Here is a 182315-nt window from a genome sequence, read left to right as displayed (position 1 = left end):
GGCCACCCTCGAACGGTCCGCATGAACCTCAGCCGACGACAGTCAGCCATGACGGCGGGTGCGCCGACCGACCATGCGCGCGTATGTCTTGCTGCACCCCCACCGGCGCCTCCGCCACGCTGTCAATGCTGTTGACCAGAGCAAGCCGTGGGGCCGGCTCGCGACGACGGCACCCGAGCTCTCAGCTTGGGAATCTGCCGGCTCAGCCTTCCCAGGTTCGAATCCTGGCGCCGCCACAGTAACGGGAATCAGCCCCTGACCAGCAAGTTTGGTCGGGGGCTGATCTCGTCTACGGCTACCGGGAGTCTCCGTGATTCCCCGCGGCTCCCCCCTCGATCTGGCACGCTCGTGACACGGCTCGGTGACCTTGATCATGCGGTCGGCGCAGTCTCAATGACCGAGTCAAGCGTCGCTCAACCTGTTCGCCCCTCGATGCGAACTATGGGCAGGATGGTCATTGAGGTCAGGTGGGCTGGTCAACTGGTCGCCAAGGACCGTTGGCGGTCGGTGGCGGTCGTGGTGGTTGCTGTACTTCCCTGCTGTACTGCACTGGGTCGTTCCCCCAGGTCAGAAGTGCTGCGTGACCGCATATCGAAGGACATCGAGACGCCGCACTCATCACAGGTCGATTGGTCAGCCGATGGCGCTATGCCGTCAGCGGGTTGACGTTTGATTGCGATCAAGGCGGCGTCGTCGTCGAGTCGGCCGCCGACGTGGTTGAGAAGGTCGCCGCGGAGGTGGTTGAGGAGTGCCGTGGGATGGCGGTGGTTCTGGGGGGTGAGTCGTTTGGCGAGCGGGTAGAACTCGCCGTCGGTATTGCGGGCTTCGATGGCACCGTCGGTGTAGAGGAGGAGGGTGTCTTTGGCGCGTAGGGCGAAGGTGTCGAGGTGATAGGTGGTTTGCGTCAATGCGCCCAGTCCCAGCGGGGGCGCGGGTTGGCCGGCTTCCAGGGTCACGACGTCGTTCCCTCGTAGGAGTAGCGGTGGGGGGTGTCCGCAGGTGACGCTCCGCACGAGGGGCTCGGCGTCGGGGATTTCGAGGAGAGTGGCGGTGACGAACGCCTCTTCGGTCTGTTCGGGGCTCACTGCTTCGGATGCGTTGCTGCGGACGCTTGAATCCAGGTAGGCGGCGAGTTCCGGCAGCGTGGTCAGTCGGCGGGCGGCGTCGCGGAACGTGCTGATGGTGTGGGCGGCGTTGCCGACCGCCGCCAGGCCCTTGCCTCGTACGTCGCCGATGATCAACCGTGTTCCCGTGGGCGTGCGCACGGCGGCGTAGAGATCTCCGCCGATGCGTGCTTCGTCCTCTGCCGCCAGGTACGTCGAGGCCAGGTGAAGAGGGCCGAGTCGGTGGGGGAGGGGAGGCAGTATGGCGCGTTGCGCGGCCTCGGCGACTGCGTGCAGCTGGACCAGCTTTCGCTGTCCGTGTTCCGTCAGGTACCGGGCGATCGTGACGGCCACCGAGGTCGCAAGGAGGGCAGCCGTCTGTGGCGGGTTCACCGTTTGGCGGACCAGGTAGATGGCCATCAAAGCCGACACGGACATGAGGGCGACAAGTGAGGTCACCCGGGAGCTCGCGTACCAGGCAGTGAGTACAGGCACCATGATCAGCAAGTCGCCGAGATGAGCTGAGCCAGGCACCTGAAGATCGATGAGTGTGATCGCCAGAATGAGCAGCAAGGCGATGGTCAGCATGGATCGTGGTTGCGGCAAGGTGCGCGAGTGAACGAGTGACGGCCTAGCTCGGTGATGCATCAGGTGTGGCTCCTGCATGCAACCTGGAGCCGTATACGCAGGGTCGAGGAACGTGAATGCCATGTGCTGCTCCGTCTCTAAGGGATCATATCCTCGGTTCTGATGATTCTATCAATTAAACGGACATATGCGGGCATGTGGGGTCGTGTGTGGCAGGTCACAAGCGTTGTGGATGCTGGCCGGGCTTGATCAGGGCGAGTCTCCGCCGCTGGGCAGGGACGTTCCGCGGCTGGGGTGACGACTGACCCGCCGTCCCTCGTGGTGCACGGAGCCGACCGCCCCAGCCCCGACGTGTTCTGACCTCATGCCCCGTGTGCCTGCCGCCCGCGCCCGCCCGGAGGAGCGAAGCGACGACGGGTGCTTGAACCCGTGAAGAAGGTTGTAACTCAGTCGGTCGCGTGGGGTGTGGGTGCTTTGAAGTCGTCTACGCAGGCTGGGAGTTTGCCCTCTTGGCGATGCGCGAGCGGCAAGAAGAGCACTGGTCGGATCGTCCACGTCACGCGTGTGCTGGCCTGGGTGATGGTCACCGTGCTGGGCTCCGCGCGTAGGAGTGCACGCCTCGTGTGGACGCGGCCCTCGTATAACCACATCCATGCCTCGTCCGAGGCGGTGCCGGCTGTTGCTGCGTAGTGAGGTCTTGCGTCCAGCACTCGCACCAGTATCCGCGGCGGGGTTTGCCCACGTGGTCTCCGAGGCGTGCGTCGTCTGGTGGGGGATTCATGAGCACGGCGACGACTCCTGGAGTTCGGCCGGGACACGGAGTTCGGCGGTGACGGTGCGGCCGGAGTCGTCGCCGTGGACCAGGACGCGATGGGCGAGAGCGGCGACCATGCCGAGGCCTCGGCCGTGGGTGGCGTTGGGGGATGGGTGCTGGACCGCGGGACTGGTCTTGGCGTCTCCGGAATCCGTTACTGCGATGGTCACGATCAGCTCGGAGACCGTGAGCGTGACGTGGAAGGCGCCGGCTGGGTCGCCGCTGGCGGTGTGCATGAGGGCGTTGGTGCCGAGTTCGGTGACGATCAGCTCGGCGTCTTCCGAGTGGGGGTGGCCGTTCAGTGTCGCGCGGGTCCAACTGCGCGCCGCGCGGAGTTGTTGGGGCTCTCCGGGGAAGGTGCGTCGGTGGGTGGGCATGGCGTCCTCCATGGCGGATGACCTGCTGCTTTCTGTGTCAGCCGGGCCGATCGGCTGACACGGACCATGCAGAGCCGTACAATTAGTACTAGCACCGTACCGAATGTGCGCGTACCTGGAGTACGGGTTCGTACTTTTCGTGCGGGCGGCCCAGCGCATAGCGTTCGGCCTGCGGTCTGGTGCTGGCCTGGATGCCGATGGAGAGAGGACTTCGCATGTTCGGTCTGTTTGTGCGCTTCACCTGCAAGGACGAAGAGTCGGCAGTTGCCTTCGATGACCTTGTGGCCCGGACTGGTGAGCAGATCCGTGCGAACGAGCCCGGAACGGTGATCTATGCAGTGCACCGCGTTGACGGCCGCCCCCTGGAGCGCGTGTTCTACGAGCTCTACCGGGACAAGGACGCGTTCGAAGAGCACGAGTCGAAGGACTACGTGCGGGCCTTCCTCTCCGAGCGGGACCGGTACCTCTCCGCCACGGAGGTCGATCGCCTGGACTTCGTGTCCGGCAAGGGCGTGGACGTTGAGCACTGAGTATCAGAAGGCGCTCGGTCGCAAGATCGCCTTCCATCGCAAGCGCCGAGGGCTGTCGCAGAAGGAGTTCGCGGGCCTGCTGGGGCGCTCGGAAGCCTGGGTGTCCCAGGTGGAGCGGGGCGTACGCCGCATCGACCGGATGACCGTGTTGGAAAAGGTCGCCGATGTCCTTGAGGTTCCGGTCGCCGAGTTGGCGGCTGAGGCCCCCATCGTTGCGTCGATCGCCGAGGGTGAGCCACCTGGGGCGAGTCGCTTGCGGATGGTGCTGAGTGCCGCGCACTCACTGAAGGCGGTCCTCGCGCCGCAGAACGCTTCCCCTGATGTTCCGGCGCTTCGCGCCGAGGTCGACCGTGCCTGGTCGTTCACGCATCAGGGCAACTATGCCGACCTGGCCGAGTTGCTCGAGGGGCTCGTTCCCCGGCTGGAGGCGGCCACTCGCTCGGCTGCTGAGGCGGAGCGTCCGGAACTGTTCCGGCTACTGGCGGTCATGTACCACACGTGCAGTGGTGCGCTCGCGAACATGGGCGAGCCCGAGGCGGCCTGGATCGCGGTGGACCGTGCGGTGGTCGCCGCCGAGCGGGCGAATGATCCGCTGTTGATGGCGGCCGGTGAGTTCCGTCTGTCGCTGGTCTTTCTCGGTGCCCGTCACTTCGAGCAGGCAGCCCAGGTGTCCGGGAGTGCCGCTGATGCGCTGCGACCTCTGGCGGAGTCCGGGCAGATCGAGGCGGTGGCCCTGCGCGGCGCCCTGACACTGCAACGGGCGGTTGCTGCCGCTCGGTCGAACCTGGCCGATGAAGCGTACGGCTATCTCCGTGAGGCCCGTGAGATGGCCGAACAGGTCGGTGACGGGCGCAACGACTACAACACCGAGTTCGGACCGACCAACGTCGGCTTGCACGAGGTTGCCGTCGCGGTGGACCTGGGAGATGCCGGTGTCGCACTGCGGGCTGCGCAGGCCGTCGACGAGTCGGGGCTGTCGGCGGAACGGCAGACGCGCTTTCAGATCGATGTCGCCAGGGCCTACGCCCAGCGTCGGCAGGTCGCTGATGCGGTCTCAGCGCTCTTCAGGGCGCGTGAGCTGTCGCCCGAGATGGTGCGGGCCCTGCCGATGGTGAAGCAGCTTGCGGCGGACCTGTTGACCATGGCCCAGCCGCCCTCTGAGGAACTCCGCAACCTGGCGGCGGAGTTGGGCGTACACGAAGTACGGACTGGTACCTGAAGTACTAGGCAGTACTTGGAGTACGGGTTACTGTGGTTGGTGTCGGCAAGCCCCTTCGCGTCCAGCGGAGTTGGCGGTGCGGACATGCGAACGGGCCGGAGCAGGAAGGCAGACCTGCACCGGCGCGTAAGCGGAAGGGCCACAGAAACAGATGTGGCCTGAGCGGGAGGCAGCCCACTCAGGCCGGGTGCGTCTTTGGCATCAACGCTCCTGGAGCGTATCGCGCCCAGTCGGTATGAGGTCAACCTCCCGTTGCGTAGTCATTCGTCACTAAACGCGGCCGTACGCGCGTGCGGCGCAACGCAAGGGAGAGCATTTCTGTGCGTGTCATCCGTGTGGAGACTTCGGCGGCCACCATCCTGCTCACCGAAGCACCGGAACCCAAGGTTCGGGACCGCCAGACCGGAGAGATCGCCAAGGACGCCACCAGCGGCGAAGCACTCATGACGATCGGCGCCGTCTACATCGAGGACGGCGAGTCTTCGCTGATCAAGGTCACCGTTCCGGAAAGCGGCATCTCTGAGGGCCTGACGCTCGGCGCTCCGGTCTCGCTGCCGGGTCTGGTGGCCCGGCCGTGGGAGACCGTGTTCAACGGTCAGCAGCGGCACGGCATCGCCTTTCGCGCCGCAGCCGTCACACCGGCCACCTTCCCGGCTCGGGCCGAGGCCTCGGCCTGATGTCGGACTGGTTGACGCTGCTGGAGGTGGGTGGCCCCCTCGCCGGACTCGGTGGCGGGGCTGCCTACACCCGGGCCCGTCACCCGGGCGTCTACTGGTCCACGGTCGGCCTGCCGATATCGACGGTCCGGCTCCTCGGCTCCTACAGCTCCGTCATGGAGGCGTGCGGCCTGACCGTCCAGCCCTCCCGGCTGCGGGCCCTGGCGGTCAAGGCGACGTCTCGCCGCGAGGTCCGGCCGGTGCCTCCTCGCCGGGGAGTCATCCGGCCACCTCGACGGGCCTGCGGCTTCGGTTACGCCTGGCTCCGGGCCAGGAGCCAGCAGAGGTCGCCGCCTCGGCGGAACGACTGCGGCATGCCTGGGGCGTGCACGCCGTGTACGTGACGGACGTGAAGCCGGGCGTGGTGGAACTGCGGCTCGTCGGCTTCGACGTGCTGAGCAACGTCCGGATGCCCAGGAAAGCGGAGCGCGGACTCCTCAAGGTGCCGGTGGCGCTGAGGGAGGACGCGACGGCCTTCGTACGGGACTACCGGACCATCCCGCACCAACTCACCCTCGGCGCCACCCTGTCTGGGAAGTCCATGTACCAACGGCACCTGGTCACCGGGCTGGCGCAGCAGCCGGTCGCGCTGGTCGGCATCGACTGCAAGCGGGGCGTGGAGCTCGCGCCCTTCGCCCCGCGGCTATCGGCGTTGGCCACCGATCCCGAGCAGGCGGCCGAGCTGCTGCCGGTCCTCGTGAAGGAGATGGAAGACCGGTACGACCTGATCAAGGCCCGGCAAGGCGTCGCGCCGGGCACCCCGGACGAGGAGATCACCTCCGACATCTGGGGCCTGCCCGAGGAAGAACGGCCGGTGCCGATCGTGCTGTTCGTCGATGAAGTGGCCGAACTGTTCCTCGTCGCAACGCGCAAGGACGAGGAACGGCGCGATGAGATGGTCACCCAGCTCATCCGTCTCGCGCAGCTCGGCCGCGCCGCCGGCATCTACCTGGAAGTCTGCGGGCAGAGGTTCGGGGCTGAGCTGGGCAAGGGCGCGACCATGCTGCGGGCCCAGCTCACCGGCCGCGTGTGCCACCGCGTCAACGACGAAGCGTCCGCAAAGATGGCGCTCGGCGACATCGCACCGGAAGCGGTCGACGCCGCCTGTGCCATCGCCCCCGAACGCCCCGGCCTCGCCGTGGCCGGTGACACCTCCGGCGGCTGGTCTCGTATCCGCACCCCGTACCTCTCACTCGGCGACGCTGCTGCGGTCTGCCGGGAGTCGGCTCACCTGGTGCCGAACCTGCCCGCGCTCGAACCGTTCCGGCCCGCGGTGCCGCTCCGTCCGGCTGACGCCCCGGTATCGCTGGTCAAGCCAGTCCCGCTCGCCGAGTAGGCGGCTGACCGCTCAACCACGCTCCAACGGCCCGCACGTCCGTCTCGTGCCAAGTCCCTACCCCGCCATGCCCGAAAACGAGGGAGTCACTTTGTCCCGCCCGTCCATCTCCAAAGTCTCGGCGCTGATCGCCGACCTGTCCGACCACCGCAAATTCGGCGTCGGCAACTACCGCGAACTCATGAGCCGTAAGGCGGACCTGCTGGAACGCATCGCCGCCGACCGGCCCGGCGACACCGAAGGGGCCGAGGTCGCCGCCGCTGCACGCGCGCGGGCCGACGAACTCAAGTCCACTGACTGACCACATCGGAGGGAATCGAACCGTGCGCGCCCACCTGACCCGCGTCGACGCGGTGCTCGTGCAGGCGGTCATCGCCGCCGCGCTGTCCTTCGCCCACCTGCACGACCTGGCCTCGGCCGCAGGACAGCACGGGTGGAAGGCGTGGGCGTACCCGGTTTCCGTGGACCTGCTGCTGGTGGCGGCCTGGCGTCGACTGCGCTCCGGCGGGGCGAAAGCGGGCGGGTGGTGCTGGTTCCTCGTGGCGCTGACCGCGTCGCTCGGCGCCAACGTCGCCACTGCAGGCCTGCTCGATCTGGTCGCCGTACCCGCCTGGCTCCGCATCCTCGTCGCCGGATGGCCCGCGGTCGCCTTCCTCGGCGGCACCCTCCTCGCCCACACCGCACACGACACGACCGGCGAACCCGCACCCGTCATCCCCGAGCCGACCGCCCCTGAGCCCGAACCTCGACCGGCCATCGCCCCTTCCTCGGTGCCGGTCCCGGCCGCCCTCGTCGACCACGCCCGAAAGGTCGCCTCCGAACACCGAGCGCGGACCGGCGCGGCCATCGACACTCCGACACTCCGCGCACGGCTCGGCGTACCGGCGCAACTGGCCGAAGCCATCGCCGCACAGCTCTGAAGGAGCACACATGCCCGCCAACCGCCGTTTCCGCAACGTCGTCCGCATCGGCCCGGTCCAGGTCGGCACGTACTACGACGGCCGGGGCCGCGAGAAGCACACCGCCGCCTGCACGGCCCCGCGCTGCGGCTTCTCCACGGACTACGACAGCCGCGCCGCCGCCGAGCTGGCCGCCCGCACCCATCGCTGCGCCGTCCGCTGAGGAGACCGCTGTGACCGTCTCGCTCCCGCTCGTCTTCGTCCTGGGCGTCATCGCCTGGGCCGCGATCAAGTTCCTCGGCATCCGTCTCTGGGTCGCCGTGGTGATCGCTCTGTTCGGCTTCTGGCTCTCGCACACCTTCCTCGCGCCCGCCATCGAGTCCGGCACCCGTTCGGGAGTCGGCGTGGTCAACGGCACCCACAAGTGACAAGGAGGTCCACCGTGTTCCGTCCCAAGCTGCCCGATGTTCCGACGCTGCCGACGATGCCCGTCGTCCCTCAGCAGACGCAGGCTTCGGCGCCTTTCGCGGGCCGGTCGCTCGCTCCGTTCGCGGTCGCGGTCGCCGGTGTGGTCGTCGTCGGCGTCGTGCTCACCGCGCTCCTGGCGGCCGTCGCCGTATCGGCCGTGTCCGTGGCCATCGCCGCCGTGGTCCTGCGCTCCCTGCTCAGCGGCGCGAACAAGCGCTGACCGGCCGCCGGGGCGGTAGCAAGCCGCCAAGCATCCCGCCGCCCCGGGGCCACCCCTCCAACCGTCGAAACAGCAGAAAGGAACACCCATCATCACCCGGCAGACTCCGCCCCCGCTGGCGGAACTCTCCATGCTCGCCTCACTCGGCAACCTGCCCGAGCTGGCCCACCAACTCTCCGGCCTGGGCGGCTGCACCCACCCGGTCCGCCTCGACGGCCACCGCACGGAGTACGCGGTCAGCACGACGACCGGCGAGATCGGCAACGTCCTGCGCCACCTGGACTCCGCCAGCCTCCCCGCCGGACAGCTCCTCGTCCGCTGCAACAACCGCCGCGCAACCCGGTGCGCGGCCTGCGCCGAGACCTACCGCCGCGACACCTACCACCTGATCACCGCCGGACTACGCGGCGGCAAGGGCACCCCGGAACGCGTAGCAACGCACCCGCGGGTCTTCGCCACGTTCACCGCCCCAAGCTTCGGCCCGGTCCACAACCGTCCCTCGAGCGGCCGAGACTGCCGCTGCGGCATCCGCCACGACGAACAGGACCCGGCCCTGGGCACACCGCTCGATCCGGACACGTACGACTATGAAGCGGCCGTCCTCTGGAACGCACACTCCGGTGCCCTGTGGCGGCGCTTCTCGATCTATCTGCGCCGGGAGGTCGCCAAGCGCGCCGGCCTCACACAGCGGGCGTTCCGGCACCACGCGCGGGTCTCCTTCGCAAAGGTGGCCGAGTACCAAAAGCGTGGTGCCGTCCACTTCCACGCTGTCATCCGCCTCGACGGCCCCGAGGGCGGCGACACCGCACCTCCGCCCTGGGCCACTGCCGACCTGCTCACCGACGCCATCCAGGCCGCGGCCACGGCTGCGCGCGTGGACGGGCCGGAGATCGACGGCCGGGCACACCGCTTTGTCTTCGGTCGGCAGCTCGACGTGCGCACGATCCGCTCCGCCGACTTCGACGACGGCCAGGAGCTGACCGAACGGGCCGTAGCGGCGTACATCGCCAAGTACGCCACCAAGGGCGCCGAGACAGCGACCGGCACCCTGGACCGGCCGATCCGCTTCCTCGCCGAGCTGGCCCAGGCCCGGATCACCGAGCACGCCCGACGCATGATCCGAACCGCCTGGTCCCTCGGTGCTCGCCCCGAGCTGGCAGACCTCCGCCTTCGGGCGTGGGCACACATGCTCGGCTTCCGCGGCCACTTCTCCACCAAGTCCCGCCGCTACTCCACCACCCTCGGTGCACTCCGCGACGCCCGTGCCGAGTGGCGCCGCGCCCAAACCGCACCGGCTGTACCGCAGGACGGCGAAACCACCCTCGTACTGGCCCACTGGGTGTTCGCCGGAACGGGCCTCAGCGCTGGCGAGACGTGGCTCGCTGCCTCACTCGAACCCGCCCCCGGAACGGAAGGAGAACCAACGCATGCGTGACGATGAGCTGCTGACCGTGTCCGATGTCATGGCTCGTCTGAAGGTCGGCCGGTCGACGGTCTATGACCTGATCCGCACCCGGCGTCTGCCCTCGGTCGCCATCGGGCGGTGCCGGCGCATCCCAGCCTCCGCCCTCGGCGACTTCATCGCGAGTGAGATGGAGCGTGCGGCCTGATGACCAAGCGTCGGAGTCGTGGTGACGGCGGTCTGCACTGGGACGAGAAGAGACAGCGGTGGATCGCCACGGCGAACCTCGGGTTCGATCCGAGCGGCAAGCGGATCGTGAAGCGGGGGAGTGGCAAGACCAAGACGGAAGCCAAGACCAAGCTCAAGGAGGTGCTCCGGGACCACGAAGACGGCCTCGCCATTGCGCCCACCAACTACACGGTCAAGGACGCTGTGACCGACTGGTTGGCGTACGGGTTGGCGGGCCTCGACCCCAGCACCGTTGAGACCGTGACGCTGCTGAGTCAGAAGCACGTGATTCCATCGCTCGGCGTGCGAAAGCTTCGCGACCTGAGCGCGGAGGACGTAGATCGCTGGCTGGCCACTAAAGCGAAGTCGCTCAGCACGCGCACGCTCCAGGGAATCCACTCCTGCCTCAACCGCGCGGTCAAGCGGGCCATGGCGCGGGACAAGGTGAAGCGGAATGTCGTCGAGCTATGCTCAGTGCCCCAGGGGCAGGCCGGGCGCCCGTCCAAGGCGCTCACCTTCGCGCAGGCTGAAGCTGTGCTCAGGGCGCCGAGGGAACCTCGATGTACGCGTACATCGTCGTCGCTCTGCTGACCGGGGCCCGCACCGAAGAACTCCGGGCCCTCACCTGGGACCACGTCTTTCTGAAAGGCCGGCCGGACCTCGACCCGCCTCAGCCTCCGCATATCGCCGTCTGGCGGTCGGTCCGGCGAAGCGGGGACACGAAGACCCGGAAGTCCCGGCGCACGCTCGCTCTCCCGGCGCGCTGTGTCGATGCCCTCTGGCAGCAGTTCGAAGATCAGGGGTGGGATCGGCTCGCCGCTGGGGACGACTGGGAGGAACACGGCCTCGTCTTCTCCTCGGCCGTGGGTAAGCCGCTCGACGCTGCCAACGTCCGTCGTGCCTTCCGCCAAGCGCTCAAGGGCATCGACGGGATCGACGCCGACGAGTGGACGCCGAGGGAGCTGCGGCACAGCTTCGTGTCTCTGCTGTCCGACCGTGGCGTCCCGCTGGAAGAGATCTCCCGGCTCGTCGGACACTCTGGAACCGCCGTGACCGAGGAGGTCTACAGGAAGCAGATCCGGCCCGTGATCCAGACCGGCGCCGTGGTCATGGACGGGATCTTCGGAGCGCAGGAGCAGCGCCCGTAGACACGCGGAAAGCGGTAGTCACGCAGTTAGACACGCAGACCAAACAGGTGAGGCACCTACTAGTGACTAGTAGGTGCCTCACCTGCTGTTACGGCTGTCGGGGTGGCGGGATTTGAACCCACGACCTCTTCGTCCCGAACGAAGCGCGCTGCCAAGCTGCGCTACACCCCGATGTCGCTGCTTGTCGCGGCGACGACGTTTACTTTAGCCCACTGGCGGCTAGAGACGAAATCCGGTTTTCCAGCGGCGGCGGGTGGGGTCCGGGCGGATGCGGTCGACGGCGATCATGAGGAGGGCCAGGGCGAAGAACCCCAAGCCGATCAGGAGCGCGTTGGCGAGGACGCTCCGGTAGCCGAGGCGGCCGACCTCCAGGAACGGGTAGAGGTAGCGCTCCGGCGCGCTCGCCGGCAGCCGTTCCCCGCGGATCAGGGAGAAGGCCAGGTAGGCCATGGGGTACAGAAGCCACTTCCGCACGTCCCGCACCCTCAGTGGGGCCGGACTCGTCAGGAAGAGCCAGTCGAACAGGGCCGCGATCGGGATCAGCGTGTGCAGGGTCTGGTTGGTGAGTGCCTGCCAGAGGTGGTGGACGTCGGGCCGGCCGGTCAGGGAGAAGGGGCCTGGTTCGTTCACCAGGAGTACGTGGTAGACGAGGCCCGCGACCAGGGCGTAGAAGACCGCACCGCCGGTCACCAGCGCGGGCAGGGGGCGCTCGGCCGTCCGCGCTCGCCAGGCCGACAGGGTGAAGACGATCGCGAGCAGCAGGTCGACCTGGATCGTGAAGTAGCTCAGCACCCGCGCCGGGCTGCCGAGGTACAGGTCCACGGCCACCGCGCCGGCCGCGGTCAGGGCCACCAGCAGGCGGTAGATGCCCACCTTCGGGCGGTGCGCGGGGATCACCACGGCGGTGGCCGGGACGGCGGACGGCATCAGCGTCTGCACGCCCGGCACCGCCGGGAGGTCCGGGATGTCCTTGGGGATCGGCCCGATCATGTCCTCACGCTAAGCAGACCGGGCAGAACGGGCGATGTGGGTGGTCCGGGCGGGTTACGGAGGGGGCCCGACCGTCGGCGTTCCTGCCTCAGCCCCTTGCCACCAGCGTCAGCAGCGTCGCCTCCGGGGGGCATGCGAACCGTACCGGCGTGTAGCGGTTCGTCCCGCAGCCCGCCGACACGTGCATATATGAGGTGAGGCCCTCCGCCGTGTGCCGGGACAGGCCCTTCACCCGGTCCGTGTCCAGGTCGCAGTTGGTGACCAGGGCGCCGTAGAAGGGGACGCACAGCTGGCCGCCGTGGGTGTGGCCCGCGAGGATCAGGGGATAGCCGTCGGCCGTGAACGCGTCCAGGGCGCGCAGGTACGGCGCGTGCACCACGCCCATCGAGAAGTCGGCCGACGCGGAGGGGCCGCCCGCCACCCGTGCGTAGCGGTCGCGCTTGATGTGCGGGTCGTCCAGGCCCGTCAGCTCGATCTCCAGGCCGTCCACCTTCAGCGTCCCCCGCGTGTTCGTCAGGTTCAGCCAGCCCGCCGCGTCGAAGCTGTCCCGCAGGTCCTCCCAGGGGTTGTGGATGGCTCCGACCACGGGCCGATTGCCGTTCAGGCCGTGGCTTCCCCTGGACTTCTCCATCAAGTAGCGGGCGGGGTTGCGGAGTCTGGGGCCGTAGTAGTCGTTCGACCCGAAGACGTACGCCCCCGGGAACTCCATCAGCGGGCCCAGCGCGTCCAGCACCTCCGGCACGCCCTCGGGGTCGGAGAGGTTGTCCCCGGTGTTGATCACGAAGTCGGGGCGCAGTCCGGCCAGCGAGCGCAGCCAGCGCTGCTTCTTCCGTTGTCCGCTCACCATGTGGATGTCGGAGACCTGGAGCACACGCATCGGACGGGTCCCCGGCGGCAGCACGGGGACCGTCACCCGGCGCAGCCGGAAGGAACGGACCTCGAACCCGGCCGAGTACAGCAGTCCGGCGGCGGCCACCGCCGTGATTCCCAGGGGAACTCCGTATCGCGCGCGCATACGACCATCGTGTCAGAAGCTCGGCGCGCCCCGCGCTCGCCTGTGGACGACCACGGAACACCGCGGAGCACCGCAGAACAGTGCAGAACACCCTCGCGCCACCGGAAATCATGGGGCGGCCGCCCGGTGGCACCTGCGACAATCGGAGCCATGACCACGCTCAAGTCGAAGTTGCAGGAAGACCTCAACGCCGCGATCAAGGAGCGCAACGAGCTCCGCTCCTCGACGCTCCGGCTGACGCTCGCCGCGATCACCAAGGAAGAGGTCGCGGGCAAGGAGAAGCGCGAGCTCTCCGACGACGAGGTCACCAAGGTGATCACCCGCGAGGCGAAGAAGCGCCGTGAGGCCGCCGACGCCTTCGCGCAGGGTGGGCGCCCCGAGCAGGCCGAGCGGGAGCAGGCGGAGGGCGAGCTGCTCGCCGCGTACCTGCCCAAGCAGCTGTCCGACGACGAGCTGCGGCAGATCGTCGCCCAGGCCGTGGAGGAGGCGAAGGCGGCGGGCGCCGAGGGTCCGCGTGCCATGGGCCAGGTCATGAAGATCGTGAACCCGAAGATCGCCGGCCAGGCGGAGGGCGGACGCGTCGCCGCCGTGGTCAAGCAGCTCCTCGCGGGGAGCTGACCGGCCCACCCCGCGCCCCGGCGCGGGAACGACAGCGGGGGCGCTCCTCGGCCGAGGAGCGCCCCCTTCGTCGTGTCATAGGGGAGCGGGGCTAGCCCTGCCCGCCGTTGCTGTGCCCGTTCCTGCCGTTTCCGGTGCCCTGGATGAAGCCCTGCGGGATGGAGAAGGAGGGCGTCGGGAAGGAGCCGCCGCCGTTGGTGGCCCCATTGGTGGCCCCGTTGGTTCCTCCGCCGGTCCCTCCGTCCACGCCGCCGATCAGCCCACCGATCAGGCCGCCCGTGTCCCGTCCGCCGTTGTTGTTGCCATCACCGTTGCCGTTGCCGTGGCCGTCGTCGCCCTGGTCATGGTTGCTGTCGGGGATGTCGACGAGGTTGAAGTCCTCGACCGGCTTGCCCGCCAGCGCGCCCGTCATCATGTCGCGCCAGATCGGGCCCGGGACCTGGCCGCCGTAGACCTTGTCGTAGGGGACACCGCCGATGGTGATGTGGGTCATCTGCCGCTTGTGCGCCGGGTCGCCGACCCAGACCGCGCCCGCCATGTTCGGCGTGTAGCCGACGAACCAGGCCGCGTAGCGGAAGTCCGTCGTACCGGTCTTGCCGGCGCTGGGGCGGCTGCCGAGGCCGGCCTGCGTACCCGTACCGTCCTCGACGACGCCCTTGAGGATCGTGTTGATCGTGTCCGCGGTGGTCTGCGACATCGCGCGCGAGCACGTCGACTGCGGGACGGCCAGCGACTTCTTCTCGTTGCCGACGGTCTGCGTGATCGACGCGATGGCGACCGGCGTGCAGTACGTGCCGCGGTCGGCGAACGTCGCGTATGCGCTCGCCATCGTCAGCGGCGACATCTCCTGGGTGCCCAGGGCGATCGACGGGGCCTGGTCGATCTTCAGCCCGTCAGCCCGGTTCACGCCCATCTTCTTGGCCATGTCTATCACCGGGCAGATGCCGATGTCGCTGATCAGCTGCACGTAGTAGGTGTTGACCGACTTGGCGGTCGCCTCCTTCATGCCGTACGGGCCGTGCTCTGACTCGTTCTCGTTCGTGAGCGTGGCGTTCTCGTTGTTCAGCCACTGCTTGCCGTCGCAGGCCGCCACGGGGCTCGGATAGTCCATCTCGTACGGCGAGGGGTACTCCTGGGTCGCCGGCGTGCCGCCCTCGATGGCGGCCGCGGCGACGATCGGCTTGAACGTCGAGCCGGGCTGGTAGCCCGCGCCGCCGCCCATGGCCTTGTCCACCGAGAGGTTGATCTGCGTCTCGTTCTTGCCGAAGCCGTACGGACGGGACTGGCCCATCGCAAGGATCTTGCCGGTGCCGGGCTCGACGACGGTCGCGGCCGTGGCCACCTCGTCACTCTTGTTGACGTGGTCCTTGACCGACTTCTGCAGCGACTCCTGGGCCTGCGGGTCCAGTGTCGTACGGATCGTCAGACCGCCGCGGTTCCAGATCTTCGCCCGGTCGGCCTTGGTCTTGCCGAACACCGGGTTGTTGAGGAACACCTCGCGGACGTAGTCGCAGAAGAAGCCCGCGCCCTTGACCGCCGTGATACAGCCGTTCTTCGGCTCGCTCACGTTCAGCCCGAGGGGGGTCTTCTTGGCCTTGTCGGCCTCGGCCTGGGAGATGTCGTGCACGTCGGCCATGCGCTGCAGCACCACGTTGCGCCGCTTCCTGGCCTCCGCCTCGTCGTTCACCGGGTCGTACCGGGTGGGGGATTGGACGAGGCCCGCGAGGAGCGCGGACTCCGGGAGGCTGAGGTCCTTGGCGTGCTTGGAGAAGTAGCGCTCGGAGGCCGCCTCCACGCCGTAGGCCTGCTGGCCGAAGAACGTGATGTTCAGGTAGTTCTCGAGGATCTTCTTCTTGCCGAGCTTCTCCTCGATCTGGATCGCGTACTTCAGCTCGCGGACCTTGCGGCCGAGGGTCTGCTGGGTGGCCTGGGCGACCTTCGTCGGGTCGTCGCCGGCCTCCTCCACGAAGTAGTTCTTCACCAGCTGCTGTGTGAGCGTGGAGGCACCCTGGGCCACCCCTCCGCTCTGCGCGTTCTGGTTCAGCGCGCGCAGGACGCCCTTCAGGTCGATCGCGCCGTGCTGGTAGAACCGCGAGTCCTCGATCGCGACGATCGCCTTCTGCATGTACGGCGAGATGTCCTTCAGCTCCACCACCGTGCGGTCACGGGAGTAGACCGTGGCGATCTGGCCGCCCTGGCTGTCCAGAATCGTGGTGCGCTGACTCAGCTGCGGGCTCTTCAGGTTGGAGGGGATGTCGTCGAATCCCTGGACCGACCCCTTGGCCGCGAGTCCCAGCGCACCCGCCGCGGGCAACGCGATGCCGGCCATCACCGCCCCTGCGAGCACACTCACTCCGAGGAACTTGGCGGCCTGCTGCACGGGGGACACTCCCCCGCCCGAGCGCTTCTTTGGCATGAGGGCAGCCTACGTTCTGATTCGCCGGACACGCGTCTAGGCCTTGGCCTAAGCTGCTCTCAACTGTCACAGCAGCAGGGCCACGTATCAAGTACGGCCGGCGACCCCGAATCGTTCCGGTGTTCCCCCAACTTTTTTGCTGGGTGCGTGTCCGAATTCGCCTCGTGTGTCATCAGGCGCCCGTTGTGACGCAACTGAACTGTGCCGGTTTGCCCTGGAAGTCACGTATGTCACCAGCTCACTCCCCCGGGTGATCTGCCGCTTACCCATAGTCCGTTCGGACCATTCAAGATTGGGCCCGCTGGGGGTGTTGCGCTGTCCCCACCTTCCGTAACGTCCTCAACTGGCGGCGGTGAATATGCCGCTGCCGCCGTGGGGGAGCCTCGATTCGGGAGAGGACGGCGCCGGTATGGGCTGGGTAACCGACTGGAGTGCGCAGGCGGCCTGCCGCACTACCGATCCGGATGAACTGTTCGTTCAAGGAGCAGCGCAGAACAGGGCCAAGGCGGTGTGCACCGGATGCCCGGTACGCACGGAGTGCCTGGCCGACGCGCTGGACAATCGCGTCGAATTCGGCGTGTGGGGTGGGATGACGGAGCGGGAGCGCCGCGCACTGCTGCGCAGGCGGCCGACCGTCACCTCGTGGCGTCGCCTGTTGGAGACCGCTCGTACGGAGTACGAGCGTGGAGCGGGCCTGTTGCCTCTCGATGAGGAAGAGGTGTACGAGAACTACGCGGCCGTGGGCTGAGGACGGCCCGCCGAGGGGCGTGACTGCCGGCCGACGACTGCCTGAGGGGTTGTCGGCGGGCGGGCGGTCGGTCCTGGAAGGTGGTTCCTCGGGCCGGCGGTCTTGGCCGGTCGGTTCTTGGACGGGCCGTTTCGGGTCGGGCGGGGCCTTCGGGGTCTCGCCGGACGAGTCCGACGGTGCGGTGAGCTGCCGGCCGTTGGGTGAGGGTGGCCGACGGAGCATCCGGCGTGCCCTCACCGGATGTGGTGTGCCTTTGGGTGGCATGAGCGGTATGGCACGGGCGTCCCGCCGTGCGTCCCACAAGGGTCGCCGTCAGGGCTTCATGTGTGTGCCATGTCGCGGACGGGAGGGCGCGCGACGTAGAGGCGGCCCGGGAGCAGGGCAGGCACCCGGGAGCCCCTACGCGCGCGCCTCGCGCTCCTCGGGGTACTCCGGCCGGTTGGCCGCGAGGCGTTCCCCGATGTCCCGCAGCCCCACGAAGTCGTGGACGTCGCCGGGCAGCGCGGCCACCTCCGCCACGGCCACCTCGGGGTGACGGGCGGTGAAACGGTCTCGCGTGCGCTGTTCGCGGGAGAGCAGCTGCATACGTTCGGCATGCAGCCGGAGCAGACCCGCGGTGAGTTGCTCGATGCTCCGGTCCTGGTCCGTGGAGGCGGGGGAGCCTGAGTCGGGAACCGGTGCTTCGGATGAGGGGGATTCTGAACTGCCGTACGTGTCGGAAGAGTTACGAAGTCTTGCTTTCCCGCCCTGCTGATCCACAATGCGGGGGTCTTCAAGATTTTCGGCGGCGGCGAGCGCCCGCTCGGCCGACAGCCCGGCGGCGCCGCTGCCGTGCACCCGGTTGAGGACCAGCCCGGCCAGCGGCATGTCCTCGGCGGCCAGACGCTCCACGAAGTACGCGGCCTCGCGCAGGGCGTCCCGTTCCGGAGCGGCCACCACCAGGAACGCCGTGCCCGGCGCCTGCAGCAGCTTGTAGGTGGCGTCCGCGCGTGTGCGGAACCCGCCGAACATGGTGTCCATGGCGGCCACGAACGTCTGGACGTCCTTCAGCAGCTGACCCCCGAGCAGCTTCCCCAGCACGCCGGTCATCATCGACATCCCGACGTTCAGGAACTTCATCCCCGCGCGGCCGCCCACCTTCGCTGGGGCCATCAGGACCCGGATCAGCTTGCCGTCCAGGAAGGACCCGAGCCGTTTGGGGGCGTCCAGGAAGTCCAGGGCCGAGCGCGAGGGCGGTGTGTCGACGACGATGAGGTCCCACTCGTCCCGCGCGCGCAGCTGCCCCAGCTTCTCCATCGCCATGTACTCCTGCGTGCCCGCGAAGCCCGCCGAGAGCGACTGGTAGAAGGGGTTGCCCAGAATGGCGGCCGCCCGGTCCGGGTCCGCGTGCGCCTCGACGATCTCGTCGAAGGTGCGCTTCATGTCGAGCATCATGGCGTGCAGTTCGCCGCCCGCGGTGTCCTCGATGCCCTTCACCCGACGCGGGCTGTTGTCCAGCACGTCGATGCCCATCGACTGGGCGAGCCGGCGGGCCGGGTCGATGGTCAGCACGACCACCTTGCGTCCGCGCTCGGCCGCGCGCAGCCCCAGGGCCGCCGCCGTGGTCGTCTTGCCGACGCCGCCGGAGCCGCAGCACACGACGATGCGGGTGTCGGGATCGTCGAGGAGCGGGTCGATCTCCAGGACGGGCACGTGCTGCAACGCGCGCGTGGAGGCCGGGTCATGGAGCGACGCCGGGTCCGCGTAGGACGAACGGGCGCCGGAGGCCCCCTCGGCCGCGGCGGCCTCGGAGGCCCTCTCGTCGTGCGTGAAGGCCGGGTCGTCCTGACTCATGAGATCCCTTGCTGACGCAGTTCCGTGGCCAGTTCGTACAGGCCCGCCAGGTCCATGCCCTCGGCGAGCAGCGGCAGTTCGTGGAGCGGCAGACCGAGGTCCGTGAGCACGGCACGCTGCTCGCGCTCCAGGGCGAACCGCTCCGCGTACTCGTCCGCCTGCTGGAGCAGCGGGTCCACCAGCCTCTCCGCGAGCCCGCCGCGACGCGCACCGCCGAGGCCGGCACCCGACAGGGCCTTGGCGAGGGCCGTCCGCGGCGCGGCGTGCGCGAGGTCCAGCTCCGACTCGTCCAGGACGGCGGGCCGCACCATGTTGACGATGACCCGGCCCACCGGCAGGTTCGCGCCGCGCAGCTCGGTGATCCCGTCCGCGGTCTCCTGGACCGGCATCTCCTCCAGAAGCGTCACCATGTGCACAGACGTCTCCGGGGACTTCAGCACCCGCATCACGGCCTGGGCCTGATTGTGTATCGGGCCGATCTTGGCGAGGCCCGCCACCTCGTCGTTCACGTTCAGGAAGCGGGTGATGCGTCCCGTGGGGGGCGCGTCCATCACCACGTGGTCGTACACGAACCGGCCGCTCCGGTCCTTTCTGCGGACGGCCTCGCACGCCTTGCCCGTGAGGAGCACGTCCCTCAGGCCGGGCGCGATGGTGGTGGCGAATTCGATGGCGCCGAGCTTCTTCAGCGCCCGCCCCGCACTGCCCAGCTTGTAGAACATCTGGAGATAGTCCAGAAGGGCCAGTTCGGGGTCGATGGCCAGCGCGTGGACCTCGCCGCCGCCCGGCGCCACGGCGATCTTGCGCTCCTCGTACGGAAGCGCCTCCGTCTCGAAGAGTTGCGCGATGCCTTGTCTGCCCTCGACCTCGACGAGGAGAGTGCGCTTGCCCTCCGTCGCGAGGGCGAGCGCGAGTGCCGCGGCGACCGTCGTCTTTCCGGTCCCGCCCTTGCCGCTGACGACCTGGAGCCTGCTCACGTCTTCGAGCCTAACCAGTCCGCGCGCGGGCTACGCGGGAGGCTGTGGACAACGCCGGTCACAGTCGGCCGCACGCCGGGCCGTGGCGGGGCCCGGTCGGCCGCATGACCCGGTCGCCGCAGCGGCTACAGTCGGCCCATGACCCACTAGCTAGTTGTCGTCGTCCGACCTGCGACTATGCGTGCTCCTCCAGCCTCAGCGGGGCTGCCATCTCTCCAGCGATCCAACCGGGCACAAGGGGCACGGAACCTGTCCGGTCGTGTGACAGGTACGACAACCGTCGAAGCCCCGCAGTGCGGGCGCCACACAGATCAGGGCTGATCCGGGATGCCCCCCCGGTCGAAATTTCGCGGCGATGCGTGCGGAGCTGGGGGCCGGGTCCCCAGGGTGTCTTCGCTCAGAGATTGGCCCACCCCCCGGTACCAGACACGAGAAAGACCGTCCACCACGCCGGGCAGACGGTCTCTCAAGTCGGCCGGGTCACTCCATGTCGGCAAGCGCCCGGTACAGCGTCGCGCGGGACACGTTGAGCGCCTTGGCGATGGCCGTAACGCTCTCCCCCTTGGCCTTGCGCGCCTTGGCCGCAGCGAGCTTGTCAGCGTCCATCACGGTCGGTCGTCCGCCCGTACGCCCCTGGGCCTTGGCAGCGTTCAGACCTGCCCGAGTGCGCTCAACGATCATGTCGCGCTCAAGTTCAGCAAAGGCAACCATCATCGTGAAGAAGAACTTGCCCTCACCTTTCGGGGAGTAGCTACCGGCCAGCGTGCCGGTCAGAATCCGCAGCGCAATCCCCCGGGCGTGGAGATTCTCGGCGATCGTGAGCACGTCCTTGGTGGAACGGCCCAACCGGTCCAGCTTCCATACGGTGAGGGTGTCGCCCTCCCGCATGTAGTCGAGAGCCGCGAGCAGCCCGGCACGGTAGGCGTCCTTGCCGGACGCCTTGTCCTCGAAGATGCGGGCGCACCCTGTCCCAGCGAGAGCGTCCGCCTGAAGCTGCGCATCCTGCGCATTTGTGCTGACTCGCTGGTAGCCGATCAAGGTCCCGGTGTTCTTCGTCGTCATACCGAGATCGTCTCATAACCCGTCTCAAAACATCAAGCCTTCCGGGTGTGTTCTGAGACGGGTTTTGAACACCGAAAGCACCCCGGGACTGCCTCGTGGCGACCGTCTCAATAACCTTCGTTTGATAGACACCCGCCGGTGATCACTCACAGCAACACGGTCACGTACTGGTCCCAACGTCCCGTCTCCGTTGATCTGCTCCTTGTGTCAGTGACCTGCTCCGATTCGCTCGTCGTGTCAGATGATCTGGTTCGCCCCGAGCGGTGGAAAAGGTGGTGGACAAAGATCGCGCGAGCGGCAGACTGGCCCCCATGACCGCATCCGATCCCAAGGCTGACCTTCACTTCTACCTACAGTCCGCCCGTGATGCCCTCTTGTGGAAGCTCGAACGGCTCCCGGAGTACGACATACGCCGCCCGCTGACGCCGACCGGCACCAACCTCCTGGGCCTGGTTAAACACGTGGCCAGCGTGGAGCTGGGCTACCTCGGTGACACCTTCGGGCGGCCGTCCGGCGAGCCTCTGCCCTGGCTCGAAGACGGTGCTGAGACCAACGCGGACATGTGGGCCACCGCCGACGAGTCACGCGAGCACATCGTGGCGCTTTACCGCCGAGCGTGGGCACATGCGGACGCGACGATCGACGCGCTGGCGCTGGACACGATCGGCAGGGTGCCGTGGTGGCCCAACGGCAGGGACGAGGTGACGTTGCATCATGCCGTCGTGCGCGTGATTGCTGATACGCACCGGCACGCCGGGCACGCCGACATCATCCGGGAGCTCATAGACGGCGCCGTTGGGATGAACAAGGGCAACGACAGCATGGCGCCAGGCGACTCCGCGTGGTGGGAGGACTATCGGAGCCGGCTGGAGCGTGCAGCTCAGGAAGCCGCCCGGGACGCATAACAGCGGACCAGATCAGCGGGGACGACGTCCGGCACTCAGTCGCCCGGGACCAGATCAATCGAGATCTTCAGCACGCTCACGTCTCAACCGATCTGGTCCCCCGGGTCACCGGCCTGGGTGAGGTCAGACCGTTTAAGACGGGACACCCGCGTCCGGCAGTGTCACACCGCGCCAACCCTCGTACCCCCCCAGCTTCCGGCGCGCACCGAAACGCTTGTCCATCGCAGCGAACAAGGCACGCTTGCCCGCCACTGCACCCAGTGAGCGGACCACCCCCGGCTCAGACAGGCAGAACGCATCCCACACGGCAGATGTACGGACGTGAACGGTTCGCGGCGCGTCGCCGAGACGCTTCACCCACTCCGCAGGGTCACGCATCGGCGCGCGGAAAGCGTCGAACTGAGAGGCCAGCGAGAGCAGATGGGTCGCCCTCCCGTTGGAGGCGGACAGGACCTCATCGGACACCGCCTTGAGGGCCGTCACCTCCCCAAAGGTCACTGCCACCTCAAGCATGTCGGCTTCGGCGTGCAGCAGTGCAACGTCGGCGCGTACGTACTCAGCGTTCGCGGTATCCAGCGGGTCAATAGAGATCAGCAGGTGCTCTGCTTTCTGCCTCAGTTGTGCGGCGTGCTTGGGATCGGGCGCTCCGTTGTGAAACGCGTGGCAAGAGTCAAGCACCTTGGCGAGGCTAGCCAGCCAGTCACCCATCCCGCCGCGAACCAGTGGGAGATCGCGCCGCTCGCCTGATGGAGTGGCCCACGCGGAACCATCCCAAAGGAACGGGAGCGGGTTCGGGGCCTTGTCGGCGTGCTGTGCGGCGACGGCGAGCGCTGCGCGGGCGCGAGCGTTCTCTATGTACATCGGCAAGCGCGTAACTCCTTCTTGCTGTGGCTGACCCGCGCTGCCTTGCAGGTGAGCAGCCGATCAGGTGACTTGCTGGGGGCTGGATACCCCCCGGGAGGGGCGATCAAGCTACCTCATTTGAGCAGGTCAGAACACGAATAGGTGATTAGAGAGACACAAAACCATCTCTCGCTGTAGCGCAATGCCGAAGTGACACCCCGAACGTCACCTTCGTCATTTCCGCAGGTCAGCGCGTTGATGGGGCTGGCCAATTCGTCACTGCCGTCAGCCACACCGACGTGCCATGCACCTCTAGGAGCGCAAGGGTTCCCAGCGTGCCGTAAGGCTGTCTGCGGGCAAGAGAAAGCCCCGCCCGAGATTCCCACCAGGGACGCCCGAACGGGGCTGAGAGGAGGCCTAGGGGGCGCCTACACCCACTCGATGGACACGCGCCCCTCGATCACGGTGGGTGCCTTGCTGCCTCGGCTTTTTTCGCTGGGCAGCGCCTTCCGCACGGTCACCCGCTTGCAGAACAGCGCCACGAAGTCACGCCGGTCGGCCAGCGTCGCCGACTCCCACCAGGACCCCGGACCCAGCGGGTCACCGTTGTCCGACTCGGTCCACGCGCCAATGGGCAGCACCAGCGAACCAGCCTGCCCGAGTGCCTCCAGCCTGCTGTCGGCGGCACGTAGCCGCTCCTGCTGAGTTCGGATGTCTTCCTGCCAGCGTGCCCGTCCGACGGGGTCACCGGCGTACAGGTCACGGTCGTCGTACAACTGCGTCAGAGCCCGCGTAGCGTCCGCCCGCTCCTGGATGACCGCTTGTCGTTCCTGCGCTGCCTCCGGCGTCTCGTTCACCTCGGCGTAGTGCGCGGTGACGCGCGTGAGGATCTCCCGCGACTCCTCATCCCATTCCGCTGCCGCAATCAGCGCGAAAATGCGCCGGACCACATGATCGTCAAGGGCGGCGCGCGAAATGTAGCTGCGACCCTCATGGTCACCAGGGGCAGTGCTCAGCGGCTTGCCTGCCGGGCGGTTGCAGAAGTAGCTAGGGCGCGCTGAGTTGTTGGCGGACATCGAGCAGCCACACGCACAGACCAGTACGCCCATGGACGAGAGCAGCGCCGTAGTCCGGTGCTCATTCATGCGGACCGGCCGGGCGTCGAGCCATTCCTGTACGGCGAACCAGTCCGCTTCGCTGAGGATCGGTTCCCATGCGCGGACCGGCTTACCGTCGGCGTCCCGCTGTACCCGGTGCCCGGTTACCCGCCTGCTGGCGTCGTAGGTGGCCTCAGCGTGGAAGCCAGCGATATGCGGGTGACGAAGCATGCGGATAAGCGTCTTGGGGTGCCATGAGCTACCGGCCGTACGCTTCCCGCGCGAGGCACCCAGGGTCGGGACCCCCTCGGCGTTCAGCGTCGAGCAGATCGAATGGACGGAGTCAGTGCCAGCGAGCAGAGCCTTCACGATGCGCCGGATGACCTCCGCCTCATCCGGCTGAGTGATGAGGGTCTGTACAGCGACAGGCTTACCGCCGGCGGCCGTTCGGTTCTCCTGCTGAAGCCTGCGGCCGTATGGCGCCTTCCCGCCTACGTAACCGCCCAGCGAACGGGCCAGGGCAGCAGCGTCACGGACGGCCGTCGACTTGTTCTTGGACTCCTGGTGCGCTGCGTCGAGGCGGAAGATCAGGTGGATCAGGTCCATGACTTCGCCGGGCCGGAACATGCCTTCGGCCACAGAGACAATCGTGACCCCCAGCGACATCAGCTCATTCACGATGGGCAGCGCGTCGAGTGGTTCGAGTCGAGACAGCCGGCTGATGTTGTAGACGATTACGACATTGATCCGGCCCACTCGGCAGTCACGCAACAGCCGCTCAAAATCCGGCCGTTCAGTCCCGCTGTAGGCCGAGATACCAACGTCCTCATAGTGCCCGCACCAGATGGCTTCACGGCCCTGCCTGGCAGCCTCAGCGGCGAATGCCTCGAACCGTGCGGCGTTGGCGTCGCGCTGGCTCGCGGGGCTTGCCTCGCTACCGTTGACCCGTCCGTAGGACTGTCGTGTGTAGCCTGCGACGTGAAGGTTCATACCGCTTACCACCTGGGGTGTTGTCATGGCTGATTCTCGCCATCGTTCGTGGGAATACGCAACGGTGCCGCTGCTCGTCCACGCCACGAAGCAGATTCTGGACACCTGGGGCGAGGACGGCTGGGAGCTCGTCCAGGTCGTGCCCGGGCCGAACAACCCCGAGCAGCTGGTGGCCTACCTGAAGCGGGAGAAGCAGGCATGAGCGCGGTCGAGTCCCGGATCACGGAGCTCGGGCTGACCCTCCCGGACGTCGTGCCGCCGCTGGCCGCCTACCAGCCCGCCGTGCAGTCCGGGGTGTACGTGTACACATCCGGCCAGCTTCCGATGGTGGACGGCAAGCTCCCGGTGACCGGCAAGGTCGGCGCCGAGGTCACCGCCGAGGAGGCCAAGGACCTGGCCCGTACGTGTGCGCTGAACGCGCTCGCCGCCGTCAAGTCCGTCGCGGGCGACCTGGACCGCATCGCGCGCGTGGTGAAGGTCGTCGGCTTCGTGGCGTCGGCCGCGGACTTCACGGGCCAGCCGGGCGTCGTCAACGGCGCCAGCGAGCTGCTGGGCGAGGTCCTCGGCGACAAGGGCGTGCACGCCCGCAGCGCCGTCGGTGTGGCGGTCCTCCCGCTGGACGCACCGGTCGAGGTGGAGATCCAGGTGGAGCTGACGCAGGCGTGATCGCCCGCTGACGTCATGCCCGGCGAGGACGCCGTCCGGCCGTGACTCCCCGGGGGTGCCGCTGCGACTCCCCGGGGTGCGGCCGACGGCCCGCCGGGAGGGGGCGGCGATCATTGCCCCTCGAACATCCGCGCACTTAGGGATAGCCTCCGCCCATGGCGAATGGGCAGTGGTTTCCACCGGAGTGGCCGTCCCGGGTCCGCGCGCTCGCGGAGGGAACACTCACCCCGGTCACCCCGAAGCGCGCAGCCACGGTGATGCTCCTGAGGGACACCGACGGTGCCCCCGCCGTGCACATGCTGCGCAGGCGCGCCTCCATGGCCTTCGCCGGAGGCGCGTACGCCTATCCGGGCGGCGGTGTCGACCCGCGCGACCACGACCGCCGTATCGGCTGGGCGGGCCCCACGCGCGCGTGGTGGGCGGATCGCCTCGGTGTCGGCGAGACGGACGCCCAGGCCATCGTCTGCGCGGCCGTCCGGGAGACGTACGAGGAGGCCGGCGTCCTGCTCGCCGGGCCCACCCCGGAGACGGTCGTCGGGGACACCACGGGCGCGGACTGGGAGGCGGACCGGGCGTCCCTGGTCGCCCGGGACCTGTCGTTCGCCGAGTTCCTCGACCGCCGGGGCCTGGTGCTGCGCTCCGACCTGCTCGGCGCGTGGACCCGCTGGATCACCCCCGAGTTCGAGCCCCGCCGCTACGACACCTGGTTCTTCGTGGCCGCCCTCCCCGAGGGCCAGCGCACCCGCAACGCCTCCACGGAGGCCGACCGCACCGTGTGGATCCGCCCCACCGAAGCGGCCGCCTCGTACGACAAGGGCGAGCTGCTGATGATGCCGCCCACCATCGCGACCCTGCGCCAGCTGGCGCAGCACGCCACGGCCGCCGACGCGCTTCGGGCCGCGCCCGGCCGCGATCTGTCCCCGGTGGTGGCCAGGGCCCACCTGGAGGACGGCCAGGTCGTGCTGGTCTGGCCCGGCCACGACGAGTTCACCAAGCACATCCCGACGGGTGGAACACCCGCATGACGCACGCCACGGAAGGTTCCCCCGCATGACGGACGCCGCAGCACTCCCCGGTCAGCCGAGGGGCGGGGTCCTCTCCGGTCCCGCGACCGCCCGGGCCGTGAACGTCCTCGCTCCCAACGCGTCGGCGATGACCCTGGACGGCACCAACACCTGGATAGTCGCCGAGCCCGACTCCGAGCTGGCGGTGGTGATCGACCCCGGCCCGCTGGACGACGGCCATCTGCGCCAGGTGATCGAGACGGCGGAGAAGGCGGGCAGACGGGTCGCCCTCACCCTGCTCACGCACGGTCATCCGGATCATGCGGAGGGCGCGGCACGGTTCGCCGAGCTGACGCGCACCAAGGTGCGTGCCCTGGACCCGGCGCTCCGGCTCGGCGACGAGGGGCTCGGGCACGGGGACGTGGTCACCGTGGGCGGCCTGGAGCTGCGCGTCGTGCCGACGCCGGGCCACACCGCCGACTCCCTGTGCTTCCATCTCCCGGCCGACCGGGCCGTCCTGACCGGCGACACCGTCCTGGGCCGCGGTACGACGGTCGTGGCGCACCCTGACGGCCGTCTGGGGGACTATCTGGACTCCCTGCGCCGGCTGCGGTCGCTCACGGTCGACGACGGCGTCCACACCGTGCTCCCCGGCCACGGGCCCGTCCTGGAGGACGCCCAGGGCGCCGTCGAGTACTACCTCGCCCACCGGGCCCACCGGCTCGCCCAGGTCGAGACGGCGGTCGAGGACGGCCACCGCACGGCGACCGAGGTCGTGGCCCATGTGTACGCGGACGTGGACCGCTCCCTGTGGCCGGCGGCCGAGCTGTCGGTCCGGGCACAGCTGGAGTACCTCAAGGAGCACGGCCTGATCTGAGCCTCCGGGCAGCGGTCAGGGCCGGGGTGCCTTGATGCCGTGCACGCGCGCGTACTCCCCGGCGAGCCAGGGCCCGAGGTCGTCGACGTAGGACCGCAGGACGGCCGGATCGTCGTTCGGCTCGTAGCCGCGTACGGCCGCGGCGCGCATCTGGACGGCCCGCTCCGGGTAGTACGCGGCGAACGCCTCGGCCATCTCCCCGAGGTCGCTGGTCCAGCCGTTCCAGCGGGGCATGACGAGGGTGAAGCCGGTGCGCACCAGATGGCGGGAGACGCCCCGTACGAGACCGCGGCGGGCGTCCTCGGTGGTGGCCTCCGCGACCCGTGTGCGCCATCGCGGCAGGATCAGCGCCAGGTCGCCGTTCGTCTCGCGGGCGAGGCGGGAGTCGGGCCGGTAGCGGGGCAGGCGGGGGGTTAGGTCCTCGCCCAGCAGCGGCGTGCACAGACAGGCGACGAACCACCCCAGGTCGTACGTCTCCAGGTCGCTCAGCAGCCGCCCACGGCTGTACAGCAGCGTGCCGACACCGTCGATCTGCGGGAACTCTGCGTCGAGCCGCTCCCCGAGGTCCCGGGCGCCCTCGCGATCCGCCTCGGTGGGTTCCCCGTCCAGTGCGAGCAGCAGATCGAGGTCGCTGCGCCCCACGCGCGCGGTGCCGCGCGGAATCGACCCGTAGAGGTACGCGCCCGTCATCCTCGCCCCGAAGGCGACGGGAAGCCGGTGACGGACGGCGGCGACCACGGGCCGGAAGGCGTCCGGGACCAACGCGAGGGAGCCCTCACGCCGGAGATGTCCCTCGGAGTCGAGGCCTTTGCCCTCGGCATGGCGGTGCGGTGTGACGTCCATCCGGAAACTGTGCCGGTGCCTCGAGGCCGGTGGCGGGGAATTTCGGCCCGTCCGGCCGTCGGGGGTCTCGGACACGACGACGGGCCCCGTCTCCTCGGAGAACAGGGCCCGAGTCGTAGGGCCGGGGCCGGGCGTCAGCGGGACCGCTTGGCCAGTCGCTCCACGTCCAGCAGGATCACCGCACGCGCCTCCAGCCGGAGCCAGCCGCGCTGGGCGAAGTCCGCGAGGGCCTTGTTCACGGTCTCGCGGGAGGCGCCGACCAGCTGGGCCAGCTCCTCCTGGGTGAGGTCGTGCACCACGTGGATGCCCTCTTCGGACTGCACGCCGAACCGGCGTGAGAGGTCCAGCAGCGCGCGGGCCACACGGCCGGGAACGTCGGAGAAGACCAGGTCGGACATCTGGTCGTTGGTCTTGCGCAGTCGTCGGGCCACCGCGCGCAGCAGCGCCGCGGCCACCTCGGGCCGCGCGTTCAGCCACGGCTGGAGGTCGCCGTGGCCGAGGCCCAGCAGCTTGACCTCGGTCAGCGCGGTGGCCGTGGCCGTGCGCGGGCCGGGGTCGAACAGCGACAGCTCGCCGATCAGCTCACCGGGGCCGAGCACCGCCAGCATGTTCTCGCGGCCATCGGGGGAGGTGCGGTGAAGCTTGACCTTGCCGTCCATGACCACGTACAGGCGGTCACCGGGGTCGCCCTCGTGGAACAGCGAGTCGCCGCGGGCGAGGGTCACCTCACTCATGGAGGCGCGGAGCTCCGCGGCCTGCTCGTCATCGAGCGCCGCGAAGAGCGGGGCGCGCCGCAGAACGTCGTCCACGAGTTCTCTCCTTGTCGACCTGCTCAGGGGATCTTGCTCCCCCGCTTACCAGGGGACCGTGTTCCCCATTTTGCCGGACGGTCCAAACAGTGTGATCTGTCACAAGGATGCCGCACTGATGTCCCGGGGTATGCGGCAGGGGTCCAATCGGGGCGTGATCCGTTGGCTCCGGGGCGGATGTCGGCGCCGGGCCTTAGGCTGGCCGGGTGTCCAAATCGCCGGTGAGAGCACAGGCCAAGGGGGCTGGGCGGGTGGTTGTACGTCGCGATTCCGCTGTGGGCGAACAGGACCCCTCGGGTGGAAAGAAAACGACAAAACGGCAGAAATCTGAGCCTTCGGAGCAGGCATCGATGACGGCGTCAGGGAGGTCGTCCGACAGGAAGGCCGCCGCGGAGAAGGCTGACCCCGCGAAGACCGCCGCCAAGAAGACCGCCGCCAAGAAGGCCGCTTCCGGCGAGGTGGCCGCCCCCGGCAGGACGGCCGCCGGGAAGACGGCTCCCGCGAAGACGGCTCCTGCGAAGGCCGCCGCCGGGAAGACCTCCCGCGCGGCGAAGGCGGCCCCCGCGAAGAAGTCGGCCAGGAAGGCGGCTCACCCCGAGGCCGTCTCCAAGAAGGCCACCGTCGCCGTCGACCACGTGGCCCCCGCCACGACCCTTGCCCCGGAGCCCCCCGGGAACGAGACCCGGACCGCCCTCGTCCGCCGGGCCCGCCGGATCAACCGCGAGCTCGCCGAGGTGTACCCGTACGCCCATCCGGAACTGGACTTCGAGAACCCCTTCGAGCTGATCGTCGCGACGGTCCTGTCCGCGCAGACCACCGACCTGCGGGTGAACCAGACCACCCCGGCGCTCTTCGCCAGGTATCCCACCCCCGAGGACCTCGCGGCGGCCAACCCCGAGGAGGTCGAGGAGATCCTGCGCCCGACGGGGTTCTTCCGGGCGAAGACCAAGTCGGTGATAGGGCTCTCCAAGGCCCTGGTGGAGGAGTTCGGCGGCGAGGTCCCCGGCCGTCTGGAGGATCTCGTCAAACTGCCCGGCGTCGGCCGCAAGACCGCCTTCGTGGTGCTGGGCAACGCCTTCGGCCGCCCCGGCATCACCGTCGACACGCACTTCCAGCGGCTCGTCCGCCGCTGGCAGTGGACCGACGAGACGGACCCGGACAAGATCGAGGCGGCGGTCGGCTCGCTCTTCCCGAAGAGTGAGTGGACGATGCTCTCGCATCACGTGATCTTCCACGGCCGTCGTATCTGCCACGCGCGCAAGCCGGCCTGCGGCGCCTGCCCGATCGCCCCGCTCTGCCCGGCCTACGGCGAGGGCGAGACCGATCCGGAGAAGGCGAAGAAGCTCCTGAAGTACGAGAAGGGCGGCTTCCCGGGGCAGCGGCTGAAGCCACCGCAGGCGTATCTGGACGCGGGCGGCATCCCGGCGCCGCCGCTGGGCGCCGGGTGAGGGGCGCGGGCGGTCCGGCGCGCGCTGTGGTGCGCGCCCTGGGCGCAGTGTGTCGTCCTGCGGATCGGGTGACGGGACACCCACACGAGGGACCTGCGGAACGAACGAAGGTCCCGCGGGCGTTGGGATCGGCAGAACGGGGGTGGCGATGACGCACGCGAGTGATACGGACCACATGAGCAACACCGACGGTGGGCGGCTGCGGCCGAGCACGGAGGGCCTGCCCGGCTGGCTCGACCCGGTCGTACGGGTCGCCCAGAACGTCGAGCCGCTCCAGCTCAGCCGCTTCCTGCCGCCGGAGGACGGTGCCGGGCGCCAGTCGGCCGTACTGATCCTCTTCGGCGAGGGCGACCGCGGACCGGAGCTGCTGCTGATGGAGCGTGCCAGCTCGCTGCGCTCGCACGCCGGGCAGCCGTCGTTCCCCGGTGGCGCCCTCGACCCCGAGGACGGCGACCCGAAGACCGAGGGACCGCTGCGGGCCGCACTTCGCGAGGCCGAGGAGGAGACCGGGCTCGACTCGCGCGGCGTCCAGCTCTTCGGCGTGCTTCCCAGGCTCTACATCCCGGTGAGCGGTTTCGTCGTGACGCCCGTCCTCGGCTGGTGGCGCGAGAGAAGTCCGGTGGGGGTCGTCGATCCGAACGAGACGGCGCGGGTCTTCACCGTTCCCGTGGCGGATCTCACGGACCCGGCGAACAGGGCGACCACGGTGCACCCCAGCGGCCACCGAGGTCCGGCATTTCTGGTCGAATCCGCCCTTGTCTGGGGTTTCACCGCCGGAGTCATCGACCGTCTGCTGCACTTCGCGGGCTGGGAGCGCCCCTGGGACCGTGAGAAGCAGGTCCCGCTCGACTGGCGCTCATGACAAGGTGGCCTCCGTGCTGTGGTCTTTCGGGGGACGCCGTGCCCCGCTGCCGCTGCGCGACGGGCTCGGCCACCCGGCCGGATGACGGCGACCGGAAAGCGATGAGGCGAGGCTACAAGCAGTGAACGTGCTGGACATCCTGTTGCTGGTCGCCGCCGTGTGGTTCGCGATCGTGGGTTATCGCCAGGGCTTCGTCGTCGGCATCCTCTCGGTGATCGGCTTCCTGGGCGGCGGTCTGGTCGCGGTCTATCTGCTGCCGGTCATCTGGGACAGCGCCACCGACGGCGCCAAGGTGAGCACGACCGCCGCGGTGGTCGCCGTCGTGGTGGTGATCGTCTGCGCCTCCGTCGGCCAGGCCCTGACCACCCACCTGGGCAACAAGCTGCGCCGGTACATCACCTGGTCCCCGGCCCGTGCCCTGGACGCCACGGGCGGTGCGCTGGTCAACGTGGTGGCGATGCTCCTGGTCGCCTGGCTGATCGGCTCCGCCCTCGCCGGTACGACGCTGCCGACGCTCGGCAAGGAGGTGCGCGGCTCCAAGGTGCTCCTCGGGGTCTCCCGCGCCCTGCCCGCACAGGCGGACACCTGGTTCGCGGACTTCTCCTCGGTGCTCGCGCAGAACGGCTTCCCGCAGGTCTTCAGCCCGTTCGTGAACGAACCGATCACCGAGGTCCGGCCTCCGGACCCGGCCCTCGCGAGCAGCATGGTCGCCACGCGCGCGCAGCGCTCCATCGTCAAGGTCATGGGCACCGCGCAGAGCTGCGGCAAGGTCCTCGAAGGCACCGGCTTCGTCTTCGGCCGGCGCCGTGTCATGACCAACGCGCACGTGGTCGGCGGCGTCGACGAGCCCACCGTCCAGATAGGCGGCGAGGGCCGGAAGTACAACGCCAAGGTCGTGCTCTACGACTGGCGGCGCGACATCGCCGTACTCGACGTCCCGGACCTGCAGGCACCGGTGCTGCGGTTCACCGCCACCGACGCGTCCGGCGGCAGCAGCGCGATCGTGGCCGGCTTCCCGGAGAACGGGTCGTACAACGTCCAGCCCGCCCGGGTCCGGGGCCGCATCACGGCCAACGGACCGGACATCTACCACCGGGGCACGGTCCGCCGCGATGTGTACTCGCTGTACGCGACCGTGCGCCAGGGGAACTCCGGCGGTCCGCTGCTGACCCCCGACGGCAAGATCTACGGGGTGGTGTTCGCCAAGTCCCTCGACGACGCCGAGACGGGGTACGCGCTCACCGCGGACGAGATCCGGGCGGACGTCGTCAAGGGACGTACGGCGAACCAGCAGGTGGACAGCGACAGCTGCGCGCTGTGATGCCGGAGGGGGCGGGCCGCTTCCGGGACCGCGCGGTCAGCCGCGTGGGTGGCGCAGTCGCACCGAGACCCAGCGGGCCCGGCGGCGCAGAATGTGCGGGATCCCCACTCGGGGGTCCGTGCCCTGCAGCTGCGGAGCGCCCCTTTGGTGGGAGCCCGGCGCGGTGGCCGAGCGACGGTCGCGTGCTGCGTCACTGTAGTCGTGCGTCCAGCCCATACCCCGACGTCTGCCCCTGCCCCAAGGTCCATAACCGCCTCGCGGGCCCCCAATTGGCCTATGCGGCAGGCATGTGGCCGGTCTTGGAACAGCCGTTCCCGTCCGGGTACCGGGCGCATTCGCACGGTCACCGAACGGGTTCGAGGGGGCGTTCGAGCGCGTGGTCAGCGGTCGGGTTCGGGGTCCTTGAGCCAGTTGATCAGCTCGGCGGAGAACGTCACCGGGTCCTCCTCGTGCGGGAAGTGCCCCAGCCCGTCGAACAGCCGCCAGCGGTACGGCGCCTCGACGTACTGACCTGATCCGGCCGCGCTCCTGGTGCGCATGACGGGGTCCAGCGAGCCGTGCAGATGCAGGGTCGGGACCCGAACGGGCCGCTTCATACGGCGGTTGAACTGAATGCCGTCGGGCCGGGCCATGGAGCGCACCATCCAGCGGTACGGCTCGACGCAGCAGTGCGCCGTCGAGGGGATGCACATGGCGCGCTGGTAGGCCTCCACGGCCTCGTCGTCCGGCAGTCGCGGTCCCGACCAGTCCCGGATGAGCCGGCCGACCAGGGCGCCGTCGTCGGCGGTCAGCCGACGCTCGGGGATCCAGGGCCGCTGGAAGCCCCAGATATAGGAACTCGCGGCCGTCTGCCGCGCGTCGCCGAGCATCGCCGAGCGCCAGCGCCGTGGATGCGGCATCGAGGAGACGACGAGCCGGCGTACGAGCTTGGGGCGCATGGCGGCCGCCGTCCAGGCCAGATATCCGCCCAGGTCGTGGCCGACGAGCGCGGCGTCGGGCTCGCCCAGGGAGCGGACGACCCCGGTGATGTCGAGCGCCAGGTTCGCGGGGTCGTAACCGCGCGGTGTGCGGTCGCTGCCGCCGACCCCGCGCAGGTCCATCGCCACGGCGCGGAAGCCCGCGTCGGCGAGCGCCACCAACTGGTGCCGCCAGGCCCACCAGAACTGCGGGAATCCGTGCAGGAGCAGGACCAGGGGCCCGTCGCCCAGCTCGGCGATGTGAAAGCGCGCGCCGTTGGCCGCGACGTCACGGTGGGTCACCTCTTTGCCGCCGGGTACGTCGAGCCGTACGACCGAGGTGGATTGCGCCGAATGGGTGGCGGGGTCCGTCATGAGGACGAGCGTGCCACAGCTTCGGCCTCCGTGCCGTTCGGCTGCGCCTGGCGCGGGTGCGGTTTGGCGTGCTGCAGAACGCCGGCGGACTCCTTCATCGACGCGGCGACCTTCTGCGGGCCCTTGGCCTTCTTGGCCTTCTTCGCGAACACGAGGCCGATGAGGGCGAGCAGCAGCGCGACCACGACGTTGGCGGCGAAGGAGAGCAGGAAGCAGACGGCCAGGTTCCAGCCGCTCCAGGTCCGGATCCCGTAGGCCAGTGCGAAGTTCAGCATGGGCAGGGAGAACAGCAGCACGGCGCCCGCGGCCGAGAACGCGCCTCCGCTCGTCGCGCCACGCTTGACGTCTCGTTTGAGCTGAGCCTTCGCCAGTGCGATCTCGTCGTGCACCAGGGCGGACAATTCGGTCGTCGCCGAGGCGAACAGCTGGCCGATGCTGCGTTCGGCGCCGACCGGGCTGCCGTCGGGTGCGCTCATCGCGGTCTCCCTGTTCTCTGCGGGGCTACTCCGCCGACACTGCGGAGTTTTGCGGATGTGTCAGATCATGCCGGACGGCCGTTCTGTCCGCTTGCCCCGCCCGCCAGTTCGCACGCGTTCCGGCCCGGTCTCAACTCGGCCAGTCGTCGCGGCTGTCGGGCCGATGGTCCGGTCCCGGCCCGTCCGGAGTCCGGGTCGCGGCGGCGCCGAGGGCGGCGAGCCGGCGGTGCTCGGCGGCCTTGCGCTCATGGATCGCGGCCATACGCAGGTGATAGGCCGGGTCGTCCTGCGCGTACACGTCGGGAACGCCGTCCATGTCGTCGTCGCGCTCCTCCTCCGCGCACAGGGCACGGTACTTGGCGTTGCGGACCTTCAGCAGCGCCGTCGCGCACACGGCCGCGATCAGCGACCCGGCGAGGACGGCGGCCTTGACCTCGTCCGTGAGCGCCGGGTCCCCCTCGAAGGCCAGTTCGCCGATGAGCAGGGAGACGGTGAAGCCGATGCCGGCCAGGGAGGCGACGGCGAACACATCGGCCCAGGCGAGGCCCTCGCTGAGCGAGGCCCGGGTGAAGCGGGCCGTGAGCCAGGTCCCGCCGAAGATGCCGACCGTCTTGCCGATGACCAGGCCCAGTACAACGCCGAGCGTCTCCGGTCTGGTGAATACCTCCCGGAGTGCTCCGCCGGAGACCGCGACACCCGCGCTCAGCAGGGCGAACAGCGGGACCGCGACACCGGCCGACAGGGGGCGCACGAGATGTTCCATGTGCTCGCCGGGGGAGTGCTCCTCGTCCTCGTGGCGGTGGCAGCGCAGCATGAGCCCCATGGCGACGCCGGCGATGGTGGCGTGGACGCCGCTGTTGTACATCAGCCCCCAGATGACCAGCGCGAGCGGGACGTAGACGTACCAGCCGCGGACGCCCTTGCGCAGCAGCAGCCAGAACACGGCGAGGCCGGCGAAGGCGCCGCCGAGGGCCGGGAGGTTCAGCCGGTCCGTGAAGAAGACCGCGATGATCAGGATGGCGAGCAGGTCGTCGACGACGGCGAGCGTGAGCAGGAAGGCGCGCAGGGCGGACGGCAGCGAGGTGCCGATGACCGCGAGGACCGCGAGGGCGAACGCGATGTCGGTAGCCGTGGGGACCGCCCAGCCCGCCAAGGATCCGCCGCCCGCGGCGTTGGTGAGGGCGTAGACGGCCGCGGGTGCGGCCATTCCGCAGAGCGCGGCGACGACGGGGAGCGCGGCCGCCCGTCGATCCCGTAGATCACCGGCGACCAGTTCACGCTTGAGTTCGACCCCGGCGACGAAGAAGAAGATCGCGAGGAGTCCGTCGGCGGCCCAGTGCTGGAGGGACAGGTCGAGGCCCAGGGCGGTGACTCCGAAGCGCCAGTGGCTCACACTCTCGTAGCTGCTGTGCAGCGCGGGTATGTTCGCCCAGACCAGTGCGGCGACCGCGGCGAGGAGGAGCAGCACACCGCCGACCGTCTCGGTGCGCAGTGCGTCCGCGACGAAGGTCCGCTCGGGCAGCGAGAGCCGTCCGAGGAACTGGCGGGTGCGGGTGCGGGGCGCGGCCACGGTGGGGACCTCCGGTCGGGTACGGCTGACTGACCGCCGCCGCGAAGAACGCGCGAGCGGCTGGCCGACCAGACTTCCCGGCACACCCTGAGCTGATTATTTTACCGGATCCTTAATGGTGGAGCGGAGCATTCACCTTTCGGACCAACGGGGCAGGGCGGGGCTTTTCCGGTGGGGCGGCTGGGCTGCCGGGCACAAGACAAGGGCGCCCGGCATGGTGCCGGGCGCCCTTGTCGGGACGGGGAGGTCCTAGTCCTCGCTCGGTGCCGCCGGGAGCTTGGCCTGGATCAGATGCATCACCGTTGAGTCGGTCAGCGTCGTGACATCGCCGAGCTCACGGTTCTCCGCCACGTCGCGCAGCAGTCGCCGCATGATCTTCCCGGAGCGGGTCTTCGGCAGCTCCGCCACCGGCAGGATCCGCTTGGGCTTGGCGATCGGGCCGAGCGTCGCGCCCACGTGGTTGCGCAGCTCGGCGGTGAGGTCCTCGTCCTCGGACGCCGTCCCGCGCAGGATCACGAAGGCGACGATGGCCTGGCCGGTCGTCTCGTCCGCCGCGCCGACCACGGCCGCCTCGGCGACGGTGGGGTGGGACACGAGCGCGGACTCCACCTCGGTGGTGGAGATGTTGTGCCCGGACACGAGCATCACGTCGTCGACGCGCCCGAGCAGCCAGATGTCCCCGTCGTCGTCCTTCTTCGCGCCGTCCCCGGCGAAGTACTTGCCCTCGAACCGCGACCAGTACGTGTCGATGAACCGCTGGTCGTCACCCCAGATGGTGCGCAGCATCGACGGCCACGGCTCGGTGAGCACCAGATAGCCGCCGCCCCCGTTCGGCACATCGCTCGCCTCGTCGTCGACCACGGTCGCGGCGATGCCCGGCAGGGGCCGCTGCGCCGAACCCGGCTTGGCCTCGGTCACGCCCGGCAGCGGCGAGATCATCATCGCGCCGGTCTCGGTCTGCCACCAGGTGTCCACGACCGGTGTGCGATCGGCGCCGATGTGCTTGCGGTACCAGATCCACGCTTCGGGGTTGATCGGCTCGCCGACGGACCCGAGCACTCGGAGGCTGCTGAGGTCGAACTTGGCGGGGATGTCGTCGCCCCACTTCATGAACGTACGGATCGCCGTGGGCGCCGTGTACAGGATCGTGACCCCGTACTTCTGCACGATCTCCCAGAAGCGGCCCTGGTGCGGCGTGTCGGGCGTGCCCTCGTACATGACCTGGGTCGCGCCGTTGGCCAGCGGCCCGTAGACGATGTACGAGTGCCCGGTGACCCAGCCGACGTCCGCAGTGCACCAGTACACGTCGGTCTCCGGCTTGAGGTCGAAGACCGCCCAGTGCGTGTACGCGGCCTGGGTGAGGTAGCCGCCGGAGGTGTGCAGGATGCCCTTGGGCTTACCCGTCGTGCCGGACGTGTACAGGATGAACAGCGGGTGCTCCGCCTCGAACGCCTCCGGCGTGTGCTCGGCGGACTGGCGCTCGACGATCTCGTGCCACCACACGTCCCGGCCCTCGGTCCAGGCGACCTCCTGGCCGGTACGGCGGACGACGAGCACGTGCTCGACGTTGTCCACGCGCTCGATCGCGTCGTCGACGGCCGGCTTGAGGGCGGACGGCTTGCCGCGCCGCCAGCCGCCGTCGGAGGTGATGACGACCCGCGCGTCGGCGTCCTGGATACGGGTGGCGAGCGCGTCCGCCGAGAAGCCGCCGAAGACGACGGAGTGCGCGGCGCCGATGCGGGCGCACGCCAGCATCGCGATCGCGGTCTCCGGGATCATCGGCATGTAGACGGCGACCCGGTCGCCCTTCCGGACGCCCAGCTCCAGCAGCGCGTTCGCGGCCTTGGACACCTCGTCCTTGAGCTCCGCGTAGGTGATGGCGCGGCTGTCGCCCGGCTCGCCCTCGAAGTGGATCGCGACGCGGTCGCCGTGGCCGGCCTCGACGTGCCGGTCGACGCAGTTGTACGCGACGTTGAGCTTGCCGTCCTTGAACCACTTCGCGAACGGCGGGTTCGACCAGTCGAGGGTCTCGGTCGGCTCCACCGCCCAGGTCAGCCGCCGGGCCTGCTCGGCCCAGAAGCCGAGCCTGTCAGCCTTGGCCTGTTCGTACGCCTCTGCCGTGACGTTGGCGCCCGCGGCCAGGTCGGCGGGGGGCGCGAACCTGCGGTCTTCCTTGAGCAGGTTGGCCAGGCTTTCGTTGCTCACGACATCTCCCTTTCCCGGGGTGTCCGTTGTGTTCCAGGCCACAGCTCACCAGACCGGGGGGCTCGATGACAAGGGCCGACCCTAAATTGGTTTAGACCTGTCGTGCGTGCGTGGCCTCCGGATCTGCCCGAGTCCACGTGGCTCACGCCCTCCTGGTTCACCCGGCGATGGTGCGGCCCGGCGCACCGGCCCGGACCGCACCACCCCGGTCTCACGCCGGGCTGGGCGCCTTCCTGGCCGCGCCCACCCGTGCGAAGACATCGCCCTCCAGGGACGCGGCGAGCAGATACGCCTGGGCCTCACCCACGTGGAAGTACATGCCCTGAAGTTCGAGCGTGCCCTCGCCGAGGGCGCGGGCCACCGACTCGTGCGCTCTCAGGTGCTCCAGTTGCTGCACCACATTGGTCAGGCACAGCTGCTCCACCGCGTCGGCCGGCTCCCGCCCGGCGATCCGGGCCCGGGGCCGCTCCTCGTCGGACATCCGCTCCAGACTGGGCACGCCGTGGCGCAGCCATCGCTCGAGCGGAGTTTGCGCGGCCCCCGGCTCCGAGGCGAGCAGCGCCTGCATCGCGCCGCAGCCGGAGTGTCCGCACACCGTGATGAAGCGCACCTTCAGGACGTCCACCGCGTACTCGATGGCGGCCGCCACCGAGTCGTCCCCGCGCTCCGCGCCGGGCAGCGGCACGAGGTTGCCCACGTTGCGGACGACGAACAGGTCGCCGGGACCGCTGGACGTGATCATCGATGTGACGAGCCGCGAGTCGGCGCAGGTCAGGAAGAGCTGCGACGGCCGCTGTCCCTCACGCGCCAGCCGGGCCAGCTCGCCCCGCACCAACGGTGCGGTGTTCCGCTGGAAGGTGCTGATGCCCCGAGCGAGTTGCTGCCCGCTCGGCCCGGACCCCGCGGCCGGTCCGCCCGGACGGTCGCCGGGCGGTGAGGTCGGGGGCCGCTCGCACTGGTGGTTGCGCCACGGTGTCCAGGGCCGGCACCGGCACGCGGACGCCTCCGCGGGCTCCTGGCTGTCCTGGAGCGCGGGGGCGTCCAGGGAGGGGACCGCGACGGGGTTGCCGGCCCGGCCGGTGAGGGCCACCGTGCCGCCCTGCGCCCGGTGCGTCCGCTGCCAGTCCTGAAGGGACTCGTACGCCGCGTGGTCCATGAAGGATCCGTCCAGCTCCACGACGGCGTCCGTCCCGGCGGGCACCAGGTGCAGCGTCCGGCTGAGCCGGGGCACCGCGAGGAAGGTCAGCTGTCCTCGGACTCGTACGTGATGGACTCCCTTGTCGTCCTCGTGGGTGATGCGGGTGCGGGTGAGGCGGTGCAGGGCCACCGCGACGGCCACGGCGACACCCAGGATCACGCCCCCCAGGACGCCCAGGAGGGCGACGCCGAGGGTGGTGGCGGCGTAGACCAGCACTTCTCGGTGGCGGGTGACCGTGCGGATGTGGTGCAGGGACACCATCTGGATGCCGACGGCCATCACCAGTGCGGCGAGGGAGGCGAGGGGGATCAGCTCCAGCACCGGGACCAGCAGCAGCGCGGCCACCACTACCCAAACGCCGTGCAACATCGTGGAGTTCCGGCTGACGGCGCCGGCTCGGACGTTCGCCGAACTTCTCACCGCGACGCCCGCGAGCGGCAGTCCGCCGAGTGCTCCCGAGACGACGTTGGCCGCACCCTGTCCGAGCAGCTCGCGGTCCAGGTCCGAGCGGCCGCGGTGCGGATTCCGTCCCGCGGCCAGCTTGTCCACGGCGACGGCGCCGAGCAGTGACTGCACACTGCACACCAGCGTGGTGGTCAGCACGGCGACGGCGAGGCCGGTGCTGGATCCCTCGGGAAGCCCGGCCAGGGCGTGGCTGTGCCAGGACGGCAGGTCGACCCTGGGCAGCGGGAGCCCGGCCAGTCTGGCGACGGCGGTCGCCCCGGTGACGGCGATGAGCGCGGCCGGGACCTTGCGCAGGAGCTGTCCGGTGCGTCCGGGCAGCCGTGGCCAGACGAACAGCAGGGTGAGGGTCAGCGCGCTGACCGAGACCGCGGCCGGATGGAGACGGGCCAGCTGGGCGGGCAGCGCGCGCAGGTTGTCGAGGACGGCGCTGTGGGGGGTGCCTCCGAGCACGATGTGCAGCTGGGCGACGGCGATGGTGACGCCGATGCCCGCGAGCATGCCGTGCACGATCGCGGGACTGACCGCGAGCGCCGCACGCGCCACGCGCAGGCAGCCGAGGCCCAGTTGGGCGAGACCGGCGAGGACGGTGATGGCGCAGGTCGTACGCCATCCGTAGCGGTGGATGAGGTGGGCGGTGACCACGGTGAGCCCGGCGGCGGGGCCGCTGACCTGGAGCGGGGAGCCGCCGAACCGGCCGACGACGAGTCCGCCGACGGCGGCGGCGACGAGGCCGGACTGGAGCGGGGCACCGGTGGCTAGGGCGATGCCGAGGGACAGGGGGAGGGCGATCAGGAAGACCGAGACGGAAGCCGACAGATCGGCAGCCGCGACGCGGAAGCGGCGGGGCCGGGACGGCGGTGGGCTGTGGGGCTGGTGCAGGCGCTTCGTCCGAGTCGAGTCGGCGGCGCGGGTGGGGACGCAGGCGGTCATGGTCCCGTCTCCTCCGGGGTGGCGCGGTCGCGGAATGGGCGGTCCCCGGCCGACGGGCCGGGGTTCGGGGCGCGGCCGTGGGTCACGGCGTACAGCGGCGGGATGCTCCAACACTCGGTAAATGAACCGTAATGCCAAGTAAAGGAAACGTATCTGATATCCGAGCAAATAGGGCAATAAGTCACCTAGCAGAGTGAAGTAGCAATTTCATCGGCTTGTCATACAAATCCCTCTGACGTCCCATGTGACCTTGGCTGGACGGCGGGTGGGGGCGGGCTTCCGCCGCACCGCACGACTGATCGGCGTGGCCCCGACTGAAGGAAGAAGGTGGGCGGAGGATGGCCGCCACCCAGAGGATCGGCGCGGGCGTCGCAGTGGCCGCGGCCTGTGCCACCGCGTTCGCCGGTTGCTCGACCGGCACGACCGCTTCCGGACAGGGCATGAGCAAGGCTCCCGGTGCGCCGGCGCCGGAGAGTGCGGTCCGTCTGATCGGCGACGGGTCCACCGCGTACACCGGTGTGCAGCCGCATCTGCCCCGGCCCCAGCGGCTGAAGCCCGGTCAGCGGCCCCCGCAGTTCGTGGTCTTCTCCTGGGACGGGGCCGGCGAGGACAGCCACAAGCTGTTCTCGCACTTCCGCAAGGTCGCCAAGGCCAACAACGCGACGATGACGTACTTCCTGAGCGGTGTGTACCTCCTGCCGGAGGACAAACGCGACCTGTACCGGCCGCCTCAGCACTCCCCGGGCCGCTCGGACATCGGCTTCAACGACGAGAAGGGAATCCGGGACACCGTCGAGCAGCTGCGCCTCGCCTGGCTGGAGGGCAACGAGATCGGCACCCACTTCAACGGCCACTTCTGCGGCAACGACGGCGGGGTCGGCCGGTGGTCGGTCGAGGAGTGGAAGGACGAGGTCGCCCAGGCGAAGTCGTTCGTGGAGTCCTGGAAGACCAATGCGGCCCTGAGGAGCGAGCCCTCGCTGCCCTTCGACTATGACAAGGAGCTCATCGGCGGCCGGACGCCCTGCCTGGAGGGACGGACGAACTTCGTGAAGGCGGCTCGCGACCTGGGCTTCCGCTACGACACCTCCGGCATCGACAGGCAGGTCTGGCCCGGCAAGAGGGACGGCCTGTGGGACCTCTCGATGCAGCTCGTGCCCTTCCCGGGGCACTCCTACGAGCAGTTGACGATGGACTACAACTTCAGGACCGACCAGTCGGGCGCCCGGACCCAGGGTGATCCCGACAAGTTCGGTGTGTGGGGCGACCAGTTGCGCGACGGCCTGCTTCAGGGCTTCCAGCGCGCGTACGACGGAAACCGGGCACCCATGGTCGTCGGCAACCACTTCGAGACCTGGAACGGCGGCACATACATGCGCGCCGTCGAGGAGGTCGTCGAGCGTGTCTGCACCCGGCCCGAGGTGCGCTGTGTCTCCTTCCACCAACTCGCCGACTGGCTGGACGCGCAGGATCCGCAGGTCCTGCGGAAGCTGGGCACGCTGAAGGTGGGCCAGGCCCCCAAGGAGGGCTGGGAGTCCTTCCTGGCGGCCCACCCCGCCCCGGAACCCAAGGGGGTCCCGGGAGCGCCGCCGATCAAGCCGTCGGCGGGGAGCGGCCGCTGACCCGGCGGAACCGGTCGCCCCCGCCGGGGCGATGGGTGGCCGACGCGTCCAGGCCGCCGGAGCCGGCGAGGCCGGGCGCCGTTGCTCACACGGCGGCGACCAGGCCCTCCCTGAGGACGAACGCGGGGTCGATCTGCGCCGCCAGGTCGGCCCCGGTGCGCTCGTTTCCCCAACTGGTCGCGTTGCGCAGGTGGAAGTGCACCATCTGGCGGGTGTACCGCTCCCAGTCCCGCAGTTCGTACGTGGCGTCGGCGGCGACCTGGAGGACGCGCAGGGACCGACGGTTCGCGTCCTCCAGGAACTCGAACCGGGGCGGACGGCCCTTCTCCATGGAGCGCACCCAGTCCGAGTGCCCGACCGTCACGAGCAGGTCGTCACCGACCTCGGCGCGGAGGAAGTCGATGTCGTCCTGACCCTGCACCTTGTTGCCGACGACCTTCAGGACGACCCCGAAGTCGCGGGCGTACTCCTTGTACTGGCGATAGACGGAGACCCCCTTCCGGGTCGGCTCGGCGACGAGGAACGTGATGTCGAAGCGGGTGAACATGCCGGAGGCGAAGGAGTCCGAGCCCGCCGTCATGTCGACCACCACGTACTCGTCGCGGCCGTCCAGCAGGTGGTTCAGGCACAACTCCACCGCTCCTGTCTTGGAGTGGTAGCAGGCGACCCCCAGGTCGGCGTCCGTGAAGGGGCCGGTGACCATCAAACGGACGGCGTCGCCGTCGAGTTCCACCGGGCGCGCGCAGGCGTCGTACACCGGGTTGTTCTCCCGCACCCGCAGCAGCCGGGACCCCTCGCCGGGCGGAGTGGTCTTGATCATCGTCTCGGCGGAGGCGATCCGCCGGTTGCTGCCCCGTAGGTAGTCCTTGATCAGCCGAAGCCGTTCCCCCATGGCCGGCAGGGCCGCGGCCTCGTCCTCGTCCAGTCCCAGGGCGGGCGCGAGGTGCTGGTTGATGTCCGCGTCGATCGCGACGACGGGTGCTCCGACGGCGGCGAGGTGGCGAATGAACAGGGACGACAGGGTCGTCTTGCCGCTGCCGCCCTTCCCGACGAAAGCAATTTTCATGTTCACCAACAGTAGTCGTGTGATTGCCGTGCGTCGCAGTCGGCGTGAAGAAGACCACTCCATCGAAGGAGGGGGCGCGCGGGTGCGTAGTGTCGTACTCATGAGTACGACAGGTGCGACCGCCGATCCGCTCGCCGTTCTGGCGGCGCTGCCCGGCGTGGCCGAGTCCGTGGAGTCCGTGCGCAAGTCCGTGGACCGGGTCTACGGCCACCGGGTCATGCGACGTCGCAGCAATGAGATCACTTCCGAGGCGGCGCTGCGCGGCGCACGCGGCTCGGCGGCGCTCTCCGGGGCCGACTGGGCTCTGGAGGAAGTGCGCCGGCGTACCGATTTCAGCGGTGACGACGAGGCCCGGACGGTCGGTGCGGCCCTCAGGCTGACCGCGGAGGCGGGACAGCTGCTGTCGATCTGGCGGCAGTCGCCCCTGCGTGTGCTGGCCCGGCTGCACCTGGTGGCGGCCGCGGACTCCGACCCCCGTGTGGGGCGTCCCCGCCAGCAGGGGGAGTCGGTCGACGAGCCTCTGGTGGAGCTGCCGCTGCCGGATGCCGACGAGGTCTCCGGCCGTCTGGAGGGGCTCTCCCAGCTGGTGATCGCGGGGAGTGCGGCCCCCGCGTTGGTGACGGCGGCCGTGGTGCACGGCGAACTGCTCGCCCTGCGCCCCTTCGGCTCCCACAACGGCCTGGTCGCGCGTGCGGCCCAGCGCATCGTCCTCGTGGGCAGCGGTCTCGACCCCAAGGCGGTCTGCTCGGCGGAGGTCGGCCACGCCGAACTGGGCCGCGCGGCTTATGTCGCCGCGCTGGACGGCTATGTGTCGGGCACACCCGAGGGCATGGCGGCATGGATCGCCCACTGTGGAAAGGCCGTCGAGCTGGGTGTCCGTGAGTCGACCGCGGTCTGCGAGGCGCTGCAGCGCGGGGCCGCGTAGCCCCGGGCGGGCGAACCCCGGACAAGGGAACAGGCCCTCGCCGAGGGCCTGTTGCGTGGTTGCGGCGGTACGAGTGATCGTACCGCCGCTGGCATGCTCACCGGGTTACCAAGCGTCCTCGATATGTGCCCATCAGGCCGGGAACTGCTGCCCGTGCCTGGTGCGGCTGGCCCGTAATCGACGGGTCGACGTCGCGTGGGTGCTCGATGTTCATGCTGGGGTCCGTGGGGCCAATTTCGTGTTTAACGGCGATCCCTTCGGATTGTTTCCTTTGGTCTCGCGGGCCGCTAAACCCTTTGTACTACTCAGGCCGGGACGAGCGGAACCCCTTCGCCACAGTTCTTTACTTTTCGATTCAAAGAGGTGCAAATCGGGCAGAGGTCCGGCGTCACGCGCGCGTGCCGGGGCTGATGCGGTGTCGGTGGGGCTCCGGCGTCCGGCGCGGGGGCCGGCGCCCGGGGCACGTCAGGTCTGTGCCGGGGCTCATATGACCGGCGCGCGTCGTCTGCTCGCGTACCACACGAGCCCCGCCGTGGCCGCCGCCGCTCCTATCGCGGCGACCGCGAGGAGGGCCGGACGAGGCGGTACGGCAAGCCGCTGCTTCAGCCGGACCGGGCGGTGGAAGTCCAGGATCGGCCACCCGCGCGCGACTGCCTCGCGCCGCAGGGTCCGGTCCGGGTTCACGGCGTGCGGATGGCCGACCGCCTCCAGCATCGGCAGATCGGTCGCGGAGTCGCTGTAGGCGAAGCAGCGCGAGAGGTCGTACCCCTCGGACTCGGCGAGCTCCTTGACCGCCTCTGCTTTCGTCGGGCCGTAGGCGTAGTACTCCACCTCGCCCGTGAAGCAGCCGTCGTCGCCCACGACCATGCGGGTGGCCACGACGCTGTCCGCGCCGAGCAGCTCGCCGATCGGTTCGACCACCTCGGCGCCGGACGTGGACACGATCACGACGTCGCGCCCGGCGGTGTGGTGCTCCTCGATGAGGGAGGCGGCCTCGTCGTAGATGATCGGGTCGATCAGTTCGTGGAGCGTCTCGGCGACGATCTCCTTGACCTGCTGGACGTTCCAGCCGCGGCACAGTGCGGACAGGTACTCACGCATCCGTTCCATCTGGTCGTGGTCGGCACCGCCGATGAGGAACACGAACTGGGTGTACGCGGTCCGCAACGCGGCCCTGCGGTTGATCAGACCGCCTTGGTAGAAGGACTTGCTGAAGGTGAGCGTGCTCGACTTCGCAATGACCGTCTTGTCCAGGTCAAAGAAGGCCGCCGTGCGGGGCAAGGAGTGGTTTTCCACGGGCCAGAGCATAGGGCCCACCATTCGGCGTAAGGTGAGGCGTGTGGGTTTGCCTGAGAGGGCTCTCGGGTACACCATGGAAGTCACGGATCGTTCGCGACCGTGCTAACCCGGTCCGACTCCTCCCCCCCCGAGTCGGCCGTGGGGACGACCCCCGCTCTCCCCCCCGGCGGGGGTCGTCGCATGTCCGGGTGGGTTTTTCCCCTGTGCAGTCCGGCCTCGGGCCACTGAGCCCCTCTCGTGGCCGCAGTCTCGCAGCACCCTCGTTCGGTCACCGTGTGTAGCCGTTGCGCTGCTCTGTGGAAGCCGTCTCGCCCTCAACCACTCCCACCCGGCGGGAGTGAAGGCGATATTCACAATCACTGGGTTGTCCACAGTTATCGACCAAGATCCACATGATTTCCGGGATCGCTGCACCGTGATTCCAACGCGTCCCGCCGACGGCGAGTTCATGGCCGGTTCCGGTTTGTCGCGTGCGTATGGCCGGTTCGTATCGACCGCTCATATGCAAGCCGGTTGCCGGTTCTTCACACGAGTGGGAAGCGCGGGGCCCGGGTGGTTCCCGCGGACCGGACGGAAGAACGCGGAAGCGGCGCGCAGTCAGCGCCGAAGCGGAAGAAGCGCGCAAGAGGCGCGGAGGAAGCAGCGAAGGAGGCTGGAGATCGTGAGCGGAGCCATCACACACGACAGGCCGGACGCCGCCGATCAGCGGCGGAGCGGGCCGCTGATCGTCACCGAGGACGCCGAACTCCTCGACGATCTGCTGCGTCTGTGCGCGGCGGCGGGCGCCAGACCGGAGGTTCATCCGGGGATCCCGACGCGTCGGGGCGGCTGGGAAACGGCGCCGCTCGTCATCGTCGGCGACGATGCGGTGCGCCGCGTGCGCGGGGCCGCACGCAGGCGTGGCGTGGTGCTGGTTGGGCGGGATCAGGACGATTCCGGGGTTTGGCGGCGCGCCGTGGAGATCGGCGCCGACCACGTCCTGATGCTGCCCGACGGTGAGCAATGGCTGGTCGACCGCATCGCCGACGTGGCCGAAGGGGCCGGCCGTCCGGCGCTCACCGTCGGCGTGATCGGCGGTCGCGGCGGGGCCGGTGCGTCGACGCTCGCCTGCGCCCTGGCCGTCACCTCCGCACGCGAGGGAAGGCGCACCCTGCTCGTGGACGCGGATCCACTGGGCGGCGGACTCGACGTACTCCTCGGCGGGGAGACCACGGCGGGGCTGCGCTGGCCGGCGTTCGCCGCCTCCCGGGGACGGGTCGGCGGCGGCGCCCTGGAGGAGTCGCTGCCCGAACTGCACGCGCTGCGGGTGCTGAGCTGGGACCGCGGCGACACCGTGTCCGTTCCGCCCCAGGCGGTCCGGGCGGTCCTCGCCGCCGCCCGGCGACGCGGCGGCGCGGTCGTCGTCGACCTTCCGCGCCGCGTGGACGAGGGGGCGGCCGAGGTTCTCGCCCAGGTGGACGTCGGGTTACTGGTGATCCCTGCCGAGTTACGCGCCATCGCGGCCGCACGGCGGGTGGCGTCGGTGGTCGGCATGGTGCTGGGCGACCTGAGGGTCGCGGTCCGGGGACCTTATGCACCAGGGCTCGACCACCGCGAGGTGGCGCGGCTGCTGGGACTGCCGTTGCTCGGCGAAGTCCCTCACGAACCACCGTCCCGGGACGGTTCCGTGCCGCCCGGGGGAGCGATGCGGGGGCCGCTCGCCCGGTTCTGCGCGGCGTTCTGGGAGCGTGCGCTGGCCGAGGCGGGTGACTGACCCATGAGTACGAGCTGGGGCGCGACGGCGCGGGGCTGGGACGCGAGGGAGCAGGGCTTCGGGGCGGGGGTGGAGACGGACCATGGCGCGGTGCTCGGGTCCCGGGCGGGTCCGGGGGCGGTGCCCGGGGGCGGCATCGATGAACGCACACGGCTGCTGGACGGTGTGCGGCAGTGGCTGGTGGAGAGCGGGGCCGAACCGACTCCCGCGCGCGTGGCCCAGGCCCTGCGCGAGCAGGGACGGGTGCTGGGGGACGCGGAGGTGCTGGGCGCGGCCCGGCAGCTGCGTTCCGAACTCGTCGGCAGCGGCCCCCTGGAGCCGTTGCTCGCCGACCCTTCCGTCACCGATGTCCTGGTGTCGGAGCCCGATCGGGTGTGGGTGGACCGGGGCGGCGGACTGGTACTGACGGCGGTGTCCTTCCCGGACGCGGCTGCCGTACGGCGCCTCGCGCAGCGGTTGGCCGCCGTGGCGGGGCGGCGTCTCGACGACGCCAGACCGTGGGTCGACGCCCGGCTGCCGGACGGCACCCGGCTGCACGCGGTGCTGCCCCCGGTCGCGGTCGGCTGCACCTGTCTGTCCCTGCGCGTCGTACGGCCACGGGCGTTCACCCTGGACGAGCTGGTGGCGGCCGGGACGGTGCCCCCGGGCGGGGACCGCGTGCTGCGGGCGCTGATCGCCGCCCGGCTCTCCTATGTGATCAGCGGGGGTACCGGATCCGGCAAGACCACACTCCTCAGCGCGCTGCTGGGCGTGGTGGGACCGGCGGAGCGCATCGTGCTGGCCGAGGACTCGGCGGAGCTGCGCCCGGACCACCCGCATGTGGTGCGCCTGGAGGGCCGGCCCGCGAACCAGGAGGGCGTGGGGCTGGTCGAGCTCCAGGACCTGGTGCGGCAGGCCCTGCGGATGAGACCCGACCGGCTGGTCGTCGGAGAGGTGCGCGGCCCCGAGGTGGTCTCCCTGCTGGCCGCGCTGAACACGGGGCACGAGGGCGGCTGCGGGACGCTCCACGCGAACGCGGCGGCGCAGGTGCCCGCTCGGCTGGAGGCGCTCGGCACCGCCGCGGGCCTGGACCGGGCCGCGCTGCACAGCCAGCTGGCGGCCGCCCTGTCGGTGGTCCTCCACCTCGTGCGCGACCGGACGGGACGGCGTCGGATCGCGGAGGTGCATGTGCTGGAGCGGGACGCGTCGGGGCTGGTGGTGACGGTGCCGGCGTTGCGGTGGGGACCGGAGGCGTTCATGCCCGAGCGCGGGTGGGGGCGGCTGCGGGAGCTGCTGCGGAACGGGAGCGATGCAAGTGGCGCAGGCGATCCGGGCGAGTGAAGCGATCAAGGCGATCAAGGCGATGAGGACGACGGGAGTGCGTGGTGGTGATGGGGATCGGTCAGATGTCGGTCGGCGCGGGACTGGTGTGCGCCGGCGTGGCGGCCCGGATGATGAGCGGCCCGAACACGGGGGCGCACCGCGCCCGGCTGCTGTTCGCGGGCGGTGGCGCGGCGGCGGGGGTGGGCCCGCCGCTCTGGAAGCGGTTCCTCGGCCGGGCGCGGAGGCTGACGGCCGAATGGTGGTCGCTCGCCGCGGGGGCGCTTGTCGCGGTGCTCGGCGCGTCCGCGCTGCCTCTGCTGCTGGGGGCCGTGGGCGTGGCCGTCCTGCGCAGGGTGCGGCTGGCGCGGGAGGCGCGACAGGTGTGGGACGGCCGCGGTGAAGCCGTGATCGCGCTGTGCGCGTCGCTCGCCGGGGAGGTGCGCGCGGGGTGCCAGCCGGGTGAGGCGCTGTTACGGGCCGCGCGCGACTCGGGCGGCCTCGGCGAGGCCCACGCTGCGGTGCTGGCGGCGGCCCGGTTCGGTGGGGATGTGCCGGGTGCGCTCGCGGTCGCGGCACGGCAGCCGGGGGCCGACGGCTTGTCGGGGCTCGCGGCCTGCTGGCGGGTGGCCGTGGACCGGGGTGCGGGCCTGGCGGCCGGACTCGACCGGCTGGAGGCGGCCCTGCGCGCCGAACGCGACCAGCGTGCCGATCTGCAGGCCCAGTTGGCGGGCGCCCGCTCGACGGTGGTCCTGCTCGCGGGGCTGCCGGTCCTCGGCCTGCTGCTGGGCACCGCGCTGGGCGCCCACCCGCTGCACGTGCTGTTGCACACCGGAGCCGGACTGGTCTGTCTCGTGACCGGCGGTGTGCTGGAGGGCGCGGGGATGTGGTGGGCGCTGCGGATCGTGCGAGGGGCGGAGGCGGCATGAGCGCCGGAGTTGTCCACAGGCTGTGGGTGCTGTGTGGGATCCCGGCGCTGGGGTGGTCGGTGTGGCTCCTCGCCACCACGCGGCACGAGCGGAGGGCGCGGCGGCGGCTGAGTGCGCTGCTGACCCGGGACGACGCGCCCGAGAGGCCGGAGAAGCGAAGGAGAGGGGCGCGCGGCGCACCCCCTGAACGGCAGGGCATCGGGCCGCGGCTGCTGGGGGGCGCCCCGCGACGGTGGCTGCCGGTCCTGGGGGCGTTGTGTGCCGGCTGGCTGCTCGTCGGAGGGCCGGGCGGGGCGGCGGCCGGACTGGTCACCGGAGTGGGCGTCGTGCGATGGCGAGCCCGGCAGGAGCGCGACCGCCTCGCCCGGGACTGCGACACCGGCGTGGCGGCCCGCCAACTGCCGCTGGCAGCCGATCTGCTGGCGGCGTGCATCGCGGCCGGTGCGGGCCCCGTGGCGGCCGCTCAGGCCGTGGGGCAGGCGCTGCGAGGGCCGGTCGGGGAGCGGCTGGAGCGAGGTGCGGCCGAGATGCGGCTGGGTGGTGAACCTGCCGACGCCTGGCGGCGGCTCGCCTCCCTCCCCGGCGCCGCAGCACTGGCCCGGCTCCTGGAGCGGGCGGGTGACTCCGGAGTACCGGCGGCCGCGTCGGTCGGGCGCCTGGCGACGGAGGCTCGCGCTGAATGGGGCCGTACGGCGACGGCTCGTGCGCGCCGGGCGGGCGTCCTGGTCACCGCCCCGGTGGGGCTGTGCTTCCTGCCCGCCTTCATCGCGGTCGGGGTGCTGCCCGTGGTGATCGGACTCGCGGGCGGGCTCCTGGGAGGAGGCGGCCGCTGACGAGGGACGGATGACGGGCGGGGGCGGTGGGCGGATGGGTGGAGAGCGGAAAACGGAGAGCGGTGCGTGGCGATCGTACGGAGTCGCACGCCTCGATCGAACGGATCACACGGCTCGATCGAACGGATCAACGGAACAAACAACAACGGCATAGCAACCGACGGGGGTTGGCATGAGCAAGGTGGTACGGGTACGGGCTCGGATGCGTGCGCTGGTGCGCCGGGTACGGCCGGCGGTGCGCGGGGATGCGGGCATGGTCACATCGGAGTACGCGGTGGGGATCATCGCCGCGGTGGCCTTCGCGGCGCTTCTCTACAAGGTGCTGACGAGCGGGCAGGTCAGCGCGGAGTTGCAGGACATCGTGAAGCGGGCGCTCAGTGTCCGGATGTGACGGGTCGCCGGTGTGCCGGGGAGGAGGCCGCTGTCGGGACCGAGGATTCGTGACGGCGGAGACCGCGGTCGTCCTCCCCGCCCTGGTGCTCTTCGCGACGGCCCTTCTGTGGGCCCTGCTGGCCGCGTCCGCGGAGATCGAGTGCGTGGACGCGGCGCGGGCGGGGGCCCGGGCCGCGGCCCGGCAGGAGCCCGCCGACGTGGTGCGGAGAGTGGCCCGGCAGGCTGCGCCGGACGGAGCCAGGGTCACGGTGAGCCGGGAGGGCGACACGGTGCACGTGTTGGTCGTCGCTCACCCGCCGGGCCCGAGGGCGCTGACGCTCGAACTGCGGCACGAGGCCGTGGCGTCGGCGGAGGAGACCGTGGGGGTGAATCGGTGAGCCGTCTCGGTGACCGCCGGTGCGGCGGAGCTCGCTCCCTGTCCGGGCTGCTCGACGTACTCAACGCCCATGCGGAGAGCGTCCGAAGGGCGCGCTCGGCAGGGGCCCCCTCGGACCGCGGTTCCGACCGCACTTCGGACCGCGGTTCGGCGACCGTCTGGGTCGTGTGCCTGACCGGAGCCCTCTGTGCCGTCTTCGGCGTACTGCTGGCGCATGGGGAGGTCGTGCTGGTCCGCCATCGTGCGGCTGCCGCGGCCGACCTGGCCGCGCTGGCGGCCGCCGACCGCTGGACGGAGGGAGGTGAGGCGGCGTGTACGAGGGCAGGTCGCGTGGCGGGAGCCCAAGGGGGTCGACTCGTGCGGTGTGTCGTCGCGGGGGAGGTCTCCGATGTCACGGTGGCATCGGTCTCGGGTCCCTTCACCGCCGAGGTGAGGGCGAGGGCGGGACCGGCGGAAGCGGCGGCGCCGGAGGAGGGGCTTCCGGGACCACCGGCAGCCCCGCCGCGACCGTCCTATGCCCGGGCCTCGCCTTCCGCCTTCGCCGGAGCTTCCGTCTCGCCTTCCGTCTCCTGCGGCGCCCCGCGCAGCAGCACCGTGAGGAGGCGCACGGCCCCCCTCTTGTGCAGCGGGTCGTTGCCGTTGCCGCACTTGGGGGACTGGATGCAGGACGGGCAGCCGGCCTCGCACTCGCAGGAGGCGATGGCCTGGCGGGTGGCGTCCAGCCAGGAGCGGGCCGTGCGGAAGGCCCGCTCCGCGAAGCCCGCGCCGCCCGGGTGCCCGTCGTACACGAACACCGTGGGCAGCAGGGTGTCCGGATGGAGCGGGACGGACACGCCCCCGATGTCCCAGCGGTCGCAGGTGGCGAAGAGCGGGAGCATGCCGATGGAGGCGTGTTCGGCGGCGTGCAGGGCGCCGCCGAGGATCTCCGGGCTGATCCGGGCCTCGTCCAGCTGGTCCTCGGTGACCGTCCACCACACGGCTCGGGTGCGCAGCGTACGAGGAGGGAGGTCGAGCTTCGTCTCGCCCAGCACCTCGCCGGTGATGAGACGTCGGCGCAGGAAGGAGACGACCTGGTTGGTGACCTCGACGGAGCCGTAGCAGAGCCGGCCCTCGCCCCAGGGGACCTCGAGGTCCGTCTCCAGGACGGAGATGGACGTCGTGTCGCGGGCGACCGTCGAGTACGGCGGGTTGGCTTCCTCGACCAGGGCGACGGAGTCCTCCAGCTCAAGTGACCGCACCAGATAGGTCCGGCCCTGGTGCAGATGGACCGCGCCCTCGTGCACCGTGGTGTGCGCGGCGCCCGCGTCGACCGTGCCGAGCAGCCGCCCGGTGCCGGCCTCGACGACCTGAACCGGGCGCCCGCCCTCCCCGCGGATGTCCGCGAGGTCGGCGGCCCGCTCCCGGCGTGTCCAGTGCCAGGCCTTCGTGCGGCGGCGCAGCAGTTTCGCGGCCTCCAGCTGCGGCAGCAGTTCGGCGCACGCGGGGCCGAACAGCTCCAGGTCCTCCTCTGTCAGCGGGGACTCGGCGGCCGCCGCGCACAGGTGCGGGGCCAGGACGTACGGGTTGTCCGGGTCGAGGACCGTGGACTCCACCGGCTGGTCGAAGAGGGCCTCGGGATGGTGGACGAGGAACGTGTCCAGCGGGTCGTCTCGGGCGACGAGGACCGCGAGGGCGCCTTGGCCGGAGCGGCCCGCGCGGCCCGCCTGCTGCCACAGGGACGCCCGCGTCCCCGGGTAGCCGGCGATGAGGACGGCGTCCAGGCCGGAGATGTCGACACCGAGTTCGAGGGCGGTGGTGGCGGCGAGGCCGAGGAGCTCTCCGGAGTGGAGGGCGCGTTCGAGGGCGCGGCGTTCCTCGGGAAGGTAACCGCCGCGGTACGCGGCTACGCGCCGGGCCAGGGAGCGGTCGACCTCGGCCAGACGCTCCTGGGCGATCACCGAGATCAGTTCGGCGCCGCGGCGGGAGCGGACGAAGGCGACCGAGCGCACGCCCTGCACGGTCAGGTCGGTCAGCAGATCGGCCGTCTCGGCGGTCGCGGTACGCCGAACGGGTGCACCTTTCTCGCCGTGGAGCTCGGTCAGCGGGGGCTCCCAGAGGGCGAAGACCAGCTCGCCGCGCGGGGAGGCGTCGTCCGCGACCTCGACGACCGGGAGACCGGTGAGACGGCGGGCGGCCACCGAGGGCTCGGCGGCGGTCGCGGAGGCCAGCAGGAAGACGGGGGAGGAGCCGTAGCGGGCGCAGAGGCGGCGCAGGCGGCGCAGGACCTGGGCGACATGGGAGCCGAAGACGCCGCGGTAGGTGTGGCACTCGTCGATGACGACGTACTTCAGGGCACGCAGGAAGGAGGACCAGCGCGGATGTGAGGGCAATATGCCCCGGTGCAGCATGTCGGGGTTGGTGAGGACGTAGTTGGCGTACTGACGCACCCATTCGCGTTCCTCGGGGGGCGTGTCGCCGTCGTACACCGCGGGGCGGACCGCTGTGCCCAGGGGTTGTGAAAGTTCCTTCACGGACCGGCGCTGATCTGCCGCGAGAGCCTTGGTGGGGGCCAGATAGAGGGCGGTCGCGCCCCGCCCGTTCGGGGCCTCGGAGCCGTCCAGCAGGCAGGACAGCACCGGGACGAGGTAGGCGAGCGACTTGCCCGACGCGGTGCCCGTGGCGACGACCACCGAATCGCCGTCCAGGGCGTGCTCGGCGGCGAGCGTCTGGTGGGCCCAGGGGTGCTCGATGCCCGCGTCCCGCACGGCGGCGACGACCTCCGCGCGGATCCGGTCCGGCCAGACGGCATGGCGGCCCTCTCGCGGGGGCAAGTGCTCCGTATGAGTGATGCGCGAAGCCCGGCTCGGCCCCGAGGCGAGCCGGTCCAGCACCGTGGCCGGCGCGAGGCGGGACACGGGGTCTGTCGGGGGTCGATCGGATCGGTGATTCTTGGCCATCGGCACCGAGTGTGTCACTGGCGTGACGGACAATGGGCCCAAGGCGTCGTGCACGCCTGCCGGTAAGTGATTGAATGCCATCGCGGCTGGCGAACCGTCCTGGGGCTCTGCCGAGGTGTCCCGTGGGGCGACCGCTCGATAGCAAGGTGCTGGAGGATCCGTGGACCTGTCCCTGTCGACCCGTACCGTCGGCGATCGTACGGTCGTCGAGGTCGGTGGCGAAATCGACGTATATACCGCGCCCAAGCTGCGCGAGCAGCTGGTCGAGCTGGTGAACGACGGGAATTTCCACCTCGTCGTCGACATGGAGGGCGTGGACTTCCTCGACTCCACCGGGCTTGGCGTGCTGGTGGGCGGCTTGAAGCGTGTGCGGGCCCATGAGGGCTCCCTGCGCCTGGTGTGCAACCAGGAGCGCATTCTCAAGATCTTCCGCATCACCGGTCTCACCAAGGTGTTCCCGATCCACACCTCGGTCGAGGAAGCGGTAGCGGCCACCGACTGACCCGCTTCCGGGCCGCAGGGCCCGGACGGCTGAAGTTAAGAGCGGGGGACCGGGCCCTGTCGGCCCGGCCCCCTGATCGCACGCCCGAGTTCCGAGGGGGATGCATGGCCACCGTTGAACTCCGCTTCAGCGCGCTGCCCGAGCACGTCAGGACCGCCCGTCTGGTGGCGGCAGCGGTGGCGCGCAGGGCCGGAGTGGAGGAGGCCGTACTCGACGAGGTCAGGCTCGCCGTCGGCGAAGCCTGCACCCGGGCCGTCGGACTGCACCAGAGCAACGGCATCTCGGCGCCGGTGCGGGTGCTGCTGACCGAGGAGGAGAAGCAGTTCTCCATCGAGGTCGGTGACGAGGCGCCCCACCTGGTGCCCGGCGACAAGGCGTCCGGCGCGTCCGGTGCCGTCGACGACGCCGAGGCCGAGGAGGACGAGATGGGCCTCGCGGTCATCAGCGGCCTCGTGGACGACGTCGAGGTGTCCACCGGGGAGAACGGCGGACTGATCAGGATGAGCTGGCCGACCACGCCGCCCGCCACGCTCCCGGCCTGACAGGTCTCGTACGTCTCCCTCTTCCCGTAGCGGTCGTTACGGTTTCAAGGGCCCTGCCGTGTGCAGGGCCCTTGTTTTTGTACAGTCGCGCCCGCTATTCGTGAATTCCTTCACGATCAATCGCGCGATAATTTGATCAAGCACTGATCCAGTCAATGCCTTTGGGGCATTACCTCTTTCGGGTTCTGTGTCTCACGTGCGATCTTTTACTGAAGAGCATGTGAAGGCCAATTCCGCTTACCGCGCACTGTTTTGATCAGGTCCCGGTACCTACAATCCGTCCACATCTTGAGCTCAGCCCAAGCGTCAAGGAGGACGAATGGCGGGGCTTTCTACCCCTCAACAGTTTGACCATCCCACAACCCTCGCAGCGGCCGTACTGACCGACAGCAACCGCCTGATCGTGATCGCGATCGGGGTGGTCGCCCTCGCGGCCCTCGTGGTCGCCGGGATTCTGGTGCGCCAGGTACTCGCGGCGGGCGAGGGCACCGACAGCATGAAAAAGATCGCCGCGGCGGTCCAGGAAGGCGCCAACGCCTATCTGGCCCGGCAGCTTCGCACGCTCGGCGTATTCGCCGTGGTCGTGTTCTTCCTGCTCATGCTGCTGCCCGCGGACGACTGGAATCAGCGTGCCGGACGGTCGGTGTTCTTCCTGATCGGTGCGGCGTTCTCGGCGGCCACCGGCTATATCGGCATGTGGCTCGCCGTACGCAGCAATGTGCGGGTCGCCGCCGCGGCCCGCGAGGCGACCCCGGCGAAGGGCGAGCCCGAGAAGGACCTCACCACCGTTTCGCACCGAGCCATGAAGATCGCTTTCCGCACGGGTGGCGTCGTCGGCATGTTCACGGTGGGGCTCGGTCTGCTGGGCGCCTCCTGCGTGGTGCTGGTGTACGCGGCGAACGCCCCGAAGGTCCTGGAGGGCTTCGGTCTCGGCGCGGCCCTGATCGCCATGTTCATGCGTGTCGGCGGCGGCATCTTCACCAAGGCCGCCGACGTCGGCGCCGACCTGGTCGGCAAGGTCGAGCAGGGCATTCCGGAGGACGACCCGCGTAATGCCGCGACCATCGCCGACAACGTGGGCGACAACGTCGGCGACTGTGCGGGCATGGCGGCCGACCTTTTCGAGTCGTACGCCGTGACGCTGGTGGCCGCGCTGATCCTCGGGAAGGCCGCGTTCGGCAACTCGGGGCTGGCGTTCCCGCTGATCGTGCCCGCGATCGGGGTCGTGACCGCGATGATCGGCATCTTTGCGGTGGCGCCGCGGCGTGCGGACCGCAGCGGCATGTCCGCGATCAACCGGGGCTTCTTCATCTCGGCGGTGATCTCGCTGGCGCTGGTCGCCGCGGCCGTCTACGCCTATCTGCCGTCGTCGTACGCCGGCCTCAAGGGCATCTCCGACGCGGCGATCCGGGCCAAGGACGGCGACCCGCGGATCCTCGCACTCGTCGCGGTGGCCATCGGCATCGTGCTCGCCGCGCTGATCCAGCAGCTGACCGGCTACTTCACCGAGACCACCCGCCGCCCGGTGCGGGACATCGGCAAGACCTCGCTGACCGGACCCGCGACCGTCGTCCTCGCCGGTATCTCCCTCGGCCTGGAATCGGCCGTCTACACGGCGCTGCTGATCGGGCTCGGCGTGTACGGAGCGTTCCTGCTGGGCGGCACGTCGATCATGCTCGCGCTGTTCGCGGTGGCGCTGGCAGGCACGGGTCTGCTCACCACGGTCGGCGTGATCGTCGCCATGGACACCTTCGGGCCGGTCTCCGACAACGCGCAGGGCATCGCCGAGATGTCCGGCGACGTCGAGGGCGCGGGCGCGCAGGTGCTCACCGACCTGGACGCCGTGGGCAACACGACCAAGGCGATCACCAAGGGCATCGCCATCGCCACCGCCGTTCTCGCCGCCTCGGCGCTCTTCGGCTCGTACCGCGACGCGATCACCACGGCCGCACAGGACGTGGGCGCGAAGGTCGGCGACGGCGGACCGATGAGCCTGGTCATGGACATCTCGCAGCCCAACAACCTGGTCGGCCTCATCGTGGGCGCGGCGGTCGTCTTCCTCTTCTCGGGGCTGGCGATCAACGCCGTGTCGCGGTCCGCCGGCGCGGTGGTCTACGAGGTGCGACGGCAGTTCCGTGAGAAGCCCGGGATCATGGACTACACGGAGAAGCCGGAGTACGGCAGGGTCGTGGACATCTGCACCAAGGACGCCCTCAGGGAACTGGCCACCCCCGGTCTGCTCGCCGTCATGGCGCCCATCGCCCTCGGCTTCACACTGGGCGTCGGCGCGCTCGGGGCGTACCTCGCGGGCGCGATCGGCACCGGCACGCTGATGGCGGTCTTCCTGGCCAACTCGGGCGGTGCCTGGGACAACGCCAAGAAGCTCGTCGAGGACGGGCACCACGGCGGCAAGGGCAGCGACGCGCATGCCGCGACGGTGATCGGCGACACGGTCGGCGACCCCTTCAAGGACACCGCGGGCCCGGCGATCAACCCCCTGCTGAAGGTGATGAACCTGGTGTCGCTGCTCATCGCGCCGGCGGTGATCAAGTTCTCGTACGGCAGCGACAAGAGTCTCGGCGTCCGGATCCTGGTCGCGGTCCTCGCCCTTGCCGTGATCGCGACTGCTGTCTACATCTCCAAGCGGCGTGGAATCGCCGTGGGTGACGAAGAGAACGCCGAGCGGGTCAGCAAGTCACCCGACGCGGCGGTGGTTTCGTAGCGGGCCACACGGCACCCGCTTTTCCGCCTGGTCAGGTACGGGACAAAAGGGCGGGCGTACGGCGCTCATCGCGAGCCTGTACGCCCGCCCTGTCCGTGTTCATGCCTCTCTGCGTGACCCTTCTCTCTCTTGGTGTAAATGCCTGCAAGGGCGGTCATCAGCGACAATCGCCACGCGGCCGTCGCCCGGTTGGCGTGTATCTTCCGGGGCCGAGAGAGCCATGGAAGGGACCGATCCGGTGAACAAGAAGCTCGCAGCCGCACTGTCCGGCGGTGCGGTACTGGTACTGGCACTGTCGGGATGCACCAGCGGCAGCAAGAGCAGCGTCAGCGAGGACAAGCTCGGGACCTGGGCCAAGCAGGTCTGCGACGCGGTGCAGCCCCAGGCGAAGAAGATCGCCGACGCCAGCACCGCGATCCAGAAGCAGACCTCGGACAACAGCACGCCCGAGCAGGTCCAGAAGACGGACTCCCAGGCCTTCCAGGACATGTCCGACGCCTACAAGGCGATCAGCGCGGGCGTCGAGAGGGCGGGCGCGCCCGAGGTCGACAGCGGCGCGGCCAAGCAGAAGAACGCGGTCCAGGAGCTCAACAGCATCTCCACGGCGTACGCCGGCCTCCAGAAGCAGATGGACGGGCTGAACACGAAGGACCAGGCGAAGTTCGCCGACGGGCTCAAGGGGATCGCGACCCAGCTCGACAAGCTGAGCAAGAGCGGGAACGACGCGCTCAAGCAGCTGGAGGCGGGCGAGGTCGGCGTGGCGATGACGAAGCAGGCGAGCTGCAAGAGCGCCTCCACGTCCGCCTCGGCCCCGGCGACGACCGGCTGAACGTCGCGTTCCGGGTGGCCGGTGCTGCCGTCAGGGCCGGCCACCCCGCGCCACAATGGGGGGCGTGAGTAACCCCAGTCTGTCCACGCTGCCCTCCACCGATCGAGCCGACGTCACCGCACAGCTGCGGGACGCCCTGCTGGCGGCCTCCTTCACGGCCGACGGGCTGCTCGAACTGCTCGGTGCGCCCGCGTACGCTGCGCTCGCCCGGAGCGAGACCGTGCCCGCACTCCGGGCCACCCGCGGGGACACACCGCTGGAGACCCTCGTCCGGCTGTTTCTGCTGCAACAGCCGGTGCCGCACGCGCGCGTGGCGGGCGTTCTGCCCGTCGACGAGTGCGTGGACGCCGGCTGGCTGGCACGCACCGGGGGCGACGAGCTCGCCGCGACCGTGGACGTCCGGCCGTACGGCGGATCCGACGGCGAGGACTGGTTCATCGTCTCCGACCTGGGGTGCGCGGTCGGCGGGGCGGGCGGCATCGGCAGCCGGGACGAGCAGGTCGTCCTGGGGGTCGGCGGAGCCTCCACGACCCTTGCCGGGATCACCGTGCGTACCCCCGTCGGCTCCGCCCTCGACCTCGGCACCGGTTCCGGGATCCAGGCGCTGCACGCCGCCCAGCACGCCACGCGCGTGACGGCGACCGACGTCAACCCGAGGGCCCTGCACATCGCCGCGCTGACCCTGGAGCTGTCCGGCGCCCCGGCCGCGGATCTGCGCCAGGGCTCGCTGTTCGAGCCGATCCGGGACGAGGAGACATACGACCTGATCGTCTCCAACCCGCCCTTCGTGATCTCGCCGGGCGCCCGGCTCACCTACCGCGACGGCGGGATGGGCGGGGACGATCTGTGCCGCACGCTCGTTCAGATGTCGGGGGAGCGGCTGAACGAGGGCGGGTTCGCGCAGTTCCTCGCCAACTGGCAGCACGTGGAAGGGGAGGACTGGCAGGACCGGCTGCGCTCATGGGTGCCGCGCGGCTGTGACGCATGGATCGTGCAGCGCGAGGTCCAGGACGTCACGCAGTACGCCGAGTTGTGGCTGCGGGACGCGGGCGACCACCGCGGCGACACGGCGGAGTACCAGGGACGCTACGACGTCTGGCTCGACGAGTTCGAGGCACGCAAGGTCCGCGCGGTGGGCTTCGGCTGGATCGCGCTGCACCGGACGGACGCCGCCGAGCCGTCGATCACCGTCGAGGAGTGGCCGCACCCGGTGGAACAGCCGCTGGGCGCCACGGTGCGCGCGCACTTCGACCGTGTCGACTATCTGCGGGAGCACGACGACGCGGCCCTGCTCGCCGGGCACTTCAGGCTCGCCGCCGAGGTGGTGCAGGAGCAGGTCGGGCTGCCCGGCGCGGAGGACCCCGAGCATGTCGTGCTGCGCCAGAACCGCGGGATGCGGCGTGCCACGAAGGTGGACACGGTCGGTGCCGGCTTCGCCGGCGTCTGCGACGGCACGCTGAGCGCGGGGCGGATCCTCGACGCCATCGCTCAACTCGTCGGCGAGGACCCCGTGTTGCTGCGCGACCGGACCCCCGCACAGATCCGGCTGCTGGTTGAGCAGGGGTTCCTGGAGCCGGCGCGCTAGCCAGGGCGGCGGGCGCGATCGCCGGGCGCGCACGGCGCACTGGGCCGTACCCGTTCGGGTGCTCGCGCCCGCGCACCCGTCAGATCGCTCGCCACGATGAGGGTCCGTACCCGGGGCGGAGAGGCGCGAGCCGGGGCTCCGAGGGCGTGAAACCGGCCAACATCCGCCGGGCGCAACCCGATTCGCGCGTCCCGCACACGCGCGTGCTGCCGCGGAGGCCAGGCGGATGCGGCGCGGGAGCAGCCTCGGAGCCGTACGCGTCCGGCTCGCACGGCGTACGGCCTCGGGGTCTTTCGAGCCCGGTCCACGCCCTGGTCCACGAGCCAGGTCCGCGAGTCAGGGCTACGAGCCCGGTCTACGGTCCGTAATCCACGAGCCCCGGGCTCCGCGATCCCGGGACCAACCGTCCCGGGTTCCCGCGCCAGGGACCGTGCCAGGGGGGCGTATGGGTGACGTATCGCGCTTCGGCCGCCGCGCGTTCACCCCGGATTCGTGCACCCGCCTCCCGGATGTGTCAGCCTCCCGTCGCTGGGCATTGCGGGAACGAAGGGAGCGGGACATGGAGAGCGGACCGGCGATCTTCGCGGGTACGGTGTTCGCCCTGTTCGGGGCCGGGCTGCTGACCTGGACCGCGACCCGGCTGTACCGCCGCGAGCCCGTTGCCGAGGGTGTGAGCCGCGTCGCATCCGCCACCCTCGCGAGCGTCGTCGCCCTGGCCGCGCTCGCCGCCGGGGCCTGGTGCCTCACGCGCCTCTGACTTCACGGTTCCCGGTCGTCCGCCGACCGGGTCCCCGGTAACTGAGAGATCACACTCCGGATAGGGCCGAAAGGGCTGTCCGCCACTCCGGGCGGCAGGAATGCCGGTAGTCGGGTTACCGTTCGAGTGGCCGTTGCGGGCTTTTCCCGTTTGACACGGGGGCGGGATGTACCGTCACACTCCGCAGCGTCACCATGACCCGACCCCGGGACGAAGGCCTGGGGAGGCCGAAGTCGACCGGAGAGAAGAGCGAAGTTGTCCCCGACCAGCGAGACCGCACAGGGCGGTCGCCGACTCGTCATCGTCGAGTCGCCTGCCAAGGCGAAGACGATCAAGGGCTACCTCGGCCCCGGCTACACCGTCGAGGCGAGTGTCGGGCACATCCGCGACCTTCCGAACGGCGCCGCGGAGGTGCCGGAGAAGTACACGGGTGAGGTACGCCGCCTCGGCGTCGACGTCGAACACGACTTCCAGCCGATCTACGTCGTCAACGCCGACAAGAAGGCGCAGGTCAAGAAGCTCAAGGACCTGCTGCGGGACTCCGACGAGCTCTTCCTCGCCACCGATGAGGACCGCGAGGGCGAGGCCATCGCCTGGCACCTCCAGGAGGTGCTGAAGCCGAAGGTCCCGGTCAAGCGGATGGTCTTCCACGAGATCACCAAGGACGCGATCCAGCAGGCCGTGCGCAATCCGCGCGAGCTGAACCAGAAGCTCGTGGACGCCCAGGAGACCCGCCGTATCCTCGACCGCCTCTACGGCTACGAGGTCTCGCCGGTCCTGTGGAAGAAGGTCATGCCGCGGCTGTCGGCGGGCCGTGTGCAGTCCGTGGCGACCCGCCTGGTCGTGGAGCGGGAACGGGACCGCATGGCGTTCCGCTCCGCCGAGTACTGGGACCTGACCGGCACCTTCGGCACCGGCCGCGCGGGCGACCCGTCCGACCCGTCGACCCTGGTGGCACGGCTCACGACCGTCGACGGCAAGCGCGTCGCCCAGGGCCGCGACTTCGACTCGCTGGGTCGGCTGAAGAGCGCGAACACCCTGCACCTCGACGAACAGAACGCCCGCGCGCTGGCCGCCGCCCTGGAGAACACCCGGTTCTCGGTCCGCTCGGTCGAGTCCAAGCCGTACCGCCGTTCGCCGTACGCGCCGTTCCGTACGACGACGCTGCAGCAGGAGGCCAGCCGCAAGCTCGGCTTCGGCGCGAAGGCCACCATGCAGATCGCGCAGAAGCTGTACGAGAACGGCTTCATCACGTACATGCGTACGGACTCCACGACCCTCTCGGACACGGCGGTCACCGCCGCCCGCGCCCAGGTCACGCAGCTGTACGGGGCGAACTACCTGCCCGAGCAGCCGCGCACCTACGCGGCCAAGGTCAAGAACGCGCAGGAGGCGCACGAGGCGATCCGTCCCTCGGGTGATCGTTTCCGCACCCCCGCGGAGACGGGTCTGACCGGCGACCAGTTCAAGCTCTACGAGCTCATCTGGAAGCGGACCGTCGCCTCCCAGATGAAGGACGCCACCGGTAACTCGGTCACCATCCGCATCGGTGGCACCGCCGCCGACGGACGGGACGCCGAGTTCAGCGCGTCCGGCAAGACGATCACCTTCCACGGCTTCCTGAAGGCCTACGTCGAGGGTGCCGACGACCCGAACGCGGAGCTGGACGACCGCGAGCGCCGGCTGCCGCAGGTCGCCGAGGGCGACGCGCTGACCGCCGAGGAGATCACCGCCGACGGCCACTCGACCAAGCCTCCGGCCCGCTACACCGAGGCGTCGCTGGTCAAGGAGTTGGAAGAGCGCGAGATCGGCCGCCCGTCGACGTACGCGTCGATCATCGGCACGATCCTCGACCGCGGCTATGTGTTCAAGAAGGGCACGGCCCTCGTGCCGTCCTTCCTGTCCTTCGCCGTGGTCAACCTGCTGGAGAAGCACTTCGGGCGGCTCGTCGACTACGACTTCACCGCCAAGATGGAGGACGACCTCGACCGCATCGCGCGCGGCGAGGCCAAGGCCGTGCCGTGGCTGAAGCGGTTCTACTTCGGCGAGGGCACGGTCGAGGGCGTCGCCGCGGACGCCGGCAACGGCGACGGCGACCACCTCGGCGGTCTCAAGGAACTGGTGACCGACCTGGGCGCGATCGACGCGCGCGAGGTGTCGTCGTTCCCCGTCGGCAACGACATCGTGCTGCGCGTCGGCCGCTACGGCCCGTACATCGAGCGGGGCGAGAGGGACTCCGAGGAGCACCAGCGCGCCGACATCCCGGCCGACCTGGCGCCGGACGAACTGACCGTCGAGCTGGCCGAGGAACTGCTCGCCAAGCCGAGCGGCGAGCGCCCGCTGGGCACGGACCCGGAGACGGGCCGTCCGATCGTCGCCAAGGACGGCCGCTACGGCCCGTACGTCACGGAGATCCTCCCCGAGGGCACCCCGAAGACGGGCAAGAACGCGATCAAGCCGCGCACGGCCTCGCTGTTCAAGTCGATGTCCTTGGACACGGTGACCCTCGACGACGCGCTGCAGCTGATGTCCCTGCCGCGGATCGTCGGCGCGGACGCCGACGGCCAGGAGATCACCTCGCAGAACGGGCGCTACGGCCCGTACCTGAAGAAGGGCACGGACTCGCGGTCGCTGCAGTCCGAGGACCAGATCTTCACGATCACGCTGGAGGAGGCGCTGGCGATCTACGCCCAGCCGAAGCAGCGGGGTCGCGCGGCCGCCAAGCCGCCGCTGAAGGAGCTGGGCGAGGACCCGGTCAGCGGGAAGCCCGTCGTCGTGAAGGACGGCCGCTTCGGGCCCTACGTCACCGACGGCGAGACCAACGCCACCCTGCGTTCGAGCGACAGCGTCGAGACCATCACGCCGGAGCGCGGCTTCGAGCTGCTCGCGGAGAAGCGCGCCAAGGGGCCCGCCAAGAAGACGGCGAAGAAGGCCCCCGCGAAGAAGGCGCCGGCGAAGAAGACGGCGTCGACGGCGGCGAAGAAGACGGCCGCTAAGAAGACGACGGCGGCCAAGAAGACGACGGCGGCCAAGACGACTGTGAAGAAGACAACTGCGAAGAAGACCGCGGCCGAGAGGATGACGGCGGCCTCGAAGGACAGTGCCGAGGACTGAGCCCGGTCCTCGTGCCTCGCGTGGGCGCCCTGCCGCAGATCGCCGCACGGGCGCCCTCTGGCGTTTCCCCGCACGGACGCCCTCCGGGCGTGTCTCCGCACGGGCGTCATCCGGACGGATTCCGCCGCCCACGCTCACATCGGCTTCGCGAAACGCACGCTCCTGCATCAGTTCGATGACATGCGGGCGCACGTTCGGGCGCCTGCCACGGGCTGTCCGTGGCTGCCGATAGGCTGAAAGCATGACGCGAGCCGAGCAGCCAACGGCCCAGAATCCGGCCCCCGACGACGCCCTGGTCGCAGATTCCCGCGAGCGCGCCGTCCGCGCCCTGCTGCGCCGACCGCAGCTGAAGCGGCTGTGGAGCGCCCAGCTCGTGGGCGGGGTGGGTGACGCCCTTGCCCTCTTTGTACTTGTCATGCTCGCTCTACAGGCGGCCATCACCCAGGGTTCCTTCGGGGGCGGATACCGGGGCGTGGCGTTCGTGATCGCGACCGTCTTCGGTGCGCGCATTCTCGCCATCGTGCTCTTCGGGGCCGTTCTCCTCGGCCCGCTCACCGCGCTGACCTCCAAGGAGGGACCGCTCGACCGCCGCTGGACCATGGTCGGGGCGGACGCCTTCAGGGCCGCCCTGCTGATCGTCGCCCCCCTGTGGATCGACTGGACGCCGGGCAACGCGCTGCCGGTCCTGCTGGTCACCGCCTTCGTCACCGGGGTCGCCGAGCGCTTCTGGACGGTGAGCCGCGAGAGCGCGGCGCCCGCCCTGCTGCCCACGCCGCCGCTGGAGGGCGCGACGGTGCGCCCGCTGCCGGACCACATGGACGCGCTGCGGCGCCTGTCGCTGCGTACGGGATTCGTGGCGGTGCCGCTGGCGGCCGCCGCCCTCGTCCTCGTGTCGCTCCTGAGCAACCTGCTGGGCACGGGCATCACCTGGTTCTCCCTGCACCAGGCGGCCCTGGCCTCGTATGTCGCGGCCGGTCTGTTCGCCGCCTCGCTGTCCGTCGTCAGCTCCCTCGAACTGCCCGACGCCCGCACCCCGCGCGCGCGGTCGCCGCTGGAGGGCCTGCGCCGCCCGCGGACGGGCTCGGGTGTCGACAAGGGCCGTACGGGCGCCATCCCGCTGCTGGTGCCGGCCTGCGCGGCCGTCGCCGGGGCCGTCGCGGCCGCCGTCGCCGTCTCCGTGCTGCTGGCCAAGGACCTGGGCGGCGGCCCGGTGACGTACGGCCTGCTGGTCCTCGCGCTGACCGGCGGCACGGTCGTCGGCATCCGTACGGCGCCCCGCATGCTGCCGTCGCTGTCGCGGCGCCGGCTGCTCGCCCTGGCGATCGCGTTCACCGGGGTCGCGCTGCTCGCCGGCGGGCTCGTCCCGGACGTCACCACCGTGCTGCTGATCGTGGCGCTCGCGGGCGTCGGGGCGGGTGTCTCGGCGAACACCGGGCACACACTGCTCGACCAGGAGACCGAGGACCACCGGCGGGGCAGGACCACCGAGCACCTCCAGGCGGTCGTACGGGTCTCCGTGGCGATCGGCGCTCTGGTGGCACCGGTGGTGGCAGGGGCGATCGGGCCGCACCGGCTGCAGAACGGCAAGTTCGTGTTCGAGCACGGGGGCGCCGCCTTCACCCTGATGCTGGTCGGCGCGCTGCTGCTGCCGGTGGCTGCGCTGGTCCTGGCCAAGGTCGACGACCGCTCCGGGGTGCCGCTGCGGCGCGACCTGCGCGACGCGCTGCGCGGCGACGACCCGGTGGAGGCGCCCGCCGAGAGCGGCTTCTTCATCGCTCTGGAGGGCGGTGACGGAGCCGGGAAGTCCACCCAGGCCGAGGCGCTCGCCGAGTGGATCCGGGCCAAGGGACACGAGGTCGTGCTGACCCGTGAGCCGGGGGCGACACCGGTCGGCAAGCGGCTGCGGTCGATCCTGCTGGACGTCTCCAGCGCCGGTCTGTCGCACCGAGCGGAGGCGCTGCTGTACGCGGCGGACCGCGCGGAGCACGTCGACACGGTCGTCCGGCCGGCCCTGGAGCGGGGCGCGGTCGTGATCTCCGACCGGTACATCGACTCGTCCGTGGCCTACCAGGGAGCGGGCCGGGATCTGTCCCCGACGGAGATAGCCCGGATCAACCGGTGGGCGACCAACGGTCTCGTCCCCCATCTCACCGTCCTGCTGGACGTGGCCCCCGAGACGGCGCGGGAGCGGTTCACCGAGGCGCCGGACCGGCTGGAGTCGGAGCCGGCCGAGTTCCACGCACGCGTACGGTCCGGTTTCCTCACGCTGGCCGCCGCCGACCCCGGCCGCTATCTGGTCGTCGACGCCGGTCAGGAGCCCGAGGCGGTCACGACGGTCATCCGTCACCAGCTCGACCGGCTGCTGCCGCTGTCCGAGGCCGAGGTGAAGGCCCAGGAGGAGGCGCGCCGCAAGGCCGAGGAGGAGGCGCGCCGCAAGGCCGAGGAAGAGGCCGCGCGCAAGGCCGAGGAGGAGCGGCTGGAGCGTGAGCGCCAGGAGCAGCTCGCCAAGCTCCGGGCCGAGGAGGAGGAGCGCAAGCAGCGCGAGCTGGAGGAGGCGCAGCGCCGCGAGGCGGAACGGCAGGCGGAGGAGGCCCGGCAGCGGGCCGAGGAAGCCCGTCGGCGCGCCGAGGAGGAGCAGGCACGCCTTCTCGCGGAGGAGCAGGCCAGGCAGGCCGAGGAGGCCCGGCGCAAGGCCGAGGAGGAGACGCGGCGCAGGCAGGCCGAGGAGGAGGCCCGGCTGCGGGCCGAAGCCGAGGAGCGCCGCCTGGAGAAGCAGCGCAAGGCCGAGGACGCGCTGCTGCGGGCCGAGGAGGCACGCCGGGCCGCGGCCGAGGCGGCGGCTTCGGCTGCTGCGGCGGCTTCGGGGACGGCTTCGGGTTCGGGTACGGCCGGCGGCGGTGCCGGAGCGTCCGGTTCCGGGGGCGGGGCCTCGCGGGGTTCCGGGGTCTCCCGGGCGGACAACGAGACCACCGTGCCCACGCCGCTCGTGACGCCGTCGAACGCGTCCGGTGGGCCCGCGGACGAGACCGCGGTCCTGCCGCCGGTCCGGCCGGTGGAGAGCGAGGCGGAGACCACGGCGAAGCTGCCGAGGCCGCCGGAGCCGCAGGGCGCCACCGACGAGACGGCGGTGCTGCCCCCGGTGGTGCCGGGCGCGGCCGACGAGACGGCCGTGCTGCCGCCCGTGCGGGACGGCGGCGCCGGCGATCCGGCGGACCGGGTGCCGCCGGGCTTCTTCCGGGACGAGCAGGCGGCACCGCGGCCCGACGGGACCGAGGACCGTACGCGGGAGCTGCCGCAGATGGACAGCGAGGGCCGTCCGCGGCGCCGGCCCCGTCCGGACTGGGCGGAGGAGACCCCGCTGGACGACCTCCCGAGCCTGGCGGACGAACTGCTCGGCTCCCGCGAGGACGAGGGCTGGGACGGCGACGATCGCGGGCGGGGCCGACGCGGCTGAGAGGGGCCGGGCGCCGCCGTGCCGCCGGGCGCGACCCGGGATGACGCCGACCGTCGGCTGCCCCGGTCGTCCGTAGTGGCCGGCTCTCCGTAGTGCCCGGCCGTCCGTGGTGGCCGGCCGTGCGCCGTGCCCGGCCGTCCGTGGTGGTGGGCAGCAGTGGCTGTCAGTAGTGGGGCGCACGGTTGTCAGTGGCGGCCCGCACAATGGATCGCGGCAGGGCGAGTACGACGGAAAGGCGGTGTCCCGTGACCGTGTGGGACGACCTCGTGGGGCAGGAGAAGGTGAGCGAGCAGCTCCGCGCGGCTGCCCGCGACGCCGACGCCCTCGTCACCGCGGCCGCCACCAACACCCCGCCGCCCGAGGCGTCGAAGATGACGCACGCCTGGCTGTTCACGGGCCCGCCCGGCGCGGGGCGTACGCAGACGGCGCGGGCCTTCGCCGCGGCGCTGCAGTGCGTCAGCCCCGACCGCGTACTCGGGGGCGCCCCCGGCTGCGGCTTCTGCGACGGCTGCCACACCGCCCTGGTCGGCACCCACGCGGACGTGACGACGGTCGCCGCCGTCGGCACGCAGATCCTCGCGGACGACATGCGCGACACGGTCCGCAAGTCGTTCACGTCGCCGGCGAACGGCCGCTGGCAGGTGATCCTCGTCGAGGACGCCGAGCGGCTGAACGAGAAGTCGGCCAACGCGGTCCTGAAGGCGGTGGAGGAACCCGCTCCGCGTACGGTCTGGCTGCTGTGCGCCCCGTCCCTGGAGGACGTCCTCCCGACGATCCGCTCCCGCTGCCGCCACCTCAATCTGCGCACCCCCTCCGTGGAGGCGGTCGCGGACATGCTCGTCCGGCGTGACGGCCTCGACCCGGAGGTCGCGTTCGCGGCGGCCCGCGCCACCCAGGGCCATGTCGACCGCGCCCGCCGACTGGCCACCGACGAGGGTGCCCGGGCCCGCCGGGCCGCCGTACTGAAGCTCCCGCTGCGGATCGACGACATCGGCGGCTGTCTCAAGGCGGCCCAGGAGCTGGTCGACGCGGCCACGGAGGACTCCAAGCAGCTCGCCGAGGAGATGGACGGCAAGGAGACCGAGGAGCTGAAGGCGGCGCTGGGCGCGGTGCAGGGAGGCCGGATGCCCCGCGGCACGGCAGGCGTGATGAAGGATCTGGAGGACAAGCAGAAGCGCCGTAGAACGCGTACGCAGCGCGACAGCCTGGACCAGGCCCTCACCGACCTCACCGGCTTCTACCGCGACGTCCTCGCCCTCCAGCTCGGCTCCCGCATCGCCCTGGCGAACGCGGACGCGGAGGACGCCCTGGAGCGCCTGGCCAGGGGCAGCACGCCCGAGTCGACGCTCCGTCGTATCGAGGCGATCGCCGCCTGCCGGGAGGCCCTGGACCGCAATGTGGCGCCCCTGCTGGCCGTGGAGGCGATGACGATGGCGCTCCGGGCCGGGTGAGCACGGGCCGAGGCGGTGCGGGGAGCTGACCGTACGCCCGCCCATGAGGGGGATACGGCCGCGGCGGATTGACGGTGTCACTCGTACGAAGGGCCGAGGCGACGGAGAGCGATCAGGTCATCTCGCAGAGTTACGCTCACGGAATGCAGACCAGGCGCATCACCGGACCGTCCCCCTCGCCCCGTTCCCGCCGCTCTCGCCGTCTCCGCTCCCGTCCGCTCCCCCTCCTCCGACTCCTCCGTCCACCCCAGGCGTTGCGGACGGGCGGTGCGCTGCTCGCCGTCGCGGCACTGCTCGCGTCGGCCTGCTCCGCCAGAGGCGCGACGACGGCGACGACATCGGACGCGGGGCTGGCCGCGCTGCCCCGGGCCACACCGGCGGCGCTCTCCTCGTACTACGCGCAGCGGCTGACCTGGAGTCCCTGCAAAGTCCCCGGCTTCGAGTGCGCCACGATGAAGGCGCCCCGCGACTACGACAAGCCGGCCGCGGGCGACGTGACCCTGGCCGTGGCCCGCAAACGGCCCAAGGGCCCCGGCAAGTCCCTCGGCTCGCTGTTGGTGAACCCGGGCGGCCCGGGCGGCTCGGCCGTCGGCTATCTGGAGCAGTACGCAGGCGCCGGCTACCCGGCGGAGATCCGCGCCCGCTACGACATCGTGGGCATGGACCCCCGCGGTGTGGGTCACAGCGAGCCGGTCGTCTGCCTCGACGGGCGCGAGATGGACGCGTACGCGCAGACCGACCTCACGCCCGACAACCAGGCGGAGGTGAACCGGCTCGTCGCCTCGGACAGGAAGTTCGCGGAGGGCTGCGGGCGGCACTCGGCGAGCCTGCTGCGGCATGTCTCGACGGTCGAGGCGGCCCGTGACATGGACATCCTGCGCGCGGTGCTGGGCGACCAGAAGCTGAGCTATGTGGGGGCGTCCTACGGGACGTTCCTCGGCGCGACGTACGCGGGGCTGTTCCCGGAGCGCGTGGGCCGGCTGGTGCTGGACGGCGCGATGGACCCGTCCCTGTCCGCCCGCAAGCTCAACGAGGACCAGACGGCGGGCTTCGAGACGGCCTTCCAGTCCTTCGCCAAGGACTGCGTCCGGCAGTCCATCTGTCCCCTGGGCGGCCGGGGTACGTCGCCGGCCAAGGTCGGCGACCATCTGAAGGCGTTCTTCGCCCAACTCGACGCCTCCCCCCTCGCGACGGGCGACGCCGGCGGCCGCAGGCTCGGTGAGGCCCTGGCCACGACCGGTGTGATCGCGGCGATGTACGACCAGGCGGCCTGGCCCCAGCTGCGCGAGGCGCTGGCCTCGGCGATCAAGCGCCACGACGGGGCCGCGCTGCTCGCCCTGTCCGACAGCTACTACGAGCGCGACGCGCACGGAAAGTTCGCGAACCTGATGTCCGCGAACGCGGCCGTGAACTGTCTGGACCTGCCGTCGGCGTTCTCCGGGCCGGCGGAGGTGGAGCAGGCGCTTCCGGCGTTCGAGAAGGCGTCGCCGGTCTTCGGGAAGGGTCTGGCCTGGTCGTCGCTGAACTGCGCGTACTGGCCGGTGCGGGCGACGGGCCGCCCCCACCGCATCACGGCCCAGGGCGCGGCGCCGATCGTGGTGGTCGGCACGACCCGGGACCCGGCGACCCCGTACCCTTGGGCGAAGGCCCTGGCCTCGCAGCTCTCCTCCGGCAGGCTCCTGACGTACGAGGGCGACGGACACACGGCGTACGGTCGCGGCAGCAAGTGCATCGACGCGGCGATCGACGCCTACTTGCTGCGGGGCACACCGCCGGCGAAGGGAAAGCACTGCTCGTAGCGCTCCCGACGCCCCCGGAGGCACTGCCTCCGGGGGGTGGTCGGAGCACCCACGGAAACTGTGTAGACTTACCGACGTTGCTGATCGCACCATAGTGCGGACGGCGCGCCGCCTTAGCTCAGATGGCCAGAGCAACGCACTCGTAATGCGTAGGTCTCGGGTTCGAATCCCGAAGGCGGCTCCATGGAAGGCCAGGCCAGACTCCATCTTACCTGGCCTTTTCTCATTCCCTTGATCGATTTCGGTCTATACCACTGCCCTGCGAGGCCCGTGCGAGGGCTGGATGGGTCCAAGACGGGACCGGAGCGGCTTACGCATTTGCAATGCGTAGGTCCCAGGTTTGAAGCGCGAGAGCGGATCCGGGCAAGGCGAGGCCAGATACCATCTGACCTGGCCTTCTCTCATTCTCTTGATCGACTTTTGGTCCAAGCCACTTGCCGTGGGCCTTGGCGAGGCGGCCCGATTGGCGCAATCTGGGGCCCGCGCGGGACCTCCGCCCGTCCTTCTGGTAGTCGGATTGGTTTCGCAACCCCGAGCTACCTGGAGGCACTGCCGTTATGCCCCGATCATTGCGGGATCACCCGAAAGTGGGGCGCGGCTCCTCGGAAAGTACCCGAACCACTCCCTGCCCTCCGTTGCGCCACAACTCGGCGCAACGGAGGGGCGCGGCCGGCGACTCCTACTCTCCGTAGGGGCGCCACCGGGCTGCCTGGCGGAGTGCCGCGCGGGCTCCCCACCACCAGGTGAGGAAGGCGAGGACGGCGAGTGCCGATGCGGTGGCGGACAACGTGGTGTCGGAGAGCCCGATGCCGTCAGCCGGGCTCTCCTGGGGAGCGGCGAGCCAGGACGCGACAATGACGCTGGTGGCGATTGCCGCCAGGAGCGGGGCGAGCAGAGCCCAAGCGGCGGCCGAGTAGTAGACCTTCCGCCGACCGGTCAGCACGCTCAGCGGCGCGACGAGGCGGCTGAAGTGCAGGAACTCGGCGAGATTGCCGAGGGCGGCGGCCAGAGCGACGATGAGGAGGCCCGGAACCCCGAAGAAGACGACCCATCTGCCATGGGCTACTCCGTTTCGCGCGCCCACCAGCCACCCTTCGCCGGGGAGCTCGGGGGTGACAGCCGCAACGGGAAGGTTGTCCCGCAGGAGCTGTTTGATCTGGTCGTAGGCCAGGTCCCGGCCATCGGAGGAGATCAGGACGAGGTTGCGCGGTGCCTTCTTCCAGTTGTCCGGGAGTACGTTTCCCTCATGTACGGCGACGCGTTCACCGGCCGGGATGGACCAGTGCACGGCTTCTGCGATCCGCAGGGCCACCTGGGTTGTGCCGGTCGTCGTGACCTGCTGGGAGCAAGGCAGTTCTACGGCCCGAAGAGCAGCGCAGGGGGCCTGGATAAGGGGGAGGCCCTTCGGGGCGGAGTCCGCCGGAGGGTACAGGGCGAGGCTTTCGGTGTTCTTTGGCAGTTGCCGTAGCGCGTCGGCGAACTGGTCCCGGGACAGCCTGGCGGGGTCGACCTGGAGGAGCACGACGCTGTGCCCGATGCGGTGTGCCGTGTCCTGAGCAGCCTCTGCGCTCTCGCCGAACTGTGAGTTCTTGAGTTGGACCTGACTGACCAGTACCAAGGCGACCCCTACTCCGGCGACCAGCCGAGCGGTCACCCCTGGATGCGCGGCGATGTGCCGCCCGGCGACCAGGGCCCCCGAACTGCCCGTCCGAGTGACCGAATTGGCGATCCAGGTCCCGGCCGCCCCGGCGCCGAGGGCAACCGCACAGGGGAAGGTGGCCAGGACTGCCACGACACCCGCGTTGTACAGCTTCATCCTGAGATCCGCGTACTGTGCGGGATCCAGGAGCGCCGGGCCCCACACAGTGGCGGAGATCAGCAGCGGACAGGCCATTGCCGCCCAGCGGATGACCTGTCTCTGACGAGCCGACAGCTGGATGGGCCGGGTGCTTCCCTGCTTGCCGGGTCGGTGCATCACACAGACCAGGAGCAGGGTGCCGGCAGCGCCCACACAGCCTGCCAGGGCGGCGGCCCACCACCAGTGACGCAGGTCGGCACCGGACAGCCAGTAGCCGATCCAGGGCAGACGAACGCGGGCAGTCGTCATCGCCAGGAGAGCCGGGAGCGTTCCCAACACCGCACCTGCCAGAACGGGAACCACCGATTCCCCGATGGTGAGACAGAGCCGATGGCGCGGGCTACCACCCAACGCACTGACCAAAGCGATGCGCTTGTCCCGGCCTGTCGACCCCATCCGCACGGCGACGACGGCCATCACACCAGACGGCAGCAGAATCAGATACAGCGCGGTCAGCAACTTGCCGCGGTCGGACACGAACAAGACATCGCCGGCAGGCAGCCCCCTCTCCGCTCCGAACCCAACGACAGCTGAGAATCCGGCCTTGTCCAGTTGTTTGTCCGTGGGGTTGACGTAGGCGTACCGCTCACCCGGGCTGGAGAGTCCGGATTCATGGATGATGCCGGCCACCTTGCCCAGTCTGGACGGCGCACCCTCGGCGCGCAGAGCCTGGTACAGCTGTGGTGACAGGACGGCCTCGCCCGGTGCGGGCCACCGGTCCAGCCCGGGCGGAAGAGGGGTGTTCCTGGAGAGCGGGCGAAGATAGACGAGGCTGTACTGGCGTCCTTCCGCTTCGTCGAAGTCGCTTCTGGCGACAGCCACTGCCGGACGGTCGGGAAACGCATCCTGGAACTGCAGTGCGCGCTCGCCCGTACGGTGTTCGATCCCGTCGTAGGCGGCGCACACCGCTGCCACGGCGGACAGTCCGAGGGCCAGTGAGGCTGCCGCGAGCAGCAGCGCGATGGCGCGCACCGCACCGTCGCCGTTGCGCCGTCCGGCAGCCCACCCCATGCGCAGCAGTTGGACGGAAAGGGGTGTTCTGCTCATGCCCGGCCCCCCACGGCGTACGGCGTCAACGTCGCTTGCCTGAGTTCCAGATGCCGGTCCGCCCTGCGGGCGACCTCGGCATCATGGGTTACCACGACCAGCGCGCAGTTCCACCGCCTGGGCACCGAGAACAGCAGCTCGGCCACGGTGTCCCTGGTGACCGAGTCCAGGGCACCGGTCGGTTCGTCGGCCAGCAGCAGCGCCGGCTCGTTCATCAGGGCGCGGGCGACCGCAGTTCGCTGCCGTTCGCCTCCGGAAAGCCGGCCGGTCGGTACTCCCTTGACGGGAACACCCAGCTCGACCAGCAGTTCCTCCGCCCTCTCATACGCCTGGCGCGTACCGTTGCCTGCCAGCAGAGCAGCCAGAGCGACGTTCTCCACGGGCGTCAGTTCCGGCAGCAGTTCACCGAACTGGAAAACAACTCCGATGTGGTTGCTGCGATGCCGTTCCAAGGCACGCCGCCGCATCCGCGTCACGTCAGCGCCGGCCACGTGCACCGAGCCCGAAGAAGGCTTGATCAGCCCCAGGACACACCCCAGCAGGGTGCTCTTGCCGCTACCGCTCGGACCGACGACCGCCACCGACTCGCCGGGGGCCACCTCGAGGTCCGCTCCATCCAGCAACACGCGGTCCGCAACCTCGTATCGCAGCCCGCGCACGGCAAGTACGGGCTCGTCCGGCATCACGCCGCTCATCCTCTTCCCCCAGGAAATATCCGCTCGGTCCGGCCGATCGCACGCGCGCCGGAAAGACGGTTGGGAGGCGCGTCGGTCTCACACGCCTCCCAACAATCAGGGCCTTTCACGCAGTGACTGGTCGGTCACTGCGCCATGGAGAGCCCAGAACTCCTAGCGGTACCACCTGCTGCACTCGTCGTCGTTGTCCTTCACCCAGTTGCAGGTACGCATCTGAGTGACCCTGCCGCCCTTGCCGCTCCAGGCGGTCGTGTTCTTGGCGCTCTTGTTCCACAGGTGGTACGGGTCGGACGGGTCCGTGGTCCGGTAGTAGTCGGTGTGCGCGTACTGGTCCGTGTAGATCGTCAGAGACACCTGCGAGTCGCTGGCGTGCGTTTCGGCATACGCCTTCGCGGAGGGCGAGTACGCGCTCAGCGCCATGGCGGGAGACGCCCCCAGCATCGCCACACCGGCGATCGCCAGTCCGATGACTGTCTTCTTCACTTGTGGTTCCCCTCGTTTCACGAAAATCTCGAAAAGATCTTCGAGGCGTGCACACTTTACATACATTGATCATGTAATGGGACGTCACAAGATCGGGTGCTCATGTGATTTGAACAACACGCCACATCTGCCCAACGGATGGCACCGATCGGGAGCTTTCATCGTCTGGAGTGTTGGTTCTGTTCATGACACCCAGCGAGGATCCGCCCACTTCATGGCATCTCACACAGCCGGACTACGGCATCGCCTGCCGGTCTGGCCGGTCCCTATGGTGTGGACTCTGGGCCTTGGCCTGTGGGGGCTGTCCCGGAAGCACAGCGTATGGCGGGACGAGGCCGCGACCTGGCAGGTGGCCCAGCGGTCGGCCGGCGAGATATGGCACATGCTGGGGCAGGTCGACGCCGTGCACGGGCTCTACTACCTCCTGATGCACGTCCTCTTCAAGTATTTCGGGCCCGGTACCACAACGCTGCGCCTGCCGTCCGTGCTCGCCATGGCCGCAGCCGCGGCCTGTGTGGCCGTCGTGGGCCGACGACTGGCGGGATTCTGGGCGGGCCTGGGAGGCGGGCTGGCCCTAGGGCTGATCCCGTCCGCGCAGTTCTTCCTTCAGGAAGGCCGCCCCTACGCACTGGTCGCGGCCGGTGCGGGAGGCGCGACGCTGCTTCTGGTCACCCTGCTTCAGCGGCACGGCGGGGCTGCGCGCTGGACGGCGTACGGCGGCGTGATCCTGCTGTGCGCGCTGCTGAACTGGCTGTCGCTGCTGATCCTGCCCGCGCATGCGGTGACCCTGGTCTGGACGCGGGCTCGCCCCGGCGAGTGGACGCGCTGGGCAGTGGCCTCGGCGTCCGCGGTGGTGTGCGCACTGCCGTTGATCCTGTTCAGCCGGGGGCAGTCCGATCAGCTTTCCTGGATACCGCCACTGACCTGGCACATGATGATCGGCCCGGCAGTCCTCCTGGCGATCGGCGGTCTCGGCGCCCTACTGGACCGGCCGCGGTCCGGCCGACTGTCCGTGGCGTCTGTCGGCCTCCCGATGCTGGCAGTGCCCCAGCTCGGGCTGATCAGCCTCTCCCTGATCCAGCCGCTGTTCGTGGACCGGTACATCCTGTTCAGCCTCCTCGGACTGGCGCTGCTGATCGGTACCGGGCTCGACGCGGCGGTACGGGCGGCCAGGCCGCGGTTCCCAAGAGCATCGAAGTGGCTCGTCCCTGCGGCGGTCGCCGTGGCGGTGGTTGCGCTGCTGCCGCAGTCGCTGGCCAAACGGTCCCCGGCGAGCAGGGTGGACGACGTCCTCGCGATAGCGGCTGATGTCCAGAGACTGAAGAACACCGGGGACGCGGTCCTCTTCGTCCCTGCGGCTCGGCGTGACACTGCGCTGGTCTCGCCCCGTGCCTTCGCCGGTCTGCGGGACATCGCATTGGCCGAGAGCCCGGTGGCTTCCGGGACGCTGAAGGGCGAGGAGGCCGGGCCGGCCCGCATTCGGGCCTCGATGCTGACCCAGCGGCGGATACTGCTGGTGACGGACGCGGCCCCGGTGGCCCGGCCGGTGTCGGGGCAGCGGGACAGGGTGAAGGCAGCCGTGTTGAGGGAGTACTTCACGATCGTGGCGGACGTGCAGGTCCGTGGGCGACGGGTGACGGTGTACGAGCGCCGGCTCCATGCCGGAAGTGGCCGCACGAGGCCGGGGCTCCACCCCGTCCACGGTCATTTGCCGTAGTCCACACTCTGCGTCGCAAGGGCCTTTGCGCTGGAGGCGCTTTCGGCTCGCCGCTGACTCGGAGGCCCGCCCGGCTGGTGCCGGGACAGCCCCCCGCGGGGACCCTCGTGGGTCCGAGATGGGTCCGGAAAGACGGTGAAACCCCGTGGATGATCAGCACGGCCCGGACGCTCCTGTGCTTACTGACCTGCACAGACGGCAAGAACAGGGAGCGGAAGCGAACCCTGGGGCAACGCTCTGGCGATCTCGTAATGCGTAGGTCTCGGGTTCGAATCCCGAAGGCGGCTCCGGTGAAGGCCAGGTCACATAGCCCGTGACCTGGCCTTTTGTGTTGCTCGGGGCATGACGCGTCACACGGCCGATGGCTTGCGTGAGCGGAGCGGTCCGGTGCCCTACTTCTTGGGCTTCTTCCGCTTGCCCTTCCTCTTGGCCCTGGCCTCGGCTTTCGCCTTGTCCTTGGCCTTCTTGGCGGCCTTGCGGGCCTCCTCCGCCTCGGTCTTCCGCTGGAGCGGGACCAGCTTGGCGGTGGCCTCGGCGGCGTTCTTGCCGACCTGGGGCAGGACGCTCTGGTAAATGTCCCGCGTAATGTGGGTGTCGCTGTGCCCGAGCGTGTCGGAGACGATCTTCACGTCGATGCCGGCGGCGAGCATGAGCGTGGCTGCCCCGTGCCGGAGGTCGTGCAGCCGGATCGGCGGGAGTCCGGAGGCGGCGACGAGGCGCTCGATCACCGGGGATGGTGACCGGGCGGATCCGCCCAAGGAGTTCAGCGAGGACCCTGCCGTGGTCAAGCTGTGCTCGGATGCGTTCGAGGCCGTGTGGGAGCGTGCCGTCGACCACGAGAAGTACACCGTCTGACCCCGCCCGCCCTATGCCCGCCTCCCCTTCGTCCAGTGCTCAGGCCGCCCGTGAAGCACTCGCCGCGCGCCTGACGCACCTTCGTAAGGACGCCGGCGTTACCGGGAAGGAACTCTCCGCCCGGTGCGGCTGGCACCCCGCGAAGACCACGCGCATCCAAAAGGGTGAGGTACAGCCCACCGATGTGGACATCCGCGCTTGGTGTGCTGCCTGTGGTGCCGCCGACCAGGCCGAAGACCTGATCGCCACGGCTCGCGCTGTCGACTCGATGTACGTGGAGTGGCGCAGGAGCCATCGGATGGGCATGGGCAAGACCCAGGAGGACATCTACGACCGCTACGCGCAGAGCGGCGTCACTCGCGCATACGTCTCCAACGTCGTGCCCGGCTTCTTCCAGACCCCCGCCTACGCCACGGCCCTGATGGAGGCCATCACCGACTTCCAGGGCACTCCCAATGATGTCTCCGAGGCCGTCGCCGCCCGCGTCGCCGGAAGCCGGTTCCTGTACGAGGGCGGACACCGGTTCATTGTGCTCATGAAGGAGTGCGTCCTGCGCTACCGCGTCGGCGACGCCGAGACCATGGCCGGGCAACTGAGGCATCTGCTCACCGTGATGCCACTTCCTTCCGTCTCCTTGGGCATCATCCCCTTCACGGCTCAAAGGGCCATGTGGCCGCTGGAGGCGTTCTACTTCCATGACGGCACACGCAGCGTCGTGGAAACCCTCACGGCTGAGCTCAACGTGGTGCAGCCAAGCGAACTCGCCGACTACCGCAAGGCGTTCGGGGAACTGACCAAGATGGCTGTTCACGGCAACGCCGCCCATGCATTGATCAACGCAGCGATCGACTGCCTCGGATGAGGTTGCGCAATTCTCCGCAACTTCGTTGAGGCGAAACTCCGGTTCTCCGTACGGCCGTTGGCGTCGCCGGGCAGGTCCAGGCTCTCCCTCGGCGGCAGTGGAGGAGAGTCCCGCCCGTATTCCCCCGTTGCGGGCTGGACATCCCAGCCCCGAGGAGACGACCCCGTGAGCGTCATGATCAGACCCACTGCAATCGGATCGCCCGGCTACACCGAACCCTTCCCTGCGAGCCCGAGACGGCCCGTCGTGCCCGGCGGCTCGTCTCGGCCGCGCTGAACACCTGGGGCATAGGCGAGTTGGCCGATGCGGGCACACTGATCGTCTACGAGCTGGTGAGCAACGCGATCCGCCGCACCTCGTGCCGTCTGGTCCGGGTATCAGTCCAGCGCGTCACGAACGACCTCGTACGCATCGGCGTCACCGACAAATCCCACGCCCTGCCGAAGATGGATCGGGTCGCTGGCGGCGATGAGCCGGGGCGTGGCCTGGTACTGGTCGAGGCGCTGTCACACCGCTGGGGCTACGACGAAATGCGCTCGGGCAAGACCGTCTGGGCCGAGCTGGTGGTCTCGGCGTGCTGACCTTGCGGCTGCTGCCGGAAGAGGAGCTGGTGGGCGTCGCCGATCCGGAGCCATGTGTGGAGCTGGCCGTACCCCGCTGCATCGAGGGCTCGATGACGATCCGCACTCTGCGCCTGACACCCGCCGACCTCGTACGGCTCCGCACGGAAACCGACCTGGCGCTGGCGGATATCCGCACCGAAGTCATGCGCGCCGAGACCGCATGGCGCGAACTACTCGGGGAGTGGCATGCCGAGGGGCGAGCCGCTGCCGAGGCCAGTGAGCTGGACATGGCGGTGCTTTGGCGCGTCCTGGAGGACCTGCGGGCCTCCCTGTAGCACCCACAAAAGACCCCGCCCGGAGTACCGAAGGACAGCCCCGGGCGGTACGGCGCGCTCGTGTCTTCACCCCATGGTGGGCCGGCGCCGCTCCAGATCCGCTGTCGAGAACCGACGCAGCGGATCTGCGCTCAACACCTCTCGCTCTGGCTGGGTGGGAGGAAGCCGAGAGCCGCCGCCCAACGCGAGCTGACCGCTGCCCGTCAACCTGCCCGAGTCCTGATCACCCGCATCCAGCACACCGGACGAAACCCGGCACCCAGCGGCCGTGCCGAGGCCGCTCGCCGACGCTCGACCATTGCCGGCTCGGTTCCTACCCACCAGAGCCGTAGCCCCAAGATCGCAGCGGCGGCTACGCCTACTGAACAGCATCGACAGCACCGACAGCGCCGGTAGACACCGAAGGCTCCATGCGCCCGGCCGGCACTGCTAGGCAGGCCGATGCCCTCGCCGTTCGCGGTGGCGAGGGCATCAGCCCTTCCTGCGGCTTGTCTGCGCTACGCGGCTTCGGCGTCACATGAAACGCCTGAGGCATCAGCCCGTGCGATGGGCAAAACAGTGCTGCCAGGCCAGGGCCTCGACCAGGTGCTCGGCCAGCAGCCCGACGCGGGGATCAGGCTGCACAAGGGCGGCCTGCTGGCGGGTTGGTGCGGTCCGTCCCCCATTCGTGGTCGAGGCTGGCGAAGTCGTCGTCGATCCACGATCAAGGGGAAGGTTCAAGACCGTGAAGCACGCTTGGTCTCTGCGTCGGGGCGCCGTGACGAGTCGCGTCGGCGCGCCACCAGAGTGGTACCGGTGACCACCAGGCCGATCGCCACGACCTTCGCGGCCTGGTAGATCAGTGAAGGGCTGGAGCTGGACCGGCCCAGGAACCCCCAGAGGAGCAGACCGAGTCCAGACAGCATCAAGAGGAAGCCGCCGACCGGGCCCAGGTTTCCCCAGCTCCAAGGAGATGCCGCTAACTCCTGCTCCGTGCCAGGTTTTTCATGTTCATCAGCTGTCATGGCTCGCACATTAACAAGTTTCCGGTCCGCGGTCGCGCGGGGCCTGGGCCAGGGCAAGTGACGTACCCAGGCCGCGCAGGCTGTGCACGAGGGACCTCGGCGGCCTGTCGTGCCCGCCACCTCATGGACCGGTGCGGGCCATCTGGTTGGGGGCGAGGATTGGTGTTGTGTGAATGCCGAATTCGTGCCTCAGTGCGGAACGGGCGGCCAGATAACCGGACATTCCGTGCACGCCAGGTCCTGGCGGCGTGGATGCGGAGCACAGGTACACGCCGCGGAGCGGCGTGCGGTAGGGATTCACACGGGGGGCTGGGCCGAGCACGCTCTGCTTCAGAGTCACAGCCCCGGCGTTGATGTCCCCGCCGACGTAGTTGGGGTTGTAGGTCTCGTAGTCGCGGGCGCTGATACCGCGGCTGGCGATGACGGTGTCTCCGAAGCCGGGCGCGTAGTGCTCGATACGTGCCTGCACCATGGGCACGGGGTCCTGGGAGCTCCCGTTCGGTACGTGGGCGTAGGCCCACACCGGCCGCTTTCCGTCTCGAGCCCGAGTGGGGTCGGCCACGGCAGGGTCGACGACCAGGACGAAGGGCTCTGGTGCGGCGAAACCTGCGGCGGTGAGGCTTTCTTGGTGACGTATCTGTGCCTGCGTCCCGCCGAGGTGCACGGTGCCTGCCCGACCTACGTCAGGATCCTTCCAAGGGATGGGAGCGTTGACGAGGAAGTCCACCTTGGCGGCCCCGGGGCCGTGGCGGAAGCGGGCGAGGTGGCGAGCGTAACGGGCAGGGAGCAACTCGCGGGCGGCTTGGAGGAGACCTTTCGGGGCGGTGTCGAACAGCACCGCCTGTGTTCCCTGTAGTTGCCTCAGATCATCGATCTTGCATCCGGTATGGAACGTGCCGCCGTGTGCGGTGATATCTGCGGCCAAGACCTCGGCGATGCGGCTGCTGCCGCCTTCTGGAAGGGGCCAGCCGCTACCGTGGGCGAGGTGTCCCAGCAGGAGTGCGATCGCGCCCGAGGCAAGACTCGGCAGTCGCCCCATGGCGTGGGCCGCGACACCGGTGAGCAGGGCCTTGCCGGCTTCGGTTGTCAGAGTGCGCCGTCCGAGCTGAGTGCCGACCGTGAGAGTCCGCGTAGCGAACTTGGCTGCGGCGAGCAGGTCCTGCGGAATGGCGCGGTGGTGGGAGAGGGCGAGGTCGACCACGTCGGAGCTGCGCTCCAACAGTGGAGTCATCAAGCGCCGCCAGGATTCGCCGTCTGCCCCCAGTTGAGCACAGGTTGTCTCCAGGTCGTGGTAAGCCAGGGCAGCCGCGCCGGGTAGTGGGTGGGCGTAGCTGATCTCGGGCAGACATAAGCGCACTCCACGCGAGGCCAGATCGAACTCCCGGAAGAACCGCGACGCGGCTGCCATGGGATGAACGGCCGCGCATACGTCGTGCGTGATGTCAGTGTCGAATAGTGACGTGCTGCGCAGACCCCCGCCGATCTCGTGGTGGCCTTCGAAGAGTTCCACCTGCAATCCGGCGCGGGCCATGACGACTGCAGCCGCCAGCCCGTTCGGACCTGTCCCCACGATCGCGATGTTCCCTCTCGCTACCAGGCGCCCGCCCCAGAGGCGACCAACGTGGGGCCCACCTGACGACTCACCCACGGACGACATAACCAAACACGAAACGCCAGAATTCGGCAAGGTGTGGCGTCGGAACCTTCCTCCTTGTTTGTCTTGATAACCCCTAAAGTTCCGGCGCGGTGAGTCGCAGAAGCCTCACAAATGAGTCCCAGGTGTCTCAATAAATGTGGGTTGTGTCATGGTCATGTGCACAGCTAAAGTCGCAGTCAGGAGCGAACGCGACCAAGGGCCTGACAACTAAGTGTCGGACTTCGTTTGCTACGAACGGCTGCTCTGCAGCTGGCTCCAACCTGGAGGCGGGGGATCGTCCCGGGGGTTGGTGGCGCTCTCATCCAGAGGGGCACCGACGGGATCCGGGAACCGTGAGGGTTGTGGGCAATTCACCAATAACATGAAATGGGGAACAATGCAGAAGCGAACTGTCGGCGCCGTCATCGGTGCCGCTGTCGCGGGCACCTGCCTTGCACTGACCATGCAGGGCTCGGCCCAGGCCACGCCGGCCGCGCCGGTGGCCGAGCAGGTGGCCACCGCCAAGAAGGGTGACGCCGTTGAGCCCAAGGCTGTCGCAAGCGCGGTCGGCCGGGCGGCCGCCCGGGCAGCCGTGCACGCCAGGGCCGCCTGCCCTTCCGTGGGCCACGCCCTGGGACAGCTGACGGACAACCTGAGCCTCGGCGGTGTGTTCGCCGCGCCGGCCAAGATCTCCGACGGTGTCTCCAGCGCGACCGCGTTCGATAGGTGACGGCGACTCGTCGCGTCCAGAGGGCGGTACTGCTTGCCGGTGCCGCCCTCCTGGGCGCCCACTTCTCCATTGCGGCCTTCTCCCAGACGCCGCTGAGTCCTGCCAAGGTGCAATTGGCGCCACTCCTGAACGCCTACCTCCAGCCGTACTTCTCACAAAACTGGATGCTCTTCGCCCCGGATCCGGTGATGGTCGATCAGGGGATCATCGCGCGGGGTCGCTGCAGCGACGGCGAGGTCACGAAGTACTACGACGTGACGGGCCCATCCGTCCAGAGGGTCCAGAACGACAGGTTCTTTCCCTCGCGAATGTCCCGGGTGGTCAGCAATGGCATTCAGCAGTACAACTCGACCGACGACCTCCTGAGGCGCCTCCGCGAGCAGAAAGAAAAGGGGAAGGCGAAGGAGTCGGGAAAGAACCCCATTCCGCTGTTGCCGTACGAGAAGCGCACGCAAAATCAAGCGGTGAACTACCTCTCAAGGTATGCGCTGACTCAGATGGTTCAGGTGTGCAGGGACGGTCGTGATCTTCAGGCAGTGCAGGTCCGGATGTACGTCCGGTCTCTCCCGCCTTGGTCGCAGAGGGACAATCCCAACGCACGCGACAAGGTCGACGCATACGACTTTCCATGGAAGAAAGCTGCTGATCTGCAGTGAAACTATTAAACAAGATCGACACCTGGGCCGGCCGCCCTGTCGCGGTCCTGGGTGTCTCGGGAACCAGGGCGTTACTGGGGTTCGTCGGCCTCATGTTCTATGTCAGCCAGTACGGGGACCGACACTACCTCTTCGGTCCCGGAAACGACACACTGCTGCCCTATCACCTCTTCCTCGACGAATTGAAGGAGTCGGGAAGTTTTAGCGTCTACGCGTGGAGCAGCTCGCCGATCACGTTCGAAGTGTTGTTTCACCTCGGACTGATCGCTGCTCTGGCTGTCACGCTGGGTATCGGGGGTCGGCCCGTCCTGGCGGTGCACGCCATACTTCTGTGGTCGCTCTACCAGCGGCAGTCGGCGCTGATGGACGGCGGCGACAACCTCATGCAACTCGTCGTCCCGATGCTGCTTTTCACGCGCTGCTACGATCATTTCTCCTTGCGATCCCCTCTGGGGCAACGGGTAACGCAGCGCGTACCCAAGGCCGTTCGAGCTTCCGGTGTCCCACTGCACAACCTGGGCGTCACCGCGATCGCGGTGCAGATGTGCCTGGTCTACATGGTCAGCGGGCTTTACAAAGTGCAGGGGCAAGCGTGGCAGGACGGAACCGCGCTCTTCTACATCATGCGTGTACCAGAGTTCGAACTCCCCGGCATTTCACAGTTCGTGTACAACAACGACCTGTTGGTGTACCTCGGCACCTACGCAACTGTCATCTTTCTCGTCTACTTTCCCGTGGGAGTCCTGGTACGGCCCCTCCGTCCATGGGTGGCCGCCGCATCCATCGGTTTCCACGTCTCCATCGGCTTCTTCATGGGGCTCACCGGATTCGCATTGACGATGATCGCGTGCGACCTCGTCTTCCTGTCGCCGGAACTGTCCCGCGCACTGCAGGCAGCGCGAAAGCTGAGCCAGCGCGGCAAGGAGAAAGCAGTGGCGGACGAGACTGGCAGCACTGCGGCGCAGAACCTCGAACCGGTAGCGGCCGCTTCCGCCGACTGAAAGGCTCTCCGTGCGACGCCCTTCCGCTTGCGTCATCGGCAGTCACCTCGATGCTCCTCGTGTGACCGGCGGGCATGATCCCGACGCGTACGTGGAGCTGGGCTCTTTCACCAAGGTCCTGACCGGAACCGTCCTTGCCGTGCTTGCCGAGGAGCACGTTGTTTCCCTCGACGACCCGGTCGAACGGTGGCTGAGCGCGCCGGCCGGTACCGGTGTCACTCTTCGACACCTCGCCGACCACACCTCCGGCCTTCCACGGTTGCCTCCTGACACAGGCCTGTTCAACCCGTACAGGGACTTCACGCAGACTCGGCTCAACGAGTTCGTGGGTCGTCTCGACAGTCTGGTCACCTCAAGCCCGGGCGAGCGCGAGGAGTATTCCAACTTCGGGTACGCCGTGCTTGGCGCTGCACTCATGTCGGCTGCCGGCCAGGACTACGAGGAACTGGTCGGTGAGCACGTGCTCGTGCCTCTCGGCTTGCCTGCGGGGGCAGTGATCGCCAGACCACCCGAGGACCAGCGTCTGCTGGCATCGAACTGGTTCGGCCGCCCTTCGAAGCCATGGGACTTGACCGGAGCCATCCTGCCTGCCGGCGGTATGTGGGCCAGCACGCGTACAGCCGCCCGCCTGCTCACCGGGCTCGTCGTCGACAAGTCCCTCGGTGAGCCGGCGCTCACCTGGCGCCGGGTCGGAGATCTGCCGCTGACCTACCACAACGGTGCCACCCGAAAATCCAGGGTCTTCGCCGGAGCGTTGCCCGACGGCCGCTGGGTGGTCGTTCATCGCCTCTCCGGATCCGTCAAGGACACGGATGCAGAGGGAATAGGCGAACTTCGCGCGTCGGCCGAGGGAGGCGGATGAAGCAGCGGCCTCCACCGTGCTGCAACCGAACGGCTGCGGTGCGCGGGTCGGTCTGCGTGAGCGATGCGTGAGCGGATGGCGCGGCACAAGCCATCCCTGGCCGGACGCGGCAACGTGCCGCGCGGCGCTGATTTGAGGAAACAGCACCGCGCGGCACGGGTCGGAACCCCCCACCCCGATCGCGGCAGTCCTCGTAATGCGTAGGTCTCGGGTTCGAATCCCGAAGGCGGCTCATCCTAGAACCCCAGGTCGGAACCACTCCGACCTGGGGCTTTCTCGTTCAGTGGATGCGGCGACGGCGGCGGGAGCGGGCGCGAAGTGCCTCGCCTGCGCCCCGAGCCCTGTACCCGATCATCGTTCGCGTGCAGCCGCCCTTGGGCCGACAACATCATGGGGCGAGCCGTGACTTGCAGGAAGCCATGCTGCCCGCTCCCCGCCCGGTCGGCTGGCACCCGGCGGCCGTTCGCTGCCGGCCCGTCGCCGAGGCACTGCATGTGGCCGGCGACTGGTACGACCTGGTCAACCTGGACGGCGACCGCCTCGCCGTCGCCGTCGGTGACGTCGTCGGCCACGGCCTGCCCGCGGCCGGCGTCATGGGACAACTGCGCAGCGCCCTCAGCGCCGCCTCCCTCGTCGCCCAAGGCCCCGCCCGCGCCCTGGAAGTCCTCGGGTTGTACGCCCGCACCGTCGACGGCGCCGAGAACACCAGCGTGGCCACGGCATTCATCGACTGGGAGACCCACACCATCACCTACAGCAGCGCCGGCCACCCCCCACCCGCGCTCCTACGGAGGGACGGGACCGTCGAGTTCCTGGACCAGGCCACCGACCCCCCACTGGCCGCCCGTCCTGAACACGCCCCTCGCCCCAGGCTGTCGCGGCCTTCCGCGAGGGTGCCGTCCTCGCGCTCTACACCGACGGCCTGGGCGAACGCCGCGGAGAAGACATCGACACCGGCCTCGCCCGGCTCGCCGACTCCCTGGCCCGCCCCCAGGCAGACGACCCCGAAACCCTCGCCGACGCCGTGCTCAACGACCTGCTCCCACCCGGAGACGCCACCGACGACACCGCCCTGGTCATCGTGCGCCTGTGACTCCGGCCCGGCGCTGGTGTGACAGCCCGGGCCGAGGACCGGGATGGACGGTCGGCCCGAGCCGGATGCCCGGTGCCTCACGGCGCGGCGTCTGGCAGAGCGAGATCACGGTCGGCGGCGCCGGGGCGAACCTTCAGGCAGCTTCTGTGGCCGCCCTCTGGCGAGAGTGCCGCTGACGCCAGCCGTGCGGGCTCGCCACCTGTTTCCCTTACTGCTCGTAAGGGTTGAAGCACTTGAGCGCGGCCCAGCCGTAGATGACCTTGTGGTCCTTGCGGACCACCTTGCCGTAGATCCAGGCCTTGTCCACCTTGATGTCTTTGTAGCCCTTGTAGTCCACCTTCGTGCCGTTCATGAGGTCGCCCTTGTAAGCGACGCCGTTGATCTTCGCGCTCGCGTTGGAGTTCGCTCGTATGTTGACCGAGCTGCAGGTGGCCTTCAGCTTCCAGGTGGAAGCGGCCGACGCGGACTCGGCACTCAGCCCGAGCGCCCCTACCGCGAGGGCGGAAGCGCTCAGAACCGCCACCAGTGACTTCTTCAGCATTGCCGTGCTCCTTATCGACTGTCGGCCTCGACCGTCCACAGAAGGGACGGGCGACCGTGTCCGGCTGTCCGCGTGGACAGACGCGACTGTCCAGTAAACCCCCGTGGACAAGCCGGAGTTCGACAGGTTGTCGACGATCCTTCGACGGTTCGTCGACGGGACTGACTCTTGCTCCGGCCGGTCAGGTCCCCGGGCAGTAAGGGCAGTTGGCGAAGGGTCCGCGTTGCCGTCCGTGGTGGCGTCCAGATCGTGATCTGAAGTGCGAAAGTGCCTTCCGGGCACGGACGATGAGGTCCCTTCAAGGCCTCTGCAATCCGGGCGGACAGGCATTTTCTTCGCTACTGGGCACCGATTGCCGGGAATTGGGGTCGACCCCGGCCCGGGGCCGGGGTCCGTAGGTCCCGCCGCCGGTCGCGGTCAGGCCCCCGGCGCCGTCACCGGCACGCTGCGCGGCGGTGTCGTCGCCTGGGCGAACGCCCGCTGGAAGAGGCGGCGCATGGTGGGGTCGGCGCCGACGACGCTGCACGCGAGGAGCACACCCTTCCGGGCCGGTACGAGCCAGTGCCCGCCGACGGCGTAGGTGAGGTCGGGCTCCGAGCCCTTGACGTTCTTGATCCGGACGGTGGAAGCGCCTCCACCGCGGTACCAGTGGTCGACGTGGAAGGTGACCTGGTCGCCGCGGACGGAGGTCACCGTGCCCTCGAACGCCGTGGTGGCGTCGTGGCGCAGGCCGGCGACGGTCGGGGCGGCGCACCGGGCGCCACCTGACGCCGTCCCCGTGAGGACCAACGGGGACGGGGAAGCCTGGTGGGAGGTGGTGGTGCCCCAGGCGACCCCGCCGCCCGACACGAGGACCGCCGCCGCCGTTCCGACGAGAGCCAGTCGGAAGCGGTGCCTTTTCGGGACGTGCGGCATGTCGTGGGTCTCGGTGCGGACGTTCATGAGGAGCCTCCAGGTTCCGGCCGGGATCGATGGGAGAAGCGGGACGAGCGGTGCGGGGCCGGTGGCCGCCGTCGCCTTCACCCGTCCTCTGTGCGGCAGGGCAGCCCTTCTTTCACTCACGGGTTCCTGGAGCCGACGAAATGATCCGGCCGGTGCCGGACAGTTACGCACGTGAGATCCATCGTGGGGCAGGAGTCTGCCCGGGCTCGTGAGGCCCGTTTCGAGATGCTGATGCGTGCGGTCGCGGATCCGCTCCACCGATATCTGCTACGGCGGGCGGACGCCGGCTCGGTCGACGACATCCTCGCGGAGACCATGCTCGTGCTGTGGCGCCGCCTCGATGACGTGCCGGGACTCGGGACGGGTCCCGATGTGCCCGCCGACGATGTACTGCCCTGGTGCTACGGCGTCGCCCGCGGTTGCCTGGCGAACGCCCGCCGCGCGGAGGGGCGCCGACTGCGCCTGGTGGAACGGCTGACCCGCGCCGTGCTGCCGCCGCAGCGGCCCGACGACGCCGATCACACCGCGCTGCACGACGCGCTCGCCGCACTGAACGCCCGGGACCGGGAAGTCGTCCTGCTGTGGGCCTGGGAGGAACTGACCCCGCGTGCCATCGCGGAGGTGACCGGGCTGACGCCCAACGCCGTCAGCATCCGGCTGCACCGCGGCAAGAAGAGACTTGCCGCCCTGTTGGAACGCAAGAACGGCACCCACGCCGGACGCACGACGCGTGCGGGAAGGAGCGCCCGGTGAACGACGACCAGTTGCTGGCCCGCTTGAAGTCCATCGACGTCGCGCGGACCTCGCACGTCCCCGCGCCCGACCTGGACCGCCTCCTCGAAGCGACCGTGAGCGCCCGCCTAGAACCCGAGCCACGACCAGGTTCCTCTCTGACCCGCCGTCGCCCTCTATTGCTCGCGGCGGTGGCTGTCGCGGCGCTGGTCGCGGTCATCGGCGGCATCAGTGTGAGAGCCGGCCTGACCCATGCCCCGACGGCCACAGCACGCCCGATGACCCTGACCGTCCCCGTGGAGGGAAGCGACAGATGCGCCGCGGTCGGCGTCGACGTCCTGAGCGGCATGCACACCGCCTTCGAGGGCACGGCGACCTCCGTCAAGGACGGCCGGGTCGAACTCCGCGTGGTCCACTGGTACCGCGGCGGCGACGCGTCCGCGGTGCGGCTGCGCACCGCCGCGCACCAGCTCCCGCAGCTCAGCGGGGTGACCTTCGAAACGGGCCGCCGCTACCTCGTCGCCGCCGACAAGGGCCAGGTGTCGCTGTGCGGCGCCAGCGCCGAAGCCGACCCGCACCTGCGCCGCCTCTACGACCGGGCGTTCCCACCGGTGAGCCCGAAGTGAGGCAGCAGTGGTCCTCAGCGCTGTCCCGCGGCCATGCGCTGCCGTACGGCCTCGTAGGTGAACAGGGCGGCCGACACCGCGACGTTGAGGGAGTCGACCTGGCCGAACATGGGGATCTTCGCCTTGGTATGGCTGCCCGCGAGCCACTGGTCCGACAGGCCGTACTTCTCACTGCCGACCAGGACCGCGGTGGGGCCGGACATGTCGACGTCCGCCATCAGGACCTCCGTGTCGGGGGTCGTGGCGACGACCTTCACGGAGTGCTCCGCCAGCCAGCGCCTGACCTCCTCGGAGTCGGCCGAGGCGATCGGGACGGCGAACACGGTGCCCTTGCTGGCCCGGATCACGTTGGGGTTGCCCCAGTCGGTCACAGGGTTGGCCGAGATGACGGCCGTCACCCCGGCCGCGTCCGCGGTGCGCAGCATCGAGCCCAGGTTGCCGGGCTTCTCGACGCTCTCGCACACGAGGAAGAGCGAGGTCTCGTCAACCTCGATCCGGGAGAGGTCCGTCTCGATGTCCGGTACGACGGCGAGCCAGCCGTCCGGGCCCTCGCGGTAGGCGGCCTTGTCGAAGGCCTGACGGCTCAGGCTGAAGAGGGCGGCTCCGCGCTCGGCGGCGCGCGCGAGGACGTCCCTCGGGTCCGAGTCACCGGTCAGCGCGGGGCAGAAATACAGCTCGCGGGGACGGACCCCGGCCCGCAGGGCGAGATCCAGCTCCTCATAACCCTCGACCAGGGTCACTCCGGAATTCTGCCTGTTCCGACGGCGGCGGAGGGCGGCGAGTTCCTTCACATGAGGATTGCTGGGGCTGGAAATTTCCTTGGGCGAACCAGCCTGCGGGATGGACGGCATCGGCGGTGGGAATCACGGCGCCTTTCGGGCTCCGATCCTCCGTCCCCTTTCTCTACGGTTTCTCTGTGTTTCTCGCGTGCGCTGCGCGCGGTCGTGGCCAGGGTACCCGACCTGTTGGGCCGTCGCTTCGCGGTCGTCAAGCGTGCTGCGGGCGCCGACGCTCGGGCGGAGGTGGGGAGGGATGGGGTCGGGGACGGCGGGGTGATCGGTGGTGACGGCGACGGTGGCGGTGATGTCGACCGGGACGGGTGCGATTCGAAGAAAGGGGAGTCGGGGCTGGGTGGCCGGGCGGGAATTCGAGCGTCGAGTTTTGGGCGGAGTACTTGGTTCGGTAATTCGCAGGAATTCACGCTCGATGTGTTCGGTGTATTTGCGGGATTTTGTGTGGGCTTTCGTGTGGGCTTTCGTGCGGTGGCCGGTGTCTCAGCCGTGGGGGTGGTGTGACCGCCGTGACCGGTGCTGGTAGTGGTTCGACGCGGGGGCGGTGGGGTGGGGCCCGCTCGCGGAGGGGAGGGCGCCTGACCGGTCGGAAAATCATCCGGCGCGAGGAGAACCGGAGGACACCGAGCGACCTCTTGGTTAACGACTAGCATCGCGTGGACAGTCGTAGGCCGGGATGGGGTGGGTGTGGTGTCGCAGCGGGAGCCGGGGCCCCGAATCGCCGTGGCGGTCGTCACCATGGGCAACCGTCCCGCCGAGGTCGACGCCCTCCTCACCTCCGTCGCCAAGCAGAACCTCGCACCGTCCCGCATCGTCGTCGTCGGCAACGGCTGTCCACTGCCCGACTTCGCCGAGCGCCTCGGGCTTCCGGGCGAGGTCACCTGCATCGAGGTCGACGAGAACCTCGGCTGCCCGGGCGGCCGAAACGTCGCCCTCGCCCGGCTCCGGGAGTTCGGGGACGTCGACGTCGTGGTCGAACTGGACGACGACGGGCTGCTCGTCGAAGCCGACGTACTCCGGCGCGTCCGGGATCTCTACGCGGCCGACCCCCGGCTCGGCATCGCCGGGTTCCGTATCGCCGACGAGCACGGCGAGACCCAGCGGCGGCATGTGCCGAGGGTCGGCGCGGCCGATCCGATGCGCGGCGGACCGGTGACCGGATTCCTCGGCGGCGGGCACGCGCTGTCCATGGCGATGCTCGCCGAGACCGGGGACTGGCCCGCGGAGTTCTTCTTCGCGCACGAGGAGACCGACCTCGCGTGGCGGGCCGCCGACGCGGGCTGGACCATCCTCTACGTCCCCGAACTGCTCCTTCAGCACCCGAAGACCTCGCCCGCCCGGCACGCCATCTACTACCGGGTCACCGCGCGGAACCGTGTCTGGCTCGTACGGCGCCGGCTGCCCCTGCCGCTCATCCCCGTGCATCTGGGGGTCTGGATCGCCGTCACCCTTCTGCGGACACGGTCGGTCGGCGGGCTGAGGGCCTGGTTCGGCGGGTTCGTGGAGGGTCTGCGCACCTCGGGCGGTGAGCGGCGGCCCATGCGCTGGCGCACGGTGTGGCGCCTGACGAGGCTCGGCCGACCGCCTGTGCTCTAAAGGTGCTCTAAAGGCGAGGGGGCCGTCTCGGTCGCCCCGCGTACCCCACGACGACGAAGGGCCCGGTCGTTCACCTCTGCCGACCAGGCCCTTGCGTTTCCGGAATCCGGCCACGGCGGCGACACTCCCCCGAGCTGCGCATCTACGCGCGCACCGTCGGGCCAGATCCGATGAAAGGATCACATCAGGCCACGCCAACAGATCGCTAACATGGGGCCAATGGTTCTGAAAGGAGCCATGAGCTGGCCGGTTCGCCGGAGGGCTCGTGGGCCGGACGGTCGGAACTCGCCGTACGCGGATGCGAGGCCCGCGGCGGGACGAGGCGGCTGTGCCGCGCGGCAGAGCGGTGAGCGGCAGTCGTGCCGCACGGTGAAGTGAGGGACGGCGGTCGGGCCGTACGGAAGGGCATCGGGGCGGCTATGCGCTACGGGCTGCGGTTCGGGTTGCTCGGTCCGCCCGTCGTGTACGACACCGATGGCGAGAACCATCCCATCGGCAGCGGCAAGATGCGTGCCCTGCTGGTCGCGCTGTTGCTGGAGCCGGGCCGGGTCGTCTCGGTCGACGCGCTCAAGGACGCCCTCTGGGGCGGCGCCCCGCCGGCCTCCGCGCAGGCGTCCCTGCAGAACCACGTCACCCGGCTGCGCCGCCTCCTCGGCGAGGACGGCCCCGAGCGGCTGCGGGCCGTGCCGCCCGGCTATCTCCTCCGGGTCGACGAGGGCGAGCTGGACGTCCGTGTGTTCGAGGGGCACGTCGCCGCTGCCCGTGCCGCGCACACCGGCCGCGCCTGGGAGCGCACGGTCGGCGAGGCGTCCGCCGCGCTCGCGCTGTGGCGCGGGGCCCCGCTGAGCGGACTGTCTCCCGAGACCGGCCGGTATGCCCTGGTGCAGCGCCTGGAGGAGGCGCGGCTGCTGCTCCTGGAGTGGCGGTACGACGCCGAACTGCACCTCGGCGGTGCCTGGCTCGGCGGTCTCGCGCCGGAGCTGGCCGCGCTGGTGGCCGAACACCCGCTGCGGGAGGGCTTCCACCGGCTGCTCATGCTCGTACTGCACCGGACAGGCCGTTCGGCCGAGGCTCTGGCCGTCCATCGCGATCTGCGCGAACGGCTCATCGGGGAACTCGGGGTCGAGCCCGGTGGCGCGGTGCGCGAGGCCCATCTGGAGATCCTGCGGGACGACGAAGCGGGCGTGCGCGGGCTAGGGGGCCACGCCGGGGACGGGAATGCCGACGGTGGGGAGGCTGTGGGCACGGACACCGTCGGTACTCACGTCGGGGGCACGGACGCCGGCCGTGGAAAGGCTCACGGCAGGGACGACCGGATCGCGCCCGACGCCGAAGCCACGACCGAGGCCGCCAGCGCCCCGAGCACACCCCCCGTGCCCCGGCCCGCCCAACTTCCGCCTGCGCCCGCGCACTTCACCGGCCGCGATGCCGCCCGCGGCGAACTGCACTGCTTCCTCAGCGCCGAGCGCGACACCCCTCGTGTCGCCGTGCTCAGCGGTATGGCCGGGGTCGGCAAGAGCGCGCTCGCGCTGTATGTGGCCCACGGTTTGCGGAAACGTTTCGCTGATGGCCAGCTCTACATCAATCTGCACGGCGCCACACCCGGCATGACCCCGCTAACCCCCGAGCAGGCGCTCACCGCACTGCTGCGCGACCTCGGCGCGGAGCCCCGCCGGATCCCCGCACACCCGGACGCGGCGGCCGCCCTGCTGCGCTCCCTGCTCGCCCCCACCCGCACGCTGATGGTGCTGGACGACGCCGCGAACGCCGCCCAGGTGAGACCGCTGCTGCCCGGCGGACCCGGCTGCGCGGTGATCGTGACGAGCCGTTCTCCGCTCACCGCGCTCGACGGCGCCCACCGGGTTCCGCTCGCGCCCCTGTCCGGCGAGGACAGTGCCGCCCTGCTCCGCGCGGTCTCCGGCCGGGACGGGCTCGACGCCGCACATCCGCTCGTCGAACTGGCCGGGCGGCTGCCGCTCGCCCTGCGCGTCGTCGCCGCCCGGCTCGCCGCCCGACGCGCGCTCGCACCGGACGTCCTGGCCGGTCAGCTGGCCGCCACCGAGGGGCGGCTGCACCACCTGGAGTACGACGACCTGAGCGTGCGCAGATCACTCGCCGTCGCCCATGACGCCCTACGGGCCTCGGACCGCGAGGCCGACCGGGACGCGGCGCGTGCCCTCGGCCGTATCGGTGCGCTGGACCTGCCCGGCTACGGGGCGGCCCTGCTCGCGCGGCTTCTCGGCACGGACGAGCGCCGCGCAGAGGCCGCCCTTGACCGGCTGGTCGATGTCGCCCTCCTGGAGGAGACGGCGTACGGGCGGTACGCGCCGCACGACCTGGTCCGGGACTACGCCCGGGAGACCGCGGTCAGCGAACGGACCGCGGACCGACGCCACGACGCCCCGGACCCCAGCGACCACCCCGCCACGGACCCCCCGGACGAATGCCCCGCGGAAGTCGCCCTGCGCTGGTACACCGCCATGGCCACCCGTGCCTGCGAAGCCACCGTCGAGTCGGGTGTCGAGCGCGAGGACCGGCTCCGGGCGACCCCCTCGCAGCCCGCGACGTACGCCGCGGACGTGGCGGACGTGCCCGTCTTCGGGTCCGCCCGGGCCGCCGCCGACTGGATCGTCCTCGAACGGGACAACATGGTCGCCCTGGTGGAGCGCCATGCGGACACCTCCGCCCATGTCCCGCTGCTCGTCCGCCTGATCGCGCCCCATCTCCAGAGCCGCGGCCATGTCGCCGAGCTGGAGGTGCTCACCCGCGCCGCCCTGCACGGGGTGCGCCGGCTCGGTGACGCGCCCGCGGAGGCGTTCGCGCTGCTCGACCTGGCGGGGGTCAACTGCCTGAAGGGCCGTGGCAACGACGCGCTCGCCCAGCTCGACGAGGCGCTGGCGATCTGGCGGTGCCTCGGCCGTCTCTCCTGTCTGCTCCGGGGTCTCAACCGGCGCGCGGTGCTCCTGGAGCAGCTCGGCCGCTACGAGGAGATGGGTGAGACGCTGCGGCAGTGCCTGGAGCACACACGGGTGCTGAACGACCCGATGCAGGAGGCCATCACCTACAGCAACCTCGGCAACCTCTACGCGCACACGGACCCGAGGGCCGCCGTCGACCACCACCGCCGGAGCCTGGAGATCGGCGAGAGGATGGGCCATGTCGTCGTCCGCCACACCGCGCACTGCAACATCGGGTTCGACCATCTGATGCTCGGTGAACCGGATGCCGCCGTACCGCACTTCGAGGAGAGCCTGAGCATCCTCGACGGCCATGGACACTGGCAGGGCGAGTCGCAGACCCGGCTCGGGCTGGTGCGGGCGCTTCGGGTGCGGGGCGACCTGGAGCGGGCCTCACGGGAGTGCGACGCGCTGCTGAGGCTCGCCGGCCGCCGTGGCGACTGCTACGCCGGCGGTCTCGCCCGCCATCAGCGGGGTCTGCTCCACCTCGCGGACGGCGAGGTCGAGGAGGCCCGACGGCAGTGGACGGCCGCCCTTGCCGCGCTGGACGGCACGGACAGCCCGGTGGTGGGGGAGCTGCGGGCACGGCTGGCGGAGGGGTGAACCGGGCGGCTTGCCCGCCCCGGCCGCTCACTTGGCGTCCGCATAGCACTCCACGACCGCCGTGGTGAACGGAATGCGCACCGGTGTCTCGCCGAACGTCAGCCGCATCGCCAGGTCCGAGGCCTCCTGGATCGCGGCGGCCACCGTGTCCGCCTCTTCGGCCGGGCAGTGCACGATCACCTCGTCGTGCTGGAAGAACACCAGCTCGGCGGCGAGTCCCGCGCAGGAGCGGCGCAGTGCGGCGAGCATCACCAGGGCCCAGTCGGCGGCGCTGCCCTGCACCACGAAGTTGCGCGCGAAGCGGCCGCGGGCGCGGGAGTTCGTCGAGGCGTACCCCGGCATCCACTGCTGGGGCTCGCCCGCCGTGTCCTCCGGGCTGTCCTCCTGCGGGATGCCCGCCTCCTCCGTGGCCTCCTCCGAGGCGCCGGCCGCCGGTGGGGACGTGCGCCCGAGCCAGGTCCGCACGAGCCGCCCCTCCTCGCCCGCGCGCGCTGCGTCGTCCACGTACGCGACGGCTCTGGGGAAGCGGCGGCGCAGGGCGGCGAGGTTCTTCAGGCCGTCGCCGGACGTCTGGCCGTAGATCGCGCCGAGGACCGCGATCTTGGCCTGGTCACGGTCGCCGGAGAAGGCGCGGTCCGACACCGACTGGTAGAGGTCGGCCTCGCGGCCGGACACCCCCATGAACGCCGGGTCGCGTGAGATCGCGGCCAGGATCCGCGGCTCCATCTGGGCGGCGTCGGCCACGACCAGCCGCCAGCCCGGGTCGGCGACGACGGCACGCCGGATGACCTTGGGGATCTGCAGGGCGCCGCCGCCGTTGGTGACCCAGCGGCCGGTGACCGTGCCGCCCGGCAGATACTCCGGGCGGAAGCGGCCGTCGCGCACCCAGTCCTGGAGCCAGGACCAGCCGTGGGCGACCCAGATGCGGTACAGCCGCTTGTACTCCAGAAGGGGCTTCACGGCGGGGTGGTCGACGGACTTGATCTCCCAACGGCGGGTGGACCGCACCCGGATCCCGGCCTGTGTGAACGCCTTGACCACATCGGCGGGCAGATCGGGTCTGACCCGGCGGCCGAAGGCGGCCGACACCTCGTCGGCCAGCTCGGCCAGCCTTCGGGGTTCACCGCCGCCCGCGTACCGCTCGCCGAGCAGTTCGTGGAGCACCTCGCGGTGGACGTCGGCGCTCCAGGGCAGCCCGGACCGGTTCATCTCGGAGGCCACGAGCATCCCGGCCGACTCGACGGCGGTGAGCAGCCGCATGCGGTCGGGGTGGATGGCCGCGTCGTGCCGGCGCTGCTGGTCCGCGTACACCTCGACCAGGTCCTTCAGCGGGACGCGGACGGGGCGCGGCTCGAACAGGGAGGACTGTGAGCCCGGCTCGGCGGAGCGGGGCGGGGGATCCGGGGGTACGGGGCCGCCGCGCAGCCGGGCCAGCGCAGCGGCGGCCGACCGGGGCTCGCCGAGGCGGCCCTCGTGGCCGAGGAGGAGGGTCTCGGCGGCCTCGATGTCGTAGCACCGGTCGACTCGCACCCCCGTGGCGAGCAGACGGGGCTGGACCTCGGCAGTGGACCGCCACACCCATCGGGTGACCTCGGGCCGTGCCCGCACGGCCGCGGCGAGATCCTCCTCCCTGACCACGGGCCCGGAGAGCAGGCCGTCCGGGCCGAGGGCGGCGACCTCCACGCCGCCGTCCTCGGCCGGAGCGAGAGCCCAGCGCCCGGTCATGTCTGCGAGTCTGGCAGGGGGGTCTGACAACGGGCCGGACGTGCCGCCCCGGCCGGCACGGTCCCTCCCGGCCGGGGCGGCACGTCCGGCCGGCTCAGTCCTCCTGACCGGTCGTTTCCTGCCCGGAGTCCTCCTGTCCGGTGGCCGTCCGTCCGAGGGCCCCGCTGATCTCCTCCAGCGCCTTCGCGAGCTGTCCCTCGGTCGTGGTCTTGTCGAGTCCGAGCCCGGACAGCAGGCCCTCGCCGTTCTCGAGTTCGAGGAGCGCGAGCAGGATGTGCTCGGTGCCGACGTAGTTGTGGCCCAGGCGGAGAGCCTCGCGGAAGGTGAGTTCCAGGGCCTTCTTGGCAGTGGGGGCGTAGGGCACGAGTTCCGGGGCCTGCTCGGCGCGGGGCGGCAGTGCCGTGGTCGCCGCCTCGCGCACCGCGTCCAGGGAGACCCCGCTCGCGACGATCGCCTTGGCGGCGAGCCCCTCCGGTTCGGCGAGCAGGCCGAGGACGAGGTGCTCGGGCACGGTCTCGGCGTTGCCCGCCTGCTTCGCCGCGTTGTGCGCGGCCACGACCACGTTCCGCGCGCGTGGCGTGTAGCGGCTGAACCCCTGGCTGAGGTCGAGGTCGGCGGACTCCTTGGGGACGAAGCGCTTCTGGGCCGCCTGCCGGGTCACGCCCATGCTCTTGCCGATGTCGGTCCAGGACGCTCCGGAACGCCGGGCCTGGTCGACGAAGTGGCCGATCAGATGGTCGGCCACGTCGCCGAGGTGCTCCGCGGCGAGTACCGCGTCCTGGAGCTGCTCCAGGGCGTCGGTGTGCACCTTCTTGATGGCTTCGATGAGGTCGTCGAGACGCAGATTCGCTGTGATCTGAGGCTTGGCCGTCATGTGTCAACCGTAAGTTGACACCTGGCTACTGTCAACTCGAAGTTGACACTCGGCGGTCGGCAGTCGGTAGCGGCGGTCGGCAGCCGCAGGACGGGTTCGGGCGGCGCTCATGTCACGATCGAACGCGTGAGTACGACGACCACCGTGGACCGCGCCTTCCGCGCCGCCCTCTACGACGACGCCGACGCGACCCTGGACACCGGCGCCTCGCTGCTCGCCGCCGATCCGGCGGCCGACCGCGAACTGGCCCTGCGCGGCGAACAGTTCGTCGGCGCCGCCTGGCGGCGCGGCTGGCAGCCCGCCGACGTCGTACGCATGGTGCGGCGCGAACTGGACGATCTCCATGTGCGCCTGGTGTCGGCGCTGATCCTCAAGGAGGCCGGACAGCGGCCGTCCCCCGGACCGCGCTGGACCGCCCAGCTCCAGGAGCTGGACCCGGAACCTCCGCGCGTACCCGACCGTTTCTCGCACGCCACTGCCGTGCTGGAGCTGTACCGCCTGCTGCTCCGCCTCCCCGCCCTCGAACCGCTCGACGCGCCCGGACGGACCGCCGCCCCGCAGCAGCCGGAGTCCCGGATGCTCACCCGTATCCGCGCGCTGCTCGCGAAGGCGGAGGCGACCGACTACCCGGAGGAGGCGGAGGCGCTCAGCGCCAAGGCACAGGAGCTGATGGCCCGGCACAGCATCGACGAGGCGCTGCTCGCCGCCCGCGCGCACACCGAGGACGCGCCGGGCGCCTGCCGCATAGGCGTCGATCCGCCGTACGAGACGGCCAAGGCGGTGCTCCTGGACGCGGTGGCGACCGCGAACCGCTGCCGGGCCGTGTGGCACGAGCCGTTCGGTTTCTCCACGGTCATCGGTTTCGAGCCCGACCTGGAGGCCGTCGAGCTGCTCTACACGTCGTTGCTCGTGCAGGCCACCGCCGCGATGACGATGGCGGAGGCGGCGCAGCGCAAGGGCGGCCGGAAGCGTACGAAGACGTTCCGGCAGTCGTTCCTGGCCGCCTACGCGCACCGCATCGGCGACCGGCTCCGGGCTGCCGCCGAGGCGCAGGTGGACGGGTCCGAGGGGGATCTGCTGCCGGTGCTGGCGGCCCGGGACGTGGCCGTCGTGGACCACATGGAGCGGATGTTCCCGGACACGGTCACCACCCGGCTGCGCGGGGTCGGCGACGCGGTCGGCTGGGAGCAGGGCGCCGCGGCCGCCGACCGGGCCCGGGTCGGGGAACGACCCCGGGCCGGGGAGCGGCCCCGGCTCCCCTGAGCGCGCCCGCCCTGGAGGCGGACGCGGGCCCGGCCCTGGGTACCGGTCAGTCGCCGGCGACCTGGATCGGGCTCACCGAGGCGTCGGGGGTGTCCGGGGTCTTCAGCGCCACCTCGCCGTACGACCACGGGTAGGCCTTCGCGTCGCCGGCGCCCGGGATGCTGATCTTCACGGTCCGCGTCGGCGCGCTGAGCGAGCCGCCGTCCCCGCGCACGTAGGTGATGGTGAAGGTCGCCGCCTCGCCCTTCTGCAGCGTCACCTTCGCGGGCTTGGCGTCCTGCTCCTTCGCGACGCTCCAGGAGGAACTGCCGCCGGTCATCTCGACGCCCGGGAAGCCGTGGAAGGTGCACTTGTCGCTGCCGCGGTTCGTGACGGTGACCGGGACGTTCCCCGTGTCGCCCGCGGAGGTGGCGGCGTTGCCGGGACCGACCTTGACGGCGACCGCGCAGTCGGCGGCCTTCGCCCCGTCGTCGCCGCTCTTGCTGTCGCAGGCGGTCAGGGTGAGGGCCGCGGCGAGCGCGGTGACAGCGAGGGAGACGCGGATCGTACGCATGAGGGTCCTCTGGGGTCGTGACGGTGTCCAAGGATCATCACGCAGGCGGCCCGTCGCCCGTTGCGCGCCCCCCTGGATCCCGCATGCGCCCTGGAGTACGACGAGGGCCGTTCATCCCCTGTGCCCCCATACGCCGCCGGAGATTCCTCCCGTACGCCGGATGACGACCGGTATCAGGCCCCCGGTGACCGGTGACGCGTCACTGACCCAGGCCCGCCGTTGGCAGCCCGCTCGGCAGCTTGCCGCCCTCGGCCTTCGTGTACGTCTCCGTGCCGACGCCGCCCGCCCAGGTCACCTTCATGTTCGCGGAGTTCACGGAGTCGACCATGCCGCTCGCCCGGTTCTTGCTGCCGTCCGTGCACTTGAGGTGGACCATCTGCATGCCCGCCTCCTCGCCCGCGGTCCCGCTGCACACGGTGCCGCCCGTCGAGAAGAGCGCTGCCTGATTGCCCGTGATCACCAGGGCCACGGCCTTGCCGCCGGTGGTGGCCAGCCAGCTGCCCTCCAGCTTCCCGGCCTTGGCGCTCGGGGAGCCGCCGGTGTCCGCCGTGGATCCGGCCGCGCTCGGCGTCGAGGAGTCGCCGGCCCCCGAGCCGCTGTCCCCGGAACCGCTGCTGCAGCCGGTCAGCAGGAGCACAGCCGCCAGGCCCGCGGACGCGAGCGTGACATGGGCCTGCCGGCGGGTGACGTGGATCGCCGTCATCACTGAAGTCTCCCAAGGTTGCCGGATGAGGTCGGGAACGGCCGCAGCAAGCTACCAGGAGGACTTGTGCCCGCAACGGGAACGTCCGGCGTGCGTTTGCTCACGCGGATCGATCCAGGACGGTCGGGGGCCCGGACGGAGCCACGGGACCGCATCGAACAGGGAGGCAAGGTGGCGTGAGGCCGATGCGTAGGAATTCCCCTACGGTTGACGCGTAGGAAATGACCTACCTATTGTGCTGCGTATGACCATCACGCATGCCTCCTTCGTCACCCTTCCCGTCTCCGACCAGGACCGCGCCCTGCGCTTCTACACCGAGCTCCTCGGCTTCAAGGTCGCCGCCGACCGCGCCATGCCCCAGGGGCGGTGGCTCCAGGTCGCGCCCGAGGGCGCGCAGACCGTCTTCACGCTCTCCGGTCCGGACATGGGCGGTTTCCGGCCCGGCGAGGCCCGGGGGATCATGTTGGTGACGACCGATGTCGACGCCGATTGCGCCCGGCTGACCGCGGCGGGTGTCTCCGTGCAAGGCCCGGACGACCTCCCCTGGGGCCGGATGGCCTCCTTCCAGGACCCCGACGGCAACGGTCTGATGCTGCTCACGGAGAAGGAAGGTTTCTGATCGCGCCATGACCGGGACGGGTACGGGGGGTACGGCCGCCGATGTCCGCGCGGCCGACGAGGACCGGGTGTTCGCCGCCCTCGCCAACGCCACGCGCCGTGAGGTGCTGCGCCTGCTGCGCGACGAGGGGCCCCAGCCCGTCCAGGCCCTCGCCGATCACTTCGCCATGCGCCGGCCCAGCCTCTCGGAGCATCTGAAGGTGCTGCGGGAGGCCGGGCTGGTCAGCGAGCAGCGTTCCGGACGCCGGCGGATCTACCGCCTGGAGGCGGCTCCGCTCGCCGAGGTGCAGGACTGGCTCCACCCGTACGAGCGGTTCTGGGGCGAGCGACTGAAGGGCCTCGGTGAACTGCTCGACCGTATGCCCGACGATGACCGACCATGAGCACCGCACCCGGTGACGGCGACCTCACCACCATCCGCGTCGACCAATTCCTGCCGCATCCGCCGGCCAAGGTCTGGCGCGCCCTCACCGAACCCGCCCTGCTCGCGCAGTGGCTGATGCCCGGGGCGGAGGACTTCCGTCTCGAAGTCGGTCACCGCTACACGATGACCTCGGTCCCGAGGCCGAACGCCAACTTCTCCGGCGCGGTTGACGTGCGGGTTCTTGCTTTCGAGCCCGGGCGGATGCTGCGCGTCCGGTGGGCCGACGCCGACCCCGCCCGTCCCGTGGACTGGACCATCACATGGACGTTGGAACAGGAAGGGCGCGGAACGCGTCTGTTCCTAGTACATGAAGGGTTCGATCCGGACGATCCGGCACAGCTGATGGCGCGGAAGATCATGGACGGGGGCTGGAGGTCGCATGTGTTGCGGGCTCTGGGGCAGACGCTTGACGAACTGTAGTCAGGCGGTAGTCACGCTGTAGTCAAGGCCTTGCAAAAGCTGTAATCGCAGGAACACCCCCCGTGCACGTGCATCTGCCCATGCACCTGCATGTGAACGGAGTTATGATCCGGGGCAGTTGACCACTGCATCGATGGCCATATCAGCCAATGCACCACCCGGGAGCGACCTGTGGACCACGACGTGTACGACGTGGATGACGTGTACAACGGCATGGCTGCGACGGAGCTGAACGGAGTGGCCTGGCAGAAGAGCCGGCACAGCAACTCCCAGGGGTCATGTGTGGAGTTCGCCCGGCTGCCGGGGGGAGAGGTGGCGGTACGCAACTCGCGCTTCCCCGATGGGCCGGCGCTCGTCTACACCCGTGCGGAGATCGAGGCGATGCTGCTCGGCATCAAGGACGGCGAGTTCGACCATCTGATCGCGTGACGGGCGCGGGCAGGCGGTAACACGTGCAGGCGCCCGCGACGCGCGTAGAGCGTCCGGGGCGCAGGGGTGCGCTCGTCCGCTTCGGGCTGCGCCCCGCCCTTGAGGAGGTGTGCCACCGGCCGTGGTGGCCGGTCCCCGGTCGGCCCATGACCGCGTACATCCTGCGGGGCGTCACCGCGCCGCAGGATGTAACACGCGTAGATCCGTCGCATCGGAAAACGCCGCGGGGCGTCACTCCGCGGACGCCGACGGGGACGGCAGCCGGAACAGGGCCCAGACCACCTTGCCGTTCAGCGTGCCCGCCAGCGGGTGCCAGCCCCAGCTGTCGGCGAACGAGTCGACCAGGAACAGCCCGCGGCCCGATTCCGCCGAGAAGTCCTCGGAGTCGCCCGCGACCGGACTGTCGTGACTGGGGTCGCGCACGGCGCACGCCAGGCGCGTGGTCCAGCGCATCAGGTGCAGCCGTACCGGTGGGTGCTGGTCGCCCGAGTGCTGGGAGGGTGAGGGCAGGGCGTGCCGCAGTGCGTTGGTCACGAGTTCGGAGACCACGAGACAGACATCGTCGAAGCACTCGCCCACGTCCCACTGGTTCAGGGTTCTGCGGGTGAACTGCCGTGCTTCCCTGACCGCTTCCAGGCGGGCCGGCAGAGCGCAGGAGGCTGCGCTGGACACGGTCGCGAGGTCGAGCGGCGGAAGTCCCTGCCGTAAGGGCTCGAGCATGGTCGATCCATTCGTCCCCATGCGAGGCACTCCCGGGTGTTCGCGGTCGGTGCGATGCAGCGGTGGCGCGGGACCATGGTTTCGGATGAGCCAGGCAGATGCAAGGGCAGATGCACGTGCACGCGCCGGATTTGGCCGTTCCTGTACGACTTTCTGCTTATTTCGTCGACCACTTTCTTCCCCCTTGCTTGCCCCTTCCCGATCTCTGTCGTGTCTCGGCTTTGGCTGCTTTCCATTTCTGTAACCGTACGAGTACTGCTCGAAGTGTTTTAGTGGCAGACTGCGCGATCTGAAGGACGTTGGGGAGGCTGACAAGTGAGCGCTGGGGACTCGAGCGGGTCGGTGGTGCGGCGCATTCTGCTGGGATCCCATCTCAGGCGCCTCCGCGAGACGCGCGGCATCACCAGAGAGGCGGCGGGCTACTCGATCCGGGCCTCGGAGTCGAAGATCAGCCGCATGGAGTTGGGACGGGTGAGCTTCAAGACACGTGACGTCGAGGACCTGTTGACGTTGTACGGGATCATCGACGAAGCCGAACGGACGTCCCTGCTCTCCCTCGCGAAGGAGGCCAATGTCGCCGGCTGGTGGCACAGCTACTCCGACGTGCTGCCGAGCTGGTTCCCCACCTATGTCGGCCTGGAGGGCGCGGCACATCTGATCCGTTCCTACGAGGTCCAGTTCGTGCACGGCCTGCTGCAGACCGAGGCGTACGCCCACGCGGTCGTGGCCCGGGGTATGAAGGGTGCGAGCGCGGCGGACATCGACCGGCGGGTGGCCCTGCGGCTCGAACGGCAGAAGTACCTCGTCTCGGAGAACGCCCCGCAGTTTCACGTCATTCTCGACGAGGCCGCCCTGCGCCGCCCTTACGGCGACCGCGAGGTGATGCGCGGCCAGCTGCAGCATCTGATCGACATCTCGGAACGTCCCAACATCCGTCTCCAGATCATGCCGTTCAGCTTCGGCGGGCACGCCGGTGAGGGCGGTGCCTTCACCATCCTCAGCTTCCCCGAGTCCGATCTGTCCGATGTGGTCTATCTGGAGCAGCTCACCAGCGCCCTGTATCTGGACAAGCGCGAGGACGTGCTGCAGTACGAGACCGCGATGAAGCAGCTGCAGCAGGACAGCCCCGGACCGGACGAAAGCCGCGACTTGTTGCGGGGGCTGCTCCAGCTTTCCTGAGACTCTTCCCGGAGTATGCACAGCGGCCCCGCAACTCCCTTTAAACACAAGTACGATGACGCGTGATCAGGCCGTGACGCGATCGCGGGTGTGTGAACGGGTGTCTGCTTCGGCTGCGAGGGATTGAGGGTTCACATGTCGTCCAACTTCACCGATCTGGCTCAGCAGTACATCGGCGGTGAGTGGCGCCCGGGAACAGGCTCCTGGGACATCATCGACTTCAATCCCTACAACGGTGAGAAGCTCGCGTCGATCACGATCGCCACGGTCGACGAGGTCGACGACGCCTACAAGGCCGCCGAGGCCGCCCAGAAGCAGTGGGCGGCCGGCAACCCCTACGCGCGTCGCGCGGTGTTCGAGAAAGCCCTCAGACTCGTCGAGGACCGCGAGGCGGAGATCACCGACCTGATCATCGCCGAGCTGGGCGGCACCCGGCTGAAGGCCGCCTTCGAGCTGCATCTCGCCAAGGAGTTCCTGCGGGAGTCGATCCAGCTGGCGCTGCGCCCCGAAGGCAAGATCCTCCCGTCCCCGATCGACGGCAAGGAGAACCGCCTCTACCGCGTGCCCGTCGGCGTGGTGGGTGTGATCAGCCCGTTCAACTTCCCCTTCCTGCTCGCGATCAAGTCCGTCGCCCCGGCGCTCGCCCTCGGCAACGGTGTGGTCCTCAAGCCGCACCAGAACACCCCCGTCGTCGGCGGCTCCCTGATCGCGAAGATCTTCGAGGACGCGGGACTGCCGGGCGGTCTGCTGAACGTCGTGATCACGGACATAGCCGAGATAGGCGACGCCTTCATCGCGCACCCGGTCCCGAAGGTCATCTCCTTCACCGGCTCCGACAAGGTCGGCCGGCACGTCGCCACCGTCTGCGCGTCGCTCTTCAAGCGCACCGTCCTCGAACTCGGCGGCAACAGCGCCCTGGTGGTCCTCGACGACGCGGATGTCGACTACGCGGTCGACGCGGCCGTCTTCAGCCGCTTCGTGCACCAGGGGCAGGTCTGCATGGCCGCCAACCGCATCCTGGTGGACCGCTCGATCCAGGCCGAGTTCACCGACAAGTTCGTCGCCAAGGTGAAGTCCCTCAAGGCCGGCGATCCGCGCGACCCGGAGACCGTCCTCGGCCCGGTCATCAACTCCTCGCAGGCGGACGCGATCTCCGGCGCGGTGGAGCAGGCCCTCGCGGAGGGCGCCACGGCGCTCGTTCACGGCACCACCACCGACAACCTGGTGCAGCCGACCGTCCTCACCGACGTCCCCGACGAGTCCTCGATCCTCCGGCAGGAGATCTTCGGCCCGGTCGCCCTCCTCATCCCCTTCGACGGCGAGGAGGAGGCCGTCCGCCTCGTCAACGACACCCCGTACGGCCTCAGCGGCGCCGTCCACACCGCCGACGTCGAGCGCGGTGTGGCCTTCGCCAAGCAGATCGACACAGGCATGTTCCATGTGAACGACGGCACGGTCCACGACGAGCCGCTCGTCCCCTTCGGCGGCGAGAAGCACTCGGGCATGGGCCGGCTCAACGGCGAGACCACCGTCGACGCGTTCACCACGCAGAAGTGGATCTCGGTGCAGCACGGGCGGAGCGCGTTCCCGTTCTGAGTTCGCCGCCGAGTTCTCTCCGCTTTCCCGTTCTTCCAGATGATGTCGTTGTAGGGGCCCATGCGGACAGAAGCTGACCGCATGGGTCCCTAGCGTCGTCGGTGTCAGGCAGAGGGCGACCTCGCCAGAACCGACGAAAGGCGGACGGTCATGGTCATGCATGTACGCGCGGAGGAGCGGGGCGACGAACGCGGTGCACTGCTCTCCTTCCTGGAGGAGCAGCGCGGCGGCATCCGCCGGGCCCTGCTCGGACTGACGGACGAGCAGGCGCGGTCCCGCCCCAGCGCGAGCCAGTTGTCCCTGGGCGGGCTGCTCAAGCACGTCGCCGAGACCGAGCAGGGCTGGATCGCCCGGGCCAGGCAGGAGCCGCCGGCCCTGCGGCGGACCGAGGCGAACTGGCACGAGAGCTTCGAGCTCCTGGCGGACGAGACGGTCGCGTCGCGGCTCGCGTACTGGGAGAAGGTCGCCGCCGAGACGGAGGCGTACATCCGATCCGTGCCGAGCCTCGACGACACCTTCCCGCTCCCCAACGACCCCTGGTTCCCGCCGGACGAGCGCGTCTCGATGCGGTGGCTCATGCTCCATCTGATCCGCGAGACGGCCCGGCACGCGGGCCACGCCGACATCGTCCGGGAGTCGCTGGACGGACGTACGGCCTTCGAGCTGGTGGCCCTGGAGCGGGACACGCCCCAGGGCTGACCGGCGGTCCGGTGGTCCGGGTGGTCCGGCGGTGTCAGTGGTGGAAGCCCGTGGCGGCAGCCTTGTCCCGCGTCAGCGGATGCGGCTGCCGCCGGAGCTCGGGCAGGAGCCGGCTCAGATCCTCGATGAACAGCTCGCACAGGTCCGTGGAGAAGCCGTTGCGGCACACGATCCGCAGCACGGACAGGTCCTGGCGATTGGCCGGGAAGGTGTACGCGGGCACCAGCCAGCCGTTCTCGCGCAGCCGCCGGGAGACGTCGAAGACGTCGTACGCCGTCACGTCCGGCCTGGTGGTGAACGCGAGGACCGGCAACTCCTCGCCTCGGGTGAGGAGTCGGAAGTCCCCCAGCGTCTCGATCCGGTCCGCGAGCCCCCGTGCCACGTCCCGTGTCGTCTGCTGGACCGCTCGGTAGCCCTCCTGGCCCAGCCTCAGGAACGTGTAGTACTGGGCCACGACCTGGGCTCCCGGGCGGGAGAAGTTGAGTGCGAAGGTCGGCATGTCGCCGCCCAGGTAGTTGACGCGGAAGACGAGTTCCTCCGGAAGGGCCTCCGCGTCGCGCCACAGCGCCCAGCCCACGCCCGGGTACACCAGCCCGTACTTGTGGCCGGAGGTGTTGATCGACGCGACCCTCGGCAGCCGGAAGTCCCACACCAGGTCCTCGTCCAGGAAGGGCGCGATCATCCCCCCGGAGGCGCCGTCCACATGCACGGGGATGTCCAGGCCCGTGCGCTCCTGGAGGTCGTCCAGGGCGGCGCACAGCTCGGCGATCGGCTCGTAGGACCCGTCGAACGTGGAGCCGAGGATGCCGACCACGCCGATCGTGTTCTCGTCGCACAGGTCGGCGGCGGCCTGCGGGTCCAGATGGAACCGGTCGCCCTCCATGGGCACCTGGCGCGCCTCGACCTCCCAGAAGTTGCAGAACTTCTCCCAGCAGACCTGGACGTTGATCCCCATCACCAGGTTCGGGCGGGCCTCCTTGGAGGGGTAGCGGTCAGCGTTGCGCTGGGCCCAGCGGCGCTTGAGGGCCAGCCCGGCGAGCATGCACGCCTCGCTGGACCCGGTCGTCGAACAGCCCACGGCGGACTGCGGGTCCGGCGCGTTCCACAGATGGGCGAGCATGGCCACGCAGCGGCGCTCCAGTTCGGCCGTGCGGGGGTACTCGTCCTTGTCGATCATGTTCTTGTCGCGGCACTCGCCCATCAGCTGACCGGCCTGGGGTTCCATCCAGGTGGTGACGAAGGTGGCCAGATTCAGCCGTGAGTTGCCGTCCAGCATCAGCTCGTCGTGGACCAGCTGGTAGGCGGTCGTGGGCAGTATCGGGCCCTCGGGCAGCCGGTGCCTGGGCGGTGCCTCGGTCATCTCGGCGACCGGGTTGGCCTCCCCGTAGAAGGGGTTCATCGACCTGGGGCGCTCGTCGGGTTTCCCCTGGCCCGTGTGCAGCGGCATGGTGTGTCGTCTCCCGTCGTGTCGTAACGGTCGTGCGTCCTGCGGTCGTGCGTCCTGCGGTCGTGCGTCCTGCGGTCGTGCTCCCTGCGGTCGTACCTTCCGCGGTTCTGCGGTCGTACGCGGCGGTGTGCTCGGTCTCTCGTTCATCGCACGGGCGGTGCCCGCCGGTTGACCGGCCTGCGGCCCGCGCCCCTCGGTGATCCTCGCCCCTGTCCCATCATCGGTTCCCGGCCCCTCGCCGTTCACCGAGTGAAACGTAAGGAAAGGAAACACCCGTTCCGCTCCCGCGCCGGCGTTCACCGGAGCGCGGTCCCGTCCTCCCGGAGCTGCATCTGCGGGCGGCCCGTGACCAGGAGCCAGGCCGGCAGGGACGCGATGCAGAGCAGCGCCGGCATCGCGGGGGAGGGCGCCAGCACCGTGGCCGTGAACAGGCTCATCCAGCCGTGCCGGGTCACGGCGAGGAGCAGTCCGAGCACCCCGGCGGCCACCCCGACCGACGGATGCACGGCCGGGAAGAGCGCGTGCGCGCACAGGCCGAGCGCGGCGCCGATGAACACGGACGGGAAGATGCGTCCGCCGCGGAACCCGCAGGACGCCGCGACGAGCAGGGCCGCGAGCTTCACCACGGCCAGCGTCGCGAACTGCCCGGCCGACCAGGCGTCGGGGTCGCGGGCCAGCACCGCCACCTCGTCGAGCCCCTTGAAGAGCGTCAGACGGCCGCCGAGGGCGCCGAGGAGCCCCAGCACGAGCCCGCCCGCCGGAAGGGCCACCATCGGGTGCCGCAGCCGCCGGAAGGCGCCGTGGACGTACGGGAAGGCGTACACGGCGGTCATCCCGAGCAGCGCGACCGCGGAGGCCACCGCCATCGCGCTCACCAGATCGCTCCAGCGGGGCCGGCCCAGCGCGGGCACATCCAGGTCGAAGCTCGGCCGGGCCAGCAGCGTGGTGGTCAGCGCACCGGCGGCGGCCGCGACCAGCGGCCCGAAGACGTTGTCCCACAGCAGCCCCCTGAACGGCCGCCCGGCCAGCGCCTCGGAGAGCAGCAGCGCGGCCGCGAAGGGCGTGCCGAACAGCGCGCCGATGGTCGCCGCCTCGCCCAGCCCGGCCCACGCCTCCCCCGGCAGCCGGGGCGCGGCCCTGCGGCCCAGCCGGAACGCCAGGGCGGCGTTGGCCAACAGGATCGGGTTCTCCGGGCCGAGACTCGGACCGCCGGCGAGCATCAGCGTGGCGGCCAGCAGCAGCCCCGGGAGGACGGGGTACGGAAGCGGGGCCGTGCCGGCCAGCCCCAGGGTCGCCGGGTCGGGCCCCGCGTGCCCCGGCGCCTTCCAGACGACCAGGCCGACCAGGACGCCCGTCGTGGTGAGCACGACCAGCATCCAGAGCACCGAGTAGCGGCCCACGCCCAGCGCGTCGGGCAGGTTCTCCCACAGGGCGTGCTGGAGCTCCGTGGCCAGCCCGCTCACACCGAGGTAGAGGAGGCTGGCTCCGACCCCGACGACGAGCGCCGGGAGAACCAGTGGCAGCAGTCCCCGCGCGGGGGTCGCCGGGGCGACGGGTGCCTGTCGCACGGTGTCCTGGGCCACGGGCCCACCATAGGCGGGCAAAACCTCATGAATGCCCTGGCGCGCGGGCGTTCCGTGCACTCAGGGCGCCGCCCGCATCAAGTGCATTCACGGCATTCATGGGCATTCAGGGTGTTCCGGGTGTTCCGTGGCGCCCGGGAAAATGCGCCTTGCACCTCACGTGGCGTGAGGCCCGAGCCTGGCATGCGTACCCAGAAGGGAGCGGAAGTGAGTTACTCGGTCGGCCAGGTGGCCGATTTCGCCGGTGTGACGGTGCGCACGCTGCACCACTACGACGAGATCGGCCTGCTCGTACCCGGTGAGCGCACCCACGCCGGTCACCGGCGTTACGGTGACGCCGACCTCGACCGGTTGCAGCAGATCCTGTTCTACCGGGAACTGGGCTTTCCGCTCGAAGAGGTCGCCGCCCTGCTCGACGATCCGGACGCGGACCCGCGCGCGCATCTGCGCCGGCAGCATGAACTGCTAACCGCCCGGATCGAGAGACTGCAGAAGATGGCGGCGGCCGTGGAGCACGCCATGGAGGCACGCGAGATGGGCATCGATCTCACGCCCGAGGAGAGGTTCGAGGTGTTCGGGGACAGAGACCCGGAGCAGTACGCGGAGGAGGCCGAGCGCCGCTGGGGCGGCACGTCCGAGTACGCCGAGTCGCAGCGGCGCACCGCGCGGTACACCAAGGACGACTGGAAGCGCGTCCAGGACGAGGTGGCCGCCTGGGGCGAGCGCTACGACGCCCTGATGGCCGCCGGGGAACCCGCGTCCGGGGAGCGGGCCATGGACCTGGCCGAGGAACACCGGCAGCACATCTGCACCTGGTTCTACGACTGCTCGTACGAGCTGCACCGCTGTCTCGGCGAGATGTACGTCTCCGACGAGCGTTTCAAGGCGTTCTACGACGCCATGCGGCCGGGTCTCGCCGAGCACCTCAGGGACGCGATCGCGGCGAACGCGGACCGTCACGAGGGGTGAGCGCGGGACAGCCGCGGTAAGGGGCGCCGGCTCCCGCAGTCAGGGCCGGTGCTCCTTACCGTCCTACTGCACGCACAGTGCATCCTGGAGACACCGGTGGAACCCGGTGGGGACACCGTCCGTTGATAGCTTTGTCCGGCCATCGCCGTGGTGCCGGCCGCCCGTCAGGGTGCCGCACCTCCCTTCACCCCTTCAGGAGCCCGGAACCGTGATGACGCTTGCCCTCGGCCCGAGCTGGCTGGATCCGAACCACCTCTTGAACACCTTCGGGGTCTGGGGCCTGCTCCTAGTCGTCTTCGCCGAGTCCGGACTGCTCATCGGCTTCTTCCTGCCGGGCGACTCGCTGCTGTTCACCTGCGGTCTGCTGATCACCTCGCATCAGATGGACTTTCCCCTGGCGGGAGCCATAGCGCTGATCTGCGTCGCCGCGATCCTGGGCGACCAGGCGGGCTTCATGTTCGGCAAGAAGGTCGGACCCTCGCTCTTCAACCGGCCGAACTCCCGCCTCTTCAAGCAGGAGAACGTCACCAAGGCCCACGAGTTCTTCGAGAAGTACGGCCCGAAGTCCCTGGTGCTGGCCCGCTTCGTGCCCGTCGTGCGCACGTTCACGCCGATCGTCGCCGGCGTCAGCGGCATGCGGTACCGCTCGTTCCTGATCTTCAACGTCATCGGCGGCGTCCTGTGGGGCGCGGGCGTCACCCTGCTCGGCTCCTGGCTGGGCAACATCGGCTTCGTCAAGAACAACATCGAGGCGATCCTCATCCTGATCGTCCTCGTCTCGGTCGTCCCGATCGCCATCGAGTTCCTGCGGGCCCGCGCCAAGGCCAAGAATGAGCCGGCGCAGACCCCGGCCGCGCAGCAGTCGCCCCTCCAGCAGCCGCCCTTCGGGCAGCAGCCGGTCATGGACGACGCGACGACGCGGCTGCGCGCCGTGCCGCCGGCCCACCAGGACCAGAGCCAGGCCTACGGCCGGCCGGACCAGGCGTACGAGCACCAGGGCCAGACGTACGGCGACCAGCACCACGCCGGGCAGGCCCAGCAGCCGTACGGCACGAACCAGGGCTACGACGAGTACTACGGCCGGCCCCAGCAGCAGCCCTACGCCCAGCAGCACCCCCAGGGCTACCAGCAGCCGCAGCAGCAGCCGTACGGCTCCGACCAGGGCTATGCGCAGCCGCAGCACCCTCAGCAGCCGCAGCACCCCCAGCACCCTCAGCAGTCGAACCCCTACGGCCAGGGCTACCCGCAGAACTGAGCCGGGGCCCTGTGGTCAGGGCCCCGGAGCGTGCGTCAGAAGCCGCGCGTCCGTTTGGCCGCCCGGCGTCCCTCCGCGGAACCGCCCGGAATCCGTAGGAAAAGCCGGGAGATCTCCGACCCGAGGTTCACACCGATGGCGATGGCCATGGCGAGGGAGGCGGCCTTCGCCAGGGACACCAGGCCCTTGTCGACATGGTTCTGGGCCATCGACAGCAGCCCGAAGTAGGTCGCCGAACCGGGCAGCAGGGGCCCGATGGCGGCGGTCGTGTACGGCAGCGCGGAGGCGAAACGGTAGCGCGACAGCAGCTGTCCGAACAGGCCCACCAGACCGGCCGCGACGGCCGTGGAGGCGACCGGCGAGAGACCGCCGGGGTAGTGCATGGCGCCGTACACGCACCAGGCGACCCCTCCGTTGAGGGCCACCAGCAGCACGGTCGATCGTTCCTGCTGGAGCAGGATCGCGAAGGTCATGGACAGCAGGATCGACGCGATGATCTGCACGACCGGCCGCTCGGAGAGGCTCAGGGCGGCGTCCGGGTTCAGCTCGGCGCCCAGCTTCACCCCGAAGTAGAGGATCAGCAGCACACCGATGACGATGCCCACGAAGAAGTACATGACTTCGAGCAGGCGGGCCGCCGCGGTGATGTAGAAGCCGGTCAGACCGTCCTGCACGCCCGCCACCAGGGCCCGTCCGGGCAGCAGCGCGAACAGACCACCGGTGATCACGGCGGACGCGTTCACGTCGACATGGGCGACCGTGAGCGCGACGCCGATCGCGGCCGGTGGCATCGCGGCCACCGTGAACTGGTAGAACTCCGGCAGTCCGCGCCCGGCGCACAGCCACGCCAGCCGGTCGCCGAGCATCGCGCCGATCGCCGCGGCGATGAAGACCAGGAGGTCACCGCCGACGAGGACGGAGGCCGCACCGGCGAGCAGCCCGCTCGCCCCGGTCAGCACCCAGCCGGGGTAGGGGTGCCGGTTACGGCGTATCTCGGCGAGCCGGCGGTAGGCCTCCTCCAGGGAGATCGCGGTCCCCGGGTCGCTGAGGTCGTCCACGAGCCGGAAGACGGCGGCCAGGCGGGTGTAGTCCGTGCCGCGGCGGCGGACCGTCCGCGACGCCGACACGGGGTCTTCCACCAGGGACGGCTGGTACGAGACGGACAGCAGCGTGAAGGTGACGGTCGGCTCGCAGCGGTCCAGCCCGTAGGACCGGCAGACCGCGAACATCGCGGCCTCCACGTCCTCGGCGCCCTCGCCGCCCGCCAGCAGCAGTTCGCCGATACGGAGGGTCAGGTCGAGCACGCGGGGCACGGCGGGGCCCGTCTCGCCGATCTTGTGCACGGGCTCCAGCGCGGGCCGCTCGGCGACCGGCAGGCGCAGCATCGTGCGCATACGGTCCTGCCAGGGCGCCTCCTCGGCCAGCCGGACCGCGGGGATGCCGGACGGCGGGGTGAAGGCGGCCGGGGCGTGCCGGACGCTGTAGGTGCTCGGCGGGCTGAACGCCGATCCCTCCGGCTCGGCCGCGGGCAGCTGGGGGACCTCCAGGCCGTCCGGGACGGCGAACTCGGACGTCGTCTCCGGCTCCGTGCCTACGGCCGGCACATCGAGGCCCTGAGGGACGGCGAACTCGGAGGTCGTCGAGGAGTCGGCGACGCCGCCCGTGGGCTGCGGGATCCCCAGCGGGATCGTGAACTCGGACGTGACCACGGAGTCGTCGCCGTCCCGCCCAGGGGACGGGTACGCGCTCCTCGCCTCGTCCGACCGCGGCTTGCGGTCCTCCGTGTCCGGCTCCGACACCTGCTTCCCTCTTGCCTTCCCTCAGCCCGTGTCCCCCGAGTCTGCGTCCCTCGCGCACTTCCCGTACGCCTCAGCCTGTCCCCGGCGTACCCCCCGTACGCCTCAGCCTGTCCGCTCCGTACCACCTGTACGCCTCAGTATGTGCAGGGGCGGTACGCGAACGGGCCGCGTCACCCTGTGGGGATCACGCGGCCCGTGGTCGACTGCGGGGGTCAGTGGCCGCCGTGCTCCTTGAAGCGCTTGTACGAGCGCTCGATCTCGGCCTCGGCGTCCGAGCGGCCCACCCAGTTGGCACCCTCGACGGACTTGCCGGGCTCCAGGTCCTTGTAGACCTCGAAGAAGTGCTGGATCTCCAGGCGGTCGAACTCGGAGACGTGGTGGATGTCCCGCAGGTGCTCCACGCGCGGGTCGGACGCCGGCACGCACAGCAGCTTGTCGTCGCCGCCGGCCTCGTCCGTCATCCGGAACATGCCGATGGTGCGGCACTTGATGAGGCAGCCCGGGAAGGTCGGCTCCTCGAGGATGACCAGCGCGTCCAGCGGGTCACCGTCCTCGCCGAGAGTGTTCTCGACGAAGCCGTAGTCGGCCGGGTAGCTGGTCGAGGTGAAAAGTCGACGGTCCAGGCGGATACGACCGGTCTCGTGGTCCACCTCGTACTTGTTCCGCGAACCCTTCGGGATCTCGATCGTGACGTCGAACTCCACCGGTGGCTCCTCCATGATCAGCACATAGTTCTGGTGGTTAAGTGTCCCTCACGCAGGTGTGTGATCGCGAAAGGGGCTGGTGGTCGTGCCGGAGCTGAGGGCCTGGCGGGCCGCGGGGCCGCGTCTGGCGCGGGCCGCGCAGGCCGTGAGACCGCGCCTCGCGCGCCTGGCCCGGGCCGTACGACCCCGTACGTGGCGGGTCGCCGAGACCGTGAGACCACGCGTGGCACGGTTCACCGGAACGGTGAAACCGCACGTCACACGGGTCGCGCAGCTCGCGCGCCCGCGTGCCGGGAGGCTCACCACCCCGCAGCTGGCGACTGTCGCCGCCGTCGTGGGCCTGGCGCTCGCGGTCGGGGCCGCGAGTGCTGCCGGTCCCTGGGACTCCTCCGGCCAGCGTACGGCCGAGCGCAACCGGGCCGCAGCGTGGGACCGCGAGGGTGGCGCAGATCACGGGCGGGGCGCCGGCGCGGCGGCGCAGGAACCGGCGTCCGCGCCGAGCGCCGCGCCCGTGCTGGCCGGCGTCGGCGCCGTCACCACACTCCAGTCGGCGCCCGGCGTACGCTCCCTGGCGGCCGCCCTCGACAAGCTGCTCCAGGATCCCTCCCTCGGCTCACGGCGCTCCGCCGTCGTGGTCGACATCGCCACCGGCAAGCGCCTGTACGGCAAGAACGCGGACGACGCGCTGACCCCCGCCTCCACCACCAAGATCGCCACCGCGGTGGCGGTGCTCTCCGCGGCCGGCCCCGACCACCGCTTCACCACCCGCACCGTGCTGGAGCCCGGCACCGACAAGCTGGTGCTCGTCGGCGGGGGCGACCCGACGCTGACGGCCCGCGCCGAGGCCGACGGCTGGGCGAGCCTGCGCACCCTCGCCGACACGACCGCCGCCGCCCTGAAGAAGCGCCGTCTGGCCTCGGTCTCGCTCGCCTACGACGCCTCGCTGTTCACGGGCAGTGCGCTGCACCCCATCGGGGTCAACCCCAACCTGGCCCCGGTCATGGCTCTGACGGCCGACGAGGGCCGCCGGGGCGACTCCACCGACGGGCCCGCCGACCGCAGCACGGACCCGGCCGGGGACGCGGCCCGCACCTTCGCCGGTCTGCTGCGCGAGCGCGGCATCAAGACCTCCGCCTCCGCCGTCCCGGCGGCGAAGGCCACGCCCCGCGCCGAGACCGTCGCCTCGGTCCAGTCGCCGCCCCTGTCCGCCGTGGTCGAGCGGATGCTCACCAACAGCGACAACGACATCGCCGAGACCCTCGCGCGCCAGACCGCCCTGGCCACCGGTGGCAAGCCGAGCTTCGACGGGGGTGCCGCCGCGATCGCCGCCCAGCTCGGCAGGCTCCGGCTCCCGCTCGCGGGCGCGGCGTTCCACGACGGCAGCGGGCTGAACCGCGACGACCGGCTCACGGCGGACCTGCTGACGTCCCTGCTCGCCACCGCCGGCTCCGCCTCCCACCCCGAACTCCGTACGGTCCTGACCGGGCTGCCGGTGGCCGGTTTCACGGGCACCCTCAGCGACCGCTACGCCGATGCAGCGGAACGTTCGGGCACCGGACTCGTACGGGCCAAGACGGGCACGCTGACGGGCGTCAACACCCTCGCCGGGACGGTGGTCGACGCCGACGGCCGGCTGCTGGCGTTCGCCTTCCTGACGGACGGTTCGATGGACCAGACGGCCGCCCGGACGGCCCTGGACCGTACGGCGGCGCAGCTGGCGGGCTGCGGCTGCCGCTGAGGCGCCGCCCCTGCGGTGCGCGGCCCGACGGACGCGCCACCCCCTGCGGTGCACCGCCCCTCCGGCGCATCGTCCCGCGTTGCGCTGCCCTGCCCGGAGTGGCGCCGCTCACGTACCGTTGACGCATGACGAGCATCGGTGGTGCGGGATCTGCTGGGATGGTCGACTGGAATCTCGCGGTGGCGACCGCGACCCGGCTCGTGCGGCCGGGCCCCGAGGTGAGCCGCGACGAGGCCCGTGCCGTCGTCGCGGAGCTGCGGCGCCACGCGAAGGCCTCGGAGGAACATGTCCGGGGCTTTACTCGTATGGGGGAGGCGGGCGTCCACGACACCCCTGTCCTCGTCGTCGACCGGCCCGGCTGGGTCCGGGCGAACGTCGCCGGGTTCCGGGAGATCCTCAAGCCTCTCCTCGACAAGATGGAGCAGCGGCGCGGGGGCACCCCCGGCGGAGTCGTCCTCGGTGCCGTCGGCGGCAAGGTCACCGGTGTGGAACTGGGCATGCTGCTGTCGTTCCTGTCCTCCCGGGTGCTCGGCCAGTACGAGACCTTCGCCCCGGCCACGCGCGAACTGCCCGCGGGCGAGAACGGCGGCGGCCGTCTTCTGCTGGTCGCGCCGAACATCGTGCACGTGGAACGCGAGCTGGACGTCCAGCCCCACGACTTCCGCATGTGGGTGTGCCTGCACGAGGAGACGCACCGCACGCAGTTCACGGCGGTGCCCTGGCTGCGCGATCACCTCGAGGGCGAAATCCAGTCTTTCCTGGGGGAGACCGATGTCGACCCCATGACGGTCCTGGAGCGCATCAGGGAAGCGGTCCAGTCGCTCGCCGGGGGACGCACGGAGGGCGAGGAGGGCGACGACGGTCACTCGCTCGTGGAACTCGTGCAGACGCCCGCCCAGCGGGAGATCCTCGGGCGGCTGACCGCCGTGATGTCCCTCCTGGAAGGCCACGCGGACTTCGTGATGGACGGCGTCGGCCCGGACGTGGTGCCGTCCGTCGCCGAGATCCGCGAGAAGTTCCAGCAGCGCCGCGCCAGGGGTGCGTCCCGCCTGGACCTCGCCCTGCGCAAGCTGCTGGGCCTGGACGCCAAGCTCAGGCAGTACCGCGACGGCGAGCAGTTCGTGCGGGCGGTCGTCGAGCAGGTCGGCATGGACGGCTTCAACCGGGTGTGGACCTCTCCCAACACGCTCCCCACCAAGGCGGAGATCGCCAAACCGGCGGACTGGGTCGCGCGGGTGCATCGCAGGGCGGAGCCGTGAGCCGTGCGCGAGCGGGGTGAAACGAATCCGGCCGTCGGCAGGTGAACGCCCCGCCAATCACTCGTCCGAGGGACCGTGGGCCATGCGTAGGCGTGCAATGCTCGGGGAACGGCCCGTTTCTGTCACCATCTACACACTCTGAGTGACCAGCGATCGGGTTCACCCCCCGACAACTTCATGAAGGGAACCGGACATGGGTCCCCATCCTGCGGTCGCGGCGATACGCCTGGCGGTCCGCCGCGTCCTACACGACATCCTCACCGAGCAGACCTCGGCACAGAACACCGGGCGGATAGCACAACTGAGCGGCCGTTCCGCCTTCCACGAGCGCCCCGTCGAGCCGCTCGTGCTCGTGGCATGCTCGGGGGGCGCCGACTCGATGGCGCTCGCCTCCGCTCTCGCGTTCGAGGCCCCCAAACTCGGCATCCGGGCCGGCGGCATCACCATCGACCACGGACTGCAGGCGGGCTCCGACCTGCGCGCCGACGAGGTGGTCCTGCGCCTGCGCGAGCTGGGCCTCGACCCCGTCGACTCCGTCGCCGTGAGCGTCGGACGCGCCGGAGGTCCCGAGGCCGCCGCCCGTGACGCGCGCTACGCCGCCCTGGACGCCACCGCCGAGCGCCACGGCGCCTGCGCGGTCCTCCTCGGCCACACCCGCGACGACCAGGCCGAAACCGTCCTGCTCGGCCTCGCCCGCGGCTCCGGCGTCCGCTCCCTGTCGGGCATGGCCGCGGTCTCGGGGGCCGGCGGCCGTTACCGCCGCCCCTTCCTGCATCTCGACCGGCAGACCGCCCGCAAGGCCTGCATGGCCCAGGCCCTGCCCGTCTGGGACGACCCCCACAACACGGACCCCGCCTTCACCCGCTCCCGGCTCCGCCACGAGGGCCTGCCCGCCCTGGAGAAGGCGCTCGGCAAGGGCGTCGTCGAAGCCCTCGCCCGTACGGCCCAGCTCTCCCGCGACGACGCCGACGCGCTCGACGCCTGGGCCAGTCAGGCGGAGACCGCCGTACGCGACGCCGCCGGCCTCCTGGAGTGCGCGAAGCTCTACACCCTGCCCCCCGCCGTGCGCCGCAGGATCCTGCGCCGCGCCGCCATCGAGGCGGGCGCTCCGGCCGGTTCCCTCTTCGCCCGTCACATCGAGGAAGTGGACCGGCTGATCACCGGTTGGCGCGGCCAGGGAGCCATCAATCTCCCGGGCAAAGTCGTCGCCCAGCGTCAGGGTGGCAGACTGGTGATTCGGCACGGCTGAAAACCCGCCCCCTTCGGGAGGCGCCCGGTCACCCCTTCGGGGTGGGACCGGTCAGCCGCGCGAGCGAGCCGAAGGGGCGTGCCGCTGTCGCGAGGGACAGTGGACACCGGCCGTGAGGGCTGCAGCCGGTGCGGCTGCCCCCGCGCGGGTGTCCGCGGACGGGTGACCGTCCACAGCGGCACAGGCGCCCCGGGGGCGAGCGGGCAATCAGAGCGGCGGGACGACCGAAAGTGATGCGGGTGGACGCGAAAGACATGGGTGCCGACCTCCAGCAGGTGCTCATCACCAAGGAAGAGATCGACGCGAAGCTGGCTGAGCTGGCCGCGAAGATCGACGCGGAGTACGCGGGCAAGGACCTGCTGATCGTCGGTGTCCTCAAGGGCGCGGTGATGGTCATGGCGGACCTCGCCCGGGCGCTGTCCACCCCGCTCACCATGGACTGGATGGCCGTGTCCTCCTACGGCGCGGGCACCCAGTCCTCCGGTGTCGTGCGGATCCTCAAGGACCTCGACACCGACATCAAGGGCAGGCACGTCCTGATCGTCGAGGACATCATCGACTCCGGTCTGACGCTGTCCTGGCTGATCTCCAACCTCGGCTCGCGCGAGCCCGCATCCCTGAAGGTGTGCACGCTGCTGCGCAAGCCGGATGCGGCCAAGGTCGCCATCGACGTCGAGTGGGTCGGCTTCGACATCCCGAACGAGTTCGTCGTGGGCTACGGCCTCGACTACGCGGAGAAGTACCGCAACCTTCCGTTCGTCGGTACGCTCGCGCCCCACGTCTACGGCGGCTGAGCCTCAGCAGTCCGGCCGTCGGCGACGGCGGCCGAACCCGAGGTCCGGGCACTTTCAGGACGTTCGGGAACCCCAGCGGGTCTCGCGCCGTTGGAGCATGCGTGGACGGTATTGCCAGCGGTCCCCGCGGCTGCGGGTGACAATCCTGGGGTACCGTCAGAAGAACTGTCTTTATCAAACTCACTATGGCAGGAGGGACGGGGCGGCACCGCTCCGTATGGATGGACGTGAAGCGATACTTCCGTGGGCCGGTCATGTGGATCGTGCTGGCCGTCCTTGCCGTGGTCGTGTTGATGCAGGTCGTCGGCTCTTCCGGCGGCTACAAGACGGTGGACACCGGCCAGGTCGTGGCGGCGATCAATGAGAACAAGGTCCAGTCGGCCAAGCTGACCACCGGCGACGAGCAGATCATCAAGGTCTCCCTGAAGGACGGCCAGAAGGTCCAGGGCAGCTCGAAGATCCAGGCGAGCTACATCGGCAACCAGGGCGTGTCCCTGGCCAACATCCTTCAGGACAAGTACCAGACCAAGCAGATCCCGGACGGCTACACGGTCTCGCCGTCCAAGCAGAACCCGTTCGTCGGGATCCTGCTCTCTCTGCTGCCCTTCGTCCTGATCGTGGTCGTCTTCCTGTTCCTGATGAACCAGATGCAGGGCGGCGGATCCCGGGTCATGAACTTCGGGAAGTCCAAGGCGAAGCTCATCACCAAGGACACCCCGAAGACGACCTTCGCGGACGTCGCGGGCGCGGACGAGGCGGTCGAGGAACTCCACGAGATCAAGGAGTTCCTCCAGGAGCCGGCCAAGTTCCAGGCCGTCGGAGCCAAGATCCCCAAGGGTGTTCTCCTCTACGGCCCTCCCGGTACGGGCAAGACGCTGCTCGCGCGTGCCGTCGCGGGCGAGGCGGGCGTCCCCTTCTACTCGATCTCGGGTTCCGACTTCGTCGAGATGTTCGTCGGTGTCGGTGCCTCCCGAGTCCGTGACCTGTTCGAGCAGGCCAAGGCGAACGCCCCGGCGATCGTCTTCGTCGACGAGATCGACGCGGTCGGCCGTCACCGCGGCGCGGGCCTCGGCGGCGGTCACGACGAGCGCGAGCAGACGCTGAACCAGCTGCTCGTCGAGATGGACGGCTTCGACGTGAAGGGCGGCGTGATCCTCATCGCCGCCACGAACCGCCCCGACATCCTCGACCCGGCCCTCCTGCGCCCCGGCCGCTTCGACCGCCAGATCGCGGTCGACCGCCCGGACATGCAGGGCCGTCTGGAGATCCTCAAGGTCCACCAGAAGGGCAAGCCGGTCGCCCCGGACGTCGACCTGTCGGCCGTCGCCCGCCGCACCCCCGGCTTCACCGGCGCCGACCTGTCGAACGTGCTGAACGAGGCGGCCCTGCTCACGGCCCGCAGCGACCGCAAGCTGATCGACAATCAGATGCTGGACGAGGCGATCGACCGCGTGGTCGCGGGCCCGCAGAAGCGGACCCGGATCATGTCGGACAAGGAGAAGAAGATCACCGCGTACCACGAGGGCGGCCACGCCCTGGTCGCGGCGGCCTCGCCGAACTCCGACCCGGTCCACAAGATCACGATCCTGTCCCGCGGCCGCGCACTCGGCTACACGATGGTGCTCCCGGACGAGGACAAGTACTCCACGACGCGCAACGAGATGCTGGACCAGCTCGCTTACATGCTGGGCGGCCGCGCGGCCGAGGAGCTCGTCTTCCACGACCCGACCACGGGCGCCGCGAACGACATCGAGAAGGCCACCTCCACGGCCCGCGCGATGGTCACGCAGTACGGCATGACCGAGCGTCTCGGCGCGATCAAGTTCGGCGGCGACAACACCGAGCCGTTCCTCGGACGTGAGATGGCTCACCAGCGCGACTACTCGGAAGAGGTCGCCGCGCTCGTGGACGAGGAAGTCAAGAAGCTCATCGAGAACGCGCACAACGAGGCCTGGGAGATCCTGGTCGAGAACCGCGACGTCCTCGACAACCTGGTGCTCGCGCTGCTCGAGAAGGAGACGCTGGGCAAGGAGGAGATCGCCGAGATCTTCGCCCCGATCGTCAAGCGCCCGCCGCGGCCCGCCTGGACCGGCTCCTCGCGCCGCACGCCGTCGACCCGCCCGCCGGTGCTCTCCCCGAAGGAGCTGGCACTGACGAACGGAGCGAACGGCGCGACCCCGGCGATCGCCAACGCGACCGAGGCCCTCCCCGCCGACGCGGCTCCGGAGGACCGCCGGGAGAGCTGACCGATCCCTCCCCGAGGGCCCCGTAAGGCCCGGAATTTCTGCCGCGCCCCCCAGGGTTTTAGCCTGGGGGGCGCGGCCTTTCCTTCAGGCCGCCCATCAGACGCGCGGTGGGAGCGCGTCGCAGGCGCAGGAACGAGGCACCACATGACCGACCCGGTGACGCTGGACGGCGAGGGCACGATTGGCGAGTTCGACGAGAAGCGCGCGGAGAACGCCGTGCGGGAGCTGCTCATCGCCGTCGGAGAGGACCCGGACCGGGAGGGCCTGCGCGAGACTCCGGGACGGGTGGCCCGGGCGTACCGGGAGATATTCGCCGGTCTGTGGCAGAAGCCGGAGGACGTCCTCACGACGACCTTCGACATCGGCCATGACGAGATGGTGCTGGTGAAGGACATCGAGGTGTTCTCGACCTGTGAGCACCATCTCGTGCCGTTCAGGGGCGTCGCCCACGTCGGCTACATCCCCGCCACCAGCGGAAAGATCACGGGTCTGTCGAAACTGGCCCGGCTCGTGGACGTGTTCGCGCGCCGCCCGCAGGTGCAGGAGCGCCTGACGACGCAGATCGCCGACTCGCTCATGGAGATCCTGGAGCCGCGCGGGGTGATCGTCGTCGTCGAGTGCGAGCACATGTGCATGTCGATGCGCGGCATCCGCAAGCCCGGCGCGAAGACGATCACCTCGGCTGTGCGCGGTCAGCTGCGGGACGCGGCCACGCGCAACGAGGCGATGAGCCTCATCATGGCGCGCTGAGCCGGCGTCGGCGCCGCGGCCCGGAACAACGGGCCGCCGCGGCCTAGGACACCGATGTCGTGTCGCCGTTCTGCTCGTCGTCGTCCGGGAGGCGGCAGACGCGCTCCAGGAAGAAGGCGGCCGCTATGACGGCGATCCCCGCAATGACCGAGAAGCCTGCGTAGATGGCCTGGTCGCGCATCGCGGGGATGTCCAGGGACTCCAGGAGGAAGACACCCGCCCCGCCGTACATCCCGGCGACCAGGGCCGCGACGAGGGCGCTCGCCTGGCCGAAAACGACCGCTCGGGCCGCCATCAGCGGGTCGACGCCCTTCGCCTCCGGGCGGCGCTCCCGCTGGGCCTTGAACCGGGTGCGCAGGGAGAGCGCCGTGGCCAGCAGCACCACGGCGATCAGGGCGAGGACGACAGGCGCGGCCAGGGGGACCCGCGGGAGTGTGTCCACCGCGCTCCACAGGCGGGCCGCCGCCCAGGACAGCACTCCGGCCACCACGAACACCGCTGCCAGCGTCCTGATGCGCAGCTCTCTCACGATGCCCCTTCGTCAGCCGGACGGTCGCCCGTCCGCGGTCGTGGAGCCGGGAGCATCCCGGCCCGGTAGACCTTAACGACTATTCCGGCAGCCGGAGTTCCTGGTCGGGGCGGGGGATGACGCCTTCACGGGTGACGGCGGCGAGCAGATCGGCCACCGGACCCCGGGCGGGGAGCTGGGCCGCGGGGTCCAGGTCGTACCAGGGGGCGAGGACGAAGGCCCGCTCGTGGGCGCGCGGGTGGGGGAGCGTCAGCACCGGGTCGCCGGAGACGACTTCCGCGTACGAGATGATGTCCACGTCCAGGGTGCGCGCGCCCCAGCGCTCGTCCCGCACCCGGTGGAAGGCCTCCTCCACGGCGTGCGCCCGCTCCAGGAGCGAGGACGGGGGCAGCGTGGTCTTCACCACGACCACCGCGTTGAAGTACGTCGGCTGGCTGCCCGGGGCCACGCCCCACGGCTCCGTCTCGTACACCGGGGAGACCGCCTTGACGCGGACGCCCGGGGTGTCCTCCAAGGCGTCGATGGCGCCCTGGAGGTTCTCCAGACGGTTGCCCAGGTTCGAGCCGATGGAGATCACGGCGCGTTTGGGGTTCTGCAGGGTCGTGTCGGCGGCGTCCACGCGCTCCACCACGGAAGCGGGCACCGGCTGTACGGTCGGGTCGCTCTGACCCCCGGCGAAGAAGGCGCTCATACTCGGCTCCGGGAGATGGTGACGGTCACGTCGTCGAACGGGACCGTGATCGGTGCGTCCGGTTTGTGCACGCAGACCTCGACCTCGCGGACGGGGGCGTGCTTGAGGCAGACGTGGGCGATGCGCTCGGCGAGGGTCTCGATGAGGTCGACGGGCTCTCCCTCGACCAGGGCCACAACCTCCTCGGCGACGATGCCGTAGTGCACGGTCTTCGACAGGTCGTCGTCGGCCGCGGCCGCCCGCGTGTCCAGGCCCAGGACCAGGTCCACGATGAAGGTCTGCCCCTCTTCGCGCTCCCTGGGGAACACGCCGTGGTGCCCGCGGGCCTTCAGGCCGCGCAGCGCGACACGATCCACGCGAATCACTCCTGCAATCGTCGGTAGCGACAGGTGCGCGCCGAGTGCGCTCGGTGCACCAGCCGCGAACGAATCTACCTGCGGGGACCGACAGCGTTTGCTCCCGGAAGCACGCTCCCTTGCCATGGCCGAAGCCTTCATCGGGCGTTTTCCCTGGGGAATAGGGTGGCTTACGGGGCGATAGCTGATCCCTACCCGGAGGTAGGTGATTCCCGCCACGTCAGGCCGCCTACCCAATCCGGCGGCTTATGCCACCTGCTTACGCCGACGAGTCGTCGTCCTCTTCGTCGGTGGACTCGGTCAGCACCGGGGAGGCGTGGTGGGACCAGAGCTTCCAGCCGTCGGGGGTGCGCCGGAACACGTTCGTGGCGACGACGATCTGGCCGACGAGAGGGCCCAGCTCCTCGCCCTCCTCCGGGGCCGGACCGCCGCTGAGGATGTTCTCGGTGCAGCTCACCAGGGCGGTGTCGCCGGTCACCGACACATGGACGTCCGTGAGGAAGAACTGGATGTAGTCCGTGTTCGCCATGATCAGGGCGTACGACCGCAGCACCTCGCCGCGGCCGGTCAGCACGGGCCAGCCGGGGTGGACGCAGGAGATCACGCCGGCGTCCGCCGGGTCGTGGTACTCCTCGTCGACGCCCAGGTCGGCCGGCGTCAGCCAGAGCGAGGACAGCTCCTCGAAGTCACCGCGCTCCATCGCCTCGTAGAAGGCGGTGTTGGCCTGCTCGACCTGTTCGACATCGGTGTGGGGGCCGCTCACCGGGCTCCTTCGGCGGATCCGGTGCCCGGGCGGCCGCCGTCGGGGCCGCTGCCCGGCGCGGGTTCGGCCGCGCGCGCGGACTCGACGGCGCGTGCGACGCGTACCGCGTCCGCCGTCGCGTGGACCTCGTGCACGCGCACTGCCCACGCGCCGGCCTGGGCGGCGAGTGCGGATACGGCGGCCGTGGCGGCGTCGCGCTCGCGGGCGGGCGGCGGCGCTCCCTCGGGGCCGGCCAGCACACGGCCCAGGAACCGCTTGCGGGAGGCGGCGACCAGCAGGGGATGACCCAGGGTGTGCAGGCGGTCGAGGTGGGCGAGCAGCGCCAGATCGTGCTCGGCCTGCTTGGAGAAGCCGAGACCGGGGTCGACGACGATCCGGTCGGGGCCGACACCGCCCTCCAGCACGGCCTCCACGCGCGCGTGGAGTTCGTCGACGACCTCGGAGACGACGTCCTCGTAGACGCCCTTGACGTTGCCTCCCTCCAGGAAGCCGCGCCAGTGCATCACCACGAAGGGGGCTCCGGAGGCCGCGACGACGGGGACCATCGCGGGGTCCGCGAGGCCGCCGCTGACGTCGTTGACGAGGGCGGCGCCGGCGGCGAGGGCCTGTTCGGCGACGGAGGCGCGCATGGTGTCCACGGAGACCGTGACGCCCTCGGAGGCGAGGCCGCGGACGACGGGGACGACACGCCTGCGCTCTTCGGTCTCGTCGACGCGGGTGGCTCCGGGGCGGGTGGACTCGCCGCCGACGTCCACGAGGTCGGCGCCCTGCGCGACCAGGTCGAGGCCGTGCTTGACGGCGGCGGTGGTGTCGAACCAGCGGCCGCCGTCGGAGAAGGAGTCGGGGGTGACGTTGACGACGCCCATGACCGCGCAGCGGTCCCATGTCGGAAGGCCCGCCACGTGGCCCCGCCCGGTCTTCGTGCTCATATGTTCAGCGTAGGCCCCCGACGGCTCCGCCCCGGGCCCGCGGGTCCGGGACGAAGGCCGGATCGGGCCGGGTGCGGGGGCCGGTGCCGCCGGGGCGCGGCAGTCGCAGGTGTGGCCTGGGGGAGGCGGGGTACCTGGGGGACGGTCCGGTGGGTGGGCGTCCGGGCGAGGGCTCCCGAGCTGGGCGGACGGAGCCCTCGCCCGGATCTTCCGGGACCGGACCTGCCTCAGGCTGGCTCGTCTCGAACCTGCCAGGGGGCGGACACGGGAGCCCGCCCGGGCCCGGGCCGATCAGGCCGCCCGGACCCCGTGCTCCGCCACCGTGTGGGCGCAGGGGCGCTGCACCGGGGCGGCGCGGCGCAGCAGACGCGGCAGCGCCAGGTTCACGAAGCCCTCCGCCTGCATCATGGCCAGGCCGATGCGCGGCAGGTCGCGGGAGGACGCGTACACCACGAAGCGCGGCTCCCAGCGCGGCTGGAACTTCGCGTTGAACTTGTACAGTGACTCGATCTGGAACCAGCGGGAGAGGAAGACCAGCAGTCCCCGCCAGGCCCGCAGCACCGGTCCCGCGCCGATCTTCTCGCCGCGGGCCAGGGCCGCGCGGAACATCGCGAAGTTCAGCGAGACGCGCTCTATCCCGAGCTTCGGGGCAGCCTGGAGGGCGGCCACGATGAGCAGTTCGTTCATCCCCGGGTCGGCGGAGCGGTCCCGGCGCATCAGGTCCAGCGAGACACCGTCGGTGCCCCACGGGACGAAGTGCAGGATCGCCTTCAGATCGCCGTACGGGCCTTCCGCGGCGTCCGGCTTGTGCGCCGTGGCGATGAGGCAGTCGACGTCGGCGGGATCGCCGATGCGGCCGAGTGCCATCGAGAAGCCGCGCTCGGTGTCCGTGCCGCGCCAGTCCTCGGCCGCGTGCCGTATCCGCTCCAGCTCGCCCTCGCTGAGGTCACGGATGCGCCGTACCCGGGTTTCGTAACCCGCCCGCTCGATGCGCTTCACCATCTGGCGTACGTTGCGCATCGCACGCCCGGTGAGCGAGAAATCCTTGACGTCCACCACCGCCTCGTCGCCCAGCTCGAGGGCGTCCAGGCCGGTCTCGCGGGTCCAGACCTCGCCGCCCGTCTCCGAGCAGCCCACGACCGCGGGGGTCCAGGAGTGGGCCTTGGCCTCGTCCATGAACCGCTCGATGGCGCCGGGCCACGCCTCCACGTCGCCGATCGGGTCGCCGCTGGCGAGCATCACGCCGGAGACGACGCGGTAGGTGACCGCGGCCTTGCCGCTCGGCGAGAAGACGACCGCCTTGTCGCGGCGGAGCGCGAACTGGCCGAGCGAGTCGCGGGCGCCGTGCTTCTCCAGGAGGGCGCGCAGCTGGGTCTCGTCCTCCTCGGTGAGCCGGGCGGCGGGGTGTTCGGGGCGGAACGCGAGGTAGATCGTGGTGACCGCGGTCAGCAGACCGAGCGCGCCGAGCGAGAAACCCACCGTCCAGGAGGTGTCGCCGGTGTAGTCGACCGGGCCCTCGAAGCCGAACAGGCCGTACAGCACGTGCTCGATGCGGTCGGACACGCTCGGGTCGCCGACCATGCGGTTCGTGTGGACGCTGACGATGATCAGGCCGAGCCCCAGTGAACCGGCGCCCATGAGCACGAAGTTGGCGAGCGCCCGCCAGCGGCTGCGCGGGTCGGGCAGGGCCGCGAACTCCCTTCGATGGCGTAGCAGCGGCAGCAGCAGCGCCATTGAGATGAGCACGCCGATGACGGAGTGGCGGTAGACGAACTGCGCCACGGCACCCGCCGGCAGTAGAAGCACGGCCGCACGCCATGCCCTGCGCTTGCGCCGCCGCAGCCCGTGCGCGAGGAGGAGCAGCAGGACGCCGGCGCACAGCGACAGCGCGGCCGCGAACGGACCGAACGCTCCGGGCAGAACCTCGACGATGCGGTGCATGCGGCTGTGCCGGAAGCGCGGGAAGACGCCTGCGGCAATGTCCAGGACCCCTACGAGCGTGCAGGCCCTGGCGACCAGTGCAGGGACGGACTCCGGACGCGGGCCGTGGAGTATGCGGTGTACTCCTTGTCGCTCCGGAACCTCGCCCGACTTTTCCCCATCTATCCTGACAGACATCGCATCCCGTAGTTCTGCGAGAGACCTTGTGTCCGGTGCCGTTTCGGGCATCCGGCGACATTGCGCCCTCTAGGACGGTGTCGCGGGGAGAGAGGTTCACTCCCCACCTCAAAGCCGGTTCAAAGGCGAAGGAAAGTCCGGGGCAAGCCCGCGCGAAAGTGCGGGTCACGCCCCATGGGTCGAAAGCGCAGGCAGGAAAGAGCCATGGGTCTCACGAGCAACAAAGTGCTGGTGTTGGCGGTCTTGTTCGCCGTGCTGCTGTTCGTCGGCACGGTCTGGTTCTGGCCGCGGCTGGCGCGGAGCAACTGGCGGACCGTCGGCGGACGGGTCGGTCTGCTGTTCGCCACCCAGGTCGCGATCTTCGCCTCGATCGGGCTCGCCGCCAACCAGGCCTTCGGGTTCTACGCCAGCTGGTCCGACCTGTTCGGCCAGGAGAGCGCCCAGGGTGTGGTCGTCAACCACGGGCTGGCCGGTTCGGCCGGGGGCCCCCTCCAGGTGCTCAACACCAGCGAGGTGAATGTGAAGGGTGGTGCGCAGCCACAGATCGGCGGTCAGATCCAGCGGGTCGACATAATGGGCCACACCACACATATCACCGCGCCTGCCTATGTGTATCTGCCGCCCGAGTACTTCCAGCCGCAGTACCGGACACGGACGTTCCCCGCGGCCGTCGTCCTCACCGGGTACCCGGGTACGGCCGAGGCGCTCATCAAGGGTCTGCACTATCCGCAGACGGCGCACGAGCTGGCCAAGAGCGGCAGGATGCAGCCGATGATCCTGGTGATGCTGCGGCCGAGCGTGGCGCCTCCCCGGGACACCGAGTGCGTGGACGTCCCAAGCGGCCCGCACACCGAGGCGTTCTTCGCGAAGGACCTGCCGGACGCGATCGGGGCGCACTACCGGGTGGGCAAGAAGCCGGGCAGCTGGGGTGTCATGGGGGACTCGACGGGCGGCTACTGCGCGCTGAAGCTCGCGATGCACCACCCGGACGCCTATGCCGCCGGGGTGGGCCTGTCGCCGTACTACAAGGCGCCGATCGACCCGACCACGGGTGACCTCTTCCATGGCGACAAGAACCTGCGCAACCGTGCCGACCTGTGGTGGTGCCTGAAGCATCTGCCCGCCCCGAACACCTCGCTGCTCGTCAGCAGCAGCAAGGTGGGCGAGTACGACTACCGGTCCACGGTCAAGTTCATACAGCAGGTGCAGGCCAAGAAGCCGACGCGGATCTCGTCGATCATCCTCGACAGCGGCGGCCACAACTTCAACACCTGGCGACGGGAGATCCCGGCGGCGCTCCAGTGGATGAGCGGGCGGCTGAGCGACCGCTGAGGGGACGAATGCGCAGCGGCTCCGCCCGGAATTCCGCGCCGGTGTTGTCTCGGTACGGGCCCGGAATTCGTCTGGGGGTGTGCCACCGTGTCGCTTTCGGGCGGGGGATCCCGTGCCGGGAGACGGGGATCGCGCACCCGGCCGGGAAATGATCTTGAGAGGGCGATGGCTGCCGCAGGCGCCGTGGGGCAGCCGCGAGGGGCCGTCAGGACGGGCGCGAGGAGCCCGCAGGACGGGCGCCGTCGCCCTCGGGTTCCCGTGTCGTATGCCTGGTGGAAGGGAATGCACGGGATTTTGAGGGCGGCTCTCCCGTTTCCGGTGTCCCCGGGGCCGTATGAACGCGTAGGAGTGGCCGTGTTTTTACCGGGCGGGGCACCATCATTCGCCTACGCGCGGTAAGTTTCTGGCCATGCCACGTGGACGTCACCGCCATTCTCCGCCCTTGCACAGGCTGTTGCCCTCCTCGGTGATCGCCGGCGTCTCGATCGTCTGCGCTGTGGGGCCCTGGCTGTTCACGGAGCCACTGGTGCTCCGTGGGCTGGCCGCGGCTGCCGCGGTGACGACGGTGCTGGGCGCGGTCGTCATGCGCCGCTGGGACGTGGCCGCGGGCAAACACGTCGCGGACCTCGCACGCGCGCGCACGAGCGACGAGTGGCGCCACGAGGAGCGGGTCGCCGAACTGGAGTCGGACCTGGAGGAGTCGCGCGAGCTGCGCACCAAGCTGGAGCAGAGGCTGCGTGCCAAGCGCGCGGAGCTGGCCAAGCTGCGCAACGAGCACGCGGCCCTGCTGCGGCGCTACGCCACCGCGGAGACAGAGCGCGCGACCGCCCTGGAGGGCCGCCGTCTGCTGGCCATAGAGACGACGGTGCCGCAGGCGCGGGCGCTGCCCGCCGGGACGACGGGTAGGCCGGACGACTCGACGACGCCGGGCGGTGCCGAGAGCGGGACGCCGCAGGGTGCGGACGTACGGGACGCCGAGGGCGAGGAGCCGACGACTCCCGGGGTGTTCTCCCCGGAGGGATCCGCGCTCTTCCTGCGGGCCGACTCTGCGCTGGCGCGGCTGGTCAAGGACGGCGACGACGAGGCGCCGAAGGACCCCGCGTCGGAGAAGGACGCCCCGGAGGAGACCGCCGCATCGGCGCCGGACGACGCCCCGGAGCGGGACGAGGACGCCGCGCGGACTACGGAGGACGGCACCGCCGAGTCCGTCGAGCCTGACGAGACCCTGGACGGGAGCGGCCCCGCGAAGGCGGCCGCCGACGCCCACCAGCAGCCCGCACCGTCGGCCCTCTCCGCGCTCACCGAGGCCCGGGCGAAGACCGCTTCCGAGTCCGTGCCCCCGAAGGACGACGGCCCCGGCAACGGCGGCGGCCGGAAGGGCGGCTCCGCGGAGGCCGGCACCGGACGGGACGGTTCCGGCGCGGAGGACGAGGGGCAGCCCACCGCGGTCGCCGGGCAGGAGCCCGCCCCGACCGCACAGCAGCCCCAGCCGGCCGCGACGAAGCCCGCCCACGCCACCGGGCACTTCACCGTGCCGACCGCCGTCGCCGTCGTACCGGCGGCCCCGCCGCGGCGCCCGTCCGCGGAGGGCGGTTTCGACTTCTTCGGCACCAAGGGGCCGGGGGAGACCCTGACCTCCGTGCAGAACGAGGACCTCGCGGACGTCGTCGGCCAGGAGGCGCTCGCGATGCACAAGGAGGAGTCCGAGTCCGGCTTCAAGCCCGCGGACCCCGAGGCACGCGGCGTCGGCCAGGTCATCGACCTGACGGCTCACGACGAGACCGAGCAGATCGACCTGCAGGGGCTGCGCACCGCGGCGTCCTGAGCACGGCCCGTACAGACGCATGAGGGGCGGCGGCACACCGAGTGCCGCCGCCCCTCACGCCGTTCCCCCTCGCGTTCGGCCTACGAGGCCGTCCACGCCGTTCGGTCTACGAGGCCATCCACCGCTCCGGCCGAGCGTCCCGGCGCCCCGTCCGTGACCGGTCCGCCTGCGCGTACAGCAGTGCCGCCGCCTCCTCGGCGTCCCGCAGCCGGGCCCGCACCGTCTTGTTGGCGCCGGTGTCCACCTCCACGTCGGCGACCTTCCTGAACCGCTCCCAGGGCCCCTGCGTCAGCCGCACGCTCTGCACCTTCGCATGCGGGACGAGGGACAGGGTCCGGCGCAGCAGGCCGTGCCGCGCGGCGAAGACCGTGTCGGTGACGGCGAGTCCATGGCCGCGCCACCACAGCGGCAGGCACCAGCCGGCGCGGCGCGGCGGCCGGGCGAGGGCCGTGGGGACCGTGACCCCGGGCAGCACCTGGGCGATCAGCGACTCGGCGAGGGGGCGCGGCGCGACCGGCACCAGCACCGAGTTGGACGAGCCCGCCACATTCAGCTCCACCCGGACCCAGCCCCGCCGCCGCCACAGCAGCGGCTCCACGATCCGTACGGTCTGCACCCGCCCCGGCGGCACCGTCTCGTGCGCCCGGTCGAGCAGCCCGTGGTCGATCCGGAGTCCGTCCGGCGACTCGCCGACCGTCCAGTCGTAGGCGCGGACGAACCGCCCCGCGCTCCGCGTGGCCGCTCCGCCGACCAGTGGCAGCCCGGCCACGAGCACCGACCAGACGCTGTGCGTGCCGAACCACACCAGCGTCGGCACGACTAGGGCACCGAGCAGCGAACCCCAGGTGGCGCCGATGAGCAGCAGGGAGACGGCGAGCATGCCCGGCGGCACGTGCAGCAGCGGCCGCATCGGTGCCTCACCGACCTTGCGCGCCGCCTCGGGCGCGAAACCGGCGGCGCGCGCCAGGAGTTCGGCGCGCAGGGCGCGCGCGTCGTCCTCGCCCAGATAGGCGAGTTCGTCCTTCTTGTCGGTCCCTATGACGTCGAGTTTCAGCTTGGCGACGCCCGCGATCCGGGCCAGCAGCGGCTGGGTGACGTCGACGGCCTGCAACCGGTCCAGCCGGATGTGCGCGGTGCGGCGGAACAACAGGCCTGTCCGGATGCGCAGTTCGGTGTCGGTCACCGCGAAGGAGGTGAACCGCCAGCTGAGGAAGCCGTACAGGGAGGCGGCCGTCACGAGGGCCGCGAGTGCGGCGAAGATCGTGGTCGCGGTCAGCCGGGTCAGTTGCTGCTGGGCCTGACCGGGGTCGTGCGCGGCCCAGCCGGCGATCACGGTGACCGGCGCCCAGGCACGTCGCAGCGGTGTGACCGGGTGCAGCCGTCGCTCGGCCGGGTCGCGTCCCTCCGCTATCGCGGGCAGGTCCCCGGGCGTGCTCACAGCCCCGCCGATCGGGCCTCGCCCAGCTCGGTCAGCCGGTCCCGCAGCCGTTCCGCCTCGGCCGGGTCAAGGCCCGGAATGGTGGCGTCCGTCGCCGCGGCCGCGGTGTGCAGCTGGACACTCGCCAGCCCGAAGTAACGTTCCACCGGCCCGGAGGTGACCTCGACCAGCTGCATCCGCCCGTACGGCACCACGGTCTGCTCGCGCCACAGCACACCCCTGCTGATCAGCAGGTCGTCGATGCGCTCGGCATACCGCCAGGAGCGCCAGTTGCGGCCGAGCACCACCCAGCCCCAGCCCAGCGCGGCCAGCGGCAGCACCGCGAACAGCGCCCACCCGGGCCCGGCGAGCAGACCCAGGAGCAGCCCCACCGCGAGGGCCGACAGCCCCAGCCACACCACCAGCAACAAGCGCCGCATCCGCAGCAGCCCGGGCGGCAGGCTCCGCCACACCGGCTTGCCGCCCCTGTCCACAGTCCCCGTTTCCATGGCGTAAGCGTACGTACGAGAGACTGGTGCCATGACTCCCACGACGGAGACCATGGTCGGGATCGGCGGTGCCGCGGAAAGCACCGACATGGTGCTCAACATCGGTCCGCAGCATCCCTCCACGCACGGTGTGCTGCGGCTCAAGCTGGTGCTGGACGGCGAGCGGATCAGGCACGCGGAGCCGGTCATCGGCTATATGCACCGCGGCGCGGAGAAGCTGTTCGAGGCGCGCGACTACCGCCAGATCATCATGCTCGCCAACCGCCATGACTGGCTCTCCGCGTTCTCGAACGAGCTGGGCGTGGTCCTGGCCGTGGAGCGGATGCTCGGCATGGAGGTCCCCGAGCGCGCGGTGTGGATGCGCACGCTCCTCGCGGAGCTGAACCGCGTCCTGAACCACCTGATGTTCCTCGGCTCCTATCCGCTGGAGCTGGGCGGCATCACGCCGGTGTTCTACGCCTTCCAGGAGCGCGAGGAGCTCCAGAACGTCATGGAGGAGATCTCCGGCGGGCGTATGCACTACATGTTCAACCGGGTCGGCGGCCTCAAGGAGGACCTCCCGGCCGGCTGGACGGCACGCGCGCGTACCGCGGTGCGGGACGTGCGCTCCCGGATGGACCGGTTCGACGACCTGGTGCTCGGCAACGAGATCTTCCGGGGCCGCACCCGGGGCGTGGGGACCCTCGCGCCCGAGACGGTGCACGCGTACGGCGTGAGCGGCCCCATCGCGCGCGCCTCCGGGGTGGACTTCGACCTGCGTCGGGACGAGCCGTACCTGGCGTACGGGGAACTCCAGGACACGCTGAAGGTGGTCACCCGGCAGGAGGGCGACTGCCTCGCCCGCTTCGAGTGCCTCCTGGAGCAGACGCACAACGCGCTCGACCTCGCCGACGCCTGCCTGGACCGGCTGGCCGAGCTGCCGCCCGGGCCGGTCAACCAGCGTCTGCCGAAGGTGCTCAAGGCACCCGAGGGCCACACCTACGCCTGGACCGAGAACCCGCTCGGCATCAACGGCTACTACCTGGTCAGCAAGGGCGACAAGACCCCGTACCGGCTGAAGCTGCGCTCGGCCTCATACAACAACATCCAGGCGCTGACCGAGCTGCTGCCGGGGACGCTGGTCGCGGACATGGTGGCGATCCTCGGGTCACTGTTCTTCGTGGTCGGGGACATCGACAAGTAGCCCCCCGAGCGAGGCTCCCGCGATCCCCACGGGCTGGAGCAGCCAGCCGAAGTCGCCGAGACCTCCCGGAGCGGTGACTTCCGCGGCGGCTCCGGCGTGCGCGAGGGCGCGTACATAGGCCGCGGGGTCCGTGGACGCGAGCGTCAGCGGGGGGCGCGCGCCGGTGACCCCGAGCGTGTGCAGGGCGGCGCGCTGGGTCAGCAGACGCGCCCCGGGCAGGGCGCACGCGTCCAGCGCCACATGCGCGGTGATGTCGCAGGAGCCGTCCGGTACCGGGGCGACCTCCCGGCCCGCGCGGAACCCGGTGAGCGTCCCGAAGGGCGGCCGGGCGGCCGCGTGGTGGGCGTAGTCGACGGCGACGGCGAGTCCACGGCCCACGGTGGCGACGGCCGCGGCCCAGGCGGCGTCCCTGGGCAGCCCGATCTCGGCACGGCAGCCCTCGGCGGGCAGCGACCACCAGCGCCGTAGCCACTCCGCCTCCGCGCCGGTGACCGGCTCCCCGAGGCGCTCACCGCCGTCCTCGCGTACGAGGACCAGCCGGGGTACGCCGTCGGAGCCGGCCTCCGCGACCTCGACCGGCACATTGTCCAGCCACTCGTTGGCGAACAGCAGACCCGTGACGCCCCGCGGAGGCCCGTCGAGCCACTCGACCCGGGGATCGAGCCCCTCGGGACGTTCGGCGATCTCCACGGCGTACGCGCGCGTGCGGGCGGCGACGTCCCGGGGCAGCGCGTTCAGGACGCCGGTGACCAGTTCGCCCCGCCCGGCCGCCATGTCCACGAACGCCAGCTCGGCCGGGCTTCCCAGAGCCCCGTCGACCGCGCGCAGCAGCCGGGCCACCGCGGCCGCGAAGAGCGGGGAGGCGTGCACGGACGTACGGAAATGTCCCGCGGGACCCTCGGGCCGCCGGTAGAACCCGTGCGCCCCGTACAGCGCCTCCTCGGCCGCCGCCCGCCAGCCCCGCCACTCGTCGTCCGCCTGCTCTGCCACGGGGTCAGGCTAGGCCCGGTGCGGGGGCAGGGAGGGGAGGGGGCGTGTGCCCGGAGGGCATCGACGACCGGGCGGGCGCGTGCGCCCGGCGTGCGGTGTCGGCGCTCCGCGCCCGGGTCGCGGGACCGGCGTTCCGCGCGCGGTGCCCGCGGTGCCGGCCGACCGGCCACCCCGCACCACCCACGGGCTTCCGCGGCTGCGACGTGCCGCCCCCGGGCGCCGTAGCCGTTGGGGATCATGGAGCATCCACCTTGCGGAGTACACGTGTCCGCCTCGGATCGGTCCTCCGGTTGACCCCTGCACGCACAGCGCTTCCCTACGCTGGGTTATGTGCAGCGCCTCTATGACTTCCTCCGCAGGCACCCGACATGGGTCGACGGCTTCTGGGCCGTCATCCTGTTCGGGCTCTCCAGCGTGAGCGTGACCAACCTCAGCGAGGCGCGGAACCACCACGGATCGATCCCCGCGGGCCTCGCGATCTCCGCCGTCCTGTGCGTGGTCGTGGCGCTGCGCCGGCGCCTGCCCGAGAAGATGCTTCTGGTGGCTCTCGCGATGGGGCTGGTCCAGCTGCTCGTGGACCAGCAGCCGATGATCGGCGACTTCGCCATGCTGGCGATCATCTACACGGTCGCCGCGGACGGTGCCCGCTGGGCCTCCCGGACCGGTCTCGTCGGCGGCCTGTGTGCCGGCCCACTGGCCATGATCCGGTGGCCGGACGCCCACTCGGGCACGGTGGGCAACGCCGCGATCGCGGTCTTCCAGACCGTCCCCTTCGCCCTGGCCTGGGTGCTCGGGGACTCCCTGCGCACCCGCCGCGCCTATCTCGCCCAGCTGGAGGAGCGCGCCGCCCGGCTGGAGAAGGAGCGCGAGGCGCAGGCCAAGGTCGCGGTCGCCGCCGAGCGCGCCCGGATCGCCCGCGAACTGCACGACGTGGTCGCGCACAACGTCTCGGTGATGGTGGTGCAGGCGGACGGCGCCGCGTACGTGCTCGACGCCGCCCCCGACCAGGCGAAGAAGGCCCTGGAGACGATCTCCGGAACCGGCCGCCAGGCCCTCGCCGAGATGCGCCGCCTGCTCGGTGTGCTGCGCACCGGCGAGCACAAGGAGGCCGGCGAGTACGTGCCCCAGCCCGACGTCGAACAGATCGACGAGCTGGTCGAGCAGTGCCGCAGCGCGGGCCTGCCCGTCGACTTCAAGGTGGAGGGCACCCCGCGCCCGCTGCCCAGCGGCGTCGAGCTGACGGCGTATCGCATCGTCCAGGAGGCGCTGACCAACACCCGCAAGCACGGGGGCCCCAACACCGGTGCGAGCGTGCGCCTGGTGTACTTCGACGACGGCCTCGGACTGCTCGTGGAGGACGACGGCAAGGGCGCCCCGCACGAGCTGTACGAGGAGGGCGGCTTCGACGGCCAGGGCCATGGCCTGATCGGTATGCGTGAACGCGTCGGCATGGTGGGCGGCACCCTGGACGCCGGTCCCCGCCCCGGTGGAGGCTTCCGTATCAGCGCTCTGCTGCCGCTGAAACCGGCTCATTGACACGTGCTCCCGACCCGACCGCCCGCTTCCTCACGACACCGCCCAGCCCACCGACCGAAGTCCGACCGGAGGACCCCGCCATGCCGATCCGCGTGATGCTCGTCGACGACCAGGTGCTGCTGCGCACCGGGTTCCGGATGGTGCTCGCCGCCCAGCCGGACATGGAGGTCGTCGCGGAGGCGGGCGACGGGGTCGAGGCCCTGCAGGTGCTGCGTGCCACCGAGGTCGACGTGGTCCTCATGGACGTCCGTATGCCGAAGCTGGACGGTGTGGAGACCACCCGCCGCATCTGCTCGGAGCCGGACGCCCCGAAGGTGCTGATCCTGACCACCTTCGACCTCGACGAGTACGCGTTCTCCGGGCTGAAGGCGGGTGCCTCCGGCTTCATGCTGAAGGACGTGCCCCCCGGGGAACTGCTGGCCGCCATCCGCTCCGTGCACAGCGGTGACGCCGTGGTCGCGCCCTCCACCACCCGCCGTCTTCTCGACCGGTTCGCGCCCATGCTGCCGGGCGGTGCCACCGAGCCCCGGCACAAGGAGCTGGAGCGGCTCACCGAACGCGAACGCGAGGTCATGGTGCTGGTCGCGCAGGGGCTGTCCAACGGCGAGATCGCGGCCCGGCTCGTGCTGTCCGAGGCGACCGTCAAGACCCACGTCGGCCGCATCCTGACCAAGCTGGGCCTGCGGGACCGGGTCCAGGTCGTCGTCCTCGCCTACGAGACCGGTCTCGTACGGGCGGGCGGCCACGGCTGAGCCGTCTCGGCCCCTGGGCGGCCGGTGGCACCGGTCCCGTCCTCCGGACGGCCGCGGAACCGGTCCCCTCCTCCGGGCGGCCGGCCACGGTTGAGTCACTCCCGGCCTTCCCGTGCCCGCCGCCCACTAGGGTCTGCCGCATGCTCCTGTGGATCAACGGCCCCTTCGGGGGCGGCAAGACACAGACCGCACACGAGATCCAGCGTCGTCTGCCCGGCAGCGTCGTCTGCGACCCCGAACACATCGGCTTCGGACTGCACCGCACGCTGCCGCTCGAACTGCGGGGGAACTTCCAGGACCTGGCGTCCTGGCGGCAGGGCGTCGTCGAGGTCCTGGACCTCGCGCTGACCGAGCACGACGGTGTGGTCATCGCGCCCATGACGGTCACCGACCCGGGCTACTTCGAGGAGACGGTGGGACTGCTGGGTGAACGGGGCCACGACGTACGGCACTTCACTCTCCTCGCCGAGCGCGAGACCGTGCTGGAGCGGCTGCGGGAGCGCGGCTTCGGGCACCTCGTGAGGTACGTGGCCGGCAAGGACGCCCCGTTGCGCAGGGAGAGCTGGGCCGTCAGGCAGCTCGACCACTGTCTGGAGCGGCTGCGCGAACCGGAGTTCGCCGAGCATCTGTGGACGGACAACACCACGGTGCCCAAGACGGCGGACCGGATCGCCGTCCTCGCCGGGCTGACGCTCCGCCCCAACACCGAGGGTGCCCTGCGCACCCGGCTGCGGCAGACGAGGATCGGGCTGAAGCACATCCGCTTCGACTGACGACGGCCCGTGCCCCTGCCGGGCGTCGCGAGCCGGTGAGCCTTTCCGGTCGCAGCGCTAGCGAAGAATGCCCTCCAGGAACTCGCTCCCCAGCCGGGCCACCGCCGTCACGTCCAGCTGGTGCAGCACATACCGGCCGCGGCGGCGGGTCGTGAGCAGGCCCGCCTTCTTCAGGGTGCCCAGATGCCGGGATATCTCGGGTGCCGTCATCCCATGGCTCTGCGCCAGCGCACCCGTGGTGAACGCGCTGCGGGCGAGGCTGCGGCACAGGCGCATGCGCACCGGATGGGAGAGGGCGGTCATCCGCAGGGTCAGCTGCTCCAGCGACAACGGCGCCGCCATCTCCGGGGAGCCGACGGGGTAGTGCAGCACGGGCTGCCAGCCGTGCCGGTGGAGCACCATCAGATGCGGCCAGCCCAGACTGGTCGGGACGAGCAGCAGACCGCTGCCCGCCGTGGCCGTACGGCCCTCGCCGAGCTTGTCCACGGTGATCCGGTCCGCGGCCTCGTCCAGCGTCACCGCGGGCGACACCGACGCCAGCGCCTCGGCCAGGCCCTTGTGCCGCAGCAGGTCCGTCTTGTGGCGGGCGTCCGCCGCGAGCTGGTGGTGCAGCCGGGACCAGGTGGCCGCGAAGAAGGCCGCGTCGCAGTCCTCCAGGAACTGCCGCAGCCACGCCCGGGTGCGCGGCGGGTCGGCCAGCAGCCGCTCGCTGAACAGCAGGCTCTGCGGCCCTCGCGCGGCGGCCAGCTCCAGGGCGCGCCGACGGGACTCCGCGTCGGTGAGCGCGGTGGGGCCCCCGTCGTCGTACGGCAGCGCGCAGGTGAACTCCAGTGCCGTGTCGACGAACTGCTCGTCGCTCAGCTTGTCCAGCTGGTCCAGTTCCTCGGCGAGGGTGGCACCGGGGAGCGCGTTCCCGCCCGGCAGGCCCGCGTACGGCAGGAAGAGGTCCGGGAACGTTGTGCGCCACAGGAAGTCGGCCTCGCACATCCGGTCGGCGAGATGCGGGTCCAGGTCGCAGGTCACGCCGGTCGCCCAGCCCCGCAGCCTGGGGTGGTGGCCGGGCTCGGACAGGGCGTGCAGGGCCATCCCCAGCTCGGCCAGCGGGGAGGTCACGACGGCGATCTGCTCCTGCCGCAGCCCGGTGATGTCGATACGCACGCTCATGACCCCATGGTGCACCGGGCCACCGACAACCCGGCCGTCGCTTGACGGCAGCCGTCAATCGACGCGACAGGGGCGGCGGCCCGGGCACAGCCTGGGTGGGCCGGGGCAACCGCGGAGCCCACGGATTCTGTCCTCACGTCCCGAAGAGGCGATCTCCCATGAGCATCACCCAGCAGTACCTTCTCGACACCTACCGCGCCCGGCGCCTGGGCGAGCCCGCCCCGCCCGCCCCCGGCGCCCACGACTGGCAGCTGGTGCGCGAGCTCGGCGACTACCGGGCGTTCCGTGCCGTCCTGGCGGGCCGTCCGGCACGCGGTCGGCTGCGGACGGCACTGTCCCGATGGGCGCACCGCCGCCCGCGCCCCAGCTGCTGACTTCCCGCGGTCCCCGGCCTCCTACGGCAGGCGCGCCGCGAACTCCGTCACCGCCGCCCTCACATCGTCCGCCGTCCACGCCAGCGCGTCGGCCCGTACGGAGACCTCGGTGAAGGCGAGGCCGGGGCCGCCGTCCTGCCAGGGGTTGGCGAACAGCAGGGTCCCGGTCTCCTCGCCCTGCCGGAACGCGGTCTCCGTGAGGACGTCGGCGTCGTACGGCAGCCAGAGCCGGAAGTCGTGAGTGTGCGGTTCGGCGGGGTGCACACGGGTCCAGGGCAGCCCGGCCGCGGCGAACCCCTCACGCAGCGCCGCGGCGACCACGCGCGCGTGGCGCACGTACTCCGGCAGCCGGGGCAGGTGCCGCTCCAGGCCGGCGAGGGCCGAGAGCACCGTCGGGAACTGCTGGAAGACCATGCCCCCGTAGCGGTGGCGCCACGTCTTGGCCTCCTCGACGAGCGTCCTGGGGCCGGCGAGCGCCGCGCCGCCGTACCCGTCGAGCGACTTGTAGAAGGACACGTAGACGCTGTCCGCGAGGCCCGCGATCTCCGGCAGCGAGCGGCCGAAGTGGACCGTGGTCTCCCACAGGCGCGCGCCGTCGAAGTGCACCACCGCGTCGCGCTCGCGCGCCGCCTCCACGACCTCGGTCAGCTCCTCGAAGGAGGGCAGGACGAAACCGGCGTCCCTGAGGGGCAGTTCGAGCATCAGCGCCCCGAAGGGCTCCTCGAAGTCGCGCACCTCGTCGGGGGTCGGCAGCCGGGGCTCGCGGGTGATGTGCACCGGGCGCAACCCGCTGACCTCGGTGAACGCCTTCCGCTCATGCAGTTCCGGGTGGGCGAGCGGGTGCAGCGCGACCGTGGGGCTGCCGGTGCGGCCCGCCCAGCAGCGCAGCGCCACCTGCTGGGCCATCGTGCCGGTCGGGAAGAAGGCGGCGGCCTCGGTGCCGAGCAGTCCGGCGACCTTCTCCTCCAGGGCCTCGACGACGCCCGATCCGTACATGTCGGCGGACTCGTCGAGGTCGTACAGGTCCGCGGCGTCGTCCAGCAGCGCCAGCCGGTCGCGGAGCGTGCCCAGGAAGCCCGGACGGCTCAGCACGCGTTCCGCGCCGCGCACGACCCGTATCCGGCGCTCCCGCCGCAGCCGTGAGCGCTCGGCCGGCGTCGGCGCCGGCCGCTCCTGCGCCTCCTCGCCGTGCGCCTGCCTCGGCTGCCCCTCCTGGGGTCCGGCCGCCGTCCGGCCGTCCCCCTCCATGGTCTCCGTCGTCCGCGTCATGCCGTCCTCGTCCCTCTCCGCCCTCGCCACCGTGTTCACGCCCTGGATGATGCCGCGCGCCCGGGGCGCCCGGCATCAGGAATTTCCCACCCCGCGCGACCTGCGGAAATCCCAGGTCCTGTGGAGGGCCGGCCGCCCGGCCGACGGATAGCGTTAACATGACGAGAAATCGTCCGGTACCCAGAGCGGACTGGAACGGGAAGGCCACCGACGAGTGAGTACATTCCAACAGCCAGATCCCAAGGACCGCCCCGCGCGGCTCACCGTGGGCGTGGTCGGAGCGGGCCGGGTCGGTCCGGCGCTCGCCGCGTCCCTGCAACTCGCCGGACACCGCCCGGTCGCGGTCTCCGGGGTGTCCGACGCCTCCCGGCGGCGGGCGGCGCTGATGCTCCCTGACGTGCCGGTCCTTGCGCCCGCCGAGGTCCTGGAGCGCGCCGAGCTGGTGCTGCTGACCGTCCCCGACGACACCCTGCCGGGCCTCGTGCAGGGCCTCGCCGAGACCGGGGCCGTACGGCCGGGACAGCTGCTGGTGCACACCTCCGGGCGCTACGGCGCACGTGTGCTCGACCCCGCCCTGCGCGCGGGAGCGCTGCCCATCGCCCTGCACCCCGCGATGACCTTCACCGGCACCCCCGTGGACGTCCAGCGCCTGGCCGGCTGCTCCTTCGGGGTCACCGCGCCCGAGGAGCTGCGGCTGGCCGCCGAGGCGCTCGTGATCGAGATGGGCGGCGAGCCCGAGTGGATCGCCGAGGAGCGGCGCCCGCTGTACCACGCGGCCCTCGCCCTCGGCGCGAACCACCTGATCACCCTGGTCGCCGAGTCCATGGACCTGCTCCGCGCGGCGGGCGTCGAGGCCCCCGACCGCATGCTCGGCCCGCTGCTCGGCGCCGCCCTGGACAACGCCCTGCGCTCCGGTGACGCGGCGCTGACCGGCCCCGTCGCGCGCGGTGACGCGGGCACGGTCGCCGCGCACATCGCCGAGCTGCGCGAGCACGCCCCTCAGACCGTGGCCGGCTATCTGGCGATGGCCCGCGCGACCGCAGACCGGGCCCTCGCCCACGGACTGCTCAGGCCGGAGCTCGCGGAGGACCTCCTCGGTGTACTCGCCAACGGCACCCATCTGCCCGGGAACTCCGGGAGCTCCGAGCACCCCGAGAGTCCCGAGAACCCTGAGAACGGGGAAGACCGATGACCCGCCGCCCCTTCGAACTCGTCCCCACGGTGGACGATCTGCGGTACGCCCAGGACCACCACGGGGTGCCGGGGCGTACGGCCGTCGTGATGACCATGGGTGCCCTGCACGAGGGCCACGCCACCCTGATCCGGGCGGCCCGCAAGCACGTCGGCGGCAAGGGCTTCGTGATCGCCACCGTCTTCGTCAACCCGCTGCAGTTCGGCGAGAGCGAGGACCTCGACCGCTATCCGCGCACCCTGGACGCCGATCTGAAGGTCGCGGAACAGGCCGGTGCGGACGCCGTGTTCGCCCCCTCCGTGGAGGAGGTCTACCCGGGCGGCGCGCCCCAGGTGCGTTTGTCCGCGGGCCCGATGGGCGAGCGCCTCGAAGGGGCCCACCGCCCCGGGCACTTCGACGGCATGCTCACGGTCGTCGCCAAGCTGCTGCACCTCACGCGCCCCGACGTCGCCCTGTTCGGGCAGAAGGACGCCCAGCAGCTCGCCCTGATCCGCCGGATGGTGCGCGATCTGAACTTCGGCGTGGAGATCGTCGGCGTGCCCACCGTGCGCGAGGAGGACGGGCTCGCCCTCTCCAGCCGCAACCGCTACCTCTCGCCCACCGAGCGGCACACCGCGCTCACCCTGTCGCGGGCCCTGTTCGCGGGGCGGGACCGGCACGCCGCCCAGGAGGCGCTGCGCGCGCGTGCCCGCGAGGTGCCCTCCACGAGTGCGCGGGCCGAGGCCCTCAGCGCGATAGGCGAGTCGCGCGCCGCAGCCGACGCGCACGCCGTGGCCAAGGCCGCGCCCGGCGGTCCCGCGGCCGTCCGCGCCACCGCCCGGCTCATGCTCGACGAGGCCGCCCACCTGGACCCGCCGCTGGTCCTGGACTACCTGGCCCTGGTCGACCCGTCGGACTTCACCGAGGTCCCCGACGACTACACCGGCGAGGCCGTCCTCGCCGTGGCCGCCCGGGTCGGGACGACCCGGCTGATCGACAACATCCCTCTCTCCTTCGGAGCCCCCGAGCCCGTCGATTCCCACGGAGCCGCCTCGTGAGCAGCACAGGCATACGACTGCACGCGCCCGCACCGGGCTGGTCCATCTCCGCCGACGTCGTCGTCGTCGGTTCCGGCGTCGCCGGCCTCACCGCGGCCCTGCGCTGCGAGGCCGCGGGCCTGCGGACGGTCGTCGTCACCAAGGCCCGACTGGACGACGGCTCGACCCGCTGGGCGCAGGGCGGCGTCGCGGCGGCCCTCGGCGAGGGCGACACCCCGGGGGAGCACCTCGAGGACACGCTGGTGGCCGGGGCGGGCCTGTGCGACGAGGAGGCGGTCCGCATCCTGGTCACCGAGGGCCCCGACGCGGTACGCCGGCTGATCTCCACCGGAGCGCACTTCGACACCGACGACGAGGGCGGCATCGAGCTCACCCGCGAGGGCGGCCACCACCGCCGCCGGATCGCGCACGCCGGCGGTGACGCGACCGGCGCCGAGATCTCCCGGGCGCTCGTGGAAGCCGTTCGCGCGCGTGGACTGCGCGCGATCGAGAACGCGCTGGTCCTGGATCTGCTCAACGACGCCGAGGGCCGGACCGCGGGCGTCAGCCTGCACGTCATGGGCGAGGGCCAGCACGACGGCGTGGGCGCCGTGCACGCGCCCGCCGTGGTCCTCGCCACCGGCGGCATGGGCCAGGTCTTCTCCGCGACCACCAACCCGTCGGTGTCCACGGGCGACGGCGTGGCGCTCGCCCTGCGCGCCGGAGCCGAGGTCAGCGACCTGGAGTTCGTGCAGTTCCACCCGACCGTGCTGTTCCTCGGACCGGACGCGGAGGGCCAGCAGCCGCTCGTCTCCGAGGCGGTGCGCGGCGAGGGCGCCCACCTGGTGGACGCGGACGGGGTGCGCTTCATGCTCGGTCAGCACGAGCTGGCCGAACTGGCGCCACGTGACATCGTCGCCAAGGGGATCATGCGCCGGATGCAGGAGCAGGACGCCGAGCACATGTTCCTCGACGCCCGCCACTTCGGCGCCGAGATGTGGGAGCACCGCTTCCCGACGATCCTGGCCGCCTGCCGCGCCCACGGCATCGACCCGGTCACCGAGCCCATCCCGGTCGCCCCGGCGGCGCACTACGCCTCCGGTGGTGTGCGCACCGACTCCCGCGGCCGGACGACCGTGCCGGGCCTGTACGCGTGCGGCGAGGTCGCCTGCACGGGAGTGCACGGCGCCAACCGGCTCGCCTCCAACTCCCTGCTGGAGGGCCTGGTCTACGCCGAGCGCATCGCCGCCGACATCGCGCGGGGCCGGGCGGAGGACGGCCTGCACGCGCGCGTGCCCGAACCCGTCTCGTACCCCGAGCGGCCCACGCACCCGCTGCTTGCCCCGGAGGACCGGTTCACGATCCAGCGGGTCATGACGGACGGCGCCGGAGTGCTCCGCTCCGCCACCTCCCTCCAGAAGGCCGCGGACCGGCTCCAGCGCCTGCACAGCGACGCGCGCGACGCCCTCGCGGAGAACGGCAAGACCTCCGAGCCCGGCGTGGACACCTGGGAGACCACCAACCTCCTGTGCGTGGCCCGGGTCCTGGTCGCCGCGGCCCAGCTGCGCGAGGAGACCCGCGGCTGCCACTGGCGCGTGGACCACGCCGGCCGCGACGACAACGCCTGGCGCCGCCACATCGTCGTACGGCTGAATCCGGACCGGACGCTGGCCGTACACACCACCGACACCGCAGACTTCCCCCCGACCCTCCCCGGGTCGCCCGGCGCCGCGCGCGCCGGGGAGCCCTTCCCGCAGCACCGGCCTCAGGAGCAGTGACGAACGTGAGCACCCCCGACCTTCCCCTCGCCTCGACCGGTGGCTGCGGCGACGGCTGTGCCTGCGGCGCGGACACCGAGGAGGAATTCCTGGAGTGCGGGCTCGACCCGGCACTCGCCCAGCTCCTGGCCGACGCCGGGCTCGACCCGGTGGAGGTCGAGGACATCGCCAACGTCGCCATCCAGGAGGACCTGGACCACGGCGTCGACGTGACGACGGTCGCGACGATCCCCGAGGACGCGGTCGCCACCGGCGACTTCACCGCGCGCGAGGCCGGAGTGGCGGCGGGCCTGCGGGTCGCCGAGGCGGTCATCTCGGTGGTCTGCACGGACGAGTTCGAGGTCGAGCGGCACGTGGACGACGGCGACCGGGTGGAGGCCGGTCAGAAGCTTCTGACCGTCACCACCCGCACCCGTGACCTGCTCACCGCCGAGCGCAGCGCGCTGAACATCCTGTGCCGTCTGTCGGGCATCGCGACCGCCACGCGCGCGTGGGCCGACGCCCTGGAGGGCACCAGTACGCGCGTACGGGACACCCGCAAGACGACGCCGGGCCTGCGCGCCCTGGAGAAGTTCGCGGTCCGCTGCGGCGGCGGTGTGAACCACCGGATGTCCCTGTCGGACGCGGCGCTGGTGAAGGACAACCACGTCGTGGCGGCCGGCGGTGTCGCCCAGGCGTTCGAGGCGGTCCGCGAGATGTTCCCGGACGTCGCGATCGAGGTCGAGGTCGACACCCTGCACCAGCTGCGCGAGGCGGTCGACGCGGGCGCGGACCTGATCCTCCTGGACAACTTCACGCCGGGCGAGTGCGAGGAGGCGGTCGCGATCGTCGACGGCCGCGCCCTGCTGGAGGCGTCGGGCCGGCTCACCCTCGAGAACGCGAAGGCGTACGCGGACACGGGTGTCGACTTCCTGGCGGTCGGAGCGCTGACGCACTCCTCCCCGATCCTGGACATCGGCCTGGACCTGCGAGCGGCGGAGTAGGAAAGAGCCATGCTGCTGACCATCGACGTAGGCAACACGCACACCGTCCTCGGCCTGTTCGACGGCGAGGACATCGTCGAGCACTGGCGGATCTCCACGGACGCGCGCCGCACGGCGGACGAACTGGCGGTACTCCTGCAGGGCCTGATGGGCATGCATCCGCTCCTCGGCGAGGAGCTGGGCGACGGCATCGACGGCATCGCGATCTGCGCGACCGTGCCGTCGGTGCTGCACGAGCTGCGCGAGGTGACGCGCCGCTACTACGGCGACGTGCCCGCGGTGCTCGTGGAGCCGGGGGTGAAGACCGGCGTGCCGATCCTCACCGACAACCCCAAGGAGGTCGGCGCCGACCGCATCATCAACTCGGTCGCCGCGGTCGAGCTGTACGGGGGACCGGCGATCGTCGTGGACTTCGGCACGGCGACGACGTTCGACGCGGTGAGCGCCCGCGGGGAGTACGTCGGCGGGGTCATCGCGCCGGGCATCGAGATCTCGGTGGAGGCGCTGGGCGTCAAGGGCGCGCAGCTGCGGAAGATCGAGGTGGCGCGGCCGCGGAGCGTGATCGGCAAGAACACGGTGGAGGCGATGCAGGCGGGCATCGTCTACGGCTTCGCGGGCCAGGTCGACGGGGTCGTGGGCCGGATGGCCCGCGAGCTGTCGGCCGACCCGGACGACGTGACGGTCATCGCCACGGGCGGGCTCGCCCCGATGGTCCTCGGCGAGTCCACGGTGATCGACGAGCACGAGCCATGGCTGACGCTGATCGGCCTGCGGCTGGTCTACGAACGCAACGTGTCCCGTACGTGAGACGCGGCGAAGCGCCGAAGGCCGCCCCCACCTGAGGGAACCCGAAGGCGACACGGAGTCCCGTGGGGCCCGTTTTGTCCGATTAGCGGTAGCGTCACCGCATGCCCACGCCATTCGGATCCCGCGGCGGCCTGGCGTTCGGCGCGGAGGAGCTGCGCGTGCTCCGCCGGGCCCTCGCCCTCGCCCTGCACCCCCGCACCGTTTCCGCCGAGGACGTCCAGGACTGCGTCCGCCTCGCCGAGTCCGTCGACGAGGCGGTGCGGGAGGGGGCCCGTCTGCGGGCCTTCCTGCTGGCCGACCTCGCCCGCTACCGCGCCGCCCTCCCCGGCGCCTCGGCCGGCTACTTCGCCCTCCTGGACGACGCCCTGCGGGCCGGCTACCGCCCGGTCCCGGACGATCTCGCCGCCCTGGGCGCCCTGCGCGGCACTCCGGCCGCAGCCGCCCTCCTCGACCGCTGTGACGCCCTCGCCGAACGCGACGTGCGGGGTGCCGCCCGTCCCGCCTCCGGCGGTGTCACGGTCCCCGCCTGCCGGGCCCGGCTCACGGCCCTCCCCGGCGGCCGAGGCAGCGCGGAGGAACAGGCCGAGAAGCCTGCCCGCAAACCCGGCGACAAACCGGGCGAGAAGCCCGAGAAGCCCGGACCGCGCCCCGAGCCGCAGTCCCCGCGCCCGCAGCGCCCCATCCCCACCCCCGGCGAGGTCTTCCCGCCCAAGCGCAAGCCGGGCCCTCCGCACGCACGGCAGCAGCTCGCCGTCGGCTGACCGCCCCCGCGCCGCACCCCTCGCACCCGCCCCTGTCCGGTAAGGCCCACCCGACCCGGATCCCTCGGACAGGGCCTGGCTACTCTGGACGCATGGAATACGTCAACGCGCTGGTGCCCCCGGTCGTCATGGCTGTCTTCTTCGGCGGGCTCATCAGGGTGATCGTGAAGACCCAGGGCGGCGCCGCCAAGGCCAAGGAGGACGCGGCCGTTGACGCGGCGCTCGCGCGCGCGGAGAGCGCCTCCCAGGCCCCGCGGATGACCAAGGGCTGACCGGGCCGGCTCGCACCCCGGCCGGCGCCGGTCCGCACCGGCCGCCCCCGCCACGCAGCGTACGGCGTGCGGCGCGCTCATTTTTCGAGCTGTACGCCCTTTTTGTCGCCTTCCGTCGGATGGGTACCCGTCCGGCAGGCCATTGGTGACAACTCCCACTATTGTGCTGAGGGTGCCCCGCCCCTTGGGAGAACTCGAAGACACGGTCATGACGCGGGTGTGGAAGTGGAACCGCCCGGTGACCGTTCGAGAAGTCCTGGAAGACCTTCAACAGGAACGGTCCATCGCATACACCACGGTGATGACCGTGCTGGACAATCTCCATCAGAAGGGCTGGGTCCGCCGTGAGGCGGAAGGCCGGGCCTATCGATATGAGGCCGTCTCCACCCGCGCCGCCTACGCAGCCGCACTGATGAACGACGCCTGGTCGCAGAGCGACAACCCGGCCGCCGCACTCGTCGCCTTCTTCGGGATGATGAGCGACGAACAACGGCAGGCACTGCGGGACGCCATGCGCATCGTGCAGGTCCCGTCAAGTGCCCCGGAGCCCGAAGACGGCGAAACGGCCGACACGGAAGCCGCGGACACCGAAACGGCGACCCCCGCGGAAGCCGAATCCCCCGAATCCGCATCCCCCTCCGAACCGCCTGCCGCGAGCACCGGCGGCAAGCCCGGCACAACCCCGGCGGAGAACCCCGCCAAGACGCGGGACGAGAAGAACCCCGCCTCGGACGGGGGCGGCACCGGGCGATAGCGTCCGGTCATGCCAGCAGAGAGCCCCACCGCAAAAGCTGTCACCGTCAGGCGGGCCCGGACGACGGATGTCCCGGCGGTGCGCCGCCTCCTCGACGCCTACGTCCGGCGCGGCATCCTGCTCGACAAAGCGACGGTCACGCTTTACGAGGACATCCAGGAGTTCTGGGTGGCGGAACGCGACGACAACAGCGAGGTCGTCGGGTGTGGAGCCCTGCACGTCATGTGGGAAGACCTGGCGGAAGTGCGCACTCTCGCGGTGAAGCCCGAGGCCACGGGGCTCGGTGTCGGACACCAGTTGCTGGAGAAGTTGCTGCAGACCGCCCGCTGGCTCGGCGTTCGCCGCGTATTCTGCCTGACCTTCGAAGTCGAGTTCTTCGGGAAGCACGGCTTCGTCGAGATCGGTGAGACGCCGGTCGACACCGATGTCTACGCGGAGCTGTTGCGTTCCTATGACGAGGGCGTCGCGGAGTTCCTCGGTCTCGAACGAGTGAAACCGAACACCTTGGGCAACAGCCGGATGCTTCTGCATCTGTGATCGTCAAGGCATCGCCCGGCCTATTCGGTCCATGCTTCACCCGGACAGCGTTGCCCAGGTTCCCTATGTCCGAAACGCGTATCTTTCCCGGGCCGTCCGTCGCAGGTTGACCTCTCCCAGGGGTTTGTGTTTTTCCAGCAAAAGCGGTTTGCTTTCCGACGTACTGCAGCACTGCATATAACAGGGGACGCGAAACAAGCGGCGCAGGCCGCACTCCCTCGGCCCTGAAGTTATCGATGAAAGGAAATCCGGTGGCACAGAAGGTTCAGGTCCTTCTTGTCGACGACCTCGACGGTGGCGAGGCGGACGAGACCGTCACGTTCGCGCTGGACGGCAAGACGTACGAGATCGACCTCACGACCGCCAATGCGGACAAGCTCCGTGGCCTTCTCGACCCCTACGTCAAGGGTGGTCGTCGTACCGGTGGCCGCGCGGCGGGCGGTCGCGGCAAGACCCGCGCTGCCGCTTCGGGTGGCACCCAGGACACCGCGCAGATCCGTGCCTGGGCGAAGGAGAACGGTTACGAGGTCAACGACCGCGGCCGTGTTCCGGCGTCCATCCGCGAGGCCTACGAGAAGGCCAACGCCTGAGCGCACGCGCGGCGCAGCCGCACCCGGTGGCACTCCGTGGCCATCGTGTCGACCAGCCGCACCAGATCGGGGGCGCCCCCAACGCCCCCCACGGCCGACAGAGTCGGCAGCAGCAGTTCGATATCGCTTCCCGGCTCGGGGGGCCGCAGCCAGACGGCGGCCCCCTGTGAACGGTTTCGGTCCGGGGGAAGCGGCCCGATCGGGCCGGCCGGGATCAGCGGACCGACGGCCGGGGAGCCGGTGTCCGGGGAGCCGGCGGCGGGAGCCCGCCCCGGTGGCAGCGGCGCCTCGATGTGCCCGCCCGCTCCGACGGCGGTGAGATCCACGGCCAGGGAGCCCCACTCCAGCCAGTCGAGCAGCCCCGGCAGCTCGTCCCCGCTGCCCGCGGCCACCAGCAGCCGCATGCGGTCCCCGTGCAGCGCCACCGGGGACAGGGGATCCAGATGCCGCAGCGCGGCCTCACCGGCCTCGGCGGGAACCTCCAGGACGTCGAATCGCACGCCTGTGACCAGCCGCAACGGCTCTCCGGGAACGGTGGCCCAGCCCAGCCCGTCCTCGTACCAGCGGCGCGCCGTCCCGTCCGGGTCGCGCGGTCGGCGGGGGAGGGGCACCGTGGAAAGCAGGGGCACTGTGTGGACCATGCCCGGAGCAACAGCCCGAGTAGGTCCCGAGTTACGCTGGGTGGTGCAATGACTACGCAGAGTGCCGGGAGCAAGGGCGCGCGGGGTGTTCGGCAGCGCAAGGATGTTCGCCCGTAGCGGAGGGAACCGGTGCGCGCGGCATGGAGTGTCCGTGCGTACGGGTAAGACATCCCTAGTGGGAGGGGGCGACACGCAGGACGGGCCGCCCCACGTTCGCCATAGGCGTACTGGCGAGTGGGGTATCTGCCTGGCCTGCGGGAACATCGTCTCGCACCATCGGGTTGGAGCAGATGTCGGCGTTCGGGGTCAGGAGGCCAAGGACGGTGTCGGCAGTTGGAATGAGCGGTCCCCGCTTGCGGGACTAAGCTGCGGAAGGACAGGGAGGGGAGCGTCCCCTTACTGCCTGACCGCTCTGAGGAGCGATTAACGATGTTCGAGAGGTTCACCGACCGCGCGCGGCGGGTTGTCGTCCTGGCTCAGGAAGAAGCCCGGATGCTCAACCACAACTACATCGGCACCGAGCACATCCTCCTGGGCCTGATCCACGAGGGTGAGGGTGTCGCCGCTAAGGCCCTGGAGAGCCTCGGGATTTCGCTCGAGGCGGTCCGCCAGCAGGTGGAGGAGATCATCGGCCAGGGCCAGCAGGCCCCGTCCGGCCACATCCCCTTCACTCCCCGTGCCAAGAAGGTCCTGGAGCTGTCGCTCCGCGAGGCGCTTCAGCTGGGTCACAACTACATCGGCACGGAGCACATCCTGCTCGGCCTGATCCGTGAGGGCGAGGGCGTCGCCGCCCAGGTCCTGGTCAAGCTGGGCGCAGACCTCAACCGTGTCCGCCAGCAGGTCATCCAGCTGCTGTCGGGCTACCAGGGCAAGGAGACCGCCACCGCCGGCGGCCCGGCCGAGGGCACCCCCTCGACCTCCCTCGTCCTGGACCAGTTCGGCCGGAACCTCACCCAGGCCGCCCGTGAGTCCAAGCTCGACCCGGTCATCGGGCGCGAGAAGGAGATCGAGCGGGTCATGCAGGTGCTGTCCCGCCGCACCAAGAACAACCCGGTCCTCATCGGCGAGCCCGGCGTCGGCAAGACGGCGGTCGTCGAGGGCCTGGCGCAGGCCATCGTCAAGGGCGAGGTGCCCGAGACCCTCAAGGACAAGCACCTCTACACCCTCGACCTGGGCGCGCTGGTCGCCGGCTCCCGCTACCGCGGTGACTTCGAGGAGCGCCTGAAGAAGGTGCTCAAGGAGATCCGCACCCGCGGCGACATCATCCTGTTCATCGACGAGCTGCACACGCTGGTCGGTGCGGGTGCCGCCGAGGGCGCCATCGACGCGGCCTCCATTCTGAAGCCGATGCTGGCCCGTGGTGAGCTGCAGACCATCGGCGCGACCACGCTCGACGAGTACCGCAAGCACCTGGAGAAGGACGCGGCCCTGGAGCGCCGCTTCCAGCCCATCCAGGTCGCGGAGCCGTCCCTGCCGCACACCATCGAGATCCTCAAGGGTCTGCGCGACCGTTACGAGGCGCACCACCGCGTCTCCATCACGGACGAGGCCCTGGTCCAGGCCGCCACCCTGGCCGACCGCTACATCTCGGACCGCTTCCTGCCGGACAAGGCGATCGACCTGATCGACGAGGCGGGTTCCCGGATGCGCATCCGCCGGATGACCGCGCCGCCGGACCTGCGCGAGTTCGACGAGAAGATCGCGGCCGTCCGCCGGGACAAGGAGTCCGCGATCGACTCCCAGGACTTCGAGAAGGCGGCGTCTCTCCGCGACAAGGAGAAGCAGCTGCTCGCCGCGAAGGCCAAGCGGGAGAAGGAGTGGAAGGCCGGCGACATGGATGTCGTCGCCGAGGTCGACGGCGAGCTGATCGCCGAGGTCCTGGCCACCGCCACGGGCATCCCGGTGTTCAAGCTCACCGAGGAGGAGTCCAGTCGGCTGCTCCGCATGGAGGACGAGCTCCACAAGCGGGTCATCGGCCAGGTGGACGCCGTCAAGGCGCTCTCGAAGGCGATCCGCCGTACGCGTGCGGGCCTGAAGGACCCGAAGCGTCCGGGTGGTTCGTTCATCTTCGCGGGCCCGTCCGGTGTCGGTAAGACCGAGCTGTCCAAGGCGCTCGCCGAGTTCCTGTTCGGCGACGAGGACGCGCTGATCTCCCTCGACATGTCGGAGTTCAGTGAGAAGCACACGGTGTCGCGTCTCTTCGGTTCGCCCCCCGGATACGTGGGCTACGAGGAGGGCGGCCAGCTGACGGAGAAGGTGCGCCGCAAGCCGTTCTCGGTCGTCCTCTTCGACGAGGTCGAGAAGGCCCACCCGGACATCTTCAACTCGCTGCTGCAGATCCTGGAGGACGGTCGTCTGACCGACTCCCAGGGCCGGGTCGTGGACTTCAAGAACACGGTCATCATCATGACGACCAACCTCGGCACCCGGGACATCTCCAAGGGCTTCAACCTGGGCTTCGCCGCCGCCGGCGACACGAAGACCAACTACGAGCGCATGAAGAACAAGGTGTCGGACGAGCTCAAGCAGCACTTCCGCCCTGAGTTCCTCAACCGCGTCGACGACGTGGTCGTCTTCCCGCAGCTGACCCAGACCGACATCCTGGCGATCGTCGACCTGATGATCGGCAAGGTCGACGAGCGGCTCAAGGACCGGGACATGGGCATCGAGCTCGCCCAGTCCGCCAAGGAGCTGCTGGCCAAGAAGGGCTACGACCCCGTGCTGGGCGCCCGGCCGCTGCGCCGCACGATCCAGCGCGAGATCGAGGACACGCTCTCCGAGAAGATCCTCTTCGGTGAGCTGCGTCCGGGCCACATCGTGGTCGTCGACACGGAGGGCGAGGGCGAGAACCAGACCTTCACCTTCCGCGGTGAGGAGAAGTCGGCACTGCCGGACGTTCCGCCGATCGAGCAGGCGGCCGGTGGCGGTCCGAACCTGAGCAAGGAGGCGTGACCTCCGCGGTTTCGCCAGGGGCTGCCCCGGGACTTCGGTCCCGGGGCAGCCCCTTTTTCGCTGCGGTCTTTCCGTAAGGCCCGGCTTCCCCGGGAACCCGAAATGGCTTTTCCGCCGAGGGGCACAGGGCGGCCCGGGCGGTGACATGGCACACAGGAGCGCGGGCCGTACTACGGGACCTAGCGGAAGAGCGTTATCGACAAAAAGGACATTTGGTTCTTGGGGGCGGGAAGGGCGCGTCGCGCGAATGGCGCTCCATGTGGCCCTTTCATCCCGACTTCCTAATAGACACCCCTTCTGTCAAGAGAGTGGAATTCTCGCCCGGTATGTACGAAGAATCGTCGTAGTGCAGGGGTTTGGGGGTGCCCGGGACAGCTTGCACCAAAGAATGGTCAAGTCTCCGACTTCGCGAGGTCCCCATGCCGCTGCGCGCCCTCTCTCTGTCCCGTAGGTCCCGGCTCCGCCGTCGGGTCGCCGTGCTGGCCGCCGGTGCGGGCGTCTCGGTCCTGCGGGGGTCCGGGGTCGCCGGCGCCGCCGACAGCGCCGCGACGGGCGCCGGCGCCTGGGTCGGGCCGGTCGGGCAGTACGGGCTGACGGCGGGCTTCGGCCGGGCCGGCGGGATGTGGCGGGCCGGGCACAGCGGCCAGGACTTCGCGGTGCCGAGCGGCACCCCGGTCGTCGCCGTGCACGCCGGCATGGTCGTCAAGGCGGGCGGCAACGGGGCCGGTGACGGGTCCGCGTACGGCAACGCCGTGATCCTGAGGCACGCCGACGGCACGTACTCCCAGTACGCCCATCTCTCGCGGATCGATGTACGGCCCGGCCGGAGCGTGGCCACCGGCCAGCGCATCGGGCTCTCCGGCAGCACCGGCAACTCCAGCGGGCCCCACCTGCACTTCGAGATCCGCCGGACCCCGCACTACGGGTCCGCCGTGAACCCCCTCGCCTTCCTGCGCGCCAAGGGCGTGGTGCTCTGAGGCAGGCGGGCGCCTGGGATGTCCCTACGGCGGCCCGGAGCGCGTCGCTACGGCACCTGAGGCCCGGCGTGCGCCTGGGTCACCAGGTCGATGGCGACCTCCAGGACCGCCTTGCGCTTCTCCTCCGCGTCGCCGTCGACCTCCTGGAGGACGAACATCCCGGCGTGCATGGTGAACAGCGCGCTGATGCAGCGGACCTGGTCGGTCAGTGAGGTGTCCGGGTCCCGGATGATGTCGCGCATCTGAAGCATCCGGTCCTTGAACTCGTTGCCGATGCTCAGCTCGCGGATCGTGGCCTGGTTCTCCTGCATGAAGCGGAACAGCGGGGCCGCGCCCACCAGCGCCTCGCTGTAGCGGCGCAGCACCTCCCGCTTGGTCTCCAGGGTGTGCGGCTGCGCCTTGCCCCACTCGATCAGCTCGTCCATCGGGCGGGTCAGATCCTCGAAGATGCTGACGAGGATCTCTTCTTTGGTCTTGAAGTGGTAGTAGAGAGCCGCCTTGGTGACCTCCAGGCGCTCCGCGATCTCCCGCAGCGAGGTCTTCTCATAGCCCTGCTCGGCGAAGAGCTCGAGCGCCACGTCCTGGATCCGCTGGTGGGTGTCCCCCCGCCGCTGCCGCTTGGTGCCATCCATGGTCGTGCTGCCCATCCTCGTACTCCTCGGACCTCGGATACCTGCTTACCGCCCGACAGGCAGGCCCCAAACTTACTTGACGCCCGGCTAGTTCCGGGACTACCTTCCCTCAGTGTAGTCAACTAGCCGGGCGGCAAGTAAGTAGCCGGGCGGCAGGCAAGACCTAGGGGAGTTGGGGAGCATGGCGGACAACACGGCACCGCCCGAGACCGAGAAGCAGCCACGGAGCGTACGCGTCGTCCTGCTCGCGCTGATGATCACCATGATGCTCGCGATGCTCGACAACATGATCGTGGGCACCGCGATGCCGACGATCGTGGGTGAGCTCGGCGGGCTTCAGCATCTGTCCTGGGTGGTGACCGGGTACACGCTCGCGACCGCCGCCTCCACTCCGCTGTGGGGCAAGATCGGCGACATGTACGGGCGCAAGGGCGCCTTCATGAGCTCGATCGTGATCTTCCTGATCGGTTCGGCGCTCAGCGGCATGGCGCAGAACATGGGCCAGCTGATCGGCTTCCGCGCCGTGCAGGGCCTCGGCGCCGGCGGTCTCATGGTCGGAGTCATGGCCATCATCGGCGACCTGATCCCGCCGCGGGAGCGCGGCAAGTACCAGGGCATGATGGCCGGCGTCATGGCTCTCGCGATGATCGGCGGCCCCCTGGTCGGCGGCACGATCACCGACCACTGGGGCTGGCGCTGGTCCTTCTACATCAACCTGCCGCTCGGCATAGTCGCCCTGACCGCCATCAGCGCCGTACTGCACCTGCCCAAGAAGCGCGCCAAGTCCCGGATCGACTACCTCGGGGCCGCCCTGCTCACGGTGGGCATCACCTCGATCGTGCTGGTGACCACCTGGGGCGGGTCGCAGTACGCCTGGACCTCCGCGCGGATCATGGAGCTGATCGGCATCGGTGTCGCCACGCTCGTCGGGTTCGTGTTCTGGCAGACCAAGGCCGCCGAGCCGGTCGTGCCGCCGCACATCTTCCGCAGCCGCAACTTCACCCTGATGTCGGTGATCGGGTTCATCACCGGTTTCGTGATGTTCGGCGCGACGCTGTTCCTGCCGCTGTACCAGCAGGCGGTGCAGGGCGCCTCCGCGACCAACTCCGGACTCCTGCTCCTGCCGATGCTCGGCGCGATGCTCGTCGTGTCGATGATCGCGGGCCGCGTCACCACCAACAGCGGTCGTTACAAGGTCTTCCCGCTGGTCGGCAGCGTGCTGATGATCACCGGCCTGTACCTCCTGTCCCGGATGGACACCAGCACGACCCGCTTCACCTCGGGCGTGTACATGGCCGTCCTGGGCGCCGGAATGGGCTGCCTGATGCAGATCACCATGCTGGTGGCGCAGAACAGCGTCGAGATGAAGGACATGGGCGTCGCGTCCTCGTCCACCACCCTGTTCCGTACGCTCGGCTCCTCCTTCGGTGTCGCGATCATGGGCGCGCTGTTCAACAACCGGGTGCAGGACGAGATGACCAAGCGGGCCGGCGCCCTTGGTTCGAAGATCACCGAGCAGTCCGCCCAGCTGGACGCCAAGAGCCTGGAGAAGCTGCCGGCTGCGGCCCGGGAGGCGTACCAGTACGCGGTCTCGGCGGGCACGCACTCGGCCTTCCTGCTGGGCTCGGTGGTGGCCGTGGGCGCGCTGGCGGCCGCGGTCTTCGTGAAGGAGGTCCCGCTGCGCGGCGCCGGACCGGACAAGCAGGCCGGGGACGCGGCTGGGGACGCCGCGGAGATGCAGGCGACGGTGGCAGAGGCCGTCTGACGCACCTCCCCCGGCCCTTCGAAGGTCCCTGGAGCCCGACCGCTCCGGGGGCCTTCGCCGTCCCGTGAACAAGGCCCCGGGAGCCCTCGTCGTCGCGCTCGCTGTTTTTGTGCGTCGTGCGCTGTCAGTGCCCCGTGGCAGCATCGAACTGTGGACAAGATGCGGCAGCTGAGGCTCGCCAAGGACGCGATGGACCGGGACTGGGCCGACTCCGGGCTCGATCTCGGCGCCGTGGCCGCACACGCCGGGTACTCGAGGTATCACTTCATCCGCGCCTTCAAGGCCGCCTACGGCGAGACCCCCGGCCAGTATCTGACGCATCGCCGGATCGAGCGGGCCGAGGAGATGCTGCGGACGGCGAATCTGACCGTGACCGAGATCTGCCACCTGGTGGGCTTCAGCAGCGTCGGCACGTTCTCCGCCCGGTTCAAGACCTGGACCGGCCTCACCCCCAGCGAGTACCGCACCAAGCACGTGGGCCGCGGCGCCGCGCTCATACCCGGCTGCTACGCCATGCTCTGGGCCGGCGGCTTCCGCCCGGGGACCGCGGACCGGGAGCGCAATTCCGGAGAAGCGGACTGACCTGCGCGCTGCCTACGGTGGCAACGCAACAGCACCTCGCATCCCCCGGGAGAACGACATGATCAAGGGACTCGCCATCACCACCGTCTGGGTCCTCGACCAGGACCGGGCCAAGGAGTTCTACACCCAGAAGCTCGGCCTCGAGGTCCGTACGGACATGACCATGGGCGACGGCGGCATGCGCTGGCTGACCGTCGGCGCGCCGGACCAGCCGGACGTGGAGCTGACGCTCATGGTGCCGGGCTCGCCCGCGATGGACCCCGAGTCCGCCGAGATGATGCGGACGCTCATCGCCAAGGGCGCCCTCGGCGCCGGAGTGCTGGCCACCGACGACATCCACGGGGACTACAAGAAGCTCAAGGAGCGCGGCGTGGAGTTCCTCCAGGAACCGCAGGAGCGCCCCTACGGCACCGAGGCGCTCTTCCGCGACGACTCCGGCAACTGGTTCTCCTTCACCCAGCGCCGGGAGGGCGGCCTCGACCTCGACCAGGAGTGGGCTCACTAGACCCGGTGGCCGGGCGGGCGGTTCAGCCGCCGGACAGCGGCAGTATCGGGAAGCTCCCCGTCTTCGTCGGCGCGTGCTCCGGCAGCCACAGCACCGCCACCGCCCCCTCGGCCGGCATGTGCTCCGGCGTGCCGGCCGGCCGCACGTTGCGGAACGTCAGGCGCGCCCCGAGCACCCGCGCCTGGCCCGCCGCGATCGTGAGGCCCAGGCCGTGGCCCTGCCCCGAGCGATCCGAGCTGCCCGTACGGAAGCGGCTCGGACCGTCGGCCAGCAGCTCCTCCGGGAAGCCGGGCCCGTGGTCCCGTACGCGGATCACCCGGCCCTCGACCGACACCTCGATCGGCGGCTTGCCGTGCCGGGCCGCGTTCGCCAGCAGATTGAACAGCACGCGCTCCAGGCGGCGCGGATCGGTGGTGACCTCCGACTCATGGATCACCCGGACCTCGATATCGGGGTCCTTCGCGGCCACCCGGCGGGTGATGAACTCGCCGAGCATGATGTCCTGGAGCTCCGCCCGCTCGGAGGCGCCGTCCAGCCGGGCGACCTCCAGGACGTCCTCCACCAGTGTGCGCAGGGCCTGCGCACGGTCCCGCACCAGTTCCGTGGGCCGCCCGGGCGGGAGCAGCTCCGCCGCCGTGAGCAGGCCGGTGACTGGCGTGCGCAGCTCGTGCGCGATGTCCGCGGTCACCCGGCGCTCGGCCTCCAGCCGCTGCCCCAGCGCGTCCGCCATCGCGTCCACCGCGCGTGCCAGGTCGTCGGTCTCGTCGCGCACGACACCGCCGATCGCCTTCCGCACGCGGACGTCGGTCTCGCCCGCGGCGACCCGGTTCGCCGCGGCCGCCGCCTTGCGCAGGCGCCGCGACAGCTGCCCGCCGATCAGCACGCCGAGCGCCGAGCCGCCGAAGACCACGGCGATCGAACCGATGATCAGGGCCTGGTCGAGGTCCTGCATCACACTGGCGCTGCGGTCGGTGAAACGGGTGTGCAGGGACAGCACCCGACCGTCCTTGAGCGGTACGGCCGCCCAGATGTCCGGCACGCCGTGCGCGCCCGCGGAGACATAGGTGGCCCGCCGGCCGTCCAGGACCTTCTGCATCAGATCCCGGGGGATGGCCGGGTCGTCGACCTTGACACCGAAGGTCTGGGTGCGCCCGGACTCGTACATCCGCTGGGCCACCTGGATCCGCTCGATGGCGAGGTCGCGTGAGTTGTCCAGCATCGACACCCGCGCCGCGTTGTGCACGACCAGGCTCAGTGCGATCGCGACCAGCGCGCCGACCAGGGCGATCGCCGCGCTGAGTTTCCATCTGAGGCCCGTCCGGATGGCCGGGTCGTCCGGGATCAGGCGTCCGAGAAGTCCCCGCATGCCCCCGCTCAAGCCTTCAACTTGTAGCCGAAGCCGCGGACCGTCTCGATCCGGTCCTGGCCGATCTTCGTGCGTAGTCGCTGCACATGGACGTCGACGACACGGGTGTCACCGCCCCAGCCGTAGTCCCACACCCGCTCCAGCAGCTTGTCGCGCGACAGCACCGTGCCCGGTGCCGACGAGAACTCCAGCAGCAGCCGCATCTCGGTCGGTGTGAGCGCCACCGGCTGTCCGGAGCGCCGTACCTCCATGCCCTCGGTGTCGACCTCCAGTTCGCCGAAGGTGAGGATGCCGCCGCTCATGGACGAGGAGTCCTCGGTGCCGCGGTCGGGGCCGCCCGCGTGCCCGAAGCGGCGCAGCACCGCGCGGATCCGCGCGACCAGCACGGCGCCGTCGAACGGCTTGGTCACATAGTCGTCGGCGCCCGCCTCCAGGCCGAGCACCACGTCGATCGAGTCGGCGCGCGCCGACACCATGATCACCGGGACGGTCGACTCGTCACGGATACGGCGGCACAGACTGACGCCGTCCAGTCCGGGGAGCATCACGTCCAGCAGGGCGATGTCGGGGCGACGGGCGCGGAACGCCTCCAGGCCCGACAGACCGTCGGGCATGGCGGTGACCGCGAAGCCGTCCCGCTCCAGGGCGAGCTGGGTGGCCTCGCGGATCACATCGTCGTCCTCGACGAACAGGACGTGGGTCTGCTCTGCCATCCGCTCTCTCAGTTCCCTGCCGGGGCGGACTTGCCGCCGCTGCCCACCGCGTTGCTGTACACGTTGCGCGTACTGGACACCACGGCGAAGTGGCTCGCCGTCCAGCGGTAGGTGATCACTTCCTCGCTGGAGGGATACGACACCGGGTCGCCCTTCTCGTACATCTGCTGGGTCACCACCAGGTCACCGCGGTCTATCTCCGCGTAGACCGGAGGCTCCTCGGCCCGGAACACATTCTCGTACTTGTGATTCTCCATGCGGTACACGTACGAGCCGAGGCCGACGGCGTCGCTGCACGTCATCACGTTCACGACGATGTCGTTCGCGGTGCCGCCGGTGACGTCGCCGTACGAGACGTCGACAGGATACTCATCGGCCACACATGGTTTCAGATCGTCCTTGACCGCCTTCGCGACCTTCGGATCGTCCTTGACCATGTTGACCACGTCCTGCCGCGTGGGCTCCTTCTTGGTCGGTGAGGTGGAGGGCGTGGCGGCGCCCGCGACCACCGGGTCATGACCCGCCGGACCCTCGTCCCGTGCACCTGTGCCACCGGTGGCACAGGCAGAGACGAAAAGCCCGAGGGCGGCGACGGCGACCACAGCCGCCATCGCCGCCTTGAGGACTCCCCTGGGCCGTATGGCCCCTGTGCCTAGGCCGCGCAACGCTCCCGCTCCTCACGCTCCAGCGCGCGTGCGTCCAGGTCGCGGGCCTCCAGCTCCTCTCGGAGCCGGGCGAGCGCCCGGTGCAGCGTGCTCTTGACCGTACCGGCCGACATGCCGAGGGCGGCGGCCGTCTCCTCCGTGGACATCTGCTCCCAGTGTCGCAGCACCACGACACTGCGCTGCTTCGGAGCGAGCACCTTCAGGACATCCATCAGCAGGGCCCGGTCGGCGTGCTGCTCGGTGGAGTCCTCGACGCAGGCGTCCGGCAACTGCTCGGTGGGGACCTCCTCCAGCTTGCGGGCCCGCCACCACTCGGTGCGCGTGTTGATCATCACGCGGCGCAGATAGGCGTCCGCCAGGCGCTTGTCGGCGATCCCGTCCCAGCGGCCGTACGTGCGCACCAGAGCGGTCTGCAGCAGGTCCTGGGCGTCGGTCGGGTCGGGCACCAGTCGACGGGCGCTGCGCAGCAGCGCGTCCTGCCGGGTGCGTACGTACTCTTCGAATTCGAGCACCTCGCCGTGCGCCATTCCAACCGCCTCCGTTCCCCGTTTTTCCGACCCGTCCGCCGGCTGCGTTCCTCAGCCGGGTGCCGGTACCGCAAAAGTCCGTGTGAGCCGTTCCCGGCTCCGGTGCCGGGCGATCCCCGGCACGCATATGAAGTTACGGACGGGTTGTCACGGCGTTGTCCGAGCCAGCCTGCGGAGAGCGCTCGGCTGTCCGTCGGTTGTGTAACAGGCAGAGGAACGGGGTAAGGGAGAGCGGCAGTTGGGGGGAATATGGGGCGATTTGTCCGGATACTGGATCGCGAAGTCTGTGACGTGACGAGGTAACAGCTGTGAGCGGACGGGCTGTGAGCCGGCCGACGGCTGTGCGAACGACCGGGCGGAGGTGCGCCCGGGGCAGGGCCGGTGGACCGCGCGCCCCGGCGTGGCGATGTGAATCCCGCGCCCGGGCGCGGGTATGGGGAACGCGCGCCCGGGCGTGGTGCTAGTGCGCCTGCTGGGTCACAGCTAGGTGAGCGGAAGGCGGTAGAGGCCGCCGGGGAGGGGCTCCACCAGGCCGTCGGAGACCAGCCCGTCCAGGGCGCGGGCGCGCTGCACCGGCTCGTCCCACACCCGGTCCAGGACCGACTGGGGGACCGGGCCCACGGCTTCCCGCAGGACGGCCAGCAGCCGGCCGCGCACCTGACGGTCCGTCCCGGCGTACGTCTGACCGCGGCGCGGCGGGCCGTCGTGCTCCGGCTTCCCGGCCAGCTGCCAGGCGCACTGCGCGGCGATCGGGCAGCGCTGGCACGTCTCGTTCTTCGCGGTGCAGATCAGCGCGCCCAGCTCCATGGAGGCCGCGGCCCAGCGGGACGCCGTGTGCTCGTCCTCGGGCAGCAGCGCGCGGGCGAGCTTGCGTTCCGCGGCGGTGGTGGCGTTGGGCGGGTACTGCACCCCGGTGACCGCGCGGGCCAGAACGCGCCGCACATTGGTGTCGAGGACCGGGTGCCGCTGGCCGTAGGCGAAGGACGCGACGGCCGCGGCCGTGTACTCGCCGATGCCGGGCAGGGCGAGCAGCTGGGCGTGATCGGTGGGTACGTCGCCGCCGTGCCGTTCGGTTATGGCGACGGCGGCGCCGTGCAGACGCAGGGCGCGGCGCGGGTAGCCGAGGCGGCCCCAGGCGCGGACGGCCTCACCGGGGGGTTCCTTGGCGAGGCCGGCGGGGCGGGGCCAGCGGGCGAGCCACTGCTCGTAGACGGGCAGAACGCGGTTGACCGGCGTCTGCTGCAGCATGAACTCACTGACCATCACGCCCCACGGCCCGGCCTCGGGGCGCCGCCAGGGGAGATCGCGAGCGTGCTCGTTGAACCAGGCGATGACCGGGGCGTGCAGAGCCCTGCCGGGGGCCCTGCCCGTGAGGTCGTCGCTCTGGGCGGGTTCGGGGGCGGGAAGGGGCACGGGGGTGGGGGTGGTGGGTGCAGTCATGACGCTTTCGATCCTGCCACGTGAGGGGCGGTGGGGTGGGGGATCGGCCCCGGTGAGGATGTTGTGTCGGTATGCCCGGGCCCCGGCGGGCGGACGGGGCGAGAAGGGGCGCGGAGTGCGGAGTGCGGTGGGTGGGGCGCGAGGAGGGGCGCGGTGAGCGGAGCCGCGGTGGGGGGCGCGATGACCGGATCGCGGGCCGTGAGGTCGCTTCGGGGGACCGGCGCGTCGCCCGGTGCCGTTCTGTGTGCCTCGGCCCCGTTCGGCGGAGGACGCGCGGGATGATGATCCGGAAAAGTTGATGCCGGGGCGGCGGGTGGGGCGAGGCCCGGCTCCGATCTCTCGTACAGTTTTCGCCGTGGGATCTCTGCGCAATCCGGTCGGGCCGCTTCCCTCCTCCATCTACTGGCGTCGGAGGGCCGTAATGCTGTCTGTGCTAGCCCTGTTGGCGCTGCTGATCGCCTGGGTGGTCACGGCCGGTGGCGGCGGTGGCAAGAACAAGGCGGACGGCTCGAACGGCAAGCACCCCACGTCGTCCATCACTCCGGGCCCGTCGGGCACCGGGCCGGCGATCAGCCAACACCCGGGCGGGCGGGACGAGTCGGGCGGCGGAGACGGTTCGGGCTCTGCGGGTTCGTCCGGATCGTCGGGATCCGACGGCTCGGGCGGTTCGGACGCGGGGTCCGGGGGATCGGACGGCAGCGGCAACGGCGGTGCCGTCGCGGGCCAGTTGTCGGCCGGTACCGGGTCGTCCCTGCCCAACTGCTCCCCGGCCTCTGTCCAGTTGACACTGCGGAGTGTCCACAACACCTACGAGCCCGGGGACACCCCGGCGTTCGAACTGGACGCCAAGAACTCCTCCGGCAGCGACTGCAAGATCGATCTGGGCCCCAAGAGCGCCGTGCTGACGGTCACTCAGACCGGCAGCGACAAGGACGTGTGGTCCTCGGCCGACTGTCCGGGCGGCTCGGGAAGCGTGCTGTTCCGTGTGCCCGCGAACGCCCATGTCGCCTACACGGTGAAGTGGGACCGCAAGCAGAGCGCGCCGAACTGCGCCACGCCTCCTGCGGGTTCGGTGCCCGCGGGCACCTATCTGGTCGAGGCGAAGGCCCCCGGTTTCCCGAAGGCCCAGACGTCCTTCGTGCTCTCCAAGGACTGATGCGGGGACCGGTCAGGAGGACGACCGGTTGAGAGCCTGGCGCCGGCGCTTGCCCAGAGGGGCCTGCGAGAGGTCCTCGGCGCTGGAGCGGAGGTTCTTGTAGCCGTAGCCGCGCTCGGTGAGCCAGGCCCTGGCGGCGGTCTCCGCGCGCTCCGTCGCCTCCAGGATGTCCTCCTCGGCCTCGCCCGAGTCGAGGAAGCGGAAGGTGAAGGCGGGGCGGGCCGCGACGTCGTAGCTGAGATGGCCCTCGGGGGTGAAGGCGGCGTGCAGCACGTCGTGCTCGGCGGCGTGTGCCAGGAGTCCGGTCCGTTGCCCGTCGTCGAGCCCGTCGAAGACGCCGCGGACGGTGATGCGGAACGTTCGGGTAGTCATCCTCCGAACGTAGAGGCGGCAGCGAAGCCGCTCCACCCGTTTTCCGGCGGGCCCCGCCCGGCTCTCAGGGGCGCCGAAGGCCAGTGCTGTGGCCGGGAAGGTTTGCCGGGCGTCGCGAGTCGGCGAACCTTTCCGGTCGCAGCACTAGACGTACCGCTCCAGGATCGAGGACTCCGCCAGTCGCGACAGGCCCTCGCGGACGCTGCGCGCCCGGGCCTCGCCGACGCCGTCCACCGTCTGGAGGTCGTCGACGCTCGCCGCGAGCAGCTTCTGCAGGCCCCCGAAGTGGTCCACCAGGCGGTCGATGATCGCGCCGGGCAGCCGCGGGACCTTCGCCAGCAGCCGGAAACCGCGCGGGGACACCGCCGAGTCGAGTGCCTCGGGGGAGCCGGTGTAACCCAGGGCGCGGGCCACCGTGGGCAGTTCGAGAAGCTCGGCGTGGGACAGCGCGTCCAGCTCGGACAGCGCCTCCTCGACGGTGCGGGAGCGCTTCGCGGTCGGCTCGGGCACGTAGTCGCGCACCACCAGCTCCCGCTCGGGCTCCACCCCGGCGATCAACTCGTCCAGCTGGAGGGCGAGCAGCCGGCCGTCCGTGCCCAGCTCCACGACGTACTCCGCGATCTCGGTCGCGATACGGCGGACCATCTCCAGCCGCTGCGACACCGCCGAGACGTCCCGGACCGTCACCAGGTCCTCGATCTCCAGCGCGGACAGCGTGCCGGCCACCTCGTCCAGGCGGAGCTTGTACCGCTCCAGGGTGGCCAGGGCCTGGTTGGCGCGGGACAGGATGGCCGCCGAGTCCTCCAGCACCCGGCGCTGCCCGTCGACGTACAGCGCGATCAGGCGCATCGACTGGGAGACCGAGACCACGGGGAAGCCGACCTGCTTGCTCACCCGGTCCGCCGTGCGGTGGCGCGTGCCCGTCTCCTCCGTCGGGATCGTCGGGTCGGGCACCAGCTGCACGCCCGCCCTGAGGATCTTCGACAGGTCCGAGGAGAGCACCAGGGCGCCGTCCAGCTTGCACAGCTCCCGCAGCCGGGTGGCCGTGAACTCCACGTCCAGCACGAAGCCACCCGTGCACATGGTCTCGACGGTCTTGTCGGAGCCGAGCACGATGAGGCCGCCGGTGTTGCCGCGGAGCACGCGCTCGAGACCGTCGCGCAGGGCCGTGCCGGGAGCCACGGCGCTCAGAGAGGCGCGCATCAGGCCGTCGGCACGGGAACTCCCGCCGGACTTTCCGGGAGCTGCCGCCCGGTCGTTGGCTGCCACTGCACTCCTCCGGTCGCAGGTACTTCTGGCGCTCCCGTGTCGCACTCTCGGTTCGTACGGACGGGCGAGACCAGGGCAAAGTCTACCGGCGGTCCTCCTCGTCCCGTGGGGCCTCTCGCCGACGGGAGCGCGGAAGGACCCGCAGAGCATCCCCTATGTCCGCCACTTCCAGCACCTTCATCCCGGGCGGGATCTTGCCCGGATCGCCCGGAACGAGCGCGTGTGTGAAGCCCAGACGATGGGCCTCGGACAGCCGGCGCTGGACCCCTGTGACGCGCCTTACCTCGCCCGCGAGGCCCACTTCGCCGATCGCCACCAGATTCTTGGGCAGCGGGGTGTCGCTCGCGGCGCTCGCCAGCGCCAGCGCGACCGCCAGGTCCGCGGCCGGCTCGGAGAGCTTCACCCCGCCGACCGTCGCGGAGTAGATGTCCCGCTTGCCGAGGGCGCTGATCCGGCCGCGCTGCTCCAGCACGGCGAGCATCATCGAGACGCGGGAGGTCTCCAGGCCGGACGTCGTACGCCGCGGGGAAGGGATCTGCGAGTCGACCGTCAGGGCCTGCACCTCGGCGACGAGGGGCCGGCGGCCCTCCAGGGTGACGGTCAGACAGGTGCCGGGGACCGGCTCGTCGCGGCGGGTCAGGAACAGACCGCTCGGGTCGGCCAGACCGGTGATCCCCTCGTCGTGCAGCTCGAAGCAGCCGACCTCGTCGGTCGCGCCGTACCGGTTCTTGACGCCCCGTACGAGACGCAGCCGGGCGTGCCGGTCGCCCTCGAAGTGCAGAACGACGTCCACCAGGTGTTCGAGCAGGCGCGGGCCCGCGATCGCGCCGTCCTTGGTGACGTGGCCGACGAGCAGGGAGGACATGCCGCGCTCCTTGGAGACGCGGATGAGGGCCCCGGCGACCTCCCGGACCTGGGCCATGCCGCCGGGCGCGCCGTCGATCTCGGGGGAGGCGACGGTCTGCACGGAGTCCAGGATGAGCAGTGACGGCTTCACCGCGTCCAAGTGGCCGAGCACGGCGGAGAGATCGGTCTCCGCCGCCAGGTAGAGGTGGTCGTCGATGGCCCCGATGCGGTCGGCGCGCAGCCGCACCTGACTCGCCGACTCCTCGCCCGTCACATACAGCGTGCGGTGCTCGTCGCTCGCCGCCTTCGCCGCGACGTCCAGCAGCAGCGTGGACTTGCCGACGCCGGGTTCGCCGGCCAGCAGCACGACCGCGCCCGGCACGAGTCCGCCGCCGAGGACGCGGTCCAGCTCGGGCACGCCGGTGGACCGGGCGGTGGCCTGCCGTCCGTCGACCTGGCCGATGGGGACGGCGGAGGTGGTCACGCGGCCCGGTGTCGTCGTCCGCACCGCGGGTGCGCCGTACTCCTCGATCGTGCCCCACGCCTGGCACTCGGCGCAGCGGCCGAGCCACTTGGCCGTCTGCCAGCCGCACTCGGTGCAGCGGTAGGACGGCCGGTCCTTGGTGGTCTTCGTACGGGCAGCCATGGATGAAACCGTAGCGGGACCCACTGACACCGGGGGCCGCGGCCCATGACGCCGGGCTCGTGACCGTGCAGCCCCCTCGCCGCCACCGGCCCCTGGCGCCGGGCGCCCGCGGCGCGCATGCGGGGGGTGGGGCGCCCCGGGCCTGCGCGCGGTCGGAGCGCCGGCGCACGCCGGGCCCGCCGCACCCGCTCCTGGTGGCCCGTTTTGAGGGATCGTTTCACCCGTACGGAGTAAAAGTGCTCAAGGTGGAAGAAGGTGCAGCCTGTCGGCGCCTACGGTCGCCAAGGTGATGAGCAGCAGGCCGGAGACTTCCACGCACGCCGCAGGCGCACGCCCGGCGCGCAAAGACGCTCGCAGGCGGGGGAGCGTGCCTCGAGGCGCGGGCGCCCGCACCACGGCAGAGCGCCCTCCCGCGCGGTACGAGCCCTACCTCGACGGCCTGTTCACCTACTGCCTGTCCGTGTTGTGCGACCACGACACGGCGACGGCCGCCCTGGGAGACGCCCTCGCGCTCGCCGAGCGGCGCGGCGCCCGGGCCCCGGACACCCCCGACGACTGCCGCGCCTGGCTGTACGCGCTGGCCCGCTGGTCCTGTCTGCGCCGGCTCGCCGAGGCCCGGCGGAGCCGCCAGGCCGGTCACGCCGCGGGGCGCGACCGCGGCACGCGCGCGTACCGGGAGGCCGACGACCGGCGCGCCGCCGAGGCGATCGCCGGGGCCTCCGCCCCCGAGGGAGCCGTCCCCGAGGAGATCCGGCAGCAGCGCAGACAGGAACTCGCCCAGCTCGCCTGGCCCGAGGCCGCCGGTACGACGCCCGAGCAGCGGGAGGCGCTGGAACTCGCCGTGCGCCACCAGCTCACCGCCCGGGAGGTCGCCGCCGTCCTCGGCATGGACCTGGCGGCCGCACGGGAACTCCTCGCCTCCGCCGCCTGCGAGGTCGAGCGCACCCGCGCCGCGCTCGCGGTCGTCGAGACCGGCTCCTGCCCGAGCGTCGCCCGGCTGACCGACGACCACCAGTTCGTGCTGAGCGCCACCCTGCGCCGCGAGCTCGTCCGGCACGTCGACGACTGTCCGCGCTGCCGCCGTACCGCCGAGCGGGCGGTCGCCGGCGCCTGGCCGGGCACCAGCGTCACCCCCGCCGCGCTCCCCGTACTGGAGGCTCCGCGCGCGGACCTGCACGCCGCTATGACGCACGTCCCCCGCGCGCGTGGCGGCGCGCCCCGCTTCGACCGGCGCGGTTTCCCCACGGACCCCAAGGACCACGCGGCGCGCCGCGACCGCCTCCGCGCGCGTGCCGTCACGACGACCGTCGTCGCTGCCGTGGTCGCGGCCCCCGTCATCGCGCTGTGGGCGGCCAACCGCGGCGCGCCCCTCACCGGCGAGGGCACCGACGGCCGCACGGTCACCGCGCGCGAGCTGCACGACTCCGCCGTGATCGGCGGCGAGGGCTCGGACGGCTACGAGAACGCGGGCAACGCGCGTACGAGACCCGGCGCCGGCTTCGGCAAGGACGGCCGCTCGCCCGATGTGTCCGTCGAGGTCATCGGGGTGCGGACCGGCGCCCGGGAAGCGGGCCACCTCACGGTGACGGCCACGGGCGACGGCACCACGACCCTCATCACGCTGACCGCGTCGGGCAGCGCGCCGGTCTCCTGGTCGGCGTCCACCGGCGCCGCCTGGCTCTCCCTCAGCCAGGCGTCCGGAAGGCTCGCCCCGGGCGCGTCGACCACGGTCCGGGTGTACGTGGACCCCCTGCGCGAACCGGCCGGCCCCTGGCACGCGCGCGTGACGGTGGCACCCGCGGGCGCCGTGGTCACGATCGACGGCTACGGGACGGCGGCCTCGCCCGACCCGCGTCCCACCCCGGTGCACACCGGCCCCTCCGCTCCCACGCCGAGCGCTCCGCCCACGACGGCCCCCGGACCCACGCCCGGCGACCCGACGCCCACGGCCCCGCCGACCACGAATCCGCCACCCTCCCAGGACCCCCCGGCCTCGACCCCGCCGCCCGCCGGGAGCGTCACCCCGAGCCCGTCCTAGTAGGCCTCGGCCCATCACGGAGGGGGACGAGCCCACCCCGCAGCGCACGGGGCGACCCCCGCACGCGCGGGGCGAGGCCCCCGCTCCGTTCACTCCACCGGATCAGCGGGATGCGGCGCCACCAGCGGCAGCTGCGACGCCAGACGCTGCTCGCACAGCTCGACCAGGCGGTCATACCCCGCCTTGCCCATCAGCTCGGTCAGCTCGGCCCGGTACGAGACGTACACCGGGTCGCCCGCGCCGTGCGCCGACGTCGCCGACGTGCACCACCAGTGCAGATCATGGCCGCCCGGGCCCCAGCCGCGGCGGTCGTACTCACCGATGGAGACCTGCAGCACCCGCGTGTCGTCCGGCCGGTCGATCCAGTCGTAGGTCCGCCGGATCGGCAGCTGCCAGCACACGTCCGGCTTGGTCTCCAGCGGCTCGCGGCCCTCGCGCAGCGCCAGGATGTGCAGCGAGCAGCCCGCACCGCCCGCGAACCCGGGCCGGTTCTGGAAGATGCACGAGCCCTGGTAGGGGCGGGTCTGGCGGGACCCCTCGTCGTCCACCGAGACCCAGCCGGTCTCCTTGCCCACGTCATGGTTCTGCCAGATCTCCGGCGTCAGCCGTGCCACGTGTTCGGCCACCCGCTTCTCGTCGTCCTCGTCCGAGAAGTGCGCGCCCAGCGTGCAGCAGCCGTCGTCCGCACGGCCCGCCTGGATGCCCTGGCAGCCGCTTCCGAAGATGCAGTTCCAGCGCGAGGTCAGCCAGGTCAGATCACAGCGGAAGACCTGATCGTCGTCGGCCGGATCCGGAAACTCCACCCATGCGCGCGCGAAATCGAGCCCCTTCTCGTCGCTCACCTTCGGGGCCTTCTTGGCGGGGGACGTCTTCGCCTGCGGAGAATCCTTCGATCCCTTGGAGGATTTGTCGGACTTCGCCTTTTTCGTCTTTGGCACGCATCCAGGGTAAGTGGCTCCGGGCCGCCTGAGGGCCTGAGGATCGTCGTACTGGCAGTAGCGTTCCGTACATGAGACTCGGTGTCCTTGATGTGGGTTCGAACACGGTGCATCTGCTGGTGGTGGACGCGCACCCCGGCGCGCGTCCGCTGCCCGCGCACTCGCACAAGGCGGAACTACGGCTCGCCCAGTTGCTCGACGGTGACGGCGCCATCGGCCCCGAAGGGGTCGAGAAGCTGATCGCCGTCGTCCGTGACGCCCTCCAGGCCGCCGAGGACAAGGGCGTCGAGGACCTGCTGCCGTTCGCCACGTCCGCGGTGCGCGAGGCGAGCAACGCCGACGACGTGCTGGCCCGCGTCAATGAGGCCACCGGCGTCGAGCTCAAGGTGCTGACCGGCGCTGAGGAGGCACGGCTGACCTTCCTCGCGGCCCGCCGCTGGTTCGGCTGGTCCGCGGGCAAGCTGCTCGTCCTCGACATCGGCGGCGGCTCGCTGGAGATCGCCTACGGCATGGACGAGGAACCCGACGCGGCGGTGTCGCTGCCGCTGGGCGCGGGCCGGCTCACCGCGTCCTGGCTCCCCGGCGATCCCCCGGATCCCGCGGACATCAAAGCGCTGCGCCGCCATGTGCGGACCGAGATCGCCCGTACGGTCGGCGAGTTCAGCCGCCGCGGGGTGCCCGACCACGTCGTCGCCACTTCCAAGACCTTCAAGCAGCTCGCCCGCCTCGCCGGCGCGGCGCGCTCCGCCGAGGGCGTGTACGTGCAGCGCGAGCTGAAGCGGGAGTCCCTGGAGGCCTGGGTGCCGCAGCTCGCCGGGATGACGGCCGAGCAGCGCGCGGACCTCCCGGGCGTGTCCGAGGGCCGGGCGGCCCAGCTCCTCGCGGGCGCGCTGGTCGCGGAGGGCGCGATGGACCTGTTCGGTGTGGAGGCCCTGGAGATCTGTCCGTGGGCCCTGCGCGAGGGCGTGATCCTGCGCCGTCTCGACCACATGGCGGCGGGCTAGGCGCTGTCCGGAGAGGTTCACCGGCGCGCGACGCCCGGCACGGGTGCCGCGCGGTGCTGTGCGCCTTCCCACACCCCGCCCTGAGCGACCGCCCCTCCATGTCAAGGCGCCGCCCCGTACCCTGTCCCTCGTGGCAGAACCAGTGGTGCGCATCCCGGATGCGAAGGTCGCCCTGTCGACGGCCTCCGTCTATCCGGAGTCGACGGCGACGGCCTTCGAGATCGCCGCGCGCCTCGGGTACGACGGCGTCGAGGTCATGGTGTGGACCGATCCCGTCAGCCAGGACATCGAGGCGCTGCGCCGGCTCAGCGACTACCACCACATCCCCATTCTCGCTGTTCACGCCCCCTGTCTGCTGATCACGCAGCGGGTGTGGTCCAGCGACCCCTGGGTCAAGCTCCAGCGCGCCCGCAAGGCCGCCGAGAAGCTCGGCGCGGGCACCGTCGTCGTCCACCCGCCCTTCCGGTGGCAGCGGCAGTACGCCCGCGACTTCGTCAACGGCATCTGGCGCATGGCGAACGAGACGGATGTGCGGTTCGCCGTGGAGAACATGTACCCCTGGCGCTACCGCGACCGCGAGATGCTCGCCTACGCCCCCGACTGGGACGTCACGAGGGACGACTACCGTCATTTCACGATCGACCTGAGCCACACCGCCACGGCCCGCTCCGACGCCCTGCAGATGCTGGAGCGCATGGGCGACCGCCTCGGCCATGTCCACCTCGCCGACGGCAACGGCTCCAGCAAGGACGAGCACCTCGTCCCCGGCCGCGGCGTCCAGCCCTGCGCCGAGGTCCTGGAGCGGCTCGCGCTCACCGGCTTCGACGGGTACGTCGTCATCGAGGTCAACACCCGGCGCGCGATGTCCGCCGCCGAGCGTGAGGCCGACCTCGCCGAGGCGCTCGCCTTCACACGTCTGCACCTCGCGTCCGCCGCGAAGGTGTCCCGCGGGTGAGCGAGGAGGTCCGTCCGTGACCGGGAGCACCGGACCGGCCGGGACGACGGGAGCGGGCCCCGTCCGCCGCGGCAGGGGACGGCCCAGCCGCAGGGAGGCGGAGGCGGCCCCCGCCACCCGGGACCGCATCCTGGAGGCGGCCCGCGAGGAGTTCTCCGAGCGCGGCTACGAGAAGACGTCCGTCCGCGGCATCGCCAAGGCCGCCGGCGTGGACTCCGCGCTCGTGCACCACTACTTCGGCACCAAGGAACAGGTCTTCGAGGCCGCCATCGCGCTCGCCGTCGCGCCCGCCCTGAGTGCGCCCGACGCGCTCGCCGAGGGCCCCCGGGACGCCGTCGGCGAGCGCCTGACCCGTTTCTTCTTCGGCGTCTGGGAGAACCCCGTGACCCGTGCGCCGCTGCTCGCGATCGTCCGCTCCGCCGTGAACAACGACACCGCGGCCGCCGTCTTCCGCAAGCTGCTCGTCGCGCAGCTGCTGCGCCGCATCTCCGGGCAGCTCGGCCTCCCCGACGCGGAACTGCGCGCCGAGCTGGCGGCCGCGCAGCTGGTCGGCGTCGCGATGCTGCGGTACGTGATCAAGGTGGAGCCGGTGGCGTCGGCCGACGTGGAGCAGCTGGTGGCGCGCCTGGCACCGGTGGTGCAGGGGCATATGACCAACCCCTGAGACACCCCGGCCACCGCGACCCGGCCCTGAACACGCCTGGTAGCGGCCCTCCGCCGACTGCCGGATCCCCACCCCGCCCCCGCCGTGCTCCCGAAACACCCGTCCCGCATTACGGACGGTCGCGTCCGTCCCTTGGAGCACCGGCGTACGCTCGACATGAGCTGAGAACTCTCCGAAGGAGCTGGCGACGATGCCCGAGCTGAGGTCCCGCACTGTCACCCACGGCCGCAACATGGCGGGCGCCCGCGCCCTGATGCGCGCCTCCGGTGTACCCGGTGCGGACATCGGACGGAAGCCGATCATCGCGGTCGCCAACTCCTTCACGGAGTTCGTGCCCGGCCACACCCACCTCCAGCCGGTCGGCCGGATCGTCAGCGAGGCGATCCGGGAGGCGGGCGGCATCCCGCGCGAGTTCAACACGATCGCCGTCGACGACGGCATCGCGATGGGCCACGGCGGCATGCTCTACAGCCTCCCCTCCCGCGACCTGATCGCGGACAGCGTGGAGTACATGGTCGAGGCCCACTGCGCCGACGCCCTGGTCTGCATCTCCAACTGCGACAAGATCACCCCGGGCATGCTGATGGCGGCCTTGCGCCTGAACATCCCGACGGTCTTCGTCTCTGGCGGCCCGATGGAGTCCGGCCGCGCCACCCTGGTCGACGGCACGGTCCGTACGCTCGACCTGGTCGACGCGATCTCCGACGCCGTGAACGACAAGGTCTCCGACGAGGACATCCTCCGCATCGAGGAGAACGCCTGTCCGACCTGCGGTTCCTGTTCCGGCATGTTCACGGCTAACTCGATGAACTGCCTGACCGAGGCGATCGGCCTCTCCCTCCCCGGCAACGGCTCGGTCCTGGCCACCCACACGGCCCGCCGGGCGCTGTACGAGGACGCGGCCCGCACGGTCATGGACCTCACCCGCCGCTACTACGAGCAGGACGACGAGACCGTCCTGCCCCGCAGCATCGCCACCTTCTCGGCCTTCGAGAACGCGATGGCCCTCGACATCGCGATGGGCGGCTCGACCAACACGATCCTGCACCTGCTGGCCGCCGCCCAGGAGGCGGACGTCCCGTTCGGTCTCGCGGAGATCAACGAGGTCTCCCGCCGGGTGCCGTGTCTGGCGAAGGTCGCCCCGAACGTGGCCAAGGACCGCACGTACTACATGGAGGACGTGCACCGCGCCGGCGGCATCCCGGCCCTCCTCGGCGAGCTGCACCGCGCGGGCCTGCTCAACGAGGACGTGCACGCCGTCCACAGCCCGTCCCTCGCGGACTGGCTCAAGACGTGGGACGTCCGCGGCGGCTCCCCGTCCCCCGAGGCGGTCGAGCTGTGGCACGCGGCCCCCGGCTGCGTCCGCTCCGCCGAGGCGTTCTCCCAGTCCGAGCGCTGGGAGGGGCTGGACGTGGACGCCGAGAGCGGCTGCATCCGGTCGGCCGAGCACGCGTACTCCAAGGACGGCGGCCTCGCGGTCCTCAAGGGCAATCTCGCGGTCGACGGCTGCGTGGTGAAGACGGCGGGCGTCGACGAGTCGATCTGGACCTTCGAGGGCCCCGCGGTCGTCTGCGAGTCGCAGGAGCAGGCCGTCGAGAAGATCCTCACCCAGCAGATCAAGGAGGGCGACGTCGTCGTCATCCGGTACGAGGGTCCCAAGGGCGGTCCCGGCATGCAGGAGATGCTGTACCCAACCTCGTATCTGAAGGGCCGCGGCCTGGGCAAGTCGTGCGCCCTGGTCACGGACGGCCGCTTCTCCGGCGGCACCTCGGGCCTGTCGATCGGCCACGCCTCTCCGGAGGCGGCCTCGGGCGGCACGATCGCCCTGGTCCGGGACGGCGACCGCATCCGTATCGACATCCCGAACCGCACGATCGACCTTCTGGTGTCCGACGACGAGCTGGACACCCGCCGCGCCGCCCTGAACGGCGTCTACGCCCCCGCGAACCGCGACCGCAAGGTCTCGGCCGCCCTGCGCGCCTACGCCGCGATGGCGACGAGCGCGGACAAGGGCGCGGTGCGTGACGTGACCAAGCTGGGCTGAACCACGTGACGGAGCCGGGCTGACCGGCGACGTGCGAGGGGGCCGTTCCTTCGGGAGCGGCCCCCTCGCACGTCACCAGAGCGACGGATCACGTCCGTCCACACCGAAGACGGTGCCGTCGGGGGCGCCCGCGTAGACATGGCCGTCGACGATCACGGGCTCCGGCAGCGCGGCCGGCACCCGGTCGGCATGGGTGCCCAGGCGCGGCCGGGTCTGGCCGAGGAGCCGGCCGTCACCCGCGTCGAACGCGAGCAGCCGTCCGTCGGCCGAGGTGAAGTAGACGTGCCCGCCGTCCGCGACCGGCGCCGATCCGCGGCTCACGGACGTCTCGACGTGCCAGAGCTGTCGGTGCCGGTCCATGTCGACGGCCTCCAGCGTGCCGCCGGCGGCCAGCAGATAGACCGCGCTGCCGTGGACGGTGGCATGGGCGCCGTCCAGCGGGAGGGGCAGCGCGACGGTGCGTGTCGACCGCGACGCGGGGGTGTAGCGGACCACGGCTTGCGAGCGCCCGTAGACCGGATCCTCGGAGAGAAGGAAGACGGACCCGTTCTCGCTGCCGAAGGGCGTGAGGTTTCCCTTCATACGGGCGTCCCAGCGCACGTCGCCCGTCTCCGCGTTCACCGCGGTGACCCGCGTGCCCGACCCGTCGCCGGACGTGCTCACGGCGTACGCCAGCGGGTCCCCGGTGAACGAGGTGAAGTACGGCATGCTCTGACCGGGGATCCGGTGGCTCCACTCGGTCTTCCCCGAGGCGCTGTTCACGCCGGTGACCGTCCCGTCGGCACCGGTGAGCAGGAGCATGCCCCCCGCCTGCCGCATCGCGGTGTAGGCGGGCGTGTGCCGGTGCCAGCGGGTCCGGCCCGAACCGGGATCCAGTGCCTCCAGACGCTGGATCCGGGCCGGCAACGGCTGGACCAGACCGCCCGAGAGTACCGGGGGCCCGCTGCGGACGGCCGGGGCGTCCCTGTGCCGCCACACCACGGAGCCGTCGAACGGGTCGAGGGCGAAGACCAGACCGGACTGTCCGCACAGCAGCTTGTCCGCACCGTAGGAGCACTGCGGCACGACACTGTCTCCGGACGCGGGCTTCGCCTCCCAGGTGCGGAACGCGGCCAGCGTGGTCCGGGGACCGTCCGGCGTGGGGCCGTCGTCGTCGAGCAGCCGGACGACGGTCCATGCGCCGCCCACCACGAGACTGAACGCTCCCGCCACCAGAGCCATCCGTCCGAGCAGGCTCCGGGGCCGCCGGCCCGGCTTCCCGGCACGGGACTCGGGCGGCGGCGCACCGCTCGGGGTGTCACTCGTCGTGTCACTCGGGACGTCATCCGGCGTGTCACCGCGAGTGCCGTTCGACCGGTCCCCCGAGGTGCCGCTCTGCGTGTCGTCGCCGCGCTGGGACGGTATGAAGGCCTGGGTGTCGTACGACGCCGCCACCGACCGCAGTTCCCGCATCAGCTCGTCGGGAGTGGGCCGGTCCTCGGGCTCCTTGGCCAGACAGCCCAGGACCAGCGGCGCGAGGCCTTCCGGCACACCGGTCAGATCCGGCTCGTCGTGCACGACCTGGTAGGCGACGACATACGGGCTGTCGGAGTCGAACGGCCCGCGGCCCGTCGCCGCGTGCACCAGGACGGACCCGAGCGCGAAGATGTCGGCGGCCGGTCCGACCTCCCTGGGCCGCCGGAACTGCTCGGGCGCCATGAACGGCGGCGTGCCGATCAACTTGCCCGTCTCCGTGCGCAGTTCGCTGTCCTTCGGCCGGGAGATGCCGAAGTCGATGACCTTCGGGCCGTCCTCGGCGAGCAGCACGTTGCTCGGCTTCAGATCCCGGTGCACGACCCCGACCCGATGGATGTCGCGCAGCGCCTCCGCGAGCCCCGCCATCAGCCGGCGCAACTGGGCCGGCGCCATGGGCCCGTTCCGCTTCACATGGTCGGACAGGGTCGGACCGGGGATGAACAAGGTGGCCATCCAGGGTCGCGCGGCCTCTGGATCGGCATCGACGACCGGTGCGGTGAAGGCTCCGCTCACCCTCCGGGCGGCGGCCACCTCCTGCCGGAAACGCCCCCTGAACTCCGGGTCCTTGGCGAATTCGGCATGTACGACCTTCACCGCGAGCTTCAGCCCCGAGGTGCTCCTGGCCAGATGCACCACACCCATGCCGCCGGAGCCGAGGCAGGACTCCAGACGGTAGTGACCGGCGTACTCTGGAAGTTCCGCTTCCGCGCCCGCTCCGGTGTTGCGCTGTGGCGCCATTCGACCACCCCCGTGACAGTTCGTCCGCGCGCGCGACGCACGGAGCCTAGTCGATGACTCGTGCGAGTCAGAGGCGGCTTGCTAGCCTCCGCGGGCGTGTCTCATCGTGTTTCGCGGCGTGGTGCGCAGGGGATGAACGGGACCCCATGACAGTCATGGGGCTCAACGGGGGGAGGTATTCCATGTCTGTCGACCAGGTCGGAGAAGCCCAGGGCGACGGCGCGACGGAGTCCGTCGCGGCCGTGCGCTACTACTCGGTGGCCCCGGGTGTCCGGCTCAACGTCCGCAGCGGCCCCGGCACCGGCTACGGCGTCGTCCGGGTTCTGCCCGAGGGCGCCAAGGTGCCGATCTACTGCCAGACGCCGGGGACGACGGTCACCGGCCCCTACGGCACGAGCAACATCTGGGACAGCATCGACGACGGTGAGTATGTCGCGGACTCCTATGTGCACACGGGCAGCGACGGCTACGTCGCCTCCCGCTGCGGCTGAGCAGGACCGGGGCGGGGCCCTGCCCGCCGCCGGGGTGATAATCGACGCGTGAGCGACGAGAACGGCACTCCGGACACCCCTGGCGGACCCCGCCCCGAACCGATCCGCTTCTTCGGCACGACCTGGGTGGATCACGACGGCGGCTACGGCGCCCGGCGCGCCGCGGTGGCCGTCGGCTCCCTCCTGGCCGCCGTCGTCTCCGCCCTCGTACTGCGCTTCGCCTACCAGGGCCTGCAGATCGCCGACGTCGGCACACTCGTGACCGTGCTGGTCGTGGTGATGTTCGCGGTCTGCAGCGCGCTGGCGTTCGGCCACACCTGGGAGGCCTTCGGCAAGCGCCCCGACCCGGAGCGCCGGTCCTCGCTGCGCGGCCTGCTCGCGATCGGTTTCCTCGGCTCGCTGGTCGCCTACTTCATCCGTTCGCTGATCGAGGCCCCCGGCGAGAAGCTGCACCGCGAGGAGTACGACAAGGCCCGCGCCGCCCACCAGAAGCGCGCGTCGCGCCGCACGGGCAACCCGGCCCGCAAGCGCCGCTCCTGACCGGAGGCCCGCCCCTCACCTCCCGGGACCCGGCACCGGGGAAACCCGCCGTACCGGCACCCGCGGCGGGCCACCATGGACGTATGACCGTGCCGTCCAGCTCCGTGCGAGCCCATTCGTTCAACGCCGCCGCGGCGCAGTACGCCGCGAACCGCCCCTCCTATCCGCCCGCCCTCCTCGACGCGCTGGAGGAACTCGCCGACCGCCCCCTGACCGGCGCCCGCGTCGCGGACGTCGGGGCCGGCACCGGCATCGCCACCGCCCTCCTGCGGGCCAGAGGCGCACAGGTCCTCGGCATAGAGCCCGGCGCCGGCATGGCGGCCGAGTTCCGCCGCACCCTCCCCGACGTCCCGCTGCTGCGCGGCGACGGCAACGCCCTCCCGCTCGCCACGGCCTCCGTCGACTTCCTCACCTACGCCCAGTCCTGGCACTGGACCGACGTCGCCCGCTCGGTCCCGGAGGCGCTGCGCGTCCTGCGCCCGGGCGGCGCGCTCGCGCTGTGGTGGAACATGGACGCCCCGGACGTGCCCTGGATCACCGCGCAGGCGGAGCGCATCAAGCGGTACTTCGGCACCGAGAACGCCACCAAGAACGGCGCCGGCGGCACGCGTCCCGAACTCGCCTTCAAGGGCGCCCCCGAGATCCCGGCCCACGTCCACCGCGTGGTGCGCTGGAGCCGTACGGTGCCCGTCGACCTCCACCTCGCCAACATCGGCAGCCACTCGCTCTTCCTCGTCCACGGAGAGAAGGGGTCACGCACCTTCCTCGCCGAGGAACGGGAGCACCTCCTCGAAGCCTTCCCGGACGGCTTCGTGGAGGAGGTCTACGACGTCCTGCTGATCGTGGCGCGACGTCCGTAGCCCCGAGGCGTCCCCCCGAACAGGACCGAAGCCGCCGAGCCCCTGCGTCCGCACCGGCCCGGCGGCTTCGCCGTATCGACTCCAGGACCCCCTGCCGGGGACCTTCGCCCCTTGACGACCGGACCCGTGCGCGCCATATTCATCGCATGATGAATAATCGTCGCGCGCACCCACCCGGGCCCGAGGCGCCGGCATCCGCTCCCACCGCACCCACCACACCCGCCGTCCACGCCGACGGCCTCACCGTCCGCCGCGGCACCCGCACGGTCCTCCGCCACCTCGGCTTCACCGTTCCGCGCGGGCGGATCACCGGGCTGCTCGGCCCGTCCGGCTGCGGCAAGTCGACCCTCATGCGGGCGATCGTCGGCACCCAGGCCAAGGTCACCGGCACCCTGGAGGTCCTCGGCCTGCCCGCCGGCTCCGCGCCCCTGCGCTCCCGGATCGGCTACGTCACCCAGGCGCCCTCCGTCTACGCCGACCTGACGATCCGCCAGAACCTCGACTACTTCGCCGCGATCCTCGACCCGGGCCGCGCCGCCGCCGACCGCCGCCACCACAACGTCACCCGGGCCATCGCCGACGTGGACCTCACCTCCCACGCCGACTCCCTCGCCGGCAACCTCTCCGGCGGCCAGCGCAGCCGCGTCTCCCTCGCGGTCGCGCTGCTGGGCACCCCGGAACTCCTGGTCCTCGACGAGCCCACGGTCGGTCTCGACCCGGTCCTGCGCCGCGACCTCTGGGCCCTCTTCCACCGCCTCGCGGCCGACCGCGGCGCCACCCTCCTCGTCTCCTCGCACGTCATGGACGAGGCCGAGCGCTGCCATCGCCTTCTGCTCATGCGGGAGGGGGAGCTGCTCGCCGACGACACCCCGGAAGCCCTGCGCACCCGTACCGGCGCGGAGACGGTCGAAGAAGCGTTCCTGCACCTCGTCGACGAGGCGACGGAGCAGCGGACGGCAGGAAAGGAGACGGTTCGATGACCACGCCCACCACCCACCAGGCCGGGACGGCCCGGGCCCTGACCGTCTCCCGCGCGACGGCCACGGCCGCCCGAGTGCTGCGCCAGCTTCGCCACGACCCGCGCACCATCGCGCTGATGCTGGTCGTCCCGTGTCTGATGCTGGTTCTGCTCCGCTATGTCTTCGACGGCAGCCCGCGCACCTTCGACTCGATCGGAGCCTCGCTCCTCGGGATCTTCCCGCTGATCACGATGTTCCTGGTGACGTCGATCGCGACCCTGCGCGAACGCACCTCCGGCACCCTGGAGCGCCTCCTCGCGATGCCCCTCGGCAAGGCGGATCTGATCGCGGGCTACGGCCTCGCCTTCGGCACACTCGCGATCATCCAGTCCGCCCTGGCCACCGGACTGGCCGTCTGGTTCCTCGGCCTGGACGTCACCGGCTCGCCCTGGCTGCTCCTGCTGGTGGCCCTGCTCGACGCCCTGCTGGGCACGGCCCTCGGCCTGTTCGTCTCCGCGTTCGCGGCCTCGGAGTTCCAGGCAGTCCAGTTCATGCCGGCGGTGATCTTCCCCCAGCTCCTGCTCTGCGGCCTCTTCACCCCCCGCTCGGACATGCACCCGGCGCTGACGGCGCTCTCCGACGTCCTCCCGATGTCCTACGCGGTGGACGGCATGAACGAGGTCCTCCGCCATACGGACATGACGGCGTCGTTCGTCAGGGACGTACTGATCGTCGCGGGCTGCGCACTCCTGGTGCTCGGGCTGGGAGCGGCGACCCTCAGGCGACGCACGGCATAGGGGCGGTGCGGGACCGGGCCCGTGTCCCGCCCACCGGACAGCCCGCCCCGCACGCCCGCCCCGGTGCGAGGATGAACCCGGACGACGCAACCCCGGAGGGCACCCGCACATGACCCAGAAAGTCGCAGTCCTCGGCACCGGAAAGATCGGCGAGGCCCTGCTCAGCGGAATGATCCGAGCCGGCTGGGCCCCCGCCGACCTCCTGGTCACCGCCCGCCGCCGGGAACGGGCCGAGGAGCTCCGCAGCCGCCACGGCGTCACCCCGGTCTCCAACGCCGAGGCCGCGAAGACCGCCGAGACCCTCATCCTCACCGTCAAGCCCCAGGACATGGGCACGCTCCTCGACGAACTCGCGCCGCACATCCCCGCCGACCGCCTGGTCATCAGCGGCGCCGCCGGCATCCCCACCTCGTTCTTCGAGTCACGCCTCACCGCCGGCACCCCGGTGGTCCGCGTCATGACGAACACCCCCGCCCTCGTCGACGAGGCCATGTCCGTCATCTCGGCCGGCAGCCACGCCACCGAGGCCCACCTCGCCCACACCGAGGAGATCTTCGGAGCCGTCGGCAAGACGCTCCGCGTCCCCGAGTCCCAGCAGGACGCCTGCACCGCCCTGTCCGGGTCGGGCCCCGCGTACTTCTTCTATCTGGTCGAGGCCATGACCGACGCGGGCATCCTGCTCGGCCTGCCCCGCGACAAGGCCCACGAGCTGATCGTCCAGTCGGCGATCGGCGCGGCCGTCATGCTCCGCGACAGCGGCGAGCACCCGGTGAAGCTCCGCGAGAACGTCACCTCCCCGGCCGGTACGACGATCAACGCCATCCGCGAGCTGGAGAACCACGGCGTACGAGCGGCCCTGATCGCCGCGCTGGAAGCGGCCCGCGACCGCAGCCGCGAGCTGGCGTCCGGCAACAGCTGACGGGGCTGCCCACCGCCGGGGGGACCGGCGGTGGGCAACGATCCCTCACCCCGCCGGCAGCAACCCGATCGCCCGGTACGCCGCGTCCACCTGCGGCCGGGCCATCCCTCTGGCCCGCTCCGCCCCGGCCCACAGCACCCCGTCCACATATCCGGGGTCCGCGCACAGCGCCTTGTGCCGTTCCTGCACCGGCCGCAGCAGCTCCACGACGGCCTCCGCGGTGTCCTTCTTCAGAGCCCCGTACGACCCGTAGGCGCCGCTCAGCTTCTGGGGGTCGCTCCCCTCACAGGCGGCCAGGATCTCCAGCAGGTTCGTCACCCCGGGCCGGGTCTCCCGGTCGTACACGACGTCCGACCCGCTGTCCGTCACGGCCCGCATGATCTTCTTCCGCACCACGTCCGGCTCGTCGAGCAGATAGACGATCCCCGGCCCCGAGTCGTCGGACTTCCCCATCTTCGAGGTCGGGTCCTGCAGGTTCATGACCCTGGCCGCGACCTGCGGGCGGGTCGCCCGGGGCACCACGAAGGTGTGCCCGTAACGCTGGTTGAACCGCACGGACAGATCCCGGGTCAGCTCCACATGCTGCCGCTGGTCGTCGCCCACGGGAACCTCGTCGGCCGCGTACGCCAGGATGTCCGCCGCCATCAGCGCGGGATACGTCAGCAGCGACAGCCGCACACTCCCGCCCCGCCCCCGCTCGCGCGCTGACTTCTCCCGGTACTGGATCATGCGCCGCATCTCGCCGTCGGTGGCCACGCACTCCAGCACGTACGACAGCCGAGCGTGCTCGTCCACATGGCTCTGTACGAACACGGTGCACAGATCGGGGTCGAGCCCCGACGCCAGCAGCAGCGTCGCCCCTTGGCGACTGAGCCTGCGCACCCGCGCCGGATCGTGGTCCACGGTCAGTGCGTGCAGATCGACGATGCAGAAGAGGGCGTCGGACTGGTGCTGGTCCACGTCGGCCCACCGCCGCATGGCACCGAGGTAGTTGCCCAGCGTCAGGTGCCCGGTCGGCTTGATCCCGCTGAAGACCCGTGTCATCTCTCCACCTTCTGGTCGGGACCGCCGCTGCCGGCCGGCCGCCCCTTTGTGGAGGAGATACGAGAACGGCCGCCGAAGCGGCGGCCGTTGAGTGCATACGTGAGTCCGGCCGCCGTCAGGCGGCCCACCACTGCTGGGTACACGTACGCGAAGTCATGGACAAGAGAGTACGCCTGCAGGGGGCGGTAGGGCACCGAGTTGACACACCCCAGGCCGATCCGTACAGTTCTCCGAGTTGTCCGACGTGAGCGCCGACTCTGGTCGGTCCCCGGGCAGCCACTCCGCAGGTACTCACCGAACATCGGCGTCACAGCGCCGTGTGTTTCGGCGTGCGTATTTTCGGAATGAGGAATCCGCGTTCGAAGCATTTGCGAGGACGCAGCCCCCGATTAGCTCGGGAGCAAGGAATCCGCTAAAGTCTCACTCGTCGGAACGGCCCAAGGGCCGGAACGACGACCCCTTGACCGGGGATCAGGACCCGAAGAGCTCGAAAAGAGCCCGACAGGATCTGATAAAGTCAACACCGCCGGAAGGCCGAAAGGCCGGAAAGCACCGAGGAAATCGGGTCGAGAAAAGATCTGATAGAGTCGGAAACACCGAAGGGAAGCGCCCGGAGGAAAGCCTGAGAGAGTCTCTCGGGTGAGTAC

162 protein-coding genes, 2 tRNA genes and 7 pseudogenes are annotated in these 182315 nt (G+C 70.6%); 107 read left to right on the top strand and 64 right to left on the bottom strand.

The window, feature by feature from the left end:
- Positions 1-476 precede the first annotated feature (476 nt).
- From ACFYX0_RS14805 to ACFYX0_RS14795, 3 genes and pseudogenes are all read right to left on the bottom strand, one after another.
- Positions 477-1691, bottom strand: a complete 1215-nt coding sequence (locus tag ACFYX0_RS14805) for a PP2C family protein-serine/threonine phosphatase (RefSeq protein ID WP_388970294.1) — start codon at positions 1689-1691, stop codon at positions 477-479.
- Between the two features lie 446 nt (positions 1692-2137).
- A pseudogene (locus ACFYX0_RS14800) lies at positions 2138-2472 on the bottom strand (hypothetical protein).
- Positions 2469-2882, bottom strand: a complete 414-nt coding sequence (locus tag ACFYX0_RS14795) for an ATP-binding protein (protein ID WP_388970292.1) — start codon at positions 2880-2882, stop codon at positions 2469-2471. Before ACFYX0_RS14795 ends, ACFYX0_RS14800 begins: the two are co-directional and overlap by 4 nt.
- A 215-nt stretch (positions 2883-3097) precedes the next feature.
- On the opposite strand from ACFYX0_RS14795, the gene ACFYX0_RS14790 reads away from it, so the two are divergent.
- The 12 genes and pseudogenes from ACFYX0_RS14790 (at position 3098) to xerC (ending at position 11048) form a co-directional block, all read left to right on the top strand.
- Positions 3098-3412: a putative quinol monooxygenase gene (locus ACFYX0_RS14790; protein ID WP_037765418.1), complete on the top strand. Its 315-nt coding sequence runs from the start codon at positions 3098-3100 to the stop codon at positions 3410-3412.
- Positions 3402-4631, top strand: a complete 1230-nt coding sequence (locus tag ACFYX0_RS14785; RefSeq protein ID WP_388970290.1) for a helix-turn-helix domain-containing protein — start codon at positions 3402-3404, stop codon at positions 4629-4631. Before ACFYX0_RS14790 ends, ACFYX0_RS14785 begins: the two co-directional genes overlap by 11 nt.
- Positions 4632-4951: 320 nt before the next feature.
- Positions 4952-5308 (top strand): hypothetical protein, encoded by a 357-nt coding sequence (locus tag ACFYX0_RS14780; protein WP_010040228.1) that lies wholly within the window; start codon positions 4952-4954, stop codon positions 5306-5308.
- Positions 5308-6683: pseudogene (locus ACFYX0_RS14775) on the top strand (FtsK/SpoIIIE domain-containing protein). The gene ACFYX0_RS14780 and the pseudogene ACFYX0_RS14775 overlap by 1 nt, the downstream one beginning before the upstream one ends.
- 67 nt (positions 6684-6750) lie before the next feature.
- Entirely contained in the window at positions 6751-6984 is a 234-nt protein-coding gene (locus ACFYX0_RS14770) for a hypothetical protein (protein WP_388970288.1), read from the top strand.
- Positions 6985-7006: 22 nt separating this feature from the next.
- Complete coding sequence (locus ACFYX0_RS14765; protein WP_388970286.1) at positions 7007-7603, top strand: DUF2637 domain-containing protein; 597 nt, start codon at positions 7007-7009, stop codon at positions 7601-7603.
- Between the two features lie 10 nt (positions 7604-7613).
- Positions 7614-7805, top strand: a complete 192-nt coding sequence (locus ACFYX0_RS14760; protein WP_351925844.1) for a mobile element transfer protein — start codon at positions 7614-7616, stop codon at positions 7803-7805.
- Between the two features lie 10 nt (positions 7806-7815).
- Entirely contained in the window at positions 7816-8010 is a 195-nt protein-coding gene (locus ACFYX0_RS14755) for a hypothetical protein (RefSeq protein WP_388970284.1), read from the top strand.
- A gap of 14 nt (positions 8011-8024) precedes the next feature.
- On the top strand, positions 8025-8270 hold the full coding sequence (locus tag ACFYX0_RS14750) for a SpdD protein (protein ID WP_388970282.1): 246 nt from the start codon (positions 8025-8027) through the stop codon (positions 8268-8270).
- A gap of 130 nt (positions 8271-8400) precedes the next feature.
- Positions 8401-9705, top strand: coding sequence for a replication initiator (locus ACFYX0_RS14745; RefSeq protein ID WP_388970280.1), 1305 nt, complete (start codon positions 8401-8403; stop codon positions 9703-9705).
- Positions 9698-9880 (top strand): helix-turn-helix domain-containing protein, encoded by a 183-nt coding sequence (locus tag ACFYX0_RS14740; protein WP_388970278.1) that lies wholly within the window; start codon positions 9698-9700, stop codon positions 9878-9880. The genes ACFYX0_RS14745 and ACFYX0_RS14740 overlap by 8 nt, the downstream gene beginning before the upstream one ends.
- Positions 9880-11048, top strand: a pseudogene (gene xerC / locus ACFYX0_RS14735) (tyrosine recombinase XerC). The gene ACFYX0_RS14740 and the pseudogene xerC overlap by 1 nt, the downstream one beginning before the upstream one ends.
- Positions 11049-11145: 97 nt before the next feature.
- Here the strand turns inward: xerC and ACFYX0_RS14730 are convergent.
- The 3 genes from ACFYX0_RS14730 to ACFYX0_RS14720 form a co-directional block, all read right to left on the bottom strand.
- A tRNA-Pro gene (locus ACFYX0_RS14730) sits at positions 11146-11219 on the bottom strand.
- Positions 11220-11267: 48 nt separating this feature from the next.
- The gene (locus tag ACFYX0_RS14725; RefSeq protein WP_388970276.1) at positions 11268-12038 is read right to left on the bottom strand and encodes a Pr6Pr family membrane protein; all 771 of its coding nucleotides are present in this window, start codon (positions 12036-12038) and stop codon (positions 11268-11270) included.
- Positions 12039-12126: 88 nt separating this feature from the next.
- Positions 12127-13053, bottom strand: coding sequence for a metallophosphoesterase (locus ACFYX0_RS14720; protein ID WP_388970274.1), 927 nt, complete (start codon positions 13051-13053; stop codon positions 12127-12129).
- Positions 13054-13203: 150 nt separating this feature from the next.
- Between ACFYX0_RS14720 and ACFYX0_RS14715 the strand changes: the two genes are divergently transcribed.
- Positions 13204-13671, top strand: a complete 468-nt coding sequence (locus ACFYX0_RS14715) for a GatB/YqeY domain-containing protein (protein ID WP_388970272.1) — start codon at positions 13204-13206, stop codon at positions 13669-13671.
- A gap of 91 nt (positions 13672-13762) precedes the next feature.
- Here ACFYX0_RS14715 and ACFYX0_RS14710 read toward each other — a convergent pair whose 3' ends face one another.
- Positions 13763-16087, bottom strand: a complete 2325-nt coding sequence (locus ACFYX0_RS14710) for a transglycosylase domain-containing protein (RefSeq protein ID WP_388970270.1) — start codon at positions 16085-16087, stop codon at positions 13763-13765.
- Positions 16088-16496: 409 nt separating this feature from the next.
- Here ACFYX0_RS14710 and wblA point away from each other — a divergent pair, with 409 nt between their 5' ends.
- On the top strand, positions 16497-16835 hold the full coding sequence (wblA, locus tag ACFYX0_RS14705) for a transcriptional regulator WblA (RefSeq protein ID WP_059133594.1): 339 nt from the start codon (positions 16497-16499) through the stop codon (positions 16833-16835).
- A gap of 399 nt (positions 16836-17234) precedes the next feature.
- On the opposite strand, the gene ACFYX0_RS14700 is transcribed toward wblA, so the two are convergent.
- The 3 genes from ACFYX0_RS14700 to ACFYX0_RS14690 all read right to left on the bottom strand — a co-directional run bounded on the left by ACFYX0_RS14700 (position 17235) and on the right by ACFYX0_RS14690 (position 20704).
- Complete coding sequence (locus ACFYX0_RS14700; protein WP_388970268.1) at positions 17235-18668, bottom strand: ArsA family ATPase; 1434 nt, start codon at positions 18666-18668, stop codon at positions 17235-17237.
- Positions 18665-19642, bottom strand: coding sequence for an ArsA-related P-loop ATPase (locus ACFYX0_RS14695; RefSeq protein WP_388970266.1), 978 nt, complete (start codon positions 19640-19642; stop codon positions 18665-18667). Before ACFYX0_RS14695 ends, ACFYX0_RS14700 begins: the two co-directional genes overlap by 4 nt.
- Before the next feature lie 480 nt (positions 19643-20122).
- Positions 20123-20704 carry a recombinase family protein gene (locus tag ACFYX0_RS14690; protein WP_388970264.1) on the bottom strand — a complete coding sequence of 194 codons (582 nt, stop codon included), beginning with the start codon at positions 20702-20704 and terminating at the stop codon, positions 20123-20125.
- 311 nt (positions 20705-21015) lie between these two features.
- Between ACFYX0_RS14690 and ACFYX0_RS14685 the strand changes: the two genes are divergently transcribed.
- Positions 21016-21609, top strand: a complete 594-nt coding sequence (locus tag ACFYX0_RS14685; protein ID WP_388970262.1) for a DinB family protein — start codon at positions 21016-21018, stop codon at positions 21607-21609.
- 132 nt (positions 21610-21741) lie between these two features.
- Here the strand turns inward: ACFYX0_RS14685 and ACFYX0_RS14680 are convergent, their stop codons facing one another.
- Positions 21742-22476 (bottom strand): hypothetical protein, encoded by a 735-nt coding sequence (locus tag ACFYX0_RS14680; RefSeq protein ID WP_388970260.1) that lies wholly within the window; start codon positions 22474-22476, stop codon positions 21742-21744.
- Positions 22477-22880: 404 nt separating this feature from the next.
- Complete coding sequence (locus tag ACFYX0_RS14675; protein WP_388970258.1) at positions 22881-24539, bottom strand: recombinase family protein; 1659 nt, start codon at positions 24537-24539, stop codon at positions 22881-22883.
- Positions 24540-24564: 25 nt separating this feature from the next.
- On the opposite strand from ACFYX0_RS14675, the gene ACFYX0_RS14670 reads away from it, so the two are divergent.
- The 4 genes from ACFYX0_RS14670 to ACFYX0_RS14655 all read left to right on the top strand — a co-directional run bounded on the left by ACFYX0_RS14670 (position 24565) and on the right by ACFYX0_RS14655 (position 27086).
- The gene (locus ACFYX0_RS14670; RefSeq protein WP_359401980.1) at positions 24565-24741 is read left to right on the top strand and encodes a DUF4177 domain-containing protein; all 177 of its coding nucleotides are present in this window, start codon (positions 24565-24567) and stop codon (positions 24739-24741) included.
- Positions 24738-25205, top strand: coding sequence for a RidA family protein (locus tag ACFYX0_RS14665; RefSeq protein WP_388970256.1), 468 nt, complete (start codon positions 24738-24740; stop codon positions 25203-25205). Before ACFYX0_RS14670 ends, ACFYX0_RS14665 begins: the two co-directional genes overlap by 4 nt.
- A 155-nt stretch (positions 25206-25360) precedes the next feature.
- Positions 25361-26230, top strand: a complete 870-nt coding sequence (locus ACFYX0_RS14660) for an NUDIX hydrolase (protein WP_388970254.1) — start codon at positions 25361-25363, stop codon at positions 26228-26230.
- A gap of 25 nt (positions 26231-26255) precedes the next feature.
- The gene (locus tag ACFYX0_RS14655; RefSeq protein WP_311694890.1) at positions 26256-27086 is read left to right on the top strand and encodes an MBL fold metallo-hydrolase; all 831 of its coding nucleotides are present in this window, start codon (positions 26256-26258) and stop codon (positions 27084-27086) included.
- 15 nt (positions 27087-27101) lie between these two features.
- Here ACFYX0_RS14655 and ACFYX0_RS14650 read toward each other — a convergent pair whose 3' ends face one another.
- Both ACFYX0_RS14650 and ACFYX0_RS14645 read right to left on the bottom strand, forming a co-directional pair.
- A complete protein-coding gene (locus ACFYX0_RS14650; protein ID WP_388970252.1) occupies positions 27102-27929 on the bottom strand; it encodes a nucleotidyltransferase in 828 nt (275 codons plus the stop codon).
- Between the two features lie 134 nt (positions 27930-28063).
- Positions 28064-28738, bottom strand: a complete 675-nt coding sequence (locus ACFYX0_RS14645; protein WP_311694886.1) for a Crp/Fnr family transcriptional regulator — start codon at positions 28736-28738, stop codon at positions 28064-28066.
- A 350-nt stretch (positions 28739-29088) separates the two neighbouring features.
- Here ACFYX0_RS14645 and nth point away from each other — a divergent pair, with 350 nt between their 5' ends.
- The 3 genes from nth to ACFYX0_RS14630 all read left to right on the top strand — a co-directional run bounded on the left by nth (position 29089) and on the right by ACFYX0_RS14630 (position 32369).
- Positions 29089-30186 carry an endonuclease III gene (nth, locus tag ACFYX0_RS14640; protein ID WP_388970250.1) on the top strand — a complete coding sequence of 366 codons (1098 nt, stop codon included), beginning with the start codon at positions 29089-29091 and terminating at the stop codon, positions 30184-30186.
- A gap of 175 nt (positions 30187-30361) precedes the next feature.
- Positions 30362-31048: an NUDIX hydrolase gene (locus ACFYX0_RS14635; RefSeq protein WP_388970248.1), complete on the top strand. Its 687-nt coding sequence runs from the start codon at positions 30362-30364 to the stop codon at positions 31046-31048.
- A gap of 121 nt (positions 31049-31169) precedes the next feature.
- Entirely contained in the window at positions 31170-32369 is a 1200-nt protein-coding gene (locus ACFYX0_RS14630) for a MarP family serine protease (RefSeq protein ID WP_355917534.1), read from the top strand.
- Positions 32370-32405: 36 nt separating this feature from the next.
- On the opposite strand, the gene ACFYX0_RS14625 is transcribed toward ACFYX0_RS14630, so the two are convergent.
- The 6 genes from ACFYX0_RS14625 to ACFYX0_RS14600 form a co-directional block, all read right to left on the bottom strand.
- Entirely contained in the window at positions 32406-32585 is a 180-nt protein-coding gene (locus ACFYX0_RS14625) for a hypothetical protein (protein WP_311694881.1), read from the bottom strand.
- A 164-nt stretch (positions 32586-32749) separates the two neighbouring features.
- Entirely contained in the window at positions 32750-33700 is a 951-nt protein-coding gene (locus tag ACFYX0_RS14620; protein ID WP_388970246.1) for an alpha/beta fold hydrolase, read from the bottom strand.
- Entirely contained in the window at positions 33697-34176 is a 480-nt protein-coding gene (locus ACFYX0_RS14615; protein WP_355917528.1) for a phage holin family protein, read from the bottom strand. Before ACFYX0_RS14615 ends, ACFYX0_RS14620 begins: the two co-directional genes overlap by 4 nt.
- A gap of 130 nt (positions 34177-34306) precedes the next feature.
- Positions 34307-35746 carry a Na+/H+ antiporter NhaA gene (gene nhaA / locus ACFYX0_RS14610; RefSeq protein WP_388970244.1) on the bottom strand — a complete coding sequence of 480 codons (1440 nt, stop codon included), beginning with the start codon at positions 35744-35746 and terminating at the stop codon, positions 34307-34309.
- A 249-nt stretch (positions 35747-35995) separates the two neighbouring features.
- The gene (acs, locus tag ACFYX0_RS14605; RefSeq protein WP_388970242.1) at positions 35996-37951 is read right to left on the bottom strand and encodes an acetate--CoA ligase; all 1956 of its coding nucleotides are present in this window, start codon (positions 37949-37951) and stop codon (positions 35996-35998) included.
- 211 nt (positions 37952-38162) lie between these two features.
- A complete protein-coding gene (locus ACFYX0_RS14600; protein ID WP_388970240.1) occupies positions 38163-40544 on the bottom strand; it encodes a SulP family inorganic anion transporter in 2382 nt (793 codons plus the stop codon).
- 338 nt (positions 40545-40882) lie between these two features.
- Here ACFYX0_RS14600 and ACFYX0_RS14595 point away from each other — a divergent pair, with 338 nt between their 5' ends.
- Positions 40883-42163, top strand: coding sequence for a hypothetical protein (locus ACFYX0_RS14595; protein ID WP_388970238.1), 1281 nt, complete (start codon positions 40883-40885; stop codon positions 42161-42163).
- 85 nt (positions 42164-42248) lie between these two features.
- Here the strand turns inward: ACFYX0_RS14595 and ACFYX0_RS14590 are convergent, their stop codons facing one another.
- On the bottom strand, positions 42249-43229 hold the full coding sequence (locus ACFYX0_RS14590) for an ATP-binding protein (RefSeq protein WP_311694872.1): 981 nt from the start codon (positions 43227-43229) through the stop codon (positions 42249-42251).
- Positions 43230-43329: 100 nt separating this feature from the next.
- Here ACFYX0_RS14590 and ACFYX0_RS14585 point away from each other — a divergent pair, with 100 nt between their 5' ends.
- A complete protein-coding gene (locus ACFYX0_RS14585; RefSeq protein ID WP_355917513.1) occupies positions 43330-44154 on the top strand; it encodes an oxidoreductase in 825 nt (274 codons plus the stop codon).
- 483 nt (positions 44155-44637) lie between these two features.
- Here the strand turns inward: ACFYX0_RS14585 and ACFYX0_RS14580 are convergent, their stop codons facing one another.
- Positions 44638-45462 (bottom strand): HAD family hydrolase, encoded by an 825-nt coding sequence (locus ACFYX0_RS14580; protein ID WP_388970236.1) that lies wholly within the window; start codon positions 45460-45462, stop codon positions 44638-44640.
- Between the two features lie 652 nt (positions 45463-46114).
- Between ACFYX0_RS14580 and ssd the strand changes: the two genes are divergently transcribed.
- The 7 genes and pseudogenes from ssd to ACFYX0_RS14545 all read left to right on the top strand — a co-directional run.
- Positions 46115-47206 (top strand): septum site-determining protein Ssd, encoded by a 1092-nt coding sequence (ssd, locus tag ACFYX0_RS14575; RefSeq protein ID WP_388970234.1) that lies wholly within the window; start codon positions 46115-46117, stop codon positions 47204-47206.
- Between the two features lie 3 nt (positions 47207-47209).
- Positions 47210-48526: a TadA family conjugal transfer-associated ATPase gene (locus tag ACFYX0_RS14570; RefSeq protein ID WP_388970231.1), complete on the top strand. Its 1317-nt coding sequence runs from the start codon at positions 47210-47212 to the stop codon at positions 48524-48526.
- A 50-nt stretch (positions 48527-48576) separates the two neighbouring features.
- Entirely contained in the window at positions 48577-49434 is an 858-nt protein-coding gene (locus ACFYX0_RS14565; RefSeq protein WP_388970315.1) for a type II secretion system F family protein, read from the top strand.
- On the top strand, positions 49431-50267 hold the full coding sequence (locus ACFYX0_RS14560) for a type II secretion system F family protein (RefSeq protein ID WP_388970229.1): 837 nt from the start codon (positions 49431-49433) through the stop codon (positions 50265-50267). The genes ACFYX0_RS14565 and ACFYX0_RS14560 overlap by 4 nt, the downstream gene beginning before the upstream one ends.
- A 172-nt stretch (positions 50268-50439) precedes the next feature.
- Complete coding sequence (locus ACFYX0_RS14555; RefSeq protein ID WP_311694867.1) at positions 50440-50658, top strand: DUF4244 domain-containing protein; 219 nt, start codon at positions 50440-50442, stop codon at positions 50656-50658.
- Positions 50659-50707: 49 nt separating this feature from the next.
- On the top strand, positions 50708-51037 hold the full coding sequence (locus ACFYX0_RS14550; protein ID WP_355917494.1) for a TadE family type IV pilus minor pilin: 330 nt from the start codon (positions 50708-50710) through the stop codon (positions 51035-51037).
- Positions 51034-51426 (top strand): annotated as a pseudogene (locus tag ACFYX0_RS14545) (Rv3654c family TadE-like protein); the annotation flags it as partial. The gene ACFYX0_RS14550 and the pseudogene ACFYX0_RS14545, both read left to right, overlap by 4 nt.
- Positions 51427-51548: 122 nt before the next feature.
- Here ACFYX0_RS14545 and ACFYX0_RS14540 read toward each other — a convergent pair.
- Entirely contained in the window at positions 51549-54053 is a 2505-nt protein-coding gene (locus ACFYX0_RS14540) for a DEAD/DEAH box helicase (RefSeq protein ID WP_388970227.1), read from the bottom strand.
- Positions 54054-54132: 79 nt separating this feature from the next.
- Here ACFYX0_RS14540 and bldG point away from each other — a divergent pair, with 79 nt between their 5' ends.
- The 11 genes from bldG (at position 54133) to ACFYX0_RS14485 (ending at position 70911) form a co-directional block, all read left to right on the top strand.
- Positions 54133-54474, top strand: a complete 342-nt coding sequence (gene bldG, locus ACFYX0_RS14535) for an anti-sigma factor antagonist BldG (protein ID WP_010986038.1) — start codon at positions 54133-54135, stop codon at positions 54472-54474.
- A 104-nt stretch (positions 54475-54578) separates the two neighbouring features.
- Positions 54579-55016, top strand: a complete 438-nt coding sequence (locus ACFYX0_RS14530; RefSeq protein WP_311694856.1) for an ATP-binding protein — start codon at positions 54579-54581, stop codon at positions 55014-55016.
- 319 nt (positions 55017-55335) lie between these two features.
- Positions 55336-57738: a sodium-translocating pyrophosphatase gene (locus ACFYX0_RS14525; RefSeq protein WP_388970225.1), complete on the top strand. Its 2403-nt coding sequence runs from the start codon at positions 55336-55338 to the stop codon at positions 57736-57738.
- A gap of 220 nt (positions 57739-57958) precedes the next feature.
- Complete coding sequence (locus ACFYX0_RS14520) at positions 57959-58567, top strand: small secreted protein (protein WP_388970223.1); 609 nt, start codon at positions 57959-57961, stop codon at positions 58565-58567.
- A gap of 55 nt (positions 58568-58622) precedes the next feature.
- The gene (locus ACFYX0_RS14515; RefSeq protein WP_388970221.1) at positions 58623-60152 is read left to right on the top strand and encodes a methyltransferase; all 1530 of its coding nucleotides are present in this window, start codon (positions 58623-58625) and stop codon (positions 60150-60152) included.
- A gap of 559 nt (positions 60153-60711) precedes the next feature.
- On the top strand, positions 60712-60909 hold the full coding sequence (locus ACFYX0_RS14510) for a hypothetical protein (RefSeq protein WP_355917482.1): 198 nt from the start codon (positions 60712-60714) through the stop codon (positions 60907-60909).
- Positions 60910-61164: 255 nt separating this feature from the next.
- Positions 61165-64023, top strand: coding sequence for a type I DNA topoisomerase (gene topA / locus ACFYX0_RS14505; RefSeq protein ID WP_388970219.1), 2859 nt, complete (start codon positions 61165-61167; stop codon positions 64021-64023).
- A gap of 241 nt (positions 64024-64264) precedes the next feature.
- Positions 64265-67477 carry a dTMP kinase gene (tmk, locus tag ACFYX0_RS14500; protein ID WP_388970217.1) on the top strand — a complete coding sequence of 1071 codons (3213 nt, stop codon included), beginning with the start codon at positions 64265-64267 and terminating at the stop codon, positions 67475-67477.
- A 245-nt stretch (positions 67478-67722) separates the two neighbouring features.
- Positions 67723-68928, top strand: coding sequence for a DNA polymerase III subunit delta' (locus ACFYX0_RS14495; protein WP_388970215.1), 1206 nt, complete (start codon positions 67723-67725; stop codon positions 68926-68928).
- A 143-nt stretch (positions 68929-69071) separates the two neighbouring features.
- Positions 69072-70727, top strand: coding sequence for an alpha/beta hydrolase (locus ACFYX0_RS14490; protein WP_388970213.1), 1656 nt, complete (start codon positions 69072-69074; stop codon positions 70725-70727).
- Positions 70728-70834: 107 nt separating this feature from the next.
- Positions 70835-70911, top strand: a tRNA-Thr gene (locus ACFYX0_RS14485).
- Between the two features lie 495 nt (positions 70912-71406).
- Here the strand turns inward: ACFYX0_RS14485 and ACFYX0_RS14480 are convergent.
- From ACFYX0_RS14480 to ACFYX0_RS14470, 3 genes are all read right to left on the bottom strand, one after another.
- Positions 71407-73632, bottom strand: coding sequence for a hypothetical protein (locus ACFYX0_RS14480; RefSeq protein WP_388970212.1), 2226 nt, complete (start codon positions 73630-73632; stop codon positions 71407-71409).
- Positions 73629-74315: an ABC transporter ATP-binding protein gene (locus ACFYX0_RS14475; protein ID WP_388970210.1), complete on the bottom strand. Its 687-nt coding sequence runs from the start codon at positions 74313-74315 to the stop codon at positions 73629-73631. The genes ACFYX0_RS14480 and ACFYX0_RS14475 overlap by 4 nt, the downstream gene beginning before the upstream one ends.
- 165 nt (positions 74316-74480) lie before the next feature.
- Positions 74481-74810 (bottom strand): hypothetical protein, encoded by a 330-nt coding sequence (locus ACFYX0_RS14470; RefSeq protein ID WP_388970208.1) that lies wholly within the window; start codon positions 74808-74810, stop codon positions 74481-74483.
- A gap of 268 nt (positions 74811-75078) precedes the next feature.
- Here ACFYX0_RS14470 and ACFYX0_RS14465 point away from each other — a divergent pair, with 268 nt between their 5' ends.
- The gene (locus ACFYX0_RS14465; RefSeq protein ID WP_388970206.1) at positions 75079-76527 is read left to right on the top strand and encodes a hypothetical protein; all 1449 of its coding nucleotides are present in this window, start codon (positions 75079-75081) and stop codon (positions 76525-76527) included.
- Between the two features lie 392 nt (positions 76528-76919).
- Here ACFYX0_RS14465 and ACFYX0_RS14460 read toward each other — a convergent pair.
- Positions 76920-77255: pseudogene (locus ACFYX0_RS14460) on the bottom strand (tyrosine-type recombinase/integrase); the annotation flags it as partial.
- Here ACFYX0_RS14460 and ACFYX0_RS14455 point away from each other — a divergent pair.
- The 5 genes and pseudogenes from ACFYX0_RS14455 to ACFYX0_RS14435 form a co-directional block, all read left to right on the top strand.
- Positions 77161-77382 carry a DUF6879 family protein gene (locus tag ACFYX0_RS14455; protein WP_388970204.1) on the top strand — a complete coding sequence of 74 codons (222 nt, stop codon included), beginning with the start codon at positions 77161-77163 and terminating at the stop codon, positions 77380-77382. The pseudogene ACFYX0_RS14460 and the gene ACFYX0_RS14455 sit on opposite strands and share 95 nt — an antisense overlap.
- A gap of 13 nt (positions 77383-77395) precedes the next feature.
- Positions 77396-78244: a helix-turn-helix domain-containing protein gene (locus tag ACFYX0_RS14450; protein WP_388970202.1), complete on the top strand. Its 849-nt coding sequence runs from the start codon at positions 77396-77398 to the stop codon at positions 78242-78244.
- 134 nt (positions 78245-78378) lie between these two features.
- Positions 78379-78825: an ATP-binding protein gene (locus ACFYX0_RS14445; RefSeq protein WP_388970313.1), complete on the top strand. Its 447-nt coding sequence runs from the start codon at positions 78379-78381 to the stop codon at positions 78823-78825.
- Complete coding sequence (locus ACFYX0_RS14440; protein ID WP_388970200.1) at positions 78819-79142, top strand: hypothetical protein; 324 nt, start codon at positions 78819-78821, stop codon at positions 79140-79142. The genes ACFYX0_RS14445 and ACFYX0_RS14440 overlap by 7 nt, the downstream gene beginning before the upstream one ends.
- Before the next feature lie 171 nt (positions 79143-79313).
- Positions 79314-79538: pseudogene (locus ACFYX0_RS14435) on the top strand (mobilization protein); the annotation flags it as partial.
- Positions 79539-80267: 729 nt separating this feature from the next.
- Here the strand turns inward: ACFYX0_RS14435 and ACFYX0_RS14430 are convergent.
- Positions 80268-81716 (bottom strand): phytoene desaturase family protein, encoded by a 1449-nt coding sequence (locus ACFYX0_RS14430; protein ID WP_388970198.1) that lies wholly within the window; start codon positions 81714-81716, stop codon positions 80268-80270.
- A gap of 463 nt (positions 81717-82179) precedes the next feature.
- Here ACFYX0_RS14430 and ACFYX0_RS14425 point away from each other — a divergent pair, with 463 nt between their 5' ends.
- The 5 genes and pseudogenes from ACFYX0_RS14425 to ACFYX0_RS14405 form a co-directional block, all read left to right on the top strand.
- Complete coding sequence (locus ACFYX0_RS14425) at positions 82180-82512, top strand: hypothetical protein (protein WP_388970196.1); 333 nt, start codon at positions 82180-82182, stop codon at positions 82510-82512.
- Positions 82509-83168, top strand: coding sequence for a DUF5819 family protein (locus tag ACFYX0_RS14420; RefSeq protein WP_388970194.1), 660 nt, complete (start codon positions 82509-82511; stop codon positions 83166-83168). Before ACFYX0_RS14425 ends, ACFYX0_RS14420 begins: the two co-directional genes overlap by 4 nt.
- 92 nt (positions 83169-83260) lie before the next feature.
- Entirely contained in the window at positions 83261-84169 is a 909-nt protein-coding gene (locus ACFYX0_RS14415; protein ID WP_388970192.1) for an HTTM domain-containing protein, read from the top strand.
- A gap of 61 nt (positions 84170-84230) precedes the next feature.
- Positions 84231-85031: a serine hydrolase domain-containing protein gene (locus ACFYX0_RS14410; RefSeq protein ID WP_388970189.1), complete on the top strand. Its 801-nt coding sequence runs from the start codon at positions 84231-84233 to the stop codon at positions 85029-85031.
- Between the two features lie 407 nt (positions 85032-85438).
- Positions 85439-86124, top strand: a pseudogene (locus tag ACFYX0_RS14405) (PP2C family protein-serine/threonine phosphatase); the annotation flags it as partial.
- Positions 86125-86332: 208 nt separating this feature from the next.
- Here the strand turns inward: ACFYX0_RS14405 and ACFYX0_RS14400 are convergent.
- Both ACFYX0_RS14400 and ACFYX0_RS14395 read right to left on the bottom strand, forming a co-directional pair.
- On the bottom strand, positions 86333-86665 hold the full coding sequence (locus ACFYX0_RS14400; protein WP_311694843.1) for a hypothetical protein: 333 nt from the start codon (positions 86663-86665) through the stop codon (positions 86333-86335).
- A gap of 417 nt (positions 86666-87082) precedes the next feature.
- Complete coding sequence (locus ACFYX0_RS14395) at positions 87083-87607, bottom strand: hypothetical protein (protein ID WP_388970186.1); 525 nt, start codon at positions 87605-87607, stop codon at positions 87083-87085.
- A 171-nt stretch (positions 87608-87778) separates the two neighbouring features.
- Here ACFYX0_RS14395 and ACFYX0_RS14390 point away from each other — a divergent pair, with 171 nt between their 5' ends.
- A complete protein-coding gene (locus tag ACFYX0_RS14390; protein ID WP_388970184.1) occupies positions 87779-88360 on the top strand; it encodes an RNA polymerase sigma factor in 582 nt (193 codons plus the stop codon).
- Positions 88357-88965, top strand: coding sequence for a hypothetical protein (locus ACFYX0_RS14385; RefSeq protein WP_388970182.1), 609 nt, complete (start codon positions 88357-88359; stop codon positions 88963-88965). Before ACFYX0_RS14390 ends, ACFYX0_RS14385 begins: the two co-directional genes overlap by 4 nt.
- 14 nt (positions 88966-88979) lie before the next feature.
- Here ACFYX0_RS14385 and ACFYX0_RS14380 read toward each other — a convergent pair whose 3' ends face one another.
- Complete coding sequence (locus ACFYX0_RS14380; RefSeq protein WP_311694836.1) at positions 88980-89816, bottom strand: RNA methyltransferase; 837 nt, start codon at positions 89814-89816, stop codon at positions 88980-88982.
- A 621-nt stretch (positions 89817-90437) separates the two neighbouring features.
- On the opposite strand from ACFYX0_RS14380, the gene ACFYX0_RS14375 reads away from it, so the two are divergent.
- The gene (locus ACFYX0_RS14375; protein WP_355913028.1) at positions 90438-91352 is read left to right on the top strand and encodes a glycosyltransferase; all 915 of its coding nucleotides are present in this window, start codon (positions 90438-90440) and stop codon (positions 91350-91352) included.
- 419 nt (positions 91353-91771) lie between these two features.
- On the top strand, positions 91772-94912 hold the full coding sequence (locus tag ACFYX0_RS14370; protein WP_388970311.1) for a BTAD domain-containing putative transcriptional regulator: 3141 nt from the start codon (positions 91772-91774) through the stop codon (positions 94910-94912).
- 27 nt (positions 94913-94939) lie between these two features.
- On the opposite strand, the gene ACFYX0_RS14365 is transcribed toward ACFYX0_RS14370, so the two are convergent.
- Both ACFYX0_RS14365 and ACFYX0_RS14360 read right to left on the bottom strand, forming a co-directional pair.
- A complete protein-coding gene (locus tag ACFYX0_RS14365; RefSeq protein WP_388970180.1) occupies positions 94940-96637 on the bottom strand; it encodes a bifunctional 3'-5' exonuclease/DNA polymerase in 1698 nt (565 codons plus the stop codon).
- A 94-nt stretch (positions 96638-96731) separates the two neighbouring features.
- Entirely contained in the window at positions 96732-97511 is a 780-nt protein-coding gene (locus tag ACFYX0_RS14360) for a Clp protease N-terminal domain-containing protein (protein WP_388970178.1), read from the bottom strand.
- A gap of 126 nt (positions 97512-97637) precedes the next feature.
- Between ACFYX0_RS14360 and ACFYX0_RS14355 the strand changes: the two genes are divergently transcribed.
- Positions 97638-98774 (top strand): DUF2786 domain-containing protein, encoded by a 1137-nt coding sequence (locus tag ACFYX0_RS14355; protein WP_388970176.1) that lies wholly within the window; start codon positions 97638-97640, stop codon positions 98772-98774.
- Between the two features lie 46 nt (positions 98775-98820).
- Here the strand turns inward: ACFYX0_RS14355 and ACFYX0_RS14350 are convergent, their stop codons facing one another.
- A complete protein-coding gene (locus ACFYX0_RS14350; RefSeq protein ID WP_388970174.1) occupies positions 98821-99327 on the bottom strand; it encodes a DUF4232 domain-containing protein in 507 nt (168 codons plus the stop codon).
- Between the two features lie 199 nt (positions 99328-99526).
- The gene (locus tag ACFYX0_RS14345) at positions 99527-100030 is read right to left on the bottom strand and encodes a hypothetical protein (RefSeq protein WP_388970172.1); all 504 of its coding nucleotides are present in this window, start codon (positions 100028-100030) and stop codon (positions 99527-99529) included.
- Positions 100031-100274: 244 nt separating this feature from the next.
- On the opposite strand from ACFYX0_RS14345, the gene ACFYX0_RS14340 reads away from it, so the two are divergent.
- The 4 genes from ACFYX0_RS14340 to ACFYX0_RS14325 all read left to right on the top strand — a co-directional run bounded on the left by ACFYX0_RS14340 (position 100275) and on the right by ACFYX0_RS14325 (position 101921).
- A complete protein-coding gene (locus tag ACFYX0_RS14340; RefSeq protein WP_388970170.1) occupies positions 100275-100649 on the top strand; it encodes a VOC family protein in 375 nt (124 codons plus the stop codon).
- Between the two features lie 7 nt (positions 100650-100656).
- On the top strand, positions 100657-101031 hold the full coding sequence (locus ACFYX0_RS14335) for an ArsR/SmtB family transcription factor (RefSeq protein WP_388970168.1): 375 nt from the start codon (positions 100657-100659) through the stop codon (positions 101029-101031).
- Positions 101028-101492 (top strand): SRPBCC domain-containing protein, encoded by a 465-nt coding sequence (locus ACFYX0_RS14330; protein WP_388970166.1) that lies wholly within the window; start codon positions 101028-101030, stop codon positions 101490-101492. Before ACFYX0_RS14335 ends, ACFYX0_RS14330 begins: the two co-directional genes overlap by 4 nt.
- Before the next feature lie 171 nt (positions 101493-101663).
- Positions 101664-101921, top strand: coding sequence for a DUF397 domain-containing protein (locus ACFYX0_RS14325; RefSeq protein WP_311694822.1), 258 nt, complete (start codon positions 101664-101666; stop codon positions 101919-101921).
- A gap of 231 nt (positions 101922-102152) precedes the next feature.
- Here ACFYX0_RS14325 and ACFYX0_RS14320 read toward each other — a convergent pair whose 3' ends face one another.
- A complete protein-coding gene (locus tag ACFYX0_RS14320; RefSeq protein ID WP_355913001.1) occupies positions 102153-102641 on the bottom strand; it encodes an ATP-binding protein in 489 nt (162 codons plus the stop codon).
- Between the two features lie 342 nt (positions 102642-102983).
- Between ACFYX0_RS14320 and ACFYX0_RS14315 the strand changes: the two genes are divergently transcribed.
- The 3 genes from ACFYX0_RS14315 (at position 102984) to ACFYX0_RS14305 (ending at position 106115) form a co-directional block, all read left to right on the top strand.
- Positions 102984-103820, top strand: a complete 837-nt coding sequence (locus tag ACFYX0_RS14315; RefSeq protein WP_388970309.1) for a helix-turn-helix domain-containing protein — start codon at positions 102984-102986, stop codon at positions 103818-103820.
- Positions 103821-103955: 135 nt separating this feature from the next.
- Positions 103956-105416, top strand: a complete 1461-nt coding sequence (locus ACFYX0_RS14310; protein WP_388970164.1) for an aldehyde dehydrogenase family protein — start codon at positions 103956-103958, stop codon at positions 105414-105416.
- 150 nt (positions 105417-105566) lie between these two features.
- A complete protein-coding gene (locus ACFYX0_RS14305; RefSeq protein ID WP_388970162.1) occupies positions 105567-106115 on the top strand; it encodes a DinB family protein in 549 nt (182 codons plus the stop codon).
- 34 nt (positions 106116-106149) lie between these two features.
- Here ACFYX0_RS14305 and ACFYX0_RS14300 read toward each other — a convergent pair whose 3' ends face one another.
- Together ACFYX0_RS14300 and ACFYX0_RS14295 are read right to left on the bottom strand one after the other, a co-directional pair.
- Complete coding sequence (locus ACFYX0_RS14300; protein ID WP_388970160.1) at positions 106150-107562, bottom strand: glutamate decarboxylase; 1413 nt, start codon at positions 107560-107562, stop codon at positions 106150-106152.
- A 296-nt stretch (positions 107563-107858) separates the two neighbouring features.
- Complete coding sequence (locus tag ACFYX0_RS14295; protein ID WP_388970158.1) at positions 107859-109145, bottom strand: ion channel protein; 1287 nt, start codon at positions 109143-109145, stop codon at positions 107859-107861.
- Positions 109146-109352: 207 nt separating this feature from the next.
- On the opposite strand from ACFYX0_RS14295, the gene ACFYX0_RS14290 reads away from it, so the two are divergent.
- Together ACFYX0_RS14290 and ACFYX0_RS14285 are read left to right on the top strand one after the other, a co-directional pair.
- Positions 109353-110114: a MerR family transcriptional regulator gene (locus ACFYX0_RS14290; protein ID WP_388970156.1), complete on the top strand. Its 762-nt coding sequence runs from the start codon at positions 109353-109355 to the stop codon at positions 110112-110114.
- 208 nt (positions 110115-110322) lie between these two features.
- Positions 110323-111369 (top strand): VTT domain-containing protein, encoded by a 1047-nt coding sequence (locus tag ACFYX0_RS14285; protein WP_388970154.1) that lies wholly within the window; start codon positions 110323-110325, stop codon positions 111367-111369.
- Between the two features lie 35 nt (positions 111370-111404).
- On the opposite strand, the gene ACFYX0_RS14280 is transcribed toward ACFYX0_RS14285, so the two are convergent.
- Together ACFYX0_RS14280 and ACFYX0_RS14275 are read right to left on the bottom strand one after the other, a co-directional pair.
- Entirely contained in the window at positions 111405-113168 is a 1764-nt protein-coding gene (locus ACFYX0_RS14280; RefSeq protein WP_388970152.1) for a threonine/serine exporter ThrE family protein, read from the bottom strand.
- 212 nt (positions 113169-113380) lie between these two features.
- Entirely contained in the window at positions 113381-113872 is a 492-nt protein-coding gene (locus ACFYX0_RS14275) for an inorganic diphosphatase (RefSeq protein ID WP_311694813.1), read from the bottom strand.
- 79 nt (positions 113873-113951) lie between these two features.
- Here ACFYX0_RS14275 and dacB point away from each other — a divergent pair, with 79 nt between their 5' ends.
- From dacB to folE, 6 genes are all read left to right on the top strand, one after another.
- Positions 113952-115610: a D-alanyl-D-alanine carboxypeptidase/D-alanyl-D-alanine-endopeptidase gene (gene dacB, locus ACFYX0_RS14270; RefSeq protein ID WP_388970150.1), complete on the top strand. Its 1659-nt coding sequence runs from the start codon at positions 113952-113954 to the stop codon at positions 115608-115610.
- 125 nt (positions 115611-115735) lie between these two features.
- Positions 115736-116869, top strand: coding sequence for a zinc-dependent metalloprotease (locus ACFYX0_RS14265; protein ID WP_388970148.1), 1134 nt, complete (start codon positions 115736-115738; stop codon positions 116867-116869).
- 193 nt (positions 116870-117062) lie between these two features.
- Positions 117063-118118, top strand: a complete 1056-nt coding sequence (tilS, locus tag ACFYX0_RS14260; protein WP_355912971.1) for a tRNA lysidine(34) synthetase TilS — start codon at positions 117063-117065, stop codon at positions 118116-118118.
- A gap of 233 nt (positions 118119-118351) precedes the next feature.
- On the top strand, positions 118352-118912 hold the full coding sequence (hpt, locus tag ACFYX0_RS14255; RefSeq protein ID WP_311694809.1) for a hypoxanthine phosphoribosyltransferase: 561 nt from the start codon (positions 118352-118354) through the stop codon (positions 118910-118912).
- A 221-nt stretch (positions 118913-119133) separates the two neighbouring features.
- On the top strand, positions 119134-121158 hold the full coding sequence (gene ftsH, locus ACFYX0_RS14250) for an ATP-dependent zinc metalloprotease FtsH (RefSeq protein ID WP_355912965.1): 2025 nt from the start codon (positions 119134-119136) through the stop codon (positions 121156-121158).
- Positions 121159-121302: 144 nt separating this feature from the next.
- Positions 121303-121908, top strand: coding sequence for a GTP cyclohydrolase I FolE (gene folE, locus ACFYX0_RS14245; protein ID WP_311694808.1), 606 nt, complete (start codon positions 121303-121305; stop codon positions 121906-121908).
- A gap of 43 nt (positions 121909-121951) precedes the next feature.
- Here folE and ACFYX0_RS14240 read toward each other — a convergent pair whose 3' ends face one another.
- The 6 genes from ACFYX0_RS14240 to ACFYX0_RS14215 form a co-directional block, all read right to left on the bottom strand.
- Entirely contained in the window at positions 121952-122437 is a 486-nt protein-coding gene (locus ACFYX0_RS14240; protein WP_311694807.1) for a DUF3180 domain-containing protein, read from the bottom strand.
- A 79-nt stretch (positions 122438-122516) separates the two neighbouring features.
- Positions 122517-123128 carry a 2-amino-4-hydroxy-6-hydroxymethyldihydropteridine diphosphokinase gene (gene folK / locus ACFYX0_RS14235; RefSeq protein WP_311694806.1) on the bottom strand — a complete coding sequence of 204 codons (612 nt, stop codon included), beginning with the start codon at positions 123126-123128 and terminating at the stop codon, positions 122517-122519.
- Complete coding sequence (folB, locus tag ACFYX0_RS14230; protein ID WP_388970145.1) at positions 123125-123484, bottom strand: dihydroneopterin aldolase; 360 nt, start codon at positions 123482-123484, stop codon at positions 123125-123127. Before folB ends, folK begins: the two co-directional genes overlap by 4 nt.
- Before the next feature lie 259 nt (positions 123485-123743).
- Positions 123744-124247, bottom strand: coding sequence for a nuclear transport factor 2 family protein (locus tag ACFYX0_RS14225; protein ID WP_355912959.1), 504 nt, complete (start codon positions 124245-124247; stop codon positions 123744-123746).
- Positions 124244-125176, bottom strand: coding sequence for a dihydropteroate synthase (gene folP, locus ACFYX0_RS14220; RefSeq protein WP_388970143.1), 933 nt, complete (start codon positions 125174-125176; stop codon positions 124244-124246). The genes ACFYX0_RS14225 and folP overlap by 4 nt, the downstream gene beginning before the upstream one ends.
- Before the next feature lie 291 nt (positions 125177-125467).
- Positions 125468-127294: a phosphatidylglycerol lysyltransferase domain-containing protein gene (locus ACFYX0_RS14215; protein ID WP_388970141.1), complete on the bottom strand. Its 1827-nt coding sequence runs from the start codon at positions 127292-127294 to the stop codon at positions 125468-125470.
- A 204-nt stretch (positions 127295-127498) separates the two neighbouring features.
- Between ACFYX0_RS14215 and ACFYX0_RS14210 the strand changes: the two genes are divergently transcribed.
- Both ACFYX0_RS14210 and ACFYX0_RS14205 read left to right on the top strand, forming a co-directional pair.
- Complete coding sequence (locus ACFYX0_RS14210; protein WP_388970139.1) at positions 127499-128626, top strand: alpha/beta hydrolase; 1128 nt, start codon at positions 127499-127501, stop codon at positions 128624-128626.
- A gap of 409 nt (positions 128627-129035) precedes the next feature.
- Positions 129036-130451 (top strand): hypothetical protein, encoded by a 1416-nt coding sequence (locus tag ACFYX0_RS14205; protein WP_388970137.1) that lies wholly within the window; start codon positions 129036-129038, stop codon positions 130449-130451.
- A 106-nt stretch (positions 130452-130557) separates the two neighbouring features.
- Here the strand turns inward: ACFYX0_RS14205 and ACFYX0_RS14200 are convergent, their stop codons facing one another.
- Together ACFYX0_RS14200 and ACFYX0_RS14195 are read right to left on the bottom strand one after the other, a co-directional pair.
- Positions 130558-131889 carry a PH domain-containing protein gene (locus tag ACFYX0_RS14200; RefSeq protein WP_388970135.1) on the bottom strand — a complete coding sequence of 444 codons (1332 nt, stop codon included), beginning with the start codon at positions 131887-131889 and terminating at the stop codon, positions 130558-130560.
- Positions 131886-132377, bottom strand: a complete 492-nt coding sequence (locus ACFYX0_RS14195; protein WP_388970133.1) for a PH domain-containing protein — start codon at positions 132375-132377, stop codon at positions 131886-131888. The genes ACFYX0_RS14200 and ACFYX0_RS14195 overlap by 4 nt, the downstream gene beginning before the upstream one ends.
- A 31-nt stretch (positions 132378-132408) precedes the next feature.
- Between ACFYX0_RS14195 and ACFYX0_RS14190 the strand changes: the two genes are divergently transcribed.
- Positions 132409-133560, top strand: coding sequence for an NADH-quinone oxidoreductase subunit D (locus tag ACFYX0_RS14190; protein ID WP_388970131.1), 1152 nt, complete (start codon positions 132409-132411; stop codon positions 133558-133560).
- Here ACFYX0_RS14190 and ACFYX0_RS14185 read toward each other — a convergent pair.
- On the bottom strand, positions 133525-134550 hold the full coding sequence (locus ACFYX0_RS14185) for an SAM-dependent methyltransferase (RefSeq protein ID WP_388970129.1): 1026 nt from the start codon (positions 134548-134550) through the stop codon (positions 133525-133527). The genes ACFYX0_RS14190 and ACFYX0_RS14185 overlap by 36 nt on opposite strands.
- Before the next feature lie 330 nt (positions 134551-134880).
- Here ACFYX0_RS14185 and ACFYX0_RS14180 point away from each other — a divergent pair, with 330 nt between their 5' ends.
- The 3 genes from ACFYX0_RS14180 to ACFYX0_RS14170 all read left to right on the top strand — a co-directional run bounded on the left by ACFYX0_RS14180 (position 134881) and on the right by ACFYX0_RS14170 (position 137611).
- Positions 134881-136086: a sensor histidine kinase gene (locus tag ACFYX0_RS14180; RefSeq protein ID WP_311694795.1), complete on the top strand. Its 1206-nt coding sequence runs from the start codon at positions 134881-134883 to the stop codon at positions 136084-136086.
- Positions 136087-136166: 80 nt separating this feature from the next.
- Positions 136167-136838 (top strand): response regulator transcription factor, encoded by a 672-nt coding sequence (locus ACFYX0_RS14175; protein WP_311694794.1) that lies wholly within the window; start codon positions 136167-136169, stop codon positions 136836-136838.
- A gap of 140 nt (positions 136839-136978) precedes the next feature.
- A complete protein-coding gene (locus ACFYX0_RS14170) occupies positions 136979-137611 on the top strand; it encodes an AAA family ATPase (RefSeq protein WP_388970127.1) in 633 nt (210 codons plus the stop codon).
- Positions 137612-137668: 57 nt separating this feature from the next.
- Here the strand turns inward: ACFYX0_RS14170 and ACFYX0_RS14165 are convergent, their stop codons facing one another.
- Complete coding sequence (locus tag ACFYX0_RS14165) at positions 137669-138775, bottom strand: DUF5937 family protein (protein WP_355912926.1); 1107 nt, start codon at positions 138773-138775, stop codon at positions 137669-137671.
- Between the two features lie 158 nt (positions 138776-138933).
- Between ACFYX0_RS14165 and ACFYX0_RS14160 the strand changes: the two genes are divergently transcribed.
- A complete protein-coding gene (locus ACFYX0_RS14160) occupies positions 138934-139149 on the top strand; it encodes a hypothetical protein (protein ID WP_388970125.1) in 216 nt (71 codons plus the stop codon).
- 21 nt (positions 139150-139170) lie between these two features.
- Here the strand turns inward: ACFYX0_RS14160 and ACFYX0_RS14155 are convergent, their stop codons facing one another.
- Positions 139171-140397: a threonine aldolase family protein gene (locus ACFYX0_RS14155; protein ID WP_388970302.1), complete on the bottom strand. Its 1227-nt coding sequence runs from the start codon at positions 140395-140397 to the stop codon at positions 139171-139173.
- Between the two features lie 235 nt (positions 140398-140632).
- Between ACFYX0_RS14155 and ACFYX0_RS14150 the strand changes: the two genes are divergently transcribed.
- The 10 genes from ACFYX0_RS14150 (at position 140633) to ACFYX0_RS14105 (ending at position 149108) form a co-directional block, all read left to right on the top strand.
- Entirely contained in the window at positions 140633-141610 is a 978-nt protein-coding gene (locus tag ACFYX0_RS14150; RefSeq protein WP_388970123.1) for a Rossmann-like and DUF2520 domain-containing protein, read from the top strand.
- Positions 141607-142647 (top strand): pantoate--beta-alanine ligase, encoded by a 1041-nt coding sequence (gene panC, locus ACFYX0_RS14145; RefSeq protein WP_388970120.1) that lies wholly within the window; start codon positions 141607-141609, stop codon positions 142645-142647. Before ACFYX0_RS14150 ends, panC begins: the two co-directional genes overlap by 4 nt.
- A complete protein-coding gene (locus ACFYX0_RS14140; protein WP_388970118.1) occupies positions 142644-144404 on the top strand; it encodes an L-aspartate oxidase in 1761 nt (586 codons plus the stop codon). Before panC ends, ACFYX0_RS14140 begins: the two co-directional genes overlap by 4 nt.
- Before the next feature lie 5 nt (positions 144405-144409).
- The gene (gene nadC, locus ACFYX0_RS14135; RefSeq protein ID WP_388970116.1) at positions 144410-145387 is read left to right on the top strand and encodes a carboxylating nicotinate-nucleotide diphosphorylase; all 978 of its coding nucleotides are present in this window, start codon (positions 144410-144412) and stop codon (positions 145385-145387) included.
- A 9-nt stretch (positions 145388-145396) separates the two neighbouring features.
- The gene (locus ACFYX0_RS14130; RefSeq protein ID WP_388970114.1) at positions 145397-146194 is read left to right on the top strand and encodes a type III pantothenate kinase; all 798 of its coding nucleotides are present in this window, start codon (positions 145397-145399) and stop codon (positions 146192-146194) included.
- Between the two features lie 101 nt (positions 146195-146295).
- Positions 146296-146955 (top strand): hypothetical protein, encoded by a 660-nt coding sequence (locus ACFYX0_RS14125; protein WP_388970112.1) that lies wholly within the window; start codon positions 146296-146298, stop codon positions 146953-146955.
- A gap of 92 nt (positions 146956-147047) precedes the next feature.
- Positions 147048-147227, top strand: a complete 180-nt coding sequence (locus ACFYX0_RS14120; protein WP_355912905.1) for a hypothetical protein — start codon at positions 147048-147050, stop codon at positions 147225-147227.
- Positions 147228-147435: 208 nt separating this feature from the next.
- Positions 147436-147981: a BlaI/MecI/CopY family transcriptional regulator gene (locus ACFYX0_RS14115; RefSeq protein WP_388970300.1), complete on the top strand. Its 546-nt coding sequence runs from the start codon at positions 147436-147438 to the stop codon at positions 147979-147981.
- Positions 147982-147990: 9 nt separating this feature from the next.
- Positions 147991-148518: an amino-acid N-acetyltransferase gene (locus ACFYX0_RS14110; protein ID WP_311694781.1), complete on the top strand. Its 528-nt coding sequence runs from the start codon at positions 147991-147993 to the stop codon at positions 148516-148518.
- A 251-nt stretch (positions 148519-148769) separates the two neighbouring features.
- Entirely contained in the window at positions 148770-149108 is a 339-nt protein-coding gene (locus ACFYX0_RS14105; protein WP_355912899.1) for an Lsr2 family protein, read from the top strand.
- Here ACFYX0_RS14105 and ACFYX0_RS14100 read toward each other — a convergent pair.
- A complete protein-coding gene (locus ACFYX0_RS14100; RefSeq protein ID WP_388970110.1) occupies positions 149087-149749 on the bottom strand; it encodes an SCO3374 family protein in 663 nt (220 codons plus the stop codon). The genes ACFYX0_RS14105 and ACFYX0_RS14100 overlap by 22 nt on opposite strands.
- 429 nt (positions 149750-150178) lie before the next feature.
- On the opposite strand from ACFYX0_RS14100, the gene ACFYX0_RS14095 reads away from it, so the two are divergent.
- Positions 150179-152701: an ATP-dependent Clp protease ATP-binding subunit gene (locus ACFYX0_RS14095; protein ID WP_355912893.1), complete on the top strand. Its 2523-nt coding sequence runs from the start codon at positions 150179-150181 to the stop codon at positions 152699-152701.
- 419 nt (positions 152702-153120) lie between these two features.
- Positions 153121-153678 (top strand): M23 family metallopeptidase, encoded by a 558-nt coding sequence (locus tag ACFYX0_RS14090; RefSeq protein ID WP_388970108.1) that lies wholly within the window; start codon positions 153121-153123, stop codon positions 153676-153678.
- Positions 153679-153725: 47 nt separating this feature from the next.
- Here the strand turns inward: ACFYX0_RS14090 and ACFYX0_RS14085 are convergent, their stop codons facing one another.
- Positions 153726-154310, bottom strand: coding sequence for a TetR/AcrR family transcriptional regulator (locus ACFYX0_RS14085; RefSeq protein ID WP_388970298.1), 585 nt, complete (start codon positions 154308-154310; stop codon positions 153726-153728).
- 181 nt (positions 154311-154491) lie between these two features.
- Here ACFYX0_RS14085 and ACFYX0_RS14080 point away from each other — a divergent pair, with 181 nt between their 5' ends.
- The 3 genes from ACFYX0_RS14080 (at position 154492) to ACFYX0_RS14070 (ending at position 157162) form a co-directional block, all read left to right on the top strand.
- Positions 154492-156075: an MDR family MFS transporter gene (locus ACFYX0_RS14080; RefSeq protein ID WP_388970106.1), complete on the top strand. Its 1584-nt coding sequence runs from the start codon at positions 154492-154494 to the stop codon at positions 156073-156075.
- 159 nt (positions 156076-156234) lie between these two features.
- Positions 156235-156657, top strand: a complete 423-nt coding sequence (locus ACFYX0_RS14075; protein ID WP_388970296.1) for a helix-turn-helix transcriptional regulator — start codon at positions 156235-156237, stop codon at positions 156655-156657.
- Positions 156658-156715: 58 nt separating this feature from the next.
- Positions 156716-157162 carry a VOC family protein gene (locus ACFYX0_RS14070; RefSeq protein ID WP_311694774.1) on the top strand — a complete coding sequence of 149 codons (447 nt, stop codon included), beginning with the start codon at positions 156716-156718 and terminating at the stop codon, positions 157160-157162.
- A 22-nt stretch (positions 157163-157184) separates the two neighbouring features.
- On the opposite strand, the gene cseC is transcribed toward ACFYX0_RS14070, so the two are convergent.
- The 5 genes from cseC to ACFYX0_RS14045 all read right to left on the bottom strand — a co-directional run bounded on the left by cseC (position 157185) and on the right by ACFYX0_RS14045 (position 161873).
- Complete coding sequence (gene cseC / locus ACFYX0_RS14065) at positions 157185-158528, bottom strand: two-component system sensor histidine kinase CseC (RefSeq protein WP_388970103.1); 1344 nt, start codon at positions 158526-158528, stop codon at positions 157185-157187.
- A gap of 8 nt (positions 158529-158536) precedes the next feature.
- Positions 158537-159241 carry a two-component system response regulator CseB gene (gene cseB, locus ACFYX0_RS14060; RefSeq protein WP_355912877.1) on the bottom strand — a complete coding sequence of 235 codons (705 nt, stop codon included), beginning with the start codon at positions 159239-159241 and terminating at the stop codon, positions 158537-158539.
- An 8-nt stretch (positions 159242-159249) separates the two neighbouring features.
- Positions 159250-159852 (bottom strand): hypothetical protein, encoded by a 603-nt coding sequence (locus tag ACFYX0_RS14055; protein ID WP_355912874.1) that lies wholly within the window; start codon positions 159850-159852, stop codon positions 159250-159252.
- A 41-nt stretch (positions 159853-159893) separates the two neighbouring features.
- A complete protein-coding gene (locus tag ACFYX0_RS14050; RefSeq protein WP_311694770.1) occupies positions 159894-160433 on the bottom strand; it encodes a SigE family RNA polymerase sigma factor in 540 nt (179 codons plus the stop codon).
- Between the two features lie 483 nt (positions 160434-160916).
- A complete protein-coding gene (locus ACFYX0_RS14045; protein WP_388970101.1) occupies positions 160917-161873 on the bottom strand; it encodes an A/G-specific adenine glycosylase in 957 nt (318 codons plus the stop codon).
- A 355-nt stretch (positions 161874-162228) separates the two neighbouring features.
- On the opposite strand from ACFYX0_RS14045, the gene ACFYX0_RS14040 reads away from it, so the two are divergent.
- The gene (locus ACFYX0_RS14040) at positions 162229-163029 is read left to right on the top strand and encodes a hypothetical protein (RefSeq protein WP_388970099.1); all 801 of its coding nucleotides are present in this window, start codon (positions 162229-162231) and stop codon (positions 163027-163029) included.
- Positions 163030-163041: 12 nt separating this feature from the next.
- On the opposite strand, the gene ACFYX0_RS14035 is transcribed toward ACFYX0_RS14040, so the two are convergent.
- The 3 genes from ACFYX0_RS14035 to radA form a co-directional block, all read right to left on the bottom strand.
- On the bottom strand, positions 163042-163401 hold the full coding sequence (locus ACFYX0_RS14035) for a DUF6204 family protein (RefSeq protein WP_388970097.1): 360 nt from the start codon (positions 163399-163401) through the stop codon (positions 163042-163044).
- Positions 163402-163545: 144 nt separating this feature from the next.
- The gene (gene disA / locus ACFYX0_RS14030; RefSeq protein WP_311694766.1) at positions 163546-164670 is read right to left on the bottom strand and encodes a DNA integrity scanning diadenylate cyclase DisA; all 1125 of its coding nucleotides are present in this window, start codon (positions 164668-164670) and stop codon (positions 163546-163548) included.
- 82 nt (positions 164671-164752) lie between these two features.
- Positions 164753-166162 carry a DNA repair protein RadA gene (gene radA, locus ACFYX0_RS14025; protein ID WP_388970095.1) on the bottom strand — a complete coding sequence of 470 codons (1410 nt, stop codon included), beginning with the start codon at positions 166160-166162 and terminating at the stop codon, positions 164753-164755.
- Positions 166163-166448: 286 nt separating this feature from the next.
- On the opposite strand from radA, the gene ACFYX0_RS14020 reads away from it, so the two are divergent.
- Entirely contained in the window at positions 166449-168200 is a 1752-nt protein-coding gene (locus ACFYX0_RS14020; RefSeq protein WP_388970093.1) for a hypothetical protein, read from the top strand.
- Positions 168201-168289: 89 nt separating this feature from the next.
- Here ACFYX0_RS14020 and ACFYX0_RS14015 read toward each other — a convergent pair whose 3' ends face one another.
- Positions 168290-169138: a hypothetical protein gene (locus tag ACFYX0_RS14015; RefSeq protein ID WP_388970091.1), complete on the bottom strand. Its 849-nt coding sequence runs from the start codon at positions 169136-169138 to the stop codon at positions 168290-168292.
- A gap of 71 nt (positions 169139-169209) precedes the next feature.
- Between ACFYX0_RS14015 and ACFYX0_RS14010 the strand changes: the two genes are divergently transcribed.
- The 4 genes from ACFYX0_RS14010 to ilvD all read left to right on the top strand — a co-directional run bounded on the left by ACFYX0_RS14010 (position 169210) and on the right by ilvD (position 173805).
- Positions 169210-170142, top strand: a complete 933-nt coding sequence (locus ACFYX0_RS14010; RefSeq protein ID WP_388970089.1) for a Ppx/GppA family phosphatase — start codon at positions 169210-169212, stop codon at positions 170140-170142.
- Between the two features lie 130 nt (positions 170143-170272).
- Entirely contained in the window at positions 170273-171097 is an 825-nt protein-coding gene (locus ACFYX0_RS14005; RefSeq protein ID WP_388970087.1) for a sugar phosphate isomerase/epimerase family protein, read from the top strand.
- Positions 171098-171113: 16 nt separating this feature from the next.
- Entirely contained in the window at positions 171114-171761 is a 648-nt protein-coding gene (locus tag ACFYX0_RS14000; protein WP_388970085.1) for a TetR family transcriptional regulator, read from the top strand.
- Positions 171762-171951: 190 nt separating this feature from the next.
- Entirely contained in the window at positions 171952-173805 is a 1854-nt protein-coding gene (gene ilvD / locus ACFYX0_RS13995; RefSeq protein WP_388970083.1) for a dihydroxy-acid dehydratase, read from the top strand.
- 72 nt (positions 173806-173877) lie between these two features.
- Here the strand turns inward: ilvD and ACFYX0_RS13990 are convergent, their stop codons facing one another.
- Complete coding sequence (locus ACFYX0_RS13990) at positions 173878-176058, bottom strand: PQQ-binding-like beta-propeller repeat protein (protein WP_388970081.1); 2181 nt, start codon at positions 176056-176058, stop codon at positions 173878-173880.
- 182 nt (positions 176059-176240) lie between these two features.
- Between ACFYX0_RS13990 and ACFYX0_RS13985 the strand changes: the two genes are divergently transcribed.
- From ACFYX0_RS13985 to proC, 6 genes are all read left to right on the top strand, one after another.
- Complete coding sequence (locus ACFYX0_RS13985; protein WP_388970079.1) at positions 176241-176549, top strand: SH3 domain-containing protein; 309 nt, start codon at positions 176241-176243, stop codon at positions 176547-176549.
- A 48-nt stretch (positions 176550-176597) separates the two neighbouring features.
- A complete protein-coding gene (locus tag ACFYX0_RS13980) occupies positions 176598-177089 on the top strand; it encodes an EamA/RhaT family transporter (protein WP_355912835.1) in 492 nt (163 codons plus the stop codon).
- Between the two features lie 83 nt (positions 177090-177172).
- Positions 177173-177949 (top strand): class I SAM-dependent methyltransferase, encoded by a 777-nt coding sequence (locus tag ACFYX0_RS13975; RefSeq protein WP_388970077.1) that lies wholly within the window; start codon positions 177173-177175, stop codon positions 177947-177949.
- 146 nt (positions 177950-178095) lie between these two features.
- Positions 178096-178929 carry an ABC transporter ATP-binding protein gene (locus ACFYX0_RS13970; RefSeq protein ID WP_388970075.1) on the top strand — a complete coding sequence of 278 codons (834 nt, stop codon included), beginning with the start codon at positions 178096-178098 and terminating at the stop codon, positions 178927-178929.
- Positions 178926-179705 carry an ABC transporter permease gene (locus tag ACFYX0_RS13965; protein WP_388970073.1) on the top strand — a complete coding sequence of 260 codons (780 nt, stop codon included), beginning with the start codon at positions 178926-178928 and terminating at the stop codon, positions 179703-179705. Before ACFYX0_RS13970 ends, ACFYX0_RS13965 begins: the two co-directional genes overlap by 4 nt.
- 109 nt (positions 179706-179814) lie before the next feature.
- The gene (proC, locus tag ACFYX0_RS13960) at positions 179815-180624 is read left to right on the top strand and encodes a pyrroline-5-carboxylate reductase (protein WP_311694753.1); all 810 of its coding nucleotides are present in this window, start codon (positions 179815-179817) and stop codon (positions 180622-180624) included.
- Between the two features lie 45 nt (positions 180625-180669).
- On the opposite strand, the gene trpS is transcribed toward proC, so the two are convergent.
- Positions 180670-181668 carry a tryptophan--tRNA ligase gene (trpS, locus tag ACFYX0_RS13955; RefSeq protein ID WP_388970071.1) on the bottom strand — a complete coding sequence of 333 codons (999 nt, stop codon included), beginning with the start codon at positions 181666-181668 and terminating at the stop codon, positions 180670-180672.
- Between the last annotated feature and the right edge of the window lie 647 nt (positions 181669-182315).

The sequence above is a fragment of the Streptomyces sp. NPDC002573 genome, assembly GCF_042889625.1.
Taxonomy (GTDB): domain Bacteria; phylum Actinomycetota; class Actinomycetes; order Streptomycetales; family Streptomycetaceae; genus Streptomyces; species Streptomyces gibsoniae.
The sequence above is the reverse complement of the archived record's forward strand: the minus strand, read 5'-3'. Positions and strand labels throughout refer to the sequence as shown.

Excerpts from the sequence above, each read along its gene's own strand:
- ACFYX0_RS14805 (WP_388970294.1), bottom strand. The coding sequence starts at position 1,691 with ATGCTGACCATCGCCTTGCTGCTCATTCTGGCGATCACACTCATCGAT.
- ACFYX0_RS14795 (WP_388970292.1), bottom strand. The coding sequence starts at position 2,882 with ATGCCCACCCACCGACGCACCTTCCCCGGAGAGCCCCAACAACTCCGC.
- ACFYX0_RS14790 (WP_037765418.1), top strand. The coding sequence starts at position 3,098 with ATGTTCGGTCTGTTTGTGCGCTTCACCTGCAAGGACGAAGAGTCGGCA.
- ACFYX0_RS14770 (WP_388970288.1), top strand. The coding sequence starts at position 6,751 with ATGCCCGAAAACGAGGGAGTCACTTTGTCCCGCCCGTCCATCTCCAAA.
- ACFYX0_RS14760 (WP_351925844.1), top strand. The coding sequence starts at position 7,614 with ATGCCCGCCAACCGCCGTTTCCGCAACGTCGTCCGCATCGGCCCGGTC.
- ACFYX0_RS14745 (WP_388970280.1), top strand. The coding sequence starts at position 8,401 with ATGCTCGCCTCACTCGGCAACCTGCCCGAGCTGGCCCACCAACTCTCC.
- ACFYX0_RS14740 (WP_388970278.1), top strand. The coding sequence starts at position 9,698 with ATGCGTGACGATGAGCTGCTGACCGTGTCCGATGTCATGGCTCGTCTG.
- ACFYX0_RS14725 (WP_388970276.1), bottom strand. The coding sequence starts at position 12,038 with ATGATCGGGCCGATCCCCAAGGACATCCCGGACCTCCCGGCGGTGCCG.
- ACFYX0_RS14720 (WP_388970274.1), bottom strand. The coding sequence starts at position 13,053 with ATGCGCGCGCGATACGGAGTTCCCCTGGGAATCACGGCGGTGGCCGCC.
- ACFYX0_RS14715 (WP_388970272.1), top strand. The coding sequence starts at position 13,204 with ATGACCACGCTCAAGTCGAAGTTGCAGGAAGACCTCAACGCCGCGATC.
- ACFYX0_RS14710 (WP_388970270.1), bottom strand. The coding sequence starts at position 16,087 with ATGCCAAAGAAGCGCTCGGGCGGGGGAGTGTCCCCCGTGCAGCAGGCC.
- wblA (WP_059133594.1), top strand. The coding sequence starts at position 16,497 with ATGGGCTGGGTAACCGACTGGAGTGCGCAGGCGGCCTGCCGCACTACC.
- ACFYX0_RS14700 (WP_388970268.1), bottom strand. The coding sequence starts at position 18,668 with ATGAGTCAGGACGACCCGGCCTTCACGCACGACGAGAGGGCCTCCGAG.
- ACFYX0_RS14690 (WP_388970264.1), bottom strand. The coding sequence starts at position 20,704 with ATGACGACGAAGAACACCGGGACCTTGATCGGCTACCAGCGAGTCAGC.
- ACFYX0_RS14685 (WP_388970262.1), top strand. The coding sequence starts at position 21,016 with ATGACCGCATCCGATCCCAAGGCTGACCTTCACTTCTACCTACAGTCC.
- ACFYX0_RS14675 (WP_388970258.1), bottom strand. The coding sequence starts at position 24,539 with ATGAACCTTCACGTCGCAGGCTACACACGACAGTCCTACGGACGGGTC.
- ACFYX0_RS14670 (WP_359401980.1), top strand. The coding sequence starts at position 24,565 with ATGGCTGATTCTCGCCATCGTTCGTGGGAATACGCAACGGTGCCGCTG.
- ACFYX0_RS14665 (WP_388970256.1), top strand. The coding sequence starts at position 24,738 with ATGAGCGCGGTCGAGTCCCGGATCACGGAGCTCGGGCTGACCCTCCCG.
- ACFYX0_RS14660 (WP_388970254.1), top strand. The coding sequence starts at position 25,361 with ATGGCGAATGGGCAGTGGTTTCCACCGGAGTGGCCGTCCCGGGTCCGC.
- ACFYX0_RS14655 (WP_311694890.1), top strand. The coding sequence starts at position 26,256 with ATGACGGACGCCGCAGCACTCCCCGGTCAGCCGAGGGGCGGGGTCCTC.
- ACFYX0_RS14650 (WP_388970252.1), bottom strand. The coding sequence starts at position 27,929 with ATGGACGTCACACCGCACCGCCATGCCGAGGGCAAAGGCCTCGACTCC.
- nth (WP_388970250.1), top strand. The coding sequence starts at position 29,089 with ATGACGGCGTCAGGGAGGTCGTCCGACAGGAAGGCCGCCGCGGAGAAG.
- ACFYX0_RS14635 (WP_388970248.1), top strand. The coding sequence starts at position 30,362 with ATGAGCAACACCGACGGTGGGCGGCTGCGGCCGAGCACGGAGGGCCTG.
- ACFYX0_RS14625 (WP_311694881.1), bottom strand. The coding sequence starts at position 32,585 with ATGGGCTGGACGCACGACTACAGTGACGCAGCACGCGACCGTCGCTCG.
- ACFYX0_RS14620 (WP_388970246.1), bottom strand. The coding sequence starts at position 33,700 with ATGACGGACCCCGCCACCCATTCGGCGCAATCCACCTCGGTCGTACGG.
- ACFYX0_RS14615 (WP_355917528.1), bottom strand. The coding sequence starts at position 34,176 with ATGAGCGCACCCGACGGCAGCCCGGTCGGCGCCGAACGCAGCATCGGC.
- ACFYX0_RS14600 (WP_388970240.1), bottom strand. The coding sequence starts at position 40,544 with ATGACCGCCTGCGTCCCCACCCGCGCCGCCGACTCGACTCGGACGAAG.
- ACFYX0_RS14595 (WP_388970238.1), top strand. The coding sequence starts at position 40,883 with ATGGCCGCCACCCAGAGGATCGGCGCGGGCGTCGCAGTGGCCGCGGCC.
- ACFYX0_RS14590 (WP_311694872.1), bottom strand. The coding sequence starts at position 43,229 with ATGAAAATTGCTTTCGTCGGGAAGGGCGGCAGCGGCAAGACGACCCTG.
- ACFYX0_RS14585 (WP_355917513.1), top strand. The coding sequence starts at position 43,330 with ATGAGTACGACAGGTGCGACCGCCGATCCGCTCGCCGTTCTGGCGGCG.
- ACFYX0_RS14580 (WP_388970236.1), bottom strand. The coding sequence starts at position 45,462 with ATGCTCTGGCCCGTGGAAAACCACTCCTTGCCCCGCACGGCGGCCTTC.
- ACFYX0_RS14570 (WP_388970231.1), top strand. The coding sequence starts at position 47,210 with ATGAGTACGAGCTGGGGCGCGACGGCGCGGGGCTGGGACGCGAGGGAG.
- ACFYX0_RS14565 (WP_388970315.1), top strand. The coding sequence starts at position 48,577 with ATGGGGATCGGTCAGATGTCGGTCGGCGCGGGACTGGTGTGCGCCGGC.
- ACFYX0_RS14560 (WP_388970229.1), top strand. The coding sequence starts at position 49,431 with ATGAGCGCCGGAGTTGTCCACAGGCTGTGGGTGCTGTGTGGGATCCCG.
- ACFYX0_RS14555 (WP_311694867.1), top strand. The coding sequence starts at position 50,440 with ATGAGCAAGGTGGTACGGGTACGGGCTCGGATGCGTGCGCTGGTGCGC.
- ACFYX0_RS14540 (WP_388970227.1), bottom strand. The coding sequence starts at position 54,053 with ATGGCATTCAATCACTTACCGGCAGGCGTGCACGACGCCTTGGGCCCA.
- ACFYX0_RS14530 (WP_311694856.1), top strand. The coding sequence starts at position 54,579 with ATGGCCACCGTTGAACTCCGCTTCAGCGCGCTGCCCGAGCACGTCAGG.
- ACFYX0_RS14525 (WP_388970225.1), top strand. The coding sequence starts at position 55,336 with ATGGCGGGGCTTTCTACCCCTCAACAGTTTGACCATCCCACAACCCTC.
- ACFYX0_RS14520 (WP_388970223.1), top strand. The coding sequence starts at position 57,959 with ATGGAAGGGACCGATCCGGTGAACAAGAAGCTCGCAGCCGCACTGTCC.
- ACFYX0_RS14515 (WP_388970221.1), top strand. The coding sequence starts at position 58,623 with ATGGGGGGCGTGAGTAACCCCAGTCTGTCCACGCTGCCCTCCACCGAT.
- ACFYX0_RS14510 (WP_355917482.1), top strand. The coding sequence starts at position 60,712 with ATGGAGAGCGGACCGGCGATCTTCGCGGGTACGGTGTTCGCCCTGTTC.
- tmk (WP_388970217.1), top strand. The coding sequence starts at position 64,265 with ATGACGCGAGCCGAGCAGCCAACGGCCCAGAATCCGGCCCCCGACGAC.
- ACFYX0_RS14490 (WP_388970213.1), top strand. The coding sequence starts at position 69,072 with ATGCAGACCAGGCGCATCACCGGACCGTCCCCCTCGCCCCGTTCCCGC.
- ACFYX0_RS14480 (WP_388970212.1), bottom strand. The coding sequence starts at position 73,632 with ATGAGCAGAACACCCCTTTCCGTCCAACTGCTGCGCATGGGGTGGGCT.
- ACFYX0_RS14475 (WP_388970210.1), bottom strand. The coding sequence starts at position 74,315 with ATGCCGGACGAGCCCGTACTTGCCGTGCGCGGGCTGCGATACGAGGTT.
- ACFYX0_RS14465 (WP_388970206.1), top strand. The coding sequence starts at position 75,079 with ATGGTGTGGACTCTGGGCCTTGGCCTGTGGGGGCTGTCCCGGAAGCAC.
- ACFYX0_RS14455 (WP_388970204.1), top strand. The coding sequence starts at position 77,161 with ATGCCGGCGGCGAGCATGAGCGTGGCTGCCCCGTGCCGGAGGTCGTGC.
- ACFYX0_RS14450 (WP_388970202.1), top strand. The coding sequence starts at position 77,396 with ATGCCCGCCTCCCCTTCGTCCAGTGCTCAGGCCGCCCGTGAAGCACTC.
- ACFYX0_RS14425 (WP_388970196.1), top strand. The coding sequence starts at position 82,180 with ATGCAGAAGCGAACTGTCGGCGCCGTCATCGGTGCCGCTGTCGCGGGC.
- ACFYX0_RS14415 (WP_388970192.1), top strand. The coding sequence starts at position 83,261 with ATGTTCTATGTCAGCCAGTACGGGGACCGACACTACCTCTTCGGTCCC.
- ACFYX0_RS14400 (WP_311694843.1), bottom strand. The coding sequence starts at position 86,665 with ATGCTGAAGAAGTCACTGGTGGCGGTTCTGAGCGCTTCCGCCCTCGCG.
- ACFYX0_RS14395 (WP_388970186.1), bottom strand. The coding sequence starts at position 87,607 with ATGAACGTCCGCACCGAGACCCACGACATGCCGCACGTCCCGAAAAGG.
- ACFYX0_RS14380 (WP_311694836.1), bottom strand. The coding sequence starts at position 89,816 with ATGCCGTCCATCCCGCAGGCTGGTTCGCCCAAGGAAATTTCCAGCCCC.
- ACFYX0_RS14370 (WP_388970311.1), top strand. The coding sequence starts at position 91,772 with ATGCGCTACGGGCTGCGGTTCGGGTTGCTCGGTCCGCCCGTCGTGTAC.
- ACFYX0_RS14365 (WP_388970180.1), bottom strand. The coding sequence starts at position 96,637 with ATGACCGGGCGCTGGGCTCTCGCTCCGGCCGAGGACGGCGGCGTGGAG.
- ACFYX0_RS14360 (WP_388970178.1), bottom strand. The coding sequence starts at position 97,511 with ATGACGGCCAAGCCTCAGATCACAGCGAATCTGCGTCTCGACGACCTC.
- ACFYX0_RS14350 (WP_388970174.1), bottom strand. The coding sequence starts at position 99,327 with ATGCGTACGATCCGCGTCTCCCTCGCTGTCACCGCGCTCGCCGCGGCC.
- ACFYX0_RS14345 (WP_388970172.1), bottom strand. The coding sequence starts at position 100,030 with ATGACGGCGATCCACGTCACCCGCCGGCAGGCCCATGTCACGCTCGCG.
- ACFYX0_RS14340 (WP_388970170.1), top strand. The coding sequence starts at position 100,275 with ATGACCATCACGCATGCCTCCTTCGTCACCCTTCCCGTCTCCGACCAG.
- ACFYX0_RS14335 (WP_388970168.1), top strand. The coding sequence starts at position 100,657 with ATGACCGGGACGGGTACGGGGGGTACGGCCGCCGATGTCCGCGCGGCC.
- ACFYX0_RS14330 (WP_388970166.1), top strand. The coding sequence starts at position 101,028 with ATGAGCACCGCACCCGGTGACGGCGACCTCACCACCATCCGCGTCGAC.
- ACFYX0_RS14320 (WP_355913001.1), bottom strand. The coding sequence starts at position 102,641 with ATGCTCGAGCCCTTACGGCAGGGACTTCCGCCGCTCGACCTCGCGACC.
- ACFYX0_RS14310 (WP_388970164.1), top strand. The coding sequence starts at position 103,956 with ATGTCGTCCAACTTCACCGATCTGGCTCAGCAGTACATCGGCGGTGAG.
- ACFYX0_RS14305 (WP_388970162.1), top strand. The coding sequence starts at position 105,567 with ATGGTCATGCATGTACGCGCGGAGGAGCGGGGCGACGAACGCGGTGCA.
- ACFYX0_RS14300 (WP_388970160.1), bottom strand. The coding sequence starts at position 107,562 with ATGCCGCTGCACACGGGCCAGGGGAAACCCGACGAGCGCCCCAGGTCG.
- ACFYX0_RS14265 (WP_388970148.1), top strand. The coding sequence starts at position 115,736 with ATGACGAGCATCGGTGGTGCGGGATCTGCTGGGATGGTCGACTGGAAT.
- tilS (WP_355912971.1), top strand. The coding sequence starts at position 117,063 with ATGGGTCCCCATCCTGCGGTCGCGGCGATACGCCTGGCGGTCCGCCGC.
- hpt (WP_311694809.1), top strand. The coding sequence starts at position 118,352 with ATGCGGGTGGACGCGAAAGACATGGGTGCCGACCTCCAGCAGGTGCTC.
- ftsH (WP_355912965.1), top strand. The coding sequence starts at position 119,134 with ATGGACGTGAAGCGATACTTCCGTGGGCCGGTCATGTGGATCGTGCTG.
- folE (WP_311694808.1), top strand. The coding sequence starts at position 121,303 with ATGACCGACCCGGTGACGCTGGACGGCGAGGGCACGATTGGCGAGTTC.
- folK (WP_311694806.1), bottom strand. The coding sequence starts at position 123,128 with ATGAGCGCCTTCTTCGCCGGGGGTCAGAGCGACCCGACCGTACAGCCG.
- folP (WP_388970143.1), bottom strand. The coding sequence starts at position 125,176 with ATGAGCACGAAGACCGGGCGGGGCCACGTGGCGGGCCTTCCGACATGG.
- ACFYX0_RS14215 (WP_388970141.1), bottom strand. The coding sequence starts at position 127,294 with ATGTCTGTCAGGATAGATGGGGAAAAGTCGGGCGAGGTTCCGGAGCGA.
- ACFYX0_RS14210 (WP_388970139.1), top strand. The coding sequence starts at position 127,499 with ATGGGTCTCACGAGCAACAAAGTGCTGGTGTTGGCGGTCTTGTTCGCC.
- ACFYX0_RS14205 (WP_388970137.1), top strand. The coding sequence starts at position 129,036 with ATGCCACGTGGACGTCACCGCCATTCTCCGCCCTTGCACAGGCTGTTG.
- ACFYX0_RS14195 (WP_388970133.1), bottom strand. The coding sequence starts at position 132,377 with ATGGAAACGGGGACTGTGGACAGGGGCGGCAAGCCGGTGTGGCGGAGC.
- ACFYX0_RS14190 (WP_388970131.1), top strand. The coding sequence starts at position 132,409 with ATGACTCCCACGACGGAGACCATGGTCGGGATCGGCGGTGCCGCGGAA.
- ACFYX0_RS14175 (WP_311694794.1), top strand. The coding sequence starts at position 136,167 with ATGCCGATCCGCGTGATGCTCGTCGACGACCAGGTGCTGCTGCGCACC.
- ACFYX0_RS14170 (WP_388970127.1), top strand. The coding sequence starts at position 136,979 with ATGCTCCTGTGGATCAACGGCCCCTTCGGGGGCGGCAAGACACAGACC.
- ACFYX0_RS14165 (WP_355912926.1), bottom strand. The coding sequence starts at position 138,775 with ATGAGCGTGCGTATCGACATCACCGGGCTGCGGCAGGAGCAGATCGCC.
- ACFYX0_RS14160 (WP_388970125.1), top strand. The coding sequence starts at position 138,934 with ATGAGCATCACCCAGCAGTACCTTCTCGACACCTACCGCGCCCGGCGC.
- ACFYX0_RS14155 (WP_388970302.1), bottom strand. The coding sequence starts at position 140,397 with ATGGAGGGGGACGGCCGGACGGCGGCCGGACCCCAGGAGGGGCAGCCG.
- panC (WP_388970120.1), top strand. The coding sequence starts at position 141,607 with ATGACCCGCCGCCCCTTCGAACTCGTCCCCACGGTGGACGATCTGCGG.
- ACFYX0_RS14130 (WP_388970114.1), top strand. The coding sequence starts at position 145,397 with ATGCTGCTGACCATCGACGTAGGCAACACGCACACCGTCCTCGGCCTG.
- ACFYX0_RS14125 (WP_388970112.1), top strand. The coding sequence starts at position 146,296 with ATGCCCACGCCATTCGGATCCCGCGGCGGCCTGGCGTTCGGCGCGGAG.
- ACFYX0_RS14120 (WP_355912905.1), top strand. The coding sequence starts at position 147,048 with ATGGAATACGTCAACGCGCTGGTGCCCCCGGTCGTCATGGCTGTCTTC.
- ACFYX0_RS14115 (WP_388970300.1), top strand. The coding sequence starts at position 147,436 with ATGACGCGGGTGTGGAAGTGGAACCGCCCGGTGACCGTTCGAGAAGTC.
- ACFYX0_RS14110 (WP_311694781.1), top strand. The coding sequence starts at position 147,991 with ATGCCAGCAGAGAGCCCCACCGCAAAAGCTGTCACCGTCAGGCGGGCC.
- ACFYX0_RS14100 (WP_388970110.1), bottom strand. The coding sequence starts at position 149,749 with ATGGTCCACACAGTGCCCCTGCTTTCCACGGTGCCCCTCCCCCGCCGA.
- ACFYX0_RS14095 (WP_355912893.1), top strand. The coding sequence starts at position 150,179 with ATGTTCGAGAGGTTCACCGACCGCGCGCGGCGGGTTGTCGTCCTGGCT.
- ACFYX0_RS14090 (WP_388970108.1), top strand. The coding sequence starts at position 153,121 with ATGCCGCTGCGCGCCCTCTCTCTGTCCCGTAGGTCCCGGCTCCGCCGT.
- ACFYX0_RS14085 (WP_388970298.1), bottom strand. The coding sequence starts at position 154,310 with ATGGATGGCACCAAGCGGCAGCGGCGGGGGGACACCCACCAGCGGATC.
- ACFYX0_RS14080 (WP_388970106.1), top strand. The coding sequence starts at position 154,492 with ATGGCGGACAACACGGCACCGCCCGAGACCGAGAAGCAGCCACGGAGC.
- ACFYX0_RS14075 (WP_388970296.1), top strand. The coding sequence starts at position 156,235 with ATGCGGCAGCTGAGGCTCGCCAAGGACGCGATGGACCGGGACTGGGCC.
- ACFYX0_RS14070 (WP_311694774.1), top strand. The coding sequence starts at position 156,716 with ATGATCAAGGGACTCGCCATCACCACCGTCTGGGTCCTCGACCAGGAC.
- cseC (WP_388970103.1), bottom strand. The coding sequence starts at position 158,528 with ATGCGGGGACTTCTCGGACGCCTGATCCCGGACGACCCGGCCATCCGG.
- cseB (WP_355912877.1), bottom strand. The coding sequence starts at position 159,241 with ATGGCAGAGCAGACCCACGTCCTGTTCGTCGAGGACGACGATGTGATC.
- ACFYX0_RS14055 (WP_355912874.1), bottom strand. The coding sequence starts at position 159,852 with ATGGCGGCTGTGGTCGCCGTCGCCGCCCTCGGGCTTTTCGTCTCTGCC.
- ACFYX0_RS14050 (WP_311694770.1), bottom strand. The coding sequence starts at position 160,433 with ATGGCGCACGGCGAGGTGCTCGAATTCGAAGAGTACGTACGCACCCGG.
- ACFYX0_RS14045 (WP_388970101.1), bottom strand. The coding sequence starts at position 161,873 with ATGACTGCACCCACCACCCCCACCCCCGTGCCCCTTCCCGCCCCCGAA.
- ACFYX0_RS14035 (WP_388970097.1), bottom strand. The coding sequence starts at position 163,401 with ATGACTACCCGAACGTTCCGCATCACCGTCCGCGGCGTCTTCGACGGG.
- radA (WP_388970095.1), bottom strand. The coding sequence starts at position 166,162 with ATGGCTGCCCGTACGAAGACCACCAAGGACCGGCCGTCCTACCGCTGC.
- ACFYX0_RS14010 (WP_388970089.1), top strand. The coding sequence starts at position 169,210 with ATGAGACTCGGTGTCCTTGATGTGGGTTCGAACACGGTGCATCTGCTG.
- ilvD (WP_388970083.1), top strand. The coding sequence starts at position 171,952 with ATGCCCGAGCTGAGGTCCCGCACTGTCACCCACGGCCGCAACATGGCG.
- ACFYX0_RS13990 (WP_388970081.1), bottom strand. The coding sequence starts at position 176,058 with ATGGCGCCACAGCGCAACACCGGAGCGGGCGCGGAAGCGGAACTTCCA.
- ACFYX0_RS13985 (WP_388970079.1), top strand. The coding sequence starts at position 176,241 with ATGTCTGTCGACCAGGTCGGAGAAGCCCAGGGCGACGGCGCGACGGAG.
- ACFYX0_RS13975 (WP_388970077.1), top strand. The coding sequence starts at position 177,173 with ATGACCGTGCCGTCCAGCTCCGTGCGAGCCCATTCGTTCAACGCCGCC.
- ACFYX0_RS13970 (WP_388970075.1), top strand. The coding sequence starts at position 178,096 with ATGATGAATAATCGTCGCGCGCACCCACCCGGGCCCGAGGCGCCGGCA.
- ACFYX0_RS13965 (WP_388970073.1), top strand. The coding sequence starts at position 178,926 with ATGACCACGCCCACCACCCACCAGGCCGGGACGGCCCGGGCCCTGACC.
- proC (WP_311694753.1), top strand. The coding sequence starts at position 179,815 with ATGACCCAGAAAGTCGCAGTCCTCGGCACCGGAAAGATCGGCGAGGCC.
- trpS (WP_388970071.1), bottom strand. The coding sequence starts at position 181,668 with ATGACACGGGTCTTCAGCGGGATCAAGCCGACCGGGCACCTGACGCTG.